Here is a 182527-nt window from a genome sequence, read left to right as displayed (position 1 = left end):
GCCGTGGTCGACGTGACCGATCGTGCCCACGTTCACGTGCGGCTTGGTGCGGGTGAATTTACCTTTTGCCATTTTTCAATCCTTGAAAGAGCATTCCCGTGTATTGGTTTTATGTCTGCATCCGATTGCTGGTTCGCCCCGCACGGGAACAGGGCGGCACCGGATCGCAGACAAGTTGGGGACAGAGCAAATTTGCTGCGCAAATCGTCTGTCCCGCAAAGACATTACTTAGCGCGGGCAGCCACGATGGCTTCGGCCACGTTGCGCGGAGCTTCAGCGTAGTGCTTGAACTCCATCGTGTACGTGGCGCGGCCTTGCGACATCGAGCGCAGCGTGGTCGAGTAGCCGAACATTTCCGACAGCGGCACTTCGGCCTTGATGGACTTGCCGCCACCGATCATGTCGTCCATGCCCTGCACCATGCCGCGGCGGGACGACAGGTCGCCCATCACGTTGCCAGCGTAGTCTTCAGGCGTTTCGACTTCCACGGCCATCATTGGCTCCAGGATCACGGGGCTGGCCTTGCGGGCGCCTTCCTTGAAACCGAAGATCGCGGCCATCTTGAACGCCATTTCGTTCGAGTCCACATCGTGGTACGAACCGAAGTGCAGCGTGACCTTGACGTCGACGACGGGGTAGCCCGCCAGCACGCCTTGCGTCAGCGCTTCGACAACGCCCTTTTCCACCGCGGGGATGTATTCGCGAGGAACGACACCACCCTTGATGGCATCGACGAACTCGAAGCCCTTGCCGGCTTCCTGGGGTTCGAGCTTGAGCACCACGTGGCCGTACTGGCCCTTGCCGCCCGACTGGCGAACGAACTTGCCTTCGGCTTCTTCGACGGTCTTGCGGATCGTTTCGCGGTAGGCAACCTGGGGCTTGCCCACATTGGCGTCCACGCCGAATTCGCGCTTCATGCGGTCCACGATGATTTCAAGGTGGAGTTCGCCCATGCCGGCGATGATGGTCTGGCCCGATTCTTCGTCGGTCTTGACGCGGAACGAAGGATCTTCCTGGGCGAGACGCTGCAGGGCGATGCCCATCTTTTCCTGGTCGGCCTTGGTCTTGGGCTCGACGGCCTGCGAGATCACCGATTCCGGGAACACCATGCGCTCGAGCGTCACGATGGCCGTCGGGTCGCACAGGGTTTCGCCCGTCGTGACTTCCTTCAGGCCCACGCAGGCGGCAATGTCGCCGGCGCGGATTTCGCTGACTTCTTCGCGGTTGTTGGCATGCATCTGCACGATACGGCCGATACGTTCCTTCTTGCCGCGCACCGGGTTGTAGACGCTGTCGCCCTTGCTCAGCACGCCCGAGTAGACGCGCACGAAGGTCAGCTGGCCCACGAACGGGTCGGTCATCAGCTTGAATGCGAGAGCCGAGAACTTCTCGCCGTCGTCAGCCTTGCGGACCACGGGGGCTTCGTCTTCGTCCAGGCCGTTGACCGGGGGAATGTCGGTCGGCGCGGGCATGTATTCGACGACGGCGTCGAGCATGGCCTGCACGCCCTTGTTCTTGAAGGCCGAGCCGCACAGCATCGGCTGGATTTCGCCGGCGATGGTGCGCTTGCGAATGGCAGCCTTGATCTCTTCCTCGGTCAGCTCATTGCCTTCGAGGTACTTGTTCATCAGCTCTTCGCTGGCTTCGGCAGCCGCTTCGACGAGCTTTTCGCGGTATTCGTTGCAGACGGCGGTCAGGTTCGCCGGGATCTCGCCGTAGGTGAACGTGATGCCCTTGTCTTCGTCCCAGATGATCGCCTTCATCTTCACGAGGTCGACGATGCCCTGGAAGTGCTCTTCGGCACCGATCGGGATCTGGATCACGACGGGGTTGGCCTTCAGGCGGTCCACCATCATCTGGCGCACGCGCAGAAAGTCGGCGCCAGTGCGGTCCATCTTGTTGACGAACGCGAGGCGCGGAACCTTGTACTTGTTGGCTTGGCGCCAGACGGTTTCCGACTGGGGCTGCACGCCGCCGACGGCGTCGTACACCATCACGGCGCCGTCCAGCACGCGCATCGAGCGCTCGACTTCAATGGTGAAGTCCACGTGGCCGGGGGTGTCGATGATGTTGATGCGGTGTTCTTCGAACTTGCCAGCCATGCCCTTCCAGAAGCAGGTGGTGGCAGCGGACGTGATCGTGATGCCGCGCTCTTGCTCTTGCTCCATCCAGTCCATCGTGGCGGCGCCGTCGTGCACTTCACCGATCTTGTGGTTCACACCGGTGTAGAACAGGATGCGTTCGGTCGTCGTGGTCTTGCCAGCGTCGATGTGCGCGGAGATGCCGATGTTGCGGTAGCGCTCGATGGGGGTCTTGCGGGACATGATTTACTTTCGGGTTGAAATGCGTTGAGCGCTGGGCCCCGAGCTCGGGCACAACGCCCGACACTCGACACCCAACGCCCAAGCGAAGTTTGATTTTTAGAAGCGGAAGTGGCTGAACGCCCGATTGGCTTCTGCCATGCGGTGCACTTCGTCGCGCTTCTTCATGGCACCGCCACGGCCTTCCGTGGCTTCCATCAGCTCGTTGGCCAGGCGCAAGGCCATCGACTTTTCACCACGCTTGCGGGCGGCTTCCTTGATCCAGCGCATCGACAGCGCCAGGCGACGCACCGGGCGCACTTCGACCGGCACCTGGTAGTTGGCACCTCCGACGCGGCGCGACTTCACTTCGACCATCGGCTTCACGTTGTTGATGGCAACGGTGAACGCCTCGACCGGGTCCTTGTCGGGGTTCTTCTTCTCGATGAAGTCGAGTGCACCGTAGATGATGCGCTCGGCAACAGCCTTCTTGCCGCCTTCCATGATCACGTTCATGAATTTGGACAGCTCGACATTGCCGTACTTGGGATCCGGCAGGATTTCACGTTTGGGGACTTCGCGACGACGTGGCATTTTTCTAACCTCTTTGCTTCAGTTGGCATCGTTTCCGACACCGCGAGAGCCATTCCGGACTCTCACTTACTCGACCCGATCCTGGGTCACTACGTCCGATTGGCCCGCCAAGGCCACCGAACACCGCTTGATTGTTTCTGACGACAGGAAGGCTTAGGCCTTCTTGGGACGCTTCGCGCCGTACTTGGAACGCGACTGCTTGCGGTCTTTCACGCCTTGCAGGTCGAGCGAGCCGCGCACGATGTGGTAGCGAACACCGGGCAGGTCCTTGACACGACCGCCGCGGACGAGCACGACGCTGTGTTCCTGGAGGTTGTGGCCTTCGCCGCCGATGTAGGAAATGACTTCGAAGCCATTGGTCAGGCGGACCTTGGCGACCTTGCGGAGTGCCGAGTTCGGCTTCTTTGGCGTCGTGGTGTAGACGCGGGTGCAGACACCGCGGCGTTGCGGCGAGTTCTGCATGGCAGGGCTCTTCGAATTGATCTTCTCGACCGTTCGACCCTGACGCACCAGTTGATTGATGGTTGGCATGAATGAATTAGTCCCAAAACAACCCGGCTCTGGCTCTGAAACCGCCCTGCGCTTGTCGTGACGCAAGACAGGGAAGCCGGGAATAACGAAAACGTGAAACCCTTCGGAAAATTCCGAAAAGCCCACGAGTATAGCAGGCAGGCCTGAAACGGCAAAGTCAACGCCCGAAGGCCCGGGCAGCGGCTCGCGCTGCCCGGCGGACCGGTGCCGCCTTCCTACTTGATCCAGAGCCGCACGGCGTCCCAGGCACGGCCGAACACGCCCGCCTGCTCGACGCCTTCGAGCACCACCAGCGGCACTTCCGCGACCGGCTGGTCGCCCAGCGCCACCTTGAGCGTGCCGACCGGCTGGTATTTGGTGAACGGCGCCACGAGCGGATCGGGGCGCGCCACCTGCGTCTTGATCTTGCTCGCGGTACCCGCCGGCACCGCCACCACGATCGGCTCCGGCCGGCCGAGTTTGAGGGTGTTCGCCTTGCCCTTCCAGACGGCCGGCGTGGCGGCCGGCTGGCCGGCCTCGACCAGGCGGACGGCGTCGTAGGCCGTGTAGCCCCAGTTCAGCAGCTTCTGCGATTCGTTCGCGCGCACGGTTTCACCCGATGTGCCCAGCACGATGGACAGGAGCCTGCGCCCGCCTGTCAGGTTGGGAAAGTCGCGCTTGGCGGTGGCGATCATGCAGTAGCCCGCCGCACTGGTGTAGCCGGTCTTCAAGCCGTCGACCGTCGGATCGCGGAACAGAAGCAGGTTGCGATTGGTGTCGTTGGTCGAGGGCGTGCCCGGATAGCGGTACTTCTTGATCGCGTAGTACTTGGCTTCTTCGGGGAAGTCGCGGACCAGCCGGGTGGCCAGGATGCTGAGGTCGCGCGCCGTGGTGGTATGGCCGGGCTCGGTCAGGCCCTCGGGGTTCTTGTAGGCGGTGTTCTTCATGCCGAGCGCCTTGGCTTGGGCATTCATCATCTCGACGAAGTGCTCCACGGTTCCGCCGACGCCCTCGGCCAGCGCGACGGTGGCGTCGTTGCCCGACTGCACGATGACACCCTTGATCAGGTCCTCGACCGGCACCTGCATCTTCGGATCGATGAACATGCGCGAGCCCGGCATCTTCCAGGCCCGCTCGCTGACCGGAAGGGTCTGGGTCAGCGTGATCTTCTTGGCGCGCAGCGCATCGAACACGACGTACGCGGTCATCAACTTGGTGAGCGAAGCCGGCTCGACCGGGCTGTCGATGTCCTTCTGCGCGAGGATCTGGTTGGCGGTGACGTCGAGCAGCAGGTAGCTGCGCGCGGCAATTTCGGGCGGTGCCGGCACCTGGGCGGCAGCGGCCATGCCGACCGATGCGGCAGCGACGAAGAAGAGCGCACGGAACGCGTCAAGAAAACGATTCATGGAAGAGAAATTGGGAAGAAGACGAAGACAAGCCCGCGGGGCTTTCAGGCGGCGCCCGCACGGAGATGGCGGACGACGAGGCTTTTGAGCAACGGCAATTGTCCGTGAAAGAAATGGCCGCCCCCGGGGACAACCGTGACGGGAAGTGACTGCGGCCGCGCCCAGTCCATGACGGCCGCGAGCGGCACCGTGTCGTCGGCTTCGCCATGGATCACCAGCGTGCGCTCGTGCGCCTCGGCCGGCAGCGTCGCCACCGCGAAGCGCGCCGCGGCCGTGCCGACCAGCACGAGCTGGCGGATCTCGCGCGCGGACCAGAGCTTCTCGGCCGCGCGGCTCGCGACGAAGGCGCCGAACGAGAAGCCGGCGATGGCCAGCGGCCCCTCGGGTGCCAGCTGCGCGATGACCTGCTGCATGTCCTCGCACTCGCCGCGGCCTTCGTCGTGCACGCCCTCGCTCGCACCGACGCCGCGGAAGTTGAAGCGCAAGGCCGTCCAGCCGCAGGCAACGAATGCGCGCGCCAGCGTCTGCACCACCTTGTTGTCCATGGTGCCGCCGAACAGCGGATGCGGATGGGCGATCACCGCGATGCCGCGCGTGGCGCCATCGGGCGGCACGTCGCGCTGCACCTCGATGACGCCGGCGGCGCCTTGAAGGCGGAGTTTTTCGGTCTGTGAATTCATGGTGCAGGAAATGTGGCTGCCGGGCGGCGACCGCCTCGGTGCCCGGTACGAGCGCGAGACCTCGACAAAGTTCAGCGCCCGACGTCCGGCGGCAGCACGAGCCGCTCGACCACCTTGCCGTTCTTCAGGTGCGAATCGACGATCTCGTCGATGTCTTCGGCATCGACGAAGGTGTACCAGACCGCCTCGGGGTACACCACCGCCACGGGCCCGCCCGCGCAGCGGTCGAGGCAGCCGGCCTTGTTGACACGCACCTTGCCCACCCCGGCAAGCCCCGCTTCCTTGACCTTGGCCTTGCAGCGGTCGAAGCCCGACTGCGCGTTGTGCAGCGCGCAGCTGTCCTCGCCGTTCTTGCGTTCGTTGAGGCAGAAGAAGATGTGGCGCTCGTAGTAGCCCCGCGGCGCGTCGGGAGTGGAACTGGGCATCGGTGGATTTTAGTGACGCATTGTCAGGCGGCCGGTTTCGACCGGCGCGACAGGGTCACCACCACGTAAGCCAGCACCGCGAACGGCCACAGCCAGCCCAGCCATTGCGCCAGCCCATGGAAGCGGATGAAGCGCCCCTGCTCCCAGGTGGCGAGCGTCTGCGCGAAGTACGCGCTCTCGGGCGCCTGGTTGAGCAGGCTCAGCTGCACGACCAGGCTCACGAGCAGCAGTGCCGCGCAGAGCCGGCGGGGCGCTGCGAGCAGCAGCACGCCGGCCACCAGTGCCGCCGCGATGCCGACCTGTACCGGCAGGCCGAGCCAGGCCCATGCATGCGCAGGGCCGTAGCTCAGGGCCGCCGACAGCGCCGAAGCGCCGATACCCGCGAGCAGCGTCAGCGGCAGCAGCACGGCACGCCGCGCCACCGAGCGCGCGACCAGGAAGGCCAAGAGGCACGGCACCAGCGCGCCGAGCATCACGCAGAGCAGCTCGACGGCGGGCACCAGCGGCTCGAGTTCGAACTGGCGCAGCGGCATCCAGTCGATGAACGGCGTGTCGAGCAGCCACTCTGCGATCGCGACCTCGACCCGCTCGAACACCTGGCCCAGCCCGAAGGTCACCGAGGCCGGAAACAGCAGCGCTGGCGGCCACAGCGCGAGCAACACCAGCGCGCCGCGGGCCTCGTCGACGAACCACTGCGAACGCGTCCGGCTCCAGTGCGCCACCCCGCCGACGCGCTCCAGCGCCGCGGCCAACAGCGCCCCCGCCAGTGCGCCCGCGGTGTTGAGGCCCAGGTCCACATTCGACGGGATCCGCGCCGGCAGATAGCTCTGCAACATTTCCATCGCGAACGAGACCACCGCCCCGGCCAGCGCCGCCAGCAGAACCGCACGCCAGACGCTCGCCGCGGGCCGTGTGCGCAGCACCGCGAGCGCCCACAGGAAGCCGAAAGGCACGTAGCCGACCACATTGACCGCGAAGTCGAAGCCGGTCCAGTACTTGGGCCACGGCGCCCACAGGTACTCCCAGGGCGCAATACCCTGATCGCGCCAGTCCGCGAACGGGTACAGGCTCGCGTACGCGATCAGCGCCGCATAGGCCAGCGCCAGCGGCAGCGCAGCGGACTTGTGCGGCTTCTCCACCTTGGCGACCGGCTCAGAAGGGCTTGACCACCACCAGCACCACGATCCCGAGCAGCAGCAGCACCGGCAGTTCGTTGAACCAGCGGTACCACCGGTCGCTGCGCCGGTCGCCACCGGCCACGAAGCGCCGCAGCAGCACGCCGCAGCCGTGGTGATAGCCGATCACCGCGAGCACCAGCGCGAGCTTGGCATGCATCCAGCCGTTGCCGGGCCCGCGTCCGATGCCGTAGCCGAGCCAAAGCCAGAGGCCGAAAACGACGGCCGGCACGGCCAGAAAGGTAGTGAAGCGGAACAGCTTGCGCGCCATCAGGAGCAAGCGCTCACGTTCTGCAACCGACTCGGGCGGGACCATGGCCAGGTTGACGAAGATCCGCGGGAGGTAGAACAACCCCGCGAACCAACTGGCAATGAAGACGATGTGAAGCGATTTAACCCAGAGCATCCGGCCAGTTTAGTGGGATGACACGCGTTTTTCCGCGCGGCCACGGTTGACAAAATGACGGGCAAAAAAAAGCCCGACGTCTTCACGCCGGGCTGGGAAGCCCTTTTGCTGTCACACATCAAGGCACCCGCTCAGGGAGGAAAAGCGGGGAGCGGCAAGCCGCCCGCTCAGAATTTAACAAAGACACAACAAGGTTTCAAGCAATCGGTTGATTTCTTTCACATTTGAGAGCGAAAAATGAGAGCTTTTTAGCTAATCACGATCAAGGTTGTCCGACAACAGATCGCAGTCCACGCCGCCAGAACATGCATCAGGCACAATTTTCCGCCTATGACGTCATCCACCCCCTCCTTTGCCATGTACCCCGCCGGCCGGCCGCGCCGGCTGCGCCGCGACACCTTCACCCGGAACTTGGTGAGAGAGCACGCGTTGACGGCACATGACCTCATTTACCCGGTGTTCGTGCAGGAAGGTGAGAAGAAGCGCGATGCCGTGCCTTCCATGCCGGGCGTCGAACGCCTGAGCCTCGACCTGTTGCTGCCCGTGGCCGAGCAATGCGTCGCGGCTGGCATTCCGGCGATGGCGCTCTTTCCGGTGATCGATGCAAGCCTCAAGACGCCCGACGGCACGGAAGCGTTCAACCCCGACGGGCTGATCCCGCGCGTGGTCGCGGCGCTCAAGTCGCGCTTTCCCGAACTGGGCGTGATGACCGACGTGGCACTCGACCCCTACACCAGCCATGGCCAGGACGGCCTGCTCGACGAGACCGGGTACATCCTGAACGACGCGACCGTCGAAGTGCTCGTGAAGCAGGCGCTCTGCCAGTCGCAGGCCGGCGTCGACATCGTGGCACCGAGCGACATGATGGACGGCCGCATCGGCGCGATCCGGGGCGCACTCGAAGCCCGGGGCGACATCCACACCCGCATCATGGCCTACAGCGCCAAGTACGCGAGCGCCTTCTACGGCCCGTTTCGCGATGCGGTCGGTTCGGCCGCGACGCTCGGCAAGAGCAACAAGAAGGTCTACCAGATGGACCCGGGCAACAGCGACGAAGCACTGCGCGAAGTGGGGCTCGACATCGCGGAAGGCGCCGACATGGTGATGGTGAAGCCCGGCATGCCCTACCTCGACATCGTGCGCCGCGTGAAAGACGCGTTCCGCGTGCCCACCTTCGCCTACCAGGTGAGCGGTGAATACGCGATGCTGAAGGCCGCGGCCCAGAACGGCTGGCTCGACCACGACGCGGTGGTGCTCGAGAGCCTGCTCGCCTTCAAGCGCGCCGGCGCGGATGGCGTGCTCACCTACTTCGCCCTCGACGCCGCGCGCCTGCTGCAGCAGCAGCGCTGACCGCGTCGGTCCCGATGCGCATCTTCGAAATCAACGGCTCGCAGGTCAGCGAGCACCCGGCACTGGCGCCGCTGGCGGTGCCCGGCGCATGCGCGGCGACGGGCTACCTCTGGCTATCGCTCACACGCGACGAATTCCGCGCCTCGCTGGCCGAAGTGCAGCACATTCTGCAGACCCTCTGCCACGCACAGCTGGTCGACCTGCATGTGGCCGACCTGCTCAACGACCAGTTGCCGTCGCACTACGACTACACCTCGCAATACGACGTGCTGGTGTTCCGCCGCCTTGCCACGGGGCCCGGCGCGCAGGCAGCCGCCGGCAACGGGGGCGAGGCGCCGCTTCCCACCGCGCCCTCGCGCCGCGGCCCGCCCGCGCTGCGCCGGGTCGACACCCGCCCGGTGGGCTTCGCGCTGTTCGACCGCGTGCTGCTGTCGGTGCACCCCGAGGACGGTGCCGTGCGCGATGCCTTCGCCGCGCGCCTGCTCGCGGCCGCATCGCCCGACGACCAGGGCGCCCCGGCGCTCGACGTGCGCGCCATCTCGGCACGCGTGCCGACCAGCACCGCCGACCTGATGCTGCGCGTGATCAACCAGATCGTCGACCGCTACCTCGACATGCGCCGCGAACTCACGCGGCAGCTCGACCACTGGCAGACCGAACTGATCGATCCGCGCAGCCGCTTCACCAACTGGAGTGCGCTGATGGAGGCCCGGCAGTCGCTGCACCACCTCGACGAGATCTGCGAGGACCAGCGCGCCGCGATCCAGGACTGGATCGACTCGCTCGAGACACTGCCCACGCCCAAGGGCGAGGCCGAGAAGCGCGAGCGCGAGCTGATCATGGTGCGCAGCCGCGACGTGCTCGAGCACATCCAGCGCGTGGTCCACCACGTGCGCCGGCTCGAGCAGAACGCCGAGACCGCGGTACAGATGCATTTCAGCGTGCAGGGGCACCGCGCCAACGACATCATGCGGGTGCTCACGGCACTGACGGCCGTGTTTCTGCCGCTCAACCTCATCGCCGGGATCTTCGGCATGAACTTCGACTTCATTCCGCTCGTGCACAAGGCCGACGGATTCTGGATCGCGGTGCTCTCGATGCTCGTCATCGCCGCGGTGCTGATCCTCGTGTTCTGGCGCAAGCGCTATCTCGCGCGCACGCGCTGAAGCAAGGCAAAAAAAAGGGCTGCGCCTCGGCGCAGCCCTTTTGTCCTTCAGCCGCGCGCGAGGCGCGGCTTCGCCGGCCTTACTTGGCGACGGCGCCCGAGCCTTGCTGGGCCTGGACGCGGGCGTCCATCGGGTGGGGCATGGTCGAAACGACCTTGCTGTTGACGCGCGAGCCGCCCGTCACGTTCTGGTCAGGCGCGTGGGCCGCACGGATCGCTTCGGCTTCGACGAGCGCGCGGTCCTTCGACACAGCGACCGTTTCCGGGCCGCGCGAACCGCGGGTCACGTTCTGGTTCGGTGCCGAGGCGGCACGCACGGCTTCGGCGTTGACTTCGTCGCGGCTCTTGGTGGAGATGGCGGTGTTCACGCCTTCGTAGGTTTCGGCTTGGGCGCCGGTGGCGGCCAGAACGGCGATGGCAGCGGCGGCGAGGAGGTGCGAGGTCTTCATTTTTCAGTTCCTTGTGTTCGTTGGATGGTTCGTCCACCAGGCTCGCTGGTTCGCTCACCTGTGCGGCGAGTGTCCTGCTGAAATTCGTTAGCAAAACATGCGGAACAGAGACACCGTGTTTCCTCTATTGAAACAATGACGAACCGCGGCGTGGCCCGGCGCAAGGACCGGCCGCTGGCGCATCCCGCCGCCAAAACCCTGGAAAATCGCGTCACCCCGCGGGCCGCGCGGAAAAGAACAAGGGCGCTTCGACATGGACAGTCTCGATCTGATCAAAACCTTCAGGGAGGTCGCTTCGCAGGGCAGCTTCTCGCAGGCGGCCAAGAAGCTGTCGATGTCCAAGGCCACGGTGAGCAAGTACGTGGCCGAACTCGAGACCCGCTTCGGCGTGCGCCTGCTCAACCGGTCCACGCGGTCGGTGAGCCTGACCGACGCCGGGCAGTTGCTGCTCGAGCGCAGCACGCCGGTGCTCGAGATGGTCGAGTTGACCCAGGCCGAACTGCAGGAGCGCGCGCGGCAGCCCGGCGGCCGGCTGCGGATTTCGGCGCCGCACGGCATGGGCAACGGCGAGTTCCCGAGCCTTCTGGCCGACTTCATGCGCTACTACCCCGACGTGAGCATCAGCCTGCAATTGACCAACCGCACGGTCGACCTCGCGGAGGAAGGCATCGACGTCGACATCCGCAGCGGCCCGGTGGAAGACGCCAACCTCATCGTGCGCAAGCTGATGCTGATGGAGATGGTGGTCTGCGCCTCTCCGGCCTACTGGAAGAAGCACGGCAAGCCGGCGCATCCGGGCGAACTCGCCAATCACGACGCGCTCACGCATTCGCTGCTCGGCACGCAGCCGGTCTGGCGCTTCGACGACGGTGGCGCGCCGCTCGACGTGGCTGTGAGGAGCCGCATGGACTGCACCGAGGGCGCGCCGCTGATCCAGGTTGCGATGCGCGGCTTCGGCGTGATCTACCTGCCGTCGCTCCTGGTCCAGTCGCACATCGACGAAGGCGAACTGGTGCCCGTGCTGCAGGACCATGCGCGCAAGGACATGTGGCTCTCGGCCGCCTACCTGCAGCGGCGCCACAACAGCGCCGCGCTGCGTGCGCTGCTCGACTTCCTGCAGACGCGCGTCGGCAAGGGCGCCGCGGCCCGCAAGAGCAAGCCTTGATCAGCCCACGTGCTGGCCGAAGAACGCCAGCGTGCGCGAACGCGCGAGCTTGGCCGATTCGGCGTCGTATGCACCGCGCTGGTCGCAGTTGAAGCCGTGGTCCGCCTCGTAGACGTGCACCTCCACGTCGGGGTGTGCCTTGCCGAACGCCTCGACGCTGTCGATCGGGATCCAGTGGTCGCGCTTGCCGAAGTGCGCGAGCACCGGCACCTTCGGCTGGCGCGCGCTTTCGTCGGGCGAGGTCATGCCGCCGCCGTAGTAAGGCACGGCCGCGGCCAGGCCCGGGATCAGGCTCGCGGCGCGCCAGGTCAGCAGGCCGCCCCAGCAGTAGCCGACGATGCCCACCTTGCCGGCCTTGGCCGCATAGGCCACGGCGGCCTCCACGTCCTGCAGCACACCGGGTGCCGGCAGCGCCTCGACCGCGGCCTTGAGCGCCGAGCCGGCTTTCATGTCGTCGGGCCCGTAGCCGATGTCGACACCGGGCTGCACGCGGTGGAAGGTCGATGGCGCCACAGCGAGGTAGCCCTCGGCCGCGTAGCCGTCGGCGACCGAGCGGATGTGCGAATTGACGCCGAAGATCTCCTGCAGCACGACGATCGCGCCGCGCGGCGTGCCCGCGGGTTCGGCCACGTAGGCCGGAAAGGCGAAGCCGTCCTTGGCGGTGAGATCGATGAATTGGCCCATGGTTGTCATGCTCCTGATGGCAAGTGGATGAAGAAGACGGCGGGCGCCGGCGCCGCGGTCACGGGCGCAGCGCGCGCTCGACGAAATCGAGCCGGTCCTGGCCCCAGAAGATCTCGCCGTCGATCACATAGCTCGGTGCGCCGAACACCTGAATGTCGATGGCTTCCTGCGTGTAGGCCTCGTAACGCTCCTGCACGGTCTGGCTCTGCGACTGTTCCGAGCGCTTGGGCGGCAGACCGCATTCGGCGATCAGCGCCTCGAGCACCTTCGGGTCGCCGATGTTGCGCTCCTGCACCCACACCGCCGCGAACACCGCTGCGCACATGCGCATGGCGGCCTCGGTGCCGTCATGCAGGTCGGCCGCGATGATGACCCGTGCCGCGTCGTCGCTCGCCACCGGGAAGAACTTGGGCTTGGGGTTGAGCGGCAGCCCGAGGTGCCGCGAGAACCGCGCCAGTTCGACCAGGCGGTAGGCCTGTCGCTGCGGGGCGCGCTTGCCGAGCGGCAGCCCGCCCGAGATCGGAAAGACGCTGCCCAGGTCCACCGGCCGCACCCGCACGGTGGCGCCGGCGGCCGAAGCGATGGCGGCAAAGCGCGCGTGGCCCAGGTAGGTCCAGGGACTCTGCGGCGCAAAGTAATAGTCGACTGTACGGCTCATGCGCTCGCCCTCGGTGATGTAATCCAAGCCAACCGTTTTAACTGACGCGCAGTTTCTGTGCAGGAGGTCGGATTTGGAGCAAGTACTCTTGGTCACCGGTGGCGGCCGCGGCATCGGCGCCGCCACCGCGCTGCTCGCGGCACGGCGCGGTTATGCGGTGGCAGTCAACTACGCGCACAACTCGCTCGCCGCCGACGAAGTGGTGCGCACGGTCCGCGCGGGCGGCGGCACCGCCATCGCCGTGCAGGCCGACGTGGGCGACGAGGCACAGGTGCTCGCGATGTTCGAGAAGATCGATGCCCGCCTCGGCCGCCTCACGGCGCTGGTCAACAACGCCGGCGTGGTCGACATGCGGGCCCGCGTCGACGAAATGAGCGTGGCGCGCCTCGAACGCATGTTCCGCATCAACGTGATCGGCAGCTTCGTCTGCGCACGCGAGGCGGTGCGGCGCATGAGCACGCGCCACGGCGGCGCGGGCGGCGCCATCGTCAACGTCTCGAGCGGCGCGGCGCGGCTCGGCTCGCCCGGCCAGTACGTCGACTATGCGGCGAGCAAGGGCGCGATCGACACCTTCACGATCGGCCTCGCGAAGGAAGTGGCGGCCGAGGGCATTCGCGTCAACGCGGTGCGCCCCGGCCTGATCGACACCGACATCCACGCCTCGGGCGGCATGCCCGAACGCGCCGCCGAACTCGCGCCGACCGTGCCGATGCAGCGCACCGGCAGCGCCGAGGAAATTGCCAACGCCATCGTCTGGCTGCTGTCGCCCGAAGCCAGCTACACGACCATGGCGCTGCTCGACGTGACCGGGGGAAGGTAGGCATGAGCACATCGATGGACCTGATCAAGCCGCTGGTCACGCTGGTGGCCATCGTCAACCCGCTGGCCATCGTGCCCTTCTTCATCCACTACACGCAGGGCTACTCCGATGCGCAGCGCCGCCACACGGTGCGCATGTCGGCCTTCAGCGCCTTCGTGGTGATCGCGGTGAGCGCACTGCTCGGGCTGCAGCTGCTGTCGTTCTTCGGCATCTCGATCGCGAGCTTCCAGGTCGGCGGCGGCCTGCTGCTGCTCATGAGCTCGCTGTCGATGCTCAATGCGAAGCCGGCCGAGAGCAAGACCAACGTGGAGGAGTTGCGGGCCACCGAGGTCAAGGCCTCGATGGGCGCATCGATCGCGGTCGTGCCGCTCACGATTCCGCTGCTCACCGGGCCCGCCACGATCTCGACGGTGGTGATCTACGCCGACAAGGCGCAGCGCCTGTGGGAGCTCGCGCTGCTCGTGGGCTACGGCGTGGTGGTGGCGCTCGCGACCGCGCTGGCCTTCTCGCTCGCGCAACCGATCGCTCGCGTGCTCGGCAAGACCGGCATCAACATCATGACCCGGCTCATGGGCCTGATCCTCGCGGCGCTCGCGGTCGAGGTGATGGCGGACGGGCTCGGCAAGCTGTTTCCCATCCTCCAGCGCGCGGCCTGATTCAGGCCAGCATCTTTTCGACGATGCGCCAGTGCGCCGGCTCCACCGGCGTGATCGACAGCCGGTTGCCCTTGCGCAGCACCACCATGTCGGCGAGTTCGAGCTTCGCGCGCAACTCGGGCAGCGACAGCAGACGCGTCTTGCGCACGGCCTGCACGTCGACCAGCAGCCAGCGCGGTGCGTCGGGCTTCGAGGCCGCGTCGTAGTACGGCGACTTCGGATCGAACTGCGTGGGATCGGGCTTGACGCCCGAGGCCACGCGCGCAAGGCCTGCGATGCCGGGCTCGGGGCAGCTCGAGTGATAGAACAGCACGCCGTCGCCGACCTGCATGCCATCGCGCATGAAGTTGCGTGCCTGGTAATTGCGCACGCCGGTCCACGCGACGGTGGCATCGGGCGCGGCGAGCGCATCGTCGATCGACACCTCGTCGGGCTCGGATTTCATCAGCCAGTAGTTGGGCATGGCGCCACCTCAGGAGCTCGGGTTGCCGGATTCGAATGCGCGTCGCAGTTCCGCGCAGCACAGCGCGACGGCGGTGTTCGCCTCGTCGAGCACCTTGCCCATGGTGATGAAGCCATGGATCTGGCGCTCGAAGCAGACGTACGCCGCGCGGTTGCCGGCCGCGGTGAGCGCCTCGGCATAGGCCATGCCTTCGTCGCGCAGCGGATCGAAGCCGGCGGTGAGCACCAGCGCCGGCGGCAGGCGCGACAGGTCGGGGTGCAGCAGCGGCGACGCGCGCCAGTCGGTGTCGTGCCGGGCGTCGTCGATGTAGTGGTCGTGGTAGTAGCGCATCGAATCGGTCGTGAGCAGGTAGCCCTGCCCGTTCGCCTGGTGCGACGGATGGCCGCGGCGCATGTCGGTGGCCGGGTAGACCAGCAGCTGGAATGCAAGCGGCAGGTCGCCGGCATCGCGCGCGGCGATCGCCACCACCGCCGCGAGGTTGCCGCCCGCGCTGTCGCCGCCGATCGCAAGGCGGGCGGCATCGAGACCGAGCGAGGCCGCCTGGCCGTGCACCCAGCGCGTGGCCGCGATGGCGTCGTCCACGGCGGCCGGAAAGCGGTGCTCGGGCCCGAGGCGATAGTCGACCGACAGCACCGCGCAGCCTGCGCCGTTCGCCAGCGAGCGGCACAGCACGTCGTGCGTGTCCAGGTCGCCGATGACCCAGCCGCCGCCATGCAGGTACACCAGCGCCGGCAGCGCCGCGTCGGCAGCGGCACCGAGCGGGCGGTAGAGCCGCATCGGGATCGCGCCATGCGGCCCCTGGGCCGCGAGCGCGCGGACCTCGGCGACCGGCGGCGGTGCCGGCTGCGTGGCGGCACGGCGCTCGAGATAGACGGCCCGCGCCTCGGCGGGCGAGAGCGTGTGCGTCGGCGGAACGCCGCGCGCCGCGATCAAATCGAGCAGCGCGCGGGCCTGGGGATGCAGCATGGCAAGCTCCGATCGGGCAGCGGTTGTTGTTCAGGCCTTGCGCGGCTTCACGCGCGAGGCGGCTTCCTTGGCGTTGGCGCGTGCCGTCTGCACGTCGGCCGCGTGCGCCAGCGCCACGCCCATGCGGCGCTTCGCGAAGCTCTCGGGCTTGCCGAACAGCCGCACATCGCTGCCGGGCACCTGCAGCGCCTCGGCCACGCCGTCGAACGCGATGCCCGCGGCATCGACGCCGCCATAGATCACCGCGCTCGCGCCCGGGCTCTTGAGCGTGGTGTCGACCGGAAGTCCGAGGATCGCGCGCGCATGCAGCTCGAATTCGTTCTGCCACTGGGTGGCCATGGTGACCATGCCGGTGTCGTGCGGACGCGGGCTCACCTCGCTGAACCAGACTTCGTCGCCCTTCACGAACAGCTCGACACCGAACAGGCCCTGGCCGCCCAGGTCGGCCGTGACGGCCTGGGCGATCTGCTGTGCCTTCCGCAGCGCGGCTGGCGCCATCGGATGCGGCTGCCAGCTCTCGACGTAGTCGCCGCTGACCTGCACATGGCCGATCGGTTCGCAGAACTGCGTCTGCACCGCGCCGGCCGCGTCCTTGGCGCGCACGGTGAGCAGCGTGATCTCGTAGTCGAAGTCGATGAAGCCCTCGACGATCACGCGGCCATGGCTGACGCGGCCGCCGGCCATGGCGTAGTCCCAGGCCTTCTTCACGTCGGCCGGGCCGTCGATCTTGCTCTGGCCCTTGCCCGAGCTGCTCATCACGGGCTTCACGATGCAGGGATAACCGATGCCCTCGTCGATCGCGGCCTGCAGTTCGGGCAGGGAGTCGCAGAACCTGTAGGGGCTGGTCGGCACCCCCAGCGTCTCGGCGGCAAGGCGGCGGATGCCTTCGCGGTCCATCGTGAGGCGCGCGGCGCGCGCCGTGGGAATCACGCGCACCACGCCCGCGTCCTCGAGCTGCTGCAGCATCGGCGTGGCGATGGCTTCGATCTCGGGCACCACGAGATGTGGTTTTTCGGCCTCGATCAGCGCCTTGAGCTGATCGGGGTCGCTCATCGTGATGGTGCGCGCATGGTGCGCCACCTGGTGGCCCGGCGCGTTCTCGTAGCGGTCGACGGCGATGGTCTCGACGCCGAGGCGCTGCAGGGCGATCAGCACCTCCTTGCCGAGCTCGCCCGAGCCGAGCAGCATCACGCGGGTGGCGGAAGGGGAAAGAGGGGTGCCGAGGGTGGTCATGGGCGGTTCGAAGAGGGACAAAAAAGCGAAGAAAAAGAGACGACCGCCGCACTGTAAGCCACCCGCGCCGGCCGTGTCACACGCGGCAACGGCTCCGCCGGGGTGCTGCTTCACAATGGAAGGCTCGGCGCGGCCGCAGTCGCGCACCCCCCTTTTCTCTCTGTTTTTCGTCTTTCCTGAAGGAGTTCTCTCATGGCTATCCAGACTGTCGGCATCATCGGCGCCGGAACGATGGGCAACGGCATCGCGCAGGCCTGCGCCGTGTCGGGCGTCAACGTGGTGATGGTCGACATCGCCCAGGCGGCGGTCGACAAGGGCCTGGCCACGATCTCGGGCAGCCTCGACCGGCTGATCAAGAAGGAAAAGCTCACGGCCGGGCAGAAGGCGACCGCGCTCGCGCTGGTGAAGGGCTCGACGAACTACGAAGACCTGAAGGGCGCGCAGCTCGTGATCGAGGCCGCCACCGAGAACCACGCGCTCAAGCTCAAGATCCTCCAGCAGGTCGACCAGATGCTGGCGCCCGAGGTGATCATCGCGTCGAACACCTCGTCGATCTCGATCACGCAGCTCGCGGCCGCCACCTCGCGCGCCGACCGCTTCATCGGCATGCACTTCTTCAACCCGGTGCCGATGATGGCGCTGGTGGAGCTGATCCGCGGCTACCTCACGAGCGACGCCACGCACGACGCGGTCAAGGCGCTCGCCGAGCGCCTCGGCAAGTCGCCGATCACGGTGAAGAACGCGCCGGGCTTCGTGGTCAACCGCATCCTGGTGCCGATGATCAACGAGGCCTTCTTTGTGCTGTCCGAAGGCATCGCGACCGCCGAAGACATCGACGCCGGCATGAAGCTCGGCTGCAACCAGCCCATCGGGCCGCTCGCGCTGGCCGACATGATCGGCCTCGACGTCTGCCTGGCCGTGATGGAGGTCTACCTCGAACAGTTCGGCGATTCGAAATACCGCCCCTGCCCGCTGTTGAAGGAAATGGTGGCCGCGGGCCAGCTGGGCCGCAAGACCGGTCGCGGCGTCTACACGTACTGAGCGAACACGGAGGCACCGCACCATGACCATCGCTCCCACCACCCCGCCCGCCGAAGGCTGCATCGACACCCAGGTGATCGGCCACGTGCTGCTGATCGGCATCAACCGTCCCGCCAAGCGCAATGGCTGGACGCCGCCGATGTTCCGGCAGCTGGCCGAGGCCTACACCCGGCTCGACGACGACCCCGAACTGCGCGTGGGCGTGCTGCATGCGTTCGGCGACCATTTCACGGCCGGCCTCGACCTGCCGGCGGTCACCGAATACATGAAGCGCGGCGAGAAGGCGATTCCGCAGGGCCTGGTCGAGCCGCACGATTTCGGGCTCGCGGGCTACCGCCGCCGCACCAAGCCGATGGTGGTCGCGGTCAAGGGCATCTGCTTCACGGTCGGCATCGAGCTGATGCTCGGCGCCGACATCGTGGTGGCGGCCGACAACTGCCGCTTCTCGCAGATGGAAGTGCAGCGCGGCATCATGGCCACCGGCGGCGCCACGCTGCGCATGGCCGAGCGCGCGGGCCTGGGCAATGCGATGCTGCACCTGCTCACGGCCGACGAGTTCGACAGCGCCGAAGCCTATCGCCTCCACTTCGTGCAGAAGGTGGTGCCCGCGGGACAGGAACTCGATGCGGCGCTGGCGATCGCCGAGCGCATTGCTGCGCAGGCACCGCTCGCGGTGGTCGCGACGCGGCTAAATGCGATCAAGGCGGTCGAGCAGGGGCCCCTCGCGGCCGTGGCGGAATTCATTGAGACGCAGAAGCGCCTGTCCAACAGCGAGGATGCGGCCGAAGGCGTGCGCTCCTTCGTTGAGCGCCGGCCCGCGCGCTTCAGCGGCCGCTGAGGTCCGGCGCGGTCAGGCGCTGCTGTCGCGCTCGCGCGCGATGACCAGCAGCCCGTCCATGATGAGGCTGTCGACGAGTTCGAAATGCCCGTTCATCGCGGGCGCCATCTTCCAGCCCGCGCCACCCGTCATGTAGCAGGCGGGCTCGGCGCCGCAGTGCGAGCGCACATGCTGCACCATGCGTTCGACGGCGCCGGCGATCGCATAGGTGCCGCCACTGGTCAGCGCGTCGCTGGTGTTGGTGGGGAACTCGCGCACTTCGCCGGTCGGCACGTGCAGGCCGGCGGTGCCCGACTCGAGCGCGCGCAGCATGATGCCGTGGCCCGGCAGGATCAACCCGCCCAGGAACCTGCCGCTCGCGTCCACCGCCTCGACCGTGACCGCGGTGCCGATCAGCACCACCACCATCGGCCGGGCCGGCCCCGCGGCCAGCGTGCGGTGGCGCGCGCCGATCATCGCCACCCAGCGATCGGCGCCGAGCCGGGTCGGATGGTCGTAGCCGTTGACGATGCCGGCCTCGGCCGCGCTCGCGACCACCCAGCGCGGCACGCAGTCGAAAAAACGTTCGGTTACCTGCTCCTCGGCGCGGCGGCGCACCGCATCGCCGGCCACCACGCAGCCGAGCATCGCGCCCGGCGCGGGCAGTTCGGCCCAGGGGCCGTCGGCCAGCCGCTCGATGTGGTCGAGGAACTCGGCGCCATGTGCGAGCAGTGCAGCGCCCGGAAGCGCGGCATCGTAGAGCGCCCATTTCAGGCGGGTGTTGCCGATGTCGATCGCGAGGAAAGGGGAGGCCATGCGCGGCATTATTGCGACTTTGTTGTTAGTCCAGCTGGCCTGACAGTCCCATACGCGGCACGGGCCTACTCGCGGCTGCCACGTTTCACCGGTACATTCGCGATTCCATCCAACCAGGCCGCAAGGAGAAAATCATGGGTTTGCTGAGTTTCATCAAGGAAGCCGGGGAAAAGCTGTTCGGAGGATCGTCGGCACATGCCGCCGCACCCGAGGGCCCCGACGCCAACCAGGCCGCCGCTGCCGCCATCAAGACCTACATCGAGACGCAGAACCTCGGCCTCAGCGAACTCGCAGTGACCTACACCGCGAGCAGCGGCGTGGTCACCCTTGCAGGCAAGGCGCCTTCGCAGGAAGCCAGCGAGAAGGCCGCGCTCGCCGCGGGCAACGTGGCCAACGTCACGAGCGTCGAGAACAACCTCGCCGCGCCGCCCGCCCCGCCGGCCCAGTACCACGACGTGGTCAAGGGCGACACGCTCTCGGCCATCTCGAAGAAGTACTACGGCGATGCCAACAAGTACAACCAGATCTTCGAGGCCAACAAGCCGATGCTGAGCCATCCCGACAAGATCTATCCGGGCCAGAAGCTGCGCATTCCGCCGCTCGCCTGAGCTTCTCTCAGTTGCTTCTCCCACGAAGGCCCGCGGCATGCCGTGGGCCTTCTTGTTTTCGCCGCGAGTTCGAGCTGCATACCCTTGGCAGCACTTGCCGATCGTCGCTTTTTTAGCAACAATCGTCGCCTGATGAGCAACGATTCCTCCCTCATGGACCTTCTGTTCCCCGCAGCGCGGCAGCGCGCGCTGGCGGTGCTGCTGCTGCAGCCTGGGTCGACCTTTCATCTGCGGCAACTTGCGCGCATGACCGGCAGCCATGCGGGCACGCTCGCGCGCGAGGTGGACAAGCTGGTGCGCACCGGCCTGCTGCTGCGCAGCGAGCAGGGCAACCAGGTTCGCTACAACGCCAACACGCGCCATCCTCTGTTCGACGATCTGGCGGCGCTGTTTCGCAAGACGCACGGGGTGGTACCCGCCGTGCGCGAAGCGCTGGCGCCGCTCGATGCGCAAATCCAGTTGGCGCTGGTGTTCGGCTCGGTGGCGCGCGGCACGCCTTCGCCGGGCAGCGACGTGGACCTGCTGGTGTTGGGCAGCGTAAATTTCATGACGCTGGCCCAGGCGGTGTTTCCGCTGCACGCAGCGCTAGGCCGCGAAGTGAACACGGTGCTCTACACGCCCGAGGAGTTTGCGCAACGCGCGCGCAGTGGCGATGCATTTGCGCGCGACATACTCGCCAAGCCACAGTTGTTTGTGAAGGGAGGAGCCGATGAGCTTGCAAAACTTGCTGGTGATCGGGCGGTTGCAGGCCCACCAGCCTGACGGCGCGGGCATCGCCAGCTGCTTCAGGCGGCGCGGCGGAACCTGGCCGACGCGCATGTTGCGCAGGTCAGCACCGACAACCGATTCGATGCGGCCTACAAATGCATCATGCAATGCGCGATGCTGGGCCTGTGGGCCAACGGCTACCGCACGTCCACGAGCCAGCCGGGTCACCACCAGACGGCCATTCAGAGCCTGGGAGCAGGCCGCGCAATTGCTGGCCGGAGCCGAAGACTGGCTCCATGCCCACCGCCCCGCGCTCCTGCCTCGACCATGAGCGCTCGGTGGGCGCAGAGACAAGCCCGTCGGCCTCATCGCGCTCGCGAGTTCAGTTCTGCCGCCACGGCAGCCCGCGCATGCGCCAGCCGCCCAGATGCCCGCGATGTCCGTTCTCGTCGGGATTGCCCTCGAATCCCTCGAGGATGTTGTAGGCCTCCAGCCCCAGTTCGGTAGCGCGCTTCGCAGCGGCGACCGAGCGCACGCCGCTGCGGCACAGAAGCACGAGCCGCTTGCCGCCCTCGGCCGCGGCGCGCACGCCGTCCTCGAACCCCGGGTTCATCGCCATACCCGGCCATTGCTTCCAGGCCACCGGCATCGCGCCGGGGACGAAGCCGACCCATTCGCGCTCGGCGTCGCTGCGCACGTCGACCATCACGGCCTCGCCGCTCGCCATCCATTGCGCCGCCTGCGCGGGCGTGACGTCGCCCGCATAGCCCTCGGCGGGCTTCGCCGCGCGCTTTTCCCCATTCGGTTCACTCATTTCTGCATCCTTTCGTTCGGCAGGGGTTACCCGCAGCGTGGTCCCCTCAATTGCTCACCCGTTCGTGAAAACCCTGTTTGTCTCGCTTACATGTCACACAAAAGATGGGGGTCTGGATTTTCCAGAACGAATCTACATGGAGACAACCACATGACAGACAGCAAATCGCCTCGCCGCCGCAATCTTCTCAAGGGCGCGGCCGTGGCCGCGGGCGCGATGTCGGCGCCGATGGTCAGCATGGCGCAGACCACCTCGCTGCGTTTCCAGAGCACCTGGCCCGCGAAGGACATCTTCCACGAATATGCGCAGGACTTCGCCAAGAAGGTCAACGACATGGCCGGCAACCGGCTGAAGATCGAGGTCCTGCCTGCCGGCTCGGTGGTGCCCGCGTTCCAATTGCTCGACGCGGTGGCCAAGGGCACGCTCGACGGCGGCCATGGCGTGGTCGCCTACTGGTACGGCAAGAACTCGGCGCTCGCGCTCTGGGGATCGGGACCGACCTATGGCATGGACGCCAACATGATCCTGGCCTGGCACAACTACGGCGGCGGCAAGGCGCTGATCGATGAGATCTACAAGAGCCTGAACCTCGACGTGGTGTCGTACCTGTACGGCCCCATGCCAACACAGCCGCTCGGCTGGTTCAAGAAGCCAGTGGCGCGCGCCGAGGACATGAAGGGTCTGAAGTTCCGCACCGTCGGCCTGGCGGTGGATGTGTTCACCGACATGGGCACCGCCGTCAACCCGCTGCCGGGCGGCGAGATCGTGCCGGCGCTCGACCGCGGCCTGATCGATGCGGCCGAGTTCAACAACGCCTCGAGCGACCGCGTGCTGGGCTTTCCCGACGTGGCGAAGAACTGCATGCTGCAAAGCTTCCACCAGTCGGGCGAGCAGTTCGAGATCCTGTTCAACAAGGGCAAGCTCGCGGCGCTGCCGGCCGAGCTCAAGTCGATGATCGACTACGCGGTGCAGGCGGCGAGCGCCGACATGAGCTGGAAGGCCATCCAGCGCAATTCGCAGGACTACATCGAACTCAAGAAGGCCGGCGTCAAGTTCTACAAGACGCCCGATGCCATCCTGCGCGCGCAGCTCGCCTCGTGGGACAAGACCATCGCCAAGAAGGCCGAGGAGAACCCGATGTTCAAGAAGGTGCTCGACTCGCAGAAAGCCTTCGCGGAACGCGCCGGCCAGTGGCAGAACGACTACACGGTCGATTTCAAGATGGCCTACAACCACTACTTCGGCGCCAAGGCGAAAAAATCCTGAACGCGATCCGTCGTTGACCCCGAGGGCACCGCACGGTGCCCTCCCTGTTTCATGCACATCCATGCTGCGCCGGCCGCAGCCAGGAGTTCTTCTCGATGCAATCTTTCCTGTTGGCCGTCGATCGCTTCTCGACCTGGGTCGGCAAGACCTTCGCCTGGTGTGCGCTGCTGCTCACGCTCCTGATCAGCTGGGAGGTGTTCTCGCGCTACGTGCTGAACCATCCGCATGCCTGGGTGCTCGACATGCAGATCATGCTGTACGGCACCATGTTCATGACCGCGGGCGCCTACACGCTGTCGAAGAACGGCCATGTGCGCGGCGACGTGCTCTACGGCTTCTTTCGCCCCCGCACGCAGGCGCTGTTCGACCTGGTGCTCTACATCGTTTTCTTCCTGCCCGGCATCGTGGCGCTGACCTGGGCCGGCTGGATCTACGCGGGCGAGTCGCTCGCCATCCGCGAGCAGACCTTCTCGGCCGACCCGCTGCCGCTCTATCCATTCAAGTTCGTCATTCCGCTCGCGGGCTTCACGCTGCTGCTGCAGGGGCTGGTCGAGATCATCCGCTGCGTGCTGTGCCTGCAGACCGGCGCCTGGCCCTCGCGTGAGGCCGACGTTGAAGAGGTCGATGTCGACAAGCTCAAACAGATGGTGCACGTGAAGGACGAGGACATCGCCGCGCTCGACCGCGTGGTGGCGGCCAGGGAGGGTGCGCGATGACGATCCGCCGCGAACTCTGGTTCGGCCTCTCCTTCATGGCGCTGATCGTCGCCGGCGCGGCCGCGATGCTGCTGAGCGCCGACACCATCACCAACGGCCACCTGGGCCTCTTGATGCTCTCGCTCGTGGTGGTGGCGATCATGCTTGGCTTTCCCACCGCCTTCACGCTGATGGGCATGGGCATGCTCTTCACCTGGCTGGCCTATGACCGCGACTGGCACCGCACGCTCGACCTGATGGTGCAGTCGGCCTACAAGACCATGGCCAACGACGTGCTGATCGCGGTGCCGCTGTTCGTCTTCATGGGCTACCTGGTCGAGCGCGCCAACCTCATCGAGTCGCTTTTCAAGAGCCTGCACCTCGCGCTCGTGCGGCTGCCGGGTGCGCTTGCGGTGGCGACGCTGATCACCTGCACCATCTTCGCCACGGCGACGGGCATCGTCGGCGCGGTGGTCACGCTGATGGGCCTGCTGGCGCTGCCATCGATGCTGCGCGCGGGCTACAGTGTGCCGCTGGCCGCGGGCGCCATCACTGCGGGCGGCTGCCTCGGCATCCTGATCCCTCCGTCGGTGCTGCTGATCGTCTACGGCGCAACGGCCGGCGTCTCGGTGGTGCAGCTCTATGCCGGTGCATTCTTTCCGGGGCTGATGCTCGCGACGCTCTACGTGCTGTACGTGATTCTCATCGCGCGGCTCAAGCCGCAGTGGGCGCCACCGCTGTCGATGGCGGAACGCGCGGTGCCTCTGCCACCGCTCTCGCAGCGCCTGGCCGACAGCCCCGCCGCCCATGCGGTGGTCGGGCTGCTGAAGGGCCGGCGCAATGCCGAGGTGCCGTTCTCGCACATCCTGCGGCAGCTCTGCATCGTCGCGCTGCCCGGCGTGGTGTTCCTGCTGCTTGCAGGGTTCAGCTACAAGGCCGTGACCACGGTCGAAGCCGAGGAGCGCTACGAGATCCAGGAGATCGGCGCCACGCGCGGCAGCAATGCGCCGGAAGAGGCGACCGCGGGCGGGCTGCAGGAGCCGCCCACGGACGGCGGCCTCCAGGAACCGCCGGCAGAGGGTGGGCTGCAGGAGCCGCCTTCGGCCGAGGCACCCGCAGCCTCGGCGCCGCTCGCGGAGCCGCCCGGTGCCGCTGCGCCGCCGCCGGCACCCGCCGCTGCGGCCGCGGCCGAAGCACAGCCGGCCGAGGGCGCCTCGGTGCGCCCCGCGCCCACCTGGTGGTGGGCCATGTTCGCCATCTTCGGCGCGCTCACCACGCTGTTCTACCTGTTCCTGAGCTTCGCGCGGCTCGAGATCTTCAAGATGCTGCTGGGCTCGTTCTTCCCGCTGGTGCTGCTGATCCTCTCGGTGCTCGGCTCGATCGTGCTCGGCCTTGCCACGCCCACAGAGGCGGCAGCGATGGGCGCGCTCGGCGGCATGCTGCTGGCCGCAGCCTACCGGCGGCTCAACCTTGCGGTGCTCAAGGAATCGGTGTTCCTCACGGCCAAGACCTCGGCCATGGTGTGTTGGCTGTTCGTCGGCTCGGCGATCTTCTCGGCCGCGTTCGCGCTGCTCGGCGGACAGGCGCTGGTCGAGGAATGGGTGCTCGGCATGAACCTCACGAAGGTGCAGTTCCTGATCCTGAGCCAGGTCATCATCTTCCTGCTCGGCTGGCCGCTCGAATGGACCGAGATCATCGTGATCTTCATGCCCATCTTCATCCCGCTGCTCGACAACTTCGGCGTCGATCCGCTGTTCTTCGGCCTCTTGGTGGCGATGAACCTGCAGACCGCGTTCCTGTCACCGCCAGTGGCGATGGCGGCCTTCTACCTCAAGGGCGTGAGCCCGCCGCATGTCACGCTGAACCAGATCTTTTTGGGCATGCTGCCCTTCATGGGTATCCAGATCCTTGCGATCGTGCTGCTCTACATCTGGCCGCAGATCGGGCTCTGGCTGCCGCAGCTGCTGTACAAGTAAGCAGGCCATTCGGTGGTCCGCATTACATGCGGTTGCCGAATGTACCTGCGCTTCACCAAGCAGTCGGCTTGCGCTGACGGCGCCGGCGGATTCTCGCGCGTTGCAACAGAATCCGCCGGTGCCCGTCCGGCCCACCAGAGACAACCCAATGAACCGCTCCGGCTGCTCCCCTCTTCCCCTTCTTTCTCAACGCCCGCTGCACCGATGGCTGCTCGGCCTTGCGCTGCTGTGCCTCGGCGCGGCCGCCACCGCGCAGCAAGACCCGCCAGGCCGCGTGGCGCGCCTCACCCAGCAGCAAGGCAGCGTGAGCTTCGCGCCGGCCGGCGACGAGCGCTGGTACGACGCGCAGCCGAACCGCCCCCTGACCACCGGCGACCGAATCTGGACCGACCGTGCCGCGCGCGCCGAGGTCCACATCGGCTCGACGGCGCTGCGCATGGACGGCCAGTCGCACGTGGAATTCTCCGAGCTCGACGACGACACCGTGCGCCTGACCGCGAACCAGGGCGAGCTGCAGCTGCGCGTGCGCGACGACATCGCCGGCCAGCGCTTCGAGATCGACACCGGCAACCTCGCGGTGGTGATCGACGCGCCGGGCGAGTACCGCATCTCGGCCAACCCCAACGCCGACAGCACCTGGATCGCGGTCGCCTCGGGCCGCGCCACGCTCTACGGAGAGAACGGCGAATCGCAACGGCTCGACGCACGCCAGCAACTCACCGTCTCGGGCCGCAACCTCCAGACCAGCGGCGCACCGCCCCCGAACGCCAGCTTCGACGCATGGGTGGCCGAGCGCAACCGCTTGGAAGACCAGTCGGTCTCGGCGCGCTATGTATCGCGCGAGGTGGTCGGCTACCAGCAGCTCGACGCCTACGGCGACTGGCAGAACGACCCCGGCCACGGCGCCGTCTGGTTCCCGCGCAGTGTCGATGCCGACTGGGCGCCCTATCGCGACGGACAGTGGGTCAACATCGCACCCTGGGGCCTGACCTGGGTCGATGCGGCGCCCTGGGGTTTCGCGCCGTTCCACTACGGCCGCTGGACCCGCGTGGGCCCGCGCTGGGGCTGGGTGCCGGGCCGCTCGACGGCGCGGCCCGTGTATTCGCCTGCGCTGGTCGGCTTTGTCGACGGTCGCAGCGACGTGGGCTGGTTCCCGCTCGCACCCGGCGAAGCGTGGCGTCCCGGCTACCGTGCAAGCCCCGGCTACATCGACCGCGTGAACCGCATGGCGGCCTCGCGCGATCGGCAGGCCGAGCTGCGCAGCGGCCTCTATTCCAACCAGCAGATGCCGGGCGCTGTCAGCGTGCTGCCGGCCGAGCGCTTCGGCCGCGGCGCCTTCGGCCGGCGCGACCTGGTGCGGCAGCCCGACGACCGCTTCATGCGCGGACCGGTGGTGCCGATGCCCGGCGTGCCGCTGCACAACTTCGGCGCCGGCTTCGGCCGGCCGGCCGCGGTGGCGCCGCCCTCGCAGCTCATGCAGCGCGAGCAGCAGGAGCGGCGCTTCGAGCAGGCGCGGCGGGCCCGGCAGATGCAGCAGTCCCAGCAGTTGCAGGTGCAGCAGCAGCAGCAGCAACAACAACAACAGGTGCAGGCTCAGCGGCAGCAACAGCAGCAGGTGCTGCAGCAGCAACAGCAGCAGGTGCTGCAGCAGCAACAGCGCGCCGCGCAGCAGCAGGCGCTGGCGCAACAGCAGATGCAACGCCAGCAGCAGCAGGCGCAGCAGCGCGCGGTGCAGGCGCAGCAGCAGCTCCAGGCACAGCAACAAGCCCAGCAGAACGCGATGCGCCAGGCGCAGGAAGCCCAGGTTCGCGCGATGCAGCAGCAGCGCGGCTTCATCGCACCCGGGGTACAGCCACCGCAGCCGCAACCGGTGGCACCGGGCCGAAGCAGCGACGAGCGGCGTCGTCTCATGACCTCGCCCGACCGCTGAGTTCGCCGCCCCGCGCGACCGACGCCCCAGCCGCCGGCTACAGTCGGCAGCAAGGAGCGTCTTTCCATGGCCACATTCGACTTCGATCTTTTCGTCATCGGCGGCGGCAGCGGCGGTGTCCGCGCCGCGCGCATGGCCGCGCAGCTGGGTGCGCGCGTCGCACTGGCCGAGGCCGCCGCGCTCGGCGGCACCTGCGTCAACGTGGGCTGCATCCCGAAGAAGCTCTACAGCTACGCGGCCGGCTACGCCGAGTCGTTCGAGGAAGCCGAAGGCTATGGCTGGACGCTGCCGGCGGCGCCGCGCTTCGACTGGGGACACCTGAAGGCGCAGCGTGCCGGCGAGATCACCCGGCTCAACGGCGTGTATGCCGCGCTGCTGAAGAACGCGGGCGTGCGCCTCATCACCGGCTGGGCGCAACTCGTCGACCCCCACACGGTCGAGGTCGACGGCCGGCGCCACACCGCACGCCACCTGCTGGTGGCCACCGGCGGCACGCCCTTCGTGCCCGACATCCCGGGCCGCGCGCTGGCCGCCACCTCCGACGACATGTTCGACCTCGAGCCTTTTCCGAAGCGGCTGCTGGTGGTCGGCGGCGGCTACATCGCGTGCGAATTCGCCTCGATCTTCAACGGCCTCGGCGCCCAGGTCACGCAGTTGCACCGGCGCGCGCACCTGCTCACCGGTTTCGACGACGACGTGCGGCAGTTCGTCGCGCAAGAGATGGGCAAGGCCGGCGTGGACGTGCGCCTGAACAGCGAGGCCGCCTCGATCGCGCGGGCACCGGATGGCGGCGTCGTCGTCACGCTGGCGCGCGGCCAGGAGATCGAGGCCGACACCGTGCTCTTCGCCACGGGCCGCGTGCCGAACACCCAGGCGCTCGGGCTCGAAGCCGCTGGCGTGGCGCTCGGCGAACACGGCGCGATCGAGGTCGATGCGCACTACCGCAGCTCGGTTCCGTCGATCTACGCGGTCGGCGACGTCTCCACGCGCGTGCCGCTCACGCCGGTGGCACTCGCCGAGGCCATGGTGGTGGTCGATGCGCTGTTCGGTCAGGGGCGGCGCAAACTCGACTACGACTACATCCCGACCGCCGTGTTCACCCATCCGAACATCGGCATCTGCGGCTACACCGAGGCTGGCGCGCGCGTGAAGTTCGGCGAGGTCACCGTTTTCTCGAGCGAGTTCAAGTCGCTGCGCCACACGCTCTCGGGCCGCAGCGAGCGCACCTTCATGAAGCTGGTGGTCGACAAGGCGAGCGACCGCGTGGTCGGCCTGCACATGGTGGGTGCCGATGCCGGCGAGATCGTGCAGGGCTTCGCAGTGGCCATGCGCGCGGGTGCCACCAAGGCGATGTTCGACAGCACGATCGGCATCCACCCGACCGCGGCCGAAGAGTTCGTGACGATGCGCGAGCCGATGCCGGGTTAGCTGTCGGCGCGCGCGGGCGAAGCCTGACGCCTCAGGCTTGCGCTCCGCGCGATTTCACGCCCTCCGCCATCAGCCACTCGCGAAATGCCGCGAAGGCCGGCAGGTCGAGGCGGTCCGGTCGATAGCAGAGGTAGTGCCCCTGGTCGACGCGCACCGGCGTGCCGCAGGGGCTCACCAGCGATCCCTCGGCCAGCTCCTCCTGCACCAGCAGCTTCGGCACCAGGCCGATGCCCAATCCCTTGAGCGCCGCCTGGATCAACGCCGAATACTGCGCGAAGCGCGGGCCGGCCACGGTCTGCACCTCGGGCACGCCGTGCTGCGCGGCCCACTCGCGCCAGGCGGTGGGCGCCCCTTCGTGGTGCAGCAGCGTGTGAGCGACGACGTCGGCCGGCTGCGCGCTGCGCTGGCGCTCCTCGACCAGCGCGCGCGCCGCGATCAGCACGAACTCGCGCCCCGCGATGTATTCGGAGACCACGCCGGGCCAGCCGTCGGGGCCGTAGCGGATCGCGGCATCGACGCCGGCCGGAATGCCGTCGCTCGGCTCCAGGTGGCGGCTGAAGCTCAGCATCACGTGGCGGCTCTTCTGGCTGAAGGCCGGCAGGCGCGGGATGAGCCACTTGGTGAGAAAGGTCGGCACGCTCGCGAGCGTGAGCAGGCCCGCGCCGGCATCGCCCGAGCGCGCCTCGAAGGTCGCGGTCTCGATGGCACGCAGGCCGCCCGAGATCTTCTGCCAGTACACGCGCCCCTGCGGCGTGAGCTGCACGCCGCGTCCGTTCTTCTGCAGCAGCTCGCGGCCGAGGAAGGCCTCGAGCCCCGCGATCTGCTTGCTGACCGCGCTGACCGTGATGCACAGGGCGCCGGAAGCGAGCGTGATGCTCTGGTGCCGTGCCACGGCGTCGAAGGCCAGCAGTTCCTGGATGGTGGGGCAGTCGCGCTTCATTCATGGCTCCGGTTGATGAAAGTTTCGTGAAAAACACTTTCCGAATGCTCAAGTGTCATCATCCAACTTTCACCCATAAGTACGCATCTGCTTTCTAGAATTCGGTGGAGCGCGGCGTCTGGCCGCGCGCCAAAACTAGCGCATTCGGAAAGTATGTCGTCTGCGCAAGACATCGGAGGCACATTGGTTCGCGGCATCTCGCTCATCTACGGCCTGTACCTGCTGCTGCCGATCGCCCTGCTGCTGGTCGGCAGCTTCGGCGGCAACTGGACCAACACGCTGCTGCCGACGGGCGTCACCGGCCAGTGGTACCTCGATCTTTGGCTGGACAGCTCGTTCCGCAAGGCTTTCGTGAGCAGCCTGGTGGTGGCGATGAGCGCCTGCGCGATCAACACGGTGCTGGCGTTGCCGCTGGCCTATGCGCTGTACCACGGTGCCCAGCGCGGCAGCAGCATCGCAGCGCGCATCGTGAGCGCCACGCCCATCGCGGTGCCCACCATCACCTTGGCATTCGGCTACATGATTGTCTTCAACACCGACCTCGCACCGTGGCTCGGCTCGATGCCACTCCTGATCGCCGCGCATGCGATCCTCACGCTGCCCTATCTCACCAACACGCTGCTGACCGACCTGCGCCACCTGGACCTGGGCCGGCTCGAGCAGGCGGCCGCCACGCTGGGAGCCTCGGGCTGGCAGCAGTTCACCGGCATCGTCCTGCCGAGCCTGCGGCAGAGCCTGATCAGCGGGCTGGTGATGGTGGCAGCGATCTCGGTGGGCGAGTTCGGGTTGTCGAACCTGCTCACGAGCTTCCAGAACCGCACCTATCCGGTCGTGCTGCTGCAGGCGTTCTACGGTGCGACGGGCTTCGCCTGCGCGGCCACCGTCATTCTCCTGCTGCTGGCGAGCGCGTCGGCGCTTCTCTCTTCCTCTTTGGTGAAGCAACGCGCATGAGCCTTCTTCTCGACAACGTCAGCTACAACTATCCGGGCAGCACGCACGGCCTGCACGATGTCTCGCTCGACGTGCGCACCGGCGAACTCGTGGCGGTGATCGGGCCGAGCGGCTCGGGCAAGTCGACGCTGCTCAAGCTGGTGTCGGGCCTGGAGACAGGCCACACCGGCCGCATCGCGCTCGACGGCGAAGACATGTCGCGCACACCGGTGCACCAGCGCAAGATCGGCATGGTGTTTCAGAGTTATGCGCTGTTCCCGCACCTGAGCGTGCTCGACAACGTGGCCTACGGGCTCAAGCTGCGCAAGGTCGCCACCGCCGAGCGCCGCCGGCGCGCGCAGGACCTGCTCGACCTCGTCGGGCTCGGCGAGTACGCGCAGCGCGCCGTGGCGCAGCTCTCCGGCGGTCAGCAGCAGCGCGTGGCCCTGGCCCGCGCACTCGCCATCGACCCGCGCGCGCTGCTGCTCGACGAGCCGCTCTCGGCGCTGGACGCCAGCGTGCGCGGCCACCTGCGCGACCAGATCCGGTCGATCCAGCAGCGCTTCAACGCGACCACGCTGCTGGTCACGCACGACCAGGAGGAAGCCCTGGTCATGGCCGACCGCGTGGCCATGCTCAAGGACGGCCGCCTGCTGCAGATCGCCACGCCGCGCGACATCTACCAACACCCCGCGAATCGCGCGGTGGCGGAGTTTGTCGGGCTATCGACGATCCTGCCCGCCACGGTGGCTTCGCCGGGCCGGCTCGACATGGGTTTTGCCGAACTCTTCGCCGAGACCGGCGCCCGCCCGCCCGGCAGCGCGGTGCACGTGCTGGTGCGCCCCGAACACATCCAGCCCGACCCGGCACCCGGCAGCCCGAACCGGCTCGCGGGCCGCACCGGCGCCGCGCGCTACCTGGGCGCGCTCACACGCTACGACTTCGAGGTGGCGGGGGCGGGCAAGCCCTTCCTTGCCGAATCGGCCGCGCCGGCGACGCAAGCCATCGCGATCGCACCCGAACACCTCCGCCTGCTCGACCACTGACCCCATCCCTTCAAGGAGCCACCATGCAACGCAGACATCTGATCCAGGCCGCCGGCGCACTGCCCATGCTGTCATTGGCCCGCACCGCTTTCGCCTTCGACGGGCCGGAGCTCTATGCCGGCGAGAAGGCGCTGTATGCCGAGGCGCAGAAGGAAGGCCTGTGCGTCTCCTTCGACACAGGCCCCGAATGGGCCAACTGGAAGGCGCTGTTCCGCGACTTCAAGAAGCGCTATCCCGAGATCGAGCTGACCTACAACGACATCGGCTCCGCCGCCACGGTGGTTGCGCTCGAGAAGACCAAACGCCGCCCCCAGGCCGACACCGCCTACTACTTCGCCGCCTCGGCCGTCGACGCCGCGAAGAAGGACGTGGTCGCGCCCTTCAAGCCCGTGAACTTCGACAAGCTGCCGGCCGTGTTCCGCGAAGCCGAGGGCCGCTGGTTCACCATCCACACGCTCAACATCGCCTTCCTGGTCAACAAGAAGCTCGTGAAGAGCATCCCCACCGGCTGGGCCGACCTGCTCAAGCCCGAGTTCAAGAACGCGGTGGTGTACCTCGATCCGCGCTCCACCGGCATCGGCCAGGTGCTGACCTTCGCCGCGGCCTATGCCAACGGCGGCAGCGTCGACGACGTGAAGCCCGGCACCGACTATCTCGGCAAACTGCACGCGGCCGGCAATGTCATGCGCGTGGAAGGCACCACGCCCTACGCCAAGTTCCTCAAGGGCGAGATCCCGGTGTGGATCAGCTACGAGAACGACGGCCTCAAGGCCAAGCACGTCGACGGCATGGGCGACGCCGTCGAGGTGGTGATCCCCAAGGAGGCCAGCGTGGCCGCGCCCTATGCCATCAGCCTCGTGAAGAACGGCCCGAACCCCAACGCCGGCAAGCTGTGGCTCAACTTCATCATGAGCGAAGCCGGCCAGTCGCTGTTCGCGCAGGGCTTCGTGCGCCCCGCCGTGCCGGGCACGGCGCTCTCTGCCGACGTGGCGGCCAAGATGCCGCCGGCGCCGCAGGTCCGTCCGCTCGACGTGGTGAAGGCATCGCAGCGCAAGGCCGAGGTCGACAAGCTCTGGGCGCAGGCCGCGCTGGGCAGATAGCCGCCATGCGACGCTTTGGCGCCTGGCCGGCCTGGGCCTTCATGGCGCTGTTCTTCGCGGTGCCGCTGGCTGCGCTGCTGCCGGAGGCCTTCGGCGATGGCGGAAGTGCCTTCGGGCGGTTGCTCGGCAACCCGCTGTTCCCGGGCGCGCTGCGCAACACGCTGGGCCTGGGGCTCGCGGCTGGCGCGATCTCGGCGCTGGTGGGCACCTGCATCGCCATCGAACTCGCGCGCCAACCCGAGCGCCGGCGCCAGTGGATGATGACCCTGCTCGGCCTGCCGCTGGCCTTCTCGGGCCTGGTGATCGCCTACGGCTTCATTCTGGCCTTCGGCCGCGCGGGCTTCGTGACGCAGCTGGTGGCCGGGCTGGGCGCCGACCCGGCCGTCATCGGCAGCTGGATCTACAGCGTCTCGGGCCTCGGCTTCGCCTACGCCTACTACCTGATCCCGCGCGTGGCGCTCTCGCTCTATCCCGTGTTCGCCAACCTCGACCTGCGCCCGGCGCAGGCGGCGCGCACGCTGGGCGCATCGCGCGCCCGCGCCTTCTGGGACACGGTGGTGCCCGAAGTGATGCCCTCGGTGCTTTCGAACGCCTGCATGGTGGCGGCGATCGCCATGGGCACCTACGGCACGGCGCTGGCGCTGGTGGGCACTCAGCTCAACATCCTGCCGCTGATGCTGTTCGCGCAGGTGGGCGACGGTGGTTCGGATTTCGCGGTGGCAGCAGCCTTGTCGCTGGTGCTGATGGTGGTGTGTGTGATCGTGATGGGAGTGGGCGATGTCCTTACGCGAAGGCGCGAGCGTGGTGCTGTCGGCGCCGGTCATTGAGGCGCTGGCGCGCCTCGCGCAGAAACAGTCGGGGCCGGCGCGCCACCGCCAGCCGGTGGCCGTGCTCGGCCCGGGCGACGGCGGACCGGTCGAATGCGAGGCCGCCTACGCCGTGGCGCATGCGCTGGCCGGTGCCGGCATGGCCGTGATCTGCGGCGGCCGAGGCGGCGTGATGGCCGCGGCCTCCCGCGGCGCCGCCGAGGCCGGCGGCATCGCCGTGGGCATCCTGCCCGAGGACGACGACCGCAACGCCAACGAATGGCTCGGCGTGGCCATCCCCACCGGCATGGGCGAAATGCGCAACGCGATCATCGCGCGCAGCGGCGTCTGCCTGGTCGCGATCGGCGGCAACATGGGCACGCTGTCGGAAATGGCCATGGGGCTCAAGTGGGGCAAGCCGGTGTTCGTGATGCATGGCGACATCGAACTGCCTGGCGCGGTGCAGGCGGCCGATGTGGACGACATGCTGGCCAAGGTATTGGCCTGCCTGCTGGCCTGAGCCTGCCCCTGGGGACGGCGCCCGTCGCGCGCGCATTGCACAATGCCGCCATGCCCTACATGCCCACTTTCGTCGCCCCCGCCCGCTTCACCGACGCCGCCGCCGCCCTCGAACAGGTCAAGGCCATCTACCAGGGCGGACTCGCGCACCTGCGCGAGTCGATGCTGCGCTTCGTGGCCGGCGAGGCGCTGCCGGGCCGGGTGCGGGCCTGCTACCCGTATGTGCGGGTACACACGCACACCGTGACGCGGCACACGCCGCCGGCCAACGCGGGGCTGAGCTACGGCTTCGTCGCCGGCCCGGGCCGCTACGAGACCACGCTGACGCGCCCCGACCTGTTCTCGCGCTACTACCTCGACCAGTTCCGGCTGCTGCTCGAGAACCACCAGGTCGAGCTCGAGGTCGGCACCAGCACCCAGCCGATCCCGATCCATTTCTCGTTCGCCGAGAACGACCACATCGAAGGCACGATGAGCGACGAGCGCCGCGCGCTGATGCGCGACGTGTTCGACCTGCCCGACCTCGGCGTGATGGACGACGGCATCGCCAACGGCACCTACGAGGCGCAGCCCGGCGAGGCGCAGCCGCTGTCGCTGTTCACGGCGGCGCGGGTCGACTATTCGCTGCACCGGCTGCGCCACTACACGGGCACCGCGCCCGAGTGGTTCCAGAACTTCGTGCTGTTCACCAACTACCAGTTCTACATCGACGAGTTCGTGCGCCTCGGCCACGAAGCCATGGCCGACGAGAAGAGCGAGTACGTCGCCTTCATCGAGCCCGGCAACGTGGTCACGCGGCGCCGCGGCCTGGCCGCGGGCGCCAGCGCCAACTACGCCGCGCTGCTCGACGGCAGCCAGGGCACCGCGCCGGCGCGGCTGCCGCAGATGCCGGCCTACCACCTGGTGCGCGAGGACCGCAGCGGCATCAGCATGGTGAACATCGGCGTCGGCCCGGCCAATGCCAAGACCATCACCGACCACATCGCGGTGCTGCGTCCGCACGCCTGGATGATGCTCGGCCACTGCGCGGGCCTGCGCAATGCGCAGCAGCTCGGCGACTACGTGCTCGCGCATGCCTACGTGCGCGAGGACCACGTGCTCGACGAGGAACTGCCGCTGTGGGTGCCTATCCCGGCGCTCTCCGAGATCCAGCTGGCGCTCGAGAAGGCGGTGGCCGACGTCACGCGCTACGAAGGCCCCGACCTGAAGAAGATCATGCGCACCGGCACCGTCGCGAGCACCGACAACCGCAACTGGGAACTGCTGCCCGGGAACCAGCCGCAGCGTCGCTTCAGCCAGAGCCGGGCGGTGGCGCTCGACATGGAAAGCGCCACCATCGCGGCCAACGGCTTCCGCTTTCGCGTGCCCTACGGCACCCTGCTGTGCGTGAGCGACAAGCCGCTGCACGGCGAGATCAAGCTGCCGGGCATGGCCAACCACTTCTATCGCGAGCGCGTGGAGCAGCACCTGCGCATCGGCATGCGGGCCATCGACATCCTGCGCCAGCAGGGCTCGACCCGGCTGCACAGCCGCAAGCTGCGCAGCTTCGCCGAGGTCGCGTTCCAGTAAGCCGAAGGCATCAGCCGAACAGCTCGGGCATCTCGCGCTGCGCCTTTGCCGTCAGCGTGAGCGCGCGGCCGTCGAGCGCCTGGCGCGCCCAGCCACGGCGCAGCGACAGCTGAAGCCAGGCCGCGCCGAGCGCGCCGCCCAAGTGCGGGCGGCGCTCGCTCCAGTCGAGGCAGGCGCAGGCAAAGCGGCGCCGCGAGCGCCGCACGGCATCGACTTCCAGGCCCAGGCTCTCGAGCGCGACCGCGCCTTCGGTCGTGAGTTCGTACGACCCGCTCGCCAACCCGCTGAGCCAGCCCTGCGCATGCAGCCGGTCGTGCAGCGCCACGCCCGCGGTGCCGGCCATGTGGTCGTAACAGGTGCGCGCGGCGCGCAGGCGGTTCGGCGTGCTCGGCGTGAATACGGCCGATGGCACGGCAGATGGCCCGGCATACGGGGCGCCGGCCAGCACCATGAGGCTTTCGAGCGCCGCGGCCACGGGCTCACCCGCCAGGCGGAAGTAGCGGTGCCTGCCCTGCACCAGCAGTTCGACCAGCCGCTCGTCGCGCAGCCGCGCCAGGTGCGCGCTCGCGGTGGAGGCCGCCACCTCGGCCACGGCCGCGAGTTCGGTCGCGGTGCGCGCATGGCCGTCCATCAGGCAGCCCAGCATGCGGGCGCGCGCGGGCTCGGCGATGGCGCCGGCGAGGCGGGCGAGCTGCAGGTCCGCGCTCTCGGACGGGTCCGCGGCAGCGGACGAGGTGGCGGATGAGGCGGTGACGGGAGTCTTGCGCATGCCCGCATCCTAAGGCGCCGCTGCATGCACGCTTCGTTCACGGCCGAAGTGTCGCGGCGGCCCCGCACGCACACTGCGGTGATGACGCCCCACCCTGCTTCTTCACTCGGCATCCAGATCGATCCCGTCGCGGCGGTCACGCATGCCGATCCGTACCCGTACTACGCACAACTTCGCGCCGGGCCGCCGCTCGCATGGCATGCACCGCTACGGCTCTGGGTCGCGAGCCGGGCCGAGGTCGTCGAATCGTTGCTGCTCGCGCACGACGCGCTGCGCGTGCGCCCTGAAGGCGAGCCCGTGCCGCGCGCGATCGCCGGCAGCTCGGCGGGCGAAGTGTTCGGGCATCTGGTGCGCATGAACGACGGCGCCGCGCACACTGCACACAAGCCGGCGCTGCAGCGCGCGCTGGCGGGGCTGGACCTCCGGGCCGCGCATGCAGCGGCGCTCGATGTGGCGCGCCGTGTGCCCGAGCGCCCGCTCGCAGACCTGCTGTTCGCGATGCCGGTGCAGGCGGTGGCGCATCTGCTGGGCTTCGCGCCGGCAGCGCTGCCGCAGGTCGAGGCGTGGATGCGTGATTTTGTCGCCTGCCTGTCGCCCTTGTCCAGCGCGCCGCAACTGGCGCGGGCCAGCGACGCGGCCGCCGCGCTGATGTCGCGTTTCGAGGCGCTGTGCGCCAGCACACCACCGCGCGAGGCGACGCTGCTGGCAGCTGTGCGCGCCGAAGCCGCAGCGCACGGGAACATGCCCCGCGCGCTGCTGGCCAATCTCGTCGGGCTGCTGTCGCAGACCTGCGACGCCACGGCCGGGCTGCTGGGCAACAGCCTCGCGGCCCTTGCGTGCGAGCCGGGCGCGAGGGAGGCCGCGCGCACCCGCAATGGTCTAAAAGACGTCGTCGAGGAAACCGCCCGGCACGACGCGCCGGTGCAGAACACGCGGCGTTTCGTCGTGGCGCCGGTGCGCATCGCGGGCGTGCCGCTGGCCGCGGATGATGCGGTGCTGCTCGTGCTGGGCGCAGCGAACCGCGATCCGGCGCTCAACCCCGACCCCGACCGCTTCATGCCGCTGCGCCCCGCGCGGCGCATGCTGGGCTTTGGGCACGGCGCGCACGCCTGCCCGGGCCAGGCACTCGCCTGCACGCTCGCCGCCGCGGGGCTCGAGGCCCTGCTTGCGCGCGGGGTCGACCTCGATGCGCTGCACGCGCGCGGCTGGCACTACCGTCCTTCGGCGAATGCGCGGATTCCGGTCTTCGATTGAGTCAGGCCGCAGCCCACTGGCCGGTGTGCGCCAGGTGCGGCGACAGTTCCGCTGCGCCCCAGCGAAGGGGCAGCGCACCGGGGCGGCGCAGCAGCGTGTCGACGCGCAGGCGCAGCAGCCGCTCGGCGCCCTCGAAGGCCGCGACCTCGGGTCCGTCCCAGACGATCTCGGCGCTGGCCGCCAGGTGCAGCAGTTCGCCGGTCTCGAAATCGATGAACAGCAGTCCCGCGCGCGAATGCACCGCCAGATTGCCGAGCGTGTTGAAGAAGCGGTTGCCGACGAAGTCGGGCACCGTGAGCGTGCCGCCGGCATCGACGCGCACGAAGCCCGGACGCCCGCCGCGGTGCGACACGTCCACGCCCTGCGCCGCGGGCGACGCCGCATCGCCGGCCCAGGCCTGCGGCGGCAGCGCCGAAGCGATGAACAGCGTGTCGGCGCGGGCGATCAGCCGCCGTGCCGCCGCATCGAGGCTGTCGCGCCGCTCGGCGGGTGCAGCGGCGGTACCACCGTCCTGCACGAACAGCGGCTCGCGCGCCTGGATGTACTTGGGGCAGTTGCCAAAGCTCTGCTGCACCGCCACCGTGAAGCCGGTGCCGTCCACCGCCTCGACGACGCCGTTCATGCGGTTGCGCCGCCGCGTGTGCGGCTCGATTCCGAGCAGGCCGAGCGACGCACCGGGTGCCAGCTGGCCGGCCAGCGGATCGCCGGGCGCCGGCAGCGCATCGATGCGAAGGTGCGCGGGATCGGGCGAATGCGCAAAGCCGGGCGGCGCCGCGAGCGCGCTGGCCCAGGGCTGACCTTCGGCGTCGAGGCTGCCGACCAGCAGGAACGGCAGTTGCGCGAAGAACGCGCGGTGCTGCTCGGGCATGAAGTCGCGGATCACGCGCGGTCCGGCCGCCGCCATGAGCTCGCGCGCGCCGGCACGCGCCTGCAGCGCGCGCTCGCCCGCATGGAACGGCGCGGCGATCATGCGGCTGCGGCCAGTCCGACGGGCGTGCGCACCATCGGCACGAAGCCCGGCAGCGCCTCGATGCGCGCCAGCCACTCGCGCAGGCGCGGGTACGGATCGAGCGACACGCTGCCTTCGGGCGCATGCGCCACATAGGCGTAGTTCGCCAGGTCCGCGAGCGTGGCCGAGGCGCCGGCCAGGAACGGCTCGCGCTCGAGGTGCATTTCCATCACGGCCAGCAGCAGGTGCGAGCGCGACACGGTCTCGGCCGGATCGGCGGGCAGGTTGAACAGCGCCATCACGCGCGCCGCGGCCGGGCCGTAGGCCAGTGGGCCGGCGGCCACCGAGAACCAGCGCTGCACACGCGCCGCGCCGAGCGGATCGCGCGGCATCCAGCGCGCCGGATCGCTGGCATAGCGCTCGTTGAGGTACACCAGGATCGCATTCGAATCCGCGAGCGTGAGCGCACCGTCCTCGATCACCGGCACCTGGCCGAAGGGATTGCGCGCCAGGAACTCGGGCGTGCGGTGGGCTTTCTGGCGCAGGTCGACCGCGACGAACTCGAACGGCAGGCCGAGCATCGACAGGAAGAGCTGCACCCGATGCACATGGCCCGAGATCGGGGTGCCGAAGAGCTTGATTGGCTGGGCAGGGTGGCTGGCGTGGGGAGTGTTCATGTCTAGATCCTTGGGAGTGCTGTGGGTTGCCCGCATTCTTCGTTACTCCGCCGAATGAATGAATCCCCATTTCCGGATTTCACTGCTGCGTTTTCCGGTCTAATCACGCAATGGACCGCCTCAAAGCCATGCAGGCCTTCGTGCAGATCGCCGACCAGGGCAGCCTCACGCGCGCCGCCGAGTCGCTCGGCAGCTCGCTGCCCGCGGTGGTGCGCGCGCTGGCCGCGCTCGAGGCGCACCTCGGCGTGCGCCTGTTCCACCGCACCACGCGCCGCCTGTCGCTCACCGACGAAGGGCGCCGCTACCTCGCGAGCGCGCGCGAGGTGCTGCTGGCCGCCGACGCCGCCGACCGGGCGCTCACCACCGAGGCGCGCGAACTGGCAGGGCACCTCACGATCGCGGCGCCCGTGCTGTTCGGCCACATGTACGTGGCGCCGGCCATCACACGCTTCATGCAGCGCCACGAGAAAGTGCGCTGCAGCGTGCTGCTGCACGACCGCACCGTGAACATGCTCGAGGAAGGCGTCGACGTGGCGATCCGCATCAGCCCGCTCGACGATTCGTCGCTGGTGGCGCAGCCGCTCGGCACCATCCGACGCGTGGTGGCGGCAAGCCCTGCCTTCCTCGCACGCCACGGCGTGCCGCGGCATCCGCGCGACCTTGCGGGTGCGCCCTGCGTGCGCGGGCGCATCGACGCACCGCCGCAATGGACCTTTCACGACGGCGGCCGGCGCATCGGTGTCACGCTCGAGCACAGGCTCGAGTTCAACCATCTCGCGCCCGCGGTCGAGGCCTGCGCCGCGGGCATGGGCTTCGGCACTTTCTTCTCCTACCAGGTGCTGCCGCACGTCGCCCAGGGCCGGCTGCAGCTGGTGCTCGAAGACTACGAGCCGCCGCCGCGGCCGGTGAGCGTGATCTACCCGAATGCGCGCCTGCTGCCGGCCCGCACGCGGGCGTTCATCGACTGGATGAAGGCGGAGTTCGAAGGCTTTCGACTTTAGGGGTCTTGGGCCCCTGGCGTCCCCGCCCTGCCGCATGGCTGCGTCAGAATGTTCGGGTGCCGACGTCATCACCCCCCACCTTCCCGCCCTTCCTGTTCAAGGCCAGCCAGCTGCAAAAACGCTATGGCGGCACCACGGTCGTGGACGATCTCTCGTTCGAGATCGCGCCCGGCGAATGCCTCGGCGTGATCGGCCCGAACGGTGCCGGCAAGACCACCACCATCCGCATGTGCCTGGGCCTCACCGAGCCCGACGGCGGCAGCATCGAGGCGCTGGGGCTGCAGATGCCGCGCGACGCGCTCGCCATCAAGGCGCAGCTTGGCGTGGTGACGCAGTTCGACACGCTCGACCCCGACTTCAGCTGCGCCGAGAACCTCGTGGTCTACGGCCGCTACTTCGGCTACAGCAAGGCCGAGGTCCGCGCGCGGGTGCCGCAGCTGCTGGAGTTCGCGGCGCTGGCACACAAGGCCGATGCCAAGCCCGGCGAGCTGTCGGGCGGCATGCGGCGGCGCCTCTCGCTGGCGCGCGCATTGGTCAACGACCCGAAGCTGCTGATGCTCGACGAGCCCACCACCGGGCTCGACCCGCAGGCGCGCCACCTGATGTGGGAGCGCCTGCAGGTGCTGCTGCAGCAGGGCAAGTCGATCCTGCTGACCACCCATTTCATGGACGAGGCCGAGCGCCTGTGCTCGCGGCTGCTGGTGCTCGACCACGGCCGCAAGATCGCCGAAGGCCGTCCGCGCGACCTGATCGAGGCACACCTCGAGCCCGACGTGGTCGAGGTGTACGGCAACGGTGCGCTGCCGCTGGCCGAGGCGCCCGAGCTCAAGGCGCTCGCGGCGCGCATCGAGGTGAGCGGCGAGACCGTGTTCTTCTACACCCAGGATGCACGCCGCCTGCTGGACGCGCTCACGCAGCACGGCGGCCTGCGCACCTTCCACCGCCCGGCCAACCTCGAAGACCTGTTCCTCAAGCTCACGGGCCGCCAGATCCGTGAAGACGGCTGAGAAAGAAAGAAATGCCCGGCATGACGACGACGACAACAACCACGACGACCACCGCTGCGGCACCCGCCAGCCCCTCGGCCTGGCGCCCGCCCGAACTCTCGCTGCGCTGGTGGCCGGTGTTCCTGCGCAACCTGCTCGTGTGGCGCAAGCTCGCGATCCCGAGCCTGATCGGCAACATCGCCGAACCGCTGATCTGGCTCGTGGCCTTCGGCTACGGCATGGGCGCGCTCGTGGGGCAGGTGACGGTCGACGGCACCCCTGTGCCGTACATCCTCTTTCTCGCGAGCGGCTCGATCTGCATGAGCGCCATGAACGCCGCGAGCTTCGAAGCGCTGTATTCGGCCTTCTCACGCATGCACGTGCAGAAGACCTGGGACGGCATCATGAATGCGCCGGTGGGGCTCGACGACATCGTGCTGGCCGAGATGCTCTGGGCTGCGTTCAAGTCGATCTTCACCGTGACCGCGATCCTGCTCGTGATGCTCGGCCTCGGCATCAGCCACAGTCCCAAGCTCGTGGTGGCCTGGATGGTGCTCGCCGGTGCGGGCATCACCTTCTCGTCGATCGCGCTGATCTTCAATGCGCTGGCGAAGGGGTACGACTTCTTCACCTACTACTTCACGCTGTTCATGACGCCGATGATGTTCCTGAGTGGCGTGTTCTTTCCGCTCGAGCAGCTGCCCTCAGCGGTGCGGGCCGTGGCGGCATGGCTGCCGCTGACCAATGCGGTGGCGCTCGTGCGGCCGCTGTTCATGGACCGGTGGCCCGAGGGCTGGATGCTGCATGCGGCCGTGCTGGTGGTCTATGCGGTGGCGTCGTTCTGGGTGGCGCTGGCGCTCACGCGCAGGCGCTTCGCGCGATAAGCGAACCCGTGTGGCTCGCTGTCGAAACGAGGTCCAAACAATTACATTGCACACAATTGAATTGCACACTACAATTCAGCCCATGCCCTCCCCGCAAGCCACGACCGACGACATGCTCAAGCTGGACAACCAGCTCTGCTTCGCCGTCTATTCCGCCTCGTTGGCCATGACGCGGCTCTACAAGCCGGTGCTAGAGAAGCTGCAGCTCACCTACCCGCAGTACCTCGTCATGCTCGCGCTCTGGGAGCACGACGGGCCCATGGTGTCCGAGCTCGGCGAGCGGCTCTCGCTCGATTCGGGCACGCTCACGCCGCTGCTCAAGCGCCTCGAGGCGAACGGCTACGTCGCACGGCTGCGCGACGCGGCCGACGAGCGCCGCGTGCGCATCACGTTGACGGCCGCGGGCCGCAAGCTCAAGGCGCGTGCCGCGAACGTGCCGGGCTGCCTCATGGCGGCCGCGCAGTGCTCGGTGCCCGAACTCATCGCGCTCACGCAGCAGATTCAGGGTTTGCGCGAGCGCATCCGCAAGGCCGCCTGAGACATCGCAGGCCGTCCCCCCAGGTTTTTTCGTCCCCTTCCCTTCAACCACCCACCCAAGGAATCACCATGACCACCAAGCTCGACAAGGTTCTCTACACCGCCGAAGCCCACACCGTCGGCGGCCGCGAAGGCGCGGGCAAGTCCAGCGACGGCGCCATCGACGTCAAGCTCAGCGCGCCCGGCTCGGGCAAGCCTGGCACCAACCCCGAGCAGCTGTTCGCGGTGGGCTATGCCGCCTGCTTCATCGGCGCGATGAAGGCCGTGGGCCCGAAGATCGGCGTGAAGGTGCCCGACGACGTGGCGATCGACTCGAGCGTCTCGCTCGGCCCGACGAACGGCGGCGCCGCCTACGGCATCGCGGTGAAGCTCGCGATCACGCTGCCGGGCCTCGATGCGGAAGCCAAGCAGAAGCTGGTCGACACGGCGCACCAGGTCTGCCCGTACTCGAACGCCACGCGCGGCAACATCGACGTCGAGCTGACGATCGCCTGATCCCCGGCGCACTGCGCGCGAAAAAAGCGTCCCGGCATCGCGCCGGGGCGCTTTTCCTTTTTGCGGACTCGCCGGCCTCCTCCGATGTCCCGCGCGCGACGCGCCAGGCCGCGGCGCGATGGCGCGTTTCATCAAGCTTGGCTAATGTGGCCGTCGGTTCCGCCCATCCCAACTTCGTGTGGAGACAGACACCATGAGCACCACCAGCAGCCTGCTGATCCAGAAGGACGAACTCTCGTCCACGCGCCTGCACACCGCCGTCGACCAGCCGCTCGCCGAGGGCGAAGTGCGCGTGCGCATCGATGCGTTCGCGCTCACCTCGAACAACATCACCTACGCCGCGTTCGGCGATGCGATGAGCTACTGGCAGTTCTTCCCGACCGGCGAAGACGCCTGGGGCTGCATCCCCGTGTGGGGCTTCGCGCGCGTGGTGCAGTCGCTGCATCCGGGCGTGGCCGTGGGCGAGCGGCTCTATGGTTACTGGCCGATGGCGACGGGCGCGGTGCTGAGGCCCGAGCGTCTCTCGGCCGAGCGCTTCACCGATGGCGCAGCGCACCGCACCGCGCTGCCTGCCGTCTACAACCAGTACTTCCGCTGCAACGCCGACCCGCTCTACACGGCCGAGACTGAAGACATCCAGGCGCTGCTGCGACCGCTCTACATCACCTCGTGGCTGATCGACGACTTCATGGCCGACAACGCCTTCTTCGGCGCAAAAACCATGCTGCTGTCGAGCGCATCGAGCAAGACCGCCTACGGCACCGCGTTCCAGCTGCACCAGCGCGAGGGCATCGAGGTGATCGGCCTCACTTCGCCAGGCAACGTGGCCTTCTGCGAGAGCCTGGGCTGCTACCACCGCGTGCTCACCTACGACGCGCTCGACACGCTCGCGGCCGACACCGAACTGGTCTACGTCGACTTCGCGGGCGACGGGCCGCTGCGCAGCGCAGTCCACGAACGCTTTGCGAACCTGAAGTACAGCTGCTCGATCGGCGGCACGCACCTGGAGCAGCTCGCGGCAAAGGGCGCGGGCAAGAACCTCTCGGGGCCGCGCGCCACGCTGTTCTTCGCACCGGCGCAGATCAAGAAGCGCACCGGCGAATGGGGTGCCGACGAATTCGGCCGCCGCCTCGTGGCCGCCTGGCAGGCCTTCATCGCCACAGTGGGCGATGCGAGGAATCCGTGGCTGCGCGTGTCGCACCACGTCGGCGCCGAGGCCGTGCAAGCGGCCTACGCACAGGTGCTGGCCGGAAAGGGCGACCCGCGCAGCGGACACATCCTGTCGTTGCAGGAGCCCGCGGGCAGACACTGAGCCTGCCGGCAACGCGGGGTAGCGACAATCGCCGCATGACCCCTTCTTCTTCCGACGCGCCCGCCAACACCCATCCCTACGAGAACCTCACGCCCGACGTGGTGCTCGACGCGCTGGCAACGCTCGGCCTGCACGGCGACGGGCGGCTCACCACGCTCAACTCCTACGAGAACCGGGTCTACCAGGTGTTCCTGGAACAGCCGGCCGCGCACCCGGCGGTGGTGGTCAAGTTCTACCGTCCCGAGCGCTGGAGCGAGGCCGAGATCCTCGAAGAGCACGCCTTCTCGCTCGAACTGGCCGCGGCCGAGGTGCCCGCGGTGGCGCCATTGGCCTTCGACGGCACCACGCTGCACCGCCACGGCGGCTTTGCCTTCAGCGTGAGCCCCTACCGCGGCGGGCGCTCGCCCGAGCTCGACGACTTCGAGGTGCTCGAATGGGTCGGGCGCTTCCTCGCGCGCATCCATACCGTGGGGAGCGCCACGCCCTTCGCGGCGCGGCCTGCGCTCGACCTGCAGACCTTCGGCACCGCCTCGCGCGACTGGCTGCTCGGCAACGACAAGATCCCGCTCGACGTGCAGCGCGACTGGGAAAAGGCCTGCAACGACGCGCTTGACATGATCGCGGCCACGCCGCTCGCTACGGGCAGCAGCGCCGGGGCGGACGGGTTCCAGCCGCGCAAGCTGCGGCTGCACGGCGACGTGCATCCCGGCAACATCCTCTGGACACCCACCGACCGGCCCGGAGGCGGGCCGCATTTCGTCGACCTCGACGATGCGCGCACCGGCTTTGCCGTGCAGGACCTGTGGATGCTGCTGTCCGGCGAGCGCGCGCAGCGCACGGCGCAGCTGTCGGGCCTGCTCGACGGCTACGAACAGTTCCGCGAATTCGACCGCCGTGAACTCGCGCTGATTGAACCGCTGCGCACGCTGCGGCTCATCCATTACAGCGCCTGGCTCGCGCGCCGCTGGGAAGACCCGATCTTCCCCATCAACTTTCCGTGGTTCGGCTCGAGCGACTACTGGAAAGGCCAGATTCTCGTTCTGCAGGAGCAGTGCGAGCAAATGGCAGAAGAGCCCCTTTACGCCTGATCCGGCACGGCCTCGGCCACGCCCTCCAGCAGCCGCTCGGCCAGCAGGTTGACCGGCCCGCTGCGCCAGACGCCGTAGGCCTCCGACTGCGCGACCGCCCGGTCGAGCGGGCGGAACACCGCGCCGCGCAGCGCCGAATGCCGCATCGCCTGCGGCACCAGCGCCACGCCCAGGCCCTGCGACACCAGCGACACCACCGCGAGCCAGTGGCGCACCTCGTGCCGCACCTCGGGCTGGAAGCCGGCCTCGGCGCAGATCGACAGGATGCGCTCGTGGTAGTCGGGCGAGACCTCGCGCGAGAACAGCACGAAGGGCTGGTCGCGCAGGTCGGACGGCGCCAGCACGCGCTTGCGCGCCAGCGCGTGGCCCGAAGGCAGGCAGCAGACGAAGGGCTCGGCCAGCAGCAGCCGGTGCTGCAGTTCGGGCGGCATGCGGCTGGTGTGGACGAAGCCGAGGTCGAGCCGATCGTGCAGCAGCTCCGAGATCTGCATGCCCGAGTTGAGCTCTGCCAGCGTGATGCGCACCGCCGGATGCCGCGCCTGGAACGCGCGCAGCGCCTGCGGCAGGCCACGGTAGAGCATCGCGCCGACGAAGCCGATGCGCAGCCGCCCGGCAGAACCCGCAGCCACGTCGCGCGCCTCGAGCGCGGCCTCCTCGGCCTGGCGCAGCAGCCGCCGCGCCGAGGCGCGCAGCGCATCGCCCGCGGGCGTGAGGCGCACCTCCTTGCTGTTGCGCTCGAACAGCCGCGCACCCACCGACGCTTCGAGCTGGCGGATCGCCACCGACAGCGGCGGCTGCGAAATCGCCAGCCGACGCGCGGCGCGCCCGAAGTGCAGCTCTTCGGCAAGCACGGAAAAGTAGCGCAGGTGGCGGAGTTCCATGAATAGGCAGATCGAATCGAACAAGACCAATTCGATATTAGACACGGATCGTCGCGGCGCCAACAATGCGGCGAAACAGGAGACACGACGCATGGTCCAGAACGACGACACCGCCGCCGCCGCCCACCCGATCCCCGACCGCCACGGCCAGAACCTCTTCAGCACCGACACCGAGCTGCATGGGCTGCTCGCGCTGTATCTGCCGCCCGACCTACTTGCGCACATGCGCCCGCATTTCGAGCGCCTGGGCGGCCTCGCAGGCGGCACGCTCGACGAATTGGCGAGCACCGCCGACCGCAACCCGCCCACGCTGAAGCAGCGCACGCGCACCGGGCTCGACGAGCAGGCCATCGTCAAGCATCCGGCCTACGTCGAGATGGAGCGGCTCGCGCTGAGCGAGTTCGGCCTGGCCGCGATCTCGCACCGCGACGACACGCTGGGCTGGAAAGGCAAGATGCCGCCGCTCGTCAAGTACGCGCTGACCTACCTGTTCGTGCAGGCCGAGTTCGGCCTGTGCTGCCCGGTCTCGATGACCGACTCGCTCACGCGCACGCTGAAGAAGTTCGGCGAGCCCTCGCTGGTGGCGCGGTATCTGCCGCGCCTCACCTCGCTCGACTTCGACGAACTCGCGCAGGGCGCAATGTTCATGACCGAGCAGGCCGCGGGTTCCGACATCGCGGCCACCGCCACGGTGGCGCGCCGCACGGGCGACGGCAGCTGGCGCCTCACGGGCGACAAGTGGTTCTGTTCGAACCCCGACGCCGACTTCGCGATGGTGCTCGCACGCGCCGAAGACGGCGCGCCCGGCATGAAAGGCGTGTCGCTGTTCCTCTTGCCGCGCGGGCTCGACGACGGCCGCCTCAACCACTACCGCATCATCCGCCTGAAGGACAAGCTCGGCACGCGCTCGATGGCGAGCGGCGAGATCCGGCTCGAGGGCGCGGTCGCGTACCTGGTGGGCGAAGAAGGCCGCGGCTTCGTGCAGATGGCCGACATGGTCAACAACTCGCGGCTGTCGAACGGCGTGCGCGCCGCGGGCCTGATGCGCCGTGCGGTGGCCGAGGCCGAGTACATCGCCGCCGAGCGCCGCGCCTTCGGCCGCACGCTCGCGCAGATGCCGTTGATGCAGCGCCAACTCGACAAGCTGCGCGTGCCGACCGAACAGGCGCGCACCATGGTGTGCCAGACCGCGCAGGCGCTCGCGCGCTCCGACGCCGGCGAGCCCGACGCCTACGCGCTGCTGCGCATCCTCACGCCGCTCATCAAGTTCCGCGCCTGCCGCGATGCGCGCAAGGTCACGGGCGATGCGATGGAAGTGCGCGGCGGCTGCGGCTACATCGAGGAATGGAGCGATCCGCGGCTGCTGCGCGATGCGCACCTGGGCTCGATCTGGGAAGGCACGAGCAACATCGTGGCGCTCGACGTGATCCGCGCCGTCAAGCGCGAGGGCTCGCTGCCGGTGCTGCGCGCGCACTGCGAGTCGCTGCTCGCCGATGCGGCGCTCGCGCCCGCCTTCGCCGAGGCGCTGCGCGATGCGCTCGCGCGCGCCGCCGCACTCGCCGAGACCGCCGCACGCGACGGCGGCGAGGCGCTGGCCCGCCAGGCGGCCTCGGCGCTCTATCACTGCACCAGCGCCACCGCGATGGCCTGGGAGGCCGCCCGCACCGGCTCGGCCGACCGCCTGCGCTGGGCACAGCTTGCGCTGCTGCACCGCGTGCTGCCGCGCGACCCGCTCGCGCCCGATGCGGTGCCGGCCGGCTGGAACGCCTGAACAACGCACGCAACAGAACACATCAAACCCAACGGAGACCACCTTGCGCCCCCTCTTTCCCCTTCTCTTTTCCGCCGCGGCCTGCACGCTGATGCTGGCCGCCGCGCCGGCCGCCGCCCAGTCCGGCGACGCCTTTCCGTCCAAGCCTGTCACGCTGGTGGTGCCCTTCCCGCCCGGCGGCCCGACCGATGCCATGGCACGCACGCTCGCGGCCGAGATGAAGGACCGCCTGGGCCAGCCGATGATCGTGGAGAACCGCGCCGGTGCCGGCGGCAACATCGGCGCCGACCACGTGGCGCGCGCCGAGCCCGACGGCCAGACGCTGCTGTTCGGCACCTCGGGGCCGCTTGCGATCAATTCGAGCCTGTACCGCAAGATCAGCTACGACCCGATCAAGAGCTTCGCGCCGGTGATCCAGGTCGGCCACCTGCCGAACATCCTGGTGGTGCACCCGAGCGTGCCCGCGAAGAACGTGCAGGAGCTCGTGGCGTACGCCAAGGCCAACCCCGCCAAGCTCAGCTATGCCTCGTCGGGCAACGGTGCGTCGTCGCACCTCGCGGGCGTGCTGTTCAACTCGGTGGCCGGCACCGACCTGCTGCACGTGCCGTACAAGGGCACCGGCCCGGCGCTCAACGACCTGCTCGGCGGCCAGGTGCAGATGACCTTCACCGACATCCTCACCGCACTGCCGTACGTGAAGACCGGCAAGCTGCGCGCGTTGGGCGTGGCCACGGCCGCGCGTTCGCAGGCACTGCCCGACGTGCCGACGATCGCCGAGCAGGGCTACAAGGGCTATGACGTGAGCGTGTTCTTCGGCATCGTCGCGCCGGCCGGCACGCCCGCGGACCGCGTCACCAAGCTCAACCAGGCGTTCGCCGAGGTGCTGAACTCGCCCAAGGTCAAGCAGATGTTCGCGGCGCAGGGGCTCGAGCCGGCACCGGATACCTCGCCGCAGCAGCTGGCCCGCTTCATTGCGAGCGAGTCGGTGAAGTGGAAGGGTGTGGTGAAGCAGTCGGGGGCGCAGCTGGATTGATTTGACCGTTGCGGTTCAGGGCGCGATGTCGCCGACGGTGGGCGCCCGGCGTGCGGAGGGAGTACCCGGTGGCCTGCGCACGCACCCCGAACAGCAGCCTGAAAGACAGCAATCACAAGACATGGAGCAAACAATGACCCCGCCTCCCGGCGCCCTCACCGGCATCCGCGTCCTCGACATCTCGCGCATCCTCGGCGGCCCCTACTGCGGCCAGATCCTGGGCGACCATGGCGCCGACGTGCTCAAGATCGAGCCCCCGCAGGGCGACGACACGCGCACCTGGGGCCCGCCCTTCAAGGACGGCGTGGCGTCGTACTACCACGGCCTCAACCGCAACAAGCGCGTGCAGCACCTCGACCTTTCCACCGACGAAGGCCGCGAGGCGCTGCTCGCGCTCGTGGCCGAGGCCGACGTGCTGATCGAGAACTTCAAGGCCGGCACCATGGAACGCTGGGACATCGGCTTCGACACGCTCTCGCATCGTTTCCCGCGCCTCGTGTGGTGCCGCGTCTCGGGCTTCGGCACCGACGGCCCGCTCGGCGCGCTGCCGGGCTACGACGCCGCCGTGCAGGCCATGACCGGCATCATGAGCATCAACGGCGAGGCCGAGGGCGGTCCATTGCGCGTCGGGCTGCCGGTGGTCGACATGGTCACCGGGCTCAATGCCGTGATCGGCGTGCTGCTCGCGCTGCAGGAGCGCCAGCGCAGCGGCCGCGGGCAGCTGGTGGAGGCGGCGCTCTACGACAGCGGCCTCTCGCTGCTGCATCCGCATGCGGCCAACTGGTTCATGGACGGCACCGCCCCGCGGCGCACCGGCAATGCGCATCCGAACATCTATCCCTACGACGCGCTCGCCACCGGCACCGACCCGGTGTTCGTGGCCGTGGGCAACGACCGGCAGTTCGCGAGCCTGTGCCGCTGCATCGGCCTGCCCGCACTGGCCGACGATCCGCTCTACAGCACGGCCGGCGCGCGCTCGGTGCACCGCGACGGGCTCAAGCAGCAGCTCGAGGCGGCCATGGCCGCCTTCGACGGGCGCGTGCTGGTCGACCAGCTCATGGCCGCCGGCGTGCCCGCCGCGCCCGTGCTGCCGGTGGACGCCGCGCTCACGCATCCGCACACGGCGCATCGCGGCATGGTGGTGGAGATGGAGGGCGGCTACCGCGGCATCGGGGCGCCCGTGAAGCTCGGCCGCACGCCGGCCAGCTACCGCCACGCGCCGCTCACGCCGGGCGAGCGGTTCTTGCCGAAAACTGAAGAAGACGCTTAGTCAGCCGTCAGGGCGCGACCGGGTTGCCGGGGGTGGCGGCATTCCAGGCCGGCGCGGCACCGGTCGATACGCGCCGCACCACCACCGGCTGCACCGGCGCCGCCGCGCGGGGTGCGGCGTACGGGTTGTGCAGCACCACGCTCTTGCCAACGCCCACGCCGGTACCGACCGGCCCGACGCCGACCCCCACGCCGGCACTGGCCGAGCCGGTCACGGCGCCGTTGTCGTGCAGCGCCACACCCGCGCCGAGCGGGCCCCAGCCGGTGTTGAGCCCGACCGAGAAGTTGCCGTCCTTGGTGGCGCCAAGGCCCAGCGAGAGCCCGGGCACCAGCGGAATGCCGAGGCTGTAGTGCGAACAGCCGCCCACCAGGAGCAATGGCATCAGCGCCGCCGCGAAGGCAGCGGCTGCACGCCCGCCGGTGCGCGGCCGGGGCGTCACACCAGAAGCGCGTTGACGCGCCGCACGTAGGCGGCCGGGTCGGCCGGGAGCCCGCCTTCGGCCAGCAGCGCCTGGTCGAACAGGATGTGGGCCAGGTCGTCGAAGTGCGCCGAGCCTTCGAGCTTCTTCACCAGCGCATGGTCGGCGTTGACTTCGAGCACGGGCTTCAGGTCGGGCGCGGGCTGGCCGGCCTGCTTGAGCATGCGCGCGAGCTGCGTGCTCATGCCGCCGTCCTGCACCACCAGGCAGGCCGGCGAGTCGACCAGGCGCGTGGTCACGCGCACATCTTCGGCCTTGTCCTTGAGCGCTTCCTTGAGCTTCTCGAGCATCGGCTTGAACGATTCGGCCGCTTCCTCGGCGGCCTTCTTCTCGGTCTCGTCCTGCAGCTTGCCGAGGTCGACCGCGCCCTTGGCCACGCTCTGCAACGGCGTGCCGTCGAATTCGGTCAGGTAGTTCAGCGCCCACTCGTCGACGCGGTCGGTCATCAGCAGCACCTCGATGCCCTTCTTCTTGAAGACCTCGAGCTGCGGGCTGTTCTTGGCGGCGGCCAGGTTGTCGGCCGTGATGTAGTAGATCGCGTCCTGGCCTTCCTTCATGCGCGCCTTGTAGTCGGCAAAGCTCACGGTCACCCCATCGGTGGTGGTCGAGGCAAAGCGCAGCAGCTTGGCGATGCGGTCGCGGTTGGCGAAGTCTTCGCCCAGGCCTTCCTTCAGCACCGAGCCGAACTCGGCATAGAAGCTGGCGTACTTGCCCGCTGCCTTGGCGTACTCGACGGCGGCTTCGGCGGCCGGCGTGGCGTTCTTGTCGACCACGTCGCTGACATCGTTCAGCCCCTCCGTCGGCTCGGGCGCGGGCACCGATTCGCCCGAGCCCACGTCGATCTTGCCCTCGGCGGCTTCAGGACTGGTCTCCTGCTTCTTGGCCAGGTCTTCGAGCATGCCCAGCACGCGCTTGGTGCTGCCTTCGCGGATCGCCTTCACGTCGCGGCTTTCCTGCAGCAGCTCGCGGCTCACGTTGAGCGGCAGGTCGGACGAGTCGATCACGCCCTTCACGAAGCGCAGGTAGCTCGGCATCAGCGCCTCGGCGTCGTCCATGATGAAGACGCGCTTCACGTAGAGCTTGACGCCCGCGCCCTTGTCGCGGTTCCACAGGTCGAACGGGGCCTTCGAGGGAATGTAGAGCAGCTGCGTGTACTCGGTGCTGCCCTCGACGCGGTTGTGGCTCCAGGCGAGCGGCGGCTCGAAGTCGTGGCTGATGGTCTTGTAGAACTCTTCGTACTGCTCGGGCGTGATGTCCTTCTTGGCGCGGCTCCACAGCGCGTTGGCCTTGTTGACCGTTTCCCATTCGCCGGTCTTGACCATGTCGCCGGGCTGGTCGTTCTCGCCTTCCTTCCACTCCTCCTTCTCCATGAGGATGGGCAGCGAGATGTGGTCGGAGTACTTGCCGACGATCTGCTTGAGCTTCCAGGCGTTGAGGTATTCGTCGGCGTCGTCGCGCAGGTGCAGCGTGATGCTGGTGCCGCGCTCGGCGCGCGTGATGTCGTCGACCTCGAAGTCGCCCGCGCCGCCGCTCGTCCAGCGCACGCCCTGCTCGGGCGGGAGGCCCGCGCGGCGCGACTCGACCATGATCTTGTCGGCCACGATGAAGCCCGAATAGAAGCCCACGCCGAACTGGCCGATGAGCTGTGCGTCGGCCTTCTGGTCGCCGCTGAGCTTGCTCACGAAGTCCTTGGTGCCGCTCTTGGCGATGGTGCCGAGGTTGTCGATGGCTTCCTGGCGCGACAGGCCGATGCCGCGGTCGGCGATGGTGATGGTGCGCGCGGCCTTGTCGAACGAAAGGCGCACGTCGAGCTGGGGCTGGTCTTCGTACAGGTCAGGCTGGTCGATGGCCTCGAAGCGCAGCTTGTCGCAGGCGTCCGATGCATTCGAGATCAGCTCGCGCAGGAAGATTTCCTTGTTGGAGTACAGCGCATGCGTCACGAGGTGCAGCAGTTGCGCGACTTCAGCCTGGAATGGGAGTTTTGTATGGGAGGAATCAGCCATGGAAGTGATGAGTATCGAAGCCAAAAAATTCTAAGCCGTGCGGCGTCCGCGCCGCCCGGCCTGCCAACTCTGCGAATTGGGGCCGGTGCATCGGATCACAAGGGCTGCGCCGCATGCCAACTGGTCGTCAGTTCATCGAAAAACCGTCGAATTGTGAACATATTCCGTTCACTGCAAAAAGATTTAACACCTGTCGTCTCCCCTCCCTAGAATCCGCCCGCGCCCGGAGGGGACGCAGGCATTCATCAACATTCGAGGAGAAGAAAAACGTGGAACATAGCACCTACAAAAAGTGGTCGGCGGAGTTCATAGGTACTTTCTGGCTCACGCTCGGCGGCTGCGGCAGCGCGGTGCTGGCGGCGGGTTTTCCGGAACTGGGCATCGGGTTCCTCGGCGTCTCGCTCGCGTTCGGCCTCACGGTGGTGACCGGTGCCTACGCGCTCGGGCCGATCTCGGGCGCGCACTTCAACCCTGCGGTGTCGATCGGCCTCGCAGCCGCGGGGCGCTTCCAGGCCTCGCAGCTCGCGGGCTACATCGTGGCGCAGGTGCTCGGTGCCATCGCGGCCGCGGGCGTGCTGTACCTGATCGCCACCGGCAAGCCCGGCGCCGAGATCGGCGGCTTCGCGACCAACGGCTTCGGCGAGCACTCGCCCGGCAAGTACGGCATGACCGCCGCGCTGGTCTGCGAAGTGGTGCTGACCGCGGTGTTCCTGATCGTGATCCTCGGCGCCACGGCCAAGCGCGCGGCCGGTGGCTTCGCGGGCCTGGCCATCGGCCTGTGCCTGACGCTGATCCACCTGATCTCGATCCCCGTGACCAACACCTCGGTCAACCCGGCGCGCAGCACCGGCCCGGCGCTGTTCGGGCCGTCGTATGCGGTGTCGGAGCTGTGGCTGTTCTGGGTCGCGCCGATCGCCGGCGCGGTCATCGGCGCGGTGATCTACCGCGCGCTGTTCGCCAGCCAGGACGACTGACCGACCGGCCCCGGGCTGGGCCGGGGCTCAGAACTTCTCGTGCGGTGCAAGGTAGCGCCACTGCCCCACGGGCAGGTTGCCGAGCATCACCTTGCCGATGCGCACGCGCTTGAGGCCCACCACCTTCAGGCCGACCAGCTCACACATGCGGCGGATCTGGCGCTTCTTGCCCTCGGTGAGCACGAAGCGCAGCTGCTCGGGGTTCTGCCACTCGACCCGCGCCGGCTTGAGCTGCTGGCCGTCCAGGCTCAGGCCGTGGCGCAGCCGGGCGAGCATGGCGGGCGGAAACACCGCCTGCACATTGCTGGTGACCGGGTCGTCGTCGTCCAGGCGCACCAGCTGCCCGGTGGGCGCGGGCTGGCCGAGGCCGTGCCAGGCCACGCGCACCAGGTATTCCTTCTCCATCACCGAGTCTTCGCCGATCAGCTGGCGCGCGATGCGCCCGTCCTGCGTCATCACGAGCAGGCCGGTCGAATCGATGTCGAGCCGCCCGCAGGGCGCCAGGCCACGCAACTGCTGCGGGCTGAAGAAGAAGCGGGTGTTGTCCTCGGCCCAGCGGTTGGGCGGCGTGAACAGCGTGACCGCCGGCTCGTGCCCGTCTTCGGCCTGCGCGCTCACATAGCCGATGGGCTTGTGGATCAGGATGGTGACCTGGTTCGCCTGCTGGCCCTTGGCCGCCTTGTCGACCTCGATGCGGTCGGACGGCGTGACCTTCACGCCCATCTCGGCCGGCTTGCCGTTGACGCGCACCCAGCCCTGGGCAATCCAGTCGTCGGCCTCGCGGCGCGAGCACATGCCGAGTTCGGCCATGCGTTTGTTGAGGCGGACGGGTGCGGCGGCGGTGTCGGTCATGTCGCGGCATTTTCGCCCATGGGCGATGTCCCCCGGATGTGTCGCATTGCATCGCCATAATGCGCCCGAAACCGCATGACCAAAATCCTGATCCTCAGTGTGAGCGCCGGCAATGGCCATGTGCGTGCCGCGCAAGCCCTCGAAGCCGCCGTGCAGGCGGCGCCGCCGCACAGCGCGGTCCACATCGACGCGATGGCGCATGTGACGGCCGGTTTTCGCAAGGTGTACACCGACTGGTACCTCCAGCTGGTGAACCGCGCGCCCGACCTGTGGTCGTACCTGCACCAGCGCACCGACGCCACGCCGCACCATGCGCTGTCGCAGCGGCTGCGCCGGGGCATCGAGCGGCTGAGCACGGTCGCGCTGGCGCGCGAGCTGCACCGCGAGAAGCCCGGCGCGGTGATCTGCACGCACTTCCTGCCGGCCGAGCTGCTGATGCGCGAGCGCAACCGCGGCCGCATCGACTGCCCAGTGTGGCTGCAGATCACCGACTACGACCTGCACAACATGTGGCTGGTACCGGGCATGACGGGCTATCTGGCCGCCACCGACGAGGTGGCTTTTCGGCTGAGTGCGCGCGGCATTCCGCCCGAGCGCATCCATGTGACGGGCATTCCGGTGATGCCGGGCTTCTCGGGGACGGAGGCATTGGCGCGCGACGCCTCGGTCGCGGCGCTCGGGCTCGATCCTGCGCGGCCGGTGTTGCTGATGGCATCGGGCGGGGCCGGCGTGGGCGACCTGCCGAGCATGGTCGAGCGCGTGCTGGGGCTCGGCGGCGACAACGGCGACAGAGGCTTTCAAGTGATCGCCGTCGCCGGCCGCAATGCCGAGGCGCATGCCCGGCTGCAGGCGCTGGCCGCGCGGCACCCGGGGCGCGTGGCCGCCATCGGCTTCACGAGCGAGATGCACCGGCTCATGGCCGCGGCCGACCTCGTGGTGACCAAGCCCGGCGGCCTCACGGTGTCGGAATGCCTGGCGCTCGGCAAGCCGATGCTGCTGATCTCGCCGATCCCGGGACAGGAAGAACACAACGCCGGCTTCCTGATGGAAGAAGGCGCGGCCTGGCTCGCCTACGACGCGATCGGCCTCGACTACAAGGTGGCGCGGCTCATGGCCGATCCATCCCGGCTCGCGGCCATGGCCGCGCGCAGCCGCGCGCTCGGCAAGCCGCACGCGGCTGCCGCCGTGCTGCGCCACGTGCTGGGCGCCCGGGCCAGCGACGACGACCAATGAACCCCATGCACAGCAAAAGCAGCAACAGCACCGCCCTGGAAAAGACGGGCATCGCCCGCACGATCGGCTATCTCGCCTGGGTCGTCGTGATGGCCTTCTTCTTCGCCAATGCCGAGATCCAGATCGAAGGCGGCGCGGGCTGGGCCACGTCGCTGCCGACCTGGCGCATCGAGAACAGCATCTGGCTCGACCTGTTCTGGGGCGGCCGCGCGATGACGGGCTACCACGCCTGGGTGTTCACCTTCATGGCGCTGGTGTTCTTCGCGCCGCTGGCCTTCAACGGCCGCTGGACCTGGCGCGACGCGGGGCTGGCGGTCGTGGGCCTGATCGTGTTCTGGGTCTGCGAAGACTTCCTCTGGTTCATGATCAACCCGGCCTTCGGCTGGGAACGCTTCAACCCGGTCGATGCGTCCTGGCACAAGCACTGGCTGTGGGGCGCGCCGGTGGACTACTGGGGCGGGCTGGCGGTGGCGCTGGTCATCCTGGTGGTGCGGCACCGGCCGCGGCGCGCGGCCTCCGGGGTGTCCTGAAGGCGCCTGCAGCGAGCGCGGGCCGCTCCTATACTGGCCGCCCCGTGGCCCTGGGCCACGACAACCAAGGGCTCTTCCATGGCACTGCAACTGCGCTCGCTCATCCGCGCCAACGGCGAACTCGAACTCTCGCTGCACGACGAACCCATTCCCGAACCGCAGCCGCACGAGGTGGTGATCCGCATCGAGGCTTCGCCGATGAATCCGTCGGACCTCGGCCTGCTGTTCGGCGCGGCCGACATGGGCACGGCCAAGGCTTCGGGCACGCCCGACCGGCCGGTCGTCACAGCCACGGTACCCGAGCGCGCGATGCCCGCGATGGCCGGGCGGCTCGACCAGTCGATGCCGGTCGGCAACGAAGGCGCGGGCGTGGTGGTCAAGGCCGGTGCATCGCCCGCGGCGCAGGCGCTGATGGGCAAGACGGTGGCGGCCATCGGCGGCGCGATGTATGCGCAGTACCGCGCGGTGGCCGCGGCCCAGTGCCTGGCGCTGCCCGAGGGCACGGCACCGGCCGAAGGCGCATCCTGCTTCGTGAACCCGCTGACCTCGCTCGGCATGGTCGAGACGATGCGCCGCGAAGGGCACAAGGCGCTGGTGCACACCGCGGCGGCCTCCAACCTCGGGCAGATGCTCAATCGCATCTGCCAGAAGGACGGCATCGCGCTGGTCAACATCGTGCGCAAGCCCGAGCAAGAGGCGCTGCTGCGCGGCATGGGCGCGAAGTACGTGTGCAGCACGGGCTCGCCGACCTTCATCGAAGACCTGACGCAGGCGCTGGTCGAGACCGGCGCCACGCTGGCGTTCGACGCCACGGGCGGCGGCAAGCTCGCGGGCCAGATCCTCGGCTGCATGGAAGCGGCGCTCAACCGCACGGCCAAGGAATACAGCCGCTACGGCTCGACCACGCACAAGCAGGTCTACATCTACGGCGGCCTCGACCGCGGGCCGACGGAGTTCGTGCGCAACTTCGGCATGGCCTGGGGCATGGGCGGGTGGCTGCTGTTTCCGTTCCTGCAGAAGATCGGCGACGAAGGTGCTGCGCGGCTCAAGGCGCGCGTGGTGGCCGAGTTGAAGACCACGTTCGCGAGCCGCTACACGCGCGAGGTGTCGCTGCACGAGGCGCTGCGGCTCGATGCGATTGCGGTGTATGCGAAGCAGGCTACGGGGGAGAAGTTTCTGCTGGTGCCTAACAAGGGCTTGAACTGACCTTTGGCTGTTTGGAGAGCGCGCCCGGCATGCGGTACGGCGCTTGTCGAGTGTTTGGCGCCGTCGGCCCTCACCCCAACCCTCTCCCGGAGGGAGAGGGAGCCCCCCGGACTCAGACCACGAGCCGGTAGCCCACAGCCGTTTCCGTCAACAGGTGCCGCGGCTGCGCCGGGTCGGCTTCCAGCTTCTGCCGCAGGTGGCCCATGTAGATGCGCACGTAGTGGCCATGGTCGGTGTGCGACGGGCCCCAGACCTCGCGCAGCAGCTGGCGCTGGGTGAGCACGCGGCCGGCGTTGGCGACGAGGACCGAGAGCAGGCGGTATTCGGTGGGTGTCAGGTGCACCTCGGTACCGGCGCGGCGGACCAGGCGCGCGGCGCGGTCGAACTCGACCTCGCCGAAACGGAACAGCGGCGCATCGGCGAGGTCGTCGCCGCTGCCGTTCGCGTGGCGCGGGCGGCGCAGGTTGGCGCGCACGCGCGCGAGCAGCTCGCCGGTGCCGAAGGGCTTGGTCAGGTAGTCGTCGGCGCCGGCGTCGAGCGCGGCGATCTTGTCGGCTTCGTCGCTGCGCGCCGACAGCACGATGATCGGCACCGCCGACCAGCCGCGCACGTCGCGGATCAGCGCCACGCCATCGCCGTCGGGCAGGCCGAGGTCGAGCACGAGCAGGTCGGGCTGGCGCGTGCCGGCCGCGGCGAGGCCGTCGCGCAGCGTGCCGGCTTCGTGCACCTGCCAGCCTTCGGCCTCGAGCGCACCGCGCACGAAGCGGCGGATCTGCGGCTCGTCCTCGATCACGATGGCGGTGGGCGATGGCATGGGGGAACGACGGTGTTCAAAGGGTGGCTTCGGCGAGCTCGGGGGGTTCGCGGCGCGGCAGCCGGACGGTGAATTCTGCGCCGCCGCCCGGCGCGTTGCGCGCGGCGATCTCGCCGCCATGCGCATTCACCACCGCGCGGCAGATGGCCAGGCCGAGACCGACGCCGGGGGTCGCCGATTCGGCGTTGCCGCGCGTGAACTTGTCGAACAGCGTGTGCTCGCGGCCGGCGAGCGCGGCCGGCAGGCCGGGGCCGTGGTCGCGCACCGAGAGCACCAGCAAGCCGGGTTCGGCGCGCGCGCCCACGACGATCGGCGGGGCGCCGTAGCGGGCCGCGTTCTCGAGCAGGTTGACCAGCACGCGCTCGATCAGCACCGCGTCGAACTCGACCAGCGGCAGCCCGGGCGCGAGCGCGGTCTGCACCGCGGTGCCGCCGAGCGCGGTGCGCGCCGCGCGAATGCCCGAGCCGACCACCTCCTCGACCGACTGCCAGTCGCGCCGCAGGTTCACCGCGCCGCCCGCGAGGCCGCTTTCGAGCCGCGCCATGTCGAGCAGGTTGTTGACCAGCGCATGCAGCTCGTGCGCCTGCGCCACGATGGCGCGCGCGGCCTCGGCATGTTCGTCGGGCGGCAGCGCCCGCAGCGATTCGGCGAGCGCGATCAGCGCGGTGAGCGGCGTGCGCACGTCGTGCGAAATGGCGCCGAGCAGCGCATTGCGCAGGCGCTCCGATTCCATCTCGACCACGGCCTGCTGCGCGACCTCGACGTAGTGCACGCGCTCGAGCGCGATCGCGATCTGCCGGGCCAGGGTCTGGAGCTGCTGCGCCTGCTCGGGAATCAGGAGCCAGCGCGGCTGCGCGGGCGACAGCGCGAGCACGCCGCGCACGCGCATGGGCGCCTGCAGCGGCACGTAGTGCCAAGGCTGCGCCGCGAGCGTGGCGGTGCCGAGGCCGGCGGGCTGGCCGTGGCGAAAGGCCCAGTCGGCCACCTGCAGGTCGAAGCCTTCGGGCGGCGCGTGGGGCGGCACCAGCTGGTCGGCGGCATCGGTGGCCAGCACCAGCGCGTGGCCGCCGAAATGGCCCTGCACGGCGGCGGCGCCGAGCGCCACGACCTGCGCGCTCTCGAGCGCCGCCGAGAGCTCGCGCGTGAGCTCGAACAGCGATCGCGCGCGCCGCTCGCGGCTGGTCGACACGCCCGCGGCGAAGCGCAGTCCGACCGTGAGCTGGCCCACCAGCAGGCCAACGCCGAGCATGATCACGAAGGTCAGCAGGTACTGCAGGTCGCTCACCGCGAGCGACAGGCGCGGCGGCACGAAGAAGTAGTCGAACGCGGCCACGTTGAGCAGCGCGGTGAGCGCCGACGGACCGCGCCCGAAGCGCATCGCGATGCCGACCACGCCCGGCAGGAACAGCATCACGATGTTGGCGATGTCCAGCACGTTGGCCAGCGGCATGCAGACCAGCGTGAGCGCCACGCTCGTGGCCGCGGCCCAGGCATAGCCGCGCCAGTGGACCGGCGGATCGTCCTGCGCCGCGTCGGCCGCGAGCAGGCCGCCGATGGGCGCGCGCGGCAGCCGCCGCGCGCTGTCGGCATGGCCGGCCTCGAGGATGTCGAGTGCGGGCGCGCGCTGCGCGAGTGCGCGCGCCAGCGGCACGCCGCCGAACGGCCACCACCCGCGGCGCCAGCGCGCGGGCTGTGCGGGGCGCCCGAGTACCAGCGTGGCGCAGTTGAGCCGGCGCGCCTGCGCGGCCAGCTGCTCGGCCACGTCGGCGCCCGTGAGCACCGCGGTGGCCGCGCCCAGTTGCTCGGCCAGCTTGAGCACCGCGAGCACGCGGTCGCGCGCATCGCTCGCGAGACGCTGCAGCCGCGGCGTCTCGACGTAAGCCGCATGCCAGCGCACGTTGAGCTGGCCCGCGAGCCGCGCCGCCGTGCGCACCGTCTGCGCCGCATCCTCGTGCGGCCCCACGCACGCGAGGATCGCGCCCGAGGTGTTCCAGGCCTGCAGCGCAGCGGCACCCGTGCCGCGGCCCGCGGGGCCCGACTGCTCCACGCGCCAGCCGCGCACGTCGTCTTCCACATGCTCGGCGGTGCGGCGCAAGGCGATCTCGCGCAGCGCGATCAGGTTGCCCTTGCGAAAGAAGTTCTGCGCCGCGCGCTCGGCCACGTTCTCGCCGTGGCGCGGCAGGTAGACCTTGCCGGCCGCGAGCCGCGCGGTGAGCTCGTCGGGCGTCGCGTCGACCAGCACCACCTCGTCGGCCTCGTCGAGCACCGTGTCGGGCACCGTCTCGTGCACGCGGATGCCCGTGATCGCGCCGACCGTGCCGTTGAGGCTTTCGAGGTGCTGCACGTTGAGCGCCGACCAGACTTCGATGCCCGCGGCCAGCAGCTCCTGCACGTCCTGCCAGCGCTTGGCATGGCGCGAACCGGGCGCGTTGGTGTGGGCCAGCTCGTCGACCAGCAGCACCGCGGGCCGGCGCGCGAGCGCGGCGTCGAGGTCGAACTCGGCGAGCCGGCGGCCGCGGTGGTCCACCTCGCGCAGCGGCAGCACGGGCAGGCCCGCGAGCAGCGCGGCGGTCTCGCTGCGGCCGTGGGTTTCGGCCACGCCGACCAGCAGGTCGCGGCCTGCCGCGTGCTCGCGCTGCGCGGCGCTCAGCATGGCCCAGGTCTTGCCGACCCCGGCGCAGGCGCCGAAATAGATGCGCAGCTTGCCGCGCTGCGCCCGCGCCGCGTCGCTGCGCAGTTGCGCAAGCAGGGCGTCGGGGTCGGGGCGGGCGTCGGGCATGGCGGGGCGTGCAGGTTATCGCATGGCGTCGAGCGCCAGGTTCAGGGCCAGCACATTGACGCGCGGCTCGCCCACGATGCCCCAGAGCGGCCCTTCGGTGTGCTGCGCGACGAGTGCATCGACCTGCGCCGGCGGCAGGCCGCGCAGCCGCGCGACGCGTGCGGCCTGGTAGTACGCGGCCGCCGGGCTGATGTGCGGATCGAGCCCGCTGGCCGATGTCGTCACCAGGTCGACCGGCACCGGCGCGGTGTTGCCGGGGTCGGCGGCGTGCAGCGCGGCGATGCGCGCGCGCAGCGCATCGGTGAGGGCCGGGTTGAGCGGCCCGAGGTTCGCGCCGCCCGAGGCGCTCGCGTTGTAGGGCTGCGGCGCCGTGGAGGAGGGCCGGCCCCAGAAGTGCCGCGGATCGGTGAAGTGTTGGCCGACGAGCGCCGAGCCCACGGGCTGGCCGTCGCGCAGCACGAGGCTGCCCGCCGCCTGCGCGGGAAACAGCGCCTGCGCGGCGCCGGTGACGGCGAGCGGATACACCACGCCGGTGAGCGCGCCCAGCAATGCGAAGAGCACGAGCGCGGGACGAAGGATGTTGTTCATGATGAAGAGCGCCTCAGACGAAGTGGACGGCCGCGAGCAGCCAGTCGATCAGCTTGATGCCGATGAAGGGAACGATGAGCCCGCCGAGCCCGTAGACCGCGAGGTTGCGCCGCAGCAGCGCGGCCGCGCCCACGGGCCGGTAGCGCACGCCGCGCAGCGCGAGCGGGATCAGGAATACGATCACGAGCGCATTGAAGATCACCGCCGACAGCACGGCCGACGACGGGCTCGCGAGCCGCATCACGTTGAGCGCGCCGAGCTGCGGATAGGTCGAGACGAAGATCGCCGGAATGATCGCGAAGTACTTCGCCACGTCGTTCGCGATCGAGAAGGTGGTGAGCGAACCGCGCGTCATCAAGAGCGCCTTGCCGGTCTCCACCACCTCGAGCAGCTTGGTCGGGTTGGAGTCGAGGTCGACCATGTTGCCGGCCTCCTTCGCGGCCTGCGTGCCGCTGCCCATCGCGACCGCCACGTCGGCCTGCGCGAGCGCCGGCGCATCGTTGGTGCCGTCGCCGGTCATGGCCACGAGGCGGCCCTCGGCCTGGTAGGTGCGGATCAGCGCGAGCTTGTCCTCGGGCGTGGCCTCGGCAAGGAAGTCGTCCACGCCGGCCTCGGCCGCGATGGCGGCGGCCGTGAGCCGGTTGTCGCCCGTGATCATCACCGTGCGGATGCCCATGCGGCGCAGCTCGGCGAAGCGCTCCTTGATGCCGGCCTTGACGATGTCCTTGAGCTCGACCACGCCGAGCACCCGGTCGCCCTCGGCCACCGCGAGCGGCGTGCTGCCGCGCCGCGCGGCCTCGTCGGCGGCGCGCAGCACCTCGGGCGGCACGCGCCCGCCGAGCGCCTCGACATGCCGGCGCACCGCGTCGACCGCGCCCTTGCGCAGCACAACGGCATCGGCGTCGAGGCTGGTCGGTGCGGCGGGCAGGTCGACGCCGCTCATGCGGGTCTGCGCGGTGAACGGGATGAAGCGCACACCTTCCACCGCCACACTACCGAGCCCCTCGCGGCGCGCGAGCTCGACGATGCTGCGCCCCTCGGGCGTTTCGTCGGCCAGCGAGGCCAGCATGGCGGCCCGCGCCAGCCGCGCCTTGGTCACGCCCGGTGCGGGCAGGAAGGCGCTGGCCTGGCGGTTGCCGTGCGTGATGGTGCCGGTCTTGTCGAGCAGCAGCACGTCGACGTCGCCGGCCGCCTCGACCGCGCGGCCCGAGGTGGCGATCACGTTGGCCTGCATCATGCGGCTCATGCCGGCCACGCCCACGGCCGAGAGCAGCCCGCCGATGGTGGTCGGGATCAGGCACACCAGCAGCGCCACCAGCGCGGTGAGCGACACCACCGTGCCCGCACCCGCGGCCTCGACGCTGAAGACCGAGAATGGCAGCAGCGTGACGGTGACCATGAGGAACACCAGCGTGAGCGCCACCAGCAGGATGGTCAGCGCCACCTCGTTCGGCGTCTTCTGCCGGCGTGCGGCCTCGACCATGCCGATCATGCGGTCGAGGAACGATTCGCCGGGGTTCACCGCGATGCGCACCACGAGCCAGTCGGACAGCACGCGCGTGCCGCCGGTCACGGCCGAGAAGTCGCCGCCCGATTCACGCACCACGGGCGCCGATTCGCCGGTTATGGCGCTCTCGTCGACCGAGGCCACCCCTTCGATCACCTCGCCGTCGAGCGGGACCACGTCGCCGGCTTCCACCAGCACCACGTCGCCCTTGCGCAGGTTCGGCGCCTGCTCCGGCAGCCACGCGCTGCCATGCTGCGGCGTCTGCAGCTTCTTGGCCCAGGTGTCCTTGCGCAAACCGCGCAGCGAGGCGGCCTGCGCCTTGCTGCGGCCCTCGGCCAGCGCCTCGGCGAAGTTGGCGAACAGCACGGTGAACCACAGCCACACCGTCACGGCCAGCACGAAGCCGGGCTTCATGCCGGTGTCTCCCGGAAAGCCCAGCGAATGCACCCAGAGTAGCGTCGTGAGGATGCTGCCGATGTAGACGATGAACATCACCGGGTTGCGCCATTGCACGCGCGGGTCGAGCTTGGCGAAGGCGGCCCACAGCGCGGGCTTCAGGAGCGACGCGTCGAGCAGCGAGAGAGGGGAAGTCATGGTGCGCCTCACTTCCATAGCATGAGGTGCTCGACCACTGGCCCGAGGGCCAGCGCCGGCACGTAGTTGAGCAGGCCCACCATCAGCACGGCGCCGATCAGCAGGAAGACGAACAGCGGCCCGTGCGTGGGCAGCGTGCCGGCCGTCGCGGGCAGGCGCTTGCGGGCCGCGAGCGAACCCGCGATGGCCAGCACCGGCACGATCACCGCGAAGCGCCCGAACCACATCGCCAGGCCGAGCAGCGCGTTGTAGAACGGCGTGTTGGCCGAGAGCCCCGCGAACGCGCTGCCGTTGTTGTTGGCGGCCGAGCTCAGCGCATAGAGCACTTCGGAGAAACCATGCGCACCCGGGTTGGCGATACCGGCCCGGCCTGCGCCCGCCAGCACCGCCACCGCGGTGCCCGCGAGCACCAGCACCGGCGTCACGAGGATGGCGATGGCGATCAGCTTCATCTCGCGCACCTCGATCTTCTTGCCGATGTACTCGGGCGTGCGGCCGATCATCAGCCCCGCGATGAACACCGCGAGCATGGCGAACACCAGCATGCCGTAGAGGCCGCTGCCGACGCCGCCGAACACCACCTCGCCGAGCTGCATCAGCACCATCGGCACCATGCCGCCGAGCGGCGTGAACGCGTCGTGCATCGCGATCACCGCGCCGCACGAGGCGGCCGTGGTGACGGCCGCGAACAGCGCCGAGGCATCGATGCCGAAGCGCACCTCCTTGCCTTCCATGTTGCCGCCCGCCTGCAGCGCGCTCGCCGCCTGGTCGATGCCCAGCGGGCCGAAGAGCGGATTGCCGGCCTGCTCGGCATGCACCACGGCCACCACCGCGACCACGAACATCGCCGTCATCGCCGCGAGCACCGCCCAGCCCTGGCGGATGTCGCCCACCACGCGGCCGAACGCGAAGCACAGCCCCGCGGGGATCAGGAAGATCGCGACCATCTGCAGCAGGTTCGAGAACGCGGTCGGGTTCTCGAACGGGTGCGCCGAGTTGGCATTGAAGAAGCCGCCGCCGTTGGTGCCAAGCAGCTTGATCGCCTCCTGCGAGGCCACCGGTCCCATCGCGAGCACCTGCGGGCCGGCCGCGGCCTCGAGCGGATGCACCACCGCGGGCGCGCCGAAGTTCTGCACCACGCCCTGCCCGACGAAGAGAAGCGCGAGCACGAACGACAGCGGCAGCAGCACCCACAGCGTGATGCGCACGAGGTCGGCCCAGAAGTTGCCCACCAGCCCCGCACCTTTTCCGTCACCGCGTCGCGCGAAGCCGCGGACCAGCGCGAAGGCCACCGCGATGCCGGTGGCGGCCGAGAAGAAGTTCTGCACCGCAAGGCCGAGCATCTGCGTGAGATGGCTCATGGCGACCTCGCCGGCGTAGCCCTGCCAGTTGGTGTTGGTGACGAAGCTCACCGCGGTGTTGAAGGCCGAGTCGGGCGACACCGCGCCCAGGCCCGCCGGGTTGAGCGGCAGCACGCCCTGCAGCCGCTGCAGCGCGTACAGCACCACGGCGCCGACCGCATTGAAGGCGAGCAGCGCGAGCGCATAGCCGCGCCAGCCCGTCGACTGCCCGGGCACGGTGCCCGCGAGCCGGTAGAACGGCGCCTCGATGCGTTCGGCCCAGCGCGGCATGCGCTCGCTGCACAGCGCCGCGAGCAACCGGCCCACGGGCCAGGCCAGTGCCAGCAGCGCGGCCAGAAAGAGGGCCAGCAGGCCCCAGGCGGAAGCGGTCATCTCAGAATTCCTCGGCGCAGATCAGCGCGAACACGAGGTACGCGAACAGCACCACGGCCACCAGCGCGCCGAAGCCGTAGAGCGCTTCGAGGGCGATCACGGCGTGCCTCCTTCGGCGGCGGCCGACGCCGCCTTCGGTGCTGCGTCGAGCCGGTCGAGGCCGCGCACCATGGCCGCCAGCGCGGCCCAGAGCGCCAGCAGGGCGCCCATCCAGACGATGTCCATTCGATTGCTCCTGGAGCGAAAAACAAGGAGCCCAGTCTCGGCAGCGCTGCGTAAAAACGGGGAACAAAGCCCGGGCGGCCGCATAAAGAAAACATAAAGACGCGCCGCCCGCCGCCACCGCCCCTGTCACAAGACGGCGCGCTCGTGCGTCTTTGCGATGCCGGCCACCGCTGCGATGCGGATGGGCCCGGCCGCAGCGGGGTCATTGCGCCGTCGGTCTCGACAGCGCGAACGGCCGCGTCTAATAATCCAAGCATCTACTTTGATAAATAAGAATCGATCATGAACACAAGATCAAGGGCCTGGCTCGGCGCCGGCCTTGCGGCAGTGGTGGTGGGCGCGGCCGTCTGGGCGCTGGCGACGAAGCCGGGGCCGGCGCATGCCGAGGGCGGCGGCGGCATGCCGCCGGTGAAGGTGGCGGTCGCCGAGGCGCGCCAGTCGGAGATGGCGCGCCATCTCGGCGGCATCGGCACGCTCGAGGCGCACCGCCAGGTCGAGGTGCCGGCCGAGGTGGAGGGCCGGGTCGCGAAGATCCTCTTCACGCCGGGCGCCCCCGTGCGCGCCGGCCAGCTGCTGGTGCAGCTCAACGACGCGCCCGAACAGGGCGACCTCGAACGCCTTGCGGCCCAGCGCGCCAATGCCCGGGCGCTGCTCGAGCGCACGCGCCGCCTGCTGCCGCAGCAGGCCGCCACGCAGGAGCAGCTCGAGCAGGCGCAGGCCGCGTTCGACCAGGCCAACGGCGAGTTGCGCCGGGTGCAGGCGCTGGTCGAGCAGAAGCGCATCAAGGCGCCGTTCGACGGCGTGCTCGGCATCCGGCGCGTCAACCTGGGCCAGTTCGTGCGGGCCGGCGATGCGCTGGTGTCGCTCACCGACGCCCGCACGCTGCTCGCGAACGTCACGCTGCCCGAGACGGCGCTGCCGGCGCTGAAGCGCAACCAGGCGGTGTCGCTCGCGGTCGACGCGCATCCGGGCCGCACCTTCGAAGGCAGGCTCAGCGCCATCGAGCCGCAGATCGGCAGCGACACGCGCACCGTGCGGCTGCAGGCCACGCTCGACAACGCGGACGGCGCGCTCGCGCCCGGCATGTACGTCAACGCCAAGGTGGCGCTGCCCGCGCGCACCGATGCGATCACGGTGCCCGAGACCGCCATCACCTACAGCACGCACGGCGACTCGGTGTTCGTCGTGCGCCCGGCCGACAAGGGCGGCTTCACCGCGCAGCAGGTGTTCGTGAAGACCGGCGACCGGCAGGACGGCCGCGTCGTGGTCGAGCAGGGCCTGAAGGCCGGCGAGCAGGTCGTCACCTCGGGCCAGCTGCGGCTCTACACCGGCGCCGCGGTGGCGCCCACCGGCCAGGACACGCTCGCCCTCGCGGAGCGCCGGCCATGAAGTTCACCGACCTGTTCGTGCGCCGGCCCGTGCTGGCGCTGGTGGTGAGCACGCTGATCCTGCTGCTCGGCGCCCGCGCGATCGGCGACCTGCCGGTGCGCCAGTACCCGCTGACCGAGAGCACCACGCTCACCATCACCACGCAATACCCCGGCGCCTCGCCCGAGCTGATGCAGGGCTTCGTCACGCAGCCGATCGCGCAGGCGGTGGCGACCATCGAGAACGTCGACTACCTCTCGTCGTCGTCCACCTTGGGCCGCAGCGTGGTCAGCGTGCGCATGAAGCTCAATGCCGATGCCAACCAGGCGCTCACGCAGGCCATGGCGCAGGTGAGCCAGGTCAAGTACCGGCTGCCGCCCGAGGCCTTCGACCCGGTGATCCTCAAGTCGTCGGGCGAGGCCACCGCGGTGGCGTACGTGGGCTTTTCGAGCAAGACCATGCCGATCCCGGCACTGACCGACTACCTCTCGCGCGTGGTGCAGCCGCAGTTCGCGTCGATCCCGGGCGTATCGGGCGTGGAGGTGTCGGGCGGCCAGACGCTCGCGATGCGCGTGTGGCTCGACCCCCAACGCATGGCCGCGCGCGGCATCTCGGCCGGCGAGCTGGCCGACGCGCTGCGGCAGAACAACGTGCAGGCTGCGCCCGGCCAGGTGAAGGGGCTCTACGTGGTGTCGAACATCCGCGTGAACACCGACGTGGCGAACGTGGCCGAGTTCCGCGACATGGTGGTCAAGCGCGAGGGCGACGCCCTGGTGCGCCTGGGCGACGTGGCCACGGTGGAGCTCGGCGCGGCCAGCGCCGACAGCAGCGCCACCATGGACGGCGACCGCGCCATCTACCTCGGCCTGCAGGCGGCGCCCAACGGCAACCCGCTGGTCATCGTGAAGCGCATCCGCGAACTGCTGCCCGAGATCGAGCGCAACATGCCGCCGGGCGTGGAGGTGCAGCTGCCCTTCGAGCTTGCGCGCTTCATCGAGGCCTCGATCGACGAGGTGCAGAAGACGCTGCTCGAGGCGATCGCCATCGTGGTGCTGGTGATCTTTCTTTGCCTGGGGTCGCTGCGCGCGGTGCTGATCCCGGTGGTGACGATCCCGCTGTCGATGCTCGGCGCCGCGGCGCTGATGCTGCTGTTCGGCTTCAGCATCAACCTGCTCACGCTGCTGGCGATGGTGCTGGCCATCGGCCTGGTGGTGGACGACGCGATCGTGGTGGTCGAGAACGTGCATCGCCACATCGAAGCGGGCAAGTCGCGCGTGCAGGCCGCGCTCATCGGTGCGCGCGAGGTGGCCGGCCCCGTCATCGCGATGACGCTCACGCTGGCTGCCGTGTATGCGCCGATTGGGCTGATGGGCGGACTCACAGGTTCGCTCTTCAAGGAGTTCGCCTTCACGCTCGCGGGCGCGGTGGTGGTGTCGGGCGTGATCGCGCTCACGCTGTCGCCGGTGATGAGCTCGTTCCTGCTGCCGCAGGATGCCGCGGCGGGCCGCATGGCGCGCCGGGCCGAGGCCTTCTTCCACCGGCTCGCCAGCGGCTACGGACGGCTGCTCGGCGTGTCGCTGCGCCACCGCTGGGTGACCGGCGTGTTCGCAGTGGCGGTGCTTGCGAGCTTGCCGTTTCTGTACAACGCCGCGCAGCGCGAGCTCGCGCCGGGCGAGGACCAGGCCATGGTGCTCACCGCGATCAAGTCGCCGCAGCACGCCAACATCGACTACGTCGAGAAGTTCGGCCAGAAATGGGACGAGGTCTTTGCGGCGCTGCCCGAGAACACCGGCCGCTGGCTCATCAACGGATCGGACGGCGTGGCCAACAGCATCGGCGGCGTGCAGCTGTCGGACTGGAAGGACCGCACGCGCAGCGCCGACGAGATCCAGCACGAGGTACAGCGCACCATGGGCGATGTCGAAGGCAGCAACATCTTCGCGTTTCAGCTGCCGTCGCTGCCGGGCTCGACCGGCGGGCTGCCGGTGCAGATGGTGATCAAGAGCGCAGGCGACCACCTCACGGTGTTCGAGGCGATGGAGTCGCTCAAGGCCGCCGCGCGCGACAGCGGCAAGTTCGCCGTGGTCGACAGCGACCTGGAGTTCAACAACCCCGTGACCGAGGTGCGCGTGGACCGCGCCAAGGCCAACAGCATGGGCGTGACCATGAAGGCCATCGGCGACACGCTCGCGGTGCTGGTGGGCGAGAACTACGTCAACCGCTTCGGCATGGACGGCCGCTCGTACGACGTGATTCCGCAGTCGCCGCGCGCGCAGCGGCTCACGGCCGAGGCGCTGGCCGGCTACTTCGTGAAGAGCGCGAGCGGCGAGCCCGTGCCGCTCGCCAACCTGGTGCAGCTCTCGACCAGCGTGGGGCCCAACACGCTCACGCAGTTCAACCAGCTCAATGCCGCGACCTTCCAGGCCATTCCGATGCCGGGCGTGAGCATGGGCGACGCGGTGGCCTTTCTGGCCGACGAGGCGAAGAAGCTGCCCGCGGGCTTCAGCCACGACTGGCAGTCGGATGCGCGCCAGTTCACGCAGGAGGGTTCGGCGCTGGTGCTGGCCTTCGTGTTCGCGATCATCGTGATCTACCTCGTGCTGGCCGCGCAGTACGAGAGCCTGCGCGATCCGCTGATCATCCTGGTGAGCGTGCCGATGTCGATTTGCGGCGCGCTGGTGCCGCTGGCGATGGGCTTTGCCACCATCAACATCTACACGCAGATCGGGCTGGTGACGCTGATCGGGCTCATCAGCAAGCACGGCATCCTGATGGTGGAGTTCGCCAACGAGATCCAGGCGCACAAGAACCTCGACCGCCGCCTGGCGATCGAGGAGGCCGCGCGCATCCGGCTGCGGCCCATTCTGATGACCACCGCCGCGATGGTGATGGGCCTGGTGCCGCTGCTTTTTGCGAGCGGCGCGGGTGCCAACAGCCGCTTCAGCATTGGCCTGGTGATCGTGGTCGGCATGCTGGTGGGCACGCTGTTCACGCTGTTCGTGCTGCCCACGATGTACACGCTGCTCGCGCGCGACCACCGCACGGTGGGCCGCTCGCAGCGGGCCGCCGAACTCGATGCACTGGTGGCGGGAGCATGACCATGAACCGTTCTCTTCTTCCTGCGGCACTGCTGCTGCCGCTGCTGCTCGCGGGCTGCGCCGTCGGCCCGCGCTACACCGCGCCGGCCACGCCGCCCGTCGCCATTGCCGCGCCCGAGCGCGCGCTGTTCGCGAGCGACGCCGTGCAGCGCGACTGGTGGCGCCAGTTCGACGATCCGCAGCTCGATGCATTGATTGAACGCGCGCTCGCGGCCAACCACGACATCCGCATCGCCGAGGCACGGCTGCGCGAAGCCCGCGCCCTGCAGGCCGAGGCCGGGCTCGAGCGCCTGCCCGCGGTGACGCTGGGCGCCAGCCACACGCGCAGCATCGCGCAGGGCAACGGTCTGCCGCCTGAAGCACGCACGCTGGCCCAGAGCAGCCGTGCCGGCTTCGATGCCGCATGGGAGATCGACCTGTTCGGCCGCCTGCAGCGGCTCGACGAAGCCGCCACCGCGCGTGCGGAGGCCTCGGCCGCCGACCTCGAGCAGGTGCGCATCGTGGCCGTGGCCGAGCTGGCGCGCAACTACTACGAGATGCGCGGCGCCGATCAGCGCCTGGCCGTGGCGCGCCGCACGCTCGACAGCCTGCAGCGCAGCCTGCGCGTGACCGAGGCGCAGGTGCAGACCGGCCGCGGGCTCGAAGGCGACCTGGCAAGCGCGCAGGCCAACCTGGCCGCCACCGAAAGCGACCTGCCCGTCTTCGAGACCTCGCGCCGCCAGGCCGCCCACCGCGTCGCCGTGCTGGCGGGCCTGCAGCCGTCCGAGCTCGCGCCGATGCTGCTGCAGCCGCAGCCGCTGCGCGTGCTCGACAAGCGCCTGCCCATCGGCGACGTGGGCGACCTGCTGCGGCGCCGGCCCGACGTGCTGCGTGCCGAGCGCACCCTGGCCGCAGGCACGGCCGACATCGGCGCCGCCACGGCCGAGCTGTACCCGCGCATCGACATCGGCGGGTTCCTCGGGTTCGTCGCGCTGCGCGGCTCGGACCTCGGCAGCTCGGCGAGCCGCGCCTTCAGCGTGACGCCGGGTTTGAGCTGGCCCGCGCTGCGGCTCGGCTCGGCCAGGGCCCGCCTGCGCGGCGCCGAGGCGCGTGCCGAGGGAGAGCGTGCGCAGTACGAGCAGACCGTGCTGCGCGCCATCGAGGACGTGGAAAGCGCGCTCGCCGGCTACGGCCAGAACCAGCAGCGCCTGCAGTCGCTGGTGCAGGCCGCCGCCCGCAGCGGCCGTGCCGCCGAGCTGGCCGAGGTGCGCTACCGCGAAGGCGCCGCCCCCTACCTGAGCGTGCTCGACGCGCAGCGCACCTGGCTGCGCGCGCAGGACGCCGTGGCCCAGGCCGAAGCCGCCTCGTTCACCAGCCTGGTCGCGCTCTACAAGGCGCTGGGCGGCGGGTGGCAAGCACCTGCGCAGGCGAGGGGCGAAGCCGGCGCACGACAATCATGAGTTGCCGCTGCCGACAATAGGCCCCACCGCTTTGCCCGAGACCCCGCCCATGCCCGCTCCCGCCGCCGACGCCAAGCCCGCCTGGACGCCGCACCAGCCGGCCGACCGCATCCTCTCCACGCTCAAGCGGCGCGGCGCGCTCGGCATTCCCGACATCGCCAAGGTGCTCGACGTCACGGTCGAGGCAGTGCGCCAGCAGATGGCCAAGCTGCAGGCCGAGGGCCTGGTCGACGCCGAGAGCCGCCCGGCGGGCCGCGGCCGGCCGACGCAGATCTGGCGGCTCACGGGCGCGGGCCATGCACGCTTTCCCGACACGCATGCCGAGATGACCGTGCAGATGATCAGCGCCGTCGTCAGCGTGTTCGGCGAGAAGGGCATGGACCAGCTGATCGGCGCGCGCGAGAACGCCATGCGCGCCACCTACACCGAGGCCCTGCGCGGTGCGCGCAGCCTGAAGACGCGGCTCGAGCGGCTGGCCGAGATCCGCACTCGCGAGGGCTACATGGCAGAGTTTCGCGCCGAGGAAGACGGCGGCTTTCTCTTCATCGAGAACCACTGCCCGATCTGCACCGCGGCGCGCGCCTGCACCGGCTTTTGCCGCAGCGAACTGCAGCTCTTCGACGAAGTGCTCGGGCCCGACGTGAGCGTGAGCCGCGTCGAGCACGTGCTGGCGGGCGCACGGCGCTGCGCCTACCGCGTGACGCCGAACAAGCCGCTCGCCTGAGCAGCGAAGCGTTCTTTCTTATTTTTCAACAACCCAGAAGGACCCACCATGGAACACACCCTCCCGCCCCTGCCCTACGCCCTCGACGCGCTGGCACCCGAGTACTCGAAGGAAACGCTCGAGTACCACTACGGCAAGCACCACAACGCCTACGTGGTGAACCTCAACAACCTGCAGAAGGGCACCGAGTTCGAGTCGATGCCGCTCGAGGAGATCGTCAAGAAGTCGAGCGGCGGCATCTACAACAATGCCGCGCAGATCTGGAACCACACCTTCTTCTGGAACTGCATGAAGCCCCAGGGCGGCGGCACGCCCACGGGCGCGCTGGCCAAGGCGATCGACGCCAAGTGGGGCAGCTACGACGCCTTCAAGGAAGCCTTCGTCAAGTCGGCCGTGGGCAATTTCGGCTCGGGCTGGACCTGGCTGGTGAAGAAGGGCGACGGCTCGCTCGACATCGTGAACATGGGCGCCGCAGGCACGCCGCTGACCACGGGCGACACGCCGGTGCTCACGGTCGACGTCTGGGAGCACGCCTACTACATCGACTACCGCAACCTGCGCCCGAAGTTCGTCGAGACCTTCCTGGCGAAGCTGGTCAACTGGGACTTCGCGGCCAAGAACTTCGGCTGAAGCGCCGGGTTCGGCCCGGCGGGCATCCTCACATGTTGATGAGGTTCAGGATGTTGCCGTCCGGGTCCTTGAACCACGCGACCTTCATGTCGCCCATGACGTGGAGGTCGCCCTCGAGGCGCGTGTCGGGCATGTCTTTGTAGTGCTCGAACTTGACGCCCTTGGCCTTGAGCGCGGCCACGAGGCTTTCGATGTTGTTGCCGACGCCCCAGGTCACGGCCGTGGCCTGGTTGGTGCCGGCGAAGGCCGAGCGGTACACGTTGATGCGCGTGCCGCCGCTGCGGTAGACGATCACCTCGTTGCCCTCGGCGTCGACCTGCGCGAGGCCCAACGTGTCTTCGTAGAAGCGGCGGGCCGTGGCGAGGTCTTTCACCGCCAGGTTGGCCACCGCGTCGATGTTTCCGAGCATGCGCTTCTCCTGTTGAGCCCGGCGCGGCACCGATCTGGCGCTGCGGCGGGCGAGCCAAAAATACTCAACCATACGGTGAAGTATTTGCGCTTCGAGCGGCGATGTCAATCCGGCGGAAAATACCCACGCCAGCCGTGCATCGGCTGCATTCCCCGATCCTCCAGACAGAGACAACCAACATTCCATGATCCGCAGAAACTTCGGCACGCTGGCGCTTTCGCTGGCACTCCCCCTGGCCTTTGCCACCGCACCCGCTCACGCGCAGACCGGGCCCTATCCCGCCAAGTCGGTGCGCATGATCGTGCCGTTCCCGCCCGGCGGCGGCACCGACATTCTTTCGCGCCTGGTGGCGCAGAAGCTCACCGAAGCCAAGGGCTGGACCGTGGTGCCCGACAACCGCGGCGGCGCCGGCGGCACCATCGGCATTGCCGAGGCCGCGCGCGCCGCGCCCACCGGCTACGACATCGTGATGGGCCAGAAGGACAACATGGTCGTCGCGCCCTGGCTCTACAAGAACCTGAGCTACAACTCCGTGAACGACTTTGCGGCCGTGGCCCACGTCGCCTACACGCCCGTGGTGATCGTCACGCGCGCCGACTCCAAGTTCAAGTCGCTCGCCGACGTGGTGACCGCTGCGCGCGCCGCGCCCGACACCGTGACCTATGGATCGCCCGGCAACGGCACCACCATCCACCTGGCCGGCGAGATCTTCAACGGCGCCGCCAAGATCAAGATGCGCCACGTGCCCTACAAGGGATCGAACCCCGCCATGATGGACGTGCTCGCGGGCAACGTCGACCTGATGGTGTCGTCGGTGCCTTCGGCGCTCGGCCAGATCAAGGCCGGCAAGCTGCGCCCGCTGGCCGTCACCAGCGCCAAGCGCAGCAGCTCGCTGCCCGACACGCCCACCGTCGCCGAGCTCGGCTACAAGGGCTTCGACGTGAGCACCTGGTACGGCATCTTCGTGCCCGCCAAGACGCCCAAGGACGTGATCGCCACGTTGAATACGGAAGTCAACAAGCTGCTCGCCACGCCCGAAATGAAGGCCGCCATCATCGCCCAGGGCGCCGAGCCGCAGAGCATGACGCCCGAGCAGTTCGGCACCCTGCTGAAGACCGACTACACGCAGTGGGAAGGCATCGTCAAAGCCTCGGGCGCGACCCTCGAATAAGCGCGCGCCGTCGCAGAATGGTGTCTTCACCACAGGCCGCACCGCCGGCACGGAGACACCACCGATGGCATCACAGAAAGCGAAGACCACCCGCCAGCTGACCATCACCACCGCCCTCGCGGCGGCGGTGGTGGCCCTGGTGCAGGGTTGCGCGCAGATCCCCACCCGCCCCCCAGACCACGCGGCCCTTGGCCCGTCGAAGGAATCTGTCGACTCGCATGTGGCCGCCGCCACGCGCGCCGCGGGCACCGACCTCACCGCACTGCTGACCCTGTGCAAGCCCGCGCCCGCCGCACGGCCGCCGCAGGACGCGCTCGACAAGAGCCTGGCCGGCTTCATCGCCCGGCCCGCACCGCCGCCGGGCAAGGCCTTCGAGAACCTCTACTTCGTGGGTGCCGACTGGGTCAGCGCCTGGGCCATCAAGACCTCGCAGGGCATCATCCTCATCGATGCGCTCAACACCCAGGCCGAGGCCGCCACGCTCATCGAGGGCGGCATGCGCAAGCTGGGCCTCGACCCCGCGCAGATCAAGTACGTGATCGTCACGCACGGCCACGGCGACCACTACGGCGGCGCCAGCTACCTGGCCAGGAAGTACCGCGCGCGCGTGGTGATGAGCGACGCCGACTGGACCATGACCGAGACCCGGCTCGAGTTTGCGACCCCGCTCTGGGGTGCGCCGCCCAAGCGCGACATCTCCGTGAAAGACGGCGACCGCATCCGCCTGGGCGACACCAGCGTGACGCTGTACCTCACGCCCGGCCACACGCGCGGCACCCTCTCGCCCGTGTTCGACGTGACCGCCGCCAACGGCCAGAAGCACCGCGCCATGCTGTGGGGCGGCACCGGCTTCAACTTCGGCAACGACATTCCGCGGCTCGACGCCTACATCGGCGCCACCCAGCGCATGGGCGGCATCGTGCAGAGCCAGCGCGTCGACGTGCTGCTGTCGAACCATTCGAACATCGACGGCTCGCAAGACAAGCTGGTTGCGCTGCGGCAACAGCAGACCGCGCAGGCCCCCAACCCCTTCGTTCTAGGCACCCCCACAGTCGAGCGCGCCCTCGCCGTGATGGGCGCCTGCGCCCAAGCCCAACGCGACCGCTTCGCCATGCAGTCATAACTCCGTCGGCCTTTGGCTTTACTCCTTCCCCCTCCGGGGGAAGGCAGGGATGGGGGCAAGCAGCGCCACCACCGCCAGCGCCCTCATTCAATCCGGCACAAACTTCCGATTAAAAATCTCCACATCCGCCTCCAGCTCAAAGCTAGCCACCTGCCCCATCTTCCCGTCCTTCAACCGGTAAGCAGCAAACAGGCTGTGGCGCCCCTTGAACCCGAACTCGTTCATCACGATCAACGCGTACGGGTAAGGCACGAACACCTGGTGCGCGAAGACGATGCGGTGAATGTTGCGCGGCGAGGGAAAGAGCTTGTACTCGCCGGTATCGATGCCTTGTGCGGTGGCCATGGTGTGACGATCAGTCCGTGTCGCGCACGTCGGCCACCGGCTTGCTGCCGAAGTCCGCACGCGCCAGGTACTTGAGCACCTTCGCCGCCGCCGAGGCCGGGCTGTCGAGCAGGCCTTCGCTCTTGAGCTTTTCAAAACGACCGCGGTCCGGAAACTTCTCGGCCGACGTGCCGCGCAACTGCACCTGCATGTCGGTGTCGATCACGCCCGGCGCCAGCGACACGATGCGCGCGCCGTTGTTGGACGCATTGGCTGCTTCTTCGAGCGCCACCGCGCGCGAGTAGTGGTCCATGCCCGCCTTCGCCGCGCAGTACGGCGCCTGGCTGCCCATTGCGTTGCGGCCCAGGCCCGACGAGATGTTGAGCACCTTCCGCGCCCCGCGCCATTCGCGCGTGCCGCCGAGGAACGCCGCCGTCAGCAGCATCGGCGCTTCGAGCCCGATGCGCAGCGCTTGGGACAGATCGGCATCGTCCGAAGCCGACAACGGCGCCGGGTTGCCGACCGTGCCCGCGTTGTTGATGAGCGTGGCCGTGTCGAAGCGCTGCGGGTCTTGCGCCGCGAGCCATTCGCGCACGCGGGCGGCGGCAGCGATGGGGTCGGAGAGGTCTTGCTCCCATTGGATGAGCTCGACGCTGTTTCCGTCGGCCTTCTTCTTGGCGTGCTCGGCGAGTTCGGGGCTCTGGCGGCGGGAGATGCAGAGGAGCACGTGGTTGCCGGGTTGTTCGAGCAGTTGCTCGGCCATGGCGCGGCCGAGGCCGCGGGAGGCGCCGGTGATGAGGTGGAGGTGGGTGGGCATGGTGATGTGAGGAATATGGCAAGTTCCAGGGAAGGGCGGTCAAACAGCTTGCACTGTCGCCGAGACGCGCAAGGTAGCACCGTCGCCTGTCCCAGGATACGAGCTTGATGCACAAAACTGCGGCGTTGCTTGCGAAAGATTGAATACTGTTTAAAAATACAGGAAATACTCTCCGGAGAAGCCGATGCCCAGCTACATCTTCGTTTCACCTGGCTCCGATCCGGGTGCCGGCTTGGCACTTGTGGATCCCATGCTCAGTTCATCGAAGCCATCAATGGGCACGTGCAGACCCGACCTGCGGCGGATGGTGAGGCCGGGGGACCACATCTTCGTTATCAGTGGGAGCCGGGGTCGAACCATCCCCCAATACGTTATTGGCGGAATGCAGATCGACAGCAAACTCGACGACCAACTCGAAGCCCTAAGAAATCACCCCGAAAACGCGCTGAGCTTCGACGGCAAGCAGCGGAAAGGAAACATCATCGCCTTGCCTGACGGCACGCAGGATCCGCGTGACCAGCACGACAAGTTCGAAAACAGGATCAAGAATTACATCCTAGGAAAGAACCCAGTAGTGCTTGAAACCCCCAAAGAGGTTGCGCTCGGCCGCGACCGCTCAGTAGGCATTCTCTCGAACATCTTCCAGATCCCAGGACACCGAATGCAGCAAGTTGTGGGACGCGGCCGCAAGCTTTCCCATGTGCAAGTGGACGGCTTGCTCCGTGCCCTGGACGATCTCAAGCGCGAGGCCCGATCGTGACCAACATCGCCTCCCATTTGGCAAGCAAGAATCTCACCGTCGCGAGCGCAGCGAAGAAGGCGGGCATGAGTCCCGAGAGATTCCAGCAAGTCGCGGGCGGCGCGAAAGCTACGCTGGGAGAAATGCGTGGGATTGCCAAGGCTTTGCAGATTCCAGTCTCGAGCATCATGGATCGAAGGCACCAGACGGCGGAGCCGATTAGGATGCTATTCAGGCAAACCTTGGACCAGCGCGAGGCGGTAGAGGTCGCCTCCCACATTGACGTGCTCTCTTCTCAAGTGCACGACGCCCTTTCCATAGCACGTGGCCTACCTTCCAGCCTCTCTTGGCTTGATCTCTTCAAAGGGATGGATCCAACGCCGACCGCGGCCTCCGAGTTCGCCAAGCTGTTTCGTAAGACTTTCGGGAATGTCGACGACCTAGAGCCCTTCCCGCACCTTGCCGAGACCTTGTCGGCCATGGGAGTGCTAGTACTGTTCTCGCGCGATCCGACTGTTGAAGGTGTCTCCGCGATCGTAGAGGGCTACGCGATTGTGATCATCGGCCCCCGTACTTTCAAGCCACGGATGCTCTTCACTGTCGCGCATGAACTTGGGCACCTAGTCGCACACCATGGCAGCCGAAACGAAGGCTACGCACATTTGGATCAAGAGGGTGATTGGTCGCGCAATCCTCGGCGCGCTGAGGAGAAGTTCGCTGACGCTTTCGCATCGGCGCTGCTGCTGCCGCAGCACGGCGTGCTGAGTGCCCTAAAAGTCGTGCGGGGCTACCTCGGAATCTCGCAACAGCCGCTTGGAGCTGCTGAGATTGCCTGGATCGCTCACCTCTTTCATGTCAGCTTCGAAGTGGCGGCGAGGCGTTTCGAAACCCTTGACCTTCTTCCTGCCAGCGGCGCACGTGCGTTTTACCAGCGCCTGCAGGACGACTACAAGAACCCTGAGAAGTTCGCTGCAAGCGTAGGTATTCCTGCGCGGCAGGATCTCGTCATCGAAACCACGCCCGCACTCATTGAGTCTGCCGCGGTTAGAGTGAAAGTCGGTGAACTATCGCTGGGCAAAGCCGCGGAACTGTTGAACGTTCCGGTCTCGACTATTGTGGTCGCGAACTCGGAAATCAGCGCGTGATCGTCGTCCTCGACGCTTCCACATTGATCAATTTGGACAACGGCGAAGTGCTCGCCAAAGTCCTGTCGCTGCCGGATCGGTCGTTCCAAGTTAGCCCGGAGGTACGCCGCGAGTCGCGCACGGTAGCCAAGCAGATTCAAGGTGCCGTTGAGCGTGGCGACATTGAATGGGTAGACGACACCATGATTGATGCCGAAGAGTTCGAGAACGCACTGGCTATCTGGGAGCTAGGCCCTGGCGAAACCGAATGCATCCTCGCTGCAAAAGCTCTAGGGTGCGTAGTCGCTTGCGATGACGGTGCGGCGCGAAAGGTCATTGCCCGGGAGCTTAGCGCTGGCCGGCTCACCGGAACCGTTGGACTGCTGCGGGATGTCGTGGCTGCGGGATGCTTGACAGCGGATGAAGTCTTCATGGCCTACCAGCAAATGAAGTACTTAGGTGGATTCCTGCCGCACCTGACCCTGGCCGACTTCCAACTCTAAATTGTCTCGGGGCGCAATCCCAGTTTGTCGTCGCGCACTAGGCCCACTGCAGAAAGTCCCAATTTCTTGCGGACTCCAACGAACGGGTTGCCAATCGTCTTCTTTACTTGGCCCGGAGCTCGGAAGATCTCCCCGCATGAATAGCACTCATGATCTGTGTGAGGAGTAAAGGCGTGTTCGCCACGCTCGAAGTGCGACTCGCCACAACGCGTGCAGGCCAGATCCACGACTCGGCCCTCCAAGTGCGGCATAGCCGACTGCGCCATATAGGCCCGTACTTGATCGGCGTCGAGTTTGACGCCGTCGATCGTCACCTTGGCGTAGGTCTCATCGACCTCGGGCATCTCTTGTTCAGCCGTAGTGAATCCATGCAAGTGGATGCCAGTCATCTCAGGCTCGGGCGAGGTCCACAGGATCGCGGGATTCGATCCCCAAATTTGGATTCCACCAGGGAAGTCGCGCTGCCTGATGGAGATGCTGTCAGGCGCCTTGCGCCGCTTGGTAGGGCCCGCTCTAAGCATATGGCGCAGGGCCGCGATCGGGTTGCCGACGCCCGCCCCCGCGTCCGAAAATTGCCGGCCGCAGCCGTGACATTGATGCCTACGATGCGAGTGCACGGCAAACCAGTCGCGGTCTAGGTGTGGGAAGCCGCAATAGACGCACTTGACCGGAATGGTCTCGAAACCAAAAACCCCCGAGACCATGTAATTGATCGCGTCTATCTCGTCGACGTCCACCCAGCCATCGGAGAGCAAATCGGTTCTAAGCGGGACCCGCAGTCGACGGTAGGTCTTGTCTATGTTCTTCAGGCCGCCCTTCGCCGATCTGGCATGCACATGGATACCTCGATCGATGGGTTGAGTCGTAGTGTCATAGACAGCGGGGACCGAACCCCACAGCGCGATTCCGCCCGGGTAGTCGGCAAAATCTAAATGGAGCGTCTCTTCCTCAGTGATGGGCAGATCGTTGGCGGCGACGCATTTCTCCGCCGCCACACCGTACTTGGCCGTGGCATTGGCGTGATGCTCCAGACACCAATAACGAGTCCCACCATCTCGGCGCTTTCCCACTGCGACAATCTTGCAATCCATTTGTGAATTATCGCGGAGCAGAAGCCAATCATCCCAAGGGCTAACCCACTATTGGGCATGACTTTCGGAGTCGTGCTTAGAAAAGAAGTGCCAAGAGGTCTTTTGAGATATCGAGAGAGATGACTTCTGGTTCTCCATAGCCTGAGGACTCCCGGATTTAAGTCCAGCCGTGCTTCCGGACCTTGCAGCAATGTCACGCCCGGGGCGGGGGAGCCTCGTTGAACGAATTAATTGCTCCCTGATGTTCCAACCAAGCCACCTCATGCGACACCCAGATATGCGCAGTCGGCCGAGCCCCGGGATCATCATCCAACGTCGCCACCCGCAAAATCACCTGCGGCTGCGCAACCCATTCAGCCATCAAGTGCGTGCCGCACCGAGTGCAGAAATGCCGCAGCTTCCCCGGCGTCGATTCAAACGAACCAAGCACCTCCGCGCCCGAAAGCCACTCAAAATCCTGCCGATTGACGCGCGCCGTCGAAGTGAACGCTGCGGCATGCGCCTTCCTGCAGGTGATGCAGTGGCAGTGAACGATCGGCCCAGCGAGGCGCTGGGCCTCGAAGCTGACTGACCCGCACAGGCAGGAGCCTTTCATTTCGATATTCCTTTCGCAAAGGTGGAGGGACAGGCGGCAGCATCTTCAAGGCACCGGATCCGCATGCCCCGGCGCACGACTCAGCAGATGCGTCCGCCGGTTCGCACTCAGCGACCGATACCGCTCGTACTGCCGCAGGATGTCCGCAATGACCTCTTCCTTGCGCAGGTACTGAATGTCGTAGCCCTGCCGCCCGTCCTCGAAGAAGGTGGTGGGCTCGTACACCTGCGGCGGCTCGGTCTGCGCGGCGGCCTCATGCACGGTAAACACCGGCAGCATGCGGTGCGCAATGCGCACGCCGTAGGTGAAGTCGCGCAGGTCGGGGTCGGGAATGTTGATGCGCACGGTGCTCGCGCCATCGCCATCTCCGTTGTCAAGGTCGTCGTGCACATGGGCCAGCACGTCGCGCTTCTTGAATTCTTCCGACACCTCGTTCATCGCGGGCAGCACGGTGCCGCGCAGGTAGCGCAGCACGTCGTCGCGCGTGGAGTCCTGCACCATCTGCTCCAGGCGGCGGCGCCAGTGCAGGCCGCTCCAGAAGTTGGTGGCGGGCGCCAGGTCCTGCATCGAATGCACGCGGTCGGCGGCCAGGCCGCGCCACAGGCCGTAGCAGAGCATCAGCATGATGAGGGTGACCGGCAGCGCGGCCAGCAACGTCATGGCCTGCAGCGCCTTCAGGCCGCCGACGAGCAGCAGCACCATGGCGGTGACGCCGAGCACGCCGGCCCAGAACAGGCGCTGCCACACGGGCGAGCGCGGATGGCCGCGCGAGGCGATGGCGTCGACGACATACGAGCCCGAGTCGGCCGAGGTGACGAAGAACACGGCGATCAGCACCACGGCCAGCCACGAGACGGCGGCGGTGGCGGGCAGGTATTCGAAGAAGCGGAACAGCAGCGCGTCGACGTTGCCCGCTGTCTGCGAAAGGGCGCCCTGCGCAACGTTGAGGTCGATCCAGATGGCGCCGTTGCCGAAGGCGGTCATCCACAGCAGGTTGAAGGCGGTGGGCACGAGCAGCACGCCGACGATGAACTCGCGGATGGTGCGCCCGCGAGAGATGCGCGCAATGAACATGCCGACGAAGGGCGACCACGAGATCCACCAGGCCCAGTAAAGGATGGTCCAGCCGCCGAACCAGCCGGGCTCGGTCGAGGGCTCGTAGGCAAAGGTGCGCAGCGAGAGGCTGACCAGGTTCGACAGGTACCCGCCGATGTTCTCGCTCAGGGCCTGCAGCAGAAAGACGGTGGGCCCGGCAATGATGACAAAGCCGAGCAGCAGGAACGAGAGCGACAGGTTCAGTTCGCTGAGCCGGCGCACGCCCTTGTCGAGGCCCGTCACGGCCGAGATGCCGGCAAGGCCGACCACGACGACGATGATGCCCAGGCGGAAGGCGGCGCCCGAGGTGTCCCAGCCGGTCAGCAGCTGCAGGCCGGCGGCCAGCTGCAGCGCGCCGTAGCCGAGCGTGGTCGCAATGCCGGCGATGGTGGCGACGAGCGCGAAGGCGTCGACGGCATGGCCGATGGGGCCGTTGATGCGGTCTTTCAGCAGCGGGTAGAGGCCCGAGCGCATGGTGAGCGGCAGGTTGTAGCGAAACCCGAAGTACGCAAGCACAAGACCCATGGTTCCGTACACCGCCCACGCATGAAAGCCCCAGTGGAAGAACGTTGACTGCAGCGCCTCCCTGGCGGCGGCGGGGGTGCCGCCCGCGGCGGTGGGCGGCTTCAGAAAGTGCTGCAGCGGCTCGGCCACGCCGAAGTACATGAGGCCGATGCCCATGCCCGCGGCAAAGAGCATGGCGGCCCACGAGACGAAGTTGAAGTCGGGCACCGAGTCGTCGGGCCCGAGCCGGATGTCGCCGAAGCTGCTGACGGCCAGCCCGAGCAGGAACACGAGAAAGATCGTGACGGCGACGGTGTAGAACCAGTCGAAGTGCTGCACCACCCAGGCCTGTGCACTCGGAAAGAGGACGTCGGCGCGTTCGGGGTAGACGCCGCAGAAGACCAGCAGGGCGCCGAGGACCAGCAATGCGGGAATGACGACGGGCGCGGCGAAAGTGATCTTGGGGCGCGGCGGCTGTTGTTGTTGTTCTTGCGCGGGGTTGTCGTTTGTCATGGCTGTGATCGGTTCGTTGTCGGCGACGGCGGGGTACACCCTACCTGCGCGAGCGTCGATGTCAACCGCTCAGCCGCCCCGGAACTGGCTGCGCAAGAAGGCCTTGTGCCGCGCGATGTGCGCCATCTGCGCCGGCGCGATGCTGCCGCCCAGGTCTTCTTCGTCGGCGCCGTTGAGCACGGCGTTGGCATGCGCCATGGCGCGCGCGACGATCTCCTGCTCGCTCACGCCGAGCTGCGCGGCCAGGTCCATCGCCACGCGCCGCATGGCGCGCTGCGACAGCATCCACATGGCGCCGTAGCGGTCCCACGCGAGCGCGGATTCGCCGGCCTTTTCATGCTCGGCGAGGATGTCCTTCAGCGGCTTGGCGAGCAGCTCGTCCATGGCGGCGAGCCGCTCGCTGAGCGCGTCGTTGCGCTCGGCAAGCTGCTCGCGCGTGGGGCCGGCTTCTTCGGCCTTCGGCGTCGGCTGTGAAGGCGGCGGCGGCACAAGGCGCGACACGTCGGCATCGGCCGGCACGATCTGGATCTGGTCCTTGAGGCTCATGGCGTGGTGTGGTCCTGTGTGTCGTCGGGGTGATGGTCGTCGCTGGGCGCCTGCTTGCGGCTGCTCATGGCGGTGGCGCGCAGGCCCGGCAGGTCGAGCACGCGCAGGCCACCGTACTCCACGCGGATGAGGCCCTGCGCGGCCAGCATGTTGAGCGCCTCGTTCACGCGCTGGCGCGAAAGGCCGACCAGGTAGGCGAGTTCTTGCTGGGTGATGCGCAGCACCTCGCCCACGCCGGGGTACAGCACGGGGTTGAACAGCGAGACGAGGTTGCGCGCCACGCGCGCGTCGGGGTTGTTGAGCCGGTCGATCTCGAGCGCGGCGATGAACTGGCCGAGCCGCTCGTTGAGCTGGTTCATCACGAAGCGGTTGAAGCCGATCGAATGGTCGAGCAGCCAATGAAAGCTCTCGATCGGCAGGCCCGCGACCACGCTGCGCCGCAGGGCCTGGATGTTGTAGCGGTAGGGCTCGCGCTTCATGACGGTACCCTCGCCGAACCAGCCGCCGGGCGGCACGCCGGTGTAAGTGACGGAGCCGCCGTCGGCGTTGTCGTTGCTCATCTTGAGCAGGCCCTCGACCACGCCGAACCAGTAGGTGGGCGAACGGCCGATGCGGCAGACCAGGTCGCCGACCTCGGCATCGCCCACCACCAGCGCGGCCTCGGCGCGGCGGCGCTCGGCGGGGGTGAGCGCGGGCAGCCACGGAATGCCTTCGAGTTCGGATGGGCCGGCAGGGCGCACGCGGTCGCGCAGGGAGTTCGACCCGCTGAGGGTCAGGGCGCTGGGTGGGGCGCTTTGCATCGGGAAACTCCGGGGAGTGTTGTCCCTAGGATTGTCGTCGGAACGACAACATGACGTCAAAGTGCAGGCCTACGATCCGCGCACTGTGAACAAACCGTCTAACGCCCCCACGTTTCCCCGGCTGCTGCTGGCGCATGCGCAGGCGCAGCCCGCATCGCCCGCGATCCGCGAGAAGGACCTCGGCATCTGGCAGACCTGGACCTGGCGCGACGTGGCGCAGGAGGTGCGCGAGATCGCCTGCGGCCTCGCGAGCCTGGGCTTCAAGGCCTTCGACAACCTGGCGATCGTGGGCGCCAACCGCCCGCACCTGTACATGGCGGTGGTGGGCGCGCAAAGCCTGCGCGGCGTGCCGGTGCCGCTCTACCAGGACGCCGTGGCCAACGAGATGGTGTTCATGCTCGACGACGCGTCGATCGACTTCGTGATCGTCGAAGACCAGGAGCAGGTCGACAAGCTGCTCGAATGCCGCGAGCTGCAGGCCGCAGCGGGCCGGCCCGACCGCCTGCGCCACATCGTCTACGACGATCCCAAGGGCCTGCGGCACTACGACCAGCCGGGCCTGATGAGCTACGAGCAATTGCGCGAACTGGGCCGCGCATTCGATGCGGCCAACCCCGGCGTGTACGACGCCGCGGTGGCCAGCGGCGAGCCGGGTGACGTGGGCGTGATCCTCTACACCTCGGGCACCACGGGGCGGCCCAAGGGCGTGTGCCAGACGCATGCGAGCTTCATCGCGGCGGGCCGCGGCGGGGTCGAGACCGACCGGCTCGGGCCCGGCGACAACATCATGAGCTACCTGCCGATGGCGTGGGTGGGCGACCACCTGTTCTCGGTGGCGCAATGGCTGGTGGGCGGCTTCACGCTCAACTGCCCGGAGTCGGCGGCCACGGTGATGAACGACATGCGCGAGGTCGGCCCGAGCTACTACTTCGGCCCGCCGCGCACCTTCGAGGGGCTGCTCACCGCGGTGTCGATCCGCATGGAAGACGCGGCCGCGCCCAAGCGCTGGCTCTATGCCAGGTTCATGGGCCTTGCGCAGCGCGTGGGCGCCGACATTCTGAACGGCCAGCCGGTGGGCGCGTGGGACCGCTTCAAGTACGCGGTGGGCGACGTGATGATCTACGGGCCGCTGCGCAACGTGCTGGGCATGAGCCGCATCCGCGTGGCCTACACGGCAGGCGCGGCCATCGGGCCCGACCTGTTCCGCTTCTACCGCTCGATCGGCGTGAACCTGAAGCAGTTCTACGGCCAGACCGAAACCTGCGCGTATGTGTGCCTGCAGCAGGACGGCAAGGTGAAGCTGCAGACGGTGGGCACGGCCGCGCCCGGCATCGAGCTGAAGATCGCGCACGACGGCGAAGTGCTGGTGCGCGGCGTGTCGGTGCTCAAGGAGTACTACAAGCGCCCCGACGCGACGGCCGAGGTGCTCGACGCCGAAGGCTACTTCCACACCGGCGACGCCGGCGTGCTCGACGCCGAGGGGCACCTGCGCATCATCGACCGCGCCAAGGACGTGGGCCGGCTGTCGAACGGCGCGATGTTTGCGCCCAACTACATCGAGAACAAGCTCAAGTTCTTTCCGCAGATCAAGGAGGCGGTGTGCTTCGGCCATGCGCGCAACGAGGTCTGCGCCTTCATCAACATCGACTACGAAGCGGTGGGCAACTGGGCCGAGCGCCGCGGACTGGCCTATGGCGGCTACGTCGACCTGGCCGGCAAGCCCGAGGTGCTGACGCTGATTGCCGAGTGCCTCGCCAAGGTGAATGCCGACCTGGCCGCCGAGCCCGGCATGGGCGAGACGCAGATCGCGCGCTTCCTGGTGCTGCACAAGGAGCTCGACCCCGACGACGACGAGCTGACGCGCACGCGCAAGGTGCGGCGCGGCTTCATCGCCGAGAAGTACGCGGTGCTGGTCGATGCGCTGTACGGCGGCAAGGCCGAGCAGTTCATCGAGACGCAGGTGAAGTTCGAGGACGGCCGCACGGGCATGGTGAGCGCCACGCTGTCGATCGTCGATGCGAATCGGTTTCCCGTCATGGCGAAGGCAGCGTGAGATGAATCTGGGGCAACTCCATGGCTAGAAAAACCGGCGACGTCATCCTCGACGTGCAGAACATCTCGCTGAGCTTCGGCGGCGTGAAGGCGCTGACGGACATCAGCTTCGACGTGCGCGAGCACGAGGTGCGCGCCATCATCGGGCCGAACGGCGCGGGCAAGAGCTCGATGCTCAACTGCATCAACGGCGTGTACTGGCCGCAGCAGGGTTCCATCACCTTTCGCGGGCAGACCTTCAAGCACATGAACTCGCGCCAGGTGGCCGAGATGGGCGTGGCGCGCACGTTCCAGAACCTGGCGCTCTTCAAGGGCATGAGCGTGCTCGACAACATCATGACGGGGCGCAACCTCAAGATGAAGAGCGGCCTGCTGGCGCAGGCGCTGCGCTGGGGGCCGGCCGAGCGCGAAGAGCTGCAGCAGCGCGCGTTCGTCGAGCAGATCATCGACTTCCTGGAGATCCAGTCGTACCGCAAGACGCCGGTGGGGCAGCTGCCCTACGGCCTGCAGAAGCGCGTCGACCTGGGTCGCGCGCTCGCGATGGAGCCGCAGGTGCTGCTGCTCGACGAGCCGATGGCCGGCATGAACGTGGAAGAGAAGCAGGACATGAGCCGCTTCATCCTCGACGTGAACGACGAGTTCAACACCACCATCGTGCTGATCGAGCACGACATGGGCGTGGTGATGGACATTTCCGACCGCGTGGTGGTGCTCGACTACGGCAAGAAGATCGGTGACGGCACGCCCGACGAAGTGCGCAGCAACGAAGACGTGATCCGGGCATACCTCGGCGCGGAACACTAGGAACGGCGGGCCCCATGGGTTTCTTCATCGAAACGGTTTTCGGCGGCTTGATGGCCGGCATGCTCTACGCGCTGGTGGCGCTGGGCTTCGTGCTGATCTTCAAGGCGTCGGGTGTCTTCAACTTTGCGCAGGGTGCGATGGTGCTGTTCGCGGCGCTCGCCATGGCGCGCTTCGCCGAATGGATTCCGTCCTGGCTCGGCTTCGACAACGCGGTGCTCGGCGCGGTGCTCGGCTTCATCGCCGCGGCGCTGTGCATGGTGATCGTGGCCTGGCTGATCGAGCGCCTAGCGCTGCGCCGGCTGGTCAACCAGGAAGGCATCACGCTGCTGATGGCCACGCTGGGCATCTCGCACGTGCTCGACGGCGCGGGCCAGCTGATCTTCGGCAGCGCCACCTACAAGATCGACATCGGCATGCCCAAGGAGCCGCTGCTGGTGCTCGAGAGCATGTTCGAAGGCGGCCTGCTGCTGAGCAAGGAAGACCTCTACGCGGCCGTGATCGCGGCTGCGCTGGTGGTGGCGCTGACGCTGTTCTTCCAGAAGACGAGCACCGGCCGCGCGCTGCGCGCGGTGGCCGACGACCACCAGGCCGCGCAGTCGATCGGCATTCCGCTGGCGCGCATCTGGGTGATCGTGTGGTCGATCGGCGGCATTGTCGCGCTGGTGGCCGGCATGATCTGGGGCAGCAAGCTGGGCGTGCAGTTCTCGATCTCGCTGGTGGCGCTCAAGGCCTTTCCGGTGGTGATCCTCGGCGGGCTCACTTCGGTGCCCGGCGCCATCATCGGCGGCCTGATCATCGGCATGGGCGAGAAGCTCTCCGAGATCTACCTCGGCCCCTTCCTCGGCGGCGGCATCGAGAACTGGTTCGCCTACGTCCTGGCACTGGCGGTGCTGCTGATCCGGCCCCAGGGGCTGTTCGGCGACAAGATCATCGACCGCGTCTGAAGGTATAGGCATGTTCTACAGAGAAAACGGCCAATTCAAGAGCAGCTACCGCGCCGACCTCGCGCTGTTCCCGATCGCACAAGACCGATGGGCCATGCTGGCCTTCGCGGCCATCGCCTTCATCGCGGTGCCGATGCTGGCGAGCGACTACAGCTTCCGCGCGGTGCTGATCCCCTTCCTGATCCTGGCGCTGGCGGCCATCGGCCTCAACATCCTGGTCGGCTACTGCGGGCAGATCTCGCTGGGCACCGGCGCCTTCATGGCGGTGGGCGCCTATGCGGCCTACAACCTGCAGGTGCGCATCGAGGGCATGCCGCTTTTGGTGGCGCTGATCGGCGGCGGGCTGGCCGCCACGCTGGTGGGCGTGCTGTTCGGCATTCCGAGCCTGCGCATCCGCGGGCTGTACCTGGCGGTGGCCACGCTGGCGGCGCAGTTCTTCATGGACTGGTTCACCAACCGGGTGAAGTGGGTCACCAACGATTCGTCGTCGGGCTCGGTGAGCGTCAACACGCTGCAGATGTTCGGCTACGAGCTGAGCACGCCGATGCAGAAGTACCTGCTTTGCCTGAGCCTGGTGGTGGTGTTCGCGCTCTTGGCCAAGAACCTGGTGCGCGGCGCGATCGGCCGCGAATGGATGGCGATGCGCGACATGGACGTGGCGGCCGCGGTGATCGGCATCCGGCCGGTGTACGCCAAGCTGACGGCCTTCGCGGTGAGCAGCTTCATCGTCGGCGTGGCCGGCGCGCTGTGGGGCTTCGTGCACCTGGGCGCCTGGGAGCCGGCGGCCTTCGGCATCGACAAGTCGCTGCAGCTGCTGTTCATGATCATCATCGGCGGGCTGGGCTCCATTGCCGGCAGCTTCTTCGGCGCGGCCTTCATCGTGCTGCTGCCGCTGTTCCTGAACTACGTGCCGCACTGGCTTGGGCTGTCGATCTCCACGGCCACGGCATCGCACCTGGAGCACATGATCTTCGGCGCGCTGATCGTGTTCTTTTTGATCGTCGAGCCGCACGGCCTCGCGCGCCTGTGGTCCACCGCGCGGCAGAAGCTGCGGCTGTGGCCCTTCCCTCACTGACCGAACCCGTTTCACTACGCACACCCGTGCTCATTACAAGGAGACAAGCCATGCAATTCAGGAATCTCGCACGCACCGCGGCACTTGCCGCTGCGGGGCTTTCGATGGTCGTCGCGGGCTCGCTCGCGCAGGCCCAGTCGGCCGAGCAGTTCGTGCCGCTGCTGGTGTACCGCACCGGCCAGTTCGCACCGCTGGGCATTCCATGGGCCGACGGCAAGCAGGACTACCTGAAGCTGGTGAACGCGCGCGACGGCGGCGTCAACGGCGTCAAGCTGACGTACGAAGAATGCGAAACCGCCTACGACGCGGCCAAGGGCGTGGAGTGCTACGAGCGCCTGAAGGGCAAGGGCTCGGGCGCCTCGGGCTTCGACACGCAGTCGACCGGCATCACCTTTGCCGTGACCGACAAGGCCTTCGTCGACAAGGTGCCGGTCGAGACGCCGGGCTATGGCCTGTCGCAGTCGGCCGACGGCACGGTGTTCGAGTGGAACTTTCCGCTCCTGGGCACCTACTGGACCGCCACCGACGTGATGATCCAGGACATCGCCAAGAAGGAGAAGGGCAACCTCAAGGGCAAGAAGATCGCGCTGGTCTATCACGACTCGCCCTACGGCAAGGAGCCGATCCCGCTGCTGCAGAAGCGTGCCGCGGCGCAGGGCTTCGAGGTGTCGCTGTTCCCGGTCACGCCGCCCGGCGTGGAGCAGAAGTCGACCTGGCTGCAGATCCGCCAGCAGAAGCCCGACTACGTGCTGTTCTGGTCGGCCGGCGTGATGACGCCCGCCGGCATCCGCGAGGCGCAGGCCAGCGGCTATCCGCGCGAGAAGATCTACGCGATCTGGTGGGCCGGCTCGGACCATGACGTGAAGGACATCGGCGCCGGTGCCAAGGGCTACAACGCGATCACGCTGCACAACAGCGCGGCCAAGGACAAGGTCCACGACGACCTGAAGAAGATGGTGTACGACAAGGGCCAGGGCACGGGCTCGGCCGAAGGCATCGGCTCGATCGCGCACACCCGCGGCATGATGATCTCGATGCTGCAGGTCGAAGCAATCCGCGCCGCACAGGAGAAGTACGGCAAGGGCAAGGCGCTCACGCCCGAGCAGGTGCGCTGGGGCTTCGAGAACCTGAACCTCACGGCCGACAAGCTCAAGGCGCTGGGCTTCGGCGAGATCATGCGGCCGGTCAAGACCTCGTGCAGCAACCACATGGGCGACGACTGGGCACGCATCATCCAGTGGGACGGCGCCAAGTGGCAGATCAAGTCCGACTGGTACCAGTCCGAGAAGACCTACATCGATCCGCTGATCAAGGAATACGCGGAGAAGTACGCGAAGGAAAAGAACGTCAAGCCACGCGCCTGCTGATCGCGTCGAGGGCGGCCTGCGCACAGCGCGGCGCCCTCTTTCGTCGGCTCCCTGCGAGCCGGCATCTGAAAGGCAGGCAGGCACGCACCAACGCACGCCAAAGCCTTTCACATGCTTCGGACCACACCATGAGCGAACCCAACATCCTCCTCAACGTCAACGGCATCGAGGTCATCTACAACCACGTGATCCTGGTGCTCAAGGGCGTGTCGCTCACGGTGCCCGAAGGCGGCATCGTGGCGCTGCTCGGCGGCAACGGCGCGGGCAAGACCACCACGCTGCGCGCGGTGAGCAACCTGCTCGCGGGCGAGCGCGGCGCGGTGACCAAGGGCACGATCGAACTGCGCGGCGAGCGCATCGAGGCGCTGTCGCCGGCCGCGCTGGTGCAGCGCGGGCTGATCCAGGTGATGGAGGGGCGCCACTGCTTCGCGCACCTGACCATCGAAGAGAACCTGATGACCGGCGCCTACACGCGCAGCGACGGCAAGGCCGCGGTGCAGCAGACGCTCGAGAAGGTGTACGCGTACTTTCCGCGCCTGAAGACGCGGCGCACTTCGCAGGCGGCCTACACCTCGGGCGGCGAGCAGCAGATGTGCGCCATCGGCCGAGCACTCATGGCCAACCCGACGATGGTGCTGCTCGACGAGCCCTCGATGGGCCTGGCGCCGCAGATCGTCGAGGAGGTGTTCGAGATCGTCAAAGACCTCAACACCAAGGAACGCGTGACCTTCCTGCTGGCCGAGCAGAACACCAACATGGCGCTGCGCTATGCCGACTACGGCTACATCCTCGAGAACGGCCGCATCGTGATGGACGACGCCGCGAAGAGCCTGCGCGAGAACGAGGACGTGAAGGAGTTCTACCTCGGCATGGGCGGCACGGACCGCAAGAGCTTTCGCGATGTGAAGAGCTACAAGCGCCGCAAGCGGTGGCTGGCTTGAAGAAGGGCACTCGATCCATGACTGATTTCTACGACGCCCTCGAAATCCGCGACCCGGCCGAGCGCGAGCGCGACCTGCTGGCGGCGCTGCCGAAGCAGCTCACGCAGGCGCAGACCGCGGCGCCGGCCTTTGTGCAGATCCTCGACGGGGTGAAGCCTGCGGACATCACGACGCGCGAGGCGCTCGCGAAGCTGCCCGTCACGCGCAAGTCGGAACTGCTCGAACGCCAGAAGCAGCACCGCGAAAGCGACCCCTTCGGCGGCTTCTCGGCCATTGCGCGCGGCGCGCGCATGCCGCGCGTGTTCGCGAGCCCGGGCACCATCTACGAGCCCGAAGGCGAGGCGCGCGACTACTGGCGCACCGCGCGCGCGCTGCATGCGGCGGGCTTTCGCGGCGGCGAGCTCATCCACAACAGCTTCAGCTACCACATGACGCCCGCGGGCGCGATCATGGAAAGCGGCGCGCTCGCGCTGGGCTGCACCGTGTTCGCGGGCGGCACCGGCCAGACCGAACAGCAGATCGAGGCCATCGTCGACCTGAAGCCCAGTGGCTACGTGGGCACGCCGAGCTTCCTGAAGATCCTGCTCGAGAAAGCCGAAGAAAGGTCGCAGAAGCTGCCTACGCTGACCAAGGCCATGGTCTCGGGCGAAGCCTTTCCGCCGAGCCTGCACGACTGGATCGCCGCACATGGCGTGCGGGGCACGCAGTGCTATGCAACCGCCGACCTCGGGCTCATCGCCTACGAGACGAGCGCGCGCGAAGGCCTGGTGGTCGACGAGGGCGTGCTGCTGGAGATCGTGCGCCCCGGCACCGGCGACCCGGTGCCCGACGGCGAAGTGGGCGAGATCGTGGTGACCACCTTCAACCCCGACTACCCGCTGGTGCGCTTCGGCACCGGCGACCTGTCGGCCGTGCTGGCGGGCGCCTGCCCCACGGGCCGCACCAACAAGCGCATCAAGGGCTGGCTCGGGCGCGCCGACCAGACCACCAAGGTGCGCGGCATGTTCGTGCACCCCTCGCAGGTGGCCGACGTCGCGCGCCGCTTTCCCGAGATCGTGCGCGCGCGGCTCGTGGTGTCGGGCGAGATGGGCGACGACCAGATGACGCTCCGGCTCGAATGCGCGGCCGCGCCCGAAGGCATGGCGGCGCGCGTTGCCGATGCGGTGCGCGAGGTGACCAAGCTGCGCGGCACCATCGAACTGGTGGCGCCGGGCACGCTGCCGAACGACGGCAAGGTGATCGAGGACGCGCGCAGCTACAAGTAGCGGCGGTAGAAGCCGCGCACCATCGCGCGCGCCAGCACCACCAGCAGCACGAGGTAGACCACCACCAGCACGATCGCCAGGCCGAGCGCGCGCGCATCGCTGCTGGTGCTCGAATAGCCCATGCTCGCGACCCACAACAGCCCGCCGAGCGCGACCGCGGCGCAGATCACCTGCAGCAGCACGAAGGTCGCCGAAGCCGCCGCCACGGCGCGGAACGGGCGGGCCCGTGCCGGCCCCGGCGCAGCGCCGAGCCAGCCGCCCCAGGCGGCCAGCGCCCAGACCAGCAGCGGCACCGCGAACCAGCCGAGCAGCAGCGGCAGCAGGTTCGTGTCGCGCGAGGTGTCGACCCAGGCGCTCGCGATGTTGCCGACCCACATCTGCAGCGCGACGAAGGTGGTGCCCACCACGAGTGCGATGGCACGGCGCGGCGATGCGCCGATGTTGGCCTGCGGTGCTGCGACATCCGCTGGGGCCTCAGCCGCAGCGGCGCCACGCTCGCGCAGCGCGAACCAGGCCGCGAGCCACACGATGGCGACGAGCAGCAGCATCTGCAGCACCGACTGCACCAGCATCGAGGCTGCGAGGATCGAGCGCAGGCCGTACCCCTCCACATGCGCGTGCAGCGCGCCCCCCGGCATGAAGAGCACCTGCACCTGGTAGAGCAGCGGGCTCAGCGCCACGTAGTTGACGACCATTGCGGCCAGGTACACGGCGGCAAAGCGGCGGCCGGGGCCGCGCAGCTGCGACACGCGCGCCGAACCGCGCAGATCGAGCGCCTGGCGCGCATGGCACCAGGCGAGCGTGGCGGCCAGCAGCCACACCGTCACGGTGCGCGACAGCAGCGGAATCCACACGCCCGGCTGCGCATAGACGCCGCGCATCTGCTCGCTGTTCGGCGAGGTCGGCAGCAGCTGCAGCACCATGCCCAGCACGAACAGCGCGGCGTGGACGGCGATCACGGTCCACGCGAAGCGGACGGGCAGGCGCTGCGCGCGATCGAAGGAGGAAGAAGAAGGAACTGGTGAGGCCGCCATGGTGTTGGAACGGTGCTTTCGCGTTGCGGATCGACCGGCGAAGCGTACCGGAACACCGCGGCCCACCCCCGCAGCGAGGGCGACGGGCCGGTCAGTCGGCGAGCGCGGCTTCGGCGGCCGGCTCGGGCGCGGGGCCGATGTACACCGACTGCGGCCGGATCAGCCGCCCTTTCTTCACCTGCTCGCGCGCATGCGCGAGCCATCCGCTCACGCGGCCCGCGGCGAACACGCAAGTGAAGCTCTCGCGGCCGAAGCCCAGCGCCTCGAGCAGCAGCGCGGTATAGAACTCGACGTTGGTCTCGAGCGCGCGGCCGGGCTTCTTCTCGCGCAGGATCGCGAGCGCTGCCTGCTCCGCCGCCTCGGCCAGCGCGAAGCGCGCGGCGTCCACGCCGCCTTCGGCACTGAGCCGCTGCAGCGCGGCCTTGAGCGCATCGGCGCGCGGATCGCGCACGCGGTAGATGCGATGGCCAAAGCCCATCAGGCGCTGGCCGTCGGCCACGGCGGCCTCGAGCCATGCGCGCGCACGCTCGGCACTGCCGATCGCATCGAGCGCATCGAGCACCGGCCCGGGCGCGCCGCCATGCAGCGGCCCCTTGAGCGCGCTGATGCCCGCGAGCACGGCCGAGGCGAGCCCCGCGCCGGTCGATGCGACCACGCGTGCGGCGAAGGTCGAGGCATTGAGGCCGTGGTCGCTGACGGTGACGAGGTAGGCGTCGAGCGCCGCAGCCTGCGCCTGGGTCGGCAGGCGGCCGTGCAGCATGCGCAGCATGTCGGCGGCCTGCGGCAGCGCTTCGTCGGGCGCGAGCGCCGGCACGCCGAGGCGCCAGCGCATGACGGCAGCTGTGTACACGGCAGGCGCGGCCACGAGGCACAGCGCGGTGGCCAGGTCGTCGCCATCGGGCAGGCGCGCAAGCAGCGCGCGCACCGCCTCGATCGGCGGCAGCCTGCGCAGCATGGCGTCGTCGCCGGGCTGCAGCCGCTCGAAGGCATCGCGGCGCGCACGGCCCAGCGCGGTGCGCAGGGCCGCTGCCTTGGGCAGTGCGTCGAAGAAGCCTTCGAACAGCAGCGCCACCGCATCTTCGAACTGCCAGCGGCCCGCGATCTCGCCGAGTTCGTGGCCGCGGATCACCAGCCGCCCCGCCGCGCCGTCAACCTCGGACAACACCGTGTGGGCGGCCACCACGCCTTCGAGGCTGCCATCGTCCTGGTTCATCGTTCTTGCTCCTTGTGATTGCACGATGAGACGATTCTGGCCACACTGGCATTGACGTCAATCTTGATTTATTGCATCAACATGACCACCAAGATACCGCTCTGGCTCCCCGCCGCCGACGCGCTCGCGCTGATGCAGGTGCGGCCGCAGACGCTCTATGCCAACGTGAGCCGCGGCCGCGTGCGCGCCCGCCCCGATGCGGCCGATCCGCGGCGCAGCCTCTACCACCGCGACGACGTGCAGCGCATCGCGGCGCGCACGCGCGGCCGGCGCAGCAGCGAGGCGGTGGCGAGCGAGGCGATCCAGTGGGGCGAGCCGGTGCTGCCCTCCGCCGTGTCGACCGTAGCCGAGGGCCGGCTGCTGTACCGCGGGCACGATGCCTGCGCGCTCGCGCAGCACGCGACGCTCGAGGAAGCAGCCGGCCTGCTGTGGGCCTGCGCGCCGCCGCACTTCGACGGCGGTGCTGGCGCTGCGGCAACGCCGCAGCCGGGCCATGCGATGCCGCTGCAGGCCGGGCTGGTCGCGCTCGCGGCCCGCGCCGCGAACGACGCACCGACGCGCGGCCGTTCGCCCGCGGTGCTGCAGGCGGAGGCGGCCGAGGTGATCGGCACGCTCGCCGATGCACTGCTCGGCATGCGGGCTGCGCGCGCCGTGCCGCTGCACATGCGCCTGGCGGCGGCCTGGCGGCGTCCGCGCGCGGCCGACGTGCTGCGCCGCGCGCTGGTGCTGCTGGCCGACCACGAACTCAACGCCTCGACCTTCGCCGCGCGCGTGACGGCATCGACCGGCGCATCGCTCTCGGCCTGCCTGCTCACGGGGCTGGCCACGCTGACCGGTCCGCTGCACGGCGGTGCGGCGGCGGCCGTGCAGGCGATGGTGCGCAGCGCCGACTACATCGGCAGCGAAGCGACGCTGCGCGAATGGCTCGCGCACGACCGACCGCTCGCGGCCTTCGGCCATCCGCTCTACCCCGCGGGCGATGCGCGCTGCGCAGCGCTGCTGGCTGGCGCGTTCGACCTGCCGCCCGCGTTCGCTTCACTGCGCGCCGCAGGCGAGAAGCTGCTCGGCGAGCCGGTGAACATCGACTTCGCCCTGGCCGCGCTCGCGGCTGCGCACAAGCTGCCGGCCGATGCGCCGCTAACCCTGTTTGCGCTGGCACGCAGCGTGGGCTGGACCGCGCACGTGCTCGAGCAGCAGGCCTCGGGGCAACTGATACGGCCGCGGGCGCGCTACACCGGCCCGCGCGAGGCGCCGATGGCGGCGGCCGCTGTCAATGGATCGCCGGCTCGTTCGCAAGCTCGAAGAGCTTCACCATCTCGCGGTTGAAGGCGGGCAGGTCGTCGGGCTTGCGGCTGGTGACCAGCGCATGGTCGACCACGACCTCCTTGTCGGTCCATTGCGCACCGGCGTTCTCCAGGTCGGCGCGCAGCGAGGGCCATGAGGTCATCCTGCGGCCCCTGGCACCGCCTGCGTCGATCAGCGTCCACGGGCCATGGCAGATCGCGGCGATCGGCTTGCCGCTCTCGACGAAGGCGCGCACGAAGGCCACGGCCTGGGCGTCGGTGCGAAGCGAATCGGGATTGGCCACGCCACCGGGCAAGAGCAGCGCGTCGAAATCGTCGGGGTTCGCGCCCTGCAGCGGCACATCGACCTCGAAGGTGTCCGCCGCCGCGAGCTGCTGCCAGCCGCGCACGCTGCCATCGAGCGGCGAGACGATCAGCGTCTCGGCGCCGGCGCTTTCGAGCACCTTGCGCGGCTCGGTCATCTCGGCCTGCTCGAAGCCGTCCGCGACAAGGATGGCAACCTTCATTCCGTCGAGCGAAGAGGTGATGGTGGGCATGGCGAAGAACTCCTTTTCCGGTGGTTTTCCGAGACAACGAAGTTCCACCGTATGCCCTTGCCGTCCTCCACCCATCGGCCGTTGCCGGGGCTGCCTGTCGGACAGCTCGACGGGCGGAAATTTCCGCTTACGCAGATTAACGGCGCAGACGAACTGCAAGGCGGTCAGCTACTTGTCGAGCCCGGCGAGGCAGACGTACTTCACCTCGAGGAAGTCGTCGAGGCCGTATTTCGAGCCCTCGCGTCCGAGCCCCGACTGCTTCACGCCGCCGAAGGGCGCTTCGGCCGTGGAGACGAGGCCGGTGTTGACGCCGACGATGCCCGATTCGAGCGCTTCGGCCACGCGCATGATGCGGCCGATGTCGCGGCTGTAGAAGTAGGCGGCAAGGCCGAACTCGGTGTCGTTGGCGGCGGCGATGGCCTCGTCCTCGGTGTCGAAGGCGAACACCGGCGCGAGCGGGCCGAAGCTCTCCTCGCGCGCGAACAGCATCGCGGGCGTGGCGCCGCCGATCACGGTGGGCTCGTAGAAGAGGCCGCCGAGCGCATGGCGCTTGCCGCCGACCAGCACCTTGGCGCCCTTGGCCACGGCATCGGCCACATGCTGCTCGATCTTCTCGATCGCCTTGTCATCGATCAACGGACCCTGGTTGACGCCAGGCTCGGTGCCGTCGCCGACCTTGAGCGCACGCACGCGCTCGACCAGCTTCTGCGTGAAGGTCTCGAGCACGCCGCGCTGCACGTAGATGCGGTTGGCGCAGACGCAGGTCTGGCCGGTGTTGCGGTACTTGGAGACCATCGCGCCTTCGACCGCGGCGTCGATGTCGGCATCGTCGAACACGATGAAAGGCGCATTGCCGCCGAGCTCGAGCGAGAGCTTCTTGATGGTGTCGGCCGACTGCTTCATGAGCGTGCGGCCCACCTCGGTGGAGCCCGTGAAGCTGAGCTTGCGCACGACGGGGCTGCGCGTCATCTCTCCGCCGATCTTGCTGGCCGAACCGGTGAGCACCGACAGCACCCCGTCGGGCACGCCCGCGCGCTGCGCGAGCTCGGCGAAGGCCAGCGCCGAGAACGGCGTCTGGGTGGCGGGCTTCACCACCATCGAGCAGCCGGCCGCGAGCGCGGGGCCGGCCTTGCGCGTGAGCATGGCGGCGGGAAAGTTCCACGGCGTGATCGCGGCCGTGACGCCCACGGGCTGCTTGAGCGCGAGGATGCGGCGATCGGCCTGCGGCGCGGGAATGGTGTCGCCGTAGACGCGGCGCGCCTCTTCGGCGAACCACTCGATGAACGAGGCGGCATAGGCGATCTCGCCGCGGCTTTCGGCCAGCGGCTTGCCCTGCTCGGTGGTCATGATGAGCGCCAGGTCGTCCACGTTCGCGAGCATCAGGTCGTTGAGCCGGCGCAGGATGGCCGAGCGTTCCTTCGCGGGCAGGCGGGCCCAGGGTTTCTGCGCCTTCTCGGCCGCGGCGATGGCACGTTCGGTCTCGGCGGTGCCGCACATCGGCACGGTGCCGATCTGCTCGCCATTGGCGGGGTTGGTCACGGGCACGGTGGCGCCGTCGTCGGCGTCCACCCAAGCGCCCGCCACGCAGGCTTGCTGGCGCAGCAGGGTCGGGTCCTTGAGCTTCAATGGCATGGGATCGTCTCCAAAAAATAGGAATTGAACCGCTATTTGGCGTGGCATTCACCACAAAAGGGCCATTGATGGTGGAACTAAGGGCTATTGGGGATGAGTCCAGCCCCCGCCAGCCAGTAAGATCGCGCCCGCTTTTCACTGTCTAACCGTTTTGGGAGATCCCATGAAAAAACTCATCGCCTTCACGGCAATCGCCACCGCCGCCGTCGGCGCCTTTGCCCAGGACTTCCCGGCAGGCAAGACCGTCACGCTCGTCGTCCCGTTCGCGGCCGGCGGCCCCACCGACCGCGTCGCCCGCGACCTGGCCGAAGCGCTGCAGAAGACGCTCGGCACGACCATCGTGGTGGACAACACCGCGGGTGCCGGCAGCTCGATCGGCACCGCCAAGGTGGCGCGCGCCAACGCCGACGGCCACACCCTGCTGCTGAACCACATCGGCATGTCGACGATGCCCGCGCTCTATCGCAAGCTGCCGTTCAAGGTCGAGAGCGACTTCGAATACCTCGGCATGGTCAACGAAGTTCCGATGACGCTGATCGGCAAGCCCACGCTGCCGGCCAACAACTACAAGGAACTGACCGCCTGGATGGCCGCCAACAAGGGCAAGATCAACCTCGGCAACGCCGGCCTGGGCGCCGCCTCGCACCTGTGCGGCCTGCTGTTCCAGAGCGCGGTCAAGCTCGAGATGACCACGGTTCCCTACAAGGGCACCGCGCCGGCGATCGCCGACCTGCTCGGCGGCCAGATCGACCTGCTGTGCGACCAGACCACCAACACCACGCCGCAGATCGAAGCCAAGAAGGTCAAGGCCTATGCCGTGACCACGGCCAAGCGCCTGACGACTCCGGCCCTGAAGGATCTGCCCACGCTCGACGAAGCCGGCCTGAAGGGCTTCGAAGTGTCGATCTGGCACGGCGTGTATGCGCCCAAGGGCACGCCGGCCCCGGTGCTGAAGAAGCTCAACGATGCCATCAAGGCCGCGATGAAGGACCCAGGCTTCATCAAGCGCCAGGAAGGCCTCGGCGCCGTGATCGTCACCGACAACCGCACCGACCCCGCCGAACACAAGAAGTTCGTCGCGGCCGAGATCGCCAAGTGGGGTCCGATCATCAAGGCTGCGGGCGTCTATGCAGACTGAAGCCCTCTGAGCTAAGACCCCTCAGCGAAAAAGCCGCCGCCCTCCCGGGCCGGCGGCTTTTTCTTTGGCACGGCGCCTGCTACTTCGGCCGTATCGCGTCGGCCGTGCCCTGGATGAACGCCTTGATGCTCTCGATGTCGTCGGCCGAGAGCTTGCCCGTGAAGTCGGGCATGCCGCGCGACATGGCCGGGCCCTTGAGCACGAACTTGTCGAGGTTCTCGATGTAGGCGGCGTCCATGTAGCCGAGGTTCGGGATGTTGCCGCCGCGGTCCACGCCGGGCACGCCGTGGCAGAAGACGCAGTTGCTCACGTAGAGCATGGTGCCGGCCTGCACCTTGGCGGGGTCGTACTTGACGCCCTGCAGCAGCTTGCCCAGCCGGTACTCCACGAACTCGGGCATCTTGGCGCTTCCGCCGACTGCGAAGGTGTAGACGGTGCCCGGCCCCTGGCGGTCGCTGGCGCGCTGCGCGAGGCCGTACACGCCGCCCCAGCCCACGGCCACCGACACGTACTGCTTGCCGTCGACCATGTAGGTGGACGGCGCCGCGACCACGCCGGTGCCGGTGGGCGTTTCCCAGAGCTTGTCGCCGGTCTTGGCGTTGTAGGCCACCAGGCGCCCGTCGGCCGTGCCCTGGAACACGAGGTTGCCCGCGGTGGTGAGCGTGCCGCCGTTCCACGGCGAGGCGTAGTCGACGCCCCAGGCTTCCTTCTGCTTCACCGGGTCCCAGGCGACAAGGCGGCCGAAGGGCTTCGACTTGGGCGCCTCCGCATTGACGAACATGGCGGTGTTCCAGCCGAGCGCGGCATGCGGCCGGCCGGGCGCGTTCTGGTCGAAGGACCAGTCCTTGTCGTCCATGAGGTTCAGCGGCACATGCTGCGCCGGGATGTAGGCCAGCCCGGTCTGCGGGTTGAACGACATCGGGTGCCAGTTGTGCGCGCCGAACGGCCCGGGAATGCTGTCGCCGGGCTTCTGGTTCTGGCGCGCGGCGGCCACCTCGATGGGACGGCCGTTGGCGTCGTAGCCGGTGGCCCAGTTCACCTCGACGAAGTTCTTCGCCGAGATGAACTTGCCGTTGGTGCGGTCGATCACGAAGAAGAAGCCGTTCTTCGGCGCATGCAGGATCACCTTGCGCAGCTTGCCGCTGACCTTGAGGTCGGCCAGGATCATGGGCTGCGTGGCGGTGTAGTCCCAGTTGTCGCCGGGCGTCTCCTGGTAGTGCCACACGTACTTGCCGGTGTCGGGGTCGAGCGCCACGATCGAGCTCAGGTAGAGGTTGTCGCCGCCCTGCGGGCTGCGCTTCTTGTGCGCCCACGGCGAGCCGTTGCCGGTGCCGATGTACATCAGGTTGAGGTCGGCGTCGAACGCCATGGTGTCCCACGCGGTGCCGCCGCCGCCAGCCTCCCAGTACTTGCCAGACGGGTCCCAGGTCTTGGCGGCGCGCGCCATCGACTCGTCTTCGAAGGGCTTGGAGGGATCGCCCGGCACGGTGAACCAGCGCCATTTCTGTTCGCCCGTGGCGGCGTCGTAGGCGGTGACATAGCCGCGCACGCCGTACTCGGCGCCGCCGTTGCCGATGATGACCTTGCCCTTGATGACGCGCGGCGCGCCGGTGATGGTGTAGCTGCCCTTCTGGCCCTCGATGGTGTTCTTTTCCCAGAGCTTGCGGCCGCTGGCGGCGTCGAGCGCGATGAGCCGGCCGTCGTAGGCGCCGACGAAGACCTTGCCCTGGTGCAGCGCCACGCCGCGGTTGACCACGTCGCAGCAGCCGCGAAAGCCCTTCGAGCGGTCGACCTGCGGGTCGAAGCTCCAGAGGCGCTGCCCGGTGCGCGTGTCGATCGCATGCACCACGCTCCACGAGGCCGTGACATACATGATGCCGTCGACCACGAGCGGCGTGGCCTCGACGCCGCGCGTGGATTCGAGGTTGTACGACCAGACCAGGCCCAGCTGCTTGACGTTGCCGGCGTTGACCTGGTCGAGCCTGCTGAACCGCGTCTCGGCGTGGTCCAGCCCGTAGCTCGGCCAGTCGGGCGTCTTCTTCTGCGCGGCGTTGGCGCGGATGAAGTTGCCGTCGACGCGCTGCACGGCGGCGGCGGCGCGCGCCTGCGGATCGGAGGCCGTGCCCTGTTGTTGCTGCTGCTGCGCCGCAACCGGCGCCGCATTGGCAAGGCACAGCAGCGCGCCGGCGAGCAGACGCAGCCCGGGGTGGATCGTTCTTGTCATCGTGGGTCTCCTTTGTGCCGCAAGGATCGTTTGCGTCGCGTCCGCGTTCACCTTCGGGATTTCCCCAGTCCGGCGCTGTTCCATTGCGGAACACATTCGAAGGGGCAGCAGCAGGCAGAACCCCACGAGGAGCAGCAACCCCATGGCATTCGAAAGGCTGGGCACGGCGAATGCGCCGCGCCAACTCTTCTCCACCACGCCGGCGCAGCGCGTGGCGCTCGCGCGGCAGCAGTTCTTCGAGGAAGGCGTGCGCCCCTCGGGCCTGGTCGGCGAGGCGGTGATCCAGTCGTGGCTGCGCTGCAACCGCAACCACAGCGACCGCCGCCGCATCGTGCCGTTCGACGCGGTCACGCCGAGCCGGCTGCATGCCACGCTGGCGCGCAACCGCGAGCTGCTCGACGTGGCGCGGCAGGAGCTCGCGAGCATGGAGGGCGCGCTGGCGGGCACGGACTGCCGCGTGATCCTCACCGACCGCGAAGGCGTGGTGGTCCATGTGACGCAGCACCCCGCCGCGGCCCACCAGCCGGTGCTGCGCAAGACGGCGCGCGTGGGCGTGAACATCTCCGAACGCATCGTGGGCACCACGGCGCCCGGCATCGTAGCGACCACGGGGCAGGCCTGCACGGTCGACGGCGCGGAGCACTACTTCGAGGTGCTGTCGCAGATGCAGTGCGCGGCGGCGCCGATCCGCGATGTGAGCGGCCGGCTCGCGGGCGTGCTCGACCTCACGGCGGAGGCGCGGCGCTTCGGCTTCGACGCCGCGTCGATGGTCGCGCTCTATGCCACGATCATCGAGAACCGCCTGCTGCAGGCGCAGTCGCGCGACCACCTGATCCTGCGCTTCCAGGCCAGCCCGAACCTGCTGGGCACGCCGATGGAAGCCTTGGCCGGCGTGGCGCCCGACGGCACCATCGCCTGGCTCAACGGCGCCGGCGCGCGCCTGATCGGCCGCCTGCCCGAGGATGCGGGCGAGCGCGACGTGGAGTCGATGCTGGGCCACGACCTGGCGAGCCTGCTGCGGCTGCAGCGGCGCGACGCCGCGCAGCCGCTGCGCCTGGCAAGCGGCCTGGGCGTGTGGGTGCAGGCCAGCCTGAAGGCAGCCGACGGGGCCGACTTCCGCCATGCGGTCGCGGTGCCGGGTGATGCGCCGGCGCCGGCGCTGGCGACGCCGAGCACGCCGCACGGCGACATGGCGGCGGCAATGGAAGAGGACGAACAGGACGCACCGGCCTCACCCACCCAGGCCGGCACGCTGCGCGAACACAGCCGCAAGCTCATCGAGGAAACACTGGCCGCGCACGGCGGCAACGTGTCGCAGGCCGCGCGCCAATTGCGCGTGTCGCGCGGCACGCTGTACCGGCGGCTGCGCGGCTGGCGCGAAGGATAGACGCCCCCCGAAGCGCCTTCGGCGCCTCCCCCCACTGGGGGGCGCACCCGGCGGCCCGGCGAAGCCGGTTCCGCGGGTGCGCTGGCTCAATACGGCGATCAGTTCGAGCGCTTCGGCAACGCGTAAGCAATGACGCTGTCCCCGGTCTTCGTTCCAAGCGAGCCGTGCCCGCCCGCGGCCACCACCACATACTGCCGCCCGTCGCTGCCGCGATAGCTCATGGGCGTGGCCTGTCCGCCCGCCGGCAGGCGGCTGCGCCAGAGCTCCTTGCCGTTGGTCACGTCGTAGGCGCGCATGTAGTAGTCGAGCGTGCCCGATAGAAAGGCCACGCCGCCGGCCGTCATGAGCGGCCCGCCGAGGCTCGGCACGCCCATCGCGAAAGGCAGCGGCAACGGCGAACTGTCGCGCACGGTGCCGTTCTTGTGCATCCACACCACGCGGCCGGTGCGCAAGTCGGCACCCGCCACATAGCCCCAGGGCGGTGCCTGGCAGGGCAGGCCAAGCACCGAGGTGAACGCGCGCAGCTGCACCGCGAAGGGCGCGCCGAAGTTCTCGTTGAGCGCGGGCAGGCTGTCGCTCGGCCGATCCTTGCCCTGCACGTAGAGCGTGGTGTCGTCGGCGCGCGGGATCAGCTTCGACACGAAGGCCAGCGACGCCGGCGTGGTGAAAGCGAGCTGCCGCTGCGGATCGACCGCGATGCCGCCCCAGTTGAAGACACCGAAGTTGCCCGGATAGATGAGCGAGCCCTGCGTGGACGGCGGCGTGTAGCGGCCCTCGTAGCGCAGCCGGTGGAACGAGATGCGGCAGGCGAGCTGGTCGAACACCGTGCCGCCCCACATGTCGGCCGGCGTGAGCGCGGGCGGATCGAACGACAGGGCCGATACCGGCTGCGTGAGCGATGTGTGGTCGCCCTCGGCCGCGCCCTGCGGCGCGGGGCGCTCATGGACCTTCACCACCGGTTCGCCGTTGCGCCGGTCGAGCACGAACAGCTCGCCCTGCTTGGTCGGCTGCACCAGCGCGGGCACGGTGTCGTTGCCCACGCGCAGGTCGATGAGCGTGGGCTGCGACGGCACGTCGTAATCCCACAGGTCGTGGTGCACGGTCTGGAAGCTCCAGCGCACGCGGCCGGTGGCCAGGTCGAGCGCCACCACCGCGGACGAATAGCGCTCTGCGCCTTCGGTGCGATTGCCGCCCCACTGGTCGGGCGGCTGGTTGCCCATGGGTACGTAGACCATGCCAAGCGCCTCGTCCACGCTCGAGATCGACCAGCTGTTGGGCGAGTTGGCGGTGTAGGTGCGGTCGGGCGCAATGGGCGCGGTCTCGTCGGGGTTGCCCGCGTCCCAGTTCCAGACCAGTGCGCCGGTGTCGATGTCGAAGGCCCGGATCACGCCCGAGGTCTCCTCGGTGGAGACGTTGTCGAGCACCGTGCCGCCTACGATGATGAGCGATTTCGTCACCACCACCGGCGAGGTCGAGTAGTACGCGCCGGGCTTCACGTTGGGCATGTTCTTCCACAGGTCGATCTGCCCGCTGCCGCCGCCGAAGCGCATGCAGGGCTTGCCGCTTTCGGGGTTCAGCGCAATGACGCGGCCGTCGGCCGTGGGCATGAAGAGCTTGGCATCGCAGTCGGCGCCCGCGCTGGCTGTGGCGTCAGGGCGCACGGCGCTGCCGGGGTCGTAAGACAGGCCGCGGCAGGTCAGGTGCTGCAGCGCGAGCGGACGCCGGATCTCGGGCGTGTAGCGCCAGAGCTGCTCGCCCGTGGTGGCGTTCAGTGCCACCACCGACTGGTGCGGCGTGCAGAGAAAGAGCCGCTCACCGATCTTCAGTGGCGTGACCTCGAAGGTCGTCTCCTCCGGATCGCCGGGCTGGCCGCGCACGTCGCCGGTGCGAAAGTGCCACGCCTCCTCGAGCTGGCCGACGTTGGCCGGCGTGATCTGGTCGAGCGCCGAATAGCGCTGGCCCATGCCGGTTCCGCCGTAGGCGGTCCAGTCGTCCGCGGGCGGGGCCGGGCTGCCGGCAGCTGCGGCGACGGCCGGCGCGGCAGTTGCTGCGGGCGGCGTGGCCGTGCCTTCGATGCGATGCGGATGGCGCGTCATGGCCACCACTGCGGCAGCCAGGAAGACCAGCAGCACGACGCCGAGAAAGCCGCGCGCGGGCGCCACGCCCGCGGTGCTGCGCCGTGCCAACGCACGCGCGACCCAGGGCGTGAGCAGGAACGCGCCGATGACGAAGAACACGTCGCCGCGCGCCGCGAGCGGCCACCAGTCGAAGCCCACTTCCCACAGCGCCCAGCCGAGCGTGAACGCGACCACGATGGCGTAGACCCAGAGGCCGGCGCCGCCGCCGCGCGGCAGCAGCAGCGCCGCCACGAGCAGCCCCAGCCCCGCGACGAGGTAGTACCACGAGCCGCCGAGCATGACGAGCCAAGCGCCGGCGGCTGCAAGGCCGAGGCCGGCCAGGCCGATGACCACGGCCGTGGCAATTAGCAACGCCGACCGCCTGGTGTGTGGCGGTTCGGATGTGGAAGAAGACGCACGGGGATGCACAGCAGTGTCGGTCATGGCGAGGCGCTTTCGATGCCAGGCGCGAGGGCGGGGCGCGCCATTGATGGACACCCCAGACTAGGTAAAGCACAGGGCCTTGTGCGTAGGCCGACCGCGCAATTGTGCGCGGATGGCTGCTCAGGCCGGCGCAGCGATGCGTGCGGCGCGGGCCCGGCGCGCACGCGCATCGGGCTGGAGCGGCCGCAGGTACTCATGCAATGCGAGCGCCGCGGCGCCCACGGCCGCGGCCAGCTCGCCGTAGCGCGCAATGCGCAGCGCGGGCGCGGGCATGCCGGCCGCCTCGGCATGGCGCTGCACCTGCGCGAAGGCGGCCTCCGCGAAACGCGCGTCGCCGGTGCACGACTTGCCGCCGAGCACGATCGCGCGCGGATCGAAGGTGACCCACAGGTTCTGCAGCAGCACGCCGAGAAAGGCGCCCGCCTGCGCCACGCCGGGCGCTTCGCGCTCGAGCGCGCGCGATCCGAAGAACGCCTCGGCGCAGCCGTTGCGCCCGCACGAGCAGCGCGGCCCATCACGCTGCAGGATGGTGTGACCGATCTCGCCTGCCATGCCCTGCGCACCGGTGAAGAGCCGGTCGTTGAGCACCACGCCCGCGCCCACGCCCACGTCGCAGCTGACGAAGATCAGCGGCTCGCCGCCGTCGCCGCTGCCATCGCTTCCGAACTCGTACTCGCCGAGCGCTGCGGCGTCGGCGTCGTTCTGCAGCTGCACAGTGACGCCGGGCAGCTTCGCCTCGGCCAGCGCCTGCTCGAGCGCGGGCAGCAGGCTCACGTTGCGCCAGCCGAGGTTGGGCGCGAAGCGGACCACGCCGGTGCAGTCGTCGACCGCGCCGGGCACGCCCACGCCGATGCTCGACAGCTGCAGTCCGGCCTGGCGCAGTTGCCGGTGCGCAGCGGCAGCCATGCGCGCAACCTGCGCACACACGCCGGCCGGCGCGCTGTCGGCCAGCGCCTGGCGCTCGGCATGGAGCACCTCGCCCTGCAGCGACACGCAGGCCAGGCGCACCGTCTCGACCGCGATCTCCACGCCCATCAGCGCGCGCACGCCGGTGTTGATGCGCAGCGGCGTCGAAGGCCGGCCGAGCCCGTCGGCCGCGATGGCGCCGGCTTCGCTGAGCCAGCCTTCGTCGAGCAGCTCGCGCACCAGCAGGCTCACGGTGGACTTGGTGAGCCCGCTCGCACCCGACAGCCGCGCGCGCGACAGGCCGGGCTGCGCGCGCAGCAACCGCAGCAGCACGCTGCGGTTCATGCGCTTGAGCAGCTGCTGGTCGCCGATGTTCACGGAGCCGCTTCCACGGGAGGGCCAGGGTTCACCGCGGGGCCTGTTCCTTTCCCTCGGGGCGCTTGCCGGCAATGATCATGCCGAGCACCTCGTCCTCGGTGACGTCGGCGGTGCAGTAGGTGCCGACCAACCGGCCGTTCTTCATCACGGCCACGCGGTCGCTGAGCGCGAACACGTCGGGCATGTCGTGCGTGATGAGGAAAATGCCCACGCCATCGGCCTTGAGCTGCTTGACGAGGCCGCCGACCATCGCCGTCTCTTCCGGGCCGAGCGCGGCGCAGGGCTCGTCCATGATGAGGATGCGGGCGTTGAAGTACAGCGCACGCGAGATCGCCACCACCTGCCGCTGGCCACCCGAGAGCCGCCGCACGGGCGTGCGGATGTTGCTGAAGTTGCGGTTGAGGCGCTGGAACACCTTGCGCGCCTCGACCTCCATGAAATGGTCGTCGAGCGTGTTCCAGCGCGTCATCTTCTCGCGGCCCAGGAACAGGTTCGCCACCGCGTCGAGGTTGTCGGCCAGGGCCAGCGTCTGGTAGATGGTTTCGATGCCGAGCGCCTGCGCTTCGGAGGGGGTGCGGATCTGCACCGTCTCGCCCGCGACCAGCGTCTCGCCCGCATCGACCGGGTAGGCGCCCGCGAGCATCTTCATGAGCGTGGACTTGCCCGCGCCGTTGTGGCCGAGCAGCGCGACCACTTCGCCGGCATGCAGGTTCACGCTCACGCCGTCGACGGCCTTCACGCCGCCGAAGGCCTTGCGGATCTCGCGCAATTCGACGAGCGGCCGGGATGTATCGGTGGCCATCATGTCAGTTCTCGCCGAACCTGCGGCGGTACAGCACGTCGAACACCACCGCCACGATCAGCACCTGCCCGATGATCACCATGCGCTTGCCGATCGGCACGTCGAGCAGCAGCATGCCGCTGTCGAGCGACTGCATGATCAGCGCGCCGAGCACCGAGCCGAAGATCGAGCCGGTTCCGCCCGCGAGCGCCGTGCCGCCGATGACGGCCGCCGCGATCACATAGAGCTCCATGCCGGTGCCGAGCGAATTGGTGCCCGCGTTGAGCCGCGCGATCGACACGATCGCTGCCACCGTGACCAGCACCGCGAGCAGCGCGAACAGCATCAGCGTGACGCGCTTGACCGGAATGCCCACCAGCGCCGCCGCATCGGGGTTGCCGCCCATCGCGAACACGTAGCGGCCGAAGCGCGTGCGGTGCACGATGAACGACAGCACCACGGCGACCACGGCCCAGATCAGCACCGGGATCGGCAGGCCCTGCGGCGCGTCCTTGGAGGCGATCTGGTAGCTGTTCATGACCGCCGCGAACCCGAGCACCACCGCCGCCGGCACGGCCGTGAGCAGCAGCGCAAGCCAGAGCGGCTCGTTGGGCATGCCGTGGTGCGCGCGTGCGCGGCGCTTCTGCAGCATGCGCGCAAACAGCACCAGCGCCACGAAGCCCGCGAGCGCCCATGTGGCGGCGGTACCGATGCCGCCGTCGTAGCCGCCGCCCAGGCGCTGGAAGAACTCGTCGTTCACCGGCTGGGTCTTGCCGTCGGCCACCAGGAACGCCGCACCGCGGAACGACATCAGTCCGCCGAGCGTGACGACGAACGAGGGCACGCCGAGCATCGCCGTGAGCCAGCCCTGGTAGATCGAGACCAGGAGCGCCACTGCGAGCCCCGCGAGGCAGGCCGCGGGCCACGACCAGCCCGAGGTGTACTGCAGGTAGGCGATCAGCACGCCGACGAAGCCCATCACCGAGCCGACCGACAGGTCGATGTGGCGCGCCACGATGACCAGCACCATCACGGTCGACACGATGCCCACCACCGCCGTCTGCTGCGCCACGTTGTAGAGGTTCTCGGGCGACAGGAACACGCCGCCCGAGAGCATGTTGAAGACCACGCCCATCGCGACCAGCAGCACGCTCATCAGCGCCAGCCGCAGGTCGATGCCGGTGCGCCGCCAGAGGCCCGGCGTCGTTGGATCGCCCATCTGCCTGCTTACTTGCAGGCGGCCGGCGCGTTGGCCGCGGGCACACCCTTGCAGAGTTCGTCCTTCTTGATCCAGCCGGCCTTGACCACCACGTCGAGGTTGTCGCGCGTGATCGGCACCGGCGTGAGCAGGCGCGACTGCAGCGCGATCTTCTTCGGCCCGGCATTCCAGGTCGCGGCCTTCTCGGCCGGCTTGCCCTGCGACAGCGCGATCGCGGCATTGGCGGCCTCGCGGCCGAGTTCGCGCGAGTCCTTGAAGATGGTCGCGGTCTGGGTGCCGAGCGCAATGCGGTTGAGCGCCGCGAAGTCGGCGTCCTGGCCCGACACCGGAATGCCGCGCAGCCCCTTGGCCGTGAGCGCCGCCACTGCGCCGCCCGCGGTGCCGTCGTTGGCCGCCACCACGGCATCGACCTTGTTGCCGACCTTGGTGAGGATCTGCTCCATGTTCTTCTGCGCGACCTCGGGCTTCCAGCCCTCGGTGTATTCGTCGCCCACGATCTTGATGTCGCCCTTCTTCACCGCGGCATCGAGCACCTCCTGCTGGCCTGCGCGCAGGAAGTCGGCGTTCGGGTCGCTCGGCGAGCCTTTGATGATCACGTAGTTGCCCTTGGGCTTGACCTTGAACACCTCGCGCGCCTCCATGCGCCCGACCTCGACGTTGTCGAAGGTGATGTAGAAGACGCCGGGCGCCTCGATCAGCCGGTCGTACGCCACCACCGGCACCTTCTGCCGCGTGGCCTTGGTGACGGCGGGCAGGATCGCGTCCTTGTCCATCGCCAGCACGATCAGCGCCTTGGCGCCCTTGGCCATCAGGCCCTCGATGTCGCCGAGCTGCTTCTCGGGCGAGCCGCCCGCGTCGGCGCTGATGTACTTGGCGCCGAGCTTCTCGAGCTGGGCCTTGATCGCGGCCTCGTCGGTCTTCCAGCGCTCTTCCTGAAAGTTGGACCAGCTCACGCCGACCACGGTCTGCGCCAGCGCGCTCGCCGCAGTGAGGCCGAAGGCCATGGCGGCCAGGGAGTGCTTGAGGTGCATCGGTGTCTCCTTGGGCGCGCGCCCAACAATGTAAGAAATTAGTTAGTTCGACCGACGAATTAACTATCCCATCGTGCGGAGGTGCTGGGCACCCGGGAATTCCCGGGGCGGCGGTGCCCGGTTTTCGGGCGCACGCCAACTTTCGTTTCATCGAAATCGGTGATGCTCAGCAACGAAACATATCGTTTTCATTCATGCCTTGCGCTGCGTAGAGTTTCGGGTTTCCGCATTCCACACAGGAGCCGAACCATGCACCCCTCCCCCGCCCGCATTCCGTTCCACCTGGCTTTTCCCGTGCGCGACATCGCCGAAGCCCGCGCCTTCTATGGCGGGCTGCTCGGCTGCCCCGAAGGCCGTAGCGCGCCGGAATGGGTGGACTTCGACTTTCACGGCCACCAGATCGTGGCGCACCTCGCGCCCGACGAATGCGGCCACAAGGCGCATGGCGCGGTCGACGGGCACGCTGTGCCGGTGCGGCACTTCGGCGCCATCCTCCCGATGGACCAGTGGCAGGCCCTGGCCGACAGGCTCGCGGCACGCCACGTCGAATTCATCATCGAGCCCTACATCCGCTTCAAGGGCGAGCCCGGGGAACAGGCCACGATGTTCTTTCTCGATCCCTCGGGCAATGCGATCGAGATGAAATCGTTCGCCAACCTCGATGCGCTGTTCGCGACCTGAGGCGCATCGATCATGCATGTCGATCGATCCTTGAGTCGGGCATCGATCCTTGCGATGCTCGGTGGATGATCAGTGAACTCAAGACCTTCATCGCCGTCTGCCGCCACGGCACCTTCGTCGCGGCGGGCGAGCGGATCGGGCTGACGCAGTCGGCCGTCAGCAGCCAGATCAAGCGGCTCGAAGACTCGCTCGGCTTCGCGCTCTTCGACCGGACCGGCCGCTCCGCCACGCTGAATGCGGCCGGGGAGACCACGCTGGCGCGTGCGGTGGAGATCTGTGCCCTGTACGACCGTCTCGGCGAGCCTCCGGCGGACGATGGTGCAGAAGGCGGGCTGCTGCGGATCGGCGCCATTGCCTCGACCCAGTCGACGCTCCTTGCGCGCGCACTCGCGAAGCTGCGCAAGGCTGCGCCGTCGCTGCGCGTGCACGTGTCGCCGGGCGTGTCGATGCGGCTGATGGACGACCTCGACGCGGGCACGATCGACGCGGCGCTGATCATCCGGCCGCCCTTCGGCATGCCGCCGGAGTTGCGCTGGCAGACGCTGGTGCGCGAGCGCTACGTGCTCGCCGCACCGGAGGCACTGCCGGGAAGGGACTGGCGACGCCTGCTGCAGGAACAGCCCTTCCTGCGCTACGACCGCGCCTCTTTCGGCGGGCGCATGGTCGAGCGGTTCCTGCGGCGCGAGGGCATCGCCGTCAACGAGTCGATCGAGGTCGACGAGATCCCGGGACTCATCCACATGGCAGCCAAGGGGTTGGGCGTGGCGCTCGTGCCGATGGTCGAGGCGCACCTGCCGTTGCCGGGCGGCATGCGCACGGTCTCGCTCGGCCAGGCCACCTTCCACCGCGAGGTCGGCCTGCTGCAGCGCGCGCCGCAGTCCAGCCCGGCCGTGGTGGGCCGGCTTGCGCAATGCCTGCAGGAGGCAGTGCGCAAGGGTTCGGCGGCAGCGGGCCGCAACAGCAAGGGCACGGGGTAAGCCCGGTTTCGCCACCTCGTCACGCTTGATACGATTTTTGCCGCAACGCCGGTCCCACAGGCGCTGGAGACAAGATGGACAAGCGCAACGACATCCCCGCCGGCGAGGCGCTCTACCGAACGATGGTGCGCATCCGAGCGTTCGAGAATGCCGCCGAGACGGCCAGCCAGGGCGGCGTGAGCGCCTATGGCCAGGAAGCCGCCGGCAGCGCGCATGTGCGCGGGCCGCTGCACCTGTCGACCGGCCAGGAGGCGGTGCCCGCGGGCGTGTGCGCGCACCTGCGCACAAGCGACTACCTCACCTCCACGCACCGCGGCCACGGCCACACGCTCGCCAAGGGCGCCGACCTCTCTCGCATGATGTGCGAGCTGTTCGGCAAAGCCTCGGGCTTCAACGGCGGCAAGGGCGGCTCGATGCACATTGCCGACTTCTCGGTCGGCATGCTCGGCGCCAACGGCGTGGTGGCCGCGGGCCTGCCGATCGCCGTGGGCGCGGCGCATGCGCAGAAGCTGCTGGGCGCGGTGGACGGCGGCATCACCGCCTGCTTCTTCGGTGACGGCGCGATCAACCGCGGCCCGTTCCTCGAAGCCCTGAACTGGGCGCGGGTGTATGCGCTGCCCGTGCTCTTCGTCTGCGAGGACAACCGCTGGAGCGCCACCACGGCAAGCGGGCCGATGAGGGCCGGCGACGGCGCCTCGGCGCGCGCGGCGTCGATGGACATCGCGGCCACGCAGGTCGACGGCAACGACGTGTTCGCGGTGCACGAGGCCGCGGCGGCGCTGGTGGGCGAGGTGCGCGGCGGCGGCGGGCCGCGCCTGCTGCATGCGCTGACCTACCGCGTGAAAGGGCACGTGTCGGTCGACGTGGCGGCGTACCGCGACCCGGCCGAGCTGGCCGCGGCGCTCGAGACCGATCCCATCGCGCGCGCCCGCGGCCGGCTGCTCGCGGCCGGCGTCGATGCGGCCGTGCTCGACGCGATCGAGAACGCGGCGCGCGACGAGGTCGCCGCCGCGCTGGCCGCGGCCGACGCGGCGCCCTGGCCCGAGCCCGGCGCCGCATTCACCGACGTGCAGACCACCGGAGCCGGGCAATGGCATTGACGATCGACAAGCAGGAACTCAGCTATTCGGAGGCCGCGGTGCGCGCGGTGGCGCGCGAGATGCAGGCCGACGCCCGCGTGGTGGTGCTCGGCGAGGACGTGGGCCGCGGCGGCATCTTCGGCCAGTACAAGGGGCTGCAGCAGCGCTTCGGCGAAGGCCGCGTGATCGACACGCCGATCAGCGAGGCCGCGATCATGGGCGCCGGCGTCGGCATGGCGCTCGCGGGCCTGCGCCCGGTGGTCGAGATGCGCGTGGTCGACTTCGCGCTCTGCGGCATGGACGAACTCGTGAACCAGGCCGCCAAGAACCGCTTCATGTTCGGCGGCCAGGGCCGCGTGCCGCTGGTGGCGCGCATGCCGGGCGGCATCTGGGATGCGTCGGCCGCGCAGCATTCGCAATCGCTCGAAGCCTGGTTCGCCCACCTGCCGGGGCTGGTGGTGGTGTGCCCCTCGACGCCGCAAGACAACTACAGCCTGCTGCGCGCGGCGATGCAGTGCGGCGATCCGGTGGCCTACATCGAGCACAAGACGCTCTGGGGCCTGCGCGGCGAGGTCGACGAAGATCTGGCCGTGCCGCTCGGCCTGGCGCGCCGCGTGCGCGAAGGCGATGCGCTCACGCTCGTGAGCTGGAGCCGCCAGATGCAGGCCTGCGCCGCCGCCTGCGAAACGCTGGCGGCCGAAGGCATCGCGGTCGACCTGATCGACCTGCGCACCCTCTGGCCCTGGGACCGCGAGACGGTGCTCGGTTCGTGCACGCGCACCGGGCGCCTGCTGGTGGTGCACGAGGCGGTGCAGGTGGCTGGCTTCGGCGCCGAGATCGCCGCGAGCGCCGCCGAGGCGACGGGCTGCCGCGTGGCGCGGCTCGGTGCGCCGCGCATCCCGGTCGGCTATGCTCCGGTGCTCGAGGCCGCGTCGCGCGTGGGCGCCGAAGCCATCGCGGCGGCGGCGAGGAAGCTGGTCGGCCAGGGGCGCTGAACAGGCCCGTGGCGCCGTGGACCCGCTGTTCTTCAAGCTGGTGCGGGTGGTCAACCTGACCGCGCGGCCCTTTCATGAGCGCGTGGGGCGCGAGCACCAGCTCACGCTCAACGAATGGCGCGCGATGGCAGTGCTCGGCGCGCAGCCCGGGCTCACCGCCACGCAGGTGGCCGAACTGACGGGGCTCGACAAGATGGCCGTGAGCCGCGCGCTCGCGGGCCTCCGGCGCCACAAGCGCATGCAGCGCCACCACGACCCGACCGACCAGCGCCGCGCGCGGCTTCACCTCACGGCGGCCGGCAAGGCGCTGCATGCCATCGTGAGTGCGCTGGGGCGCGAGCGCGAGGCCGAGCTGTTCGCGGGCGTGTCGGGCGACGAGCTGGCGCGGCTCGACGCCACGCTCGACAAGCTCGTCGCGGCCGTGCAGCGCGCCGGTTGATCAGGCCGCGAAGCCGCCGTCGATGTTGAGGCTGGCGCCGGTCACGAAGCCCGCCTCGGGCCCTGCGAGGTAGGCCACCATCGCGGCGATCTCTTCGGGCCGCGCATGGCGCGCCACGGCCATCAATCCGTGCATCGCGGCGGCGTTGGGGCCATCGACCGGGTTCATGTCGGTGTCGACCGGACCTGGCTGCACGTTGTTGACCGTGATGCCTCGCGGTCCCAGGTCGCGCGAGAGGCCCTGCACCAGGCCCTTGAGTGCCGACTTGCTCATGGCATAGGCACTGAAGCCGGGCCAGGGCGCGCGCTCGGCATTGGTGCTGCCGATGTTGATGATGCGGCCGCCCTCGCCCATGTGGCGCACGGCGGCCTGGGCCGCGACGAACACCGCGCGCACGTTGACCTGCCAGGTGCGGTCGAAATCGGCGAGCGGCATGTCGTCGACGGTGCCGGGCAGGAAGACGCCGGCATTGTTGACCAGCACGTCGATGCGGCCGAGCCGGCGCGCGGCATCGTCGATGCCCGCGGTGAGCGCGGCGGCGTCGGCGCTGTCGATCTTGAGCGCCAGCGCGCGGCCGCCCTCGGCCTCGATGCTGCGCACGAGCGCCTCGGCCGGGCCGGCCGAGCTGGCATAGCTGAAAGCGACGGCCGCGCCGTCCTGGACGAGCCGGCGCACGATGGCGGCACCGATGCCGCGCGAGCCGCCGGTCACGAAAGCGGTCTTGCCCGAAAGGGGCCGGGAAAGGGTCGAATTGGGAGCCATGTGGATTCCTTGTTTTGTGAATGGACAGGCTCAGTTTGGGCATTCGATTACCTTTGCGGTAGCCCATAATCAGCGCAATCAGATTCAACCAAGGGTTGAAAAATAGCGTGATGGCGCCCCCTCTCAACCACCTCGAATCCTTTGTGCAGAGTGCCGATAGCGGCAGCTTCTCGGCCGCGGCGCGGCGGCTCGGGCTCACGCCGGCCGCCGTCAGCAAGAACGTGGCACGGCTCGAGGCCAGTCTCGGCGTGCGGCTGTTCCAGCGCAGCACGCGACGCCTCACGCTGACCGAAGGCGGCGAGCGCTTCCTGCGGCAGATCGGCGGGGCGCTCGCGACGCTGCAGGACGCGGTGGCCGGCATCACGCACCAGGACGGCCAACCCGCCGGCACGCTCAAGGTCAGCATGGGCCAGGCCTTCGGCCGCGAGCATGTGCTGCCGATGATGGGCGACTTCCTGGCACGCTATCCGGCGATCCTGCCCGACTGGCATTTCGACAACCGGCAGGTGGACCTCGTGGGCGAAGGCTTCGACGCGGCGATCGGCGGCGGCATCGAGCTCCCGCCCGGGCTGGTGGCGCGCGAGCTGGCGCGCATCCATGTGGTCGCGGTGGCCGCGCCCGCCTACTTCGCGAACCGCGCCCTGCCCGCGGAGCCGGCCGACCTTGCCCAGCTCGATGCGCTGGTGCGCCGCTCCTCGCCGACGGGCCGCCTGCGCAGCTGGACGCTGCAGCATGCCGATGGCCGCCGGGCCACGGTCGAGCAGCCGCGCCCGCGCGCGATCTTCAACGACCCGGAGGCGATCGCGCATGCCGCGCTCATGGGCCTGGGCGTGGCGATGCTGCCGATGCCCTTCGTCGAGCGCGGCCTGCGAAGCGGCGCGCTGGTGCGCCTGCTGCCCGCCTGGCACTTCGACGCGGGCGCGCTGTGGCTCTACTACCCCAGCAAAAAGCTGCTGCCCGCCAAGACGCGCGTGTTCATCGACTTCATCCTGGAACGCTTTCGAAGCGAAGGCTTCGCCGCGCGCATGCACGCGGCCTGAAGAAGAATTTCCCACCGGACGCCCGGGGTTTTACCTGCGGCGCCTGCCATCGTTAGCCTGTACAAACGCCGTATGACTTTTTCATTCAAACCGACCCGCCGCGCTGCACTTGCAGCCTCCGCCGCAGCCGTAGCAGCCCTCGTGGCCATGCCCTCGTGGGCCCAGGGCACCTGGCCCACCAAGCCGGTGCGCATCGTCGTGCCCTTTGCGGCCGGCGGCACCACCGACATCCTCGCGCGCGCCGTGGCGCCCGAGCTCTCGAAGGCCTTCGGCCAGCAGTTCATCGTCGACAACCGTGCCGGCGCCGGCGGCAACGTGGGCGCCGAGATCGTGGCTCGTTCGCAGAACGACGGCTACACGCTGTTGATGGGCACCGTGGGCACGCACGGCATCAACCGGGCGCTCTATCCCAAGCTGGCGTTCGACCCGATCAAGGACTTCGCGCCCGTCACGCTGGTGGCCGCGGTGCCGAACGTGATGGAGATGAATGCCGAGAAAGCGAAGGAACTGAACATCCGCAACGTGCAGGATTTCATCAAGTACGCCAAGGCGAACCCGGGCAAGCTCAACATGGCGTCGAGCGGCAACGGCACCTCGATCCACCTGGCGGGCGAACTCTTCAAGAGCATGACGGGCACCTTCATGGCGCACATCCCGTACAAGGGCTCGGGCCCGGCGCTGCTCGACATGGTGGCCGGCAACGCCGACGTGATGTTCGACAACCTGCCTTCATCGATGGCGCAGATCAAGGGCGGCAAGCTCACCGCCCTGGCCGTGACCAGCGCGCAGCGCTCACCGGCCCTGCCCGACGTTCCGACCGTCGAAGAGGCGGGCGGACCGGCACTCAAGGGCTTCGAGGCGAGTTCGTGGTTCGGCCTGCTCGCACCGGCCGGCACGTCGCCCGAGATCGTGAACCGCATTCAGCAGGAAGTGGCGAAGTCGCTCGCCACGCCGGCCATCAAGGAGAAGATGCTCGCCCAGGGCGCAATCCCGAGCGGCAACACGCCGGCCGACTTCACGAAGCTGATCGCCAGCGAGCACGTGAAGTGGGCAAAGGTCGTGAAGGACTCCGGCGCGAAAGTGGACTAAGGACACCCCCCGAAGCGGCTCACTTCGTGTAGCCGCCTCCCCCACTGGGGGGCGCACCCAGTGGCCCGGCAAAGCCGGTTCCACGGGTGCCCTGGCTCAGGCCGCGGCTTGCGCGGCGCGAGGGCCTTTTTCCCGCGTCAGGTCGTCCAGGTGACGTCCTTTTGCTCGGCGAGTGAATCCTTGAGCATGTGAAGCAACGGGGCCGCGCGCTGGTGCAGGCCGACATGCTGCTTTTCGGCATCGTCGTCATGGCCTTCGACGACGTGGTCGTCATGGTTGTGCGCATTGCCGGACTCGCGGGCCACAGCGGACTCCAGTGCGGCAATGGCGGCCGGGATCTGTTCGACAGTGATGACGCCCTGGGGCGCAGCCGGCTTGCCGACGACGTCGAGCAGTTGGCGCGCGTGCGCCTCGAGCATCACGAACTCCGGCGTGGCGCGGGACTGGAATCGATAGAGCATGCAGGTCCTTCCTTGATCACTTGTAGATGTAGTCACGGGCAAAAGGGTACACCGATTGCGCGCCGCGCAGCGCGCCGCGGTCGACCTTGCCGTCGGGCCGGGTGGAAAGCATCTGGTGCAGCGAGATCCAGCCCTGCTCGAAGCTCATCGCCGAACCCGCGAGATAGAGCCGGTAGGCGCGCACGATGCGCTCGGCATTCTCGCCCTGGCGCCCACCGGTTCGCCTGAGCACCTCGAGCGCGGTGTCGAGCTGCGCCTCGAGCGCATCCGACCAGGCCCAGAGCGTGCGCGCATAGTGCGGACGCAGGCTTTCGGTGTCGACCATCTCGAGGCCCGCGGCAGCCGTTTCGCGCAGCACGTGCGTCACGTGCAGCAGCTCGCCGCCCGGGAAGATGTACTTCTCGATGAAGTTGCCCATGCCCGCCCCGAGCTGGCGGTAGTCGAGCTGGCCCGAGGTGATGCCGTGGTTCAGCACCAGGCCGCCCGGCTTGAGCAGTGCGTAGACCTGGCGAAAATAGGTCGGCATGTTGGCCGAACCCACGTGCTCGAACATGCCCACGGATGAGATCTTGTCGAAGGGCGCGTCGAGCGGAAGCTCGCGGTAGTCGCGCAGTTCGACGCGCACGCGATGCTGCAGGCCTTTTTCTTCGATCAGCCGCTGCACGTGCGCATGCTGGTTCTTCGACAGGGTGATGCCGGTCGCGTCCACGCCGTAGTGCTCGGCCGCCCAGAGCAGCAACCCGCCCCAGCCCGAGCCGATGTCGAGGAAGCGCTCGCCCGGCTGCAGCATCAGCTTGCGGCAGATGTGGTCGAGCTTGGCCTCCTGCGCCTGAGCAAGCGTGAGGTCGGGCGTTCGGAAGTAGGCGCACGAATAGACCCGGCGCGGGTCGAGCCACAGCGCGTAGAAATCGTCGGAGACGTCGTAGTGGAACTGGATCTGCTCCGCGTCCTTGTGGAGCGAATGCGAGCCGCGGGACTTGGCGAGCCGCAGCAGGCGGGTCCACCAGATGGTGTCTGTTTCGGCCGGGTTGCCCGGCAGCATGCCGACTGTCGCATCGATGATGTCGCGCATCGCGCCTTCGATCTGGACCTTGCCCTCCACATAGGCCTCGCCGATGGCGCCCACTTGGCGCGCGGCGAGCTGGGCCAGGGCCGACCACTCCCTGAATGCCAGGGTCACACGCGACCCCGGTTTGGAAACCCTGCGCCCGTCAGGCAATTCAAGTGCGATAGGCACCGGCAGCGACGCAAGCTGCGACTCGATCTTGGGTATCAAGCTTTGCATGGTGCGCCATGGTATTGATTTTTTGATTCTTTTGCATGCAGTTGCCCGCGCCAGCATCACGGATGAGTGCACCGATTGACAGCAGATTGTTTATGCCTAAACTATTCAACCATGAACAGCCTTGCCCCCGGCGCCTCTGCCGCCCCCGCCATGGACCTCCAACGCATCCTGTGCATCGGCGGCGGCCCCGCCGGCCTGTACTTCGCGCTGCTGATGAAGGCACGCAACCCCGCACTCGAGATCACCGTGGTCGAACGCAACCGGCCCTTCGACACTTTCGGCTGGGGCGTGGTGCTCAGCGACCAGACGCTCGCCAACCTGGCCGCCGCCGACACGGACACCGCGGAGCTCATCGGCAACGAGTTCCACCACTGGGACGACATCCAGGTGTTCTTCAAGGGCGGCCAGGTGCGCTCGGGCGGCCACGGCTTCTGCGGCATCGGGCGCAAGCGGCTCTTGAACATCCTGCAGGAGCGCTGCCTCGCGCTTGGCGTGCAGCTGGTCTTCGAGACCGACGTGGCCGACGACCAGGCCATGGCCGCCAAATACAACGCCGACCTGGTGATCGCGAGCGATGGCCTCAACAGCCGCATCCGCCAGCGCTATGCCGATGTGTTCAAGCCCGACGTCGACCTGCGCAACTGCCGCTTCGTGTGGCTCGGCACGCACCAGACCTTCGACGCTTTCACCTTCGCCTTCGAAGAAACCGAGCACGGCTGGTTCCAGGCGCACGCCTACCAGTTCGACGACAAGACATCGACCTTCATCGTCGAGACGCCCGAGGCCGTATGGAAGGCCCATGGGCTCGACCAGATGGAGCAGCCCGAGGCCGTCGCCTTCTGCGAGAAGCTGTTTGCCAAATACCTCGGCGGCCATGCGCTCATCAGCAACGCCACGCACCTGCGCGGCTCGGCCAACTGGATCCGCTTTCCGCGCGTGGTGTGCGAGCGCTGGACGCACCGCATCGACGTCGAAGGCCGCTCGGTGCCCGTGGTGCTGATGGGCGACGCGGCGCATACGGCGCATTTCTCGATCGGCTCGGGCACCAAGCTCGCGCTCGAGGACGCCATCGACCTGGCCGATGAGTTTGCCGCGGGCGGCACGGTCGACCATGTGCTCGAAGGCTACGAGGCGCGTCGCAGCGTCGAGGTGCTCAAGATCCAGAATGCCGCACGCAACTCGACCGAGTGGTTCGAGAACGTGCCGCGCTACACCGGCATGCAGATCGAGCAGTTCGCCTATTCGCTTCTCACGCGCTCGCAGCGCATCAGCCACGAGAACCTGCGACTGCGCGACACCGCCTGGCTCGGCGGCTACGAGCAGTGGCTGGCGGGCGGCAAGCCGACGCTGCCGATGCTGTTGCCCTACAAGGTGCGCGGCCTCACGCTGAAGAACCGCATCCTGGTCTCGCCGATGGCCACCTACAGCGCGGTCGACGGCGTGCCGCAAGACTTCTTGCTGGTGCACCTGGGCGCACGCGCGCTCGGCGGTGCCGCGATGGTGTTCGTCGAAATGACCAGCCCGACACCCGAAGGCCGCATCACGCCCGGTTGCACCGGCCTCTACAACGACGCACAGCAGGCGGCGTTCCGGCGCATCGTCGACTTCGTGCACGCGCAATCGAGTGCGAAGATCGCGATCCAGATCGGCCATAGCGGCGCCAAGGGCTCGACGCGCGTGGGCTGGGAAGGCACCGACGAGCCGCTCGAGAGCGGCAACTGGCCGCTGCTGTCCGCCAGCGCCGTGGCCTACGGCGACCAAAACCAGCTGCCGGCCGAAATGACCCGCGCGCAGATGGACGAGATGCGCGAGCAGTTCGTCGCCTCCACCCGCCGCGCGGTCGAATGCGGCTTCGACTGGCTCGAACTGCACTGCGCGCACGGCTACCTGCTGTCGTCCTTCATCAGCCCGCTCACCAACCTGCGCACCGACGAATACAACGGCGGCATCGAGGCGCGTTGCCGCTATCCGCTCGAGGTGTTCCGCGCCATGCGCGCCGCCTGGCCCGAGGACAAGCCGATGAGCGTGCGGATCTCGGCGCACGACTGGGCGCCGGGCGGCAACACCGATGCCGAGGCAGTGGCGGTGGCCCGGCTCTTCAAGGAAGCCGGCGCCGACTTCATCGATGTGTCGTCGGGACAGACCACGCGCGCCGCCCAGCCGGTGTACGGCCGCATGTACCAGACGCCGTTCGCCGACCGCATCCGCAACGAGGTCGGCATCGCGACCATCGCCGTCGGCGCGATCACCGAGGCCGACCAGGCCAACAGCATCATCGCGGCCGGGCGCGCCGACCTCTGCGCGATCGCGCGGCCGCACCTGGCCGACCCGGCCTGGACGCTGCACGAGGCCGCCAAGCTGCAGAGCCGCGACGTCGACTGGCCGAAGCAGTACCTGAGCGGGCGCGACCAGATGTACCGCGAGATCGCCAAGCAGCAGCAGATGGCTGCGGCGGCGAATGCCGCGATCGCCGCGCAGAACGCCGAAGAGACCCTCTGATATGACGCCCCCACGCTCATCGCTTCGCGTATCGCTTCCCCCCGAGGGGGCGCGTCAGTGCCTACGGGCGGCCGGGCGGCACTGACATGGACCTCGAAGCACGCGCCCACAGCGAGCACCCCGAGGCCCTGCGCCTCTGGCTGCGGCTTCTCACCTGCACCCAGTTGGTCGAGAAGCAGGTGCGCAATGGCCTGCGCGCGCAGTTCGCGACCACGCTGCCGCGCTTCGACCTGATGGCGCAGCTCGAGCGCGCGCCCGATGGCCTGAAGATGAACGAGCTCTCGCGCCGCATGATGGTGACGGGCGGCAACGTCACCGGCATCACCGACCAGCTCGTGACCGAAGGGCTGGTGGAGCGCGTCGACGTCGAGGGCGACCGCCGTGCCTGGCGCGTGCGGCTCACGCCGCGCGGACGCAAGCTCTTCAACGAGATGGCCGAACAGCACGAGGACTGGATCGTCGATGCCTTCGCGGGCCTCAGCGGCAAGGAGATCGCGCAGCTTCACAAGCTGCTCGGCAAGGTCAAGCAACACTCACAGAACCCATTGGTGGAGACCGAATGAAGCACTACATCGGCGCAGGCAATCCCATGCGCGCGCAATTCGAGGCCAAGGCGGCCTATACCGCGAAGCACTTCGCCTGGCACTGCGAGAACGGCGTGGGCACCGTCACGCTGAACCGCCCCGAGCGCAAGAACCCGCTGACCTTCGACTCGTACGCCGAACTGCGCGACCTGTTCCGCGCGCTGGCCTACGCCACCGACGTGAAGGCGATCGTGGTCACCGGCGCAGGCGGCAACTTCTGCTCGGGCGGCGACGTGCACGAGATCATCGGACCGCTTACCGGCATGCGCATGCCCGAGCTGCTCGAGTTCACGCGCATGACGGGCGACCTGGTCAAGGCGATCCGCGCCTGCCCGCAACCCATCGTGGGCGCGATCGACGGCGTGTGCGCCGGCGCCGGCGCGATGATCGCGCTGGCCTGCGACCTGCGCTACGGCTCGCCGGCCACGCGCACAGCCTTCCTCTTCACGCGCGTGGGCCTCGCGGGTGCCGACATGGGCGCCTGCGCGCTGCTGCCGCGCGTGATCGGCCAGGGCCGCGCGTCGGAGCTGCTGTTCACCGGCCGCGCGATGACCGCGCAAGAGGGCCATGCCTGGGGCTTCTTCAACGCGCTGCACGAAAGCGATGCGCTGCTCGCGGCCGCCACCAAGGTGGCGCGCGACCTTGCCGAAGGCCCGACCTTCGCGCATGGCATGACCAAGACGATGCTCGCGCAGGAATGGTCGATGACGATCGACCAGGCGATCGAGGCCGAGGCCCAGGCGCAGGCGATCTGCATGCAGACCGAGGACTTCCGGCGCGCCTACGAGGCCTTCTCGGCCAAGCAGAAGCCGGTGTTCGGTGGGGACTGAAACCATGATGACCAAGATTCCCGCGCCGCCCTCGACGACGCACCTCGCGCTGCCCTTCTTCGACGAGGCCCATCGCGCGCTCGCACGCGACCTGCTGCCCTGGTGCGCCGCACAGGAGATCGACGAGCGCGACGACCGCGCGGCCTGTCGCGAATGGGTGCGCCGCCTCGGCGACGCCGGCTGGCTGCGCTATGCCGTGCCCGGCAGCGCGGGCGGCGCGCTCGACCGGCTCGACTCGCGTGCACTCGTGCTGCTGCGCGAGACGCTCGGCTACCACTCGCCGCTGGCCGACTTCGCGTTCGCGATGCAGGGGCTGGGCAGCGGCGCGATCACGCTCGCGGGCACGCCCGAGCAGCAGTCGCAGTACCTCGGCGCGGTGGGCAAGGGCGAGAAGATCGCAGCCTTCGCGCTGAGCGAACCCGAGGCGGGCTCCGACGTGGCTGCCATGGCAATGCGCGCCGAAGCTACCGCGGACGGCTGGCGCCTCCACGGCGAGAAGACCTGGATCAGCAACGGCGGCATTGCCGACTTCTATTGCGTGTTCGCGAAGACCGAGCCGACGGCGGGCACGCGCGGCATCACCGCGTTCATCGTCGATGCCACGGCGAAGGGCCTGGACACGTCGGCGCACATCGACGTGATGGCGCCGCATCCGCTCGCCACGCTGCGCTTCGACGATTGCGTCGTGCCGCGCAGTGCGCAGTTGGGTGAACTCAATGGCGGCTTCAAGCTTGCGATGCGCACGCTCGATATCTTTCGCGCCTCGGTGGCGGGCGCTGCGCTCGGCATGGGGCGCCGCGCGCTCGCCGAAGCCGTATCGCATGCCAAGGGCCGGCGCATGTTCGGCCAGACGCTCGCCGACTTCCAGCTCACGCAGGCCAAGCTCGGCGAGATGGCCGCGCTGATCGACGGTGCGGCACTGCTGACCTACCGCGCGGCATGGATGCGCGACGACGCCGAGCAGCGTGGCGCACCGGCCGTGGGCGACGTGTCGGCCGCCGCGGCCATGGCCAAGATGTGCGCCACTGAAAACGCGAGCCGCGTGATAGACATGGCGCTGCAGATGCACGGCGGCCTCGGCGTGAAGGTGGGCACGAAGATCGAAAGCCTCTACCGTGACATCCGCTCGCTGCGCATCTACGAAGGCGCGACGGAGGTCCAGCAACTCATCATCGGCAAGTCCGTGCTGCGGGGGTGATGCCGTGTCTGCCCAAGTCGACCGCTTCGTTCATGACCGCCTGCCGCCTGCCGGGCAGTTGCCGGTCTTTCGCTACGAGCTGCCTGAGCTGCAGCTGCCCGACCAGCTGAACCTGGTCGAAGAACTGCTCGACAAGGCGCCCGCCAAGGGCTTCGGCGACCGGCCCATGCTGCGCTCGCCCGCGGGCGTGCTGACGTATTCGCAGGCGGCCATCGAGGTCAACCGCATCGCGCAGGTGCTCACCGACGACCTGGGTTTGGTGCCCGGCAACCGCGTGCTGCTGCGCGGCGGCAATTCGGTGGCCATGGCGCTCGCGTGGCTGGCGGTGGTCAAGGCCGGCCTGATCGCGGTCGCGACCATGCCGCTGCTGCGCGCCAAGGAACTGGGCGAGATCATCGAGAAGGCGCGGCCCGTGGCTGCGCTGTGCGACGCGCGCCTGCTCGACGAACTGGTGCTCGCTCAGCGCGAGCATCCGGTGCTCGCGTCGGTGATCGCGTTCAACCAGCCCGACGCGCCGGATTCGCTGTCGGCGCGTGCAGCCAAGAAGAGCGGCGTGTTCACGGCCTGCCCCACGGCGGCGGACGACATTGCGCTGCTGGCGTTCACCTCGGGCACCACGGGCAAGCCGAAAGCGCCGGTAACGACGCACCGCGACGTGCTCGCGATGTGCAATACCTGGCCGCGCCATGTGCTGCAAGCGCGCAGCGACGACATCGTGATCGGCTCGCCGCCGCTGGCTTTCACCTTCGGGCTCGGCGGGCTGCTGGTATTCCCGATGTGGGCTGGCGCGTCGGTGTACTTTGCCGATGCGCCGTTCACGCCCGAAGGGCTCGTGAAGCTGATCAACGAGGTCGGCGCGACCATCTGCTACACCGCGCCCACGTTCTATCGCCAGATGGCGCCCTTCGTGCGCCAACACGGCGCGCCGGGCCTGCGCATCTGCGTGAGCGCCGGCGAGGCGCTGCCCGACGCGACACGCCAGCTCTGGAAGGAGGCCACCGGCATAGAGATGCTCGACGGCATCGGCGGCACCGAGGTGTTCCACATCTACATCTCCGCCGCAGGCGACCAGGTGCGCCGCGGCGCCGTCGGCAAGGTGGTGCCCGGCTTCACCGCCAAGGTGGTGGACGACGACGGCAACGAAGTGCCGCGCGGCACCGTCGGCAAGCTTGCGCTGCAGGGGCCGGTGGGCTGCCGCTACCTCGACGACCCGCGGCAGTCCGACTACGTGAAGAACGGCTGGAACTACCCCGGCGACTCGTTCGTGCAGGACGACGACGGCTACTTCTTCTACCAGGCGCGCGCCGACGACATGATCATCACGGCCGGCTACAACGTCGGCGGGCCTGAAGTGGAAGACGCCCTGCTCAAGCACCCGGCCGTGGCCGAGTGCGGCGTGGTCGGCAAGCCCGACGACGACCGCGGCATGATCGTGAAGGCGTTCTGCGTGCTCAAGCCCGGCCACGTGGGCGATGCGGTACTCGTCAAGGCGCTGCAGGACCATGTGAAGGCAACCATCGCGCCATTCAAATACCCGCGGGAGATCGCGTTCGTGGCTGTACTGCCGCGCACCGAAACCGGCAAGCTCCAGCGATTCAAACTGAGACAACTGAACAACACCACACCATGATCCACACACTTCTTCAGCCCGAGGGCTGGTTGCCTCCCAAGGGCTACGCGAACGGCATCGCCGCGCGCGGCACGACGCTGTACGTCGGCGGGCAGATCGGCTGGAACGGCCAGCAGCAGTTCGAGTCGGACGACTTCATCGACCAGTGCGGCCAGGCACTGCGCAACATCGCCGAGGTGCTGCGCGCGGGCGGCGCCGGTCCCGAGCACATGGTGCGCATGACCTGGTACGTGACCGACCGCGACGAGTACAGCCGCCGTCTCGCCGAACTCGGGCCGGTGTACCGCGACGCGATGGGCCGCAACTTCCCGGCAATGACCTGTGTGCAGGTGGCGGCGCTGGTGGAACGGCGGGCCAAGGTCGAGATCGAGGTCACGGCCGTCGTTCCGGACTGAGCCCGGCCCACGCCCGTCGGAAACAACAAAGCCCTCATTGCGAGGGCTTTGTTGTTGGACAAATCGGAGCGCAATTCGGCGCCTTCTGCCCCGCAAAGAAAAAAAGCCCTTTGATTTCTCAAAGGGCTTTTTAAATTGGTTGCGCGAGCAAGATTTGAACTTGCGACCTTTGGGTTATGAGCCCAACGAGCTACCAGGCTGCTCCATCGCGCGGCAAGATGGAATTATACCTTATTCGGCAGCGCTTTGCTCAGCTGCTTCTTCTTTAATTTCAGGACGGTCGACCAGTTCGACGAGCGCCATGGGTGCATTGTCGCCCACGCGGAAACCCATCTTCAGGATGCGGGTGTAGCCGCCCGGGCGCGCTGCGAAACGCGGGCCAAGGTCTCCGAAGAGCTTGACGACGCTGTCGCGGTTGCGCAGGCGGTCGAAGGCCAGGCGCTTGTTGGCGAGCGTGGGCTTCTTGGCGAGCGTGATCATCGGCTCGATGACCCGGCGCAGTTCCTTGGCCTTGGGGACCGTGGTCTTAATGACTTCGTGCTCGATGAGCGAGTTCATCATGTTCTGCAGCATCGCGAGGCGGTGCGAGCTGGTGCGGTTGAGTTTGCGGAGTCCGTGTCCGTGACGCATGGTGCTTTTTCCTAACTTATAAAAACAGGCAGCCGTATCAGGTACTGCCCGGTGCACTGGCCCCTTTGGGAGGGCCTCTAAAAAATCAACGCTTGTCGAGGCCGGCCGGCGGCCAGCTTTCGAGCTTCATGCCCAAGGTCAGGCCGCGCGAGGCGAGCACTTCCTTGATCTCGTTGAGCGACTTGCGACCCAGGTTCGGGGTCTTGAGCAGCTCGTTCTCGGTACGCTGGATCAGGTCGCCGATGTAGTAGATGTTCTCGGCCTTCAGGCAGTTGGCCGAACGCACGGTGAGCTCGAGCTCGTCGACAGGGCGCAGCAGGATCGGATCGAACTGCTGTGCGCTGCGCGGTGCCGGCGCATCGAATGCGGCCAGTTCGCCACCTTCGAGCTGTGCGAACACCGCGAGTTGCTCGACCAGGATTTTAGCCGAGGCGCGCACCGCGTCTTCGGCCGAGATCGCACCGTTGGTCTCGATCTCGACCAGCAGCTTGTCGAGGTCGGTACGCTGTTCGACACGGGCGCTTTCGACCGTGTAGCTCACGCGCTTGACGGGCGAGAACGAAGCATCGAGCACAATTCGGCCAATCGACTTGGTCGGCTCGTCGGCATAGCGGCGCATCGTGCCGGGCACGTAGCCGCGGCCCTTCTCGACCTTGATCTGCATGTCGAGCTTGCCGCCTTGCGACAGGTGCGCGATCACGTGGTCGGGATTGATGATCTCGACATCGTGCGGGGTCTGGATGTCCGAGGCCAGCACCGGGCCTTCGCCGTCCTTGCGCAGGCTCAGCGTGACTTCGTCGCGGTTGTGGAGCTTGAACACCACGCCCTTGAGATTCAGCAGGATGTTGACGACATCTTCCTGGACGCCGTCGATCGACGAGTACTCATGCAGAACGCCTGCGATCGTGACTTCGGTGGCCGAATAACCGACCATCGACGACAGCAGAACGCGGCGCAGCGCGTTGCCGAGCGTATGGCCGTAGCCGCGCTCGAAAGGTTCGAGCGTGACCTTGGCCTTGTTGGCGGCAAGTTGCTCGACCTGAATGGTCTTGGGTTTCAGCAGGGTGGTTTGCATGCAGACTTCCTCTCAATACCCCCGGCTCGTTACACCGGTAAGGCTGGTGAAGCACCCGTCGGGAGAAGGGGCCTCCCGATGGGAACAAAAAATACAAGTGCGGGCCGCGAAGCGGCCCGTTGTCGTGCGTTTAACGCGAATACAGTTCGACGATCAGCGATTCGTTAATGTCTGCTGCGAACTCGTCGCGGTCCGGCACCTTCTTGAAGGTACCTTCGGCCTTGTCGGCGTTCACTTCGACCCAGGCCGGCATGCCGACCTGCTGGGCCAGCTGGAGCGCTTCGGCAATGCGGGTCTGCTTCTTCGACTTGTCGCGAACGGCGATCACGTCGCCGGTCTTCACGAGGTACGACGGGATGTTGACCGACTGGCCGTTCACCGTGATGGCCTTGTGCGACACGAGCTGGCGTGCTTCGGCGCGCGTCGAGCCGAAGCCCATGCGGTAAACCACGTTGTCCAGGCGCGATTCGAGGATGAACAGCAGGTTGGCACCGGTGTTGCCACGGCGACGATCGGCTTCCTCGAAGTAGCGGCGGAACTGCTTCTCGAGCACGCCGTACATGCGCTTGACCTTCTGCTTCTCGCGCAGCTGCAGGCCGTAGTCGGAAGTGCGCTGGCCCGAAGTGCGGCCGTGCTGGCCCGGCTTGGAGTCGAACTTGGCCTTGTCCTGGATCGAGCGACGGGCGCTCTTCAGGAAGAGGTCGGTGCCTTCACGGCGAGAGAGTTTGGCCTTGGGGCCGAGGTAGCGTGCCACGAGTTTTCCTTTGTGTCATCTGCCGCAGTTGCCTGCGGGAGCCATCGGCGCGGGCGCGGATGGCGGTGGGCTTAGTAAAAAAACAAATGCGCAGCCGCTCAAAAGCCGGCTGCGCCTTGCGGACTGACGCTCAGATGCGGCGACGCTTCTGGGGACGGCAGCCGTTGTGCGGAACGGGCGTCACGTCGGCAATGGAATTGATCCGGATGCCGAGCGCAGCCAGTGCGCGCACCGACGATTCGCGACCGGGGCCTGGGCCCTTGATCTCGACGTCGAGGTTCTTGATGCCTTGTTCGACCGCAGCACGGCCGGCCACTTCGGAAGCCACCTGCGCAGCGAACGGGGTCGACTTGCGCGAGCCCTTGAAGCCCTGGCCACCCGACGAAGCCCACGACAGGGCGTTGCCCTGGCGATCGGTGATCGTGATGATGGTGTTGTTGAACGAGGCATGCACGTGGGCGATACCGTCCGCGACGTTCTTGCGAACCTTCTTGCGAACGCGCTGTGCGGCGTTGTTTGCAGGTGCTTTAGCCATGCTGGTCTATCCTTATTTCTTCAGGGACTGCGCAGCCTTGCGCGGACCCTTCCGGGTGCGGGCATTGGTGCGCGTGCGCTGACCGCGCATCGGCAGGCCGCGACGGTGACGGAAGCCGCGATAGCAGCCGATGTCCATCAAGCGTTTGATGTTCATCGTCGTCTCGCGGCGCAGATCGCCTTCGATGGTGAACAAGGCGATCTGATCGCGGATCTTCTCGAGATCGGCGTCGGTCAGGTCCTTGATCTTCTTCGAATATTCGATGCCGCTCGCTTCGCAGATCTGACGGGCGCGGGTGCGACCGATGCCGAAGATGGCCGTCAGGCCGATTTCAGCGTGCTTGTGCGGCGGAATGTTGATGCCAGCAATACGTGCCATGTGCGTCCTCTAATACTCTTTCAATCAACCCTGGCGCTGCTTGTGGCGCGGGTCGGTACAGATCACGCGCACCACACCCTTGCGGCGGATGATCTTGCAATTACGGCAAATGGTTTTGACCGAAGCCGAAACTCTCATTTCATTCTCCTAAAACTCTGTTCAACCCGGCGGGCCCAGTGCCCTGTGCCTTACGAAGTCTTGAAATTGGCCTTCTTCAGCAGCGACTCGTACTGCTGGGACATCATGTAGTTCTGCACCTGAGCCATGAAGTCCATCGTGACGACCACGATGATCAACAGGGAGGTACCGCCGAAGTAGAACGGAACGTTGTACTTCAGGATCAGGAACTCGGGCAGCAGGCAGACGAAGGTGATGTACACCGCACCGGCCAGCGTCAGGCGAACCAGGATCTTGTCGATGTACCGCGCCGTCTGGTCACCCGGGCGAATGCCCGGAATGAACGCACCGCTCTTCTTCAGGTTGTCGGCCGTTTCCTTGCTGTTGAACACGAGTGCCGTGTAGAAGAAGCAGAAGAAAACGATCGCAGCAGCGTACAGCAGCACGTAGATCGGTTCGCCCGGGCGCAGTGCGCTCGCAATGTCCTTGATCCAGCTGAAACCACCCTCGCCGGTGCTGAACCAGCCCACCACCGTGGCCGGCAGCAGGATGATCGACGACGCGAAGATCGGCGGAATCACGCCGGCCATGTTGAGCTTCAGGGGCAGGTGCGACGACTGGCCGCCATACACCTTGTTGCCCACCTGGCGCCGCGCATAGTTCACGAGGATCTTGCGCTGGCCGCGTTCGACGAACACCACGAAGTAGGTCACCAGGGCCACCACCGCGACGATGAGCAGCGCGACGATCACATGCATGGCACCGGTGCGCACCAGTTCCAGCAGTCCGCCGATGGCAGACGGCAGACCAGCTGCAATGCCCGCGAAGATCAGGATCGAGATGCCGTTGCCCAGCCCACGCTCGGTGATCTGCTCGCCGAGCCACATCAGGAACATCGAACCCGCCGTCAGGCTCACCATGGCAGTGATGCGGAAGCCAAAACCGGGCGAGATCACCAGGCCGGCCGACGACTCGAGCGCCACCGCGATACTGAACGACTGGAACACCGCCAGGGCGAGTGCACCGTAGCGCGTGTACTGCGTGATCTTGCGGCGGCCAGCCTCGCCTTCCTTCTTCAATTGCTCGAAGGTAGGAACCACGTAAGTCATCAACTGCATGATGATCGACGCCGAGATGTACGGCATGATCCCCAACGCGAACACGGTGAAGCGCGACAGCGCCCCGCCCGAGAACATGTTGAACAGGCTCAGGATGCCGCCCTGCTGGCCCTGGAACAACGCTGCCAGCTGGTCCGGGTTGATGCCCGGCACAGGAATGTGCGCGCCGATCCGATAGACCACGAGCGCGAGCAGCAAGAAGACGAGCCGGCGACGCAGGTCACCGAACTTGCCTGTCTTTGCGATCGTTGCCGCGTTAGTTGCCACGAAGAACTTCTTTCAGTCCAGTGTGATCAGGCGACGCTGCCGCCGGCTGCTTCGATAGCAGCCTTGGCACCAGCGGTCGCACCCACGCCCGTCAGCTTGACGGCCTTGGTGAGTTCACCGGTCTTAATGATCTTGACGACCTTGGCGAGCTGGCCCACGAGGCCGGCTTGCTTGAGCGCCAGGACGTCGACTTCGGCCAGGCCGAGCTGCTCGAGGGCAGTCAGCGTGACTTCGGCGTTGAACTTCAGCAGGTGCGACTTGAAACCGCGCTTCGGCAGACGGCGCTGCAGCGGCATTTGACCGCCTTCGAAGCCGACCTTGTGGAAACCGCCTGCGCGCGACTTCTGACCCTTGTGACCGCGGCCTGCGGTCTTGCCGATACCGGAGCCGATACCGCGACCGACACGGCGCTTGGCGTGCTTGGCGCCGGCTGCCGGCTTGATGCCATTGAGTTCCATATCAGTCTCTCTTACAGAACTTTGACCAGATAACTGATCTTGTTGATCATGCCGCGCACCGCCGGGGTGTCCTGCAGCTCGCTCACGCTGTTGAGCTTGCGCAGACCGAGGCCGCGCACCGTCGCGCGATGCGATTCCTTGGTGCCAATCGGGCTCTTGACCAATTGCACCTTGAGGGTTTGTTGTTGCGTCGTCATTTGAATGCTTCCTTCAGCCTTGCGAGAGCTTGCGCTCAGGCGAAGATTTCTTCGACGGTCAGGCCGCGCTTGGCAGCCACTGCGGACGCGGTCGTCGAGTTCTTCAACCCGTCGAGCGTGGCACGAACCATGTTGTAGGGGTTCGACGAACCATGGCTCTTGGCCACGATGTCGGTGATGCCCATGACTTCGAACACGGCGCGCATCGGGCCGCCGGCGATGATGCCGGTACCCTTGGGGGCCGGGATCATGACCACCGAGGCAGCGCCCCAATGGCCCGTCACGCGGTGATGCAGCGTGCCGTTCTTGATCGAGATCTTGGCCAGGTTGCGACGGGCTTCTTCCATCGCCTTCTGCACTGCAGCGGGCACTTCCTTGGACTTGCCCTTGCCCATGCCGACGCGGCCATCGCCGTCGCCCACGACGGTGAGTGCTGCGAAACCGAGGATACGACCGCCCTTCACCACCTTGGTGACGCGGTTGATCGCGATCATCTTCTCGCGCAAACCGTCTTCAGGGCCTTCGTTCTGCGTTCTTGCTTGAATCTTTGCCATTTTGAATCTCGTGTCCGTTTAGAACTGCAGGCCGGCTTCGCGGGCAGCGTCGGCCAGCGCCTTGACGCGGCCGTGGTACGCGAAACCAGCGCGATCGAAGGCGACCTTCTCGACGCCGGCAGCCTTCGCCTTTTCAGCGATGCGCTTGCCGATCGCCGTTGCAGCGGCGGCATTGCCGCCCTTGCCCGAACCGCCGATTGCAGCGCGCACTTCGGCTTCGGCCGTCGATGCGGTGGCAATCACCTTGGTGCCGTCGTCGGAAATGACGGTGGCATAGATGTGCAGGTTGGTACGGTTCACCGTCAGACGGGCCACACCTTGCGTCGCGATGCGGATGCGGGTCTGGCGCGAGCGGCGAAGGCGCTGTGCTTTTTTGGTCAACATCATTTTGCTGCCCCTTACTTCTTCTTGGTCTCTTTGATCACGATCTTCTCGTCCGAATAACGGATACCCTTGCCCTTGTAGGGCTCAGGCGGACGAACAGCACGGATCTCAGCGGCGATTTGACCAACGCGCTGACGGTCAGCACCCTTGATCACGATTTCGGTCGGGGTCGCAGTGGCCACCGTGATGCCTTGCGGCATGTCGATGTTGACCGGGTGCGAATAGCCGACTTGCAGGTTCAACTTGTTGTTGGACGCTGCAGCCTTGAAGCCGACGCCGACCAGGTTGAGCTTCTTCTCGAAGCCCTTGGTCACGCCAACCACCATGTTGTTCACCAGCTGGCGAATCGTGCCGCTCATCGCGTTGGCTTCACGCGATTCGTCGGCCGGCTCGAAGCTCAGCTTGCCGTCATTGCTGACGACCTTGACCAGGGCATTGCGCGCCAGGTTGAGCGTGCCGCCCGTACCCTTGACGCTGATCTGGTCTTCCTTGATCGACACATCCACGCCTGCGGGGATGGTGACCGGCATTTTTCCTACTCGGGACATTTCAGTGACTCCTCGATGTCTCGGTTAGGCGACGTAGCACAGCACTTCGCCACCGACACCGGTAGCGCGCGCCTTGCGGTCGGTCATCACACCCTGGGGGGTCGTGACGATCGCGACGCCCAGGCCGTTCTGGACTTGCGGAATGGAAGCACTGGCCTTGTAGACGCGCAGGCCGGGACGGCTCACGCGCTCGATGCGCTCGATGACCGGACGGCCAGCGTAGTACTTCAGGGTGATGACAAGCTCGGTCTTGCCGTCTTCGGTCTTGACCTGGAAACCGTCGATGTAGCCTTCGTCCTTCAGGACCTGCGAGATCGCGATCTTCACCTTCGAAGACGGGACCGACACAGTGGGCTTCGCCACCATCTGCGCGTTGCGGATACGCGTCAGCAGGTCGGCAATGGGATCACTCATGCTCATGTTGTTTGCTCCTGCCTGGCTTACCAGCTGGCCTTGGTGACACCGGGGATGTCGCCGTTGAAAGCCAGTTCGCGGATCTTGGCGCGGGCCAGACCGAATTGACGGAAGGTGCCACGCGGGCGACCGGTGATTTCGCAGCGGTTGCGCTGACGCGTGGGATTCGCGTTGCGCGGGAGCTTTTGCAGGCCCAGGCGGGCAGCAGCGCGCTCTTCGTCGCTCTTCTTCACGTCGTTGGAAATTGCCTTCAGTTCCGCGTGCTTCGCAGCGTACTTGGCGACCAGCTTGTCGCGCTTGAGTTCGCGTTGGATCAGGGATTGTTTAGCCACGGTGCGCCTCAGTTCTTGAACGGAAAACGGAAACCAGCGAGAAGCGCCTTGGCTTCTTCGTCAGTCTTGGCCGTCGTCGTGATGCTGATGTTGAGACCGCGCAGGGCATCGACCTTGTCGTATTCGATCTCAGGGAAAATGATCTGTTCCTTGACGCCGATGTTGTAGTTGCCACGGCCATCAAAGGCACGACCCGAGATACCACGGAAGTCGCGAACACGCGGCAGCGCGATGGTCACGAAACGATCCAGGAACTCGTACATCTGCACGCCACGCAGCGTGACCATGCAGCCGATCGGCTGGTTCTCGCGAATCTTGAAACCGGCGATGGCCTTCTTCGACTTGGTGACCACGGGCTTCTGGCCGGCGATCTTGGTCAGGTCGGCAACGGCGTTGTCGAGGACCTTCTTGTCGGCGACAGCTTCACCGACACCCATGTTCAGGGTGATCTTGGTGAGGCGAGGGACCTGCATCGGCGACTTGTAGCCGAACTTCTCGGTCAGGTCTTTCGCGACTTTCTCGCGATAGTGTTGTTGGAGACGTGCCATGTGAGTACCTCTTAGGCGAACTTGATTTCGTCGCCGCTCGACTTGAAGACGCGAACAGCCACGCGCTTGCCGTCGGCACCCTGGGTGACCTTGATGCCCACGCGGTCGGCCTTGCCGGTCGCGGCATTGAAGATCGCCACATTGGATTGATGGATGGGCATGGTCTTCTCGACGATGCCGCCGGTTGTACCCTTGAGGGGGTTCGGCTTGGCGTGCTTCTTGACGATGTTCACGCCTTCGACGATCACGTGCGAATCGTCCTTGCGCAGCGTGACGGTGCCACGCTTGCCCTTGTCGCGCCCGGCCAACACGATGACCTGGTCGCCTTTGCGAATCTTGTTCATGGCGTTGTGTCCTTAGAGAACTTCGGGTGCCAGCGACACGATCTTCATGAACTTCTCGGTGCGCAGTTCGCGCGTCACCGGTCCGAAGATGCGGGTGCCGATCGGCTCCAGCTTGGCATTGAGCAGCACGGCGGCATTGCCGTCGAACTTGACGAGCGAACCGTCGGCGCGACGGATGCCCTTGGCGGTGCGGACCACCACTGCACTGTAGATCTCGCCCTTCTTGACGCGACCACGCGGAGCGGCTTCCTTGATGCTGACCTTGATGACGTCGCCCACGCTGGCATAACGCCGCTTGGAGCCACCGAGCACCTTGATACACAGGACGGATTTCGCGCCCGTGTTGTCGGCCACTTCGAGCCGGGATTCAGTTTGGATCATTGCTAGTAGTTCCCAACTTGTACCGTTGCACATCCAAAAGGGATGCACTTCGGTCAGTCTTGGGCCCGTCGTCCACACCTCGAACCACTCGAGGCATTTCCGCTTTGGGCTGAAAGCTTCGCCTTTTTGAAGCGAAGCCCACGATTGTTGCACGCACAACGAGGCATGTCAACTGCCTTCTGTGCGGACTTTTCTTTTGCCCCCCGTTTGATGCGTCTTTGCGCATTCCACGGGCTCGAAAGGCAAGAAGACCCGAGATTTTAAGGCGAAAGGAAGAAGCGTGCACTTGCAGACATATTCGCCGCCCGTCGGTCCGCTGGCAAACAGATGCAGAAGCGGCCGGTGCGACGACAATTTCCATCCGCCGAAGACAACCCGCCTTGCGGCACATTCGCCACTTCAGATCGACCATGACCATCGCCGCCCCCTTCCTCTCGCGCCTCGAACCAGCATCCCTTCCCCCGATCGCCTTCATCGGCGGCGGCAACATGGCCAGCGCCATCATCGGCGGCCTAGTGCAGCAAGGCATGTCGCCCGGCGCATTCGAGGTGGTCGAGCCCTTCGAAGCCGCGCGCACGAAGCTCGCGCAGTCGTTCGGCATCGCGGCCCAGGCCGAGGCCGGCGAAGCCCTGGCGCGCTGCGCCGTGGTGGTCTGGGCCGTGAAGCCGCAGGCTTTCGCCGATGCCGCGGGGCCGGTGCGGCCCTTCGCCGGGAACGCGCTGCACCTGAGCGTGGCGGCCGGCATTCCGTCGGGGAGCATCGCGCGCTGGCTCGGCACCGAGCGCGTGGTGCGCGCCATGCCCAACACCCCGGCGCTGGTCGGCCAGGGGATGACCGGCCTCTACGCGCGCGCGGGCGTCAGTGCGGACGACCGCGCACTGGTCGACCAGCTGCTGGCGCCCACGGGCGAGCTGCTCTGGGTCGACGCCGAACCGGCGCTCGATGCGGTCACCGCCATGTCGGGGTCGGGGCCGGCCTACGTCTTCTATTTCATCGAGGCGATGACCGAGGCCGGCGTCGAAATGGGCCTCTCGCCCGAGCAAGCGCAGCGCCTGGCCATCGGCACGTTCACTGGCGCCTCGGCGCTGGCGCACAGCGCAACCGAACCGCCCTCGGTGCTGCGGGAGCGCGTGACGTCCAAGGGCGGCACGACCTACGCGGCCCTCACGTCGCTGGAGGGCGCCGACGTCAAGTCGCAATTCAAGACCGCGATCCGGGCCGCGCAGCAGCGGGCCATCGAGCTCGGCGAGGAGTTCGGGCGCAGCTGAGCCCGGTCACGCCGGCAGCGCGCCCGGCCCGAGAAAGAACAGCCACTCGGCCGCGAGCGTGACGGTGCCATCCTCGAGCTCGAGCAGCACCTCTTCCTTCAGCAGGAATCCGTCGTCGCCCTTGGGCGTCGCGCCGAGAATGCGCACCCGCGCCCGAAAGCGCGCGCCGACCGGCATCGGCCGGACGAAGCGCAGGCGGTCGAAACCGTAGTTCAGCGCATGGTTCGCGTCGAAGGGCAGCAGCGTGCGCATGGCTTCGGCGGTCAGCCGGATCAGGTGCGAGACCTGGAAGAAGCCCGGCACGATCGTGCCGCCGTAGCCGGCCTCGCGCGCCGCGCGCTCGGGATCGAGGTGGATCCACTCGCCTTCGCCGTCGCCCGACAGCGCCGCGTACCGGTCGACCATGTCCTGGCTGATGGCATGCCATTCGGAACTCCCTTCCCGGCCGACCTTCTGAAGGAGACGCTCAAGCATGGGGGCCGTTTCAGCCGAGGGCATAGCCGGCCACGATGCCCGCGAACACGGCGAAGCCCAGCCAGTGGTTGAGCCGGAAGGCCTTGAAGCAGCCGTCGCGCGTGCGCCCGCGGATGAGTTGCCAATGCCACAGCGCCTGCCCCGCGGCAACGGCGATGCCTGCGAAGAACGCCACGCCCAGCGAGCGGCTGGCGCCGGCCCAGGCCCAGATAGCCAGGAAGACGGCGTAGCTCGCCATCACCGCCGCGACGTCGAAGCGGCCGAAGGTGATGGCCGAGGTCTTCATGCCGATCTTGAGGTCGTCGTCGCGGTCGACCATCGCGTACTCGGTGTCGTAGGCCAGCACCCAGAACAGGTTGCCCGCGAGCAGCCACCAGGCAAAAGCCGGCACCGAGGCCTGCACCGCGGCGAAGGCCATCGGAATGCCGAAGCTGAACGCGATGCCGAGCACCGCCTGCGGGATCGACACGAAGCGCTTGGCATACGGATAGATCAGCGTGACCGCAAGCGCCGCGAACGATGCGTACACGGTGAGCCGGTTGGTCGTGAGCACCAGCGCGAAGGCGCCGAGCGCGAGCACCGCGCCGACGGCCAGCGCCTCGCGCACCGAGACCGCGCCGCTCGTCACGGGGCGCGCTGCGGTGCGTTTCACATGGCGGTCGAAATCGCGGTCGGCCACATCGTTGACGCAGCAGCCCGCGCTGCGCATCAGGACGGTGCCGAGCACGAACACCGCGAGCAGGTGCCAGCCGGGCCAGCCGTCGGCGGCAAACCACAGCGCGCCGAGCGTGGGCCACAGCAGGAGCAGCCAGCCCGCGGGCCGGTTCCAGCGGATCAGGTCGAGGTACACGGCAAAACGCCCGCGGCGCGGCGCGGGCGTGAGGCCGTGGGGTGCAGGCCGGGTCGTCAATCTTCGAGCAGCGAACGCAGCATCCAGGCGGTCTGGTCGTGCACCGTGCAGCGCGCGGTGAGCATGTCGGCCGTCGGGTCGTCGCCGGCCTCTTCGGCCACGGGGATGAACTCGCGCGCGATGCGCGACACGGTCTCGTGGCCCTTCACGAGGATGCGCACCATCTCCATCGCCTTGGGCGGCTGCTGCGGCACGTCGGGCACGGTGGCGATCTTGCTGAACTCGGCATACGAGCCGGGCGCGTAGTGGCCCAGCGCGCGGATGCGCTCGGCGATCACGTCGGTTGAGCCCCACAGCTCGGTGTACTGCGTCATGAACATGGCGTGCAGCGAATTGAAGTGCGGACCGGTCACGTTCCAGTGGAAGTTGTGCGTGGTCAGGTAGAGCGTGTAGGTGTCGGCCAGCACGCGGCTCAGGCCCTCGGCGATGGCCGCGCGGTCCTGGCGCTCGATGCCGATGTTGATGATCGGCGCATTGCGGCTGCCGGACTCCTGGGCCACGGAGGCGTCGCCCTTCTTGGGCACCTTGCCCGACGAGGAGGATGACGGTGTTTTCTTGGGGGTTTTTGCCATGGCGTGAATCTCTTTCTTCAGGCTTTGAGGGGACTCGTGATTGTGGAAGCCGGCGCGCAGCTTCGCAACAGCGTCACTCTATCCCAGCGATCAACGAATTCGAACGGTGCCGGCGTAGGCAAAGTTCGCGTTCTGCGCACTTCCTATGACAGCCGCTTGACGCCCGGCAGCTCGCAGGCATAGATGGCATTGCGCAGCGCGGCGATCGCCTCGTAGCGCGTGAAGGTGCGCCGCCAGGCCAGCACCACGCGCCGGGTCGGCGGATCACGATCGTTCGCGTCGCGCACCGGCAGGTAGCGCACCATCTGCTCGCTGTCCTTGCGCCCCCTCGCCTTGGGCTTGAGCGCCTCGGCCGGCACCGACAGGCGCGGCACCAGCGTCACGCCCATGCCCGAGGCCACCATGTGCTTGATGGTCTCGAGCGACGAACCCTCGAAGCTCTTGCGGATGCCTTCGGCATTGCTCGAGAAGCGCGCGAACTCGGGGCAGACCTCGAGCACGTGGTCGCGAAAGCAGTGGCCGGTGCCGAGCAGCAGCATGGTCTCGTTCTGCAGTTCCTCGGAGGTGATGGCCTCGCGGTCGGCGAACTTGTGCTTCGCCGGAAGCGCCGCCATGAAGGGCTCGTCGTAGAGCGGCGCCATCGCCAGGCCGGTGTCGGGAAAGGGCTCGGCCATGATCGCGCAGTCGATCTCGCCGGCGCGCAGCATCTCGAGCAGCTTGGCGGTGAAGTTCTCCTGCAGCACCAGCGGCATCTGCGGCGTGCGCGCGATCACCTGGCGCACCAGGTCGGGCAGCAGGTAGGGGCCGATGGTGTAGATCACGCCCAGGTTCAGCGGGCCGGCGAGCGGGTCTTTCCCGCGCTTGGCGATCTCCTTGATGCTCGCGGCCTGGTCGAGCACGCTCTGCGCCTGCTGCACGATCTGCTCGCCGAGCGGCGTGACGGTGACTTCGCCGGCACTGCGCTCGAAGAGCTTGACCTCGAGTTCGTCCTCGAGCTTCTTGATGGCCACGGAGAGGGTCGGCTGCGAGACGTAGCAGGCTTCGGCGGCCTTGCCGAAGTGCCGCTCCCGGGCCACCGCAACGATGTATTTGAGTTCGGTCAGAGTCATAGCTTGCGTCAATTATGCGCAAGGGGCGTGACGGGCGTTCACCAGCAATGGAATCGCCTTGCCGAAGGTCGCAATTCCCGTCGTGAGGTGCGCTATGGCCGCGGCGCCTGCATCCGCAGCAGCCGCGCCGCCTCCTCCGCGCGCGCATCGTCCACCTCGCGCAGCACGGCGCCCACATCGACTGGGCGGTCGTCGCGCTCGAACAACCCCGTCAATTCAGTCTCGGGCCGCAGCAGCCCGCGCTCGTAGAGCTGCCAGATCTCATCGCCGTAGTGCGTGTGCAGCAGCGCGGGTGCGAACTGGCCGAAGAAGTTGCGCAGGTTCTCGACGTCGCGCAGCAGCATGCGCTTGGCGTGGTTGTTGCCCGCCGCATCCACCGCCTGCGGCAGGTCGATGATCACCGGGCCGTCTGCCGCCAGCAGCACGTTGAACTCCGACAGGTCGCCGTGCACCACGCCGGCACTGAGCATGCGCATCACTTCCTTGAGCAGGCTCGCGTGGTGCCGCAGTGCGTCTTCGGGCGAGAAGGCCACGTCGTTCAGGCGCGGGGCGGCGTCGCCGGCGGCATCGGTCACCAGGTCCATCAGCAGCACGCCGTCGAGAAAGTTGTGCGGCGTGGGCACCCGCACGCCGGCCGCGGCAAGGCGGTAAAGCGCATCGACCTCGGCGCTTTGCCAGTTGGCCTCGCTGACCTGACGGCCGAAGCGCGTGCCCTTGGCCATGGCGCGCGCCTCGCGCGAGTTCTTCACGCGCCGGTTCTCGGTGTAGTTGACCGCTTGGCGGAAGCTGCGCTTGTCGGCTTCCTTGTAGACCTTCGCGCAGCGCGTCTCCTCGCCGCAGCGCACGACGTAGACCATCGCTTCCTTGCCGCTCATGAGCTGGCGAACGACGCTGTCGATCAGGCCTTCGTCGACCAGGCCCCGAAGTCTTTGGGGCGTCTTCATGCACGCACCTCGGGCGAAGCCTGGGCGAACTGCCGCGCATGGGCAACATCGATTTCAATCATGGTGAGCCTTGATTCGAAGAGGAACGGGGCGCCTGCGGCATACATCGGCATGGCGCAGGGACGCTGGGTTTGAATCGGCGGCTGGTCGAAGTGCGGGCGACCCCGAGGATCGGACTGCAGGCGGTGCCGGAAGCGCGCGCCCGGCGCAGAGCGCGTCAGCGGCCATCGAATGTAGCGAGGTTCGCGCGGCCTGTGAAGTGCGGGGGCTGCCCGCTCGCGCCGACGCGGCGGCCGAGCTGACGCGCGACCGGAGGGGCGGCGAGCTCAAGCCTTCAGATACTCGGCCTTGGTGCCGAGCCAGCGGTCCACATGCCGCCGGGCGAGTTCGGGATGTTCGTCGAGCATGCGCGGTGCGAGTTCGCGCGCCCAGTCGAGCAGCAGCGTGTCGGTCGTGAGGTCCGCGAAGCGCAGCAGCGGCGCACCCGACTGGCGCGCCCCGAGGAACTCGCCGGGCCCGCGGATCTCGAGGTCGCGGCGTGCGATCTCGAAGCCGTCGCCGGTCTCTGCCATCGCCTTGAGCCGCGCGCGCGCCGCCTCGCCGACCCGGCCGCTGTCGCCCGGCGCGTAGAGCAGCACGCAGGCCGAGGCCGCCGCACCGCGCCCGACCCGGCCGCGCAGCTGGTGCAGCTGCGAGAGGCCGAAGCGCTCGGCATGCTCGATCACCATCAGCGAGGCATTCGGCACGTCCACGCCGACCTCGATCACGGTCGTGCTCACGAGCACATGTATCTCGTTGGCGGTGAAGGCCGCCATCACCGCCTGCTTCTCGGCCGTGGGCATGCGCGAATGCAGCAGGCCCACGTTGACCTGCGGCCCGAGCAGGTCGGCCAGTTCGTCGCGCGTGGCGGTCGCGTTGCGCAGGTCGACCGCCTCGCTCTCCTCGATCAGCGGGCACACCCAGTACACCTGCCGCCCCTGCGTGATCTGCGCCTGGATGCGCGCCACCACCTCGTCGCGCCGGTGCTCGGCCACCAGCTTGGTGACGACGGGCGTGCGGCCCGGCGGCAGTTCGTCGAGCGTGGAGACGTCAAGGTCGGCGTAGTAGCTCATGGCGAGCGTGCGCGGGATCGGCGTGGCGCTCATCATCAGCAGGTGGGGTTCACGCCCGTTGCGCGCCTTGCCCCGCAGGGCCAGGCGTTGCGCCACGCCGAAGCGGTGCTGCTCGTCGATGATGGCGAGCGCGAGGTTGTGGAAGCGCACCTTCTCGGAGATGACGGCGTGCGTGCCGATCACGAGCGCGGCCTCGCCGCTCTCGACCGCGGCGGCCATCGCATCGCGCTCCTTCTTCTTCTGGCTGCCGGTGAGCCAGGCCACGCGCAGCCCGCGCTCGGCCAACAGCGGATCGAGCCAGCCGACCAGCTTGCCGAAATGCTGGGCCGCGAGGATCTCGGTGGGCGCCATGAGCGCGCACTGGAAGCCCGCGTCGATGCAGCGCGCCGCCGCGAGCGCGGCGACCACCGTCTTGCCCGAGCCGACGTCGCCTTGCAGCAGCCGGTGCATCGGCACCTCGCGCTCGAGGTCGCGCGTGATCTCCTCGCCGACGCGCCCCTGCGCCCCCGTGAGGCCGAACGGCAGTACGCCCAGCAGTTCGTCGTGCAGCGAGCCCTTGCCGCCCGCGGGCGCGGCCGCCGCGTCGAGCACCGGTGCGCGCTGCGCCGCCCGCTCGCGCCGTGCCTGCATCTGCGAAAGCTGCTGCGCGAGCAGTTCCTCGGCCTTGATGCGCTGCCATGCCGGATGGCTGTGGTCCTCGAGCGTGGCCATGGCCACGTCGGGCGTCGGGTAGTGCAGGAAGTTGAGCGCGCTGCGCAGGTCCCAGGCGCCGCGCAGCCCGATCTGCACCGGAATGGTCTCGTCGAGCACCGCACGCGCAAGGCCCGAGCGCACCTCGCGGCGCAGCACCGGCTGGGGCAGCCCGGCCACCGTCGAATAGACCGGCGTCAGCGCCTCGGGCAGCGAGGTGCCCGCGGCCTTGACCGTCGGATGCATCATCTGCCGCCCCACGAAGCCGCCGCGCATCTCGCCGCGCACCCGCACGCGGGCGTCGACCGCGAGCTGCTTCTGCTGCGAGGGATAAAAATTGAAGAAGCGCAGCTGGCAGGTGTCGCTGCCGTCGTCGATGGTGGCGATGAGCTGGCGGCGCGGCCGGTACACCACCTCGCATTCGGTCACCACGCCCTCGACCTGCGCCAGGTCGCCGTCGCGCGTGTCGGCCAGCCGCACGATGCGCGTCTCGTCCTCGTAGCGCATCGGCAGGTAGAGCGCGAAGTCGATGTCGCGCACCAGGCCGAGCTTGCGCAGCGCGCGCTGGACCTGGCTCAGGCCGCTGCCCGGCGGGCCGGCTGGCGGCGCCGCCGCCACACCGGCCGCGGCACCCGCAGCGGTGGCCGGGGGCTTTCGGGACGGGGCGGATTTCGCGGACGCGGGCATGGGACAATTCTGCCCGGCTCCGGCCCTCCGCTTTCCCGTTTCCCTTCTTTCCGCCACTTGGCACGGGTCCGTCCGACCCTCAAGCACCATGCGCGACTTCACGCTCTCCGATTTCGACTTCGACCTGCCGCCCGATCTGGTGGCCCAGCATCCCGCGCCCGAGCGCACCGCCTCGCGCCTGCTCGACGGCACCGGCCCCGCGCCGGCCGACCGCATCTTCCGGGACCTGCCTTCGCTGCTGCGCGCGGGCGACCTGCTGGTCTTCAACGACACCCGCGTCGTCAAGGCGCGCCTCTTCGGCGAAAAGCCCACGGGTGGCAAGCTCGAACTGCTCGTGGAGCGCGTGCTGCAGGGAAGAGAGGTGGTCGCCCACATGAAGGTCAGCAAGAAGCCCCCCGTCGGCACCATGCTGCAGATGGCCGGGGGCTTTCGCGCCACGCTGCTCGGCCGCTGGCCCGAGGAGGACGGCGCGCTGTTCCGCTTCGCGTTCGAGAGCGACGCGGGCGAGAACCCCTACATGCTGATGGAGCGCTGCGGCCACGTGCCGTTGCCGCCCTACATCACCCACACCGATTCGGCCGAGGACGAGCGCCGCTACCAGACCGTGTTCGCACGCGTGCCCGGCGCGGTGGCCGCCCCCACGGCGGCGCTGCATTTCGACGAGGCCCTGCTGGCCGCGCTCGAGGCCCGCGGCGTGCAGCGCGCCAGCGTCACGCTGCACGTCGGCGCCGGCACCTTCCAGCCCGTGAAGACCGAGAACATCGCCGAGCACCAGATGCATGCCGAGCGCTACGAGGTGCCCGAGGCCACACAGCGCGCCATCGCCGAGTGCAAGGCGCGCAGCGGCCGCGTGGTCGCGGTCGGCACCACCACCGTGCGCACGCTCGAATCGTGGGCACGCAGCGGCGAGGCCAGCGGCGACACGCGCATCTTCATCACGCCGGGCTTCGCGTTCGCGCACGTCGACCTGCTGGTCACCAACTTCCACCTGCCCAAGAGCACGCTGATGATGCTGGTCTCGGCCTTGGCGGGCTACGAGCGCGTGATGGCGCTCTATGCGCATGCGATCGCCGAGCGCTACCGGTTCTTCAGCTATGGCGATGCCATGCTGCTGGCACGGGCAAACACCCCGAATTGACGATCGATATAATTGCACTTACCAAATGGAGATCGATATGCCGACCGTCACAGTTTCGTCCAAATTCCAGGTAGTGATTCCCCAAGCCATTCGCGAGCAGATGGCCATCGAACCCGGTACACGGTTCAGCGTGGTGCGACACGGCAAGGCCATTGAACTGATTCCCGTTCCCACGTTGCAGGAACTGCAGGCCGAATTGCGTGGAATCCCGACGGAGGTCATCGACGACCCCGAGCGCTTCTGATGGCGCGCGCCCCCGCCAACGCGCCCCTCGGGCCCCTGATCCTGGATTCATCGTGCTGGCTCGAAGTCTTCGGCTCCACCGACCGCGCCAAGCTTTACCAATCCGCGGCAGCAGAGCCCAGCCTGCTGATCGTCCCAGTCGTCATCCTGTATGAGGTCTACAAGACCCTGCGCCGCATTCGCGACGCATCGATCGCATCGCGTGCCGCGGCTTACATGCAGCAGGGTGAAGTGGTGGAGCTTGATGCGGCTTTGTGCCTTTCGGCAGCCGACAACGGCTTGCCATTCGCAGACAGCTTGATCTATGCCACGGCGCTGGCGCGCGGCGCCGCACTTTGGACCCAAGACGCGCACTTCGACGGCCTGCCTGGCGTCAAATATTTTCCGAAGCCCTGATGCTCTCCTTCGAACTCCTCAAGACCGACCCCGCAAGCCACGCGCGGCGCGGCACGCTCACGCTCAACCACGGCGTGGTGCAGACCCCGATCTTCATGCCCGTGGGCACCTACGGCACCGTCAAGGGCGTGATGCCGCGCAGCCTCGAGGAAATGGGCGCGCAGATCATCCTGGGCAACACCTTCCACCTCTGGATGCGCCCGGGCCTCGACGTGATGGCGAGCTTCGGCGGGCTGCACGGCTTCGAGAAATGGAGCAAGCCCATCCTCACCGACTCGGGCGGCTTCCAGGTCTGGTCGCTGGGTGCGATGCGCAAGATCAGCGAGGAGGGCGTGAAGTTCGCCTCGCCGGTCAACGGCGACAAGCTGTTCCTCACGCCCGAGGTCTCGATGCAGATCCAGACCATCCTCAACAGCGACATCGTGATGCAGTTCGACGAGTGCACGCCCTACGACACCCAGGGCCACATCACGACCGAGGCCGAAGCGCGCATCTCGATGGAACTGAGCCTGCGCTGGGCCAAGCGCTGCCAGCACGAGTTCGCGCGGCTCGAGAACCCGAACGCGCTGTTCGGCATCGTGCAGGGCGGCATGTTCGAGAACCTGCGCGAAGAGTCGCTCGCGGCGCTGGTCGAGATGGACTTCCCGGGCTACGCGATCGGCGGCGTGAGCGTGGGCGAGCCCAAGGAAGAGATGCTGCACATCATGGGCCACACGCCGCACCGGCTGCCCGCGGACAAGCCGCGCTACCTCATGGGCGTGGGCACGCCCGAGGACCTGGTGCAGGGCGTGGCCGACGGCGTGGACATGTTCGACTGCGTGATGCCCACGCGCAATGCGCGCAACGGCACGCTCTTCACGCGCTTCGGCGACCTGAAGATGCGCAATGCGCGCCACAAGAGCGATCCGCAGCCGATCGACCCGAGCTGCAGCTGCCATGCGTGCGCGGGCGCCTCGGGCGTGAGCTGGAACGACGGCGGGCGCGAGGGCTTCAGCCGCGCCTACCTGCACCATCTCGACCGCTGCGGCGAAATGCTCGGGCCGATGCTCACGACCATCCACAACCTGCACTACTACCTGAACCTCATGCGCGAGGTGCGCGAAGCGCTCGAGGCGGGCACGTTCGGCGAATTCCGCGCGCGCTTCAAGGCCGACCGGGCGCGCGGGGTGTAGGCACGCACCGATTCACTTGGGCAGCCGCATCCGCTACGCTGGTGCCATGACCCAAGGCGCAACCACTCCCTCCTCCACCACGTACACCGCCCGCTACCCCTCGCTGGCGGGGCGCACCGTATTCATTTCGGGCGGCGCGAGCGGCATCGGCGAAACGCTGGTGCGGGCCTTCCACGCACAGGGCGCGAAGGTCGGCTTCTGCGACATCGACGCCGCCGCTGGCGACGTGCTCGCCAACCAGCTGCGCGGTGAGCACCCGGCGCGCTTCGTGGCCTGCGACGTGACCGACACCGCCGCGCTCGCCGCCGCCATCGCTTCCGTGCGCACCCAGTTCGGCCCCGTCGGCGTGCTGCTCAACAACGCGGCCAACGACCGCCGGCACGACATGGCCGACGTGACCGACGCCGATTTCGACCGTCTCGTGGCCGTCAACTTCAAGCACCAGTTCTTTGCCGCACAGGCGGTGGCCGACGACATGCGCGCACTCGGCGGCGGCTCGATCGTCAACTTCGGTTCGATCAGCTGGATGATCAAAGACCCCGGCTATCCGGTGTACCAGGCCTGCAAGGCCGCCGCGCGCGGCCTCACGCGCTCGCTCGCGCGCGACCTCGGCAAGGACGGCATCCGCGTCAACACGATCGTGCCGGGCTGGGTGATGACCGAGCGGCAGCTCAAGCTCTGGGTCAAGCCCGAGTCCGGCGCCAAGATCGAGGCCGCGCAATGCCTGCCGGGGCGCCTGATGGCCGAGGACATCGCCGCCATGGCGCTGTTCCTGGCTGCCGACGACTCGCGCATGTGCACCGCGCAGGATTTCGTGGTCGACGCCGGCTGGACCTGAACCGCGCCGTCAGGCAGCTTGGGGCGCTGCGCCGTCCGCCGCGGCCGCCGTGCCGCAGGCGTGGCAGAACCGCGAGAACGCGCTCTTGCGGCTTTGGCAATGCCCGCAGTGGTCGAACAGGCCGATGCCGCAATGCGGGCAGAAATCGATCTCGGTGTTCTTCAGGTCCACCGGCCGCTCGCAGCCCGGGCACACGTTCTTGGCCAGCCGCGCGAGCGCGGTGTCGTAGCTGAGCTCCTGGCGCCGCACCGTGTCGGGCTGCTGCTCGGCCGCCTTCTGGCGCGCAAGGTAGCTGTTCAGGGCAACGATGGCATAGCGCCCCACGAGCGCCGTCACCACGATGCCCACGATGTAGCGCACATAGCCGCCGTAGCTCGGCAGGTAGGGCACCAGCTCGACGAAGAAGGCGAACAGCGCGAACAGGATGAAGCCCCAGGCAAAGGGCCAGTAGGTGCTCTTGCGCTTCTTCACGAACAGCCAGCCGGCCACCACCAGCAGCGGCAGCGTGAGCGCCAGGCGGTAGCCGAACACGCGCAGCTCGACGCGGCGGTACTCGGCCTCGAGCTTCTCCTGCGCCGCCCGTTCGAGCACCGCGAGCGACTCGCGCGCCCGCTCGTCCGCCTGCCGCGCGTCGAGCGCGACCTGGCGCTGCACGTTGAGCTTGCGCTGGGCCTCGTCTTCCTTCTGCTTGAGCGCATCGAGCGCGCGGGTGCGCGCGATCAGCTCCGGGTCCTGGTCGGGCTGGGCGGTGGCGCGGCGCGTGGCGATCCAGTTGCCGAAGGTCTCGCGCGCGTTGGCGCTGGCCTGGCGCGCCATGTTGAGCTGCAGTTGCGCCTGCTCGAGTTCGCGCGAGGCGACCCGCTCGGCCTCTTCCGATGCCTTGATCGCGTTGCGCAGCGGCTCGGCCGCGGGCCGGTCGATGAAGTCGTCGAGTTCGAGCGCGCGCTCGACCTGCGGCAGATCGCCCACCAGCGTACCGCCGAGCCCGATGAGGAAGCTCGCGAACACCAGCGCCACGAGCCAGAGCCCGCGGCGAAACCATTTCTCTGAAAGGCGCAATGACTTGCTCATTTGTTTTTCCTCGTTCTTGCTTTTCGGATATGCAGCGCCGCGGGTCAGAGCCCGAGCACGGTGGGTGCCGCGGCGAGCCCCGCGCGCGGCAGCCATTCGAACACCGAATCGACCGTGACCGTCTCGATGCGGTCCGAAAAGCGCTTCTCGTTCGGATGGTCGTCGAAGGCCACGTTGGCCGAGCCCACGCGGCCGCCGAGCCGGGCGAGCGGCCCGAGCCGCAGCGTGGTGGGCGCGTAGCCCTTGAACTGGAGCCAGGCTTGGGCGTGCGACCGGCTCGCGATGGTCGCGGGCTCCATGGCCGCGGCCAGTGTCTCGATCGCCCACTGGTTCGACTGCTGGTACTTCTGGCCCCAGGCGTAGCCCACGATGCTGTACGGCGCGATGTTCATCCGCGTGATGCGCCCCGCCGGCGCCTGGAGCACCGCCAACAGCTGTGCCTGCACCTGCGGCGTGGGCACGGCCCAGGCTGCCTCGTAGCGCCAGGGGTCGTCGAGGAAGAACTCGCCGAGCCCCTGCCGGTAGACCGCGGCCACGGCCGTGCCGCACTGGTTGAGCTTGTGCACCACGCGCCACGGACCGGCGTCGGTCTTGTAGGCGATGCCCATGTGCGAATAGCGCAGGCCGTACTTGCCCAGATCCTGCCCGGCGCGGGCGAGCAGCACCACGCGGGCGCCGCTGGCGTCGAGCCGCTCCGAGGTGCGCGCGGCCAGCTGCAGGCCCTGCACCAGCATCGCGGTGGTCGGCTTCACCTCCTGGCACGAGCGGCCGGCCTGCGCCTGCAGCGGCAGCCCGATCGCGAGCACCAGCGGCAGCAATGCGCGAAAAGCAAGCGGCTTCATGACAGCTTCTCGTTGTGCAGCAGCGCGCGGCCGATGGCATTGGGCACGAAGGCCAGCACCTCGCCCGCGGCCGAGATCACCGCGCCGCTGCCGATCGCGGTCACGAGCACGCTCGTGCCGACTGCGGCCGAGACGCCGCCGGCGGCGCGGCCCGCGACCTTGATGCTGGCACGCGCACCGTCCGATGCGCGCTCGAGCAGGTAGACGGTGCCGTCGACCGCAGCCTCCACGGCCAGCACCGTCAGCACCGAGCCGCCGACTGAGAGCGCGGCGGGCAGCGCGACCACCGCGGTGGCCGAGGCACCCACGGCCGAAGCGGCTCCCACCACCGACGCCACGGGCATCAACGAGAGGGCCGCGGACGCCTCGGACGCACCGTCGTGGGCCTGGGCATGCAGGGGCAGCGTGGTGCCGGCGAACAGGGCGCTGGCGGCCAGTAGAAAGGTAATCATCGACTTTTTCATGGCGGTCTTTCGTGGCTTCATTCGGCCGCCGTGAGGGCTTCGGCACGGGCGGCGCGGCGGCCCTGCAGGCGCGCTTCGATCAGGTCGGCCTCGTGCCGGTCGCGCAGCGTCTTGGCGAGCGTGAAGGCCGCGCTGATGAGGAACAGCCAGCTCACGCCGAGAAAGGCCTTGTAGGTCTCGTTGATCTCCATGCGCAACAAGCCCCAGCCCGTGAGGCCCATGGCGGTGAAGAAGCTGCCCCAGACCACCAGGCGCCACATCGGCACGTCGCGGCCGGCGGCCGCATCGTCCTTGGCATGCTGGCTGTCGCGCACGAACTTGGCCAGCATGAAGGCGGTGCTGAGGCAGAACACGTAGCCCATCACCATGAAGGCCCGGTCCAGCGCCTCGCCCGGCAGCCAGCTCAGGCCGGTGGCGCAGAGGAACACGGCGATCGCGAACGAAGCCCAGACCTGGAGCTGCCAGGCCCGCGTGTCGCGCTGGATCGAAACGGTGGAAGAAGGGGTGGTTTGCATGAAAGCCTCGCGGCGTAGTGAAGGTGAGCGAATGATGGTTCGCTCCCGCACCGCGGGGCTCTAATTCTTCGACCGGTCCAGGTTTTGTACGCCGGTAGTATCGCCAGAAGATACTTTTACCCGGCGGCCAGCAGCCCGCTCACGCGCTGCTGCAGCGCCTCGGGCCGCACCTCGTGGGCGGCCACGGCAGGGCCGACGCGCAGGCCGACGCGGCTGAAGAAGCCGCGGCGAAAGGGCTTGGCCATGGCCACGTTCTGGCCGCCGCGCAGTTCGATGCGGCTGAAGTACGAGCCCCAGAGGTTGGTCAGCGCCATCGGGATCACCGGCGGCTCGATGCCCTCGGCGCGCGCACCCTCGACGATCTTCATCACGCCGCCCTTGAACGGCTGCAGCGTGCCGTCGCGCGTGATGGCGCCCTCGGGAAAGATCGCGAGCAGGTCGCCTTCGCGCAGGACGGCCAGCGCCTTGGCGAACGCGGCCTCATAGGCCGCGGCGTCTTCCTTCTGCGGCGCGATCGGGATCGCCTTGGCAAGCCGGAACAGCCAGCCGAGCACCGGCACCTTGAAGATCCGGTGGTCCATGATGAAGCGGATCGGCCGCGGGCTCGCAGCCATCAGCAGCACCGCGTCGATGAAGCTCACGTGGTTGCACACCAGCACCGCCGCACCCTCGGTGGGAATGTGCGCGTCGCCCTGGATGTCGAAGCGGTAGACGAAGCGCGACAGCACCCAGGCCACGAAGCGCAGCAGGTATTCGGGCACCAGCAGGAAGATGTAGAACGCCACCACCGCATTCGCGATGCCGGTGAAAAGGAAGATCTGCGGGATCGTGAAGCCGGCGCCGAGCAGCGCGCCCGCGATCACCGAGCTGCCGATCATGAACAGCGCATTGAGGATGTTGTTGGCCGCGATGATCCGCGCGCGGTGCGTGGGCTGACTGCGCAGCTGGATCAGCGCGTACATCGGCACGCTGTAGAGGCCCGCGAACAACGACAGCAGCGCGAGGTCGGCCATCACGCGCCAGTGCGCCGGCTGGCCCAGGAAGGCAGCGAGCCCCATGCCGCCCGACGGCGGCAGCCCGCGCGAGGCGAAGTACAGGTCGATCGCGAACACGCTCATGCCGATGGCGCCGAGCGGCACGAGGCCGATCTCCACCTGGCGGCGGCTCAGCGTCTCGCACAGCAGCGAACCGACGCCGATGCCGACCGAGAACACCACGAGCAGCAGCGAAGCCACCTGCTCGTCGCCGTGCAGCACTTCCTTCGCGAAGCTCGGGAACTGGCTCAGGAACACCGCGCCGAAGAACCACATCCACGAAATGCCGAGCAGCGAGCGGAACACCACGATGTTGCCGTGCGCGAGCTTCAGGTTGCGCCAGGTCTCGCTGAACGGGTTCCAGTTGACCACCAGCCCCGGGTCGGTGGCGGGCACCGGCGGCACCCCTTGCGCCGTGGCGCGCCCGACCAGCGCGAGCAGCACACAGGCCACGGCCACCGCGGTGTGGCCGACCTGCGGCATCGCCACCAGCAGCCCGCCCGCGACCTGGCCCAGCAGGATCGCGACGAAGGTGCCCATCTCGACCATGCCGTTGCCGCCCGTGAGTTCGCGCGCGTCGAGCACCTGCGGCAGGTAGGCGAACTTGACCGGTCCGAACAGCGTGGAATGCAGCCCCATGAGGAACACGCAGCCCAGCAGCATCACTGCGTCGGCGCGCACGAAGCCCCAGGCGGCGATCAGCATGATCGCGATCTCGAGGTTCTTGACGAAGCGGATCATCTTCGTCTTGTCGAACTTGTCGGTCAGCTGGCCGGCCGTGGCCGAGAACAGCAGAAAAGGCAGGATGAACAACGCGCCAATCGCCAGGCCCGCCATGGCGGGCGGCATCCAGCTCAGCTGGAGCTGGTAGGTCACCATGACGGTGAAGGCGAACTTGAAGAGGTTGTCGTTCGCCGCGCCCGCGAACTGGGTCCAGAAGAAGGGCGCGAAGCGCCGCTGCCCAAGAAGCGCGAACTGATTGGCATGGGCGTTCGCTTCGGGCGCCACGGGAACGGCGGTGGCACCAGCAGCAGCAGCAGCAGCAGCGGGATCGGTCATTCGACGGTTTCTCCTCATGCCGCGGCCGCGGCTGGGTCGGGATTGTGCCGCAGCAGCTGCGTGCGCCAGCCTTGCTCCATCGCGCCGAGCGCCAGCAGCACCGGCAGGCCCGCGAGCGCCGCGGTCAGGTGCTTGAGCGTGTGGCCCGACACCCGGTGCTGCGTCGCCTCGTAGATCGCGTGGTCGCCGAGTTCGAACGCCTTCGCCAGCACATAGAAGAAGATGACAGCGCCGAGCCGGAGGCCGACCGCGTGCGGCATCGGCCGGGCCAGCGCGAGCGTGAGCACCAGCGCCATCCCGCCGAACTGCACGATCGCCCAGGGCAGCACGTTGCCGCTTTCGTGGAACACCTCGGCCGAGAGCAGGCCCGCGCCCAGCACGAACCAGGCCGCCGGCCAGCCCGCGCGCTGGCTCACGCGTTCGCAGACCGCCATGCCGATCAGCCCCGCGAACGCCACCGCCATGCCCGCACGGTCGGCCGCGAGCCGCGGCGCATCGGGCACCAGGTGGAAGAAGGCCGAGCCTGCGGCCGTGGCGATCAGGCCCGCAAAGAAAAGCCAGGCGCAGTCGAGCGTGTTGGCCGGCGGGTCGTTGGCCGGCGGCGCCAGCGGGAACACGGCCAGCGCCGCCTGGTGCGTGCGGTCGATGCGGTTGAGCCGGTACAGGCCCCAGCCGCCGATCAGCAGGAAGGGCAGGTTGCTCAGCACGTCCATGGCATTCGGCAGGCCGTGCCAGCTGCGGCCGTCGGCGAACACCGCGGCGATCGCGACATCGGCGGCCGGCAGCTCGGGCCCGAAGCAGGCCACGAGGGTGAGCAGCAGGACGGTGAAGAGCAGTCCGCGTTCGCGGCGGCTGAGTGAGGGCAGGAGCATGGCAGGCCTTCGGAGAGGGTTGGAACGAGCGGCGGAATTTAGTTGCCAGCCCCGGTCGAAGGCATCCAGAATCGATACGAGGTACGAATTCACACCCCTCGGTATCTTTTCTTAATACCTCTGCCGACCCCGCCGCATCCGCCCATGAGCACCACCGTCGACCTCGTCCAGGCCTTGAAGAACGAACTCAAGAGCGCCCGCATGACCTACGCCGATCTGGCGCGCTCGCTCGGCATGGCCGAATCGAGCGTCAAGCGCATGCTGGCCCGAAGCGACATGCCGCTGTCGCGCGTCGATGCGATCTGCCACGCGCTGAAAATCGACTTTGCCGAGCTGGCGCGGCGCGTGGCCGACGCCCAGCCGCTCTTGAAGGAACTCACGCACGAGCAGGAAAAGGCCGTGGTGAAGGACAAGAAGCTGATGCTGGCGGCGATCAGCGTGCTGAGCCAGTGGACGCTCGAGCAGATCGTGGCGGCCTACAGGATCAGCGAGGCGGAGTGCATCGGCCTGTTCGCGCAGCTCGACCGCATCGGCATCATCGAGCTGCGGCCGCTCAACCGCTACCGGCTCAAGCTTGCCAAGACCTTCCGCTGGCGCCCACACGGGCCGGTGATGTCGTTCTTTCGCGAGAACGTGGTGCTCGACTACTACGCGGGCGGCTTCGACGGCCCCGCCGAAGGCCTGCTGCTGGTGCACGGGCAGATCAGCCGCTCGCTGGCGCCGGCGTTCCTGGAACGGCTGCAGCGCGTGGCGCAGGATTTTGCGCAGCAGCACCAGACCGACCAGAAGCTCGCGGCCAAGGACCGCGAGGGTTACACGCTGCTGCTGGGCATGCGCAACTGGGAGTTCGAGGCGTTCACGCGGCTGCGCCGAGGTTGAGGGGGGCCAAATGCGGAATTCTGGGGGCAAGGCTTCCTTGCCGCTGCTGTCGGAGACCGTGCATCAGTTTCTCAGGCAGCGCGCCGTTTGTGGGGATGACCGGTCTTCTCCGATTGCCGCAGTCACAGCCATCGAGAAGCGGCTTCCTGCGAATCGGCATCTAGCGGCGCACGCGACGCAATAAGCGTTGCGGCAAAATAGCCTCCCGCAACCAGAACCATCGGTTGCGCTACTTGCGCGCAGTCTGCAGATATCAACTTCCATGGAAGGTTGTACAGCGCGACAGTCGCAAGTCCCGCAAACATGCCGATCTTTGAGCCTTGCCGGTAGAACGTCAACGTCCTGCCAAAGCAGGGGATTGAGAATCTGGGCTCTCCTCGTAGCCGTCGTAGCAATGACATGGTTATTCCCCCCTTTTAAGTCTTTACCCGAATCCTAGAATTGGGCTGGACGGCCGCTTCTCGCCCCGTGAGCAGCCTGCCAGTATGTATTCTTACTGTTGCCAAAAGCAGGTCAGTCTCGCTCTCTGCGACATTCACCGCAAGCAGCGCAGAAGGTGCGAAGGTTTCGCAAAGGCGCAAAAGAACAGCCGAACTATGGATCGAATCTCTTGCGGCTTCTGCGTTCGGCTGTCCGCTCCCGCTCAGCCCTTCGCAGATTCCAGGGCATCGCGGGTGCTGCGCGCGGCCTTTTGGGCCGCGTCGGCGAAGTCATCGTCCGATGAGGCGTAGATGATCGCGCGCGACGAGTTCACGATGATCGGCGCATCGGCGCGCCAGCCAGCACGCACCGTCGCCACCGCATCGCCGCCCTGGGCGCCGACGCCGGGAATCAGCAGCGGTACGGTCGGCGCCAGCGCGCGCACGCGCTCGATCTCGGCCGGGTAGGTGGCCCCCACCACGAGGCCGAGCTGGCCGTTGAGGTTCCAGGGACCCTGCGCGAGGCGGGCCACGTGCTCGTAGAGGAAGGGCCGGCCCTCGACATCCGCGAGGCGCTGGCCCTGCAGGTCGGAGCCGCCGGGGTTGCTGGTGCGGCAGAGCAGGAAGGCGCCCTTGCCTTCGTGCTTGAGGTACGGCGCCACCGAGTCGAAGCCCATGAAGGGCGACAGCGTCACCGCGTCGGCGCCATAGCGCTCGAAGGCCTCGATCGCGTACTGCTCCGCGGTCGAGCCGATGTCGCCGCGCTTGGCATCGAGGATCACGGGCACGTGCGGCGCGTTGCGGCGCATGTGCGCCATCAACTGCTCGAGCTGGGCCTCGGCGCGGTGGGCGGCGAAGTAGGCGATCTGCGGCTTGAAGGCGATGACCAGGCCGGCCGTCGCGTCGACGATGCGGGCGCAGAAGTCGTAGATGCGGCTCGCGTCGCCCTTCAGTCGGCCGGGGAACTTGGCTGGCTCCGGATCGAGCCCCACGCAGAGCATCGAACCGTTTTTTTGCTGTGCCGCGGCCAGCTGGTCTAGGAAGGTCATGGGTCCGATTTTACGGACCCGCCCGCGGGGTCACTGGTGCACCCTTGGCGCTGCGCGCCTTCCCGCCAAGCGGGAACGAGCTTGCTTGGGGCGGCCCGGCGCGGCGCTCAGGCCGCAGGCGGCTGCTGCTGTTCCGCCGCCAGGCACAGGTCGGCCCAGGCGCGCGCCTTGTCGGCCGGATTGCGCAGCAGGTAGGCCGGGTGGTAGGTGGCGACCACCACCGCCGCGCCACCGGCCAGCGGCAGCGGTTGGGCGCGGCCGCGCAGCTTGCCGAGCGGATCGGCGCTCTGCATCAGGCTCTGCGCGGCCAGCGGGCCCATCGCGAGCACCACCTGGGGCGCGAGCGCGGCGGCATGTTCCTCGAAGGCCTCGGCGATCGGCCGCGGGCTGCCGGGCTGGCCGGCGGCCACGCCACGGTGCGTGCGCATCAGGTGCACGGGCGTGGCGCCGCGCTGCAGTCCGAGGGCGCGCAGCATGTTGTCGAGCAGCTTGCCGGCATCGCCCGCAAACGGTTCGCCGTGGCGGCCATCGGCCTCGGGCGGCATGTCGGCCACGACCAGCCAGCCGCCCTGCTGCGCTTCGGCGCCGGCTTCGGCATAGAGCCGGCGCGGCGCTTCGACCAGCACGGCGGCACCGTGGGCGAGCGGCTGCGCGGCGGGTGCAGGGCGCGGCGCGGGGGCGGCCCTGGCAGTGGGCGCAGGCGCCTCGGCCACGGCACGCTCGCGCGGTGCCGCGACGGGCGGGGCTTCTTCGGCCACGGCGGCCGTTTCGATCGGTGCTGGCGCGGATTCTTCGGCGACCGCGGGCATCGGCCACCAGACCTTCACGCCCATTTCGTCGAGCATCGCGCGGCGGCGCGCATCGAGCTGCAGTGTCTGCACCGCGTTCATTGGTGCACCCTTGATGCGGCGCTCATCGCAGCGCCCCCCAGGCGGAGCCGGACTCGTTGAGCCGCAGGCTCATGACGACGGCATCCTCGCGCTGGCCCTCGAGCGCGGGGTAGTAGCCCTTGCGCACGCCGACGCTGCGGAAGCCCTGGCGCATGTAGATGTCGAGCGCGCGGCGGTTGCTTTCGCGCACCTCGAGCCAGAGCCATTGCGCCCCTTGCGCGCGCGACCAGCCGGTGAGCGCCTCCAGCATGAGCGGCGCCCAGCCCTGGCGCTGGAAGGCCGGCGCCACGGTGATGTTGAGCAGGTGCACCTCGTCCACGCCCTTCATCGCCACGAAGTAGCCGATCAGGGTTTCGCCGAGCCCGGTCACGGGCGTGGCAGAGACCGGCGCGGCCGTCGGTGCGAGCAGGCACTGGCAGTGGTAGCCGACGGCCATCGAATCGATGAAGTTGGCGCGCGTCCAGGGATGGCTGTAGGCCGTCTGCTCGACCGCGCAGACGGCCTCGAGCCGCTCGATGATGAGCGGCTCGAGGCGGGCTTCGACGGATTGGAGAACGGCGCTCATGGGTCAGGTCTGGGGTGCGGCGGAGGCGGCCTTGATGGCCGCGCGCTCCTCGGTCGTTTGCGCCACTTTATCGCGAACATAGAGCGGCCAGGCATGCGCGGCATCGACCGTGCGGCCGGCGGCAAGCAGCGCCGGCGCGAGACGCAGCATCGCGGCCGCGGTCGGCAGCACTTCGTGGCGCGCAGCGGCGGGCGCAAGGCGCGGCCCGTAGGCGGCAAAGGCGTTGCCGGCAAGAGACCAGCCCGCAGGCACCTCGAGCGATTCGGGCGCCAGCAGCAACGGCGCGGCGCCATCGCCTTCTTCCGCGTCGCCGCCGAGCGCGCCGCCCGCCTCGAAGTCGTAGCGTGCGGCGTAGATCTGGTCCATGCGCGCGTCGAGCACGGCCACCACCTGGCGCGCGCCGAAGGCATGGCGCGCCTCCTCGGCCACGGCCAGCAGCGTGTCCACCGGCAGCAGCGTCACGCCGCTGCCGAAGGCCAGGCCCTGCGCCACCGCGCAGGCCGTGCGCAGGCCGGTGAACGAGCCCGGCCCGCGGCCGAACGCGATCGCGTCGAGGCTGGCGAGTTCGAGCCCGGCCTCGGCCAGCAGCTGCAGCACGAGCGGGATCAGCGTGCTCGACGCCTGCGCGCCCCCCGCGCCGCTGTGCGTGAACAGGCGCTCGCCGTGGCGCACCGCGACCGACAGGTGCTCGGTGCTGGTGTCGAAAGCCAGGAGCCTAGGCATCGCATCGCCCCGCCACAGGCACCGCAGGGACCGGCGGCGCCGCACGCGCACCGGCCGCACCCTTGTGCACGCCGAACAGGATGCCCGCGGTCACGAGCGCCAGGCCGGCCACGAGGTTCCAGTAGAGCGGCTCGCCGAGCCAGATCACCGCGCCGAAGGCCGAAAGGCCGGGCACGAGCGCGGTGATCATGGTGGTGCGCACCGGCCCGAAGTACTGGACCATGCGGGTGAAGGTGATGCCCGAGATCACCACCGAGCCCACGCCCTGGAACAGCATCTGGAAAGCGACCTCGCCCCAGGGCGCGTCGCCGATGTGGCTAACGACCGCGCCCGACGCGACCAGCAGCGTGTAGACCGGCACGTAGGTCATGAGGGCGAAGACGGTGATCGCGATCGTCGCGCGCACCGCGTCGAGTCCGTGGCGGCGCGCCACCACGCCGTAGCAGGCCCAGCAGAAGGCCGCGCCCATGAAGAGCAGGTCGCCCTTCCAGACCTCGCCGCCCTCGAAGGCACGCAGCAGGCTGCGCCCGCCGACCAGGAAGGCGCCGGCCACGATCAGCGCGAGCCCGAACGCCCGCGCCGGCGTGATGCGGTCGCGCAGCACCAGCGCGGCCAGCAGCGTGGTCCACAGCGGCAGGCTGCCCGGCATCAGCACCGCGGCATGGCCGGCAGGCGCGAAGAAGAAGCCGCTGTAGGCGAGCGAGGCGTAGGCCACGCCGCCGAAGATGCCGGCGCTCGCCGTGACCCGCAGCGACAACGGCGAAAGCCCGAACAGCGAGTCGGCGGAGCCGGACTGCTGCCTGCGGCTGCGCACGACCAGCCAGGCGCCCCAGGGCACGAGCACCAGGCTCGCGCCGGTGATGCGCGCGAACGCCAGGTCGAACGGCGTGAGCGAGCGCGCGGCCGAGGCCCGGGCGATCACGATGAACGCGGTCCAGACCAGCACGGTGACCACGGCCGCGCCGATGCCGAGCGTGCGGGGCGAGAAGCGGGGCAAGGCGGGCATCGGGCGATTATCGAGGGCCGCCGGCGCCCACGCCGGGGCGGGGATTTGCCGCGGCGGCCGGACCGTGCCGCTGGCCGTTTTTTCGGCCCGGGATAATCGGCCGATGCGCCTGTTCCGCCCCGCCTTCCTCCACACCGCCTTCGCCTTTTCGCTGGCCACGCTCGCCGCTGCGGGTGCCCATGCCCAGCAAGCGCCTGCGCCCACTGCCGCCCAGCTTCCTGCCCAATTCCCCCCCCAGGTCGAGGCCGCACTCGCACGCGCCAAGGTGCCGCGCGATTCGGTCACCCTGCTCGTGGCCGACGCCGAGGGGCAGCGTCCGCCGCGGCTGGCCTGGCGCACGCAGGTGCCCGTCAATCCGGCCTCGGTCATGAAGCTGGTCACCACCTACGCCGCGCTCGACACGCTCGGACCGGCCTACAGCTGGAGCACGCCGGTCTACGTCGAAGGCACCGTGTACGGGGGCGTGCTCAACGGCAACCTCTACATCAAGGGCCAGGGCGACCCGAAGCTGGTGCTGGAGCGCGCATGGCTGCTGTTGCGGCGCGTGCAGGGCCTCGGCATCACGACGGTGACCGGCGACATCGTGCTCGACCGCACGGCCTTCGAGGGCACGGCCGACACCGACCCGGCCGCCTTCGACGGCGAGCCGCTGCGCCCCTACAACGCCTCGCCCGAGGCGCTGCTGGTGAACTTCAAGTCGGTCGCCATGACCTTCACGCCCGAACGCGGCGGACAGGTTGCGCGCGTGAACTACGAGCCCCCGCTTGCGAGCGTGTCGATGCAGCCCACGGTCGCGCTCGTGCCTGGCGAATGCGGCGACTGGCGCGCCGCGCTCCGGCCCGACTTCAGCGATCCGAACCGCATCCGCTTCGAGGGGGGTCTGCCCGCCGCCTGCGGCGAGAAGGCCTGGGCCGTGGCCTATGCCGACCCACGCACCTACGCGCTGCGCGCCATCGGCGGTCTGTGGGCCGAGATGGGCGGCCGCGTCGGCGGCCAGATGCGCGACGGCCGGGTGCCCGCGGGCCTGCGGCCGGCCTTCGAGTTCGCCTCGCCGCCGCTCGCGGAGGTGGTGCGCGACATCAACAAGTTCAGCAACAACGTGATGGCGCAGCAGCTGTTCCTCACGCTCGGGCTCACCCAAAGGAACCGCGGCACGCTCGAAGCCTCGCGCGCCGCAATGGGCCAGTGGTGGCGCGACCGCATCGGCACTGGCGAGGCGCCGCCGGTGTTCGACAACGGCTCGGGGCTGTCGCGCGACGAGCGCATCAGCGCCGCAGCGCTCGGCCGGATGCTGCAGGTCGCCTGGCGCTCGCCGGTCATGCCCGAACTGATGTCCTCGCTGCCGGCCTCCGGCGTCGACGGCACGCTGCGCAAGCGCGCACTGCGCTCGGGCGGCGCGGCCCACCTGAAGACGGGATCGCTGCGCGACGTGTCGGGCGTGGCCGGGTACGTGCATGGCGCGAGCGGCCGGCGCTACGTGCTCGTGGCCATTGCCAACGGCGAGAACGCCGGCGCATCGCGGGCCGCGTTCGATGCGCTGATCGACTGGGCGTCGCAGGACAACTGAGCGGCGCCGCGGGCCGGTGTACTGAAAACTTCTGCGGGGTAGGCGCTGCTTGCGTGCGGCACGGGCGCTGCACAGAATCGGACGGTCGTTCGATTCCAACGCCCATCACAGGAGACCGCCTTGAAGAAAACGCCCCGACTTCCATTCGCCCTGCTGGCTCTGCTGCTCTCGGCCTGCGGCGGGGGCGGCGGCGGCGGCGGCATCGGCGTGGTCTTTCCGCCGCCAGGTGGCGGCGGCGACACCGGCCGCGGCTCGGTCGTGACCGATCCGCCCGAGCAGACCGCCAAGCTCTCGGCCGACCAGTTCCGCGCCAGCCTGCAGGCAAGCGACCAGGGCAAGGCGCTGCTGCAGGTGGCCGGCGCGCCCAAGTGCGGCTTCGAGTTGCGCTACCTCGAATACCGCACCGTCGGCGGCAAGAACGAGGCCACCAACGCCACCGCCGCGATCATGGTGCCCTCCGGCGCCGACGTGGCCTGCAACGGGCCGCGGCCGGTTGTGCTGTATGCGCATGGCACCAACGCCGCGCGCGACTACAACCTTGCGAAGTGGACCGATGCCGCGCAGCCGGCCGCCGGCGAGGGGCTGATGATCGCCGCCATGTTCGCGGCGCAAGGCTACATCGTGGTGGCGCCCAACTATGCGGGCTACGACCGGTCGACGCTGCCGTACCACCCCTACCTCAACGGCGAGCAGCAGGGTAAGGACATGGTCGATGCGCTCACGGCGGCACGCAAGACTTTCGCCGGCATCGGCGCCAACGACGCCGGCTCGCTGCTGATCACCGGCTATTCGCAGGGCGGCTACGTGGCGATGGCGGCGCACCGCGAGATGCAGGCCACCGGCAAGCCGGTGACGGCCTCGGCACCGCTGTCGGCGCCGTCGGCCATCGGGCTGCTCGCCGACTACACCTACCAGGGCTGGCCCGCGCTCGGCAGCACGCTGTTCATCCCGCTGCTGTCGACCAGCTGGCAGCAGCAGTTCGGCGACGTCTACAACAGCACCGCCGACATCTACGAAGCGCGGTACGCGAACGGTATCGACACGCTGCTGCCGAGCCGCACGCCCGTGGCCCAGCTGATCGCCGACGGCAAGCTGCCGCAGCTCGCGCTGTTCCCGGCCGGCGCCACGCCGGGGCCGGTGAGCCCCGAGCTGTCGATCTTCTACGGCCCCGACAACCTGATCCGCCAGAGCTACCTGACGCAGGCCGCAAGCGACATCCAGGCGAATCCGTGCCCCGGCAACGCGCTGCCCGCGACTGCCGCCTCGCTCAATTCGGCCACGCCGCTCGATTGCCGGCCCGCGATCGGCTTCCGCAAGGCCGCGCGCGCCAACGACCTGCGCAACTGGCTGCCGGCCCGGCCGGTGCTGATGTGCGGCGGTGCCAACGATCCGACGGTGAACTTCGTGAGCACGCGTGCCACGGCCGGCTACTTCCGCGCCCGCGGCATGCCCGCGGCCGCGCTCGCGGTGGTCGACCTCGAGGACACCGGCGCCACTGACGCCTACGCAGCGGCGCGCGCGGGCTTCGCGCAGGCCAAGAGCACGCTGGCGCAGAACACTCCGGGCAGCGATTCCGACAAGGCACAGGCGGTCACGCTGGCCTACCACGGCACGCTGGCGCCGCCGTTCTGCCTGGCCTCGGCGCGCGGCTTCTTCCAGGAGGTGCTGGCGGCGGGCGGTTGAAGCGGCGGCTCAGGCCGCGGCCGCTCTCTGCAGGCGGTCGCGCACGCCTTCCCATTCGGGGGTGGCGGGCGGCATCTCGACCCAGATCAGCTTGACGCCCTCGGCGTCGAACTCACGCAGCACCGCGAACAGCTGGTGCGCCGCCGCCGCCGCATCGTCGGGCATGCGCCGCTGCAGCACGCGCTGCGACCGGTTGCGCACCTCGGTGCGCGCCCACACCGCGATGTGCGCCGCGCCGGGGCCGAGCACGTCGAGCCCGGTCTGGATCGCCTTGGCGTCCATCAGCCGCAGCTTGGCATTCGGCGCGTAGTGCGCCTCGAGCGTGCCCGAGGCGCGCGGCTCGGGGGTCTCGAGCACCTCGCGGTCCTGCAGATGCTCGCCGAGCGCGGCCTCGATCTGCACGCGCGTGATCAGGCCCGGCCGCAGCAGCACCGGCGCGCCGCGGCTGCAATCGACGATGGTCGACTCGATGCCCACCTCGCAGGCACCCCCGTCGATCACGGGCAGCGCATCGCCGAACTCGTCGGCCACATGCTGCGCCGTGGTCGGGCTGACGCGGCCGAAGCGGTTGGCGCTGGGCCCCGCAAGGCCCGGCACGCCCTGCTCGGCGCAGGCTTCGAGCAGCGCCTGCGCCACCGGGTGCGAGGGGCAGCGCAGGCCGATGGTGTCCTGCCCGCCGGCCGCCGCCGCGGCCACGCCGGGCTGCCGCGTGACGATCAGCGTCAGCGGACCGGGCCAGAAGGCCTGCACCAGCTTCTGCGCGAACGGCGGCAGCGGCTGCGCGAAGCGCGACAGCGCCTCGGTGCCCTTGGGCCCGGCCGCGACATGGACGATCAGCGGATGGTCGGCCGGCCGGCCCTTGGCCTGGAAGATGCCGGCGACCGCCGCATCGCTGGTGGCGTCGGCGCCGAGCCCGTAGACGGTCTCGGTCGGGAAGGCGACCAGGCCGCCCGCGCGCAACACGCGCACGGCCTCGTCGAGCGCGTCGGGGGACTGGCCGTCGAGGATCATGCGAGATCGGCGGCCGAGAGCGCCGGCAGGCCGAGCAGCAGCGCCGCCTGGGCGGCGGTGGCGCGCACGCTCTCGAGCGTGGCGCCGGTGAGTGTCAGGTGGCCCATCTTGCGGCCCCGGCGCGGCTCGACCTTGCCGTACAGGTGCAGGTGCGCGCCGGGCAGCGCGAGCACCTCGCTCCAGCGCGGCGTGACCGGCTTTTCGGCACTGTCGGGGAACCACAGGTCGCCGAGCAGGTTGAGCATGAGGGCCGGGCTGTGCTGGCGCGGCACAGCGAGCGGCAGCCCCGCGAGGGTGCGCACCTGCAGTTCGAACTGCGACACGTCGCAGGCTTCCATCGTGTAGTGGCCGCTGTTGTGCGGCCGCGGCGCCATTTCGTTCACCACCAGCGAGCCGTCGGCGAGCGCGAAGAACTCGACGCAGAGCACGCCGACATAGTCGAGCCCGGCGGCGATGCTCTTGGCCGAATTGACCACCGCCTGCGCCACGGTCTTGGGCATGTTCTGCGCATGCACCTCGGTCACCGCGAGGATGCCGCCGCGGTGCAGGTTGCGCTGGGGCGGAAAGTGCACCAGATGGCCGTCGCGGCCGCGCGCGACGATCACCGAGCATTCGAATTCGAGCGGCAGCAGCTTCTCGAGCACGCACGGCACGCAGCCCACGGCCTGCCAGGCGTCGACCAGTTCGGCGCGCGTCGACACGCGCAGCTGGCCCTTGCCGTCGTAGCCCAGACGCGCGGTCTTCAGAATGCCCGGCAGCAGCGCCTCGTCGACGGCGGCCAGCTGCGCCGCGGTCTCGATCACCGCGTAGGGCGCGCAGGCCACGCCGCAGCGGGTGAAGTGGGCCTTCTCGGCCATGCGATCCTGCGCGATCGCGATCGCCGGGGCGCCGGGCGCGACGGGCCGCGCCACCGCCAGCTTCTCGAGCGAGGGCGCAGGCACGTTCTCGAACTCGGTCGTGACCGCATCGGCCAGGCCCGCGAGCCGCGCGAGGCCGTCGACGTCGGCGTAGTCGGTGTGGACGTGGTGATGGCTCACGCGGCCGGCGGGGCTGTCGGGATCGGGGTCGAGCACCGCCGTGAAATAGCCCATGCGCTGAGCCGCATGCACGAACATGCGCCCGAGCTGGCCGCCGCCGAGCACGCCGAGCGTGGCCCCCGGCAAGAGCGGAAAGCCGTTGCCGTCGGCGCCGTTCACAGCGCACCCCCGCCCTGGGGCGAAAAAGGCGAGACGGTGCCGGGTGCTGCCGGCGGCAGGGCCATGGCCTCGGCCGCGGCGGTCTGCGCGGCCCGGAAGGCGTCGAGCTGCGCGCGCAGCGCCGGATCGGCGTGCGCCAGCATCGCCACCGCGAACAACGCCGCGTTGGCGGCACCCGCGTTGCCGATGGCGAAGGTGGCGACCGGCACGCCCTTGGGCATTTGCACGATGCTGTAGAGCGAGTCGACCCCCTGCAGGTGGCGGCTGGCGACCGGGACGCCGAGCACCGGCACCGTGGTCTTCGAGGCCAGCATGCCCGGCAGATGGGCCGCCCCGCCCGCCCCGGCGATGATCGCGGTGAGCCCGCGGCCGGCGGCGCTTTCGGCGTACGCGAAGAGCGCATCGGGCATCCGGTGGGCCGAGACCACCTTCGCTTCGTGCCGGACACCGAATTGCTGGAGAATCTCGACAGCGTTGCGCATCGTCTCCCAATCGGAGCTCGAGCCCATCACCACACCGACCTGAATGGTTTCGTTCATGGTTTCAATTTTACGTTTCACCCCCAGCTGTTCCCGATGATCGACATCACTCTTGAAAATTTTCAGGCCGACCTGATCGAAGCCTCGATGGCCACACCGGTGCTGCTCGACATCTGGGCCGAATGGTGCGGACCGTGCAAGCAGCTCGGCCCGGTGCTCGAGAAGCTCGAAGTCGAGTACGCCGGCCGCTTCACGCTGGCCAAGCTCGACGCCGACAAGGTGCCGCAGATCTCGTCGCAGCTGTCGGAGATGTTCGGCGTGCGCAGCATCCCGTTCTGCGTGATGTTCAAGGACGGCCAGCCGGTCGACGGTTTCGTCGGCGCCATCCCGGCCGAGAAGATCCGCGAGTTTCTCGACAAGCATGTGCCCGGCGCCGAGCAGGTCGAGGCGGCCTCCGAGGAAGCCGCCGCGCAGGAGGCGCTGGCCGAAGGCGACACCGAGGGCGCGCTCGAGCGGCTGCAGCATGCGGTGGCGGCCGATCCGGCCAACGACGATGCGCGCTTCGACTACGTCAAGCTGCTGCTGCAGATGGGCCGCATCGACGACGCCAAGGTGGCGTTCGCGCCGGTGATCGCCAAGACCACGCTGGTGCGCCGCCTCGATTCGCTCCAGCGCTGGATGGACGCCATCGATTTCGCGGCACCGGCCTCGGGCGCCGCACCGTCGCTGGCCGATTTCGACGCGCGGATCGCCGCCGGCAAGCGCGACTTCGATGCCCGCTTCGGCCGCGCGCAGCTGCTGATGGATGCGCAGCGCTGGACCGACGCCATGGACGAGTTGCTCGAGATCCTGATGCGCGACAAGGGCTGGAACGAAGAGCTCGCACGCAAGACCTACATCGCGGTCCTCGATCTGATCGAGCAGCCGAAGCCGAAGGTGGCCGACGGACAGATTCCGCCGGACGATCCAGTGGTGGCGACTTACCGGCGCCGGCTCAGCAGCGTGGTTCTAAGCTGAGCAGGCAAAGATGCGCAGATAAATAAGCATTCCTCATAAAAAGCGACTTCTAAGTCGCTTTTTTATTTGCTGAACGGCCTCAAATTAGCTACCATGAATACTCATATCTCCGACAAAGAGTACCTTGATGCGCAATTTGACCGATGAACTCCAGAATGCCCGCAAGGCCGCAGGCCTGAGCCAGGACTCACTGGCCACGCAGGCGGGGCTCTCGCGCATGACCGTCCAGCGCATCGAAAGCGGCCAGATCGATCCGCGGCTCTCCACCCTGCTCGAGATGGCGCGGGCGCTGGGGCTCGAACTCATGACCGTGCCCGCCGAGCTGCGCCCGCAGCTCGAGGACTTCGTGCGCTCGGGCGGCCGCCTGCTCGGCCAGCCGCCGGGCGCGGGCGCGCCGCCGTCCATCGCGCAGAGCCTCGCCGACGAACGCCGGTGAGCACCGCGCCGGGCCGCCCCAAGCAAGCTCGCTCCCGCTTGGCGGGAAGGCGCGCAGCGCCAAGGGTGCACCAGTGAGCACCGCCGCCGCCTTCAACACCGGCATCCGCTACCTGCGGATGTACCTGCATGCGCCCGGCGGCGGCGCCGAGGGCACGGCGCGGCGCGCCATCGGCTATCTCTCGCAGTACGGCGACATCCTGCGCGTCTCGTTCGACGAGGCCTACATCGCCGATCCGGCGCGCCCAACGCTGTCGCTCGCCTACCGCGGCGCCGACGAGGCCGCCACGCGCGCAATCCTGTCTTCGGCGCGCGATGCACGCGTGTCGCGCGGCGACGGCCATTGGCCGAGCTATTTCCAGAACCTGCTGCCCGAAGGCCACAACCGCGAGCGCCTGGCGCTGCAGCGCGGCTGCAGCGCCGACGACGAATTCGAGCTGCTGGCCGCCGCGGGGCACGACCTGATGGGCGCGCTTGAGGTCGAGCCGGTGCCGGCCGCCGACGGCATTCCGCAGACGGTCCGGCACTGGCACACCGCGCTCGGCCTCGACGTGCTCGAACCAGGTTTCGTCGAGCTGCCGGTCGAAGACGCGGCGGCCATCCCGGGCGTGGTGACCAAGTTCTCGGCGGTGCAGGACGGCCGCCGCTACGTGGTGCGGCGCCATGGCGCGGCCGGCTCCTTCATCCTGAAGCTGCCGACCACGCGGCATCCCGATCTGGTGGCCAACGAATACACGGGCTACCGCCTTTGCGGTGCGCTCGGGCTCGACTGCGCCGAAGCCAGCGTGATCGACCGCGCCGATGCCGACCTGCCCGAGCAGGTGCCGTTCGGCCAGATCCTCGCGGTGCGCCGCTTCGACCGCAGCGCCGATGGTGGCCGCATCCACATGGAGGAGTTCGCGCAGGTGCTGCAGTACGAGCCGCGCCAGAAATACGGCCGCGGCCTCGCGGTCGACTGGCCCGCGATGCTGCGCGTGCTGGACCGGCTGTCGCCGAACCCGGTGGGCGACGTGCGCGAATGCGTGCGGCGCATCGTCGCCTTCATCCTGCTCGGCAACAGCGACGCACACCTGAAGAACTGGGCGCTGCGCTACCCCGACGGCGTCGCACCGGTGCTGGCGCCGTTGTACGACCCGGTGTGCGTCGCGGCCTTCTTCGAGGACGTGCCGGCACCCGACTACGCGGTCAACCGCGCCATCGACGCCAGGCTGCGCGCCTTCGACTGGGCCACGCTCGACGCGCTGCTGCGCGCGGCAGGGCTGCTGCGGCCGGCGCGGCTGATGGCGATCGCGCGCGACACGGTCCGCCAGGCGCAGGCCGAATGGCCCGCACTGCTGGCCGACGACGCCACGCCCGCGAGCATGCGGCGCTGCGTGGCCGCGCGGCTGCAGGGCGCGGTCGCATTGGCAGGCTAGCGCCGCGTCGAATACGATGGCGGCGATTCAACTTGTTGCATTTCTCGAGCAAAGAAGGAAAGACCGTCCATGCGTTTTCTCGCCCGCCCCGTCCTTGCGACCCTGACCCTGGTTCTGGGCGCCGCCCTCGCCGGCTGCGGCAGCGGCATCAGCCTCGACGAGCCGATCGAAGGCCCGCTCTGGCGCCTCGCGCAGCTCGGCACCGAGCCCGTGCCGCCCGGCAGCGACGCCCAGGTCCAGTTCGACGCCTCCAGCGGCCGCGTGAGCGGCTCGGGCGGCTGCAACCGCATGTCGGGGTCGTTCACGCGCAGCGGCATCACACTGCGCATCGGCCAGCTGGCCTCGACGCGCATGGCCTGCACCGATCCCGCGCGCGCCGCCACCGAGGCGCAGTTCATCTCGGCGCTGGAGCGTACGGCCAGCTACCGGCTGGCCGGGCCCGGGCGGCTCGCACTGCTCGACGCGGGTGGGCGCACGGTGGCAACGCTCAACGCCGCCGGCCGCTGAAAGCCGGAACGAAAAGCGTCAGCCGGTGAGGCGCTCGAGCGCCTCGCGGTACTTGGCGGCGGTCTTCTCGATGATCTCGGCCGGCAGGCGCGGCGCCGGCGGCGTCTTGTCCCAGGGCTTGCCGTTGATCTTGGTGGCCTCGAGCCAGTCGCGCACGAACTGCTTGTCGTAGCTCGGCGGATTGGTGCCCGCGGCCAGCGCGGCCTGATAGCCCTCGACCGGCCAATAGCGCGAGCTGTCGGGCGTGAGCACCTCGTCCATCAGCACCAGCGTGCCGGCCTCGTCGAGGCCGAACTCGAACTTGGTGTCGGCAATGATCATGCCCTTGGCGAGCGCGATCTGCGCCGCCGCCTCGTAGATCTCGAGGCTGATCTCGCGGATCTGCTGCGCGAGCTTGGGGCCGACGATCTCGACCACGCGGTCGTAGCTGATGTTCTCGTCGTGCTCGCCGGCCGCGGCCTTGGCGGCGGGCGTGAAGATCGCGCGCGGCAGCTTGGCCGCGTTGGTGAGGCCCTCGGGCAGCGGCACACCGCAGACCGAGCGGCTTTCCTGGTATTCCTTCCAGCCGCTGCCGGCCAGGTAGCCGCGCACCACCGCCTCGACCGGGATCGGCTTCAGGCGCTTCACCAGCATCGAGCGGCCCGTGACCTGCGGCACCTCGTCGGCCGTGACAACGCTTTCGGGCGCCTCGCCGGTCAGGTGGTTGGGACAAAGCTGGCCGAGGCGGTCGAACCACCACAGCGCCATCTGCGTGAGGATCTCGCCCTTGCCCGGGATCGGCTCGCCCATGATCACGTCGAAGGCACTGAGCCGGTCGCTCGCGACCATCAGGATGCGGTCCTCGCCGACGGCATAGTTGTCGCGCACCTTCCCACGCGCAAGCAGGGGCAGGCTCTGGATGGAGGAGGTGTGAACGGTGGTCATGGCAGGGGCGGCTGGCGCGTCGGCGACGCGGAATGAACGGAAGAATGCGGACGAACGGAGTTTAGGGCTTCGGCGCCTGCGACTGCAGCCATTCCCGCTCGCGCGGCAGCGCAAGGCCCGCCAGCGCATGGTCGCGCGCCCGCTCGGCCTGGGCCGCCGCGGCGGTGGAGAGCGCGCCATCGGTATTGGCGGCCACCAGGGCCAGCAGCTTCTGAATGCGCAGACCCACCTCGAGGCTGGCTGCGCCGTCGCGGGCGATGGGCTCCAGCACGTCGCGCACCAGGTCGGCCGGCGCGAGCGGCGCGATCGTGACGCGGCGAGCCTCTTCAGGCTCGGCGACCGAGGATGCGTCGTGATCGTCGCTGCGCGGGCGCGTGCCTTCGATCAGCACGCGCGTGATGGCGCCGAGCACGGCGATCGCAGTGCCCGCGTCGTTCACCGCGGGCGAGAGCGCGCGCTGCGCGATCTCGCTGAGCATGACCAGGCCGAAGCGCGGGTCCTGCCGCTCGGTGCGCTCGCGGCCGAGCACGAAGGCCTGCGCCACCCGTTCGACCAGTTCCGCACGGGCGTCCGGGTCCGGCGGCAGGTCCTGCAGGCGGGCCAGCACCGTTGCGTGCGAGACGAACGAACCGGGGCGCACGCACACATGGACCCGGGCGCCCGCGGTCTCGGCAGCTGCCTCGATGCCGGCCACGTCGATGTGCTGCAGATAGCCGGTCCAGGCGGCATGCACCGGCTCGCCGGCGACATCGGCCGCCGCGGTGTCCGCAATGATGCGGGCGCCCAAGCCCGGGGCGGCGCACCAGTCGCGCATCGCCTGCGTCGCCACCCGTTCCACCGTCTCGATGGTGTGGTTCATGCGACCCAGCTTCGACAGCGTGCCGATCCAGCGCAGCAGCGCGAGGATCAGGTAGGCCAGCACGCACAGCGTGAAGACGAACAGCACGAACCGCCCGGCCGCGCCGTAGTAGCGCACGCCGAGCGCGGCCAGCGCGATGATCGAGAAGATGAAGGCCGACACGAAGGCGGCGATCGCGCTCTGCGCGCTGTTGTCGGCCATCACGAGCCGCGTGGCACGCGGCGTGGCGGTGGACGAGGCCGATGCATAGGCACTGACCAGGATCGACAGCGAGAAGGTGCTCACCGTGAGCATGCTCGCGGCAATGATCGACAAAAGGCCCTCGAGCGTCTCGTGCGCGATGTCGGGCAGCAGGCCCGCTGGGACGAGCTCATTGGCCACGGCGGCCAGCAATGCGGCGCCGATGGCCGCCAGGCTCCAGAGCGCCGGGCGGAACCACAGCTGCTCGCGCAGGCGCTGCCACCAGAGCTGGTAATGGAACGCGGCGACCTTGGAACGCGCGCCGCGTGCCGCCGGCATCAGACGACCTGCTGTGCGAGTTCGCCCTTGGCGTACTTGGTGGCCACGACCTGCAGCGACTCGCCCTTGATCTTCGCGCCCTGGCCTTCGCAGCCGAACTCGATGTAGCGCTGCTTGCAGATCTGCTTGGCAGCTTCGCGCGCAGGCTTGAGCCACTCGCGGGCGTCGAACTTCTCGGGGTTCTCGGCCAGGAACTGGCGCACCGCGCCGGTCATCGCGAGGCGGATGTCGGTGTCGATGTTGATCTTGCGCACGCCGTACTTGATGGCTTCCTGAATTTCCTCGACCGGCACGCCGTAGGTTTCCTTCATGTTGCCGCCGTACTTGCGGATGATCTCGAGCAGGTCCTGCGGCACCGACGACGAACCGTGCATCACGAGGTGCGTGTTGGGCAGGCGGGCGTGGATTTCCTTCACGCGCGAGATCGACAGGATGTCGCCCGTAGGCTTGCGCGTGAACTTGTAGGCGCCGTGGCTGGTACCGATGGCGATGGCCAGCGCGTCGAGCTGCGTGGCCTTGACGAACTGGGCGGCCTCCTCGGGGTCGGTCAGCAGCGACGCATGGTCGAGCACGCCTTCGGCGCCGATGCCGTCTTCCTCGCCGGCCATGCCGGTCTCGAGCGAACCGAGGCAGCCGAGCTCGCCTTCCACCGTGACGCCCACCTTGTGCGCGAGCTCGACGACCTTGCGCGTCACGTCGACGTTGTAGTCGAACGAAGCCGGCGTCTTGCCGTCTTCCCTGAGCGAGCCGTCCATCATGACGGAGGAGAAGCCGAGGTCGATGGCGCCCTGGCAGATCGCCGGGCTCTGGCCGTGGTCCTGGTGCATGACCAGCGGGATGTTCGGGTACTGCTCGATCGCGGCCTGGATCAGGTGCTTGATGAACGCTTCGCCGGCGTACTTGCGGGCACCGGCGCTGGCCTGCAGGATCACGGGCGCACCGGTTTCCTTGGCGGCCTCCATGACGGCCTGGACCTGTTCGAGGTTGTTGACGTTGAAGGCCGGAATGCCGTAGCCGTTGACGGCTGCATGGTCCAGCAGTTCGCGCATCGAGACGAGTGCCATGGGATTACCTCGCGGGGAAATAGGAAGAAGAATGAAGACGGAAAGACGGGAGAAACTGCCGCAATTCTATCGACCGCCCTTGTGGGACGGGACTGACGGCAACCCGAGGAAATCGACGACAGGCGGCAGCACCGGCCCGCCGAGCCACTGAATGGGCCTTGCGAAGGCGCCCATCAGCGTGACATGGCTGAGGTTGTCGTACAGGTGCACCGTCACCGGCACGCCCGCGGTGCGCAGCGCCTCGGCCATGCGCAGGGTGTTGCGCTCGGGGTAGACCAGGTCGTCCTTCGCGGCCGCCAGCAGCAGCGCCCGGGGCGACGCGGCGCCCACGTGCGCGATCGGTTGCGAATCGCGCGGCGTGTCGGGCCAGTGAAAGGCGACCCGCACCTTCGGGTCGCCGATCGGCAGAAAGTCGTAAGGCCCGGCCAGGCCGATCCAGCCCGCGAGCTGCCCGGGGCGCGCGCCAACCTCGGTGAGCCAGCGCGCGTCCAGCGCCACCATGGCGGCGTTGTAGGCCCCGGAGCTGTGACCCATCACAAAGACCCGCTTGGGGTCGGCGCCGAGCCGGGCGGCATTGTCCAGCGCCCACTTGACCGCCAGCGCGCTGTCCCGCACGAACACCGGGTAGGTGTGGCGCGGCGAGAGGCCGAAGTCGGGCACCACCACCACCGCACCCCGGGCGGCCAGCGCCTCGCCGAGAAAGCGGTAGCTCGCGCGGTCGCCGCTGGTCCATGCGCCGCCGAAGAAGAACACCACCAGCGGGCGCTCGCCCTCGGCGGGCGGCGTGGCCGCGAGCGGCTGGTAGACGTCGAGCAGCTGGCGCGGCGCGCTGGCATAGGGCACCCCGCCCTGGAAGCGGTAGGTGTCCTCGGGCACCAGCCGGTCTAGCACCTTGAGCGGCGAGCAGGCCGAAAGGGCCGCCGCGGCCAGGGCGCCGAGCAAGGGAACGATGGCGCAGCGGCGCTTGCGGATCGACGCGAGGATCGGAGAGGTCATCGCGCTTGTACGCGCACGCCGGCGGTTCAGATCGGCAGCTGCGTGGTCGAGAGCACCTGTTTGAGCACCACAAAGGTCCGGATCTGCCGCACGCCGGGCAGGTACAGCAGCTGTTCGGCATGCAGCCGATTGAAGCTGTCGTTGTCGCGCGTGCGCACGAGCATGAAATAGTCGAATTCGCCCGTGACCACATGGCATTCGAGGCAGCCCGACACCTTCTGCGCGGCTTTTTCGAAATCGGCGAAGGATTCGGGCGTGGAGCGGTCGAGCACCACGCCGATCATGACCAGCATGCCGAGCGAGAGCGCATCGGGATCGAGCAGCGCGACCACGCCCCTGATGAGCCCCGCCGCCTTGAGCCGCTCGACGCGGCGCAGGCAGGCCGGCGCGCTGAGGTTGACCTTGGCGGCGAGCGCCACGTTCGACACCGAGGCATCGCGCTGCAGTGCACGCAGGATGGCGCGGTCGGTACGGTCCAGCGCGGGCGCGAGTGCGTCGGCGGGCTGCGACGGGGAACGCAATTTTGTTATGCGCATGGGCTCTCCTGCAAAACAGACCGGATCAAACAACCGCATCCTGCCCTGTTTTGCGCCAGTTTTCGCGCCAACTTTGCAACCACCCTTCGGGGGCTTGTTCCTACGATCAATGGCATTCCCCAGCCTGGAGTCCATCGATGAACCTGAAGAAATTTCCCCGCCATGCGCTGACCTTCGGCCCGACGCCGATCCACTCGCTCGAACGCCTGAGTGCGCACCTGGGCGGCAAGGTCGCGCTCTATGCCAAGCGCGAGGACTGCAACAGCGGCCTGGCGTTCGGCGGCAACAAGACGCGCAAGCTCGAGTACCTGATCCCCGAAGCGCTCGAAGGCGGCTACGACACGCTGGTGTCGATCGGCGGCATCCAGTCGAACCAGACGCGGCAGGTCGCTGCCGTGGCCGCGCACCTCGGCCTGAAGTGCGTGCTGGTGCAGGAAAACTGGGTCAACTACTCGGATGCGGTGTACGACCGCGTCGGCAACATCGAGATGTCGCGCATCCTCGGCGCCGACGTGCGGCTCGACAGCGCCGGCTTCGACATCGGCATCCGCAAGAGCTGGGAAGAAGCCATGGCCGATGTGCGGAAGGCCGGCGGCAAGCCGTTTCCGATTCCGGCCGGCTGCTCGGAGCACCCGCTCGGCGGGCTGGGCTTCGTCGGCTTTGCCGAGGAAGTGCGGCAGCAGGAGGCCGAGCTCGGCTTCAGGTTCGACTACATCGTGGTTTGCTCGGTGACCGGCAGCACGCAAGCCGGCATGGTGGTGGGCTTCGCGGCCGACGGGCGCGCCGACCGCGTGATCGGCATCGACGCCTCGGCCAAGCCCGCCCAGACCTTCGAGCAGATCGTGCGCATCGCGAAGAACACGGCCGAGCTCGTCGAACTCGGCCGCGAGATCGGCGCGCAGGACGTGGTGCTCGACCACCGCTTCGGCGGCCCCGAGTACGGCCTGCCGAACGAGGGCACGCTCGATGCGATCCGCCTCTGCGCCCGGTTCGAAGGCATGCTGACCGACCCCGTCTACGAGGGCAAGTCGATGCACGGAATGATCGAGAAGGTGCGGCTCGGCGAGTTTCCCGCCGGTTCGAAGGTGCTCTATGCCCACCTGGGCGGCGTGCCGGCCCTGAACGCCTACAGCTTCCTGTTCCGCAATGGATAGCGAGCCGCCGAGGGCATGGACACGCCGTCGGCCCCCACCCCAACCCTCCCCCGAAAGGGGAGGGAGCAAAACCGGGAACACCGTGGAACCGGCTTTGCCGGGCCACTGGTGTTGCCCCCTTGAGGGGGAGTCGAGCTACACGAAGTGAGCGAGGGACGGGGGTGGGCTCAACTCGCCCGGCAGATCTTGAGCATGTTGGTGCCGCCCGGGGCACCCATCGGCTCGCCGCAGGTGATGGCGTAGACGTCGCCGCTTTGCACGATGCCGCGCTTCTTCAGGTGGTTCTCGGCCTGCTGCAGTGCGGTGTCGCGGTCGCTTTCCGAATCCATCAGCAGCGGGCGCACATTGCGGTAGAGCGCCATCCGGCGCTGGGTGGCCAGGCGCGAGGTCAGCGCGTACATCGGGATGTGCGCGCGGTGGCGGCTCATCCACAGCGCGGTGGAACCCGACTCGGTGAGCGCGACGATGGCCTTGGCGCCCAGGTGGTGCGCGGTGAACAGCGCGCCCATCGCGATCGACTGGTCGATGCGGCTGTAGGACTTGCCGCTGAAGTCGGCGTCGAGCTGCTGGTCTTCGGCCGCCTCGGCGGCTTCGCAGATGCGGCTCATCTCCTGCACGGTCTCGAGCGGATAGCGGCCCGAGGCCGTTTCGGCCGAGAGCATCACGGCGTCGGTGCCGTCGAGCACGGCGTTGGCCACGTCGCTCACTTCGGCGCGCGTGGGCACCGGGTTGGTGATCATCGACTCCATCATCTGCGTGGCGGTGATCACCACCTTGTCCATGTCGCGCGCCATGCGGATCATCTTCTTCTGCAGCGCAGGCACGGCCGCGTTGCCCACCTCGACCGCGAGGTCGCCGCGCGCCACCATGATGCCGTCGCTCGCGCGCAGGATCTCCTCGAGCTTGGGGATCGCTTCGGCGCGCTCGATCTTCGCGATCAGCCCGGGCTTGTGGCCGTATTCGGCCGCGGCCACGTTGCACAGCTGGCGCGCCATCTCCATGTCAGTGGCGTTCTTCGGAAAGCTCACCGCCACGTAGTCGGCCTGGAAGCTCATCGCCGTCTTGATGTCTTCCATGTCCTTGGCCGTGAGCGCCGGCGCCGTGAGGCCGCCGCCCTGCTTGTTGATGCCCTTGTTGTTCGAGAGCTCGCCGCCGAGCTTGACGGTCGTGTGCACCGCCTCGCCCTTGACCGCGTCGACCACCAGCACGATGAGGCCGTCGTTCAGCAGCAGCCGGTCGCCGGGGCGCACGTCGCGCGGCAGGTCCTTGTAGTCGAGGCCCACGGCCTGTTCGTCGCCCGGCTCGGTGCGCGAGGCATCGAGCACGAAGCTCGTGCCCGGCTCGAGCCAGACCTTGCCCTGCGCGAACTTGCCGACACGGATCTTCGGGCCTTGCAGGTCGGCCATGATCGCCACCTCGCGACCCGCCCGGCGGGCGGCTTCGCGCGCCATGGTCGCGCGGTCGATGTGGTCCTGCGCGGTGCCGTGGCTGAAATTGAGCCGCACCACGCTGACCTTGGCCTGGATCATCCGCTCCAGCATTTCAGGGGTGCTGGACGCCGGCCCGAGTGTGGCGACGATCTTGGTGGCGTGGCGGGGGATGCGGTCCGTGCTCATGAAATTGGGTCTCCGTTTGTATTCGCTACTGTATACACTTTGTGTGTCCGACGGAAGCACCCCGCACGAGATCCCCGCCCGCCGGGTTCAACCGGCCGCGCGCCTGGACAGGATCTCGAAAGCGGGCAGGGTCTTGCCCTCGAGCACTTCGAGGAAGGCGCCGCCGCCCGTCGAGATGTAGCCGACCTGCTTCTCGATGCCGTACTTGGCGATGGCCGCGAGCGTGTCGCCGCCGCCGGCGATCGAGAAGGCGCTGCTTTCGGCGACCGCCTGCGCGATGGCCTGGGTGCCGCCCGCAAAGGCGTCGAACTCGAACACGCCCACCGGGCCGTTCCACACGATGGTGCCGGCCTCGCGCAGTTGCGCGGCCAGTTGCGCAGCGGTCTTCGGGCCGATGTCGAGGATCAGGTCGTCGTCGTCCACGTCGCTCGCATCCTTGACGGTCGCGGGCGCATCGGCCGCGAAGGTCTTGGCCGTGACCACGTCGACCGGGATCGGCACGTCGGCGCCGCGCGCACGCATGGACTCGATCACGGCCTTGGCCTGATCGACGAGATCGGGCTCGGCCAGCGACTTGCCGATCTTGAGGCCCGCCGCGAGCATGAAGGTGTTGGCAATGCCGCCGCCGACGATCAGCTGGTCGACGTTGGCCGACAGGCTCTTGAGGATGGTGAGCTTGGTGCTGACCTTCGAGCCCGCCACGATGGCCACGAGCGGGCGCTTCGGCTGCGCCAGCGCCTTGGTGATGGCGTCGATCTCGGCCGCGAGCAGCGGACCGGCCGCCGCCACCTTGGCGAACTGCGCGATGCCGTAGGTGGTGGCCTCGGCGCGGTGGGCCGTGCCGAAGGCATCGTTCACATAGATGTCGGTGAGCGCGGCGAGCTTGCGCGCCAGCGCCTCGTCGTTCTTCTTCTCGCCCTTGTTGACGCGGCAGTTCTCGAGCAGCACGACCTGGCCGGGCTGCACGTCGACGCCGTCGACCCAGTCGGACACCAGCGGCACCTCGCGGCCGAGCAACTCGCCCAGGCGCTTGGCGACCGGTGCGAGCGAGTCCTCGGGCTTGAAGGCGCCCTCGGTCGGGCGGCCCAGATGAGAAGTAACCATCACCGCGGCACCGGCATCGAGCGCAAGCCGGATGCAGGGCACCGAGGCGCGGATGCGCGTGTCCTCGGTGATGCGGCCCGCGTCGTCTTGCGGCACGTTGAGATCGGCACGGATGAAAACGCGCTGGCCGGCGGCCTGGCCCTGCGCGCAGAGGTCGGTGAATCGGATGACGTTCATGGGTCTCTGGAGATGATGGAAAACAGGTCGTCTTGCATTGTAGGTTTCGCTCCGTGTGCGCACTCAACCCCTGGGCTGCGCCTTCGCGAAGCGCTCGAGGATGCCGACGAAGCTCGCCGCCGCGGGCGAGAGCGAACGCCGCGCCGCGCTGTAGACGCAGACCTCGCGGTGGAAGTCGGGCGCCTCGAGCCGCACCATCTGCAGGCCGTGCGCGCGCACCAGCGGCGCCGAGTAGGTGGGGCACACGGTGAGCCCCAGCCCCGAGGCCACCATGCCGAGCGCGGTGGTCATGTACGACACCTCCTGCGTGCCCGGGCGCAGCATGTAGGCGCGCTCCGCGGGGCCGAGCTCGGGCAGCACGCGCTGGCGGAAGTCGCGCGTGGGCGCGATGAAGGTGTAGGGGTCGAGCTCGTGCCAGCGCACCTTGCGGCGCTTCGCAAAAGCGTGGTCGGGCGGGCAGATCAGCCAGTGCCGGTCGCGAAATAGCACGCGGCGTTCGATGGCGGCGTCCACCGCCACGTCCTGCCCGACCGCGAGCTCCACGTCGCCCGCGACGACCCCCCCGAGCAGGTGCTCGGGCAGCGTGTCGGCAAGCCGCACGTCGATGTCGGGATAGGCCTCGCGGTAAGCCGCCATGACGCGCGGCATCAGCGTGCAGGCCATGAGCTGCGGCGCTGCAAGCCGCAACAGGCCTTTCTTCTTGTCACGCAGGTCGGTCACGCCGGCCACCGCGCTCGACAGGTCGCCGAGCAGCCGGTGCACCGCGGGCAGGAACTCGCGCCCCGCTTCGGACAGCTGCACGCGCCGCGTGTGGCGGTCGAGCAATTGCACGCCCATCTCGCGCTCGAGTTCGCGCACCAGCACGCTGAGCGCCGACTGCGTGAGGTGCAGCTGCTGCGCGGCGGCAGTGAAGCTGCCGGTCGCGGCCACGGCCGCAAAGGCGCGCAGCTGGCGCAATGTCAGATTCATATGTTTATTTCATCAATGGATGAATTAATTTCGATTGCATCATAAGAGGCGGCATCGCCCAATAGCGGCTTCAAGAAAGACACGCCATGCCGACGACCGCCCATCCGGCCCCACCGCCCGCGCCGCCTGTGCGCGGACTGCACCATTTCGCCTGGCGCTGCCGCGACAGCGAAGAGACGCGCCGCTTCTACGAAGACCTGCTGGGCCTGCCGCTGGCCCACATCATCCAGAGCGACCATGTGCCGAGCACGGGCGAGTACTGCCCCTACGTGCACATCTTCTTCCAGATGCGCGACGGCTCGTTCATCGCCTTCTTCGACCTCGGCGACGACACGGCGGCGCTGCCCTCGCCGAACACACCGGCCTGGGTGAACCACATCGCGCTTCGGGTCGATTCGGTGGCCGACCTGCTGGCCGCCAAGGCGCGCCTCGAAGCGGCCGGGGTGGAGGTGCTCGGCGTGACCGACCACCACATCATCGAGTCGATCTACTTCTTCGACCCGAACGGCATCCGCGTGGAACTCACCACGCCCACCGTGCCGCAGGCCGAGATGGACGCGCATGCGCGCACCGCCCGCGCGGCGCTCGACGCCTGGACCGCGCGCAAGGCCGGGCTGCGCGCCGCGAAGGAGGAGGCCCATGGCTGAACCGCAGCTGGCCGTCATCGACGTGAAGCCCGGTGCGGCACTCGAGAGCCAGTCGGGCCTGCAGATGCTGCGGCCGCGCATCTACGGCGCCTACCGGGCGCCCCCGGGGCCGAAGAAAGTTGCTGCGATCGTGATGCACCCGACCAGCAACTTCATGGGCCACTACCTGATCGGCCCGCTGGCCGAACGCGGCATCTGCTGCATGGGCCTGAACTCGCGCTACGTGGGCAACGACACGGTGCTGCTGATGGAGCGCGCGATCCAGGACCTCGGCGCCGGCGTGCAGTACCTGCGCACCGCGGGCTACGAGAAGGTGCTGCTGGTCGGCAACTCGGGCGGCGCGGCGCTCGCGAGCTTCTACCAGGCGCAGGCCGAGCAGCTCACCGCCACGCACTTTCCCGATGGAGACCCCACGCACCTGCACCCGCACGACCTGCCGCCCGTGGACGGCATCGCGCTGTGCGCCGCGCACCTGGGCCGCACGCGGCTGATGCGCGACTGGATCGATCCGTCAGTGACCGACGAACACGATCCGCTCTCGGTCGATCCCGAACTCGACATGTACGACGCGCGCCATCGCGTGCCCTACGACCGCGATTTCCTCGCGCGCTTCGGCGCGGCCCAGCAGGCGCGGCTCGAACGCATCGAGCAATGGTGCGTGGCGCGGCTCGCGATGCTGCGCAATCCCTCTGTCACGCCGGGTGCGCCGCGCGACCAGGCCTTCGTGATCTACCGCACGCATGCCGATCCGCGCTGTGTCGACCTCTCGCTCGACGCGAACGACCGGCTCGCCGGCAGCGTCTGGGGCGATGCGCGGCAGGTCAACTACTCGGCCAATGCGATGGGCCGCACCACGTCGCTGACCGCTTTTCTCTCGCAATGGTCGTCGCGCTCGCAGGCCGACGGACCGACGAACCTCGCGCGCACCACGGTGCCGACGCTGCTGCTGACCTACACCGCCGACCAGTCGACCTTCCCGAGCACGCGCGATGCCTGGATGGCCGCGGGCGGCGCGCGCATCCGCAACGTCGACATCGTGGGCGGCAACCACTATCTCGCGGGCCAGGCCGCGCTGGTGCCGAAAGCGGCCGACGCGATCGCCGAGTTCGCCCACGCGCTGTAGCCGCCGTAGAAAAGCATGGAAAGCATGGAAAGCTTCAACTTCGCACCCGCCTACGAACTACCGAGCTGGCCCTTCGTGCCGCCGCCCGAACTGGAAAGACTAGAGGTCGTGCGGCACCCGATCGTGATCGTCGGCGCCGGCCCCGCGGGCCTCACGCTCGCCTGCGACCTCGCGCAGCGCGGCGTGCGCGCGCTGCTGCTCGACGAGGACGACACCGTGGGCGTGCGCGGCGCCTCGTCGCGCGGCATCTGCTACGCGCAGAAGAGCCTGGAGATCTTCGAGCGGCTCGGCATCTACGAACGCATTGCGGCCAAGGGCATCACCTGGTCGCTCGGGCGCACCTTTTCGGGTGAGGCCGAGGTCTACAGCTTCAACCTGCAGGCCGCGAACGTCTCCGCGCAGCCGCCGTTCATCAACCTGCAGCAGTTCTACATCGAGTGGTTCCTGGTCGACCGCATCCTCGAACTCGGCCTGACCGACCTGCGCTGGAAGCACCGCGTCGCGCACGTCGAGCCGCTGGCCGACGGCGTGCGCCTCGAGGTCGAGACGCCTGCCGGCCGCTACACCCTCGAGGCCGACCGGCTGATCGACGCGACCGGGGCCAACAGCCCGATCCGCACGCAGCTCGGCATCGAGGCCCATGCCTCCCGCAGCACCGACCGCTGGTGCATCAGCGACGTGCGCTTCGAGAAGCCGCTGCCGACCGAGCGCTGGACCTGGGTCGACGCGCCGTTCAACGAAGGCCGCGGCGTCTGGCAGCACCTGATGGCCGACGGGGTCTGGCGCATCGACTACCAGATGGCCGAAGACTGCGACACCGACCACATCAGCCGCCCCGAAGTGGCCGGTGCGCGGCTGCGCGCACAGCTCGGGCCCGACGTGGCGTTCGAGTTCGTCTGGATCGGCCCCTACGGCTACCGCGACCACCTGCTCGACAGCTTCCGCCACGGGCGGGTGTTCTTCATCGGCGATGCGGCGCATGTGGTGAGCCCCTTCGGCGCGCGCGGCGGCAACACCGGCATCCAGGACGCGGCGAACCTGGGCTGGAAGCTCGCGCTGGCCGCGAAGGGGCGGGCGGGCGACGCGCTGCTCGACAGCTACGACGCTGAACGCCAGCCCGCTGCAAAGGAAAACCTCACCGTCACGAGCCGCTCGGCACGCTTTCTCGCGCCGCGTTCGCCGGCCGAGCACACGCTGCGGCGCGCGGTGGTGTCGCTGGCGGCGCGCCACCCGTTCGCACGGGCGCTGGTGAACACCGGCCGCATGTCGGTGGCCAACGACTATCCGGCGGCGCCGCTGCTGCCCGAAGGCGGGCGCAGCGTGCAGAACCTGCCGCTGCGCTGGGCGGACGGCGGCCGCGAGACCACGCTGATGCAACTGCTGGCCGAAGGCACCCGCTGCCTCGGGCTCTGGCGCGCGCCGACGCGCGCACAGGCCGCCGAAGCCGAAGCCAACGCGGCCTCGCTGCCGCTGCGCCTGCTGGCGGTCGGCGGCGACAGCGGCCTGCCGTCGCTGCAGGCCGACGACCGGCTCGTCGAACACCTCGGCCTGCACGCGCCCGGCAGCTTCGTGCTCGTGCGCCCGGACGCCTACCGCGCCGCAACGCTGTCCGAGGCCACGCCCGAGGCCATCGCTGCGGCCGTGCGCCGCGCCCTCGCCATCGAAGCCACACCATGATGATCACCGAACCCCGCATCCCCGACCCCGACGGCTTCTACGCCGCGCTGCTCGCCGCGCACGAAGGCCGGACCGAGGCGCAGAGCGCCGACCTCAACGCACGGCTGGTGCTGCTGCTGGCCAATCAGTGCGGCGACCAGGGCGTGCTGCTGGCGTGCATCCGCGCAGCCGCCGAAGCAGATCCCACGAAACCCGAAACCCCATGACCGCCCCTCCCTCCTTCGCCTCGGCCTCCGACACGCGCGAACAGAAGCCGCAGCTGCGCGAACTCGCGCGCGACGTGTACGGCTACATCAGCGACTTCGACCCCAACTGCGGCTTCGTGGTCGGCGACGACCATGTGGTGCTGATCGACACGCGGCCCACGCCGCGCATGGCGCGTGACTTCCTCGCGGCCATCCGCACCGTGACCGACAAGCCCGTCAAGCGCATCGTGCTGACGCACTACCACGCAGTGCGCGTGATGGGCGCGAGCGCCTTCGACGCGGTGGACCAGATCATCGCGAGCCACGGCACGCTCGACTGGATCCGCACGCGCGGGCAGGCCGACTTCGACTCGGAGGTCGGCCGCTTTCCGCGCCTGTTCGCGGGCGTCGAGGAGATTCCCGGACTGACCTGGCCGACGCTGAGCTTCGAGCGCGAGATGAGCCTCTGGCTCGGCAGCCGCGAGCTCCGGCTGATGGCGCTGGGCCGCGGCCACTCGGGCGGCGACACGGTGGCCTGGCTGCCCGACTGCGGCGTGCTGTTCTCGGGCGACGTGGTCGAGAACCACTGCGGCGTGTATGCCGGCGACGCCTACATCGGCGACTGGGCCGGCACGCTCGACGCGGTCGCGGCCTTGCAGCCGCGCGTGCTGGTGCCGGGACGCGGCGCGGTGCTGCAGGACGAAGCGGCCTGCGCCGAAGCGATCGCGCTCACCCAGGCCTTTCTCTCGACGCTGCTCGAGAGCGTGCGCGCCGGCATCGCCGCGGGCGACACCCTCAAGGGCTGC

Annotated in this window: 185 protein-coding genes, 1 tRNA gene and 1 pseudogene (1 of these 187 only partly in view); 88 read left to right on the top strand and 99 right to left on the bottom strand. The window is 68.4% G+C overall.

What is annotated here, in order from left to right; all coding sequences use genetic code 11:
* The 9 genes and pseudogenes from AC3A6J_RS16755 to AC3A6J_RS16715 form a co-directional block, all read right to left on the bottom strand.
* Positions 1-72 (bottom strand): annotated as a pseudogene (locus tag AC3A6J_RS16755) (GTP-binding protein); the annotation flags it as partial.
* 152 nt (positions 73-224) lie between these two features.
* Positions 225-2324 carry an elongation factor G gene (fusA, locus tag AC3A6J_RS16750; protein WP_487861085.1) on the bottom strand — a complete coding sequence of 700 codons (2100 nt, stop codon included), beginning with the start codon at positions 2322-2324 and terminating at the stop codon, positions 225-227.
* Positions 2325-2420: 96 nt separating this feature from the next.
* Positions 2421-2894, bottom strand: coding sequence for a 30S ribosomal protein S7 (gene rpsG, locus AC3A6J_RS16745; protein WP_435512657.1), 474 nt, complete (start codon positions 2892-2894; stop codon positions 2421-2423).
* A 153-nt stretch (positions 2895-3047) separates the two neighbouring features.
* Positions 3048-3425, bottom strand: coding sequence for a 30S ribosomal protein S12 (gene rpsL / locus AC3A6J_RS16740; RefSeq protein WP_013543948.1), 378 nt, complete (start codon positions 3423-3425; stop codon positions 3048-3050).
* A 215-nt stretch (positions 3426-3640) separates the two neighbouring features.
* Positions 3641-4810 carry a D-alanyl-D-alanine carboxypeptidase family protein gene (locus AC3A6J_RS16735; RefSeq protein ID WP_487861084.1) on the bottom strand — a complete coding sequence of 390 codons (1170 nt, stop codon included), beginning with the start codon at positions 4808-4810 and terminating at the stop codon, positions 3641-3643.
* Positions 4811-4854: 44 nt separating this feature from the next.
* Positions 4855-5490, bottom strand: coding sequence for an alpha/beta hydrolase (locus AC3A6J_RS16730; RefSeq protein WP_487861083.1), 636 nt, complete (start codon positions 5488-5490; stop codon positions 4855-4857).
* 71 nt (positions 5491-5561) lie between these two features.
* The gene (locus AC3A6J_RS16725; protein WP_487861082.1) at positions 5562-5915 is read right to left on the bottom strand and encodes a (2Fe-2S) ferredoxin domain-containing protein; all 354 of its coding nucleotides are present in this window, start codon (positions 5913-5915) and stop codon (positions 5562-5564) included.
* A 23-nt stretch (positions 5916-5938) separates the two neighbouring features.
* The gene (locus AC3A6J_RS16720; protein ID WP_487861081.1) at positions 5939-7054 is read right to left on the bottom strand and encodes a VanZ family protein; all 1116 of its coding nucleotides are present in this window, start codon (positions 7052-7054) and stop codon (positions 5939-5941) included.
* A gap of 13 nt (positions 7055-7067) precedes the next feature.
* Positions 7068-7496, bottom strand: a complete 429-nt coding sequence (locus AC3A6J_RS16715) for a CopD family protein (protein ID WP_487861080.1) — start codon at positions 7494-7496, stop codon at positions 7068-7070.
* Positions 7497-7550: 54 nt separating this feature from the next.
* Between AC3A6J_RS16715 and AC3A6J_RS16710 the strand changes: the two genes are divergently transcribed.
* The 3 genes from AC3A6J_RS16710 (at position 7551) to AC3A6J_RS16700 (ending at position 10012) form a co-directional block, all read left to right on the top strand.
* Positions 7551-7724, top strand: a complete 174-nt coding sequence (locus AC3A6J_RS16710) for a hypothetical protein (RefSeq protein WP_487861079.1) — start codon at positions 7551-7553, stop codon at positions 7722-7724.
* 129 nt (positions 7725-7853) lie between these two features.
* Positions 7854-8846, top strand: a complete 993-nt coding sequence (gene hemB, locus AC3A6J_RS16705; protein WP_487861098.1) for a porphobilinogen synthase — start codon at positions 7854-7856, stop codon at positions 8844-8846.
* A 14-nt stretch (positions 8847-8860) separates the two neighbouring features.
* On the top strand, positions 8861-10012 hold the full coding sequence (locus AC3A6J_RS16700) for a magnesium transporter CorA family protein (protein ID WP_487861078.1): 1152 nt from the start codon (positions 8861-8863) through the stop codon (positions 10010-10012).
* Positions 10013-10091: 79 nt separating this feature from the next.
* On the opposite strand, the gene AC3A6J_RS16695 is transcribed toward AC3A6J_RS16700, so the two are convergent.
* Complete coding sequence (locus AC3A6J_RS16695; RefSeq protein WP_487861077.1) at positions 10092-10460, bottom strand: DUF4148 domain-containing protein; 369 nt, start codon at positions 10458-10460, stop codon at positions 10092-10094.
* A gap of 253 nt (positions 10461-10713) precedes the next feature.
* Between AC3A6J_RS16695 and AC3A6J_RS16690 the strand changes: the two genes are divergently transcribed.
* Positions 10714-11625, top strand: a complete 912-nt coding sequence (locus AC3A6J_RS16690; RefSeq protein ID WP_487861076.1) for a LysR family transcriptional regulator — start codon at positions 10714-10716, stop codon at positions 11623-11625.
* Here the strand turns inward: AC3A6J_RS16690 and AC3A6J_RS16685 are convergent, their stop codons facing one another.
* Together AC3A6J_RS16685 and AC3A6J_RS16680 are read right to left on the bottom strand one after the other, a co-directional pair.
* On the bottom strand, positions 11626-12309 hold the full coding sequence (locus AC3A6J_RS16685) for a dienelactone hydrolase family protein (RefSeq protein ID WP_487861075.1): 684 nt from the start codon (positions 12307-12309) through the stop codon (positions 11626-11628).
* A gap of 58 nt (positions 12310-12367) precedes the next feature.
* On the bottom strand, positions 12368-12967 hold the full coding sequence (locus AC3A6J_RS16680; protein WP_487861074.1) for a DsbA family protein: 600 nt from the start codon (positions 12965-12967) through the stop codon (positions 12368-12370).
* Positions 12968-13040: 73 nt separating this feature from the next.
* Between AC3A6J_RS16680 and AC3A6J_RS16675 the strand changes: the two genes are divergently transcribed.
* Positions 13041-13787 (top strand): SDR family oxidoreductase, encoded by a 747-nt coding sequence (locus AC3A6J_RS16675; RefSeq protein ID WP_487861073.1) that lies wholly within the window; start codon positions 13041-13043, stop codon positions 13785-13787.
* A gap of 2 nt (positions 13788-13789) precedes the next feature.
* Entirely contained in the window at positions 13790-14443 is a 654-nt protein-coding gene (locus tag AC3A6J_RS16670; protein WP_487861072.1) for a MarC family protein, read from the top strand.
* A 1-nt stretch (position 14444) separates the two neighbouring features.
* Here the strand turns inward: AC3A6J_RS16670 and AC3A6J_RS16665 are convergent, their stop codons facing one another.
* The 3 genes from AC3A6J_RS16665 to purT are packed head-to-tail and all read right to left on the bottom strand — an operon-like array spanning position 14445 to position 17105.
* Positions 14445-14906: an EVE domain-containing protein gene (locus tag AC3A6J_RS16665; RefSeq protein WP_487861071.1), complete on the bottom strand. Its 462-nt coding sequence runs from the start codon at positions 14904-14906 to the stop codon at positions 14445-14447.
* Positions 14907-14915: 9 nt separating this feature from the next.
* Positions 14916-15872 (bottom strand): alpha/beta hydrolase, encoded by a 957-nt coding sequence (locus AC3A6J_RS16660; RefSeq protein WP_487861070.1) that lies wholly within the window; start codon positions 15870-15872, stop codon positions 14916-14918.
* Between the two features lie 30 nt (positions 15873-15902).
* On the bottom strand, positions 15903-17105 hold the full coding sequence (gene purT, locus AC3A6J_RS16655; RefSeq protein WP_487861069.1) for a formate-dependent phosphoribosylglycinamide formyltransferase: 1203 nt from the start codon (positions 17103-17105) through the stop codon (positions 15903-15905).
* Positions 17106-17297: 192 nt separating this feature from the next.
* Here purT and AC3A6J_RS16650 point away from each other — a divergent pair, with 192 nt between their 5' ends.
* Positions 17298-18146, top strand: a complete 849-nt coding sequence (locus AC3A6J_RS16650) for a 3-hydroxybutyryl-CoA dehydrogenase (RefSeq protein ID WP_487861068.1) — start codon at positions 17298-17300, stop codon at positions 18144-18146.
* A 22-nt stretch (positions 18147-18168) separates the two neighbouring features.
* Positions 18169-18984 carry a crotonase/enoyl-CoA hydratase family protein gene (locus AC3A6J_RS16645; RefSeq protein WP_487861067.1) on the top strand — a complete coding sequence of 272 codons (816 nt, stop codon included), beginning with the start codon at positions 18169-18171 and terminating at the stop codon, positions 18982-18984.
* Positions 18985-18996: 12 nt separating this feature from the next.
* Here AC3A6J_RS16645 and AC3A6J_RS16640 read toward each other — a convergent pair whose 3' ends face one another.
* Entirely contained in the window at positions 18997-19779 is a 783-nt protein-coding gene (locus tag AC3A6J_RS16640; RefSeq protein ID WP_487861066.1) for a type III pantothenate kinase, read from the bottom strand.
* A gap of 134 nt (positions 19780-19913) precedes the next feature.
* On the opposite strand from AC3A6J_RS16640, the gene lysM reads away from it, so the two are divergent.
* Together lysM and AC3A6J_RS16630 are read left to right on the top strand one after the other, a co-directional pair.
* Positions 19914-20387: a peptidoglycan-binding protein LysM gene (lysM, locus tag AC3A6J_RS16635; RefSeq protein WP_487861065.1), complete on the top strand. Its 474-nt coding sequence runs from the start codon at positions 19914-19916 to the stop codon at positions 20385-20387.
* Positions 20388-20471: 84 nt separating this feature from the next.
* Positions 20472-21149: a nucleotidyltransferase domain-containing protein gene (locus AC3A6J_RS16630; protein WP_487861064.1), complete on the top strand. Its 678-nt coding sequence runs from the start codon at positions 20472-20474 to the stop codon at positions 21147-21149.
* Positions 21150-21477: 328 nt separating this feature from the next.
* Here the strand turns inward: AC3A6J_RS16630 and AC3A6J_RS16625 are convergent, their stop codons facing one another.
* Positions 21478-21909, bottom strand: a complete 432-nt coding sequence (locus AC3A6J_RS16625) for a rhodanese-like domain-containing protein (RefSeq protein ID WP_487861063.1) — start codon at positions 21907-21909, stop codon at positions 21478-21480.
* A gap of 150 nt (positions 21910-22059) precedes the next feature.
* Between AC3A6J_RS16625 and AC3A6J_RS16620 the strand changes: the two genes are divergently transcribed.
* From AC3A6J_RS16620 to gorA, 5 genes are all read left to right on the top strand, one after another.
* Entirely contained in the window at positions 22060-23175 is a 1116-nt protein-coding gene (locus AC3A6J_RS16620; protein ID WP_487861062.1) for a TRAP transporter substrate-binding protein, read from the top strand.
* Between the two features lie 95 nt (positions 23176-23270).
* Positions 23271-23891 (top strand): TRAP transporter small permease subunit, encoded by a 621-nt coding sequence (locus tag AC3A6J_RS16615; protein ID WP_487861061.1) that lies wholly within the window; start codon positions 23271-23273, stop codon positions 23889-23891.
* Complete coding sequence (locus AC3A6J_RS16610; RefSeq protein ID WP_487861060.1) at positions 23888-25846, top strand: TRAP transporter large permease; 1959 nt, start codon at positions 23888-23890, stop codon at positions 25844-25846. Before AC3A6J_RS16615 ends, AC3A6J_RS16610 begins: the two co-directional genes overlap by 4 nt.
* 148 nt (positions 25847-25994) lie before the next feature.
* Positions 25995-27776 (top strand): DUF6600 domain-containing protein, encoded by a 1782-nt coding sequence (locus AC3A6J_RS16605; protein ID WP_487861059.1) that lies wholly within the window; start codon positions 25995-25997, stop codon positions 27774-27776.
* A gap of 66 nt (positions 27777-27842) precedes the next feature.
* The gene (gene gorA, locus AC3A6J_RS16600) at positions 27843-29204 is read left to right on the top strand and encodes a glutathione-disulfide reductase (RefSeq protein ID WP_487861058.1); all 1362 of its coding nucleotides are present in this window, start codon (positions 27843-27845) and stop codon (positions 29202-29204) included.
* A gap of 31 nt (positions 29205-29235) precedes the next feature.
* Here the strand turns inward: gorA and AC3A6J_RS16595 are convergent, their stop codons facing one another.
* Complete coding sequence (locus AC3A6J_RS16595; RefSeq protein ID WP_487861057.1) at positions 29236-30144, bottom strand: LysR substrate-binding domain-containing protein; 909 nt, start codon at positions 30142-30144, stop codon at positions 29236-29238.
* A gap of 153 nt (positions 30145-30297) precedes the next feature.
* Here AC3A6J_RS16595 and AC3A6J_RS16590 point away from each other — a divergent pair, with 153 nt between their 5' ends.
* The 6 genes from AC3A6J_RS16590 (at position 30298) to AC3A6J_RS16565 (ending at position 36114) form a co-directional block, all read left to right on the top strand.
* Complete coding sequence (locus AC3A6J_RS16590) at positions 30298-31095, top strand: ABC transporter permease (protein WP_487861056.1); 798 nt, start codon at positions 30298-30300, stop codon at positions 31093-31095.
* Complete coding sequence (locus AC3A6J_RS16585; RefSeq protein WP_487861055.1) at positions 31092-32120, top strand: ABC transporter ATP-binding protein; 1029 nt, start codon at positions 31092-31094, stop codon at positions 32118-32120. Before AC3A6J_RS16590 ends, AC3A6J_RS16585 begins: the two co-directional genes overlap by 4 nt.
* Positions 32121-32185: 65 nt before the next feature.
* On the top strand, positions 32186-33220 hold the full coding sequence (locus AC3A6J_RS16580; RefSeq protein ID WP_487861097.1) for an extracellular solute-binding protein: 1035 nt from the start codon (positions 32186-32188) through the stop codon (positions 33218-33220).
* Between the two features lie 5 nt (positions 33221-33225).
* On the top strand, positions 33226-34047 hold the full coding sequence (locus AC3A6J_RS16575; protein ID WP_487861054.1) for an ABC transporter permease: 822 nt from the start codon (positions 33226-33228) through the stop codon (positions 34045-34047).
* Positions 33998-34546 (top strand): TIGR00725 family protein, encoded by a 549-nt coding sequence (locus AC3A6J_RS16570; protein ID WP_487861053.1) that lies wholly within the window; start codon positions 33998-34000, stop codon positions 34544-34546. The genes AC3A6J_RS16575 and AC3A6J_RS16570 overlap by 50 nt, the downstream gene beginning before the upstream one ends.
* A gap of 50 nt (positions 34547-34596) precedes the next feature.
* The gene (locus AC3A6J_RS16565) at positions 34597-36114 is read left to right on the top strand and encodes an AMP nucleosidase (protein WP_487861052.1); all 1518 of its coding nucleotides are present in this window, start codon (positions 34597-34599) and stop codon (positions 36112-36114) included.
* 10 nt (positions 36115-36124) lie between these two features.
* Here the strand turns inward: AC3A6J_RS16565 and AC3A6J_RS16560 are convergent, their stop codons facing one another.
* Positions 36125-36883 carry an ArsR/SmtB family transcription factor gene (locus AC3A6J_RS16560; RefSeq protein ID WP_487861051.1) on the bottom strand — a complete coding sequence of 253 codons (759 nt, stop codon included), beginning with the start codon at positions 36881-36883 and terminating at the stop codon, positions 36125-36127.
* Between the two features lie 81 nt (positions 36884-36964).
* On the opposite strand from AC3A6J_RS16560, the gene AC3A6J_RS16555 reads away from it, so the two are divergent.
* Positions 36965-38137: a cytochrome P450 gene (locus AC3A6J_RS16555; RefSeq protein WP_487861096.1), complete on the top strand. Its 1173-nt coding sequence runs from the start codon at positions 36965-36967 to the stop codon at positions 38135-38137.
* Between the two features lies 1 nt (position 38138).
* Here AC3A6J_RS16555 and AC3A6J_RS16550 read toward each other — a convergent pair whose 3' ends face one another.
* On the bottom strand, positions 38139-39107 hold the full coding sequence (locus AC3A6J_RS16550; RefSeq protein ID WP_487861050.1) for a flavin-nucleotide-binding protein: 969 nt from the start codon (positions 39105-39107) through the stop codon (positions 38139-38141).
* Entirely contained in the window at positions 39104-39763 is a 660-nt protein-coding gene (locus AC3A6J_RS16545; protein WP_487861049.1) for a glutathione S-transferase family protein, read from the bottom strand. The genes AC3A6J_RS16550 and AC3A6J_RS16545 overlap by 4 nt, the downstream gene beginning before the upstream one ends.
* A 110-nt stretch (positions 39764-39873) precedes the next feature.
* Here AC3A6J_RS16545 and AC3A6J_RS16540 point away from each other — a divergent pair, with 110 nt between their 5' ends.
* The 7 genes from AC3A6J_RS16540 (at position 39874) to AC3A6J_RS16510 (ending at position 46066) form a co-directional block, all read left to right on the top strand.
* Positions 39874-40764 carry a LysR family transcriptional regulator gene (locus tag AC3A6J_RS16540; RefSeq protein WP_487861048.1) on the top strand — a complete coding sequence of 297 codons (891 nt, stop codon included), beginning with the start codon at positions 39874-39876 and terminating at the stop codon, positions 40762-40764.
* Positions 40765-40820: 56 nt separating this feature from the next.
* Complete coding sequence (locus AC3A6J_RS16535) at positions 40821-41771, top strand: ATP-binding cassette domain-containing protein (protein ID WP_487861047.1); 951 nt, start codon at positions 40821-40823, stop codon at positions 41769-41771.
* 20 nt (positions 41772-41791) lie between these two features.
* Positions 41792-42634, top strand: a complete 843-nt coding sequence (locus AC3A6J_RS16530; protein ID WP_487861046.1) for an ABC transporter permease — start codon at positions 41792-41794, stop codon at positions 42632-42634.
* 82 nt (positions 42635-42716) lie between these two features.
* Complete coding sequence (locus tag AC3A6J_RS16525) at positions 42717-43172, top strand: MarR family winged helix-turn-helix transcriptional regulator (protein ID WP_487861045.1); 456 nt, start codon at positions 42717-42719, stop codon at positions 43170-43172.
* 68 nt (positions 43173-43240) lie between these two features.
* Complete coding sequence (locus AC3A6J_RS16520; protein WP_487861044.1) at positions 43241-43666, top strand: organic hydroperoxide resistance protein; 426 nt, start codon at positions 43241-43243, stop codon at positions 43664-43666.
* Between the two features lie 193 nt (positions 43667-43859).
* Positions 43860-44978 carry a DUF2855 family protein gene (locus AC3A6J_RS16515; protein ID WP_487861043.1) on the top strand — a complete coding sequence of 373 codons (1119 nt, stop codon included), beginning with the start codon at positions 43860-43862 and terminating at the stop codon, positions 44976-44978.
* Between the two features lie 35 nt (positions 44979-45013).
* On the top strand, positions 45014-46066 hold the full coding sequence (locus tag AC3A6J_RS16510; RefSeq protein WP_487861042.1) for a serine/threonine protein kinase: 1053 nt from the start codon (positions 45014-45016) through the stop codon (positions 46064-46066).
* Here the strand turns inward: AC3A6J_RS16510 and AC3A6J_RS16505 are convergent.
* Positions 46057-46947 (bottom strand): LysR family transcriptional regulator, encoded by an 891-nt coding sequence (locus tag AC3A6J_RS16505; protein WP_487861041.1) that lies wholly within the window; start codon positions 46945-46947, stop codon positions 46057-46059. The two genes, AC3A6J_RS16510 and AC3A6J_RS16505, sit on opposite strands and share 10 nt — an antisense overlap.
* 91 nt (positions 46948-47038) lie before the next feature.
* Here AC3A6J_RS16505 and AC3A6J_RS16500 point away from each other — a divergent pair, with 91 nt between their 5' ends.
* The 3 genes from AC3A6J_RS16500 (at position 47039) to AC3A6J_RS16490 (ending at position 51021) form a co-directional block, all read left to right on the top strand.
* A complete protein-coding gene (locus AC3A6J_RS16500) occupies positions 47039-48718 on the top strand; it encodes an acyl-CoA dehydrogenase family protein (RefSeq protein WP_487861040.1) in 1680 nt (559 codons plus the stop codon).
* A gap of 91 nt (positions 48719-48809) precedes the next feature.
* Positions 48810-49751: a Bug family tripartite tricarboxylate transporter substrate binding protein gene (locus AC3A6J_RS16495; protein WP_487861095.1), complete on the top strand. Its 942-nt coding sequence runs from the start codon at positions 48810-48812 to the stop codon at positions 49749-49751.
* Positions 49752-49884: 133 nt separating this feature from the next.
* Entirely contained in the window at positions 49885-51021 is a 1137-nt protein-coding gene (locus AC3A6J_RS16490; protein WP_487861039.1) for a CaiB/BaiF CoA transferase family protein, read from the top strand.
* A gap of 7 nt (positions 51022-51028) precedes the next feature.
* Here AC3A6J_RS16490 and AC3A6J_RS16485 read toward each other — a convergent pair whose 3' ends face one another.
* Positions 51029-51403, bottom strand: a complete 375-nt coding sequence (locus AC3A6J_RS16485) for a hypothetical protein (protein ID WP_487861038.1) — start codon at positions 51401-51403, stop codon at positions 51029-51031.
* Between the two features lie 53 nt (positions 51404-51456).
* Entirely contained in the window at positions 51457-53502 is a 2046-nt protein-coding gene (htpG, locus tag AC3A6J_RS16480; protein ID WP_487861037.1) for a molecular chaperone HtpG, read from the bottom strand.
* 269 nt (positions 53503-53771) lie between these two features.
* Between htpG and aqpZ the strand changes: the two genes are divergently transcribed.
* Positions 53772-54476 (top strand): aquaporin Z, encoded by a 705-nt coding sequence (aqpZ, locus tag AC3A6J_RS16475; protein WP_487861036.1) that lies wholly within the window; start codon positions 53772-53774, stop codon positions 54474-54476.
* Between the two features lie 27 nt (positions 54477-54503).
* On the opposite strand, the gene AC3A6J_RS16470 is transcribed toward aqpZ, so the two are convergent.
* Positions 54504-55328: a pseudouridine synthase gene (locus AC3A6J_RS16470; protein WP_487861035.1), complete on the bottom strand. Its 825-nt coding sequence runs from the start codon at positions 55326-55328 to the stop codon at positions 54504-54506.
* A 75-nt stretch (positions 55329-55403) separates the two neighbouring features.
* Between AC3A6J_RS16470 and AC3A6J_RS16465 the strand changes: the two genes are divergently transcribed.
* The 3 genes from AC3A6J_RS16465 to AC3A6J_RS16455 all read left to right on the top strand — a co-directional run bounded on the left by AC3A6J_RS16465 (position 55404) and on the right by AC3A6J_RS16455 (position 58297).
* A complete protein-coding gene (locus tag AC3A6J_RS16465; protein WP_487861034.1) occupies positions 55404-56561 on the top strand; it encodes an MGDG synthase family glycosyltransferase in 1158 nt (385 codons plus the stop codon).
* Positions 56562-56566: 5 nt separating this feature from the next.
* Positions 56567-57091, top strand: coding sequence for a hypothetical protein (locus AC3A6J_RS16460; RefSeq protein WP_487861033.1), 525 nt, complete (start codon positions 56567-56569; stop codon positions 57089-57091).
* Between the two features lie 78 nt (positions 57092-57169).
* Positions 57170-58297, top strand: a complete 1128-nt coding sequence (locus AC3A6J_RS16455; protein ID WP_487861032.1) for a zinc-binding dehydrogenase — start codon at positions 57170-57172, stop codon at positions 58295-58297.
* A gap of 112 nt (positions 58298-58409) precedes the next feature.
* Here AC3A6J_RS16455 and kdpE read toward each other — a convergent pair whose 3' ends face one another.
* Genes kdpE through AC3A6J_RS16420 form a run of 7 tightly spaced genes read right to left on the bottom strand, consistent with a single transcriptional unit; the run spans position 58410 to position 66537 of the window.
* The gene (gene kdpE / locus AC3A6J_RS16450) at positions 58410-59111 is read right to left on the bottom strand and encodes a two-component system response regulator KdpE (RefSeq protein WP_487861031.1); all 702 of its coding nucleotides are present in this window, start codon (positions 59109-59111) and stop codon (positions 58410-58412) included.
* 16 nt (positions 59112-59127) lie between these two features.
* Positions 59128-61890: a DUF4118 domain-containing protein gene (locus tag AC3A6J_RS16445; protein ID WP_487861030.1), complete on the bottom strand. Its 2763-nt coding sequence runs from the start codon at positions 61888-61890 to the stop codon at positions 59128-59130.
* Between the two features lie 15 nt (positions 61891-61905).
* Positions 61906-62478 (bottom strand): potassium-transporting ATPase subunit KdpC, encoded by a 573-nt coding sequence (gene kdpC, locus AC3A6J_RS16440; protein ID WP_487861029.1) that lies wholly within the window; start codon positions 62476-62478, stop codon positions 61906-61908.
* A gap of 13 nt (positions 62479-62491) precedes the next feature.
* Positions 62492-64579, bottom strand: coding sequence for a potassium-transporting ATPase subunit KdpB (kdpB, locus tag AC3A6J_RS16435; RefSeq protein ID WP_487861028.1), 2088 nt, complete (start codon positions 64577-64579; stop codon positions 62492-62494).
* Between the two features lie 8 nt (positions 64580-64587).
* Positions 64588-66312 (bottom strand): potassium-transporting ATPase subunit KdpA, encoded by a 1725-nt coding sequence (gene kdpA / locus AC3A6J_RS16430; RefSeq protein ID WP_487861027.1) that lies wholly within the window; start codon positions 66310-66312, stop codon positions 64588-64590.
* Between the two features lies 1 nt (position 66313).
* On the bottom strand, positions 66314-66412 hold the full coding sequence (gene kdpF, locus AC3A6J_RS16425; RefSeq protein ID WP_487861026.1) for a K(+)-transporting ATPase subunit F: 99 nt from the start codon (positions 66410-66412) through the stop codon (positions 66314-66316).
* Positions 66409-66537 (bottom strand): hypothetical protein, encoded by a 129-nt coding sequence (locus AC3A6J_RS16420; protein WP_487861025.1) that lies wholly within the window; start codon positions 66535-66537, stop codon positions 66409-66411. Before AC3A6J_RS16420 ends, kdpF begins: the two co-directional genes overlap by 4 nt.
* A 282-nt stretch (positions 66538-66819) precedes the next feature.
* Between AC3A6J_RS16420 and AC3A6J_RS16415 the strand changes: the two genes are divergently transcribed.
* The 5 genes from AC3A6J_RS16415 to AC3A6J_RS16395 are packed head-to-tail and all read left to right on the top strand — an operon-like array spanning position 66820 to position 73796.
* A complete protein-coding gene (locus tag AC3A6J_RS16415; protein WP_487861024.1) occupies positions 66820-67926 on the top strand; it encodes an efflux RND transporter periplasmic adaptor subunit in 1107 nt (368 codons plus the stop codon).
* Entirely contained in the window at positions 67923-71003 is a 3081-nt protein-coding gene (locus tag AC3A6J_RS16410) for a MexW/MexI family multidrug efflux RND transporter permease subunit (RefSeq protein WP_487861023.1), read from the top strand. The genes AC3A6J_RS16415 and AC3A6J_RS16410 overlap by 4 nt, the downstream gene beginning before the upstream one ends.
* On the top strand, positions 71000-72442 hold the full coding sequence (locus AC3A6J_RS16405) for an efflux transporter outer membrane subunit (RefSeq protein WP_487861022.1): 1443 nt from the start codon (positions 71000-71002) through the stop codon (positions 72440-72442). The genes AC3A6J_RS16410 and AC3A6J_RS16405 overlap by 4 nt, the downstream gene beginning before the upstream one ends.
* Before the next feature lie 49 nt (positions 72443-72491).
* Positions 72492-73166, top strand: a complete 675-nt coding sequence (locus AC3A6J_RS16400; RefSeq protein WP_487861021.1) for a helix-turn-helix transcriptional regulator — start codon at positions 72492-72494, stop codon at positions 73164-73166.
* 48 nt (positions 73167-73214) lie between these two features.
* Positions 73215-73796 carry a superoxide dismutase gene (locus AC3A6J_RS16395; RefSeq protein ID WP_487861020.1) on the top strand — a complete coding sequence of 194 codons (582 nt, stop codon included), beginning with the start codon at positions 73215-73217 and terminating at the stop codon, positions 73794-73796.
* Between the two features lie 28 nt (positions 73797-73824).
* Here AC3A6J_RS16395 and AC3A6J_RS16390 read toward each other — a convergent pair whose 3' ends face one another.
* A complete protein-coding gene (locus AC3A6J_RS16390; RefSeq protein WP_487861019.1) occupies positions 73825-74205 on the bottom strand; it encodes a VOC family protein in 381 nt (126 codons plus the stop codon).
* Between the two features lie 184 nt (positions 74206-74389).
* On the opposite strand from AC3A6J_RS16390, the gene AC3A6J_RS16385 reads away from it, so the two are divergent.
* Positions 74390-75376: a Bug family tripartite tricarboxylate transporter substrate binding protein gene (locus AC3A6J_RS16385; protein WP_487861018.1), complete on the top strand. Its 987-nt coding sequence runs from the start codon at positions 74390-74392 to the stop codon at positions 75374-75376.
* Positions 75377-75440: 64 nt separating this feature from the next.
* Positions 75441-76499, top strand: a complete 1059-nt coding sequence (locus AC3A6J_RS16380; RefSeq protein ID WP_487861017.1) for an MBL fold metallo-hydrolase — start codon at positions 75441-75443, stop codon at positions 76497-76499.
* An 87-nt stretch (positions 76500-76586) separates the two neighbouring features.
* Here the strand turns inward: AC3A6J_RS16380 and AC3A6J_RS16375 are convergent, their stop codons facing one another.
* Together AC3A6J_RS16375 and AC3A6J_RS16370 are read right to left on the bottom strand one after the other, a co-directional pair.
* On the bottom strand, positions 76587-76844 hold the full coding sequence (locus AC3A6J_RS16375; protein WP_487861016.1) for a hypothetical protein: 258 nt from the start codon (positions 76842-76844) through the stop codon (positions 76587-76589).
* A gap of 10 nt (positions 76845-76854) precedes the next feature.
* The gene (locus AC3A6J_RS16370; protein ID WP_487861015.1) at positions 76855-77640 is read right to left on the bottom strand and encodes an SDR family NAD(P)-dependent oxidoreductase; all 786 of its coding nucleotides are present in this window, start codon (positions 77638-77640) and stop codon (positions 76855-76857) included.
* 184 nt (positions 77641-77824) lie between these two features.
* Here AC3A6J_RS16370 and AC3A6J_RS16365 point away from each other — a divergent pair, with 184 nt between their 5' ends.
* The 3 genes from AC3A6J_RS16365 to AC3A6J_RS16355 are packed head-to-tail and all read left to right on the top strand — an operon-like array spanning position 77825 to position 80006.
* A complete protein-coding gene (locus AC3A6J_RS16365) occupies positions 77825-78400 on the top strand; it encodes a hypothetical protein (protein ID WP_487861014.1) in 576 nt (191 codons plus the stop codon).
* Positions 78397-79524 carry an ImmA/IrrE family metallo-endopeptidase gene (locus AC3A6J_RS16360; protein WP_487861013.1) on the top strand — a complete coding sequence of 376 codons (1128 nt, stop codon included), beginning with the start codon at positions 78397-78399 and terminating at the stop codon, positions 79522-79524. The genes AC3A6J_RS16365 and AC3A6J_RS16360 overlap by 4 nt, the downstream gene beginning before the upstream one ends.
* On the top strand, positions 79521-80006 hold the full coding sequence (locus AC3A6J_RS16355; protein WP_487861012.1) for a PIN domain-containing protein: 486 nt from the start codon (positions 79521-79523) through the stop codon (positions 80004-80006). The genes AC3A6J_RS16360 and AC3A6J_RS16355 overlap by 4 nt, the downstream gene beginning before the upstream one ends.
* On the opposite strand, the gene AC3A6J_RS16350 is transcribed toward AC3A6J_RS16355, so the two are convergent.
* The 5 genes from AC3A6J_RS16350 to AC3A6J_RS16330 form a co-directional block, all read right to left on the bottom strand.
* Entirely contained in the window at positions 80003-81097 is a 1095-nt protein-coding gene (locus AC3A6J_RS16350) for a hypothetical protein (RefSeq protein ID WP_487861011.1), read from the bottom strand. The genes AC3A6J_RS16355 and AC3A6J_RS16350 overlap by 4 nt on opposite strands.
* Before the next feature lie 193 nt (positions 81098-81290).
* On the bottom strand, positions 81291-81692 hold the full coding sequence (locus AC3A6J_RS16345) for a GFA family protein (protein ID WP_487861010.1): 402 nt from the start codon (positions 81690-81692) through the stop codon (positions 81291-81293).
* 45 nt (positions 81693-81737) lie between these two features.
* Complete coding sequence (locus AC3A6J_RS16340; protein ID WP_487861009.1) at positions 81738-83804, bottom strand: BCCT family transporter; 2067 nt, start codon at positions 83802-83804, stop codon at positions 81738-81740.
* Positions 83805-83873: 69 nt separating this feature from the next.
* Positions 83874-84350, bottom strand: a complete 477-nt coding sequence (locus AC3A6J_RS16335) for a hypothetical protein (RefSeq protein WP_487861008.1) — start codon at positions 84348-84350, stop codon at positions 83874-83876.
* Positions 84347-85150 (bottom strand): Crp/Fnr family transcriptional regulator, encoded by an 804-nt coding sequence (locus AC3A6J_RS16330; protein ID WP_487861007.1) that lies wholly within the window; start codon positions 85148-85150, stop codon positions 84347-84349. Before AC3A6J_RS16330 ends, AC3A6J_RS16335 begins: the two co-directional genes overlap by 4 nt.
* An 85-nt stretch (positions 85151-85235) precedes the next feature.
* Here AC3A6J_RS16330 and AC3A6J_RS16325 point away from each other — a divergent pair, with 85 nt between their 5' ends.
* The 7 genes from AC3A6J_RS16325 to AC3A6J_RS16295 all read left to right on the top strand — a co-directional run bounded on the left by AC3A6J_RS16325 (position 85236) and on the right by AC3A6J_RS16295 (position 93598).
* Positions 85236-87203, top strand: a complete 1968-nt coding sequence (locus AC3A6J_RS16325; RefSeq protein WP_487861006.1) for an AMP-binding protein — start codon at positions 85236-85238, stop codon at positions 87201-87203.
* A gap of 20 nt (positions 87204-87223) precedes the next feature.
* Complete coding sequence (locus AC3A6J_RS16320; protein ID WP_487861005.1) at positions 87224-88006, top strand: ABC transporter ATP-binding protein; 783 nt, start codon at positions 87224-87226, stop codon at positions 88004-88006.
* A gap of 14 nt (positions 88007-88020) precedes the next feature.
* The gene (locus AC3A6J_RS16315) at positions 88021-88950 is read left to right on the top strand and encodes a branched-chain amino acid ABC transporter permease (RefSeq protein WP_487861004.1); all 930 of its coding nucleotides are present in this window, start codon (positions 88021-88023) and stop codon (positions 88948-88950) included.
* Positions 88951-88960: 10 nt separating this feature from the next.
* Entirely contained in the window at positions 88961-90025 is a 1065-nt protein-coding gene (locus AC3A6J_RS16310) for a branched-chain amino acid ABC transporter permease (RefSeq protein ID WP_487861003.1), read from the top strand.
* 50 nt (positions 90026-90075) lie between these two features.
* Entirely contained in the window at positions 90076-91392 is a 1317-nt protein-coding gene (locus tag AC3A6J_RS16305) for an ABC transporter substrate-binding protein (protein ID WP_487861002.1), read from the top strand.
* Between the two features lie 128 nt (positions 91393-91520).
* Positions 91521-92333, top strand: coding sequence for an ABC transporter ATP-binding protein (locus tag AC3A6J_RS16300; RefSeq protein WP_487861001.1), 813 nt, complete (start codon positions 91521-91523; stop codon positions 92331-92333).
* A 17-nt stretch (positions 92334-92350) separates the two neighbouring features.
* Positions 92351-93598: a phenylacetate--CoA ligase family protein gene (locus AC3A6J_RS16295; protein ID WP_487861000.1), complete on the top strand. Its 1248-nt coding sequence runs from the start codon at positions 92351-92353 to the stop codon at positions 93596-93598.
* On the opposite strand, the gene AC3A6J_RS16290 is transcribed toward AC3A6J_RS16295, so the two are convergent.
* The gene (locus tag AC3A6J_RS16290; RefSeq protein ID WP_487860999.1) at positions 93589-94632 is read right to left on the bottom strand and encodes a hypothetical protein; all 1044 of its coding nucleotides are present in this window, start codon (positions 94630-94632) and stop codon (positions 93589-93591) included. The two genes, AC3A6J_RS16295 and AC3A6J_RS16290, sit on opposite strands and share 10 nt — an antisense overlap.
* Before the next feature lie 91 nt (positions 94633-94723).
* Positions 94724-95845, bottom strand: coding sequence for a citrate synthase/methylcitrate synthase (locus tag AC3A6J_RS16285; protein WP_487860998.1), 1122 nt, complete (start codon positions 95843-95845; stop codon positions 94724-94726).
* Positions 95846-95926: 81 nt separating this feature from the next.
* Here AC3A6J_RS16285 and AC3A6J_RS16280 point away from each other — a divergent pair, with 81 nt between their 5' ends.
* On the top strand, positions 95927-97171 hold the full coding sequence (locus tag AC3A6J_RS16280) for a citrate synthase (protein WP_487860997.1): 1245 nt from the start codon (positions 95927-95929) through the stop codon (positions 97169-97171).
* Here AC3A6J_RS16280 and AC3A6J_RS16275 read toward each other — a convergent pair.
* Positions 97116-97685: a type 1 glutamine amidotransferase domain-containing protein gene (locus tag AC3A6J_RS16275; protein WP_487860996.1), complete on the bottom strand. Its 570-nt coding sequence runs from the start codon at positions 97683-97685 to the stop codon at positions 97116-97118. The two genes, AC3A6J_RS16280 and AC3A6J_RS16275, sit on opposite strands and share 56 nt — an antisense overlap.
* A 168-nt stretch (positions 97686-97853) precedes the next feature.
* On the bottom strand, positions 97854-99317 hold the full coding sequence (locus tag AC3A6J_RS16270) for an NAD-dependent succinate-semialdehyde dehydrogenase (protein ID WP_487860995.1): 1464 nt from the start codon (positions 99315-99317) through the stop codon (positions 97854-97856).
* A 163-nt stretch (positions 99318-99480) separates the two neighbouring features.
* On the opposite strand from AC3A6J_RS16270, the gene AC3A6J_RS16265 reads away from it, so the two are divergent.
* Complete coding sequence (locus AC3A6J_RS16265; RefSeq protein WP_487860994.1) at positions 99481-100455, top strand: tripartite tricarboxylate transporter substrate-binding protein; 975 nt, start codon at positions 99481-99483, stop codon at positions 100453-100455.
* Positions 100456-100534: 79 nt separating this feature from the next.
* Here AC3A6J_RS16265 and AC3A6J_RS16260 read toward each other — a convergent pair whose 3' ends face one another.
* Positions 100535-102679, bottom strand: coding sequence for a PQQ-dependent dehydrogenase, methanol/ethanol family (locus AC3A6J_RS16260; RefSeq protein WP_487860993.1), 2145 nt, complete (start codon positions 102677-102679; stop codon positions 100535-100537).
* A gap of 142 nt (positions 102680-102821) precedes the next feature.
* On the opposite strand from AC3A6J_RS16260, the gene AC3A6J_RS16255 reads away from it, so the two are divergent.
* A complete protein-coding gene (locus tag AC3A6J_RS16255; RefSeq protein WP_487860992.1) occupies positions 102822-104066 on the top strand; it encodes a helix-turn-helix domain-containing protein in 1245 nt (414 codons plus the stop codon).
* 98 nt (positions 104067-104164) lie between these two features.
* Here the strand turns inward: AC3A6J_RS16255 and AC3A6J_RS16250 are convergent, their stop codons facing one another.
* From AC3A6J_RS16250 to xylF, 5 genes are all read right to left on the bottom strand, one after another.
* Positions 104165-106627 (bottom strand): membrane-bound PQQ-dependent dehydrogenase, glucose/quinate/shikimate family, encoded by a 2463-nt coding sequence (locus tag AC3A6J_RS16250; protein ID WP_487860991.1) that lies wholly within the window; start codon positions 106625-106627, stop codon positions 104165-104167.
* 120 nt (positions 106628-106747) lie between these two features.
* Positions 106748-107911, bottom strand: a complete 1164-nt coding sequence (locus AC3A6J_RS16245) for an ROK family transcriptional regulator (protein ID WP_487860990.1) — start codon at positions 107909-107911, stop codon at positions 106748-106750.
* Positions 107912-107939: 28 nt separating this feature from the next.
* Positions 107940-108716, bottom strand: coding sequence for an ATP-binding cassette domain-containing protein (locus AC3A6J_RS16240; RefSeq protein WP_487860989.1), 777 nt, complete (start codon positions 108714-108716; stop codon positions 107940-107942).
* A 1-nt stretch (position 108717) separates the two neighbouring features.
* Positions 108718-109911: a sugar ABC transporter permease gene (locus AC3A6J_RS16235; protein ID WP_487860988.1), complete on the bottom strand. Its 1194-nt coding sequence runs from the start codon at positions 109909-109911 to the stop codon at positions 108718-108720.
* An 8-nt stretch (positions 109912-109919) separates the two neighbouring features.
* A complete protein-coding gene (gene xylF / locus AC3A6J_RS16230; protein ID WP_487860987.1) occupies positions 109920-110942 on the bottom strand; it encodes a D-xylose ABC transporter substrate-binding protein in 1023 nt (340 codons plus the stop codon).
* Between the two features lie 249 nt (positions 110943-111191).
* Between xylF and AC3A6J_RS16225 the strand changes: the two genes are divergently transcribed.
* The 5 genes from AC3A6J_RS16225 to AC3A6J_RS16205 all read left to right on the top strand — a co-directional run bounded on the left by AC3A6J_RS16225 (position 111192) and on the right by AC3A6J_RS16205 (position 115113).
* Entirely contained in the window at positions 111192-111623 is a 432-nt protein-coding gene (locus tag AC3A6J_RS16225; RefSeq protein WP_487860986.1) for a VOC family protein, read from the top strand.
* 65 nt (positions 111624-111688) lie between these two features.
* Complete coding sequence (locus tag AC3A6J_RS16220) at positions 111689-112600, top strand: LysR family transcriptional regulator (RefSeq protein WP_487860985.1); 912 nt, start codon at positions 111689-111691, stop codon at positions 112598-112600.
* A 74-nt stretch (positions 112601-112674) separates the two neighbouring features.
* Entirely contained in the window at positions 112675-113700 is a 1026-nt protein-coding gene (locus AC3A6J_RS16215) for a thiamine pyrophosphate-dependent dehydrogenase E1 component subunit alpha (protein ID WP_487860984.1), read from the top strand.
* Complete coding sequence (locus AC3A6J_RS16210) at positions 113691-114674, top strand: alpha-ketoacid dehydrogenase subunit beta (protein WP_487860983.1); 984 nt, start codon at positions 113691-113693, stop codon at positions 114672-114674. The genes AC3A6J_RS16215 and AC3A6J_RS16210 overlap by 10 nt, the downstream gene beginning before the upstream one ends.
* 16 nt (positions 114675-114690) lie before the next feature.
* A complete protein-coding gene (locus tag AC3A6J_RS16205) occupies positions 114691-115113 on the top strand; it encodes a MarR family winged helix-turn-helix transcriptional regulator (protein ID WP_487860982.1) in 423 nt (140 codons plus the stop codon).
* Here the strand turns inward: AC3A6J_RS16205 and AC3A6J_RS16200 are convergent, their stop codons facing one another.
* The gene (locus AC3A6J_RS16200; RefSeq protein ID WP_487860981.1) at positions 115114-115875 is read right to left on the bottom strand and encodes an SDR family oxidoreductase; all 762 of its coding nucleotides are present in this window, start codon (positions 115873-115875) and stop codon (positions 115114-115116) included. It lies immediately after the preceding gene.
* Positions 115876-115985: 110 nt separating this feature from the next.
* On the opposite strand from AC3A6J_RS16200, the gene AC3A6J_RS16195 reads away from it, so the two are divergent.
* Both AC3A6J_RS16195 and AC3A6J_RS16190 read left to right on the top strand, forming a co-directional pair.
* Entirely contained in the window at positions 115986-116915 is a 930-nt protein-coding gene (locus AC3A6J_RS16195) for a LysR family transcriptional regulator (RefSeq protein WP_487860980.1), read from the top strand.
* A gap of 72 nt (positions 116916-116987) precedes the next feature.
* Positions 116988-118004, top strand: a complete 1017-nt coding sequence (locus AC3A6J_RS16190) for a Bug family tripartite tricarboxylate transporter substrate binding protein (protein ID WP_487860979.1) — start codon at positions 116988-116990, stop codon at positions 118002-118004.
* 137 nt (positions 118005-118141) lie between these two features.
* Here AC3A6J_RS16190 and AC3A6J_RS16185 read toward each other — a convergent pair whose 3' ends face one another.
* Together AC3A6J_RS16185 and AC3A6J_RS16180 are read right to left on the bottom strand one after the other, a co-directional pair.
* On the bottom strand, positions 118142-118465 hold the full coding sequence (locus tag AC3A6J_RS16185; protein WP_487860978.1) for a DUF1840 domain-containing protein: 324 nt from the start codon (positions 118463-118465) through the stop codon (positions 118142-118144).
* Positions 118466-118481: 16 nt separating this feature from the next.
* Positions 118482-119750, bottom strand: a complete 1269-nt coding sequence (locus tag AC3A6J_RS16180) for a class I SAM-dependent methyltransferase (RefSeq protein ID WP_487860977.1) — start codon at positions 119748-119750, stop codon at positions 118482-118484.
* Positions 119751-119900: 150 nt separating this feature from the next.
* On the opposite strand from AC3A6J_RS16180, the gene AC3A6J_RS16175 reads away from it, so the two are divergent.
* The 6 genes from AC3A6J_RS16175 to AC3A6J_RS16150 all read left to right on the top strand — a co-directional run bounded on the left by AC3A6J_RS16175 (position 119901) and on the right by AC3A6J_RS16150 (position 126886).
* A complete protein-coding gene (locus AC3A6J_RS16175; RefSeq protein ID WP_487860976.1) occupies positions 119901-122249 on the top strand; it encodes a bifunctional salicylyl-CoA 5-hydroxylase/oxidoreductase in 2349 nt (782 codons plus the stop codon).
* Positions 122250-122335: 86 nt separating this feature from the next.
* Entirely contained in the window at positions 122336-122812 is a 477-nt protein-coding gene (locus AC3A6J_RS16170) for a MarR family winged helix-turn-helix transcriptional regulator (RefSeq protein WP_487860975.1), read from the top strand.
* Positions 122809-123663, top strand: coding sequence for an enoyl-CoA hydratase family protein (locus AC3A6J_RS16165; protein ID WP_487860974.1), 855 nt, complete (start codon positions 122809-122811; stop codon positions 123661-123663). The genes AC3A6J_RS16170 and AC3A6J_RS16165 overlap by 4 nt, the downstream gene beginning before the upstream one ends.
* 4 nt (positions 123664-123667) lie before the next feature.
* Entirely contained in the window at positions 123668-124861 is a 1194-nt protein-coding gene (locus tag AC3A6J_RS16160; protein WP_487860973.1) for an acyl-CoA dehydrogenase family protein, read from the top strand.
* Positions 124862-124865: 4 nt separating this feature from the next.
* Complete coding sequence (locus AC3A6J_RS16155) at positions 124866-126491, top strand: AMP-binding protein (RefSeq protein WP_487860972.1); 1626 nt, start codon at positions 124866-124868, stop codon at positions 126489-126491.
* Positions 126488-126886, top strand: a complete 399-nt coding sequence (locus AC3A6J_RS16150) for a RidA family protein (protein WP_487860971.1) — start codon at positions 126488-126490, stop codon at positions 126884-126886. Before AC3A6J_RS16155 ends, AC3A6J_RS16150 begins: the two co-directional genes overlap by 4 nt.
* 136 nt (positions 126887-127022) lie before the next feature.
* On the opposite strand, the gene AC3A6J_RS16145 is transcribed toward AC3A6J_RS16150, so the two are convergent.
* The 18 genes from AC3A6J_RS16145 to rplN all read right to left on the bottom strand — a co-directional run bounded on the left by AC3A6J_RS16145 (position 127023) and on the right by rplN (position 135920).
* A tRNA-Met gene (locus AC3A6J_RS16145) sits at positions 127023-127099 on the bottom strand.
* Between the two features lie 18 nt (positions 127100-127117).
* Entirely contained in the window at positions 127118-127516 is a 399-nt protein-coding gene (gene rplQ / locus AC3A6J_RS16140; RefSeq protein ID WP_487860970.1) for a 50S ribosomal protein L17, read from the bottom strand.
* Between the two features lie 85 nt (positions 127517-127601).
* Positions 127602-128591 carry a DNA-directed RNA polymerase subunit alpha gene (locus tag AC3A6J_RS16135; RefSeq protein WP_056576973.1) on the bottom strand — a complete coding sequence of 330 codons (990 nt, stop codon included), beginning with the start codon at positions 128589-128591 and terminating at the stop codon, positions 127602-127604.
* A 130-nt stretch (positions 128592-128721) separates the two neighbouring features.
* Positions 128722-129345 carry a 30S ribosomal protein S4 gene (gene rpsD / locus AC3A6J_RS16130; protein WP_487860969.1) on the bottom strand — a complete coding sequence of 208 codons (624 nt, stop codon included), beginning with the start codon at positions 129343-129345 and terminating at the stop codon, positions 128722-128724.
* A gap of 130 nt (positions 129346-129475) precedes the next feature.
* Positions 129476-129880, bottom strand: coding sequence for a 30S ribosomal protein S11 (rpsK, locus tag AC3A6J_RS16125; RefSeq protein WP_009124825.1), 405 nt, complete (start codon positions 129878-129880; stop codon positions 129476-129478).
* 12 nt (positions 129881-129892) lie between these two features.
* Positions 129893-130258 (bottom strand): 30S ribosomal protein S13, encoded by a 366-nt coding sequence (gene rpsM / locus AC3A6J_RS16120; RefSeq protein WP_013544105.1) that lies wholly within the window; start codon positions 130256-130258, stop codon positions 129893-129895.
* Positions 130259-130282: 24 nt separating this feature from the next.
* Complete coding sequence (rpmJ, locus tag AC3A6J_RS16115; protein WP_038201958.1) at positions 130283-130396, bottom strand: 50S ribosomal protein L36; 114 nt, start codon at positions 130394-130396, stop codon at positions 130283-130285.
* 50 nt (positions 130397-130446) lie between these two features.
* Positions 130447-131760, bottom strand: coding sequence for a preprotein translocase subunit SecY (gene secY / locus AC3A6J_RS16110; RefSeq protein WP_487860968.1), 1314 nt, complete (start codon positions 131758-131760; stop codon positions 130447-130449).
* A gap of 26 nt (positions 131761-131786) precedes the next feature.
* On the bottom strand, positions 131787-132218 hold the full coding sequence (gene rplO / locus AC3A6J_RS16105) for a 50S ribosomal protein L15 (protein ID WP_487860967.1): 432 nt from the start codon (positions 132216-132218) through the stop codon (positions 131787-131789).
* 11 nt (positions 132219-132229) lie between these two features.
* Entirely contained in the window at positions 132230-132415 is a 186-nt protein-coding gene (rpmD, locus tag AC3A6J_RS16100; RefSeq protein ID WP_009124818.1) for a 50S ribosomal protein L30, read from the bottom strand.
* 35 nt (positions 132416-132450) lie between these two features.
* Positions 132451-132969 (bottom strand): 30S ribosomal protein S5, encoded by a 519-nt coding sequence (rpsE, locus tag AC3A6J_RS16095; RefSeq protein WP_319428114.1) that lies wholly within the window; start codon positions 132967-132969, stop codon positions 132451-132453.
* An 18-nt stretch (positions 132970-132987) separates the two neighbouring features.
* Positions 132988-133353, bottom strand: a complete 366-nt coding sequence (gene rplR, locus AC3A6J_RS16090) for a 50S ribosomal protein L18 (protein ID WP_487861094.1) — start codon at positions 133351-133353, stop codon at positions 132988-132990.
* Between the two features lie 14 nt (positions 133354-133367).
* The gene (rplF, locus tag AC3A6J_RS16085; RefSeq protein WP_487860966.1) at positions 133368-133901 is read right to left on the bottom strand and encodes a 50S ribosomal protein L6; all 534 of its coding nucleotides are present in this window, start codon (positions 133899-133901) and stop codon (positions 133368-133370) included.
* Between the two features lie 24 nt (positions 133902-133925).
* Positions 133926-134321, bottom strand: a complete 396-nt coding sequence (gene rpsH / locus AC3A6J_RS16080; protein WP_487860965.1) for a 30S ribosomal protein S8 — start codon at positions 134319-134321, stop codon at positions 133926-133928.
* Positions 134322-134341: 20 nt separating this feature from the next.
* Positions 134342-134647: a 30S ribosomal protein S14 gene (rpsN, locus tag AC3A6J_RS16075; protein ID WP_021012929.1), complete on the bottom strand. Its 306-nt coding sequence runs from the start codon at positions 134645-134647 to the stop codon at positions 134342-134344.
* Between the two features lie 8 nt (positions 134648-134655).
* On the bottom strand, positions 134656-135195 hold the full coding sequence (gene rplE / locus AC3A6J_RS16070; protein WP_487860964.1) for a 50S ribosomal protein L5: 540 nt from the start codon (positions 135193-135195) through the stop codon (positions 134656-134658).
* An 11-nt stretch (positions 135196-135206) separates the two neighbouring features.
* A complete protein-coding gene (gene rplX / locus AC3A6J_RS16065) occupies positions 135207-135539 on the bottom strand; it encodes a 50S ribosomal protein L24 (RefSeq protein ID WP_487860963.1) in 333 nt (110 codons plus the stop codon).
* A 12-nt stretch (positions 135540-135551) separates the two neighbouring features.
* Positions 135552-135920, bottom strand: a complete 369-nt coding sequence (gene rplN / locus AC3A6J_RS16060) for a 50S ribosomal protein L14 (protein ID WP_009124801.1) — start codon at positions 135918-135920, stop codon at positions 135552-135554.
* 410 nt (positions 135921-136330) lie between these two features.
* Here rplN and proC point away from each other — a divergent pair, with 410 nt between their 5' ends.
* Entirely contained in the window at positions 136331-137188 is an 858-nt protein-coding gene (gene proC, locus AC3A6J_RS16055) for a pyrroline-5-carboxylate reductase (protein ID WP_487860962.1), read from the top strand.
* Positions 137189-137194: 6 nt separating this feature from the next.
* On the opposite strand, the gene AC3A6J_RS16050 is transcribed toward proC, so the two are convergent.
* The 6 genes from AC3A6J_RS16050 to recG all read right to left on the bottom strand — a co-directional run bounded on the left by AC3A6J_RS16050 (position 137195) and on the right by recG (position 143686).
* Positions 137195-137662: a MaoC/PaaZ C-terminal domain-containing protein gene (locus AC3A6J_RS16050; RefSeq protein WP_487860961.1), complete on the bottom strand. Its 468-nt coding sequence runs from the start codon at positions 137660-137662 to the stop codon at positions 137195-137197.
* 10 nt (positions 137663-137672) lie between these two features.
* Positions 137673-138572 (bottom strand): 4-hydroxybenzoate octaprenyltransferase, encoded by a 900-nt coding sequence (ubiA, locus tag AC3A6J_RS16045; RefSeq protein ID WP_487860960.1) that lies wholly within the window; start codon positions 138570-138572, stop codon positions 137673-137675.
* Positions 138569-139144, bottom strand: a complete 576-nt coding sequence (locus AC3A6J_RS16040; protein ID WP_487860959.1) for a Dps family protein — start codon at positions 139142-139144, stop codon at positions 138569-138571. Before AC3A6J_RS16040 ends, ubiA begins: the two co-directional genes overlap by 4 nt.
* Positions 139145-139287: 143 nt before the next feature.
* On the bottom strand, positions 139288-140253 hold the full coding sequence (locus tag AC3A6J_RS16035; protein ID WP_487860958.1) for a LysR substrate-binding domain-containing protein: 966 nt from the start codon (positions 140251-140253) through the stop codon (positions 139288-139290).
* Positions 140254-140345: 92 nt separating this feature from the next.
* Positions 140346-141197 (bottom strand): PA4780 family RIO1-like protein kinase, encoded by an 852-nt coding sequence (locus AC3A6J_RS16030; protein ID WP_487860957.1) that lies wholly within the window; start codon positions 141195-141197, stop codon positions 140346-140348.
* A gap of 326 nt (positions 141198-141523) precedes the next feature.
* Positions 141524-143686 carry an ATP-dependent DNA helicase RecG gene (gene recG / locus AC3A6J_RS16025; protein ID WP_487860956.1) on the bottom strand — a complete coding sequence of 721 codons (2163 nt, stop codon included), beginning with the start codon at positions 143684-143686 and terminating at the stop codon, positions 141524-141526.
* Positions 143687-143774: 88 nt separating this feature from the next.
* Between recG and queA the strand changes: the two genes are divergently transcribed.
* The 5 genes from queA to AC3A6J_RS16000 are packed head-to-tail and all read left to right on the top strand — an operon-like array spanning position 143775 to position 147473.
* The gene (gene queA / locus AC3A6J_RS16020; RefSeq protein WP_487860955.1) at positions 143775-144824 is read left to right on the top strand and encodes a tRNA preQ1(34) S-adenosylmethionine ribosyltransferase-isomerase QueA; all 1050 of its coding nucleotides are present in this window, start codon (positions 143775-143777) and stop codon (positions 144822-144824) included.
* 37 nt (positions 144825-144861) lie between these two features.
* Positions 144862-145068, top strand: coding sequence for an AbrB/MazE/SpoVT family DNA-binding domain-containing protein (locus tag AC3A6J_RS16015; protein WP_487860954.1), 207 nt, complete (start codon positions 144862-144864; stop codon positions 145066-145068).
* Positions 145068-145463: a PIN domain-containing protein gene (locus tag AC3A6J_RS16010; RefSeq protein ID WP_487860953.1), complete on the top strand. Its 396-nt coding sequence runs from the start codon at positions 145068-145070 to the stop codon at positions 145461-145463. The genes AC3A6J_RS16015 and AC3A6J_RS16010 overlap by 1 nt, the downstream gene beginning before the upstream one ends.
* The gene (gene tgt, locus AC3A6J_RS16005) at positions 145463-146635 is read left to right on the top strand and encodes a tRNA guanosine(34) transglycosylase Tgt (RefSeq protein WP_487860952.1); all 1173 of its coding nucleotides are present in this window, start codon (positions 145463-145465) and stop codon (positions 146633-146635) included. Before AC3A6J_RS16010 ends, tgt begins: the two co-directional genes overlap by 1 nt.
* Before the next feature lie 46 nt (positions 146636-146681).
* On the top strand, positions 146682-147473 hold the full coding sequence (locus tag AC3A6J_RS16000) for an SDR family NAD(P)-dependent oxidoreductase (RefSeq protein WP_487860951.1): 792 nt from the start codon (positions 146682-146684) through the stop codon (positions 147471-147473).
* Positions 147474-147482: 9 nt separating this feature from the next.
* Here AC3A6J_RS16000 and AC3A6J_RS15995 read toward each other — a convergent pair whose 3' ends face one another.
* The 6 genes from AC3A6J_RS15995 to AC3A6J_RS15970 all read right to left on the bottom strand — a co-directional run bounded on the left by AC3A6J_RS15995 (position 147483) and on the right by AC3A6J_RS15970 (position 153330).
* A complete protein-coding gene (locus tag AC3A6J_RS15995) occupies positions 147483-148544 on the bottom strand; it encodes a serine endopeptidase (RefSeq protein ID WP_487860950.1) in 1062 nt (353 codons plus the stop codon).
* 44 nt (positions 148545-148588) lie between these two features.
* A complete protein-coding gene (locus AC3A6J_RS15990; protein WP_487860949.1) occupies positions 148589-149386 on the bottom strand; it encodes a DUF2145 domain-containing protein in 798 nt (265 codons plus the stop codon).
* Complete coding sequence (locus tag AC3A6J_RS15985; RefSeq protein WP_487860948.1) at positions 149383-149850, bottom strand: hypothetical protein; 468 nt, start codon at positions 149848-149850, stop codon at positions 149383-149385. Before AC3A6J_RS15985 ends, AC3A6J_RS15990 begins: the two co-directional genes overlap by 4 nt.
* Before the next feature lie 17 nt (positions 149851-149867).
* A complete protein-coding gene (locus AC3A6J_RS15980; protein WP_487860947.1) occupies positions 149868-150365 on the bottom strand; it encodes a YiaA/YiaB family inner membrane protein in 498 nt (165 codons plus the stop codon).
* Positions 150366-150481: 116 nt separating this feature from the next.
* Positions 150482-152458, bottom strand: coding sequence for an MFS transporter (locus tag AC3A6J_RS15975; protein WP_487860946.1), 1977 nt, complete (start codon positions 152456-152458; stop codon positions 150482-150484).
* Positions 152459-152472: 14 nt separating this feature from the next.
* Positions 152473-153330, bottom strand: a complete 858-nt coding sequence (locus tag AC3A6J_RS15970) for a hypothetical protein (RefSeq protein WP_487860945.1) — start codon at positions 153328-153330, stop codon at positions 152473-152475.
* A gap of 144 nt (positions 153331-153474) precedes the next feature.
* Between AC3A6J_RS15970 and AC3A6J_RS15965 the strand changes: the two genes are divergently transcribed.
* Positions 153475-154209, top strand: coding sequence for a helix-turn-helix domain-containing protein (locus AC3A6J_RS15965; protein ID WP_487860944.1), 735 nt, complete (start codon positions 153475-153477; stop codon positions 154207-154209).
* Between the two features lie 643 nt (positions 154210-154852).
* Here the strand turns inward: AC3A6J_RS15965 and pyrF are convergent.
* The 5 genes from pyrF to AC3A6J_RS15940 all read right to left on the bottom strand — a co-directional run bounded on the left by pyrF (position 154853) and on the right by AC3A6J_RS15940 (position 158861).
* Positions 154853-155677 (bottom strand): orotidine-5'-phosphate decarboxylase, encoded by an 825-nt coding sequence (gene pyrF, locus AC3A6J_RS15960; RefSeq protein ID WP_487860943.1) that lies wholly within the window; start codon positions 155675-155677, stop codon positions 154853-154855.
* Between the two features lie 107 nt (positions 155678-155784).
* Entirely contained in the window at positions 155785-156567 is a 783-nt protein-coding gene (locus AC3A6J_RS15955) for a uracil-DNA glycosylase family protein (RefSeq protein ID WP_487860942.1), read from the bottom strand.
* Between the two features lie 22 nt (positions 156568-156589).
* Positions 156590-157132 (bottom strand): ribosomal protein S18-alanine N-acetyltransferase, encoded by a 543-nt coding sequence (rimI, locus tag AC3A6J_RS15950; protein ID WP_487860941.1) that lies wholly within the window; start codon positions 157130-157132, stop codon positions 156590-156592.
* Between the two features lie 3 nt (positions 157133-157135).
* The gene (tsaB, locus tag AC3A6J_RS15945; protein WP_487860940.1) at positions 157136-157855 is read right to left on the bottom strand and encodes a tRNA (adenosine(37)-N6)-threonylcarbamoyltransferase complex dimerization subunit type 1 TsaB; all 720 of its coding nucleotides are present in this window, start codon (positions 157853-157855) and stop codon (positions 157136-157138) included.
* Positions 157848-158861, bottom strand: coding sequence for a DMT family transporter (locus AC3A6J_RS15940; RefSeq protein WP_487860939.1), 1014 nt, complete (start codon positions 158859-158861; stop codon positions 157848-157850). The genes tsaB and AC3A6J_RS15940 overlap by 8 nt, the downstream gene beginning before the upstream one ends.
* A 103-nt stretch (positions 158862-158964) precedes the next feature.
* Here AC3A6J_RS15940 and dacB point away from each other — a divergent pair, with 103 nt between their 5' ends.
* Entirely contained in the window at positions 158965-160428 is a 1464-nt protein-coding gene (gene dacB, locus AC3A6J_RS15935) for a D-alanyl-D-alanine carboxypeptidase/D-alanyl-D-alanine endopeptidase (protein WP_487860938.1), read from the top strand.
* A 120-nt stretch (positions 160429-160548) separates the two neighbouring features.
* Entirely contained in the window at positions 160549-162111 is a 1563-nt protein-coding gene (locus AC3A6J_RS15930; protein ID WP_487860937.1) for an alpha/beta hydrolase family protein, read from the top strand.
* Positions 162112-162120: 9 nt separating this feature from the next.
* Here the strand turns inward: AC3A6J_RS15930 and AC3A6J_RS15925 are convergent, their stop codons facing one another.
* From AC3A6J_RS15925 to purE, 3 genes are read right to left on the bottom strand one after another with little or no spacing between them, the layout of a single operon-like run.
* The gene (locus tag AC3A6J_RS15925) at positions 162121-163122 is read right to left on the bottom strand and encodes an L-threonylcarbamoyladenylate synthase (RefSeq protein ID WP_487860936.1); all 1002 of its coding nucleotides are present in this window, start codon (positions 163120-163122) and stop codon (positions 162121-162123) included.
* Positions 163119-164318, bottom strand: coding sequence for a 5-(carboxyamino)imidazole ribonucleotide synthase (locus AC3A6J_RS15920; protein WP_487860935.1), 1200 nt, complete (start codon positions 164316-164318; stop codon positions 163119-163121). The genes AC3A6J_RS15925 and AC3A6J_RS15920 overlap by 4 nt, the downstream gene beginning before the upstream one ends.
* Entirely contained in the window at positions 164315-164857 is a 543-nt protein-coding gene (purE, locus tag AC3A6J_RS15915; protein WP_487860934.1) for a 5-(carboxyamino)imidazole ribonucleotide mutase, read from the bottom strand. Before purE ends, AC3A6J_RS15920 begins: the two co-directional genes overlap by 4 nt.
* A gap of 36 nt (positions 164858-164893) precedes the next feature.
* Between purE and AC3A6J_RS15910 the strand changes: the two genes are divergently transcribed.
* The 4 genes from AC3A6J_RS15910 (at position 164894) to AC3A6J_RS15895 (ending at position 168171) form a co-directional block, all read left to right on the top strand.
* Positions 164894-165814: a tetratricopeptide repeat protein gene (locus tag AC3A6J_RS15910; protein ID WP_487860933.1), complete on the top strand. Its 921-nt coding sequence runs from the start codon at positions 164894-164896 to the stop codon at positions 165812-165814.
* Between the two features lie 127 nt (positions 165815-165941).
* Positions 165942-166250 (top strand): helix-turn-helix domain-containing protein, encoded by a 309-nt coding sequence (locus AC3A6J_RS15905; RefSeq protein ID WP_487860932.1) that lies wholly within the window; start codon positions 165942-165944, stop codon positions 166248-166250.
* 118 nt (positions 166251-166368) lie between these two features.
* Positions 166369-167664 (top strand): type II toxin-antitoxin system HipA family toxin, encoded by a 1296-nt coding sequence (locus AC3A6J_RS15900; RefSeq protein WP_487861093.1) that lies wholly within the window; start codon positions 166369-166371, stop codon positions 167662-167664.
* A gap of 69 nt (positions 167665-167733) precedes the next feature.
* Positions 167734-168171, top strand: a complete 438-nt coding sequence (locus AC3A6J_RS15895; protein ID WP_487860931.1) for an META domain-containing protein — start codon at positions 167734-167736, stop codon at positions 168169-168171.
* Between the two features lie 18 nt (positions 168172-168189).
* On the opposite strand, the gene AC3A6J_RS15890 is transcribed toward AC3A6J_RS15895, so the two are convergent.
* From AC3A6J_RS15890 to AC3A6J_RS15870, 5 genes are all read right to left on the bottom strand, one after another.
* Positions 168190-169095, bottom strand: coding sequence for a phosphoribosylaminoimidazolesuccinocarboxamide synthase (locus tag AC3A6J_RS15890; RefSeq protein ID WP_487860930.1), 906 nt, complete (start codon positions 169093-169095; stop codon positions 168190-168192).
* Positions 169096-169156: 61 nt separating this feature from the next.
* Positions 169157-170473 carry a DUF2254 domain-containing protein gene (locus AC3A6J_RS15885; RefSeq protein ID WP_487860929.1) on the bottom strand — a complete coding sequence of 439 codons (1317 nt, stop codon included), beginning with the start codon at positions 170471-170473 and terminating at the stop codon, positions 169157-169159.
* Entirely contained in the window at positions 170473-171537 is a 1065-nt protein-coding gene (gene fba / locus AC3A6J_RS15880) for a class II fructose-bisphosphate aldolase (protein ID WP_487860928.1), read from the bottom strand. The genes AC3A6J_RS15885 and fba overlap by 1 nt, the downstream gene beginning before the upstream one ends.
* Positions 171538-171603: 66 nt before the next feature.
* Positions 171604-172533: an alpha/beta hydrolase gene (locus tag AC3A6J_RS15875; RefSeq protein ID WP_487860927.1), complete on the bottom strand. Its 930-nt coding sequence runs from the start codon at positions 172531-172533 to the stop codon at positions 171604-171606.
* A gap of 26 nt (positions 172534-172559) precedes the next feature.
* Positions 172560-173069, bottom strand: a complete 510-nt coding sequence (locus AC3A6J_RS15870) for an Lrp/AsnC family transcriptional regulator (RefSeq protein ID WP_487860926.1) — start codon at positions 173067-173069, stop codon at positions 172560-172562.
* 137 nt (positions 173070-173206) lie between these two features.
* Here AC3A6J_RS15870 and AC3A6J_RS15865 point away from each other — a divergent pair, with 137 nt between their 5' ends.
* The gene (locus AC3A6J_RS15865) at positions 173207-174223 is read left to right on the top strand and encodes a 1-aminocyclopropane-1-carboxylate deaminase (protein ID WP_487860925.1); all 1017 of its coding nucleotides are present in this window, start codon (positions 173207-173209) and stop codon (positions 174221-174223) included.
* Between the two features lie 167 nt (positions 174224-174390).
* Here AC3A6J_RS15865 and pyk read toward each other — a convergent pair whose 3' ends face one another.
* The 3 genes from pyk to AC3A6J_RS15850 all read right to left on the bottom strand — a co-directional run bounded on the left by pyk (position 174391) and on the right by AC3A6J_RS15850 (position 178089).
* The gene (pyk, locus tag AC3A6J_RS15860) at positions 174391-175839 is read right to left on the bottom strand and encodes a pyruvate kinase (protein WP_487860924.1); all 1449 of its coding nucleotides are present in this window, start codon (positions 175837-175839) and stop codon (positions 174391-174393) included.
* A gap of 87 nt (positions 175840-175926) precedes the next feature.
* Positions 175927-177120, bottom strand: coding sequence for a phosphoglycerate kinase (locus AC3A6J_RS15855; RefSeq protein ID WP_487860923.1), 1194 nt, complete (start codon positions 177118-177120; stop codon positions 175927-175929).
* Between the two features lie 63 nt (positions 177121-177183).
* Entirely contained in the window at positions 177184-178089 is a 906-nt protein-coding gene (locus AC3A6J_RS15850; RefSeq protein ID WP_487860922.1) for a LysR family transcriptional regulator, read from the bottom strand.
* 86 nt (positions 178090-178175) lie between these two features.
* Between AC3A6J_RS15850 and AC3A6J_RS15845 the strand changes: the two genes are divergently transcribed.
* The 5 genes in view from AC3A6J_RS15845 to AC3A6J_RS15825 are tightly spaced (at most 24 nt apart) and all read left to right on the top strand, a layout consistent with a single transcriptional unit that may run on beyond the window.
* Complete coding sequence (locus AC3A6J_RS15845; RefSeq protein WP_487860921.1) at positions 178176-178736, top strand: VOC family protein; 561 nt, start codon at positions 178176-178178, stop codon at positions 178734-178736.
* Positions 178729-179859 carry an alpha/beta hydrolase family protein gene (locus AC3A6J_RS15840; protein WP_487860920.1) on the top strand — a complete coding sequence of 377 codons (1131 nt, stop codon included), beginning with the start codon at positions 178729-178731 and terminating at the stop codon, positions 179857-179859. Before AC3A6J_RS15845 ends, AC3A6J_RS15840 begins: the two co-directional genes overlap by 8 nt.
* A 24-nt stretch (positions 179860-179883) precedes the next feature.
* The gene (locus tag AC3A6J_RS15835) at positions 179884-181536 is read left to right on the top strand and encodes an FAD-dependent oxidoreductase (RefSeq protein WP_487860919.1); all 1653 of its coding nucleotides are present in this window, start codon (positions 179884-179886) and stop codon (positions 181534-181536) included.
* Complete coding sequence (locus AC3A6J_RS15830; protein WP_487860918.1) at positions 181536-181742, top strand: DUF2783 domain-containing protein; 207 nt, start codon at positions 181536-181538, stop codon at positions 181740-181742. Before AC3A6J_RS15835 ends, AC3A6J_RS15830 begins: the two co-directional genes overlap by 1 nt.
* Positions 181739-182527 carry the 5' portion of an MBL fold metallo-hydrolase gene (locus AC3A6J_RS15825; protein ID WP_487860917.1) on the top strand. 174 nt of this gene lie beyond the right edge of the window, so only the first 789 of its 963 coding nucleotides appear in the window; the start codon lies at positions 181739-181741; the stop codon falls past the right edge of the window. The genes AC3A6J_RS15830 and AC3A6J_RS15825 overlap by 4 nt, the downstream gene beginning before the upstream one ends.

Source organism: Variovorax sp. Soil_C_39, from assembly GCF_057656815.1.
Note: the sequence above shows the minus strand (reverse complement) of the source record. Positions and strands in the feature narration are given on the sequence as shown.

Bases quoted from the DNA above. Each gene is read 5' to 3' on its own strand.
- fusA (WP_487861085.1), bottom strand. From the start codon at position 2,324: ATGTCCCGCAAGACCCCCATCGAGCGCTACCGCAACATCGGCATCTCC.
- rpsG (WP_435512657.1), bottom strand. From the start codon at position 2,894: ATGCCACGTCGTCGCGAAGTCCCCAAACGTGAAATCCTGCCGGATCCC.
- rpsL (WP_013543948.1), bottom strand. From the start codon at position 3,425: ATGCCAACCATCAATCAACTGGTGCGTCAGGGTCGAACGGTCGAGAAG.
- AC3A6J_RS16735 (WP_487861084.1), bottom strand. From the start codon at position 4,810: ATGAATCGTTTTCTTGACGCGTTCCGTGCGCTCTTCTTCGTCGCTGCC.
- AC3A6J_RS16730 (WP_487861083.1), bottom strand. From the start codon at position 5,490: ATGAATTCACAGACCGAAAAACTCCGCCTTCAAGGCGCCGCCGGCGTC.
- AC3A6J_RS16725 (WP_487861082.1), bottom strand. From the start codon at position 5,915: ATGCCCAGTTCCACTCCCGACGCGCCGCGGGGCTACTACGAGCGCCAC.
- AC3A6J_RS16715 (WP_487861080.1), bottom strand. From the start codon at position 7,496: ATGCTCTGGGTTAAATCGCTTCACATCGTCTTCATTGCCAGTTGGTTC.
- AC3A6J_RS16710 (WP_487861079.1), top strand. From the start codon at position 7,551: ATGACGGGCAAAAAAAAGCCCGACGTCTTCACGCCGGGCTGGGAAGCC.
- hemB (WP_487861098.1), top strand. From the start codon at position 7,854: ATGTACCCCGCCGGCCGGCCGCGCCGGCTGCGCCGCGACACCTTCACC.
- AC3A6J_RS16700 (WP_487861078.1), top strand. From the start codon at position 8,861: ATGCGCATCTTCGAAATCAACGGCTCGCAGGTCAGCGAGCACCCGGCA.
- AC3A6J_RS16695 (WP_487861077.1), bottom strand. From the start codon at position 10,460: ATGAAGACCTCGCACCTCCTCGCCGCCGCTGCCATCGCCGTTCTGGCC.
- AC3A6J_RS16690 (WP_487861076.1), top strand. From the start codon at position 10,714: ATGGACAGTCTCGATCTGATCAAAACCTTCAGGGAGGTCGCTTCGCAG.
- AC3A6J_RS16685 (WP_487861075.1), bottom strand. From the start codon at position 12,309: ATGGGCCAATTCATCGATCTCACCGCCAAGGACGGCTTCGCCTTTCCG.
- AC3A6J_RS16680 (WP_487861074.1), bottom strand. From the start codon at position 12,967: ATGAGCCGTACAGTCGACTATTACTTTGCGCCGCAGAGTCCCTGGACC.
- AC3A6J_RS16670 (WP_487861072.1), top strand. From the start codon at position 13,790: ATGAGCACATCGATGGACCTGATCAAGCCGCTGGTCACGCTGGTGGCC.
- AC3A6J_RS16665 (WP_487861071.1), bottom strand. From the start codon at position 14,906: ATGCCCAACTACTGGCTGATGAAATCCGAGCCCGACGAGGTGTCGATC.
- AC3A6J_RS16660 (WP_487861070.1), bottom strand. From the start codon at position 15,872: ATGCTGCATCCCCAGGCCCGCGCGCTGCTCGATTTGATCGCGGCGCGC.
- purT (WP_487861069.1), bottom strand. From the start codon at position 17,105: ATGACCACCCTCGGCACCCCTCTTTCCCCTTCCGCCACCCGCGTGATG.
- AC3A6J_RS16650 (WP_487861068.1), top strand. From the start codon at position 17,298: ATGGCTATCCAGACTGTCGGCATCATCGGCGCCGGAACGATGGGCAAC.
- AC3A6J_RS16645 (WP_487861067.1), top strand. From the start codon at position 18,169: ATGACCATCGCTCCCACCACCCCGCCCGCCGAAGGCTGCATCGACACC.
- AC3A6J_RS16640 (WP_487861066.1), bottom strand. From the start codon at position 19,779: ATGGCCTCCCCTTTCCTCGCGATCGACATCGGCAACACCCGCCTGAAA.
- lysM (WP_487861065.1), top strand. From the start codon at position 19,914: ATGGGTTTGCTGAGTTTCATCAAGGAAGCCGGGGAAAAGCTGTTCGGA.
- AC3A6J_RS16625 (WP_487861063.1), bottom strand. From the start codon at position 21,909: ATGAGTGAACCGAATGGGGAAAAGCGCGCGGCGAAGCCCGCCGAGGGC.
- AC3A6J_RS16620 (WP_487861062.1), top strand. From the start codon at position 22,060: ATGACAGACAGCAAATCGCCTCGCCGCCGCAATCTTCTCAAGGGCGCG.
- AC3A6J_RS16615 (WP_487861061.1), top strand. From the start codon at position 23,271: ATGCAATCTTTCCTGTTGGCCGTCGATCGCTTCTCGACCTGGGTCGGC.
- AC3A6J_RS16610 (WP_487861060.1), top strand. From the start codon at position 23,888: ATGACGATCCGCCGCGAACTCTGGTTCGGCCTCTCCTTCATGGCGCTG.
- AC3A6J_RS16605 (WP_487861059.1), top strand. From the start codon at position 25,995: ATGAACCGCTCCGGCTGCTCCCCTCTTCCCCTTCTTTCTCAACGCCCG.
- gorA (WP_487861058.1), top strand. From the start codon at position 27,843: ATGGCCACATTCGACTTCGATCTTTTCGTCATCGGCGGCGGCAGCGGC.
- AC3A6J_RS16595 (WP_487861057.1), bottom strand. From the start codon at position 30,144: ATGAAGCGCGACTGCCCCACCATCCAGGAACTGCTGGCCTTCGACGCC.
- AC3A6J_RS16590 (WP_487861056.1), top strand. From the start codon at position 30,298: ATGTCGTCTGCGCAAGACATCGGAGGCACATTGGTTCGCGGCATCTCG.
- AC3A6J_RS16585 (WP_487861055.1), top strand. From the start codon at position 31,092: ATGAGCCTTCTTCTCGACAACGTCAGCTACAACTATCCGGGCAGCACG.
- AC3A6J_RS16580 (WP_487861097.1), top strand. From the start codon at position 32,186: ATGCTGTCATTGGCCCGCACCGCTTTCGCCTTCGACGGGCCGGAGCTC.
- AC3A6J_RS16575 (WP_487861054.1), top strand. From the start codon at position 33,226: ATGCGACGCTTTGGCGCCTGGCCGGCCTGGGCCTTCATGGCGCTGTTC.
- AC3A6J_RS16570 (WP_487861053.1), top strand. From the start codon at position 33,998: ATGTCCTTACGCGAAGGCGCGAGCGTGGTGCTGTCGGCGCCGGTCATT.
- AC3A6J_RS16565 (WP_487861052.1), top strand. From the start codon at position 34,597: ATGCCCTACATGCCCACTTTCGTCGCCCCCGCCCGCTTCACCGACGCC.
- AC3A6J_RS16560 (WP_487861051.1), bottom strand. From the start codon at position 36,883: ATGCGCAAGACTCCCGTCACCGCCTCATCCGCCACCTCGTCCGCTGCC.
- AC3A6J_RS16555 (WP_487861096.1), top strand. From the start codon at position 36,965: ATGACGCCCCACCCTGCTTCTTCACTCGGCATCCAGATCGATCCCGTC.
- AC3A6J_RS16550 (WP_487861050.1), bottom strand. From the start codon at position 39,107: ATGATCGCCGCGCCGTTCCATGCGGGCGAGCGCGCGCTGCAGGCGCGT.
- AC3A6J_RS16545 (WP_487861049.1), bottom strand. From the start codon at position 39,763: ATGAACACTCCCCACGCCAGCCACCCTGCCCAGCCAATCAAGCTCTTC.
- AC3A6J_RS16540 (WP_487861048.1), top strand. From the start codon at position 39,874: ATGGACCGCCTCAAAGCCATGCAGGCCTTCGTGCAGATCGCCGACCAG.
- AC3A6J_RS16530 (WP_487861046.1), top strand. From the start codon at position 41,792: ATGACGACGACGACAACAACCACGACGACCACCGCTGCGGCACCCGCC.
- AC3A6J_RS16525 (WP_487861045.1), top strand. From the start codon at position 42,717: ATGCCCTCCCCGCAAGCCACGACCGACGACATGCTCAAGCTGGACAAC.
- AC3A6J_RS16520 (WP_487861044.1), top strand. From the start codon at position 43,241: ATGACCACCAAGCTCGACAAGGTTCTCTACACCGCCGAAGCCCACACC.
- AC3A6J_RS16515 (WP_487861043.1), top strand. From the start codon at position 43,860: ATGAGCACCACCAGCAGCCTGCTGATCCAGAAGGACGAACTCTCGTCC.
- AC3A6J_RS16510 (WP_487861042.1), top strand. From the start codon at position 45,014: ATGACCCCTTCTTCTTCCGACGCGCCCGCCAACACCCATCCCTACGAG.
- AC3A6J_RS16505 (WP_487861041.1), bottom strand. From the start codon at position 46,947: ATGGAACTCCGCCACCTGCGCTACTTTTCCGTGCTTGCCGAAGAGCTG.
- AC3A6J_RS16500 (WP_487861040.1), top strand. From the start codon at position 47,039: ATGGTCCAGAACGACGACACCGCCGCCGCCGCCCACCCGATCCCCGAC.
- AC3A6J_RS16495 (WP_487861095.1), top strand. From the start codon at position 48,810: ATGCTGGCCGCCGCGCCGGCCGCCGCCCAGTCCGGCGACGCCTTTCCG.
- AC3A6J_RS16490 (WP_487861039.1), top strand. From the start codon at position 49,885: ATGACCCCGCCTCCCGGCGCCCTCACCGGCATCCGCGTCCTCGACATC.
- AC3A6J_RS16485 (WP_487861038.1), bottom strand. From the start codon at position 51,403: ATGCCATTGCTCCTGGTGGGCGGCTGTTCGCACTACAGCCTCGGCATT.
- htpG (WP_487861037.1), bottom strand. From the start codon at position 53,502: ATGGCTGATTCCTCCCATACAAAACTCCCATTCCAGGCTGAAGTCGCG.
- AC3A6J_RS16470 (WP_487861035.1), bottom strand. From the start codon at position 55,328: ATGACCGACACCGCCGCCGCACCCGTCCGCCTCAACAAACGCATGGCC.
- AC3A6J_RS16465 (WP_487861034.1), top strand. From the start codon at position 55,404: ATGACCAAAATCCTGATCCTCAGTGTGAGCGCCGGCAATGGCCATGTG.
- AC3A6J_RS16460 (WP_487861033.1), top strand. From the start codon at position 56,567: ATGCACAGCAAAAGCAGCAACAGCACCGCCCTGGAAAAGACGGGCATC.
- AC3A6J_RS16455 (WP_487861032.1), top strand. From the start codon at position 57,170: ATGGCACTGCAACTGCGCTCGCTCATCCGCGCCAACGGCGAACTCGAA.
- kdpE (WP_487861031.1), bottom strand. From the start codon at position 59,111: ATGCCATCGCCCACCGCCATCGTGATCGAGGACGAGCCGCAGATCCGC.
- AC3A6J_RS16445 (WP_487861030.1), bottom strand. From the start codon at position 61,890: ATGCCCGACGCCCGCCCCGACCCCGACGCCCTGCTTGCGCAACTGCGC.
- kdpC (WP_487861029.1), bottom strand. From the start codon at position 62,478: ATGAACAACATCCTTCGTCCCGCGCTCGTGCTCTTCGCATTGCTGGGC.
- kdpB (WP_487861028.1), bottom strand. From the start codon at position 64,579: ATGACTTCCCCTCTCTCGCTGCTCGACGCGTCGCTCCTGAAGCCCGCG.
- kdpA (WP_487861027.1), bottom strand. From the start codon at position 66,312: ATGACCGCTTCCGCCTGGGGCCTGCTGGCCCTCTTTCTGGCCGCGCTG.
- AC3A6J_RS16420 (WP_487861025.1), bottom strand. From the start codon at position 66,537: ATGGACATCGTCTGGATGGGCGCCCTGCTGGCGCTCTGGGCCGCGCTG.
- AC3A6J_RS16415 (WP_487861024.1), top strand. From the start codon at position 66,820: ATGAACACAAGATCAAGGGCCTGGCTCGGCGCCGGCCTTGCGGCAGTG.
- AC3A6J_RS16410 (WP_487861023.1), top strand. From the start codon at position 67,923: ATGAAGTTCACCGACCTGTTCGTGCGCCGGCCCGTGCTGGCGCTGGTG.
- AC3A6J_RS16405 (WP_487861022.1), top strand. From the start codon at position 71,000: ATGACCATGAACCGTTCTCTTCTTCCTGCGGCACTGCTGCTGCCGCTG.
- AC3A6J_RS16400 (WP_487861021.1), top strand. From the start codon at position 72,492: ATGCCCGCTCCCGCCGCCGACGCCAAGCCCGCCTGGACGCCGCACCAG.
- AC3A6J_RS16395 (WP_487861020.1), top strand. From the start codon at position 73,215: ATGGAACACACCCTCCCGCCCCTGCCCTACGCCCTCGACGCGCTGGCA.
- AC3A6J_RS16390 (WP_487861019.1), bottom strand. From the start codon at position 74,205: ATGCTCGGAAACATCGACGCGGTGGCCAACCTGGCGGTGAAAGACCTC.
- AC3A6J_RS16385 (WP_487861018.1), top strand. From the start codon at position 74,390: ATGATCCGCAGAAACTTCGGCACGCTGGCGCTTTCGCTGGCACTCCCC.
- AC3A6J_RS16380 (WP_487861017.1), top strand. From the start codon at position 75,441: ATGGCATCACAGAAAGCGAAGACCACCCGCCAGCTGACCATCACCACC.
- AC3A6J_RS16375 (WP_487861016.1), bottom strand. From the start codon at position 76,844: ATGGCCACCGCACAAGGCATCGATACCGGCGAGTACAAGCTCTTTCCC.
- AC3A6J_RS16370 (WP_487861015.1), bottom strand. From the start codon at position 77,640: ATGCCCACCCACCTCCACCTCATCACCGGCGCCTCCCGCGGCCTCGGC.
- AC3A6J_RS16365 (WP_487861014.1), top strand. From the start codon at position 77,825: ATGCCCAGCTACATCTTCGTTTCACCTGGCTCCGATCCGGGTGCCGGC.
- AC3A6J_RS16350 (WP_487861011.1), bottom strand. From the start codon at position 81,097: ATGGATTGCAAGATTGTCGCAGTGGGAAAGCGCCGAGATGGTGGGACT.
- AC3A6J_RS16345 (WP_487861010.1), bottom strand. From the start codon at position 81,692: ATGAAAGGCTCCTGCCTGTGCGGGTCAGTCAGCTTCGAGGCCCAGCGC.
- AC3A6J_RS16340 (WP_487861009.1), bottom strand. From the start codon at position 83,804: ATGACAAACGACAACCCCGCGCAAGAACAACAACAACAGCCGCCGCGC.
- AC3A6J_RS16335 (WP_487861008.1), bottom strand. From the start codon at position 84,350: ATGAGCCTCAAGGACCAGATCCAGATCGTGCCGGCCGATGCCGACGTG.
- AC3A6J_RS16330 (WP_487861007.1), bottom strand. From the start codon at position 85,150: ATGCAAAGCGCCCCACCCAGCGCCCTGACCCTCAGCGGGTCGAACTCC.
- AC3A6J_RS16320 (WP_487861005.1), top strand. From the start codon at position 87,224: ATGGCTAGAAAAACCGGCGACGTCATCCTCGACGTGCAGAACATCTCG.
- AC3A6J_RS16315 (WP_487861004.1), top strand. From the start codon at position 88,021: ATGGGTTTCTTCATCGAAACGGTTTTCGGCGGCTTGATGGCCGGCATG.
- AC3A6J_RS16310 (WP_487861003.1), top strand. From the start codon at position 88,961: ATGTTCTACAGAGAAAACGGCCAATTCAAGAGCAGCTACCGCGCCGAC.
- AC3A6J_RS16305 (WP_487861002.1), top strand. From the start codon at position 90,076: ATGCAATTCAGGAATCTCGCACGCACCGCGGCACTTGCCGCTGCGGGG.
- AC3A6J_RS16300 (WP_487861001.1), top strand. From the start codon at position 91,521: ATGAGCGAACCCAACATCCTCCTCAACGTCAACGGCATCGAGGTCATC.
- AC3A6J_RS16295 (WP_487861000.1), top strand. From the start codon at position 92,351: ATGACTGATTTCTACGACGCCCTCGAAATCCGCGACCCGGCCGAGCGC.
- AC3A6J_RS16290 (WP_487860999.1), bottom strand. From the start codon at position 94,632: ATGGCGGCCTCACCAGTTCCTTCTTCTTCCTCCTTCGATCGCGCGCAG.
- AC3A6J_RS16285 (WP_487860998.1), bottom strand. From the start codon at position 95,845: ATGAACCAGGACGATGGCAGCCTCGAAGGCGTGGTGGCCGCCCACACG.
- AC3A6J_RS16280 (WP_487860997.1), top strand. From the start codon at position 95,927: ATGACCACCAAGATACCGCTCTGGCTCCCCGCCGCCGACGCGCTCGCG.
- AC3A6J_RS16275 (WP_487860996.1), bottom strand. From the start codon at position 97,685: ATGCCCACCATCACCTCTTCGCTCGACGGAATGAAGGTTGCCATCCTT.
- AC3A6J_RS16270 (WP_487860995.1), bottom strand. From the start codon at position 99,317: ATGCCATTGAAGCTCAAGGACCCGACCCTGCTGCGCCAGCAAGCCTGC.
- AC3A6J_RS16265 (WP_487860994.1), top strand. From the start codon at position 99,481: ATGAAAAAACTCATCGCCTTCACGGCAATCGCCACCGCCGCCGTCGGC.
- AC3A6J_RS16260 (WP_487860993.1), bottom strand. From the start codon at position 102,679: ATGACAAGAACGATCCACCCCGGGCTGCGTCTGCTCGCCGGCGCGCTG.
- AC3A6J_RS16255 (WP_487860992.1), top strand. From the start codon at position 102,822: ATGGCATTCGAAAGGCTGGGCACGGCGAATGCGCCGCGCCAACTCTTC.
- AC3A6J_RS16250 (WP_487860991.1), bottom strand. From the start codon at position 106,627: ATGACCGACACTGCTGTGCATCCCCGTGCGTCTTCTTCCACATCCGAA.
- AC3A6J_RS16240 (WP_487860989.1), bottom strand. From the start codon at position 108,716: ATGATGGCCACCGATACATCCCGGCCGCTCGTCGAATTGCGCGAGATC.
- AC3A6J_RS16235 (WP_487860988.1), bottom strand. From the start codon at position 109,911: ATGGGCGATCCAACGACGCCGGGCCTCTGGCGGCGCACCGGCATCGAC.
- xylF (WP_487860987.1), bottom strand. From the start codon at position 110,942: ATGCACCTCAAGCACTCCCTGGCCGCCATGGCCTTCGGCCTCACTGCG.
- AC3A6J_RS16225 (WP_487860986.1), top strand. From the start codon at position 111,192: ATGCACCCCTCCCCCGCCCGCATTCCGTTCCACCTGGCTTTTCCCGTG.
- AC3A6J_RS16220 (WP_487860985.1), top strand. From the start codon at position 111,689: ATGATCAGTGAACTCAAGACCTTCATCGCCGTCTGCCGCCACGGCACC.
- AC3A6J_RS16215 (WP_487860984.1), top strand. From the start codon at position 112,675: ATGGACAAGCGCAACGACATCCCCGCCGGCGAGGCGCTCTACCGAACG.
- AC3A6J_RS16210 (WP_487860983.1), top strand. From the start codon at position 113,691: ATGGCATTGACGATCGACAAGCAGGAACTCAGCTATTCGGAGGCCGCG.
- AC3A6J_RS16200 (WP_487860981.1), bottom strand. From the start codon at position 115,875: ATGGCTCCCAATTCGACCCTTTCCCGGCCCCTTTCGGGCAAGACCGCT.
- AC3A6J_RS16195 (WP_487860980.1), top strand. From the start codon at position 115,986: ATGGCGCCCCCTCTCAACCACCTCGAATCCTTTGTGCAGAGTGCCGAT.
- AC3A6J_RS16190 (WP_487860979.1), top strand. From the start codon at position 116,988: ATGACTTTTTCATTCAAACCGACCCGCCGCGCTGCACTTGCAGCCTCC.
- AC3A6J_RS16185 (WP_487860978.1), bottom strand. From the start codon at position 118,465: ATGCTCTATCGATTCCAGTCCCGCGCCACGCCGGAGTTCGTGATGCTC.
- AC3A6J_RS16180 (WP_487860977.1), bottom strand. From the start codon at position 119,750: ATGCAAAGCTTGATACCCAAGATCGAGTCGCAGCTTGCGTCGCTGCCG.
- AC3A6J_RS16175 (WP_487860976.1), top strand. From the start codon at position 119,901: ATGGACCTCCAACGCATCCTGTGCATCGGCGGCGGCCCCGCCGGCCTG.
- AC3A6J_RS16170 (WP_487860975.1), top strand. From the start codon at position 122,336: ATGGACCTCGAAGCACGCGCCCACAGCGAGCACCCCGAGGCCCTGCGC.
- AC3A6J_RS16165 (WP_487860974.1), top strand. From the start codon at position 122,809: ATGAAGCACTACATCGGCGCAGGCAATCCCATGCGCGCGCAATTCGAG.
- AC3A6J_RS16160 (WP_487860973.1), top strand. From the start codon at position 123,668: ATGATGACCAAGATTCCCGCGCCGCCCTCGACGACGCACCTCGCGCTG.
- AC3A6J_RS16150 (WP_487860971.1), top strand. From the start codon at position 126,488: ATGATCCACACACTTCTTCAGCCCGAGGGCTGGTTGCCTCCCAAGGGC.
- rplQ (WP_487860970.1), bottom strand. From the start codon at position 127,516: ATGCGTCACGGACACGGACTCCGCAAACTCAACCGCACCAGCTCGCAC.
- AC3A6J_RS16135 (WP_056576973.1), bottom strand. From the start codon at position 128,591: ATGCAAACCACCCTGCTGAAACCCAAGACCATTCAGGTCGAGCAACTT.
- rpsK (WP_009124825.1), bottom strand. From the start codon at position 129,880: ATGGCTAAAGCACCTGCAAACAACGCCGCACAGCGCGTTCGCAAGAAG.
- rpsM (WP_013544105.1), bottom strand. From the start codon at position 130,258: ATGGCACGTATTGCTGGCATCAACATTCCGCCGCACAAGCACGCTGAA.
- rpmJ (WP_038201958.1), bottom strand. From the start codon at position 130,396: ATGAGAGTTTCGGCTTCGGTCAAAACCATTTGCCGTAATTGCAAGATC.
- rplO (WP_487860967.1), bottom strand. From the start codon at position 132,218: ATGGAACTCAATGGCATCAAGCCGGCAGCCGGCGCCAAGCACGCCAAG.
- rpmD (WP_009124818.1), bottom strand. From the start codon at position 132,415: ATGACGACGCAACAACAAACCCTCAAGGTGCAATTGGTCAAGAGCCCG.
- rpsE (WP_319428114.1), bottom strand. From the start codon at position 132,969: ATGGCAAAGATTCAAGCAAGAACGCAGAACGAAGGCCCTGAAGACGGT.
- rplR (WP_487861094.1), bottom strand. From the start codon at position 133,353: ATGTTGACCAAAAAAGCACAGCGCCTTCGCCGCTCGCGCCAGACCCGC.
- rplF (WP_487860966.1), bottom strand. From the start codon at position 133,901: ATGTCCCGAGTAGGAAAAATGCCGGTCACCATCCCCGCAGGCGTGGAT.
- rpsH (WP_487860965.1), bottom strand. From the start codon at position 134,321: ATGAGCATGAGTGATCCCATTGCCGACCTGCTGACGCGTATCCGCAAC.
- rplE (WP_487860964.1), bottom strand. From the start codon at position 135,195: ATGGCACGTCTCCAACAACACTATCGCGAGAAAGTCGCGAAAGACCTG.
- rplX (WP_487860963.1), bottom strand. From the start codon at position 135,539: ATGAACAAGATTCGCAAAGGCGACCAGGTCATCGTGTTGGCCGGGCGC.
- rplN (WP_009124801.1), bottom strand. From the start codon at position 135,920: ATGATCCAAACTGAATCCCGGCTCGAAGTGGCCGACAACACGGGCGCG.
- proC (WP_487860962.1), top strand. From the start codon at position 136,331: ATGACCATCGCCGCCCCCTTCCTCTCGCGCCTCGAACCAGCATCCCTT.
- AC3A6J_RS16050 (WP_487860961.1), bottom strand. From the start codon at position 137,662: ATGCTTGAGCGTCTCCTTCAGAAGGTCGGCCGGGAAGGGAGTTCCGAA.
- AC3A6J_RS16040 (WP_487860959.1), bottom strand. From the start codon at position 139,144: ATGGCAAAAACCCCCAAGAAAACACCGTCATCCTCCTCGTCGGGCAAG.
- AC3A6J_RS16035 (WP_487860958.1), bottom strand. From the start codon at position 140,253: ATGACTCTGACCGAACTCAAATACATCGTTGCGGTGGCCCGGGAGCGG.
- AC3A6J_RS16030 (WP_487860957.1), bottom strand. From the start codon at position 141,197: ATGAAGACGCCCCAAAGACTTCGGGGCCTGGTCGACGAAGGCCTGATC.
- recG (WP_487860956.1), bottom strand. From the start codon at position 143,686: ATGCCCGCGTCCGCGAAATCCGCCCCGTCCCGAAAGCCCCCGGCCACC.
- queA (WP_487860955.1), top strand. From the start codon at position 143,775: ATGCGCGACTTCACGCTCTCCGATTTCGACTTCGACCTGCCGCCCGAT.
- AC3A6J_RS16015 (WP_487860954.1), top strand. From the start codon at position 144,862: ATGCCGACCGTCACAGTTTCGTCCAAATTCCAGGTAGTGATTCCCCAA.
- AC3A6J_RS16010 (WP_487860953.1), top strand. From the start codon at position 145,068: ATGGCGCGCGCCCCCGCCAACGCGCCCCTCGGGCCCCTGATCCTGGAT.
- tgt (WP_487860952.1), top strand. From the start codon at position 145,463: ATGCTCTCCTTCGAACTCCTCAAGACCGACCCCGCAAGCCACGCGCGG.
- AC3A6J_RS16000 (WP_487860951.1), top strand. From the start codon at position 146,682: ATGACCCAAGGCGCAACCACTCCCTCCTCCACCACGTACACCGCCCGC.
- AC3A6J_RS15995 (WP_487860950.1), bottom strand. From the start codon at position 148,544: ATGAGCAAGTCATTGCGCCTTTCAGAGAAATGGTTTCGCCGCGGGCTC.
- AC3A6J_RS15990 (WP_487860949.1), bottom strand. From the start codon at position 149,386: ATGAAGCCGCTTGCTTTTCGCGCATTGCTGCCGCTGGTGCTCGCGATC.
- AC3A6J_RS15985 (WP_487860948.1), bottom strand. From the start codon at position 149,850: ATGAAAAAGTCGATGATTACCTTTCTACTGGCCGCCAGCGCCCTGTTC.
- AC3A6J_RS15980 (WP_487860947.1), bottom strand. From the start codon at position 150,365: ATGCAAACCACCCCTTCTTCCACCGTTTCGATCCAGCGCGACACGCGG.
- AC3A6J_RS15975 (WP_487860946.1), bottom strand. From the start codon at position 152,458: ATGACCGATCCCGCTGCTGCTGCTGCTGCTGCTGGTGCCACCGCCGTT.
- AC3A6J_RS15970 (WP_487860945.1), bottom strand. From the start codon at position 153,330: ATGCTCCTGCCCTCACTCAGCCGCCGCGAACGCGGACTGCTCTTCACC.
- AC3A6J_RS15965 (WP_487860944.1), top strand. From the start codon at position 153,475: ATGAGCACCACCGTCGACCTCGTCCAGGCCTTGAAGAACGAACTCAAG.
- pyrF (WP_487860943.1), bottom strand. From the start codon at position 155,677: ATGACCTTCCTAGACCAGCTGGCCGCGGCACAGCAAAAAAACGGTTCG.
- AC3A6J_RS15955 (WP_487860942.1), bottom strand. From the start codon at position 156,567: ATGAACGCGGTGCAGACACTGCAGCTCGATGCGCGCCGCCGCGCGATG.
- rimI (WP_487860941.1), bottom strand. From the start codon at position 157,132: ATGAGCGCCGTTCTCCAATCCGTCGAAGCCCGCCTCGAGCCGCTCATC.
- tsaB (WP_487860940.1), bottom strand. From the start codon at position 157,855: ATGCCTAGGCTCCTGGCTTTCGACACCAGCACCGAGCACCTGTCGGTC.
- AC3A6J_RS15940 (WP_487860939.1), bottom strand. From the start codon at position 158,861: ATGCCCGCCTTGCCCCGCTTCTCGCCCCGCACGCTCGGCATCGGCGCG.
- dacB (WP_487860938.1), top strand. From the start codon at position 158,965: ATGCGCCTGTTCCGCCCCGCCTTCCTCCACACCGCCTTCGCCTTTTCG.
- AC3A6J_RS15925 (WP_487860936.1), bottom strand. From the start codon at position 163,122: ATGATCCTCGACGGCCAGTCCCCCGACGCGCTCGACGAGGCCGTGCGC.
- purE (WP_487860934.1), bottom strand. From the start codon at position 164,857: ATGAACGAAACCATTCAGGTCGGTGTGGTGATGGGCTCGAGCTCCGAT.
- AC3A6J_RS15910 (WP_487860933.1), top strand. From the start codon at position 164,894: ATGATCGACATCACTCTTGAAAATTTTCAGGCCGACCTGATCGAAGCC.
- AC3A6J_RS15905 (WP_487860932.1), top strand. From the start codon at position 165,942: ATGCGCAATTTGACCGATGAACTCCAGAATGCCCGCAAGGCCGCAGGC.
- AC3A6J_RS15900 (WP_487861093.1), top strand. From the start codon at position 166,369: ATGTACCTGCATGCGCCCGGCGGCGGCGCCGAGGGCACGGCGCGGCGC.
- AC3A6J_RS15895 (WP_487860931.1), top strand. From the start codon at position 167,734: ATGCGTTTTCTCGCCCGCCCCGTCCTTGCGACCCTGACCCTGGTTCTG.
- AC3A6J_RS15890 (WP_487860930.1), bottom strand. From the start codon at position 169,095: ATGACCACCGTTCACACCTCCTCCATCCAGAGCCTGCCCCTGCTTGCG.
- AC3A6J_RS15885 (WP_487860929.1), bottom strand. From the start codon at position 170,473: ATGCCGGCGGCACGCGGCGCGCGTTCCAAGGTCGCCGCGTTCCATTAC.
- fba (WP_487860928.1), bottom strand. From the start codon at position 171,537: ATGGCACTCGTCTCGATGCGCGAACTGCTGGACCATGCAGCCGTCAAC.
- AC3A6J_RS15875 (WP_487860927.1), bottom strand. From the start codon at position 172,533: ATGACCTCTCCGATCCTCGCGTCGATCCGCAAGCGCCGCTGCGCCATC.
- AC3A6J_RS15870 (WP_487860926.1), bottom strand. From the start codon at position 173,069: ATGCGCATAACAAAATTGCGTTCCCCGTCGCAGCCCGCCGACGCACTC.
- AC3A6J_RS15865 (WP_487860925.1), top strand. From the start codon at position 173,207: ATGAACCTGAAGAAATTTCCCCGCCATGCGCTGACCTTCGGCCCGACG.
- pyk (WP_487860924.1), bottom strand. From the start codon at position 175,839: ATGAGCACGGACCGCATCCCCCGCCACGCCACCAAGATCGTCGCCACA.
- AC3A6J_RS15855 (WP_487860923.1), bottom strand. From the start codon at position 177,120: ATGAACGTCATCCGATTCACCGACCTCTGCGCGCAGGGCCAGGCCGCC.
- AC3A6J_RS15850 (WP_487860922.1), bottom strand. From the start codon at position 178,089: ATGAATCTGACATTGCGCCAGCTGCGCGCCTTTGCGGCCGTGGCCGCG.
- AC3A6J_RS15845 (WP_487860921.1), top strand. From the start codon at position 178,176: ATGCCGACGACCGCCCATCCGGCCCCACCGCCCGCGCCGCCTGTGCGC.
- AC3A6J_RS15840 (WP_487860920.1), top strand. From the start codon at position 178,729: ATGGCTGAACCGCAGCTGGCCGTCATCGACGTGAAGCCCGGTGCGGCA.
- AC3A6J_RS15835 (WP_487860919.1), top strand. From the start codon at position 179,884: ATGGAAAGCTTCAACTTCGCACCCGCCTACGAACTACCGAGCTGGCCC.
- AC3A6J_RS15830 (WP_487860918.1), top strand. From the start codon at position 181,536: ATGATCACCGAACCCCGCATCCCCGACCCCGACGGCTTCTACGCCGCG.